The sequence below is a fragment of the Burkholderia territorii genome, from assembly GCF_902833055.1.
In the GTDB taxonomy this organism is placed as follows: Bacteria; Pseudomonadota; Gammaproteobacteria; order Burkholderiales; family Burkholderiaceae; genus Burkholderia; species Burkholderia territorii.
In genome coordinates, this window is sequence record NZ_CADFEJ010000001.1 from 340,315 (window position 1) to 571,000 (window position 230,686).

193 protein-coding genes, 1 pseudogene and 1 riboswitch (2 of these 195 running past the window's edge) are annotated in these 230,686 nt (G+C 68.1%); of the genes and pseudogenes, 103 read left to right on the forward strand and 91 right to left on the reverse strand.

Annotated features, from left to right (window positions below; all coding sequences use genetic code 11):
- On the reverse strand, nt 1–4,978 hold the 5' portion of the coding sequence (locus HW466_RS01525; protein ID WP_174905486.1) for an alpha-2-macroglobulin family protein. It extends 1,055 nt beyond the left edge of the window; the window shows 4,978 of its 6,033 coding nt (coding positions 1–4,978); it begins with the start codon at nt 4,976–4,978; its stop codon lies beyond the left edge, outside the window.
- 304 nt (nt 4,979–5,282) lie between these two features.
- Here HW466_RS01525 and HW466_RS01530 point away from each other — a divergent pair, with 304 nt between their 5' ends.
- The 5 genes from HW466_RS01530 (at nt 5,283) to HW466_RS01550 (ending at nt 10,452) form a co-directional block, all read left to right on the forward strand.
- Nucleotides 5,283–5,789: a sugar dehydrogenase complex small subunit gene (locus HW466_RS01530; RefSeq protein WP_059774067.1), complete on the forward strand. Its 507-nt coding sequence runs from the start codon at nt 5,283–5,285 to the stop codon at nt 5,787–5,789.
- The gene (locus HW466_RS01535) at nt 5,789–7,408 is read left to right on the forward strand and encodes a GMC family oxidoreductase (RefSeq protein WP_059451170.1); all 1,620 of its coding nucleotides are present in this window, start codon (nt 5,789–5,791) and stop codon (nt 7,406–7,408) included. Before HW466_RS01530 ends, HW466_RS01535 begins: the two co-directional genes overlap by 1 nt.
- A 2-nt stretch (nt 7,409–7,410) precedes the next feature.
- Nucleotides 7,411–8,688, forward strand: a complete 1,278-nt coding sequence (locus tag HW466_RS01540) for a cytochrome c (protein ID WP_060347293.1) — start codon at nt 7,411–7,413, stop codon at nt 8,686–8,688.
- Nucleotides 8,689–8,864: 176 nt separating this feature from the next.
- Complete coding sequence (locus HW466_RS01545) at nt 8,865–9,284, forward strand: DoxX family protein (protein ID WP_059451172.1); 420 nt, start codon at nt 8,865–8,867, stop codon at nt 9,282–9,284.
- Between the two features lie 64 nt (nt 9,285–9,348).
- Nucleotides 9,349–10,452 (forward strand): porin, encoded by a 1,104-nt coding sequence (locus HW466_RS01550; protein ID WP_059774064.1) that lies wholly within the window; start codon nt 9,349–9,351, stop codon nt 10,450–10,452.
- Between the two features lie 196 nt (nt 10,453–10,648).
- Here the strand turns inward: HW466_RS01550 and HW466_RS01555 are convergent, their stop codons facing one another.
- Both HW466_RS01555 and HW466_RS01560 read right to left on the reverse strand, forming a co-directional pair.
- Nucleotides 10,649–11,968: an MFS transporter gene (locus HW466_RS01555; RefSeq protein ID WP_151004857.1), complete on the reverse strand. Its 1,320-nt coding sequence runs from the start codon at nt 11,966–11,968 to the stop codon at nt 10,649–10,651.
- A 43-nt stretch (nt 11,969–12,011) separates the two neighbouring features.
- On the reverse strand, nt 12,012–13,196 hold the full coding sequence (locus HW466_RS01560) for a M20 aminoacylase family protein (RefSeq protein WP_174905487.1): 1,185 nt from the start codon (nt 13,194–13,196) through the stop codon (nt 12,012–12,014).
- A gap of 180 nt (nt 13,197–13,376) precedes the next feature.
- Here HW466_RS01560 and HW466_RS01565 point away from each other — a divergent pair, with 180 nt between their 5' ends.
- Both HW466_RS01565 and ppnP read left to right on the forward strand, forming a co-directional pair.
- A complete protein-coding gene (locus HW466_RS01565; RefSeq protein WP_059451176.1) occupies nt 13,377–14,279 on the forward strand; it encodes a LysR substrate-binding domain-containing protein in 903 nt (300 codons plus the stop codon).
- A gap of 177 nt (nt 14,280–14,456) precedes the next feature.
- Nucleotides 14,457–14,777, forward strand: coding sequence for a pyrimidine/purine nucleoside phosphorylase (gene ppnP, locus HW466_RS01570; protein ID WP_060118359.1), 321 nt, complete (start codon nt 14,457–14,459; stop codon nt 14,775–14,777).
- Nucleotides 14,778–14,890: 113 nt separating this feature from the next.
- On the opposite strand, the gene HW466_RS01575 is transcribed toward ppnP, so the two are convergent.
- The 4 genes from HW466_RS01575 to HW466_RS01590 all read right to left on the reverse strand — a co-directional run bounded on the left by HW466_RS01575 (nt 14,891) and on the right by HW466_RS01590 (nt 19,235).
- On the reverse strand, nt 14,891–15,223 hold the full coding sequence (locus HW466_RS01575) for a hypothetical protein (protein WP_174905488.1): 333 nt from the start codon (nt 15,221–15,223) through the stop codon (nt 14,891–14,893).
- Between the two features lie 503 nt (nt 15,224–15,726).
- Nucleotides 15,727–17,514, reverse strand: coding sequence for a chloride channel protein (locus tag HW466_RS01580; protein ID WP_151006083.1), 1,788 nt, complete (start codon nt 17,512–17,514; stop codon nt 15,727–15,729).
- Nucleotides 17,515–17,544: 30 nt separating this feature from the next.
- A complete protein-coding gene (locus HW466_RS01585; protein WP_059507566.1) occupies nt 17,545–17,958 on the reverse strand; it encodes a MarR family winged helix-turn-helix transcriptional regulator in 414 nt (137 codons plus the stop codon).
- 101 nt (nt 17,959–18,059) lie between these two features.
- On the reverse strand, nt 18,060–19,235 hold the full coding sequence (locus HW466_RS01590) for an HPP family protein (protein ID WP_059798626.1): 1,176 nt from the start codon (nt 19,233–19,235) through the stop codon (nt 18,060–18,062).
- 365 nt (nt 19,236–19,600) lie between these two features.
- Between HW466_RS01590 and HW466_RS01595 the strand changes: the two genes are divergently transcribed.
- Nucleotides 19,601–20,569, forward strand: a complete 969-nt coding sequence (locus HW466_RS01595) for a LysR family transcriptional regulator (protein ID WP_059451180.1) — start codon at nt 19,601–19,603, stop codon at nt 20,567–20,569.
- Between the two features lie 15 nt (nt 20,570–20,584).
- Here the strand turns inward: HW466_RS01595 and HW466_RS01600 are convergent, their stop codons facing one another.
- Complete coding sequence (locus HW466_RS01600; protein ID WP_170296702.1) at nt 20,585–20,848, reverse strand: Rossmann-fold NAD(P)-binding domain-containing protein; 264 nt, start codon at nt 20,846–20,848, stop codon at nt 20,585–20,587.
- 132 nt (nt 20,849–20,980) lie between these two features.
- On the opposite strand from HW466_RS01600, the gene HW466_RS01605 reads away from it, so the two are divergent.
- The gene (locus tag HW466_RS01605; RefSeq protein ID WP_151005708.1) at nt 20,981–21,889 is read left to right on the forward strand and encodes a LysR family transcriptional regulator; all 909 of its coding nucleotides are present in this window, start codon (nt 20,981–20,983) and stop codon (nt 21,887–21,889) included.
- A gap of 402 nt (nt 21,890–22,291) precedes the next feature.
- Here HW466_RS01605 and HW466_RS01610 read toward each other — a convergent pair whose 3' ends face one another.
- Nucleotides 22,292–22,570 (reverse strand): hypothetical protein, encoded by a 279-nt coding sequence (locus HW466_RS01610; protein ID WP_174905489.1) that lies wholly within the window; start codon nt 22,568–22,570, stop codon nt 22,292–22,294.
- A gap of 12 nt (nt 22,571–22,582) precedes the next feature.
- Here HW466_RS01610 and HW466_RS01615 point away from each other — a divergent pair, with 12 nt between their 5' ends.
- Nucleotides 22,583–23,353: a hypothetical protein gene (locus HW466_RS01615; protein WP_151005710.1), complete on the forward strand. Its 771-nt coding sequence runs from the start codon at nt 22,583–22,585 to the stop codon at nt 23,351–23,353.
- Between the two features lie 20 nt (nt 23,354–23,373).
- Complete coding sequence (locus tag HW466_RS01620) at nt 23,374–24,507, forward strand: transporter substrate-binding and LysM peptidoglycan-binding domain-containing protein (RefSeq protein WP_059792712.1); 1,134 nt, start codon at nt 23,374–23,376, stop codon at nt 24,505–24,507.
- Between the two features lie 107 nt (nt 24,508–24,614).
- Here the strand turns inward: HW466_RS01620 and HW466_RS01625 are convergent, their stop codons facing one another.
- Complete coding sequence (locus tag HW466_RS01625) at nt 24,615–25,703, reverse strand: calcium:cation antiporter (RefSeq protein WP_151005712.1); 1,089 nt, start codon at nt 25,701–25,703, stop codon at nt 24,615–24,617.
- A 227-nt stretch (nt 25,704–25,930) separates the two neighbouring features.
- Nucleotides 25,931–26,080: a hypothetical protein gene (locus tag HW466_RS01630; protein WP_155623728.1), complete on the reverse strand. Its 150-nt coding sequence runs from the start codon at nt 26,078–26,080 to the stop codon at nt 25,931–25,933.
- A gap of 163 nt (nt 26,081–26,243) precedes the next feature.
- Between HW466_RS01630 and HW466_RS01635 the strand changes: the two genes are divergently transcribed.
- The 4 genes from HW466_RS01635 (at nt 26,244) to HW466_RS01650 (ending at nt 30,825) form a co-directional block, all read left to right on the forward strand.
- Nucleotides 26,244–27,797 carry a 3-hydroxyacyl-CoA dehydrogenase gene (locus HW466_RS01635; RefSeq protein ID WP_060118368.1) on the forward strand — a complete coding sequence of 518 codons (1,554 nt, stop codon included), beginning with the start codon at nt 26,244–26,246 and terminating at the stop codon, nt 27,795–27,797.
- Between the two features lie 59 nt (nt 27,798–27,856).
- Complete coding sequence (gene paaK / locus HW466_RS01640) at nt 27,857–29,179, forward strand: phenylacetate--CoA ligase PaaK (protein ID WP_151006912.1); 1,323 nt, start codon at nt 27,857–27,859, stop codon at nt 29,177–29,179.
- A gap of 50 nt (nt 29,180–29,229) precedes the next feature.
- On the forward strand, nt 29,230–30,030 hold the full coding sequence (locus HW466_RS01645) for an enoyl-CoA hydratase-related protein (protein WP_174905490.1): 801 nt from the start codon (nt 29,230–29,232) through the stop codon (nt 30,028–30,030).
- Nucleotides 30,031–30,150: 120 nt separating this feature from the next.
- Nucleotides 30,151–30,825: a MarC family protein gene (locus tag HW466_RS01650; protein ID WP_059451194.1), complete on the forward strand. Its 675-nt coding sequence runs from the start codon at nt 30,151–30,153 to the stop codon at nt 30,823–30,825.
- An 85-nt stretch (nt 30,826–30,910) separates the two neighbouring features.
- On the opposite strand, the gene HW466_RS01655 is transcribed toward HW466_RS01650, so the two are convergent.
- From HW466_RS01655 to HW466_RS01665, 3 genes and pseudogenes are all read right to left on the reverse strand, one after another.
- The gene (locus HW466_RS01655; protein WP_174905491.1) at nt 30,911–31,777 is read right to left on the reverse strand and encodes a CPBP family intramembrane glutamic endopeptidase; all 867 of its coding nucleotides are present in this window, start codon (nt 31,775–31,777) and stop codon (nt 30,911–30,913) included.
- A 72-nt stretch (nt 31,778–31,849) separates the two neighbouring features.
- Entirely contained in the window at nt 31,850–32,506 is a 657-nt protein-coding gene (locus tag HW466_RS01660; RefSeq protein ID WP_059507556.1) for a VC0807 family protein, read from the reverse strand.
- A gap of 201 nt (nt 32,507–32,707) precedes the next feature.
- Nucleotides 32,708–33,771: pseudogene (locus HW466_RS01665) on the reverse strand (2,3-butanediol dehydrogenase).
- A gap of 557 nt (nt 33,772–34,328) precedes the next feature.
- Here HW466_RS01665 and HW466_RS01670 point away from each other — a divergent pair.
- A complete protein-coding gene (locus HW466_RS01670; protein ID WP_059545546.1) occupies nt 34,329–34,811 on the forward strand; it encodes a DUF3331 domain-containing protein in 483 nt (160 codons plus the stop codon).
- 21 nt (nt 34,812–34,832) lie between these two features.
- Here HW466_RS01670 and HW466_RS01675 read toward each other — a convergent pair whose 3' ends face one another.
- Nucleotides 34,833–36,032 (reverse strand): GNAT family N-acetyltransferase, encoded by a 1,200-nt coding sequence (locus HW466_RS01675; protein WP_151006267.1) that lies wholly within the window; start codon nt 36,030–36,032, stop codon nt 34,833–34,835.
- 161 nt (nt 36,033–36,193) lie between these two features.
- Between HW466_RS01675 and pdxR the strand changes: the two genes are divergently transcribed.
- On the forward strand, nt 36,194–37,666 hold the full coding sequence (pdxR, locus tag HW466_RS01680; protein WP_176316067.1) for a MocR-like pyridoxine biosynthesis transcription factor PdxR: 1,473 nt from the start codon (nt 36,194–36,196) through the stop codon (nt 37,664–37,666).
- A gap of 57 nt (nt 37,667–37,723) precedes the next feature.
- Here pdxR and HW466_RS01685 read toward each other — a convergent pair whose 3' ends face one another.
- Nucleotides 37,724–38,977 carry an MFS transporter gene (locus HW466_RS01685; protein WP_060126812.1) on the reverse strand — a complete coding sequence of 418 codons (1,254 nt, stop codon included), beginning with the start codon at nt 38,975–38,977 and terminating at the stop codon, nt 37,724–37,726.
- Between the two features lie 132 nt (nt 38,978–39,109).
- Between HW466_RS01685 and HW466_RS01690 the strand changes: the two genes are divergently transcribed.
- From HW466_RS01690 to HW466_RS01700, 3 genes are all read left to right on the forward strand, one after another.
- Nucleotides 39,110–39,982, forward strand: a complete 873-nt coding sequence (locus HW466_RS01690) for a LysR family transcriptional regulator (RefSeq protein WP_151006365.1) — start codon at nt 39,110–39,112, stop codon at nt 39,980–39,982.
- Between the two features lie 248 nt (nt 39,983–40,230).
- On the forward strand, nt 40,231–41,799 hold the full coding sequence (locus HW466_RS01695) for a trypsin-like peptidase domain-containing protein (RefSeq protein ID WP_174905354.1): 1,569 nt from the start codon (nt 40,231–40,233) through the stop codon (nt 41,797–41,799).
- A 265-nt stretch (nt 41,800–42,064) separates the two neighbouring features.
- Nucleotides 42,065–42,580 carry a P-loop NTPase family protein gene (locus tag HW466_RS01700; protein ID WP_244138212.1) on the forward strand — a complete coding sequence of 172 codons (516 nt, stop codon included), beginning with the start codon at nt 42,065–42,067 and terminating at the stop codon, nt 42,578–42,580.
- Between the two features lie 266 nt (nt 42,581–42,846).
- Here the strand turns inward: HW466_RS01700 and HW466_RS01705 are convergent, their stop codons facing one another.
- The 3 genes from HW466_RS01705 to dacB form a co-directional block, all read right to left on the reverse strand.
- Nucleotides 42,847–44,157: a hypothetical protein gene (locus HW466_RS01705; protein WP_174905355.1), complete on the reverse strand. Its 1,311-nt coding sequence runs from the start codon at nt 44,155–44,157 to the stop codon at nt 42,847–42,849.
- A gap of 182 nt (nt 44,158–44,339) precedes the next feature.
- On the reverse strand, nt 44,340–45,866 hold the full coding sequence (locus HW466_RS01710) for a D-alanyl-D-alanine carboxypeptidase/D-alanyl-D-alanine-endopeptidase (RefSeq protein WP_170296687.1): 1,527 nt from the start codon (nt 45,864–45,866) through the stop codon (nt 44,340–44,342).
- 267 nt (nt 45,867–46,133) lie between these two features.
- On the reverse strand, nt 46,134–47,732 hold the full coding sequence (gene dacB / locus HW466_RS01715) for a D-alanyl-D-alanine carboxypeptidase/D-alanyl-D-alanine endopeptidase (RefSeq protein WP_244138213.1): 1,599 nt from the start codon (nt 47,730–47,732) through the stop codon (nt 46,134–46,136).
- Between the two features lie 667 nt (nt 47,733–48,399).
- Between dacB and HW466_RS01720 the strand changes: the two genes are divergently transcribed.
- Entirely contained in the window at nt 48,400–49,620 is a 1,221-nt protein-coding gene (locus tag HW466_RS01720; protein ID WP_060257632.1) for an MFS transporter, read from the forward strand.
- A 117-nt stretch (nt 49,621–49,737) separates the two neighbouring features.
- Here HW466_RS01720 and HW466_RS01725 read toward each other — a convergent pair whose 3' ends face one another.
- The 7 genes from HW466_RS01725 to cobA form a co-directional block, all read right to left on the reverse strand.
- Nucleotides 49,738–50,436, reverse strand: coding sequence for a fumarylacetoacetate hydrolase family protein (locus HW466_RS01725; protein WP_151005246.1), 699 nt, complete (start codon nt 50,434–50,436; stop codon nt 49,738–49,740).
- 129 nt (nt 50,437–50,565) lie between these two features.
- Entirely contained in the window at nt 50,566–51,507 is a 942-nt protein-coding gene (locus tag HW466_RS01730; RefSeq protein ID WP_174905356.1) for a helix-turn-helix transcriptional regulator, read from the reverse strand.
- Between the two features lie 125 nt (nt 51,508–51,632).
- Nucleotides 51,633–52,418, reverse strand: coding sequence for a YkgJ family cysteine cluster protein (locus tag HW466_RS01735; protein WP_151006788.1), 786 nt, complete (start codon nt 52,416–52,418; stop codon nt 51,633–51,635).
- 33 nt (nt 52,419–52,451) lie between these two features.
- Nucleotides 52,452–53,051: a uracil-DNA glycosylase family protein gene (locus tag HW466_RS01740; protein ID WP_059545534.1), complete on the reverse strand. Its 600-nt coding sequence runs from the start codon at nt 53,049–53,051 to the stop codon at nt 52,452–52,454.
- 157 nt (nt 53,052–53,208) lie between these two features.
- Complete coding sequence (locus HW466_RS01745; protein WP_174905357.1) at nt 53,209–54,252, reverse strand: CmpA/NrtA family ABC transporter substrate-binding protein; 1,044 nt, start codon at nt 54,250–54,252, stop codon at nt 53,209–53,211.
- Between the two features lie 5 nt (nt 54,253–54,257).
- Nucleotides 54,258–54,854, reverse strand: a complete 597-nt coding sequence (locus tag HW466_RS01750; RefSeq protein WP_059507543.1) for an ANTAR domain-containing response regulator — start codon at nt 54,852–54,854, stop codon at nt 54,258–54,260.
- A 156-nt stretch (nt 54,855–55,010) separates the two neighbouring features.
- Nucleotides 55,011–55,772 carry a uroporphyrinogen-III C-methyltransferase gene (gene cobA, locus HW466_RS01755; protein WP_174905358.1) on the reverse strand — a complete coding sequence of 254 codons (762 nt, stop codon included), beginning with the start codon at nt 55,770–55,772 and terminating at the stop codon, nt 55,011–55,013.
- 674 nt (nt 55,773–56,446) lie between these two features.
- Between cobA and HW466_RS01760 the strand changes: the two genes are divergently transcribed.
- The 4 genes from HW466_RS01760 to HW466_RS01775 are packed head-to-tail and all read left to right on the forward strand — an operon-like array spanning nt 56,447 to nt 64,969.
- On the forward strand, nt 56,447–57,772 hold the full coding sequence (locus tag HW466_RS01760) for an MFS transporter (protein WP_059451215.1): 1,326 nt from the start codon (nt 56,447–56,449) through the stop codon (nt 57,770–57,772).
- A gap of 21 nt (nt 57,773–57,793) precedes the next feature.
- Nucleotides 57,794–60,379, forward strand: a complete 2,586-nt coding sequence (gene nirB, locus HW466_RS01765; RefSeq protein WP_151006244.1) for a nitrite reductase large subunit NirB — start codon at nt 57,794–57,796, stop codon at nt 60,377–60,379.
- 38 nt (nt 60,380–60,417) lie between these two features.
- Complete coding sequence (gene nirD / locus HW466_RS01770) at nt 60,418–60,765, forward strand: nitrite reductase small subunit NirD (protein ID WP_059451217.1); 348 nt, start codon at nt 60,418–60,420, stop codon at nt 60,763–60,765.
- A 16-nt stretch (nt 60,766–60,781) separates the two neighbouring features.
- Nucleotides 60,782–64,969 carry a bifunctional nitrate reductase/sulfite reductase flavoprotein subunit alpha gene (locus HW466_RS01775; protein WP_174905359.1) on the forward strand — a complete coding sequence of 1,396 codons (4,188 nt, stop codon included), beginning with the start codon at nt 60,782–60,784 and terminating at the stop codon, nt 64,967–64,969.
- Nucleotides 64,970–65,090: 121 nt separating this feature from the next.
- Here the strand turns inward: HW466_RS01775 and HW466_RS01780 are convergent, their stop codons facing one another.
- Together HW466_RS01780 and HW466_RS01785 are read right to left on the reverse strand one after the other, a co-directional pair.
- Nucleotides 65,091–65,867 (reverse strand): SDR family oxidoreductase, encoded by a 777-nt coding sequence (locus tag HW466_RS01780; RefSeq protein ID WP_059868310.1) that lies wholly within the window; start codon nt 65,865–65,867, stop codon nt 65,091–65,093.
- 4 nt (nt 65,868–65,871) lie between these two features.
- On the reverse strand, nt 65,872–66,309 hold the full coding sequence (locus HW466_RS01785) for a GlcG/HbpS family heme-binding protein (protein ID WP_151006170.1): 438 nt from the start codon (nt 66,307–66,309) through the stop codon (nt 65,872–65,874).
- Nucleotides 66,310–66,406: 97 nt separating this feature from the next.
- Between HW466_RS01785 and HW466_RS01790 the strand changes: the two genes are divergently transcribed.
- The 4 genes from HW466_RS01790 (at nt 66,407) to HW466_RS01805 (ending at nt 72,083) form a co-directional block, all read left to right on the forward strand.
- Nucleotides 66,407–67,315, forward strand: a complete 909-nt coding sequence (locus tag HW466_RS01790) for a LysR family transcriptional regulator (RefSeq protein ID WP_081070814.1) — start codon at nt 66,407–66,409, stop codon at nt 67,313–67,315.
- Between the two features lie 72 nt (nt 67,316–67,387).
- The gene (locus HW466_RS01795; RefSeq protein ID WP_151006171.1) at nt 67,388–67,822 is read left to right on the forward strand and encodes a hypothetical protein; all 435 of its coding nucleotides are present in this window, start codon (nt 67,388–67,390) and stop codon (nt 67,820–67,822) included.
- Nucleotides 67,823–68,214: 392 nt separating this feature from the next.
- Complete coding sequence (gene mprF / locus HW466_RS01800) at nt 68,215–70,809, forward strand: bifunctional lysylphosphatidylglycerol flippase/synthetase MprF (RefSeq protein ID WP_059451223.1); 2,595 nt, start codon at nt 68,215–68,217, stop codon at nt 70,807–70,809.
- A complete protein-coding gene (locus HW466_RS01805) occupies nt 70,806–72,083 on the forward strand; it encodes a virulence factor family protein (RefSeq protein ID WP_151005647.1) in 1,278 nt (425 codons plus the stop codon). The genes mprF and HW466_RS01805 overlap by 4 nt, the downstream gene beginning before the upstream one ends.
- Nucleotides 72,084–72,156: 73 nt before the next feature.
- On the opposite strand, the gene HW466_RS01810 is transcribed toward HW466_RS01805, so the two are convergent.
- The 4 genes from HW466_RS01810 to HW466_RS01825 all read right to left on the reverse strand — a co-directional run bounded on the left by HW466_RS01810 (nt 72,157) and on the right by HW466_RS01825 (nt 76,506).
- On the reverse strand, nt 72,157–72,615 hold the full coding sequence (locus tag HW466_RS01810) for a DUF934 domain-containing protein (RefSeq protein ID WP_151005645.1): 459 nt from the start codon (nt 72,613–72,615) through the stop codon (nt 72,157–72,159).
- Nucleotides 72,612–74,396 (reverse strand): nitrite/sulfite reductase, encoded by a 1,785-nt coding sequence (locus HW466_RS01815; RefSeq protein WP_151005643.1) that lies wholly within the window; start codon nt 74,394–74,396, stop codon nt 72,612–72,614. Before HW466_RS01815 ends, HW466_RS01810 begins: the two co-directional genes overlap by 4 nt.
- Nucleotides 74,397–74,593: 197 nt before the next feature.
- Nucleotides 74,594–74,989, reverse strand: a complete 396-nt coding sequence (locus HW466_RS01820) for a hypothetical protein (RefSeq protein ID WP_151005641.1) — start codon at nt 74,987–74,989, stop codon at nt 74,594–74,596.
- A gap of 83 nt (nt 74,990–75,072) precedes the next feature.
- The gene (locus HW466_RS01825; protein ID WP_174905360.1) at nt 75,073–76,506 is read right to left on the reverse strand and encodes an aminotransferase-like domain-containing protein; all 1,434 of its coding nucleotides are present in this window, start codon (nt 76,504–76,506) and stop codon (nt 75,073–75,075) included.
- A gap of 526 nt (nt 76,507–77,032) precedes the next feature.
- Here HW466_RS01825 and HW466_RS01830 point away from each other — a divergent pair.
- Both HW466_RS01830 and HW466_RS01835 read left to right on the forward strand, forming a co-directional pair.
- Nucleotides 77,033–78,157, forward strand: a complete 1,125-nt coding sequence (locus tag HW466_RS01830) for an extracellular solute-binding protein (protein WP_151004975.1) — start codon at nt 77,033–77,035, stop codon at nt 78,155–78,157.
- The gene (locus tag HW466_RS01835; RefSeq protein ID WP_151004973.1) at nt 78,154–79,929 is read left to right on the forward strand and encodes a GGDEF domain-containing protein; all 1,776 of its coding nucleotides are present in this window, start codon (nt 78,154–78,156) and stop codon (nt 79,927–79,929) included. The genes HW466_RS01830 and HW466_RS01835 overlap by 4 nt, the downstream gene beginning before the upstream one ends.
- Before the next feature lie 100 nt (nt 79,930–80,029).
- On the opposite strand, the gene HW466_RS01840 is transcribed toward HW466_RS01835, so the two are convergent.
- From HW466_RS01840 to HW466_RS01850, 3 genes are all read right to left on the reverse strand, one after another.
- The gene (locus HW466_RS01840; protein WP_059451231.1) at nt 80,030–80,329 is read right to left on the reverse strand and encodes a DUF4148 domain-containing protein; all 300 of its coding nucleotides are present in this window, start codon (nt 80,327–80,329) and stop codon (nt 80,030–80,032) included.
- Nucleotides 80,330–80,601: 272 nt separating this feature from the next.
- Nucleotides 80,602–80,862, reverse strand: coding sequence for a hypothetical protein (locus HW466_RS01845; protein ID WP_006760082.1), 261 nt, complete (start codon nt 80,860–80,862; stop codon nt 80,602–80,604).
- Nucleotides 80,863–80,937: 75 nt separating this feature from the next.
- Nucleotides 80,938–81,786: a sulfite exporter TauE/SafE family protein gene (locus HW466_RS01850; RefSeq protein WP_151004971.1), complete on the reverse strand. Its 849-nt coding sequence runs from the start codon at nt 81,784–81,786 to the stop codon at nt 80,938–80,940.
- 336 nt (nt 81,787–82,122) lie between these two features.
- On the opposite strand from HW466_RS01850, the gene HW466_RS01855 reads away from it, so the two are divergent.
- Complete coding sequence (locus HW466_RS01855) at nt 82,123–83,019, forward strand: LysR family transcriptional regulator (RefSeq protein ID WP_151004969.1); 897 nt, start codon at nt 82,123–82,125, stop codon at nt 83,017–83,019.
- A 130-nt stretch (nt 83,020–83,149) separates the two neighbouring features.
- Nucleotides 83,150–83,782, forward strand: a complete 633-nt coding sequence (locus HW466_RS01860; RefSeq protein WP_059545498.1) for a LysE family translocator — start codon at nt 83,150–83,152, stop codon at nt 83,780–83,782.
- 195 nt (nt 83,783–83,977) lie between these two features.
- Here HW466_RS01860 and HW466_RS01865 read toward each other — a convergent pair whose 3' ends face one another.
- Entirely contained in the window at nt 83,978–85,663 is a 1,686-nt protein-coding gene (locus HW466_RS01865) for a purple acid phosphatase family protein (RefSeq protein WP_151004967.1), read from the reverse strand.
- 295 nt (nt 85,664–85,958) lie between these two features.
- Here HW466_RS01865 and HW466_RS01870 point away from each other — a divergent pair, with 295 nt between their 5' ends.
- The 8 genes from HW466_RS01870 (at nt 85,959) to HW466_RS01905 (ending at nt 92,135) form a co-directional block, all read left to right on the forward strand.
- On the forward strand, nt 85,959–86,258 hold the full coding sequence (locus HW466_RS01870; protein WP_059451236.1) for a YXWGXW repeat-containing protein: 300 nt from the start codon (nt 85,959–85,961) through the stop codon (nt 86,256–86,258).
- A gap of 217 nt (nt 86,259–86,475) precedes the next feature.
- Nucleotides 86,476–87,219 carry an RNA polymerase sigma factor gene (locus HW466_RS01875; protein ID WP_081060167.1) on the forward strand — a complete coding sequence of 248 codons (744 nt, stop codon included), beginning with the start codon at nt 86,476–86,478 and terminating at the stop codon, nt 87,217–87,219.
- Nucleotides 87,216–87,635, forward strand: a complete 420-nt coding sequence (locus HW466_RS01880; RefSeq protein ID WP_059868318.1) for a hypothetical protein — start codon at nt 87,216–87,218, stop codon at nt 87,633–87,635. The genes HW466_RS01875 and HW466_RS01880 overlap by 4 nt, the downstream gene beginning before the upstream one ends.
- Complete coding sequence (locus HW466_RS01885; protein ID WP_059507525.1) at nt 87,632–88,135, forward strand: periplasmic heavy metal sensor; 504 nt, start codon at nt 87,632–87,634, stop codon at nt 88,133–88,135. Before HW466_RS01880 ends, HW466_RS01885 begins: the two co-directional genes overlap by 4 nt.
- Nucleotides 88,136–88,257: 122 nt before the next feature.
- A complete protein-coding gene (locus HW466_RS01890; RefSeq protein WP_151006611.1) occupies nt 88,258–89,103 on the forward strand; it encodes a GNAT family N-acetyltransferase in 846 nt (281 codons plus the stop codon).
- Nucleotides 89,104–89,283: 180 nt separating this feature from the next.
- Entirely contained in the window at nt 89,284–90,678 is a 1,395-nt protein-coding gene (locus HW466_RS01895; RefSeq protein ID WP_059545487.1) for a DUF1800 domain-containing protein, read from the forward strand.
- A 2-nt stretch (nt 90,679–90,680) separates the two neighbouring features.
- Nucleotides 90,681–91,844: a DUF1501 domain-containing protein gene (locus HW466_RS01900; RefSeq protein ID WP_174905361.1), complete on the forward strand. Its 1,164-nt coding sequence runs from the start codon at nt 90,681–90,683 to the stop codon at nt 91,842–91,844.
- Nucleotides 91,845–91,916: 72 nt separating this feature from the next.
- Nucleotides 91,917–92,135, forward strand: coding sequence for a YXWGXW repeat-containing protein (locus tag HW466_RS01905; RefSeq protein WP_174905362.1), 219 nt, complete (start codon nt 91,917–91,919; stop codon nt 92,133–92,135).
- Nucleotides 92,136–92,162: 27 nt separating this feature from the next.
- On the opposite strand, the gene HW466_RS01910 is transcribed toward HW466_RS01905, so the two are convergent.
- The gene (locus tag HW466_RS01910; RefSeq protein WP_174905363.1) at nt 92,163–93,356 is read right to left on the reverse strand and encodes a tyrosine-type recombinase/integrase; all 1,194 of its coding nucleotides are present in this window, start codon (nt 93,354–93,356) and stop codon (nt 92,163–92,165) included.
- Between the two features lie 129 nt (nt 93,357–93,485).
- Complete coding sequence (locus HW466_RS01915) at nt 93,486–94,661, reverse strand: helix-turn-helix transcriptional regulator (RefSeq protein ID WP_174905364.1); 1,176 nt, start codon at nt 94,659–94,661, stop codon at nt 93,486–93,488.
- A gap of 238 nt (nt 94,662–94,899) precedes the next feature.
- Between HW466_RS01915 and HW466_RS01920 the strand changes: the two genes are divergently transcribed.
- Nucleotides 94,900–95,325, forward strand: a complete 426-nt coding sequence (locus HW466_RS01920; protein ID WP_060347396.1) for a DUF4377 domain-containing protein — start codon at nt 94,900–94,902, stop codon at nt 95,323–95,325.
- Nucleotides 95,326–95,349: 24 nt separating this feature from the next.
- Here HW466_RS01920 and HW466_RS01925 read toward each other — a convergent pair whose 3' ends face one another.
- Both HW466_RS01925 and HW466_RS01930 read right to left on the reverse strand, forming a co-directional pair.
- Entirely contained in the window at nt 95,350–96,738 is a 1,389-nt protein-coding gene (locus HW466_RS01925; protein WP_174905365.1) for a DHA2 family efflux MFS transporter permease subunit, read from the reverse strand.
- Between the two features lie 283 nt (nt 96,739–97,021).
- Nucleotides 97,022–97,372, reverse strand: coding sequence for a VOC family protein (locus HW466_RS01930; protein WP_057925050.1), 351 nt, complete (start codon nt 97,370–97,372; stop codon nt 97,022–97,024).
- A 259-nt stretch (nt 97,373–97,631) separates the two neighbouring features.
- Between HW466_RS01930 and HW466_RS01935 the strand changes: the two genes are divergently transcribed.
- The 10 genes from HW466_RS01935 (at nt 97,632) to HW466_RS01980 (ending at nt 108,331) form a co-directional block, all read left to right on the forward strand.
- Nucleotides 97,632–98,771, forward strand: coding sequence for an LLM class flavin-dependent oxidoreductase (locus tag HW466_RS01935; protein WP_059774326.1), 1,140 nt, complete (start codon nt 97,632–97,634; stop codon nt 98,769–98,771).
- 176 nt (nt 98,772–98,947) lie between these two features.
- A complete protein-coding gene (locus HW466_RS01940; RefSeq protein ID WP_174905366.1) occupies nt 98,948–100,141 on the forward strand; it encodes an acyl-CoA dehydrogenase family protein in 1,194 nt (397 codons plus the stop codon).
- A 10-nt stretch (nt 100,142–100,151) separates the two neighbouring features.
- Nucleotides 100,152–101,912 (forward strand): FAD-dependent oxidoreductase, encoded by a 1,761-nt coding sequence (locus HW466_RS01945; RefSeq protein WP_151004549.1) that lies wholly within the window; start codon nt 100,152–100,154, stop codon nt 101,910–101,912.
- Complete coding sequence (locus HW466_RS01950) at nt 101,909–102,427, forward strand: flavin reductase family protein (protein WP_151004548.1); 519 nt, start codon at nt 101,909–101,911, stop codon at nt 102,425–102,427. The genes HW466_RS01945 and HW466_RS01950 overlap by 4 nt, the downstream gene beginning before the upstream one ends.
- 39 nt (nt 102,428–102,466) lie before the next feature.
- Nucleotides 102,467–102,637 carry a hypothetical protein gene (locus HW466_RS01955; protein ID WP_155640021.1) on the forward strand — a complete coding sequence of 57 codons (171 nt, stop codon included), beginning with the start codon at nt 102,467–102,469 and terminating at the stop codon, nt 102,635–102,637.
- Nucleotides 102,638–102,647: 10 nt separating this feature from the next.
- On the forward strand, nt 102,648–103,697 hold the full coding sequence (locus HW466_RS01960) for a ferredoxin--NADP reductase (RefSeq protein WP_151004546.1): 1,050 nt from the start codon (nt 102,648–102,650) through the stop codon (nt 103,695–103,697).
- A gap of 46 nt (nt 103,698–103,743) precedes the next feature.
- The gene (locus HW466_RS01965) at nt 103,744–105,330 is read left to right on the forward strand and encodes a FadD3 family acyl-CoA ligase (RefSeq protein WP_151004544.1); all 1,587 of its coding nucleotides are present in this window, start codon (nt 103,744–103,746) and stop codon (nt 105,328–105,330) included.
- Nucleotides 105,331–105,367: 37 nt separating this feature from the next.
- On the forward strand, nt 105,368–105,706 hold the full coding sequence (locus HW466_RS31780) for an SDR family NAD(P)-dependent oxidoreductase (RefSeq protein ID WP_239005852.1): 339 nt from the start codon (nt 105,368–105,370) through the stop codon (nt 105,704–105,706).
- Nucleotides 105,707–106,350: 644 nt separating this feature from the next.
- Nucleotides 106,351–107,028, forward strand: coding sequence for a hypothetical protein (locus HW466_RS01975; RefSeq protein WP_151004542.1), 678 nt, complete (start codon nt 106,351–106,353; stop codon nt 107,026–107,028).
- 106 nt (nt 107,029–107,134) lie between these two features.
- Nucleotides 107,135–108,331, forward strand: coding sequence for a glycosyltransferase family 87 protein (locus tag HW466_RS01980; RefSeq protein ID WP_151004540.1), 1,197 nt, complete (start codon nt 107,135–107,137; stop codon nt 108,329–108,331).
- A 101-nt stretch (nt 108,332–108,432) separates the two neighbouring features.
- On the opposite strand, the gene HW466_RS01985 is transcribed toward HW466_RS01980, so the two are convergent.
- Nucleotides 108,433–110,019, reverse strand: a complete 1,587-nt coding sequence (locus HW466_RS01985) for a hypothetical protein (RefSeq protein ID WP_151004538.1) — start codon at nt 110,017–110,019, stop codon at nt 108,433–108,435.
- Between the two features lie 559 nt (nt 110,020–110,578).
- Between HW466_RS01985 and HW466_RS01990 the strand changes: the two genes are divergently transcribed.
- The 22 genes from HW466_RS01990 (at nt 110,579) to HW466_RS02095 (ending at nt 133,326) form a co-directional block, all read left to right on the forward strand.
- Nucleotides 110,579–111,475: a VOC family protein gene (locus tag HW466_RS01990; protein WP_151004537.1), complete on the forward strand. Its 897-nt coding sequence runs from the start codon at nt 110,579–110,581 to the stop codon at nt 111,473–111,475.
- Between the two features lie 9 nt (nt 111,476–111,484).
- Entirely contained in the window at nt 111,485–112,378 is an 894-nt protein-coding gene (locus HW466_RS01995; RefSeq protein WP_151004535.1) for a CoA transferase subunit A, read from the forward strand.
- A gap of 10 nt (nt 112,379–112,388) precedes the next feature.
- Nucleotides 112,389–113,186 (forward strand): CoA-transferase subunit beta, encoded by a 798-nt coding sequence (locus HW466_RS02000; protein ID WP_151004533.1) that lies wholly within the window; start codon nt 112,389–112,391, stop codon nt 113,184–113,186.
- Nucleotides 113,187–113,194: 8 nt separating this feature from the next.
- Nucleotides 113,195–114,121, forward strand: a complete 927-nt coding sequence (locus HW466_RS02005) for an enoyl-CoA hydratase (protein ID WP_060022239.1) — start codon at nt 113,195–113,197, stop codon at nt 114,119–114,121.
- The gene (locus tag HW466_RS02010; RefSeq protein WP_174905367.1) at nt 114,118–115,206 is read left to right on the forward strand and encodes an NAD(P)H-dependent flavin oxidoreductase; all 1,089 of its coding nucleotides are present in this window, start codon (nt 114,118–114,120) and stop codon (nt 115,204–115,206) included. Before HW466_RS02005 ends, HW466_RS02010 begins: the two co-directional genes overlap by 4 nt.
- A gap of 23 nt (nt 115,207–115,229) precedes the next feature.
- A complete protein-coding gene (locus HW466_RS02015) occupies nt 115,230–116,033 on the forward strand; it encodes an enoyl-CoA hydratase family protein (RefSeq protein ID WP_151006618.1) in 804 nt (267 codons plus the stop codon).
- The gene (locus HW466_RS02020) at nt 116,030–117,199 is read left to right on the forward strand and encodes an acyl-CoA dehydrogenase family protein (RefSeq protein ID WP_059507505.1); all 1,170 of its coding nucleotides are present in this window, start codon (nt 116,030–116,032) and stop codon (nt 117,197–117,199) included. Before HW466_RS02015 ends, HW466_RS02020 begins: the two co-directional genes overlap by 4 nt.
- A gap of 35 nt (nt 117,200–117,234) precedes the next feature.
- Nucleotides 117,235–118,302, forward strand: coding sequence for an acyl-CoA dehydrogenase family protein (locus HW466_RS02025; protein WP_174905368.1), 1,068 nt, complete (start codon nt 117,235–117,237; stop codon nt 118,300–118,302).
- Nucleotides 118,302–119,453 carry an acetyl-CoA C-acetyltransferase gene (locus HW466_RS02030; protein WP_059507503.1) on the forward strand — a complete coding sequence of 384 codons (1,152 nt, stop codon included), beginning with the start codon at nt 118,302–118,304 and terminating at the stop codon, nt 119,451–119,453. The genes HW466_RS02025 and HW466_RS02030 overlap by 1 nt, the downstream gene beginning before the upstream one ends.
- A 41-nt stretch (nt 119,454–119,494) precedes the next feature.
- Entirely contained in the window at nt 119,495–120,373 is an 879-nt protein-coding gene (locus HW466_RS02035) for an SDR family oxidoreductase (protein ID WP_151006804.1), read from the forward strand.
- 3 nt (nt 120,374–120,376) lie between these two features.
- Nucleotides 120,377–121,618 (forward strand): acyl-CoA dehydrogenase family protein, encoded by a 1,242-nt coding sequence (locus tag HW466_RS02040; RefSeq protein ID WP_174905369.1) that lies wholly within the window; start codon nt 120,377–120,379, stop codon nt 121,616–121,618.
- Entirely contained in the window at nt 121,615–122,817 is a 1,203-nt protein-coding gene (locus HW466_RS02045; RefSeq protein WP_151006620.1) for an acyl-CoA dehydrogenase family protein, read from the forward strand. The genes HW466_RS02040 and HW466_RS02045 overlap by 4 nt, the downstream gene beginning before the upstream one ends.
- Nucleotides 122,814–123,614 carry an SDR family oxidoreductase gene (locus HW466_RS02050; RefSeq protein ID WP_060347342.1) on the forward strand — a complete coding sequence of 267 codons (801 nt, stop codon included), beginning with the start codon at nt 122,814–122,816 and terminating at the stop codon, nt 123,612–123,614. Before HW466_RS02045 ends, HW466_RS02050 begins: the two co-directional genes overlap by 4 nt.
- Entirely contained in the window at nt 123,614–124,099 is a 486-nt protein-coding gene (locus HW466_RS02055) for a MaoC family dehydratase (protein WP_059451269.1), read from the forward strand. The genes HW466_RS02050 and HW466_RS02055 overlap by 1 nt, the downstream gene beginning before the upstream one ends.
- A 23-nt stretch (nt 124,100–124,122) precedes the next feature.
- Nucleotides 124,123–125,328: an acetyl-CoA C-acyltransferase gene (locus tag HW466_RS02060; RefSeq protein WP_174905370.1), complete on the forward strand. Its 1,206-nt coding sequence runs from the start codon at nt 124,123–124,125 to the stop codon at nt 125,326–125,328.
- Nucleotides 125,329–125,496: 168 nt separating this feature from the next.
- A complete protein-coding gene (locus HW466_RS02065) occupies nt 125,497–126,456 on the forward strand; it encodes a WD40/YVTN/BNR-like repeat-containing protein (RefSeq protein WP_174905371.1) in 960 nt (319 codons plus the stop codon).
- A gap of 93 nt (nt 126,457–126,549) precedes the next feature.
- Complete coding sequence (locus HW466_RS02070) at nt 126,550–129,027, forward strand: efflux RND transporter permease subunit (protein WP_174905372.1); 2,478 nt, start codon at nt 126,550–126,552, stop codon at nt 129,025–129,027.
- Between the two features lie 70 nt (nt 129,028–129,097).
- Nucleotides 129,098–130,177 carry a 3-ketosteroid-9-alpha-monooxygenase, oxygenase component gene (locus HW466_RS02075; protein ID WP_059507495.1) on the forward strand — a complete coding sequence of 360 codons (1,080 nt, stop codon included), beginning with the start codon at nt 129,098–129,100 and terminating at the stop codon, nt 130,175–130,177.
- Nucleotides 130,178–130,477: 300 nt separating this feature from the next.
- Nucleotides 130,478–130,681, forward strand: a complete 204-nt coding sequence (locus HW466_RS02080; protein ID WP_006751843.1) for a cold-shock protein — start codon at nt 130,478–130,480, stop codon at nt 130,679–130,681.
- Nucleotides 130,682–131,141: 460 nt separating this feature from the next.
- On the forward strand, nt 131,142–131,405 hold the full coding sequence (gene infA / locus HW466_RS02085) for a translation initiation factor IF-1 (RefSeq protein ID WP_059451274.1): 264 nt from the start codon (nt 131,142–131,144) through the stop codon (nt 131,403–131,405).
- 410 nt (nt 131,406–131,815) lie between these two features.
- Nucleotides 131,816–133,081 carry an alkaline phosphatase family protein gene (locus tag HW466_RS02090; protein WP_151006873.1) on the forward strand — a complete coding sequence of 422 codons (1,266 nt, stop codon included), beginning with the start codon at nt 131,816–131,818 and terminating at the stop codon, nt 133,079–133,081.
- Nucleotides 133,078–133,326 carry a hypothetical protein gene (locus HW466_RS02095; protein ID WP_059507493.1) on the forward strand — a complete coding sequence of 83 codons (249 nt, stop codon included), beginning with the start codon at nt 133,078–133,080 and terminating at the stop codon, nt 133,324–133,326. Before HW466_RS02090 ends, HW466_RS02095 begins: the two co-directional genes overlap by 4 nt.
- 188 nt (nt 133,327–133,514) lie before the next feature.
- On the opposite strand, the gene HW466_RS02100 is transcribed toward HW466_RS02095, so the two are convergent.
- The 7 genes from HW466_RS02100 to HW466_RS02130 form a co-directional block, all read right to left on the reverse strand.
- Entirely contained in the window at nt 133,515–134,903 is a 1,389-nt protein-coding gene (locus HW466_RS02100) for an MFS transporter (protein ID WP_174905373.1), read from the reverse strand.
- Nucleotides 134,904–135,098: 195 nt separating this feature from the next.
- Nucleotides 135,099–136,130 carry a 4-hydroxy-2-oxovalerate aldolase gene (gene dmpG / locus HW466_RS02105; RefSeq protein ID WP_059451279.1) on the reverse strand — a complete coding sequence of 344 codons (1,032 nt, stop codon included), beginning with the start codon at nt 136,128–136,130 and terminating at the stop codon, nt 135,099–135,101.
- 16 nt (nt 136,131–136,146) lie between these two features.
- Nucleotides 136,147–137,046 carry an acetaldehyde dehydrogenase (acetylating) gene (locus HW466_RS02110; protein WP_151003460.1) on the reverse strand — a complete coding sequence of 300 codons (900 nt, stop codon included), beginning with the start codon at nt 137,044–137,046 and terminating at the stop codon, nt 136,147–136,149.
- Between the two features lie 13 nt (nt 137,047–137,059).
- Nucleotides 137,060–137,842: a 2-oxopent-4-enoate hydratase gene (gene dmpE, locus HW466_RS02115; protein ID WP_151003462.1), complete on the reverse strand. Its 783-nt coding sequence runs from the start codon at nt 137,840–137,842 to the stop codon at nt 137,060–137,062.
- 99 nt (nt 137,843–137,941) lie between these two features.
- Nucleotides 137,942–139,324 carry a DUF1329 domain-containing protein gene (locus HW466_RS02120; protein WP_059773870.1) on the reverse strand — a complete coding sequence of 461 codons (1,383 nt, stop codon included), beginning with the start codon at nt 139,322–139,324 and terminating at the stop codon, nt 137,942–137,944.
- A 41-nt stretch (nt 139,325–139,365) separates the two neighbouring features.
- Nucleotides 139,366–140,931: a DUF1302 domain-containing protein gene (locus HW466_RS02125; protein ID WP_151003464.1), complete on the reverse strand. Its 1,566-nt coding sequence runs from the start codon at nt 140,929–140,931 to the stop codon at nt 139,366–139,368.
- A gap of 166 nt (nt 140,932–141,097) precedes the next feature.
- Entirely contained in the window at nt 141,098–141,877 is a 780-nt protein-coding gene (locus tag HW466_RS02130) for an SDR family oxidoreductase (RefSeq protein ID WP_151003466.1), read from the reverse strand.
- Between the two features lie 138 nt (nt 141,878–142,015).
- Here HW466_RS02130 and HW466_RS02135 point away from each other — a divergent pair, with 138 nt between their 5' ends.
- The 9 genes from HW466_RS02135 (at nt 142,016) to HW466_RS02175 (ending at nt 148,547) form a co-directional block, all read left to right on the forward strand.
- Nucleotides 142,016–142,861, forward strand: coding sequence for an alpha/beta fold hydrolase (locus HW466_RS02135; protein ID WP_060360637.1), 846 nt, complete (start codon nt 142,016–142,018; stop codon nt 142,859–142,861).
- A 62-nt stretch (nt 142,862–142,923) separates the two neighbouring features.
- A complete protein-coding gene (locus tag HW466_RS02140; RefSeq protein ID WP_151003468.1) occupies nt 142,924–143,712 on the forward strand; it encodes an SDR family NAD(P)-dependent oxidoreductase in 789 nt (262 codons plus the stop codon).
- Between the two features lie 41 nt (nt 143,713–143,753).
- Nucleotides 143,754–144,503, forward strand: a complete 750-nt coding sequence (locus HW466_RS02145) for an electron transfer flavoprotein subunit beta/FixA family protein (RefSeq protein WP_151003470.1) — start codon at nt 143,754–143,756, stop codon at nt 144,501–144,503.
- Nucleotides 144,504–144,518: 15 nt separating this feature from the next.
- Nucleotides 144,519–145,469 (forward strand): electron transfer flavoprotein subunit alpha/FixB family protein, encoded by a 951-nt coding sequence (locus tag HW466_RS02150; RefSeq protein WP_151003472.1) that lies wholly within the window; start codon nt 144,519–144,521, stop codon nt 145,467–145,469.
- Between the two features lie 3 nt (nt 145,470–145,472).
- On the forward strand, nt 145,473–146,003 hold the full coding sequence (locus HW466_RS02155; RefSeq protein ID WP_059507482.1) for an acyltransferase: 531 nt from the start codon (nt 145,473–145,475) through the stop codon (nt 146,001–146,003).
- Nucleotides 146,004–146,257: 254 nt separating this feature from the next.
- Nucleotides 146,258–146,506: a hypothetical protein gene (locus HW466_RS02160; protein ID WP_059450374.1), complete on the forward strand. Its 249-nt coding sequence runs from the start codon at nt 146,258–146,260 to the stop codon at nt 146,504–146,506.
- 222 nt (nt 146,507–146,728) lie between these two features.
- On the forward strand, nt 146,729–147,373 hold the full coding sequence (locus HW466_RS02165) for a DUF1326 domain-containing protein (protein ID WP_059541369.1): 645 nt from the start codon (nt 146,729–146,731) through the stop codon (nt 147,371–147,373).
- The gene (locus HW466_RS02170) at nt 147,370–148,161 is read left to right on the forward strand and encodes a DUF2182 domain-containing protein (RefSeq protein ID WP_059507480.1); all 792 of its coding nucleotides are present in this window, start codon (nt 147,370–147,372) and stop codon (nt 148,159–148,161) included. Before HW466_RS02165 ends, HW466_RS02170 begins: the two co-directional genes overlap by 4 nt.
- Nucleotides 148,162–148,199: 38 nt before the next feature.
- Entirely contained in the window at nt 148,200–148,547 is a 348-nt protein-coding gene (locus HW466_RS02175; RefSeq protein ID WP_151003474.1) for a copper-binding protein, read from the forward strand.
- A gap of 49 nt (nt 148,548–148,596) precedes the next feature.
- On the opposite strand, the gene HW466_RS02180 is transcribed toward HW466_RS02175, so the two are convergent.
- Both HW466_RS02180 and HW466_RS02185 read right to left on the reverse strand, forming a co-directional pair.
- Nucleotides 148,597–149,007 carry a VOC family protein gene (locus HW466_RS02180; protein ID WP_151003476.1) on the reverse strand — a complete coding sequence of 137 codons (411 nt, stop codon included), beginning with the start codon at nt 149,005–149,007 and terminating at the stop codon, nt 148,597–148,599.
- Nucleotides 149,008–149,070: 63 nt separating this feature from the next.
- Entirely contained in the window at nt 149,071–149,532 is a 462-nt protein-coding gene (locus HW466_RS02185; protein ID WP_059507477.1) for an Lrp/AsnC family transcriptional regulator, read from the reverse strand.
- 114 nt (nt 149,533–149,646) lie between these two features.
- Between HW466_RS02185 and HW466_RS02190 the strand changes: the two genes are divergently transcribed.
- Nucleotides 149,647–150,285, forward strand: a complete 639-nt coding sequence (locus HW466_RS02190; RefSeq protein ID WP_151003478.1) for a LysE family translocator — start codon at nt 149,647–149,649, stop codon at nt 150,283–150,285.
- 35 nt (nt 150,286–150,320) lie between these two features.
- Here HW466_RS02190 and HW466_RS02195 read toward each other — a convergent pair whose 3' ends face one another.
- Both HW466_RS02195 and HW466_RS02200 read right to left on the reverse strand, forming a co-directional pair.
- Nucleotides 150,321–152,249 carry a TonB-dependent receptor domain-containing protein gene (locus tag HW466_RS02195; protein ID WP_059507475.1) on the reverse strand — a complete coding sequence of 643 codons (1,929 nt, stop codon included), beginning with the start codon at nt 152,247–152,249 and terminating at the stop codon, nt 150,321–150,323.
- A gap of 315 nt (nt 152,250–152,564) precedes the next feature.
- Nucleotides 152,565–152,757, reverse strand: a riboswitch (cobalamin riboswitch).
- Nucleotides 152,758–152,865: 108 nt separating this feature from the next.
- Nucleotides 152,866–153,171: a hypothetical protein gene (locus tag HW466_RS02200; protein ID WP_170296619.1), complete on the reverse strand. Its 306-nt coding sequence runs from the start codon at nt 153,169–153,171 to the stop codon at nt 152,866–152,868.
- Between HW466_RS02200 and HW466_RS02205 the strand changes: the two genes are divergently transcribed.
- Nucleotides 153,170–153,994, forward strand: a complete 825-nt coding sequence (locus HW466_RS02205; protein WP_059944399.1) for an SDR family NAD(P)-dependent oxidoreductase — start codon at nt 153,170–153,172, stop codon at nt 153,992–153,994. The genes HW466_RS02200 and HW466_RS02205 overlap by 2 nt on opposite strands.
- Before the next feature lie 48 nt (nt 153,995–154,042).
- Here the strand turns inward: HW466_RS02205 and HW466_RS02210 are convergent, their stop codons facing one another.
- The 4 genes from HW466_RS02210 to HW466_RS02225 all read right to left on the reverse strand — a co-directional run bounded on the left by HW466_RS02210 (nt 154,043) and on the right by HW466_RS02225 (nt 156,619).
- Nucleotides 154,043–154,288, reverse strand: a complete 246-nt coding sequence (locus HW466_RS02210) for a hypothetical protein (RefSeq protein WP_059507473.1) — start codon at nt 154,286–154,288, stop codon at nt 154,043–154,045.
- Nucleotides 154,289–154,419: 131 nt separating this feature from the next.
- Nucleotides 154,420–155,394: a threo-3-hydroxy-L-aspartate ammonia-lyase gene (locus tag HW466_RS02215; protein WP_059541350.1), complete on the reverse strand. Its 975-nt coding sequence runs from the start codon at nt 155,392–155,394 to the stop codon at nt 154,420–154,422.
- 68 nt (nt 155,395–155,462) lie between these two features.
- Entirely contained in the window at nt 155,463–156,101 is a 639-nt protein-coding gene (locus HW466_RS02220) for a helix-turn-helix transcriptional regulator (protein ID WP_059507471.1), read from the reverse strand.
- Entirely contained in the window at nt 156,098–156,619 is a 522-nt protein-coding gene (locus HW466_RS02225) for a YbaK/prolyl-tRNA synthetase associated domain-containing protein (RefSeq protein WP_151003482.1), read from the reverse strand. Before HW466_RS02225 ends, HW466_RS02220 begins: the two co-directional genes overlap by 4 nt.
- A 415-nt stretch (nt 156,620–157,034) precedes the next feature.
- Here HW466_RS02225 and HW466_RS02230 point away from each other — a divergent pair, with 415 nt between their 5' ends.
- Nucleotides 157,035–158,621: an isocitrate lyase gene (locus HW466_RS02230; RefSeq protein WP_059450356.1), complete on the forward strand. Its 1,587-nt coding sequence runs from the start codon at nt 157,035–157,037 to the stop codon at nt 158,619–158,621.
- A gap of 54 nt (nt 158,622–158,675) precedes the next feature.
- Here HW466_RS02230 and HW466_RS02235 read toward each other — a convergent pair whose 3' ends face one another.
- Both HW466_RS02235 and HW466_RS02240 read right to left on the reverse strand, forming a co-directional pair.
- Nucleotides 158,676–159,392, reverse strand: a complete 717-nt coding sequence (locus HW466_RS02235) for an EthD domain-containing protein (protein ID WP_151003484.1) — start codon at nt 159,390–159,392, stop codon at nt 158,676–158,678.
- Between the two features lie 50 nt (nt 159,393–159,442).
- A complete protein-coding gene (locus tag HW466_RS02240; protein WP_151003486.1) occupies nt 159,443–159,964 on the reverse strand; it encodes a nuclear transport factor 2 family protein in 522 nt (173 codons plus the stop codon).
- 209 nt (nt 159,965–160,173) lie between these two features.
- Here HW466_RS02240 and HW466_RS02245 point away from each other — a divergent pair, with 209 nt between their 5' ends.
- The 5 genes from HW466_RS02245 to HW466_RS02265 all read left to right on the forward strand — a co-directional run bounded on the left by HW466_RS02245 (nt 160,174) and on the right by HW466_RS02265 (nt 165,620).
- A complete protein-coding gene (locus tag HW466_RS02245; protein WP_059869747.1) occupies nt 160,174–160,674 on the forward strand; it encodes a nuclear transport factor 2 family protein in 501 nt (166 codons plus the stop codon).
- 51 nt (nt 160,675–160,725) lie between these two features.
- On the forward strand, nt 160,726–161,592 hold the full coding sequence (locus tag HW466_RS02250) for an SDR family NAD(P)-dependent oxidoreductase (RefSeq protein WP_151003488.1): 867 nt from the start codon (nt 160,726–160,728) through the stop codon (nt 161,590–161,592).
- Between the two features lie 9 nt (nt 161,593–161,601).
- A complete protein-coding gene (locus HW466_RS02255) occupies nt 161,602–162,357 on the forward strand; it encodes an SDR family NAD(P)-dependent oxidoreductase (protein WP_151003490.1) in 756 nt (251 codons plus the stop codon).
- Between the two features lie 96 nt (nt 162,358–162,453).
- Nucleotides 162,454–163,230, forward strand: coding sequence for a glucose 1-dehydrogenase (locus HW466_RS02260; protein ID WP_059450350.1), 777 nt, complete (start codon nt 162,454–162,456; stop codon nt 163,228–163,230).
- A gap of 524 nt (nt 163,231–163,754) precedes the next feature.
- Entirely contained in the window at nt 163,755–165,620 is a 1,866-nt protein-coding gene (locus HW466_RS02265) for a phosphoenolpyruvate carboxykinase (GTP) (RefSeq protein ID WP_151003492.1), read from the forward strand.
- Nucleotides 165,621–165,751: 131 nt separating this feature from the next.
- Here HW466_RS02265 and HW466_RS02270 read toward each other — a convergent pair whose 3' ends face one another.
- From HW466_RS02270 to HW466_RS02290, 5 genes are all read right to left on the reverse strand, one after another.
- The gene (locus HW466_RS02270; protein WP_059541321.1) at nt 165,752–166,657 is read right to left on the reverse strand and encodes an NAD-dependent epimerase/dehydratase family protein; all 906 of its coding nucleotides are present in this window, start codon (nt 166,655–166,657) and stop codon (nt 165,752–165,754) included.
- Between the two features lie 78 nt (nt 166,658–166,735).
- Nucleotides 166,736–167,572 carry an SDR family NAD(P)-dependent oxidoreductase gene (locus HW466_RS02275; protein ID WP_059773819.1) on the reverse strand — a complete coding sequence of 279 codons (837 nt, stop codon included), beginning with the start codon at nt 167,570–167,572 and terminating at the stop codon, nt 166,736–166,738.
- A gap of 37 nt (nt 167,573–167,609) precedes the next feature.
- Nucleotides 167,610–168,368, reverse strand: a complete 759-nt coding sequence (locus tag HW466_RS02280; protein ID WP_059800459.1) for an SDR family oxidoreductase — start codon at nt 168,366–168,368, stop codon at nt 167,610–167,612.
- Nucleotides 168,369–168,411: 43 nt separating this feature from the next.
- Complete coding sequence (locus tag HW466_RS02285) at nt 168,412–169,269, reverse strand: SDR family NAD(P)-dependent oxidoreductase (RefSeq protein WP_174905374.1); 858 nt, start codon at nt 169,267–169,269, stop codon at nt 168,412–168,414.
- A 3-nt stretch (nt 169,270–169,272) separates the two neighbouring features.
- Nucleotides 169,273–169,689, reverse strand: a complete 417-nt coding sequence (locus HW466_RS02290; RefSeq protein ID WP_151007182.1) for a nuclear transport factor 2 family protein — start codon at nt 169,687–169,689, stop codon at nt 169,273–169,275.
- Nucleotides 169,690–170,141: 452 nt separating this feature from the next.
- Here HW466_RS02290 and HW466_RS02295 point away from each other — a divergent pair, with 452 nt between their 5' ends.
- Both HW466_RS02295 and HW466_RS02300 read left to right on the forward strand, forming a co-directional pair.
- Nucleotides 170,142–170,351, forward strand: a complete 210-nt coding sequence (locus HW466_RS02295) for a hypothetical protein (protein WP_059507734.1) — start codon at nt 170,142–170,144, stop codon at nt 170,349–170,351.
- Between the two features lie 305 nt (nt 170,352–170,656).
- Nucleotides 170,657–172,153: an FAD-dependent oxidoreductase gene (locus tag HW466_RS02300; protein ID WP_174905417.1), complete on the forward strand. Its 1,497-nt coding sequence runs from the start codon at nt 170,657–170,659 to the stop codon at nt 172,151–172,153.
- 96 nt (nt 172,154–172,249) lie between these two features.
- Here HW466_RS02300 and HW466_RS02305 read toward each other — a convergent pair whose 3' ends face one another.
- Entirely contained in the window at nt 172,250–173,914 is a 1,665-nt protein-coding gene (locus HW466_RS02305; protein ID WP_174905375.1) for an acid phosphatase, read from the reverse strand.
- 413 nt (nt 173,915–174,327) lie between these two features.
- Here HW466_RS02305 and ftsH point away from each other — a divergent pair, with 413 nt between their 5' ends.
- Both ftsH and HW466_RS02315 read left to right on the forward strand, forming a co-directional pair.
- Nucleotides 174,328–176,304: an ATP-dependent zinc metalloprotease FtsH gene (ftsH, locus tag HW466_RS02310; RefSeq protein ID WP_151004759.1), complete on the forward strand. Its 1,977-nt coding sequence runs from the start codon at nt 174,328–174,330 to the stop codon at nt 176,302–176,304.
- A 124-nt stretch (nt 176,305–176,428) separates the two neighbouring features.
- Nucleotides 176,429–176,896, forward strand: a complete 468-nt coding sequence (locus tag HW466_RS02315; protein WP_059507455.1) for an OsmC family protein — start codon at nt 176,429–176,431, stop codon at nt 176,894–176,896.
- Between the two features lie 21 nt (nt 176,897–176,917).
- Here HW466_RS02315 and otsA read toward each other — a convergent pair whose 3' ends face one another.
- From otsA to HW466_RS02330, 3 genes are all read right to left on the reverse strand, one after another.
- A complete protein-coding gene (gene otsA, locus HW466_RS02320) occupies nt 176,918–178,324 on the reverse strand; it encodes an alpha,alpha-trehalose-phosphate synthase (UDP-forming) (RefSeq protein ID WP_059507454.1) in 1,407 nt (468 codons plus the stop codon).
- Between the two features lie 584 nt (nt 178,325–178,908).
- Complete coding sequence (locus HW466_RS02325; protein WP_151004757.1) at nt 178,909–180,546, reverse strand: methyl-accepting chemotaxis protein; 1,638 nt, start codon at nt 180,544–180,546, stop codon at nt 178,909–178,911.
- A 412-nt stretch (nt 180,547–180,958) separates the two neighbouring features.
- Nucleotides 180,959–182,986: a TonB-dependent receptor gene (locus HW466_RS02330; RefSeq protein ID WP_060329514.1), complete on the reverse strand. Its 2,028-nt coding sequence runs from the start codon at nt 182,984–182,986 to the stop codon at nt 180,959–180,961.
- A gap of 454 nt (nt 182,987–183,440) precedes the next feature.
- On the opposite strand from HW466_RS02330, the gene adhP reads away from it, so the two are divergent.
- Nucleotides 183,441–184,469: an alcohol dehydrogenase AdhP gene (gene adhP, locus HW466_RS02335; RefSeq protein ID WP_151004755.1), complete on the forward strand. Its 1,029-nt coding sequence runs from the start codon at nt 183,441–183,443 to the stop codon at nt 184,467–184,469.
- Nucleotides 184,470–184,534: 65 nt separating this feature from the next.
- Here the strand turns inward: adhP and HW466_RS02340 are convergent, their stop codons facing one another.
- The 4 genes from HW466_RS02340 to HW466_RS02355 all read right to left on the reverse strand — a co-directional run bounded on the left by HW466_RS02340 (nt 184,535) and on the right by HW466_RS02355 (nt 188,128).
- On the reverse strand, nt 184,535–185,995 hold the full coding sequence (locus HW466_RS02340; RefSeq protein WP_151004753.1) for a sialidase family protein: 1,461 nt from the start codon (nt 185,993–185,995) through the stop codon (nt 184,535–184,537).
- A gap of 469 nt (nt 185,996–186,464) precedes the next feature.
- Entirely contained in the window at nt 186,465–186,896 is a 432-nt protein-coding gene (locus HW466_RS02345) for a MarR family winged helix-turn-helix transcriptional regulator (RefSeq protein WP_059450336.1), read from the reverse strand.
- The gene (locus HW466_RS02350; protein ID WP_174905376.1) at nt 186,893–187,810 is read right to left on the reverse strand and encodes an alpha/beta hydrolase family protein; all 918 of its coding nucleotides are present in this window, start codon (nt 187,808–187,810) and stop codon (nt 186,893–186,895) included. Before HW466_RS02350 ends, HW466_RS02345 begins: the two co-directional genes overlap by 4 nt.
- Before the next feature lie 81 nt (nt 187,811–187,891).
- Nucleotides 187,892–188,128 (reverse strand): hypothetical protein, encoded by a 237-nt coding sequence (locus HW466_RS02355; RefSeq protein WP_151006435.1) that lies wholly within the window; start codon nt 188,126–188,128, stop codon nt 187,892–187,894.
- Between HW466_RS02355 and HW466_RS02360 the strand changes: the two genes are divergently transcribed.
- Nucleotides 188,109–189,074 carry an ABC transporter substrate-binding protein gene (locus HW466_RS02360; RefSeq protein ID WP_151006436.1) on the forward strand — a complete coding sequence of 322 codons (966 nt, stop codon included), beginning with the start codon at nt 188,109–188,111 and terminating at the stop codon, nt 189,072–189,074. The genes HW466_RS02355 and HW466_RS02360 overlap by 20 nt on opposite strands.
- 287 nt (nt 189,075–189,361) lie before the next feature.
- Here the strand turns inward: HW466_RS02360 and HW466_RS02365 are convergent, their stop codons facing one another.
- The 10 genes from HW466_RS02365 to HW466_RS02410 form a co-directional block, all read right to left on the reverse strand.
- Nucleotides 189,362–190,294 (reverse strand): ABC transporter substrate-binding protein, encoded by a 933-nt coding sequence (locus tag HW466_RS02365; protein ID WP_059773790.1) that lies wholly within the window; start codon nt 190,292–190,294, stop codon nt 189,362–189,364.
- 34 nt (nt 190,295–190,328) lie between these two features.
- A complete protein-coding gene (locus tag HW466_RS32085) occupies nt 190,329–192,113 on the reverse strand; it encodes an amino acid ABC transporter permease/ATP-binding protein (RefSeq protein WP_174905377.1) in 1,785 nt (594 codons plus the stop codon).
- A 59-nt stretch (nt 192,114–192,172) separates the two neighbouring features.
- Nucleotides 192,173–193,531: an LLM class flavin-dependent oxidoreductase gene (locus HW466_RS02375; protein ID WP_059773787.1), complete on the reverse strand. Its 1,359-nt coding sequence runs from the start codon at nt 193,529–193,531 to the stop codon at nt 192,173–192,175.
- Between the two features lie 7 nt (nt 193,532–193,538).
- Entirely contained in the window at nt 193,539–194,588 is a 1,050-nt protein-coding gene (locus HW466_RS02380) for an LLM class flavin-dependent oxidoreductase (RefSeq protein ID WP_059800440.1), read from the reverse strand.
- A 35-nt stretch (nt 194,589–194,623) separates the two neighbouring features.
- Nucleotides 194,624–195,577, reverse strand: a complete 954-nt coding sequence (locus tag HW466_RS02385; RefSeq protein ID WP_174905378.1) for an ABC transporter substrate-binding protein — start codon at nt 195,575–195,577, stop codon at nt 194,624–194,626.
- A 64-nt stretch (nt 195,578–195,641) separates the two neighbouring features.
- Complete coding sequence (locus HW466_RS02390) at nt 195,642–196,202, reverse strand: GNAT family N-acetyltransferase (protein WP_059541270.1); 561 nt, start codon at nt 196,200–196,202, stop codon at nt 195,642–195,644.
- A gap of 303 nt (nt 196,203–196,505) precedes the next feature.
- Complete coding sequence (locus tag HW466_RS02395; protein ID WP_151005444.1) at nt 196,506–196,907, reverse strand: type II toxin-antitoxin system MqsA family antitoxin; 402 nt, start codon at nt 196,905–196,907, stop codon at nt 196,506–196,508.
- A gap of 130 nt (nt 196,908–197,037) precedes the next feature.
- Entirely contained in the window at nt 197,038–198,072 is a 1,035-nt protein-coding gene (locus HW466_RS02400; protein WP_151005442.1) for a succinylglutamate desuccinylase/aspartoacylase family protein, read from the reverse strand.
- 233 nt (nt 198,073–198,305) lie between these two features.
- Nucleotides 198,306–198,581, reverse strand: a complete 276-nt coding sequence (locus HW466_RS02405; RefSeq protein ID WP_059507442.1) for a hypothetical protein — start codon at nt 198,579–198,581, stop codon at nt 198,306–198,308.
- Nucleotides 198,582–198,861: 280 nt separating this feature from the next.
- Complete coding sequence (locus HW466_RS02410; RefSeq protein ID WP_060257418.1) at nt 198,862–200,412, reverse strand: sensor domain-containing diguanylate cyclase; 1,551 nt, start codon at nt 200,410–200,412, stop codon at nt 198,862–198,864.
- A gap of 504 nt (nt 200,413–200,916) precedes the next feature.
- On the opposite strand from HW466_RS02410, the gene HW466_RS02415 reads away from it, so the two are divergent.
- The 3 genes from HW466_RS02415 to HW466_RS02425 are packed head-to-tail and all read left to right on the forward strand — an operon-like array spanning nt 200,917 to nt 205,738.
- The gene (locus tag HW466_RS02415) at nt 200,917–203,793 is read left to right on the forward strand and encodes a xanthine dehydrogenase family protein molybdopterin-binding subunit (RefSeq protein ID WP_151005440.1); all 2,877 of its coding nucleotides are present in this window, start codon (nt 200,917–200,919) and stop codon (nt 203,791–203,793) included.
- Complete coding sequence (locus tag HW466_RS02420; protein ID WP_059800430.1) at nt 203,790–204,479, forward strand: (2Fe-2S)-binding protein; 690 nt, start codon at nt 203,790–203,792, stop codon at nt 204,477–204,479. Before HW466_RS02415 ends, HW466_RS02420 begins: the two co-directional genes overlap by 4 nt.
- Nucleotides 204,476–205,738, forward strand: coding sequence for a cytochrome c (locus HW466_RS02425; protein WP_174905379.1), 1,263 nt, complete (start codon nt 204,476–204,478; stop codon nt 205,736–205,738). The genes HW466_RS02420 and HW466_RS02425 overlap by 4 nt, the downstream gene beginning before the upstream one ends.
- Nucleotides 205,739–205,829: 91 nt before the next feature.
- On the opposite strand, the gene HW466_RS02430 is transcribed toward HW466_RS02425, so the two are convergent.
- From HW466_RS02430 to HW466_RS02440, 3 genes are all read right to left on the reverse strand, one after another.
- Complete coding sequence (locus HW466_RS02430) at nt 205,830–205,994, reverse strand: hypothetical protein (RefSeq protein WP_167357964.1); 165 nt, start codon at nt 205,992–205,994, stop codon at nt 205,830–205,832.
- A gap of 225 nt (nt 205,995–206,219) precedes the next feature.
- The gene (gene pal / locus HW466_RS02435) at nt 206,220–206,711 is read right to left on the reverse strand and encodes a peptidoglycan-associated lipoprotein Pal (RefSeq protein WP_059800426.1); all 492 of its coding nucleotides are present in this window, start codon (nt 206,709–206,711) and stop codon (nt 206,220–206,222) included.
- Nucleotides 206,712–207,043: 332 nt separating this feature from the next.
- Complete coding sequence (locus HW466_RS02440; RefSeq protein ID WP_151005970.1) at nt 207,044–208,297, reverse strand: porin; 1,254 nt, start codon at nt 208,295–208,297, stop codon at nt 207,044–207,046.
- 576 nt (nt 208,298–208,873) lie between these two features.
- Here HW466_RS02440 and HW466_RS02445 point away from each other — a divergent pair.
- Nucleotides 208,874–221,209 carry an LWXIA domain-containing protein gene (locus HW466_RS02445; RefSeq protein ID WP_174905380.1) on the forward strand — a complete coding sequence of 4,112 codons (12,336 nt, stop codon included), beginning with the start codon at nt 208,874–208,876 and terminating at the stop codon, nt 221,207–221,209.
- 68 nt (nt 221,210–221,277) lie between these two features.
- Here HW466_RS02445 and HW466_RS02450 read toward each other — a convergent pair whose 3' ends face one another.
- From HW466_RS02450 to HW466_RS02460, 3 genes are all read right to left on the reverse strand, one after another.
- Nucleotides 221,278–221,451 (reverse strand): hypothetical protein, encoded by a 174-nt coding sequence (locus HW466_RS02450; protein ID WP_420908203.1) that lies wholly within the window; start codon nt 221,449–221,451, stop codon nt 221,278–221,280.
- Between the two features lie 29 nt (nt 221,452–221,480).
- A complete protein-coding gene (locus HW466_RS02455) occupies nt 221,481–222,998 on the reverse strand; it encodes a cryptochrome/photolyase family protein (protein ID WP_151003393.1) in 1,518 nt (505 codons plus the stop codon).
- 90 nt (nt 222,999–223,088) lie between these two features.
- Nucleotides 223,089–223,706, reverse strand: a complete 618-nt coding sequence (locus HW466_RS02460) for a DUF2878 domain-containing protein (RefSeq protein WP_059774318.1) — start codon at nt 223,704–223,706, stop codon at nt 223,089–223,091.
- A gap of 559 nt (nt 223,707–224,265) precedes the next feature.
- On the opposite strand from HW466_RS02460, the gene HW466_RS02465 reads away from it, so the two are divergent.
- Nucleotides 224,266–225,225 carry an alpha/beta hydrolase gene (locus HW466_RS02465; protein WP_151003389.1) on the forward strand — a complete coding sequence of 320 codons (960 nt, stop codon included), beginning with the start codon at nt 224,266–224,268 and terminating at the stop codon, nt 225,223–225,225.
- Nucleotides 225,226–225,449: 224 nt separating this feature from the next.
- Here HW466_RS02465 and HW466_RS02470 read toward each other — a convergent pair whose 3' ends face one another.
- Nucleotides 225,450–226,421: a MerR family transcriptional regulator gene (locus HW466_RS02470; protein WP_151003387.1), complete on the reverse strand. Its 972-nt coding sequence runs from the start codon at nt 226,419–226,421 to the stop codon at nt 225,450–225,452.
- Nucleotides 226,422–226,641: 220 nt separating this feature from the next.
- Here HW466_RS02470 and HW466_RS02475 point away from each other — a divergent pair, with 220 nt between their 5' ends.
- Nucleotides 226,642–228,171, forward strand: a complete 1,530-nt coding sequence (locus tag HW466_RS02475; RefSeq protein WP_151003385.1) for a cryptochrome/photolyase family protein — start codon at nt 226,642–226,644, stop codon at nt 228,169–228,171.
- Between the two features lie 161 nt (nt 228,172–228,332).
- Here HW466_RS02475 and HW466_RS02480 read toward each other — a convergent pair whose 3' ends face one another.
- The 3 genes from HW466_RS02480 to HW466_RS02490 form a co-directional block, all read right to left on the reverse strand.
- Nucleotides 228,333–229,037 (reverse strand): sigma-70 family RNA polymerase sigma factor, encoded by a 705-nt coding sequence (locus HW466_RS02480; protein WP_151003383.1) that lies wholly within the window; start codon nt 229,035–229,037, stop codon nt 228,333–228,335.
- 115 nt (nt 229,038–229,152) lie between these two features.
- Nucleotides 229,153–229,884 (reverse strand): GTP cyclohydrolase I, encoded by a 732-nt coding sequence (folE, locus tag HW466_RS02485; RefSeq protein ID WP_059450314.1) that lies wholly within the window; start codon nt 229,882–229,884, stop codon nt 229,153–229,155.
- A 19-nt stretch (nt 229,885–229,903) separates the two neighbouring features.
- Nucleotides 229,904–230,686 carry the 3' portion of a hypothetical protein gene (locus tag HW466_RS02490; RefSeq protein WP_174905381.1) on the reverse strand. The gene runs 201 nt beyond the window's last position, so 783 of the gene's 984 nt are visible here — the last part of the coding sequence; its start codon lies beyond the right edge, outside the window — the gene reads right to left on this strand; the stop codon is at nt 229,904–229,906.

Below are 230,686 nucleotides of genomic sequence, written 5' to 3' on the forward strand. Positions count from 1 at the left end.
GCCACTGGTTCGGCGCGATCTCGATCGAGCCGAGCATCCGGCCTTGCGCGGCGCCGTAACGCGACAATGCCTCGATCGCGGCGAGCTTGCGCAGGTCGCGATCCTGGCGGGGCGCCCACGCGTTGCGCTCGATGCGGCCGTCGACGAAGCGTGCGAGCCCGGCCTCGAGCTGCGTGCGCACGTCCTCCGGCAGCGCGAAGCGCGGGTCGAGGCGGCTGGCCTCGTCGGCGACCACGAGCAGGTACGACGACAGCGTCGGGCTCCCGTAGTGCGCATCGTCGGACGACGGCGGGAAGTAGTTCGCGAGGCCGTCGCTGTCGAGGTAGACCGGCATGCGCGCGACCAGCGCCTGCCATTGTGCGGCGTCGTGCAGGCCGATCGCGCGCGACGTCTGCTGCTCGAGGCAGCGATACGGATAGCGCTCGAACCAGCGCCGCACGCCGGGCAGGCCGTCGGCGAGCTTCGACTGCAGCGACACGGCAATGCCGCCGCGCGGCGCGCCCTGTGCGTTGTTGACGGCGCCGGCCGGCGCCGACACGGGCACCGTCAGCGTGCCGTCGACCTGCGCGAGCGTGGCCTGCTGCACGGTCACCGGCAGCGCGGGCACGACCTTCTGCGCGACGGCCAGCGCGTCGGACGCGCGCTTGCCGCCTTGCTCGGCCGCCTCGATGCGCCAGTTCAGCGCGCCGGCCGCGTCGAGCGCCTGCTCGGGCACGGTGATCGTCCATGCGACCTCCGTCGCCGCATTGGCGGCGAGCGACACGGTTTGCGGCGCGACGTCGAGGCCGGTCACGCGCGGCGTCACGACGACCTGCATCGCGCGGTCGGTCGTGTTGCGCAGCGTGACCTGCGCGCGGAACGCGTCGCCTTCGCGCACGAGCGGCGGCAGCCCGGAGATCAGCTGCAGATCCTGCGTGCTGCGAATCGACGTGCTGCCCGTGCCGAAGCGATCGGCGCCGACCGCCGCGACCGCGACGATCCGGAAGCGCGTCAGCGCGTCGTTCAGCGGCACCTCGACGGTTGCGCTGCCGTTCGCGTCGAGCGTCACGCGCGGATTCCACAGCAGCAGCGTGTCGAACAGCTCGCGCGTCGGCGCGCTGCCGCCGCCGCCGCCGGCCGGCACGGCCTTGCGGCCGAAGTGGCGGCGGCCGACGATTTCCATCTGCGCGGTGGCCGTCTCGACGCCGTACGCGCGTCGCTGCAGCATCGCGTCGAGCAGGTCCCAGCTGTTGTTCGGCATCAATTCGAGCAGCGCCTCGTCGACGGCCGCGACCGCGATCTGCGTGCCGGCCGGTGCCGGCTGCCCGTTCGGCAGCGTGACCTTCACGTGCGCTTGCGCCTTGCTGCGCACCGTGTAGCGCGTTGCGTCGGTCGTCACGCTCACGCCGAGGCGATGCGCGCCCGTGCCGACCTTGATCTCGCCGAGCCCGTAGCGGAACGCGGGCTTCGACAGGTCGACGAATGCGGTCGGCGCCTCATAGTGACGACCCTCGCGCCAGAATGCGCGCGCCCATTCGACCGGTGCCTTCCAGCCCCAGGTGAAGAACGAGTACCACGGCACTTCGCGAATCCGGCCGCGCAGCGCGAGCACCGACACATAGACGTTCGGCCCCCACGATTCGCCGACCTTCAGGTCGACGGTCGGATTCTTGCCGTTCAGTTCGACGATGTGCGTTTCCATCACGCCGCCGCGCTCGACCGCGACGAGGGCCGTTGCGTAGCGGAACGGCATGCGAACCTGGAAGCGGGCCGTTTCGCCCGGCTCGTAGGACGTTTTCTCCGGGATCACGTCGATCCGGTCGGTGTTGTCGCCGCCGAACCAGAGTTCGTCCTCGCGCGTGACCCACACGGACGTCGACGCATTCGACGTGCGCCCGTCGCCGTCCTTCGCGACCGCGATCAACTGGATGTTGCCGGCCTGTTCGAGCGTCGCGTCGCAGGCCATGCGGCCCTTGTCGTCGGTCTTGCCCGAGCACAGCACGCCGAGCTCGCGCGTGTCGCTCTTGTTGTCGTATGCATAGAAGCCGCCGACCATTCGCTTGCGCGACGACGTCGTGATGTGCGCGATGCCCTTGATCTCGATCGGCACCGATGCGCGCGGCTTGCCCTGCAGGTCGACCGCGAGCGCCTGCACCGGCACGCGCTGGCCGACCGACACCCAGCGTCCGGCCTTGATGCCGGCCACGACCGCGGCCGGCCACAGGATCGTGTCGCCGCGGATCGTCTGCACTTCGCCGTTCGGGTCCGCGAACGTCGCCTCGAGCGCGATGCGCTTCGGCGCGTCGACGTCGGGCAAGCCCTTGAGCGTGACGGAGCCCGCGCCGTTGCGGTCGAGCGTGACCGGCAGCTTGTCCGCGATCAGCCGGGTCGCGTCGGGATCGTTGTTCGCGGCCGATGCGCTGTCGCCGTCCTGCGCATCGTCGTCCGCATTGCCGTCGCTGCGTTCCGCGCGGTACGGCGCGAAGCTGAAGTCCTCGAAACGATCCGCGAACGGCGGCGACGCCCATTTCATCAGCGCCGACACCTGCACGGGCAGGTTCGATGCGCCGCCGCCCGATACGTAGTCGATCTGCACCGCGAGCGGCGCTTCCTTGACCGCGACGAGCGGGCTCTTCTGCGCGTCGCGCGCGCCGATCGTCCCCTTGAGCACCGGCAGGCGGAATGCTTCGACACGGAAGCTGCCGCTGTAGTAGCTGGCGGTCGGCGCGTCGTCGGGGCCGCCTTCGAGCGTCACGCTGTACTCGCCGAGCTTTGCCGCGGGCGGCAACGTGAACTGCGTGTCGGCGCTGTGGTCGGCCGACCACGTCAGCGGCAGCTTGTAGGTCTGGTCGGAGCCGAGATGGCGGATCGTCACGCGCGACGGGTATTGCGCCGGGAACGCGAGGCTCTGCAGCGTCTCGGTGCGCAGGAAGTGCTTCATCGATACGGTTTCGCCGGCCCGCAACAGCGTGCGGTCGAACACGGTATGCGCGCGCACGGTCGGTGCGCTGTCGGTGTCGGTCGGCACGTTGAAGCGCCACGATTCGATCCCGCGGTTCCAGTTCGAGCTGACGAACGCCATGTCGGGGCCCGTCTTCGGATCGTCGACGCGCGCCGACACGAAATAGTCGTCGAAGCGTTCCGACTGGTTGCATTCGTGCTTCGGCTCGAATGCGCCGTCGATCTTCAGCAGGCCTTGCGCGTCGGTCTTGCCGGACGCGATTTCGTCACCGTTGCAATCCGACACGCGGATTCGCGCGTTCGGCACGGGCTTGCCCTTGTCGAGCGTCGTGACCCAGACGAGGTTGTTCTCGCGGCCCTGTTTCAGATGCACGCCGAGGTTCGTGACGAGCACGGTGGTGCGCACGTACATGCTCGACGGCTTCGCGAGCAGCGAGCGGCCGAGTGCGGGCGACGCGAGTTCGAGCACGTAGAAGCCGGGTTTTTCGATCGGCACGCCGACGACCTCGAACGGGCGCAGCGCCTTCGGATCGGCCTTCGGCAGCGTCAGCGCCTGCGCGCCCGGTTCGCCGGTGAGCAGCGACAGCGAGCGCACGTCGATGCGGCGGTTCTGCGGCGCGGGCATCTTCTCGCCGGCCGCGAGCGGCACGTAGACGGGGTGCTGGCCCTTGCGCCGGAGCAGGCCCGGGATGCGCTCGTCGATCGTGTCGGCCGTCATCGACCAGTTGTCGAACCGGTCGACGGTGCGCATCCATTGGCGAATCGCGGTGTCGTCGTCGACCTTCAGGTTCGAGAATTGCGCACCGCTCGTGTTGAGGCCGGCGATATGCAGATCGGCCTCGACGTTGCGCAGCGTGACGGGCACGAGCGCGGGCGTACCGGGTTCGGCGAAACGCTCGACGATCCCGAAGGTGCCCGACGAGAACTTCGCGAGCGGCGGCATCGGCGCGGTGCGCGTCGCGAGCGGGAACAGATCGGCGTTCGCGAGCGAGCGGTCCGTCACGTCGCGCAGGCCCGACGGCAGCTCGACGGTCAGGTTCGCCTGCGCGGGCAGCGGCGGATTGAACGTGACGGTCGTCACTTCGTCGCTGTGATCGTCGGCCGCGAAGGTCGGTGAAAGCGAACCGTCAGGGCCGCGCAGCCTGATCGCCTCGGCGTTCTTGCGCGAAATCGGCGCATTGAACGACAGCGTGAGCGGACGCAGCGGCGTGCAGGGCGCCTTCGCGTTCTCGCGCTCGCACGAGAAGCTCGCGGCGAACGGCGCGCGCACCGTGAAGTCGAAACGGCGCTCGGTATCGTTCGCGATGCCGCTCGGGCTCGCGACGCCCTTGCCGTAGACGAGCTGCATCTTCGCGCTCGCGGGCAGCGCCTGCGCGCACGACAGCGTCAGCACGCGCGCGGCGTCCTTCTTCAGCCCGAAGTGATCGAGCAGCGCGTTGCGGGTATCGTCGTCGGCGGCCGTGACGGGGATGCGGTTGCCGATGCCGACCGCTTCGCACCAGATGTTCGCGAGCGCGGAGCGCGGTTCGGCCGGGCCGTTCAGCTTCAGCACGAACACCTGGCGTTCCTCGATCTCGCGCGAGCCCGGGCGCACCGTCACGGGAAACGGGCCGCCGGTTTGAAACGTGAAGCGGCGCGGGCCGCTGACCGCATTGCCGGCGACCGAGCGCAGCGAGTCGTTGAGCGCGACGGAGCATCGCACGCCGGGCGGCAGGTCGTTCTCGAAATCGTAGACCCACGTCTTGTCGTCGAGCCAGTGCCCCTGGCCGCGTGCGGCGGTGGAATCGTTGCAGGTCATGCGTGCGGGATTCGGCGCGGATGCCGAACCGAACGCGACCATCGCTTCGTCGAACTTGACGACGCTCTGCCGGACTTCGGTGACCGTGCCTTGCGGCGACACGCTCACCGTGCGGGCGGCGCCCGCATGCAGCGACAGTGCAGCGGCGGCGGCGAGCACCGCGACCGCGCCGATGCGCCAGGGTAGCCGTGTGGTGTGACGGGTTGAATTCGTGTTGTTGTGCTTGTCGTGCTGCTTCATCGCTCGATGCCCTCGGAGGGAAGCTTTCTGTTTGATTGCACGCGATTCTAACCGACGCGCATATGAGCGGATGACGGGAGGCGGCGTGTCGTCGGCTTGCGACACCTTGGCGTCTCGAAGCAGAATTGTCGCGTCGACGACACAAAAATGCAGCGAAATGTCGATTGTCTCGGATTGCGGAACATTTAATGGACTATAAAAGCATTGTCCGATCCGAATTGTGCGCGTACATTTCAGGGCCGCGCGAAAGTTTGAGAAATATCAAGCGTGGTTTTCCCGAATCCGGTGTTCGAGAGAAGGAAACATGCACAACGACAACACTCCCCACTCGCGTCGCGATAACGACGCAGCCGCATCCGGCATCACGCGGCGTCAATGGCTGCAGGGCGCACTGGCGCTGACGGCGGCGAGCCTCACGGGCTCGCTGGCGTTGCGGGCCCTGGCCGACAACCCCGGCGCCGCGCCGCTCGATACGTTCATGACGCTCTCCGAAGCACTGACAGGCAAGAAAGGGCTGAGCCGCGTGCTCGGCGAACGCTACCTGCAGGCGTTGCAGAAGGGCTCGTTCAAGACGGCCGACGGTCTGTCGCAACTTGCCGGCGCGCTCGCCTCCGGTTCGTTGAGCCCCGATCAGGAAGCCTCCGCGCTGTCGATTCTCGGCGCGTGGTATCTCGGCATCGTCGACAACGTCGTGATTGCATACGAAGAAGCATTAATGTTCAGCGTCGTGTCCGATACGCTCGTGATTCCTTCGTACTGCCCCAACAAACCCGGCTTCTGGGCCGAAAAACCGATCGAGAGGCAAGCCTGATGGCCGATACCGATACGCAAAAAGCCGACGTCGTCGTCGTCGGGTCCGGTGTCGCAGGCGCGATCGTCGCGCACCAGCTCGCGATGGCCGGCAAGTCGGTGATCCTGCTCGAGGCAGGCCCGCGCATGCCGCGCTGGGAAATCGTCGAACGCTTTCGCAACCAGCCCGACAAGACGGACTTCATGGCACCGTACCCGTCGAGCCCGTGGGCGCCGCACCCGGAATACGGCCCGCCGAACGACTACCTGATCCTGAAGGGCGAGCACAAGTTCAACTCGCAGTACATCCGCGCGGTGGGCGGCACGACGTGGCACTGGGCTGCCTCTGCGTGGCGCTTCATCCCGAACGACTTCAAGATGAAGACCGTGTACGGCGTCGGCCGCGACTGGCCGATCCAGTACGACGATCTCGAACATTACTACCAGCGCGCGGAGGAAGAGCTCGGCGTGTGGGGCCCCGGCCCCGAGGAAGATTTGTACTCGCCGCGCAAGCAGGCCTATCCGATGCCGCCGCTGCCGCTGTCGTTCAACGAGCAGACGATCAAGAACGCGCTCAACGGCCACGACCCGAAGTTCCATGTGGTGACCGAGCCGGTCGCGCGCAACAGCCGTCCGTACGACGGCCGGCCAACCTGTTGCGGGAACAACAATTGCATGCCGATCTGCCCGATCGGCGCAATGTACAACGGCATCGTGCACGTCGAGAAGGCGGAGCAGGCCGGCGCGAAGCTGATCGACAGCGCGGTCGTCTACAAGCTCGAGACGGGCCCGGACAAGCGCATCGTCGCGGCGATCTACAAGGACAAGACGGGCGCCGACCATCGCGTCGAAGGCAAGTACTTCGTGCTGGCCGCGAACGGCATCGAGACGCCGAAGATCCTGCTGATGTCGGCGAACCGCGATTTCCCGAACGGCGTCGCGAACAGCTCCGACATGGTCGGGCGCAACCTGATGGACCATCCGGGCACGGGCGTGTCGTTCTACGCGAGCGAGAAGCTGTGGCCGGGCCGCGGGCCGCAGGAAATGACGTCGCTGATCGGATTCCGCGACGGTCCGTTTCGCGCGACCGAAGCCGCGAAGAAGATCCACCTGTCGAACATGTCGCGCATCAACCAGGAGACGCAGAAGATCTTCAAGGCCGGCAAGCTGATGAAGCCGGAGGAGCTCGATGCGCAGATCCGCGATCGCTCCGCGCGCTACGTGCAGTTCGACTGCTTCCACGAAATCCTGCCGCAGCCCGAGAACCGCATCGTGCCGAGCAAGACGGCCACCGACGCGATCGGCATTCCGCGCCCGGAGATCACGTACGCGATCGACGACTACGTGAAGCGCGGTGCCGTGCATACGCGCGAGGTCTATGCGACCGCCGCGCAGGTGCTGGGCGGCACGGACGTCGTGTTCAACGACGAGTTCGCGCCGAACAACCACATCACGGGCTCGACGATCATGGGCGCCGATGCGCGCGACTCGGTCGTCGACAAGGACTGCCGCACGTTCGACCATCCGAACCTGTTCATCTCGAGCAGCTCGACGATGCCGACCGTCGGTACGGTGAACGTGACGCTGACGATCGCGGCGCTGGCGCTGCGGATGTCGGACACGCTGAAGAAGGAAGTCTGACCGTGCGGAAATCTACTCTCACCTTCCTCCTGGCCGGCTGCCTCGCGCTGCCGGGCCTCGTGCGCGCGGCCGACTCGGCCGATCCCGCGCAGATCAAGCGCGGCGAATATCTCGCGGTCGCGGGCGACTGCATGGCATGCCACACCGTCAAGGGCGGCAAGCCGTTCGCGGGCGGCCTCGCGATGCCGGTGCCGAAACTCGGCAAGATCTACACGAGCAACATCACGCCGGACCCGGACACCGGCATCGGCAAGTGGACGTTCGAGGACTTCGAGCGTGCCGTGCGCCACGGCGTGTCGAAGAACGGCGACAACCTGTATCCGGCCATGCCGTACGTGTCGTACGCGAAGATCAACGACGACGACGTGCAGGCGTTGTACGCGTACTTCATGCACGGTGTCGAACCGGTCAGGCAGACGCCGCCGAAGAACGAGATTCCCGCGCTGCTGAGCATGCGCTGGCCGCTGAAGATCTGGAACTGGCTGTTCCTGAAGGACGGCGCGTACCAGCCGAAGCCGGCGCAGAGCGCCGAGTGGAACCGCGGTGCGTACCTGGTGCAGGGCCTCGCGCACTGCAGCACGTGCCACACGCCGCGCGGCATCGCCATGCAGGAGAAGTCGCTCGACGAGACGGGCGGCAGCTTCCTGTCGGGTTCGGTCCTCGCAGGCTGGGACGGCTACAACATCACGTCCGACCCGAACGCCGGTATCGGCGGCTGGACGCAGCAGCAACTCGTCCAGTACCTGCGCACCGGCAGCGTGCCGGGTGTCGCGCAAGCGGCCGGCCCGATGGCCGAGGCGGTCGAGCACAGCTTCTCGAAGATGACCGACGCCGACATCGGCGCGATCGCGACGTATATCCGCACTGTGCCGGCCGTCGCCAGCGGCGACGCGAAGCAGTCGCGCTCGTCGTGGGGCAAGCCGGCGGAAGACGGCCTGAAGCTGCGCGGCACGGCGCTCGCATCGTCGGGCAACGATCCGGCGCGGCTGTATCTCGGCAACTGCGCGACGTGTCACCAGATGCAGGGCAAGGGCACGCCGGACGGCTATTACCCGTCGCTGTTCCACAACTCGACGGTCGGCGCGTCGAATCCGGCGAACCTGGTGCAGGTGATCCTGAACGGCGTGCAGCGCAAGGCCGGCAGCGAGGACGTCGGCATGCCCGCGTTCCGCAATGAGCTGTCCGATGCGCAGATCGCCGCGCTGGCGAACTACGTGACCGGCCAGTTCGGCAACCCGGCCGCGAAGGTGACCGAGCAGGACGTCGCGAAGGCGCGTTGATGGCGCGCGCGACGCGGCACGAAGCAGGGCAACACTGACAAGAGGAGGAGCACAGCACATCGGGCGGGCCCCGATGCCGGTTGTTGCAGAGCGGGGCGGGCGGCCGGCAGCCGTCCGCCCTGGTTCACAGGCAATCCGGTGCGCAAGGTTCGCGTACCGCTTTCGTTGATCACACCATGACACCGAATCAACCGTTTCTCGCGTCCCAGCGCGATGTGCTGCTGCTGCTGTCCCGAATCCTGCTCGTGATCCTGTTCGTGATGTTCGGCTGGAAGAAGATCGTCGACTTCTCCGGTACGATCGCGTTCATGGGAAGCGAGGGCGCGCCCGCGCCGATCGTTTCGGCGGCGATCTCCGTCGTGATGGAGCTGTTCGCCGGCATCGCGATCCTCGTCGGTTTCCAGACGCGGCCGCTCGCGCTGCTGCTTGCGCTGTATACGATCGGTACCGCCTTGATCGGCCATCACTACTGGACGATGTCGGGCGGCGAGCAGATCAACAACATGATTCATTTCTACAAGAACATCGCGATCTCGGGCGGTCTGCTCGCGCTTTGCGCGGCGGGCCCAGGGCGTTTTTCGATCGATCGCGGGTGAACCGGGCCGCCGGCTCGCGCATGGGGCGCGTGTCGGACGGTCGAGACTCCGAGGGGGCATCATTTTGCGACTCAAACATTTCGCATGGCTGATCGCGGCCGCCGCGCCGGCGGCCGCGTTTGCACAGACGAGCGTGACGCTGTATGGCCGGATCGACGGCGGCGTCGAATACCTGAACCACATCGCGACGCCCAACGGCAGCTCGACGCGCTGGAGCGCGGAGGGCGGCGACTGGGGCACCAGCATGTTCGGCCTGAAGGGCGTCGAGGATCTCGGCGGCGGGATGTCGACGGTCTTCAACCTCGAAACCGCGTTCCAGGTGATGAACGGCACGACGGGCGGCGGACGCATGTGGTCGCGCCGCGCGTACGTCGGGCTGAAGAGCGATACGTGGGGCCAGCTGCAGGCCGGCCGCAACCTGTTCATCGACAGCGACGGCGTGTGGGAATTCGATCCGTTCGTGCAACAGGCGTTTTCGTCCGCATCGCTCGTGCGCGGCCGCAACTGGCAGCAAAGCAGCAACAACATCGAATATCACAGCCCGGTGATCGGCGGCTTCGACGTGCAGGCGCAATATGCGTTCGGCAACCAGTCGCGCGGCTTCAATTACGGCGCGGCCGACGACTTCGGCCGCTCGGACGGGATCATGATCTCGTACCACTCGCCGGTGCTCGACGTGCGCGGCATCTACGACGAGCTGCGTGACAACAACGGCAAGTTCAGCAACATCTTTACCGCGTCGCGCGAGTATTTCGTCGGCGCGAACGTGAAGGTGTCGAAGTTCAAGATCCAGGGCGCCTATACGCACTACCAGGCGCCGGACAGCCCGGCCGGCGTCGCCGATCGTGCCGATCACTACTGGCTTGGCGCGACCTACACGGCCACGCCGCAGTGGGCCGTGACGGGCGGCGGCTACTACGTGAAGGTCGGCGACGGCGGTGGCGATGCGTCGCACGATCCGTCGGGGCACGCGATCATGTACGTGCTCGGAACCACGTACAACCTGTCGAAGCGCACGTTCCTGTACGGGACGGTCGCGTATGTGCGCAACGGCGGCAACTCGAACTTCTCGCTGCTCGCGTCGCCCCGCGACGCGACGTCGGGCACGAGCCCGATGACGGGCGAGTCGCAGACGGGCGCGTATGTGGGCATGATGCATACGTTCTGAGCGCCGCGTCGCGCGCGCAAGGCACGGGTGAGGGTGGCCCGTGCGTTGTTGCGTTTACGGCGACGAATGGTAGCGCTCGCGCTGCCGTTTCATGTGCGCGTTATCGATCGCGCAAAAGGAAAAACCCCGCCGAAACCGGCGGGGTCAGTCGGGCGATGACGTTGCGGCCGCGCGCGTGCCGCGCATCACGCGTCAGTCAATCGAGCGCCTTCCCGGCCTTCTCGTCCATGCAGCGAATGGCAAGTAGCGTCAACACGCCACAGCCGATCGCATACCACGCGGGCGCATTCGGATTGCCGGTCGCCGCGATCAGCCAGGTCACGAAGAATTGCGCGAAGCCGCCGAAGATCGCGACGCCGACGCTGTAGACGAGCGCGCCGCCGGTTGCTCGCACCGCACGCGGGAACAGCTCGCCGAGCATCGCACCGGTCGCGCCGATGTTGATCGCGTGCACGACCGACAGCACGGCGATGATCGACAGCAGCGACGCGGCGCCCGGCCATCGGTTCAGCACGATGAACGCGGGATAGATCGCGGCCATCAGCACGATGCGCGTCCACCAGACGATCCGGTTGCGCCCGTAGATGTCGGACAGGTGGCCGCCGATCGGCGTCACGAGCATCAGGATCGCGCCGGCGACGCAGCCGGCCGACATCGACAGCCAGGTTGGCAAGTGCAGCACCTGCACGCCGTAGATCGCCATGTAGAACACGATGATGTAATGGATCGACGTGCCGCCGATCGTGACGCCAAGGCCCGCGAACACGGCCTTGCCGTGGTGGCGCAGCACGTCGGCGAGCGGCAGCGACGCGACCGGCTCGGCGTGCTCGGCGGCGGGCGTGGCGGCCGGCACTTCCTCGACGGTGCGGCGCAGCCAGTAACCGAGCGGCACGAACAGCGTGCCGATGATGAACGGCACGCGCCAACCCCAGCTTTCGAGCTGCGCGGCATTGAGCGTCGACGTCAGCGCGACGCCGGTGAGCGCCCCGGCGAGCGCGGCGAGCCCCTGGCTCGAGAACTGGAACGATGCGTAGAAGCCGCGACGGTGCTGCGGCGCCTGTTCGAGCAGCAGCGTCGTCGACGCGCCGACTTCGCCACCCGATGCGAAGCCCTGCAGCAGGCGCGCGAGCACGAGCAGCAGCGGCGCGGCGATGCCGATCTGCGCGAAGGTCGGCGCGACCGCGATCATCGCGGTGCCGAGCGCCATCAGCAAGAGCGTCAGGATCATCGCTTTCTTGCGGCCGGCGCGGTCGGCATACATGCCGATCACGAGGCCGCCGAGCGGACGCGTGACGAAGCCGACGCCGAAGCTCGCGACCGCGAGCATCAGTTGTCCGAACGACGAGTGCACCGGGAAGAACAGCTTGCCGATCAGGATCGCGAAGAAGCTGTAGACCGTGAAGTCGTAGAACTCGAGCGCGTTGCCGACCGCGGCGGCCGCGATCAGGCGGCGTTTTTTCGCGGCGGCGCGCGCATCGGCCGGCGAGCCGGCGAACGGAAGAGCGGACGTTTCCATGAGGTTCCCCTGCTTGAGCGCGGAACTGCGTGATGAAGGGCCGTCAGGCCGCGAGCCAGCCTTCGGCGACGCGAACCCAGTAGCTCGCGCCGATCGCGAGGATGTCGTCGTTGAAGTCGTAGCCGGGGTTGTGCACCATGCAGCCGCCCTTGCTGCCGATCCCGTTGCCGATGAACGCATAGCAGCCGGGACGCGCTTCGAGCATGAACGCGAAGTCCTCGCTGCCCATCAGCGGCGCGGACTCGGTTTCGACACGATCGGCGCCGAGCATCTGGCGTGCGATATCGGCCGCGAACGCGGTCGGTTCGGGATGGTTGACGAGCACCGGATAACCGTACGCGTAATCCACTTCCGCGGTGACGCCGAAGCTTTCCGCCTGACCCTTCGCGAGCGCTTCGATGCGGCGGGCGAGCAACGCGCGCACGTCGGCGTTCAGCGCGCGCACCGACAGCTTCATCACGACGGTTTCCGGGATGATGTTGAAGGTTTCGCCGGCCTGCACGCTGCCGACCGTGATCACGGCCGCATGCTGCGCGTCGACCTCGCGCGCGACGATCGTCTGCAGTGCGACCACGATGCTGCCCGCGGCCGACATCGGATCGCGCGCGAAGTGCGGCAGCGCGCCGTGGCCGCCGACGCCGCGCAGCGTGATCGTCACGCGGTCGGCCGACGCCATCGCGGCGCCCGTGCGGAACGCCATGTCGCCGGCGGCGCGGCCCGGCATGTTGTGGATCGCGAAGATGGCGTCGCACGGGAAGCGGTCGAACAGGCCGTCGTCCATCATCGCCTTCGCACCGCCGAAATTCTCCTCGGCGGGCTGGAAGATCAGGTTCAGCGTGCCGGAGAACCGGCGCGTCGCGGCGAGATGCCGCGCCGCGCACAGCAGCATCGCGGTGTGGCCGTCGTGGCCGCACGCATGCATCTTGTTGGCATGGCGGCTCGCATACGGCAAGCCCGTCTCTTCCGCGAGCGGCAGTGCGTCCATGTCGGCACGCAGCCCGATCGTTCGCGTGCCTTGCCCTTCGCGCATCACGCCGACGAGGCCCGTCTTGCCGATCCCGCGATGGACCTCGTAGCCCCAGCCGGTCAGCAGTTCCGCGACGAGGTCGCTCGTCAGCGTTTCCTCGAATGCGAGTTCCGGATGCGCATGAATGCGGCGGCGCACCTCGATCAGGTCGGGAGCGATCTCGGCGATGCCGGGGATGACGGGGTTCACGGCTTGCAGCATGGTGTCTCCTGTGGGGCGGTGAGGCGTTTGACGCGCATATGACGAGCAAGCATATAAATTTCTTTTGCGTACCAGAAGCTGCTAAATTGCTTTGGTGCACACCGCTGGTTGCCGCTCGGGAATACCCTGAGCCGGCGCGCGTGGCGGGGCACGGGTTTTCCACGAATCACGCATGCCGCCATGAAATACCATCAGCTGAAAGCGTTCGTCACCGTCGCGGACGAAGGGAGCATCCGCGCGGCCGCACGGCGCCTGAACGTGTCGCCGGCGGCGTTGACGAAGGCGGTCAAGGAACTGGAGATCGCGCTCGGCGTGTCACTCGTCGTGCGCACCGCGCGTGGCGTGCAGCTCACCGCGTTCGGCCAGCAGCTGCAGGTGCGCGCGCGGCTGATCGTCGCCGAGATGCAGCGCGCGCGCGACGATATCGAGCAGGCGCAGGGCGCGATGACGGGCTCGGTTGCGGCGGCGATCACGCCGGCCGCCGCGGTGACGATCCTGCCCGATGCGTTTCGCGCGTTCCGGCGGCGCTTTCCGGTCGCGCGCGTCAGTCTGATCGAAGGGTTTCCGGGCGTCGCGCTGCCGCGGCTGCACGACGGCTCGCTCGATTTCGCGGTGGCTGTCGTCGTGCCCGAACTGCTGGCGGCCGAGTTCGATCACGCGGAACTTTATGCGAGCCGATCGTTGATCGTCGCACGCAAGGAGCATCCGCTCGCGTCGGCCACGTCGCTCGCCGATCTCGTCGATGCCGACTGGCTGATGAATCCGTCGCCGGAAAGCTCGACCCAGGTGCTGTTCAACTCGTTCATCGCATACGGGCTGCCGGTGCCGCAGCGGGTCGTCGAATGCCCGAGCTTCGGCCTCGCGCACAGCCTGATGACGAGCTGCGACCTGATCGCATCGATGCCCGAACAGCTGCTGCAGGGGGAGTGGGCGCGCGACCGGCTCGCGGTGCTGCCGATCCGCGAGCGGCTGCCCGGCGTGTCCGTGCAGGTCGTCACGCGCCGCGACAGCCCGCTCACGCCGGCCGCGGCCATGCTGCTCGACTGCCTGCGCGATTCCGCGCGACGCAAAGGGCTCAGATGAGCTGCTCCATGAGCGCCACGCAGCACATCAGGTAGTGATCCTGATTATCTGGCGCGCGCCTGCGATTCGTCACGATCGACGCACGCCTGCCGCGAGCCGGTATCATAGCGGCCGGCCTGCCGCCCCGGCCGGCTTCCGACAACACGCCATCCGGCATCCAGCAATCAGAGGCATCACATGACCAGTGCAACCCAATTCGACAACGTGTCGGTCGTCAAGCGCGCGAACGTCTATTTCGACGGCAAGTGCGTGTCGCATACCGTGCTCTTCCCGGACGGCACGCGCAAGACGCTCGGCGTGATCCTGCCGTGCGCGCTCAACTTCGGCACGGACGCGCCCGAATTGATGGAAGTGCAGGCCGGCAAGTGCCGCGTGAAGCTCGACGGCAGCAGCGAATGGCAAACCTACGGCGCGGGTGAATCGTTCTCGGTGCCGGGCAACAGCCGCTTCGACATCGAAGTGCTCGAGACGCTCGACTACGTCTGCAGCTACCTGTAAGCGCGCAAGCACCGGCCGCGGCGCATGCGCGCGGCGGTGCGCCCAAACGACAAGCCCCGCCGAAGCGGGGCTTGTCGCATGCGGGGACGGCGCAAGGCCGTCAAGCGAGGCGCTTACAGGCAGGCGCTGATGTCGCCGGCCGCGGCCGCGTCGCCGCGCACGCCGACCCACGTCTTCGCGCCCGGCTTCCACGACGGACGAACCATCGCGGCCGCACCGTTCGGCGGTTGCTGGCCCGGCGCGTACACGTCGGTCGCAAGCCCGTTGGCGAGCACGTTCTGCGAGATCACCTGTTGCTGCGACTTGTCGGCCCAGGTCTTGGCGATGCACGCCGAGACGTCCGCGGCCTCCTTCTGGCTTTGTCCCACATTCTGCACGGCCGGATCGGCCGCGTGAGCAGAAATTGCCACGGTCAATGCGATGAGCGGTAAGTATTTCACGTTCACGTTTTATCTCCCTCGAGTCGTGATTGATTGAGTGGGATGCGCAGCAGAACTGCGTGCATGTGAGATTGCATCGGACAAATGCGGTTCCGGCGATTCCGAAACAAGTTGTTAACGCGCTTGCCAAACGGCAATCCGGATGCTGTGCGTTCTGTTGCGCGGCGGCATGCGTCGCGCGGTCCGTATGGAGACGCGGCGGCGACGTCATGCGTCGTGAGGTCGGCTCGCTGCCCCGAGGTGTGGCGGATTGACGGTCGCGGCGGGCTGCATGTGTCTGCATGTCGCGCCGCGACGTTTCTTTATTGAATGACGATGTGGAATGGCTGAAAGTTGGCCCCGTCGCATGAGCATCATGATGACAAACTTTCGTCCGATCAATTGTCAACGAAGTTTAAACGCGCGGGCTCGCTGCGGCACGCATGGGCGTGCCGTTTCGCGAGATCGAGCGATGACGGGAGAAGCTGGCGAGCGGCTCGTACGCCACGCACGCGATACGTGTCAGCGTGTCAGCCGGCCTTGCGTGCGCCTGCGTCGCGCAGGTTGACGGGTACGACCGGACGGAAGCGTTCGCGCTTCTGTTCGTCGTCGAAGTGCTGAAGGGCCGGCTTGATCAAGTCGCTGCGCGACACGATGCCGACGATGCGCAGCGATTGCGGATCGTCGACGACGGGCAGGCGCTCGAGGCCGAGCATCGCGAGTCGCGATGCGACCACGCGGCACGTTTCGTGTGCCTGTGCGATTGCCGGCACATGCTCGGCGAATACGCTCGCGAGCACGGCGCCCGGGCCGGCGTGCGCGCGCTGCGCGTCGAGCGTCGCGCGATCGATGACGCCGAGCAGGCGACCGTTCTGCACGACGGGGTATGCACGGTGCGTCTGCTTCACGCCGAAGTATTGCGACTCGACGACGTCGAGCGGCGTGGCGCCATCGATCGCGACGAGCGCGTCCGCCGAAGTCATCACTTCGGCGACGTCATGGCGTTCGAGCGGATCGACGCCGTATTCGCGATAGATGTGATACCCGCGGCGTGCGATCTTTTCTGTCATGATCGAACGCTTCATCACGACGGTCGCGAAACCGTGCGCGACGAGCGTCGCGGCGAGCAACGGCAGCAGCGCGTTCGCGTCGTGCGTGAGGCCGAACGCGAAGACGATCGCGGTCAGCGGTGCGCCGAGCGTCGCGCCGAGCGTCGCGGCCATGCACACGAGCGGCCACAGCGTCGGATCGCCGCCGGGCAGCACCGGCGACAGCACGGTGCCGAGGCCGGCGCCGAGCATCAGCAGCGGGGCCAGCACACCGCCCGACGTGCCCGAGCCGAGCGCGATCACCCACATCACGGCCTTCACGATCAACAGCGCGAGCGCGACCTTCAGCGCGATGTGCTGGTGCAGCAGGTCGCCGATCACGTCGTAGCCGACGCCGAGCGCGCGCGGCTCGAGCCAGCCGCCGATGCCGATCACGATCGCGCCGAGCGCCGGCCACCACATCCAGTGCACGGGCAGCTTTGCGAAGGTGTCCTCGACGCGATAGAGCGCAGCCGACAGGCCGCACGCGAGCACGCCCGACAGCAGGCCCGCGACGATGCAGGACAGCAGCGCGACGGGCGTCGGCGATGCGGTGGTCAGCGGAAACAGCGGGCCGACACCGAAGAACACGGCGCGGGCGAAACCGGCCACCGCGCATGCGAGCGCAACGGGCAGGAAACTGCGCGGACGCCATTCGAACAGCAGCAATTCGACGGCGAGCAGCACGGCGGCGACCGGCGTGCCGAACACGGCCGTCATGCCGGCGGCCGCACCCGCGACCAGCAGCGTCTTGCGCTCGGCCGCGCTCACGTGCACGCATTGCGCGATCAGCGAGCCCAGTGCGCCGCCCGTCATGATGATCGGGCCTTCGGCGCCGAACGGGCCGCCGCTGCCGATCACGACGCCGGACGACAGCGGCTTGAGAATCGCAACCTTCGGCGACATGCGGCTCTTGCCGAACAGGATCGCCTCGATCGCTTCCGGAATGCCGTGGCCGCGGATCTTTTCCGAACCGAAGCGCGCCATCAACCCGACGATCAGGCCGCCGATCACCGGCACGACGATCACCCACGCACCGAGCGTGTTGAGTGCGGGCGAGCGGTCGGCGAACGAGATCTGCTGGAAGAAGAACAGATTCGTGAACAGGCGGATCAGGCTCAGCAGCACGAACGCCGCAAGTGTGCTGAGCACACCGATTCCGGCCGCCAGCAACGCGATCCTGGGCAGGCGTTCGTTGGTCGAGAAATCGCGTTTGTGCGGTGCGTTCATCGGCGTAGGGAAAGGTCGGTAAAGCGTGGGTCAGTAATCGATCTGCGGAACCTGGAACGTGCCCTTGAGCGATTTCAGTTCCGTGCGGTGCATGGCCGCGAGGCGGGCGAGCAGCGTCTCGCCGGCTTCCTCGAGATGGACCTCGACCTGCCGGCGGTCCGCCTCGCTCGTCTTGCGCTTCACGAGCCCGAGCGCCTCGCAGCGCGTCACCAGCGCGACGACGCCGTGATGCTGCGCCTGCAGGCGTTCGGCAAGCTCGCCGATCGTGGCCCATTCGCGATGCGGGTAGCCCTTGATGTGCAGCAGCAGCAAATATTGCAGCGGCGTCACGCCTTCGCTTTGCGCGGCGCGCTCGGAGAAGCGCTCGAAGCGGCGCATCTGGTAGCGGAACTCGGACAGTTGCTGGAAATCGCTTTTGGTCAGCGCGCGTCGGGTATCGGTCATTGCGGTCGGTCTGGCAGCAGTTTCGGTAGCGTCAAATATATCATAACGTGATATATTTGACCGATTTTCTGCGGAAATCGCGGATTTTTTGCTCGTCTGCGTCAGGCCGCCTCGAGCATTTGCGTCTGCTGGTACAGGCCCGTGACGAGATCCGTCTGCGTAATGATGCCGACAAGCCGGTGCGATGCGTCGACGACCGGGATGTGATGGTGGCCCGAATGCGTAAACAGCGGCACCAGCGCGGTGATCGGCATGGTCTGCGGTACGGACGCGACGTCGCGCGTCATGACGGTGGCGACGCTGGGCGGCTGGCCGCCGAGCGACTGTGGCAGCCGCGCGGCGAGCCGCTGCCATAGCGGGGCCGGGCGGTGCGGCTGGCGCGTGAGGTCGGCGCGCGTGACGATGCCGATCAGCCGATCCTCGCCGTCCACGACGGGCAGCGCCTTCACGCGATGGCGGTCGAGCAGCGTCAGCGCGGCCGTCACAGATGTCGACGGCGCGACTTCGATCGCGTTCTTCGTCATCAGGTCGGCGCACGTGAGCTGGCCGAACGTGCGCGCATACGCCTGCATTTCCGTTTCGCGCAACAGCATTTCGAGGTCGTCCGGGTCGACGTCGAGCCATTCGCCGCGGCGCTTCAACACGGCGTCGAGATCGGCGCGCGTGAAGCCGCCGCGTGCCGGCGCGGTGCTGCCGGCTTGCGGTTTCGCATCGGGACGCACGCCGCCGTGCGGATAGCGGTGACCCGTCAACGCGTGGTACACGAGCGCGGCCGACAGCAGGATCCCCGATTGCAGCGCGATCGGCTCGACGACGAAGCCGAAGCCGAGCGAGTGGATCGCGGGGCCGCCGAGCACGGCCGTCAGCGCGACCGCGCCCGACGGCGGGTGCACGCAGCGCAGTACGAACATGCCGCCGATCGCCAGCGCGACCGCCACCGCGGCGGCCGTGATCGGATCGGCGATCGACTGCGCGCATGCGACGCCGACGGTCGCCGCCACCAGGTTGCCGCCGATGATCGACCACGGTTGCGCGAGCGGGCTCGCAGGCACCGCGAACAGCAGCACCGCCGATGCGCCCATCGGCGCGACGAGCAGCGGCACGAGGCCCGGCACGCCGGGCAGCAGCCGCATCGTGACGCCGACCGTCGCGATGCCGACGAGCGCGCCCATGCACGAGCGCATGCGCTCGCGCCAGCCGAGCGTCATCGGATGGGGGATGAAGCTGTGCAGCCATTGGAGGAAGGTGCGACGCGACGAGGAAGAGCCTGACGACATGGACGATAAGCGGCAAAAATGACGGCGAGGATGACGTAGCGCAAGGAAGGCGCAGATTATATCGCGTTGTGATACAAATTGTCGCGCTGCATCAATGCGTTGCACGTGCGCGACGCGTTCGTCGTGCGGGAACCTTTCATCCGATGAAAGGTTGGCGGCGTCGCGATCGCGCAAATTTGTCCGCGGCGGCGTACAATTCGGGCCACTCGATCCCCCGATATGCCACAACCACGCACGCGATGCCCGCTCTCACGCCCGTTCCCCGGCATGGCGATCGCTCGCGCGTGGTCCGCGCGCACGCGCCGACTTTCGTCTGACGCGGGCGCCGCGGACGTTTCCCCACCGACACTCCCCAAGCCAATTCAATGGACATGCTCGAAAACATGCGCCTGTTCGTGCGCGTTGTCGAAGCCGGCAGTTTCACCGCGGTCGCCAAAGAAATCGACGCGACCACCGCGCAGGTGTCGCGCGCGGTGTCGAATCTCGAAGCTCACGTACAGACGCGGCTGCTGCATCGCACGACGCGTCATCTCGGCCTCACCGAAAGCGGCGAGCGCTACTTCGAGCGTGCGAAATCGATCCTCGCGGAATTCGACTATGCGAACGCCGAAGCGCGCAACGCGCTGCTGCGGCCGAGCGGCAAGATGCGTATCCATGCGATGACGGGGCTCGGGCAGAGTCATGTCGTATCGTCGATCGTGCGTTACCAGGAAGACAACCCGGACGTGTCGGTCGAGCTGACACTCGCGCAGCGGATGCCGAACCTCGTCGAGGAAGGCTACGACGTGTCGATCGTGACCGCGTCGCAGCTGCCCGATTCCGGCTACGTCGCGCAGACCTGCGGAACCAGTTGCAGCGTGCTGGTCGCGTCGCGTGAGTACCTGGCGCGGCACGGCACGCCGACGACGCCCGACGACCTGCCGAACCACGTGTGCCTGCGCCTCGACACGCCTGCATCGCCGGCCAGCGAGTGGCGGCTCGAGCGAGGCGACGGCGAGGAGACGGTGTACGAGCTGCAGCCGGCGCCGTTCCAGGTCAACGTGCCGGATGCACTGTGCGTCGCGGTGCGGGCAGGGCGCGGCATCGCGTGCGTCGCGCTGTACACCGTGCTCGACGACCTCCGCGCAGGGCGCCTGATTCGCGTGCTGCCCGAGTACCGGCTGCAGACCGTCAGCGTGTATGCCGTCTATGCGACGCGCCGCTATCTCGACGCGAAGATCCGCACCTTCCTCGACCATCTGCGCACGACGCTCACGCCCGCGCTTGAGAACGACCTGCGCGAACTCGACCGGTTGGCGGTCGAACCGATGCCGGGCAGCCGCCAGCACGCGTGACGCCGCCGGCGGGCGTCATGCGCGCCGTGTGATTCGAATCCGTTCGAAGCGGCCTGCGAGCACGAGCCAGGGCGCGGCTTTGTCAACGAGCTTCGCTTGCGCACTATCGATCAGGAATCCTGGATGAAAGCGCGCGGCAAGCACGTTGGCCGTCACGCGCACGTTGCCGTGATCGGCCGATGCCGCGAGCACGAGCAAGTCTGGCTCGTAGCGATCGCCGCTGTCGCGATGTTTGCGCAGGCAGAAGTAGCTGAGTCGGCATCCGGAACGTCTACACACGCTGCGCGGTCGCGCCTCCGGCCCGGCTGATTGATTTCAAGCGCGCTCGGCCGACGCATGATGCAACCGGGTATGGGAATCGCAGCGATATCGGTCTAACATCAAGCGGCGATCGATTGATTCAAGACTTGAATGATTGAACTGAACCAGCTTCGCTGCTTCGTCGCCGTGGCCGAGGAACTGCATTTCGGCCGTGCGGCCAAGCGGCTCTTCATGACTCAGCCGCCGCTCAGCCGCCAAATTCAGTTGCTCGAACATGCGCTCGGCATCGCGCTGCTGGAACGCAGCAGCCGGCAGGTCAGGCTGACCGCGGCCGGCGAGCGCTTCTTGCGCGATGCGCGGCACATCCTCGAGTTTTCCGCGCGCGCCGAGCAGGCCGCGCAGCGCGTCGCGCACGGCAGGGCCGGCCGCATCACGCTCGGCTTCACGGCCGTCAGCGCGTACCGGATGATTCCGGAACTGCTCGCACATGCGGCACACGCGCTGCCGGACGTCGACGTCGAACTGCGCGAAATGGTGTCGACCGTGCAGATCGACGCGCTGGCGTCGCGCATGCTCGATGCGGGCTTCGTGCGCCAGCGCGCGGCGCGCCATCCGCTCGAATACCGGCTCGTGCAGCGCGAGCCGATGCTCGTCGCGGTCGCGCAGGGCACGCCGCTGGCCGCGTACGAGCGGATCGGCCCGGACGAGCTCGACCGGCAGCCGTTCATCGCGTATTCGCCGAACGAGGGCAAGTACTTCCACGACATGATCTCGGGGATGTTCGCCAGCGCGGGCCGCTTGCCGAACTACCTGCATTACGTCGGGCAGACGCACACGATCCTCGGCCTGGTGCGCGCCGGGCTCGGTGCCGCGCTGGTGCCGGCTTCGGCGCGCGAGCTGCATGTCGACGGCGTTGAGTTCCGGCCGCTCGCGGGCGTGGACATCGCGGCGGAGCTGTATCTCGCGTGGCGCGCGGACAACGACAATCCGGCGCTGCCGGTATTCAACGCGATGGTCGGGCAGTTTCTGACGGAAGGGACGGACAGCGATGTCGTTTAGGCGAGGAGGTCGGTGCGTCATCGGTCCGGATTCGCCGTGAAAGTACGGAACGGCGGCTCGATGCATCGTGCGCTCGGCCGCCCGCATACCGGGTTTCGACGACAGGCAATCCTGACCGGGCACGACGAAGCGCGGCGTCGGCAACATCCTTACTGTTCGGAAAGCTGACACACCGCGTACGCTTTCGATCGCGAAAGGGCAACGCATCGCGCCGGCCGCTTGACGCTGCATGCCGGTCGGCGCACGATACGTGCGTGCATTTGGAGCGGGGTGCGCTGGCCGCGCGTTCCCGCATCGGCGACGCACAGAAGAACAACGATGAGCCTTCACGCACTCGTACCGGAATCCCGGCGCCGCAGCCACCGGCCCGCCGGAATCGCGATCTTCCCGACGCCCGTCGCGTCACGTATCCGTCATCCCGTTTCGTACCGTGCATCGGTACACTTTCCCGTTCACGCGCCAGCCGCGAAGATGAGTGCCGATCGGCGCCGCCGCGTCGCGCGCCAGCCTGCCGCACCCGAATACCGCATCGCGCACGACGCTTACACCGGCGTCTCGTGACGCCGCCGCCACGCGATCGCACATCGCACCGTCGACCGCCCGCGCGCGGCGGCACCGGAGTCCGAAGCATTTCGATTGAGCATGACGCAGCTTACGCACGCAGTTCAGTTCGAGGTTCAAGGAGAAAAACTCATGTCGCAGCTTTCGAATGAAGCAAACGGCAGTTCGGGGAATGGCAAGACAAAACTGATCAAATGGGCGATCATCATCGCCGGTGTGGCGATCGCGGCACCGGCCGCGCTGTTCATCCTGAAGGGGATGATCGCGCTGATCACGGCGGCCGTGATCGGCCTCGGGGCGATCTATTTCGCGCCGGTCGTCGCGATGAAGTTCGCGAACCAGAAGGTGAAGATGATCGTCGAGGAAGCGCAGGCGAATCCGGTCGAGACGCTCGTCAACCAGCTCGCGGAAAAGCGTCAGGCCGCGCAGAAATTCGCGGACAGCATCACCGCGTTTCGCACCGAAGTGAAGAACTTCGGCGACAAGACCGAACTGTTCGAGAAGCAGTATCCGGATGACGCGCCACGCTTTCGCGCGCAGCTCGACACGATGAAGCAGCTGCTCGCGTTTCGCGAAAGCCGCTACAAGCAGGTGCAGGCGGAACTGAAGAATTTCGCGGCCGCGATCGATCGCGCGAAGGCGATGTGGGACATGTCGCAGGCGGCGCAGCACATGAACAAGCTCGCTGGCCGGCAGACCGCCGATACGTTCGAGCAGATCAAGACCGACGTGGCCGTCGATTCGGTGATGCGCTCGGTGAACAAGGCATTCTCCGAAATGGAGACGTCGCTGCTGGACAATCCCGAGGTCAAGCAGGCGCAGCAGCAGGCGGTGATCAACGGCACGCCCGTGCCCGGCCCCGATGCGGCGCAGGCCGCTGCATTGCCGTCGAAACAACAATAACTTCCCGCAGGCACGCAACCATGAAAAAACTTCTCGGTGCAGTCGTGTTTCTGGTGGTACTCGTCGGCGTATGGATCGTCCACCAGGGCGGCCTGTCGACATTGATTCCAGCGCACGATGCGGCGCCCGGCGCGACGTCCGCGCAGGCAGGCGACACGGGCCAGCCCCCGCAGCCGACGACGTCCGGCAACGTGCTGCCGGCCGGCTTCACGCCGCAAGCGAGCACGCTGAAGTCGATCGCCGAAAACGGCGTCGTGCGCATCTCGGTGCAGAACCCGAGCGAACCGTTCTTCGGCGAGGACAAGGGCGCGCCGCACGGCTTCAACGTCGAATTCGCGCGGCTGCTGTTCTCGGATCCGTCGTTCTCGCACGGCGGCAAGCCGGTCGTCGTCGATACGCGCCACGAAGTCGATACGTATCCGGGCGTGCCGAAGCAACTCCTCGATACCGATGCGAAGGGCAACCATGTGGTCGACGTCGCGATGGACGGGCTGACGTTCCCGGACAACACGCCGGCAGGCGTCGTCTACTCGGTGCCTTACGTCGACGATTTCGGCTATTCGCTGATCGTGCGGCAAGGCTCCGCGATCCGCTCGGCCGACGATCTGGCCGGCAAGACGATCGGCATCCTGAAAGGCGACCCGGACGTGCGCGCGTTCGTCACGCGCCAGTATCCGAACGTGCGGTTCGTCGAGATCGACGATTCCGACCCGGCGTTCATCGCGAAGAGCCTCGACGGCCATGTGGTCGACGCGTTCGTCTACGACTACCCGTTCGCGGTCAGCTCGATCAAGGGCACCGACCTGAAGTTTGCGGTAACCAAGCTCGACGGCTCGAACATCGCATACAAGATCGGCGTGCGTGCCGACGACCAGGACCTGCTGATCTACCTGAACGCCGCGATCGCGAAGCTCAAGCAGTCGCCGCAGTATCTGGACCTGCTGCGCAAATATTTCGTCAGCGACCAGACGATGACGACCGCGGCCGCGTCGGGCGAGAAGACGTACGTGGTGAAGGCGGGCGACACGCTGAACATGATCGCGGCGAGCAAGCTCGGCAGCGGCCAGCGCTATCGCGAGATCCAGCGCCGCAACAACCTCGCGAATCCGAACCTGATCCTGGCTGGCCAGCATCTCGTGATTCCGGTGCGGTAGGCGCGTCGTGAAGGGAAGCAGGTGAAGCGAAGAGGGTGAAGCGGGGAAGGTGAAGCACGGCGCGCGGCACGGCGGATCGTTTTCGCCGTGCCGCGCGCCGTTTTACATCAGTGGGTGATCGACAGGAACAGGTAGGCCGCGAACAGCGACAGATGCACGACACCGTGCAGCACCGTCGTGCGTCCCTGGCTGAGCGTCAGCGTGCTGACCAGCAGCGTCAGCGACATCAGCACGGTTTCCATCGCGCCGATGCCGAGCGTGAGCGGCTGGCCGACCCAGATGAACACGGCCGCGACGGTCGGGATCGTGAGCCCGATGCTCGCGAGCGCCGAACCGAGCGCGAGGTTCATGCTGGTCTGCAGCCGATTCGCGCGCGCCGCGGTGACGGCCGCGAGCCCTTCGGGCAGCAGCACGAGCGCGGCGATCACGATGCCGACCGCGGCTTCGGGCGCGCCGAGCTGCATCACCGCATGCTCGACGGCCGGCGACAGCAGTTTCGCGAGCAGCACGACCGCGACGAGGCTCGCGAACAGCAGCACGAGGCTGATCAGCGCGGTGCGGCCGCTCGGCGGCGCCGCGTGCACCGACTCGTTCGCGCTGTCGTGCTCGGTGAGGAAGTAGTCGCGATGGCGCACGGTCTGCACGAATACGAATGCGCCGTACAGCACGAGCGACGATACGCCGGCGAACGCAAGCTGCGATTTCGAAAAGAACGGGCCGGGCGCCGCGTTCAGGTAGTTCGGCATCACGAGCGACAGCACCGACAGCGACGCGAGCACCGCGAGCGCCTTGCTCGCGCCGCGCCCCTGGAAATCCTGCTCGCCGTGCTTCCACGCGCCCACCAGCAGGCAGAGGCCAACGATGCCGTTGCAGATGATCATCACGGCGGCGAACACGGTGTCGCGCGCGAGGCCGGATTTCTCCGGGCCTGCGCCGAGCATCACCGATACGATCAGCGCGACCTCGATGACGGTTACGGCCACCGCGAGCACGAGCGTGCCGAACGGCTCGCCGACGCGGTGCGCGACGACTTCGGCATGGTGGACGGCGGCGAACACGGCGCCGGCGAGCGCGGCGGCGAACACGGCGATGACGAGGCCTTCGGCCGGCACGACGCGCGACAGCGCGAGTACCAGCCATGCGGCAAGCGGGGCCCAGAGGGTCCAGCGCGGGAGCTGGTTGGACGAGAGCGGCATGGACGGTTTCCTATGCGAGTGGCGGCGCGCGACGCGCCGTCACGGGTTGACGAAGCCCGGCCGGATGATCCGCCGAACGAGGACGATGAAGCTGATGCACGGCAGCACGGAACCGTGCTGCCCGGGGTTCGCCGCCGTGAGGCGGCGAGGAGCGCGGGCGGGGCCCGTCGCTGGATGAAACGGTTCGATGTGACCGAATGCCCAAGGCGGGGCGACGGCAAGTGACCTCAGGCGCGCCGGCAGGGATGAACCGACCCCGAAAGGCCAAGGACGGCGGACGGCAACGGCGTGACACGCGCTTTCCCCTCGAAATCCGGCGAATTGTCGAATTTTATCAGGCGTTCGGGGGGCACTATCTCATATTCGAACGCTTTCATTGACCTTTCGGTTTACAAAAAGTGCCCCAAACCCTGAATTTTTTGTTTTTACGGTTTTCGTAACAGTCTCTTGCACGACAAATTCGGGCTCGCCCTGACATAAATCTACCGACCGGTCGGTTTATAATCGCTCGCACTTCCATTTCATGACGGATCGCAAGCGATGGCTGTTTCTTCTGCACACTCGGTGAATTCGGGCGCACTGGCGCCGTCGGCGGTCGTCGGCGTGATCGGCGCCGGCGCGATGGGCGCCGGTATCGCGCAGGTCGCAGCGGCGGCCGGCCATGCGGTGCTGCTGTACGACCTGAACGAAGCCGCGTGCGACAAGGCGCTTGCCGGCATCCGCGCGCAGTTCGCGCGGCTCGCGGAGAAGGGCCGTCTCGAGCCGGCGCAGGCTGACGCAGCCGGCAGCCGCATTCGCGCGGTGCGCGAGCTGGCCGAGTTCGCCGGCGCGGCGTTGATCGTCGAGGCGGCGGCCGAGCGGCTCGACGTAAAGCGCGAGATTTTCGCGACGCTCGAGCGCCATGTCGACGATCGCTGCATGCTGGCGACCAACACGTCGTCGATCTCGATCACGTCCATCGCGGCCGGGCTGCGCGCGCCGCAGCGCGTGGCCGGCCTGCACTTCTTCAACCCGGCGCCGCTGATGGCGCTCGTCGAGGTGGTCAGCGGGCTCGCGACCGCGCCGGAAGTCGCGCAGGCGCTGTATGACACGGCCGTCGCGTGGGGCAAGCGGCCGGTGATGGCGAAATCGACGCCGGGGTTCATCGTGAATCGCGTCGCGCGGCCGTATTACGCGGAGGCGCTGCGCGTGCTCAACGAGCAGGGCGGCACGCCGGCCTCGATCGATGCGGTGATGCGCGAAGCTGGCGGCTTCCGGATGGGGCCGTTCGAGCTGATGGACCTGATCGGCCACGACGTGAACTTCGCGGTGACCGAGTCGGTGTTTCGCGCGTACTTCAACGACCCGCGCTACACGCCGTCGCTGATCCAGCAGGAGCTCGTGAACGCAGGCTTCCTCGGACGCAAGTCGGGGCGCGGTTTCTATTCCTATGCCGACGGCGCGGCGCCGCCCGTGCCCGAGCTGGAAGCGCCGCGCGACGCGCCGGCCGACGTCACGCTGTTCGCGCAGGACGGCCCGGCCGCCGCGCTGCATGCACGTGTCGCCGAACGCGTCGCGGGCGCGCGGCAGAACGGCGCGCATGCCGACGAACTGCTGGCCGTGGCCGGGCGCGCGTCGATCGCGCTGACCGACGGCCGCACCGCGACCGCGCGCGCGGCGCAAACGGGCGTGGCCGAGCTCGTGCTCGTCGACCTCGCGCGCGATTACGCGCAAGCGGGGCTCGTCGCGCTGACGCGCGCGCTTCAGTGCAGCGATGCCGCCTATGCGGACGCGGTCGGGCTGTTCCAGCAGGCGGGTTTCCGCGTCGTCGGCCTTGCCGACGTGCCGGGCATGATCGCGATGCGCACCGTCGCGATGCTCGCGAACGAGGCGGCCGACACGGTGAACCAGGGCGTGTGCTCGCCCGCCGATCTCGATCTCGCGATGGAGAAGGGCGTGAACTACCCGTGCGGCCCGCTCGCATGGGCCGATGCAATCGGCATCGGCCGCGTGCATCGCGTGCTGTCGAATCTCGCGGCCAGCTACGGCGAGGACCGCTATCGCGTGTCGCCGCGCATCGCCGCGCTGCACGAGGCCGGCCGCACGTTCCGTTAGCCGCCGGCACGCTAACACTGATCACGATAACGACATCACTCCATTGGAGGAGCACCCCGATGACTCACCCGACGCATCCCGCCGCCGCCCTCGAGCCGATCGAGACCGCCAGCCGCGACGAACTTCAGGCGCTGCAGCTCGAGCGCCTGAAGTGGTCGCTGCGCCACGCGTACGACAACGTTGCGCACTATCGCCGCACGTTCGACGCGGCGGGCGTGCATCCCGACGACCTGAAGACGCTCGCCGATCTCGCGAAATTCCCGTTCTCGACCAAGAACGACCTGCGCGACAACTACCCGTTCGGCCTGTTCGCGGTGCCGCGCGAGCAGGTCGTGCGCGTGCACGCGTCGAGCGGCACGACGGGCAAGCCGACCGTGGTCGGCTACACCGCGCGCGACATCGACACGTGGGCGAACGTGACCGCGCGCTCGATCCGCGCGGCCGGCGGCCGCCCGGGCGACACGCTGCACAACGCGTTCGGCTACGGGCTCTTCACGGGCGGCCTCGGGATCCACTACGGCGCGGAGCGGCTCGGCTGCATGGTCGTGCCGATGTCGGGCGGGCAGACCGAGAAGCAGGTGCAACTGATTCGCGATTTCGAGCCGAAGATCATCCTCGTCACGCCGTCGTACATGCTGAACCTGATCGACGAGATGGTGCGGCAGGGCATGGACCCGGCCGAGTCGTCGCTGAAGATCGGCATCTTCGGCGCGGAGCCTTGGACGCAGGCGTTGCGCGAGGAAGTGGAAACGCGCGCGGGCATCGACGCGCTCGACATCTACGGGCTGTCGGAAGTGATGGGCCCGGGCGTCGCATGCGAATGCGTGGAGACGAAGGACGGCCCGGTGATCTGGGAAGACCATTTCTATCCGGAGATCATCGATCCCGTGACCGGCGAAGTGCTGCCGGACGGCAGCGAGGGCGAGCTCGTGTTCACGTCGCTGACGAAGGAAGCGATGCCGGTGATCCGCTATCGCACGCGCGACCTCACCGCGCTGCTGCCGCCGACCGCACGCGCGATGCGGCGCCTGGCGAAGATCACGGGCCGCTCGGACGACATGCTGATCGTGCGCGGCGTGAACGTGTTCCCGAGCCAGATCGAGGAAATCGTCGTCGCGCAGTCGAAGCTGTCGGGGCAGTTCCAGATCACGCTTTCGCGCGACGGCCACATGGACCGGCTCGACCTCGCGGTCGAGTTGCGCTCCGAAGCCGCCGCGAGTGTTGCCGACGACGATCGCACGGCGATCGCGCGCGAGCTGCAACACCGGATCAAGACGATGATCGGCGTGTCGGCGGGCGTGACGGTGCTCGCCGCGGGCGGCATTCCCGCAAGCGCGACCGGCAAGGCCCGGCGCGTGATCGACCGCCGGCAGGCCGCCTGAGTTTGACCGTTCCCCGTTCTGCCCCGAGCTACCCCGAGGAAACCTGTTCGATGGATGGATTGAAGACCCTGGCCGTCGCCGTCGATGCGCGCGGCATCGCGACCGTCGCGCTGCAGCGCGGCGACGTGCTCAACGCGTTCGACGAGACGATGATCGCCGAGCTGACCGACGCATTCACGACGCTTGGCGGCCGCGACGACGTGCGCGTGATCGTGCTGCGCTCGGACGGCCGCGCGTTCTGCGCGGGCGCCGACCTGCAGTGGATGCAGCGCGCGAGCGCGAACGACGCGGCCGCGAACCTGCGCGACGCCGAGCGGTTCGCCGCGATGATGCGCGCGATCCGGCAATGCCCGAAGCCGACGGTCGCGCGCGTGCAGGGCCACGCGTTCGGCGGCGGCGTCGGCCTGTGCGCGGCCTGCGACATCGTGATCGCCAGCGATCACGCGCGCTTCTCGGTCAGCGAGGCCCGTTTCGGGATTCTGCCGGCGGTGATCGGTCCGTATCTGGTCGAGGCGGTCGGCCAGCGCCAGGCGCGCCGGCTCGCGCTGACCGCGACGCAGATCGCGGCCGGCGAAGCCGTCGCGATCGGGCTGATCCATCAGGCCGTGCCGGCCGACGCACTCGATGCCGCGCTCGACAAGACGCTCGCCGAGCTGAGCCGCAATGGCCCGAACGCGCTGATGGAGATCAAGCGCTTTTTCGACGCGATCGGCGAATATCCGCCGTCGGACGAACGCGCGGCGTTCACCGCGCAGACGATTTCCCGCGTGCGGGCGACGCCGGAAGCGAAGGAGGGCTTCGCCGCGTTCTTCGCGAAGCGGCCGCCGGCGTGGGAACCGGCCGCCGAATAAGCGTGTCGCGCGGCTCGCCGGGCCCGGGGCGCGATTTGCGTCGCGGGCGCGCACGCTTGCTCTACAATGCGTGACCCCCGGCGCGCCGCCGGCCGAGCCCTGACCGCTTCTTCGCTTCCGATGATCGTCAACCGCCTTATCTCCGAGATCCTGTTCGGCTTCACAGGCCTGATCGGCATCATCAACCCGATCGGCATCGCGTTCCTGTTTCTCGAGCGTACCGAAGCGCTGACCGAACACGAGCGGAACCTGCTCGCGAAGAAGGTGGCGTTCAACGCGTTCGTCGTGTTGCTGGTCGCGTTCTTCGCCGGCACGCCGGTGCTGCATTTCTTCGGGATTTCGATGGAAGCGCTGCGGATCGGCGGCGGCTTCGCGGTCGCCGTCGCGGGCTGGCAGATGCTGAACGAGCCCGACGGGCCGGCGGGCGGCGGCGATACGCCGATCCAGCCGATCAATGCGAACGCGATCATGACGCGCGCGTTCTTTCCGCTGACCGTGCCGCTGACGGTCGGCCCCGGCTCGATCGCCACCGCGATCGCGCTGAACGCGAACCGCACGCACAAGCTGTCGGAGTTCATGCTGTCGAGCATCGTGTCGATTGCCGTTTCCGCGCTCGTCGCGGTCGTGATCTGGCTGACCTACAGCCGCGCCGCGCTGCTTTCCCGCTATCTCGGCACCGAAGGCACCAAGGTCGCGAAGCGCGTGTCGGCGTTCCTGCTGCTGTGCATCGGCGTGCAGATCATGCTGACCGGCTTCTCCGAATTCCTGCAACCGCTCGCCGACCAGATCAAATAAGCGGCTCCCGCGCCGCATGCGCTGACGGGCATCGACCGCGTTCGGGCAAGCGAGGCCGGCCCGATGCCGGCGCCGTGAGCGACGATCAGCGCGCCACTGCGAGCATCGGGTACGTGAACAGCCCGAAGTGGATCGCGTTCAACCCCGCATGCGCGAGCGCGGACGCGAGCAACCCGCCGCGCCGCCATGCGAGGCCATAGCCGATGCCGGCCACCGTGCCGAGCACGATCCAGGGCCAGCCGGCGGCCGCGTGCGCGGCGCCGAACAGCACCGCGCCGATTGCAAGCGCGGCCCATGGCCCCCAGCCGAAGCGGCCGAGCACGCGCGTGAGCCCGCCCTGCACGTAACCGCGGAACAGCGCTTCCTCGGCGAGCGTGACGAGCAGCACGTTGTTGACGAGCCACATCCAGCCCGATGCCGGCCATTTCGGCGCCCAGCCGACCATCCCGAACGCGAGCGCGCCGGCCAGGCAGGCCGCCGCCGTCGCGACGGCCGCCACCGCGCCGGTGCGCAGCGCGCGCATCGGCGGGACGTCCGGCGCGACCCACGGCAGCACCCACAGCAGCCACAGGCCGACGAGCGGCTTGTCGAAATTCAGGTACATCGTGAACGGCACGGCATCGGGCGTGAAACGCGTCGGCTCGATCACACGCGGATTGTGGAAGCCGGGGATCAGGTGCAGGCTCAGCGCGATCGCGAGCGCGGCGAACACGGTGTGCGCGGCGATCCGCACCGCGAACGGACGGCCCGGCGCGACGCCCCAGGCAGCGGCCACGAGCAGCGCGAGCGGCGCGAGCACGATCGGCTCGAGCTTGCCGAACGCCAGCGCAGCGGCGTAGCCGAGCGCGGCAACGGCGATGCTCAGGCCATGCAGCGGGCGCTGCCACGCGAATGCGGCGCCGGCGAACAGCGCGAGCCAGATCGTGGCACAGGGAAGAAGCGAGAGAGACATGGGGCGATGCAGGGGCGGACGAAACGCCGCGCATCATACCCCAGCGGCCGTGACATGCCGCGGCGCGGGCGGTCAGCGGCCGGCGATCTCGGTGACGCCGTCGCGGGTCGGAATGTCGACGCTGTTGCGCTCGCGCATGCGCCGCCGGTACCAGAAGGTCCACAGCAGCAACGTGCCGAACACCGTGTAGCCCATGATCGGCGACACGACCAGCACGCGCTCGACGGGCCACGTGACGACCATCCACAGGCGCAGCAGCATCTCGAGCGTCATGCTCGCACCCCAGACGAAAGTCATCAGCCGCAGCATCTGGCGCAGCCCCGGCTGCTCGGCCCAGACCGTCTCGAAACGCGCGGCGCCGCCGGCCATCTCGCGGGCCACCGTCGCGCGCGCGAGATAGTAGATCAGCGGACGGTCGCGGAACAACGACAGCAGGAACACGACGCCGATCGTGCCGGACGCGAGCGATTCGCGCATCAGCAGCGTGCGCGCGCTGCCGCCGAGCGCCATGCCGGCGATCGACAGCGCGATGCCGAGCAGCACGATGGCGGCCACCGCATCGATGCGGCGGGAGCGGATGAATTCGACGATGGACCAGACGATCGGCGGAATCGCCGACGCATACAGCGCGCCGGTTTCGCCGAAATATGGATGCGCGACCCGGTATGCGACCCAGGGCAGCAGCAGGTTGACGACGAGTTCGAGGATCAGGCCGGCTCGTGGTTTCACGGAAGCGGGCGCGCGGGCGGCGCGCGGGGCGGTGATGTCGCTTCGAGTATATCGAAGTCCGACCCCGCGCGCCGCACCCGGTGCCGTTGTGCGCGCACCGAAAACGGGCGGGAACACGTAGCGGCCGCGACCGGGCTACCCCCCAGGGTGGCGGCGCCGCGCCGTCCGGCACGCGGCGGGCATCGGCCGGTCGTTGGTCCGTCAGGCGGTCGCCGGCTGGACGATGATCTTCACGTTGCGGTCCTTGTGGTTGACCAGTTCCTCGAAGCCGTGCGTGACGATGTCGCCGAGGCTGATGCGCCCGGTGATCAGCGGACGCACGTCGATGCGGCCGTCCGCGATGAAGCGGATCACGTCCGCGAATTCGCCGTTGTACGCGAGCGAGCCGATCACTTCCTTCTCGGTCGACACGATGTCGAAGAAGTTGAACGACGTCGGCTCCTCGAAGATGCCGACCATCACCGACTTGCCGGCCTTGCGGATCACGTCGATCGCAAGCTGCGCGGTGGCCGTGTGCCCGATGCACTCGAACGACACGTCCGCGCCGTAGCCGCCCGTCAGCGCCCTGACTTCCGCGATCGCGTCGGACGCCTTCGGATCGATCACGACCGTCGCGCCCACTTCCAGCGCCTTCTGCTTGCGCGCGGCCGACATTTCCAGCGCGATCACGCGTCCGGCGCCCGCGGCCTTCGCGCACATGATCGTGCACAGGCCGATCGTGCCCGCGCCGACCACGACGACCGTCTGCCCGACGATGTTGCCGGCCTTCTTCACCGCGTGCAGCCCGACCGCGAGCGGCTCGATCAACGCGCCGGCCTCGGTCGGGAAGTCGTCGGGCAGCTTGTACAGCAGCTCGGCCGGCACGTTGACGAATTCGGCGAACGCGCCGTTGTTCATCAGCCCGGTAAACGCGAGGTTCTCGCAGATGTTGTACAGCCGTGCCGGCAATACCAGCAGGTGCCGCAATGCTGGCACGCGTCGGCCGTCACGCGCTCGCCAAGCGCGAAGCCCGTCACACCGGCGCCGAGCGCCGCGATTTCGCCGCTGAACTCATGGCCGAGGATGCACTGGCCCTTCAGGCCCGTCAGCGGATGCGGCGCGTCGACCGGGATGAACACGGGGCCGGCGACGTACTCGTGCAGGTCGGAGCCGCAGATGCCGCACCAGTGCACGCGGATCTGGACCCACCCGGCCGGCGGGTGTGCCGGAACGGGTACTTCCTCGACGCGGATGTCGTTGCGGCCATGCCAGACGGCGGCCTTCATGCTGGGGGCGGTGTTCGGTGCCGGTGTAGTCACGTTGCTGTCTCCGTCAGGTTGTCGTCGGACGCGGCGGGGGCCGAGGCGTCCGTCGCGCGATTGCGCGAGCGACCGATATGCAGGAACGGGGCCAGCCGGAACGAGCGGCCGCAGGGCGACGGAGCCGGCGCGGCGGTGTGCGGTGCGGCACGGCGGATTGCGCCCGCATCAGGGCATGCCGAGCGAATCGCGCAGGAAATTTGCTGCGCTTGCGACGGGCCGGGCGGGTGAGACGCCGCGACATTCGTCTCAGCCGTTTGAGACGAAACGCGAGACGCGTGGCGGGGCAGGCGTCGCGGCCACGACGGTCTTCCCGGCTCATTGTGCCGACGAGCGAAACGCATTGTTGCGCGCGCTGCCCCTTTACTTGAAGTTAACTTCAGTTTGTATCATCTGCCGCATTGTCCGATCGCCTGTATGCGTGACGGCGAGACCGGCGTCGCATGAGCGAATCGAACGGCGTTGCTGCACGAACGACCGAGCGCGGCGTGGCCCGTTTCAATCTTCATGGAATATCGTCAAGCATGCCGAACTTCATCGAAAGCCTGATATGCGAGTACGTGCAGTACCACATGCTGGTCGCCGACGAGCAGGAAGCGAAGCCGCTGCCGGCAGACGTCGGCATGGCGCGGCCGTCGAAACGCGCTGATCGCGCGCCGGCTGCGGAGCCTGTCGTACAGGGCGTTTCACCGTTGCGGCCGCAACTGTTCGTTTCGGTTCTGGAAGCGGGCGACGACGGCTTGCTGGTGCGCTGGAGCGAAAGCGGGCGCTGCCATTACGGCGAGCAACGCTGGCGCTTGCGTGTCGCGTCGCAGGCGGGCCGCTGCGCGATCTCGGGGCAGGCGATCGAGCCGGGCGAATCGGTGTACCGGCCGGTGCGGCGGCCGGTGCCCGTCAACGGCGACGAGATGATTCACCCCGCGTCGGTGCGACCCGCGGCCGGCGCCGCGCGTCACGTTGCACCATCCTTCGGCGAGGCGGCGGAGCCGGTCGACGCGCTGGGCTGAGCGCGACCGGTCGTCCGCGGGTTACTTGAGATCTTTCCGGTACTGAATGAATCCGGCATTGGTCGCGAGCTTGTCGTACAGCGCGCGAGCGGTCGTATTCGTTTCGTGCGTGAGCCAGTACACGCGGCTCGCGCCGGCTTCGCGGGCGCGCTCGTACACGGCTTCGATCAGCGCGCCGCCCGCGCCTTGTCCGCGTGCGCCGGCCGCCGTGAACAGGTCCTGCAGATAGCAGTACGGCCCTTCTGTCCAGCATGAGCGGTGATAGATCGCGTGCACGATGCCGACCAGCGTGCCCGACTTGTCGAACGCGCCGAGCGCGAACATCGGTTCGGCGGGATCCATCAGGCGCGCCCACGTCGTCGCGAACACGGCGTCGCTCAATGCGGTTTCGTAGAATCGCTGATAACCCTGCCAAAGCGGGCGCCATGCGGCTTCATCGGCCGCGACGAGCGGTCGGACCGTGACGCGCGTCGCATCGTTCGCACGCCCGGCTGCATTGCGCGCCCGCGCCTGCGCGTGGCGGATCGCGACGAGCGTCTCGCGCTGCATGCCGCCGGCGTCGAAGTTCTCCGGCGCGAGCCACGCTTCGAACGCGGCGCGCACGTCCGGCCACTCGCCGTCGACGATCGAGAACCACGCCGTGTCACGACTGCGGCCCTTGTAGACGATCGCCTGCCGGAACGTGCCCTCGTAACGGAAGCCGAGCCGCGCGGCGGCCTTGCGCGACGGCTCGTTGAGATCGTCGCACTTCCATTCGTAGCGCCGGTAGCCGAGCGTGTCGAACGCGTATTTCATCAGCAGGTACTGCGCTTCCGTCGAAATCGGCGTGCGCTTGAGCAGCGGCGAGAACGTGACGGAGCCGACCTCGATCACGCCGTTGGCCGGGTCGATGCGCATCAGCGCGAGCGTGCCGACCGCGCGGTTCGTCGCGCGATCGATCACCGTGTAGTGCAGCGGATCGGCACTCGCCGCCGCGCCGCGCGCGTAGTCGCGGTAGCTCGACTCGTCGGCGTACGGACCGTGCGCGAGATAGGTCCAGTCGCTGCCGTCGGGCGCCTGCGCATAGGCGGCGTACAGGTCGCCGGCATGGCGGTCGGCGTCGAGCGGCTCGAGACGGCAGTAGCGGCCTTCGAGCACGATGCGCTCGGGGCGCGGGCGTGCGGACCAGTCTGGAACGGGGCGGCCGATGGGCTGCCGGAATTCGTTGGTGAGCGTGGACAAGGGCGATCTCGCTTCGGTTGGCGGCCGGCGACATGCCGGCATGCAGACGATCGTAGTCCCGGCGAGGTACCATGAGAAGCGCCAGACGGTCGCAAATTTATGGTGCCACGAACGCATGACGATGGCGCCATGCACCGAGACTTCCACGCCGCGATATCCCGATGACGACTGCCATTCCTTCCGGCGCCGCGCCGCTGCTGCCGCTCGACGCGCCGCTTGTCCGCACGGCCGGCGCGCCTTCCTTGCAGCGGCAGTTGCTGCGGCGCGTGCGCGATGCGATTCTCGGCGGCGCGATGCCGGCCGGTACGCGGCTGCCCGGCACGCGCGCGCTGGCCGAGACGCTCGGCGTGTCGCGCAACACGACGGCGGCCGTCTACGAGCAGCTCGTCGCCGAAGGTTTCCTGCAATCCGATCGTCGCGGCACGCGCGTGGTCGGCCTGTCGCGGCCGGCCGCGCCGCGCCGGCGGGCCGCCCCGCCGGCCGTCGCGCAACGGCTCGGCCGGATACGTCCAAGCCTGATCGGCACCGGCGAGTCGGAAGGCTTCCGGCCGGGCGTGCCCGCGCTGTCGCATTTTCCGGTCGATGCATGGCGGCACGCGATCGATCGTGCGCTGCGCCGCGACGGCCGCGAGCTGCTCGCTTACGGCGACCCGCTCGGCGAGCGCGCGCTACGCGAATCGATCGCGCGCCATCTGGCCGTGACGCGCGGCGTGCGCTGCGAGCCCGAGCAAATCGTGATCACCGAGGGCGCACAGGGCGCCATCGCGTTGTGCGCGCAACTGCTGACGAATCCGGGCGACACGGTGTGGGTCGAGGAGCCCGGCTATCGCGGCGCGCGCACCGCGATGCAGGCGGCCGATCTCGACGTCGTGCCGATGCCGGTGGACGCGGAGGGACTGCGCGCGGACGACGCGAGCTGGCGCGAGCGGACCCCCCGGCTCGTCTACACCACGCCGTCGAACCAGTTTCCGACCGGCGCGGTGCTGTCGATCTCGCGCCGGCTCGCGCTGCTCGATGCCGCGCGCCGGCATCGCGCGTGGATCATCGAGGACGACTACGACAGCGAGTTCCGTCACACCGGCGAGCCGATCGGCGCGTTGCACGGGCTCGCGGCCGATTCGCCGGTCGTCTATCTCGGCTCGTTCAGCAAGACGATGTTCCCGGCGTTGCGGATCGGCTTTCTCGTGCTGCCGGACGCGCTGCTGGCCGCGGTGCGACCCGCGCTGCCGGAGATGCTGCGCGGCGGGACGCGCCACGTGCAGCTCGCGCTTGCCGATTTCATCGAGTCAGGGGAATACGGGCGGCATCTCGGGCGGATGCGCCGGCTGTATCGCGACCGGCGACGCTTGCTGCTCGCCGCGCTGGACGATGCGTTCACCGTGCCGCATCAGGTGGAGGGCGGGCCGTGCGGGCTGCATCTGGCGCTGCGGCTGCCGGCCCGTTACCGCGACCGCGCGATCGTCGACGCGGCGCGTGCGCACGGGATCGGGCCGTTCCCGCTTTCGGGGTTCTCGATTCACGCGACGTCGGCGGCCAACGGGCTCGTGCTCGGCTTCGGCAATACGTCGGCCGATGCGTTCGCGCCGATGCTGCGGACGTTGTCGACGATCGCGCATCGCGTCGCGGGCGAGTGAATCGCAGTTGCGCGGCGCGGCGGGCATCGCCGTGACGCGACGCGCGCGAGCCGCTGCTTACCGCGCGGGCTCCGCTCGCATGATCTGGCGCGCAGCCACCAGGCCGAGCACGAGCAGCACAGCGACGTACGCGGCAACGGCATTCCACGCGCCGTGCTGCCAGAACGTGCCGCCGACCGAGCCCAGCACGCTCGATCCGACGTAATAGGCCAGCAGGTAGAGCGACGCGGCGTGCCCCTTTGCGGAACCGGCGAGATGCCCGACCCAGCCGCTCGCGACCGCATGCGCGACGAAGAAGCCGATCGTGATCAGCACGATCCCGACGATGATCGCGACGAGCGAGTGCGACAGCGTGAGCGCCAGACCGGCCGCGAACACGACAATGCCGCTGACGAGCACGGGCGCGCGCCCGAGACGATCGGCGAGTGCACCGGCGCTCGACGAAGACACCATCCCGAACAGATAGGCGCCGAAGATCAGCCCGCATGCCGTCGTGCTCAGGTTGAACGGCGCGGCCGTCAGCCGGAATCCGGCGTAGTTGTACACGGTCACGAACGCGCCCATCACGAGGAAGCCGATCGCGAAGACGAACCGCAGGCGCGCATGATGCAGCTGCGCGCTCCACAGCCGGAGGTGGTGACGCAGCGTCAGGTCGGTTCGCTTCACGAAGCGCCGCGACTGCGGCAGCAGCATCACGAACGCGATCGCCGCGACCAGGTCGACGACGCCGATCGTCAACATCGCGGTCCGCCACGAGAAATACTCTTCCAGCGCGCTCATCCCGATCCGCCCGACCATGCCGCCGAACGCGGTGCCGCCGACATAGAGGCCCATCGACAGGCCCAGCCCGTCGGCGGCGATTTCCTCGGCGAGATAGGCCATCGCGACTGCCGGGACGCCGCCTAGCGCGAAACCTTCGAGCGCGCGCCAGATCAGCAGCAGGTTCCAGTTCGGTGCGATCGCGGCGAGCACGTTGAACAGCGCCGCAAGCGTCATCGACGCGAACATCAGCCCGCGTCGGCCGAAGCGTTCGGACAGCGCGCCGGCGCACAGGATGGAGAAAGCCAGCATCCCCGTCGACAGCGACAGGGACAGCGAGCTCGACGCCGCGCCCAGGTTGAACTCGCGCGCGAACGCGGGCAGCAACGGCTGCACGCAGTACAACAGCGAGAACGTGGAGAAGCCGGCCAGAAAGAGTGCCAGTGCGATGCGCTTGTAGGCCGCCGAGCGCGGCGACACGCCCGGGGGCAGCGTATCCGGCGCCGTGCTCGAGGTGCGGGGTGCGGCGCGCGAGATCGCGGAATTCGACATGGTATGTACCCGATGGGCTGGGGGATACCGGAATTCTTGCGCACGATCACATATATGTCCAATATATGAAAAGAACCGTAGCGATATCTTTTTCATCTGGCTGGAAAGCCGGTTCCGTCTACCCGAGATCACATGGAACTTCGACATCTCCGATACTTCCTGGCCGTGGCGGTCACGTCGAACTTCACGAAGGCTGCGGAAGCGCTCGGCATGGGGCAGCCGCCGCTGAGCCAGCAGATCAAGGCGCTCGAGCACGAGCTCGGCGTGGAGCTGTTCAAGCGGACCGCACGCGGCGCCGAGCTGACCGTGGCGGGAGAAGTGTTCGCGGAAGAGGCGCGACGTGTGCTCGACGACGCCGAGCGCGCGGCGCGGGCGGCAAAGCGGGCCGCACGCGGGGAAATCGGGCAACTGCGGGTCGGTTTCACCGGGACGGCGGCCTTCAATTCGAAAGTGGCCGACCTGATTCGCCGCTTTCGCGAAGCGTTTCCGGATACGGACCTGACGTTGCAGGAGGCGACCTCCGGCGTGCTGCTCGAGGCGCTCGAAGCCGGGCGGCTCGATGTCGCGATCGTGCGTCCGGAGCGTCGCATCGCGGACACGCTGCAGGTATCGAATTGGGACGAGGAGCCGATGTTCGTCGCGATGCCCGTTGCGCATCGGCTTGCGCAGCGTCGTCGGATCGATCTGGCGGAGCTGGCCGACGAGGCATTCGTACAGGTGCCGCGCGAAGCGGGCAGTGCGCTGTTCGACGACATCGTCGCGGCATGCAATGCAGCCGGCTTCCAGCCGCGCATGGCGCAGCCCGCGCCGCAAATCGCGTCGGCGGTGACGCTCGTCGCGGCCGGGCTCGGCGTGTCGATCGTGCCGAAGGCAATCACGCAGGTGCAGGTCGCAGGCGTCGTCTATCGGCACGTGGCGGGCAACGGGCTGCGCGCGAGGCTCGCGATTGCGTCGCGACGCGACGATCCGTCGGCGGTCGTGCGCAATTTTCTGCTGCTTGCCTGATGGCGCGGCCCGCACGTCGACGCGCGCAGCGTTGCCGTGTCGGGTGAATGTTCCGATTGACGAACCGCGAACTTTGTACGGAACGAACGCTGTCGCGGCTTCGACGCCACACGACGGCCCGGGATGCGGGTTTCGATTCGTATGTCGCGGATGCCGCGTGGACTATAAATGGAGGGGTGTACCGGTGCTTGTCGGGCGCCTGCGCGTCGCGCGCAGGGCGGAGCCGCGACCGCCGGGGGAGGTGCACCGTGCTTTGCCAGACGCTTGCTCGCGCCGTGCTTCGCACTGCGTTGATCGGGGGCCTATTCGCCTCGTTGCTGTCGCCGCCGCCAGTCGGTGCCGGAACCGTCGCACCGGCCGCCACGCCACCGGTCATGAAGAGCCGGCTCGCCGCATCGCCTCGCTCGATGCCGGTCGATTTCCCGACGATCGTCGACCGTTACGGCCCGGCGGTCGTGACCATCATGACCGCCGCGCCCGACCAGCAGGCCGGTGGCCCGTCCTTCGCGTATCTCGATCCGGACGATCCGTTGTCCGCGTTCTTCCGCCGGGGCGCGCCGCTGCCGCCCGCGCAGGGCGCCCAGGCGCCTGCGCCCGAGATGTCGCCGCGCGCGATCGCGGGCGGCGGCTCGGGCTTCATCGTCAGTGCCGACGGGGGGATCCTGACTTCCGCGCATATCGTTGGCGATGCGACCGATGTGACGGTGCGACTGGCCGATCGTCGCGAGTTGAAGGCGACGGTGCTGGCCGTCGATCCGCAGAGCGACGTCGCCGTGCTGCACGTCGACGCGACGAAGCTGCCGGTCGTGCGCATCGGCGATTCGTCGCGGGTGCGCGCGGGCGAACCGGTGATGACGATGGGCGCACCGGAAGGATCGGGCAACACGGTCACGGCCGGCATCGTCAGCGCGACCGCGCACGCGTTGCCGGACGGCAGCGCGTTTCCGTTCTTCCAGACCGACATCGCGGTGAATCCCGACAACTCGGGCGGCCCCGTGTTCAATCGCGCGGGCGACGTGATCGGCATCGCGGTGCAGGTCTATACGGACGCCGACCGCTATGCGAGCACCACGTTCGCGATCCCGATCGCGCTCGCCCTGAAGGTGCGTGCGCAGGTGCAGGCGCAGATGCGGGCCGGCGCGCAGGCTCAGCGCGCTTCGTCCGGCAATGCATTGGGCGTCGACGTGCAGGACGTCGGTGTCGGGCTGGCTGCCGCGTTCGGCCTGCCGCGTCCGGCGGGCGCGCTCGTCAACGGCGTCGATCCAGGCTCGCCGGCTGCGGCGGCCGGTGTGCGGCCCGGCGACGTGATCGTGAAGTTCGGCGACAAGCCGATTGGCCGGTCGGCCGAACTGAACGACCTCGCCGCCGCGTTGCCGGCGGGTGCAAGGGCGCCGCTGCGGGTGATCCGCAATCGCACGCCGATGATGCTGACTGTCACCGGAGCAGGGACCGGCGACGCGATCGACAGCGCGGCAGCGACGGGCAGCGCTGGCGCGCTTGGCGCGGGCGGTGCCGCCGGCGTGGCGATGGCGGCCGCAAGACCGGCTGACGGCGGCGATCGGCTCGGGCTGACGATGCATCCGCTGAGCGACGCCGAGCGGCGTTCGACCGGGCTCGCGGTCGGGATGATGGTCGATGCGGTGCACGGACCGGCTGCGAATGCGGGCATTCGGCCTGGAGATGTCGTGCTCGAACTCAACGATACGCTGCTCGAAACGCCGGACGACGTGCAGTCGCTCGAGGCGAAAGGCGGGGTGATCGCGGTGTTGATTCAGCGCGAGAATGCGCGGAGGTTTGTGTCGGTGCGGGCGCGGTAGGGCGTTAATGGGCGTTCGTGGACAAGCCGTTGTTCCATGCATGCTGAGGGAGTTCTTGTTACACGCATTTGGGGAACGAGACTATCCGCTCCGACCGTTCGCGAACTTCTCCAAATGGCGTTTGGCTCGGGCAAGATCGTGAGCCTTGCGGCATCATGCTCGCTTAACGATAGACCTCAACTTGAGACGGGGCAAGGGCGCGCTTTCGCTTGGTCGCAAAGATTCGCGGGCGTGCGCATTTTTAAAATCCGTCTCGAAAACTTTCGTGAGCCCGTTCCGCATGGACCTGACTAGAACAATCGTTATCGGAAACTCGGGTTCGGGGAAAAGCTGGCTGGCAGAACGCGTCGCCGATCGTTCGGGTGCCGCTTATGTCGATCTCGATCTGATTCATTGGCTTCCTGGTGGATACGGCGTAGCTCGGGAGCGCGCCGATGCGATTCGACTCGTTCAACGTGCCGCGCAGGCCGATCGCTGGGTCATCGAAGGGATCTACGGGTGGCTCGTTAGCGAAGTTCTTGCAAACGCTAGCGCACTGGTCTGGTTGTGCATCGACGAAGCCGAATGTGTGGCGAACATTCGTCGGCGAGGCATTCGTCGCGATGGGTCTCCAGAAGCCTTCGATGCGCTGCTGGAATGGGCCGCGACTTATCGATCCCGGACTGGATCAAGCTCGTATGGTGCTCACCGGACTATTTTCGAGCAGTTCCGTGGAGACAAGGAAACGCTCGGGTCGCGTGATGCAGTAGCGGAGTTTGTGAGTGGGTTGTCGCCCTTATGAAAGTCGAGTCTGTGACGTTGTTGCGGCCTGTTTCAGCGTGGACAACTCCATCTCTCACGGAGTGGCCGTTCAGGGCCATCTGCCCACGCCAGTTGACTGAGATCCGCTACCGGCCATAAGCGGACGTTGGAGGCTGGATTAGCGACAATCACGCAATTCACGCGAAACCGGGACGGAAATCGGGCTAGCCTCAAAGGTAAGAGTTCGTCACGTCGTGGCGACGCGTGACGCGACGAACAAAGCGCAATCGAAGCTCTGCGTGACACTCAGTAACTCAGATAGACCGAACGCAGCGCATCGACCATCGGCTTGCGCGGCGAACGTGTGTCTGGCACGTTGGGGCCCTTGTTGTAGCCGTCGTCTCGCCACACCGGCGCATTGTTCGGAAGGCCGCCGCCTCGCCCGATCGCGAACAAGCCAAAACCGTCCTCGTCCCAGAACTTGTTTGGAAAGGCATCCGCAGCAGGGCCGCCGAAAGGCCGGTATGGAAAGTCCGGAAAGTCCGGAAAGCCAGGAAAGCCCTTTTCGACCTTCTGCTTCCACCATTCGTCGCAGAACTCGAAGTAGTACAGGCCGAGACTGAGCGGGTAGCGGCCGTTTAGCGCTTGCGCCGCCACGCCAGTGATCAGGTTGGCGGTGAGCTGTGCCGTGCCGTTGTCGGAATAGATCGTCGTGCGATCCGCGGGATTGCGGTGTCCCGTTCCCGGCATGCCCCATTCCGTCAGGATGACTGGCTTCAGCGCGCTGCCCGTCAGGCCCTCGTAGCCGGGAAAATTTTCCGCTGCGACGGCCTTGAAGACCGTATCGAAGTTCTGCGTCTGGTACGTGTTGACGCCCCAGAAGTCGACCGACGGCACGCGGGCCATATGCGACGCCGACATCGAAAGCAGCTTGAGGTCGTCATGGTTCGCCATGCCAACGAGTTTCTTATTCGCCCCCATCGCAACCTTCGTCAAGTGCGCGAATTTTTCGATCTGCGACCACCAGAACGATACCGGCGCGGCATCGCCCCATGACGCGCCGGGGCCGTCCTGCTCGTTCTGGATCGTGAAGCCGAGGACGGCGGGATGCCCGGACACCTGCGCGACCGTCTCCTTGATCAGCGCGGTATAGAACGCGTCTTCGGCCTTGTTGTAGATGCCTTGCTTCAGGGCCGGCGCGGAAACGGGAATGCCGACCAATACGTACAGCGGCTTGACGCCGCCGTTCCAGCACGCGTCGAGGAATTCGCGATGCATGAACTGATGCGAGCTTTTGTCGAACGGCACCTTGGGCAAACCGCCCGTCTTGTAGTCGAGCTGCCGCGAAATCATGCTGTAGAGCCGAATCGTGTTCGCACCCGTCTCGCGAATTAGCTTCAAGTCGCGCTGCCACGTGTCGCGCCAGTTGCGGATGTGGTAGCCAGGCCCGGAGTACTCGTCCCAGAAGAAATCGCCGAGCGAAGGCGTCGTTTCGACGTTCTCGTTGATTGGGCATGGCGAATAGCAGATGCCGCGCAGCTTGAACGACGCGCGTGCGCTGCCGTTGATCGAGACGCTCAAGTGTGCCGAAGATCGACCGGACGAATCGCGCGACACGCGACATTCCCAGTCCGTCCTGACCGCGTGCGGCGTCTTCGCAGACAAGTTCGACACCATTGCCAACATCGGCAGCGCTGCTCCAGCGCCCAGCAAATCCCTGCGTCTCATGTCATTCTCCTTGGTTCACTGCGTTTTGAGGTTCATTGGAAGACGTTCGAGCTAAGCGCGCGTCGACACCGTCAGAACCGCCGATAAACCACACCGAGGATCTGCGCTTCGTCTTCGAACACGCCAAGCGCATCCGACAACGACGACAGCGGACCGGCGTTGTTCACGAACACCGCGAATGCGAGGATCCGGCCGCTCTTCGCGCGCATGTAGCCGGCATTCGTCAGCGCCACCATCTTCCCGTTCGACAGCGTCGCGCCGCTCTTCACGTAGATGTGTTCCTTGCCCTCGACGTCCTTGCCGACATCGGCCAGCGAGCCGTCGGTGCCGAGGATCGGCATCGCATCCCGGTAGGACGGATAGACCACCTTGCGGCTCATGGTCTGCAGCAGTCGCGCCGTCGTCCGCGCGGTGGCCCGGCTGTCCGGCGATCCGCTGCCGTTGGTCGGAAAGTCGAATCCGCCCGGATCGAGTCCGTACTCGGCCGTCAGGACACCGCGCTCGACCGACAGCGCGTCGGCGACCGTCCGCGCGCCGCGCGTCAGGCCGAGATGCATCAGGCTCAGGTTCGCGCCGGTATTCAGGCTGACCTTGAGAATCAGCTTCGCGATTTCCGCATACGGCGGCGACGCGAACGACGCCACTTGCGGCAGCGACGCGTATTGCGCCGGCGACGGAAGCAGGCCCGCGGGATTGGACGCGACTGCGGGCGTGCCAACCGACACGCCGTTTCTGGCCAGCGCGTCGACGAGCGCGGTGCGCGCGAACGAAGCCGGATCGTCGATGTGCACGATACTGACAAACTGCGCGTTGCCGATCAGGGGCGCGTGATAGCCGGCCGGCAGCGTGGCGGCTGCCTGGCGGTCCTGCGTGCCGGACACCGTCGCGGCGCAGCCGATGCGGGACAAACACCCCAACGCGCCGGCGTTCGGCGCATCGCCGGAGAACGCGATGTCCGGTGCGGTGTCCGCCCGGCTCGTGAGCGCCGAACCCGCGACCGTGTAGGCACGCGTCTTCGGCCGCCAGTCGATTTGCGCGGGCTGTCCGGCCGCGATCGCGGGCGTCACCGTCAGGTCGATCACGTTCTCGTTGATCAGGATCGGCGAGATCAGCACATTGCCGTTCGGCACGCGGAAGGGCTCGAACAGGCGATCGTCGACGACGACGTCGCCGCCGACGCTGCGGATGCCCGACGCGCGGATCTGCCGCGCGAGATCGTCGACGGCGGCCAGCGGATCCTCCGGCGTCAATGCTGCGCCCCCGAAGCCGCGCGCTTCGTTGTGATCGTATGGCGTGAAGTCCAGCGACCCGTCGCCTTTCATCCGGCCACCGAACGTCAGGTCGCCGGCCGCCCGGAGAATCAGGTTGCCGGCGAGCGCCCCGCTCGCGGAGATCGCGCCGTCGCGATAAACCGCGGTCGTGAAACGATGGTCCGCACCGAGCTTGTCGAGCGCTGCGCCGACGGAAAAGAGCTTGCGGACGGACCCGGTGTACGAAAGCGCATCGGGGTTGAGCGAATAAACCGTCGCGCCACTGTCGACGTCGACGATGGCCATCGACCACGCGGCGCCCGACGACACGTATCGGGGCTTGTTCATGATGGCCGGGATCTCCGGAATCCCGCTGGATTCTCCGCCGCACGATGCCAGCAGCGGCGCCGCGGCAAGCAGCGCGAGCCATCTCGCCGTCCGGCGCACGCGCGACGCGCGAGCGCGAAGGGACGAGACGCTGTGTTGGACCGATTTCGCCTGCATAGCCGCTCCCCGATGAATTCGACCGTCGCCGTGCGGGCCTTCGCGACGCGCGCTCGTTGCCGCCGGCAGCGAACGATCCGCGTTTGCCCGCCTGCGCTGCGACACCCTGCGTCAGAGATACTTCCAGAGAATCGCCGCGATCCGCCCTTGATCCTGGAACACCGGCAGGACGTCGTCGATGGAACCGAACGGCACGTTGTTCACCGACAGCATGAACACATAGCGACGCCCGCTCTTCGCGTCGACGTAACCGGCCAGCGCCTGCCCTTTCAACGCAACCGGCTTGCCGCCCACGTAGGTGCCCGTCTTCGCACGGACGTGCCCTTTCGCACCGGCCAGCGACGCATCCTGCATGAATTCGGTCACGAAGCCGAGCGAGCCGTCGACGCCGAGAACCGGCAGAGCGTCGAGATACGCGTCGAAGTAAGCGGTCTTCTGCATGCCGGCCAGGAGCGTCGTCAGCGCGGTACCGGTCGCTTTCGTTTCGAGGCCGCCGCTGCCGTCGACGAATGCGAAGCTGTCCGGGGCGAGATGGAATTGCGACTCGAGCGCCGCGCGTTCGGTGGCGAGCGCGTCATGCATCGTCGTCGCGCCGGACGACGCCAGTCCGTACAGGACCAGGCTGACGTCGGCGCCGATGTTGTAGCTCACCTTCAGGATGAACTTCGCGTATTCGCGATACGGCGGCGACACGAGGCGCGCAACGGGTGACGCCGACGCGTACGCGCCTTGCGGCGGCAGCGACTGGCGCGGATTGACTTCGACCGCGGGCGCACCGACCGCGACACCGTGACGCGCGAGCGCCTCGACCAGCACGGTGCGGGCATAGCTGGCCGGATCGGTGATGCGAAACGTCTTGACGAGCGGATACGCGCCGGTCAGCGGCGGCACGTATTGTGCCGCGAGCGTGCCCGACACGTTTCCGAAGCATCGGGGCGTGCCGAAGCACGTGGGATCCCGCGGCGCAAACTCGATGTCCGTGTCCGCGTTTGCGCCGACCATCGACACCGACGACGTGACGCCGAAAGCCGCGGATTTCGGGCGCCAGTCCACGTTCGCGGTCGCGCCGGCCGCGCCCGGGTTCACGAGGACGTCGACTACGTCGTCGTTCACGAAGATCGGCGATACGTTGAATTCCTCGCGGAAATCGAACGGGACGAACAGTCGATCGTCGATGACGACGTCGCCGCCGATCCGCTTGATGCCCGCTGCCGCGATCTGCGATGCGAGCTTGTCGTATCCCGCCAGCGGATCGGCCTGGACGATCCCGGCATTGCCGAGCGAATTGGCTTCGTTGTGGTCGAAGCCGCTGAACGCGATTGTGCCGTCCGGATTCGCGCGTCCGCCCATCGTCAGATCGCCGCTCGCGACGAGGATCAGGTTGCCGTCGAGCGTGCCGGACGCTTCGACGCTGCCCAGTGCGTAGACCGGCGTGACGAATTGATGGTCGGCCCCGAGCTGGTTCAGCGCCATGCCGACCGAGAACAGCTTCCGGGTCGAGCCAACATAGGTGAGCGCATCGGGCTGGATCGCGTAGACGGTTGCGCCGGTCGCGGGATCGATGACGTTGATTGACCAGGTCGACTGGCGATAGCGCGATGCGCCGATGACCTGCTCGATCTCCCCCTGCATCGAACGCGTCGTGTTGCCGCCGCATCCTGCGATCAGCGCGGCGGCGGCCGTCGAGATCAACGCGACGGCCGCAAGCACTCTTCTTCCGGAAATCATGTGCGCCCCCGAGAGTACGGCTTTGTACCCGACTACGACGTTGTTGTGCTTCGAATCATGCTCGAGTCAAGCGCGGGTCTGGTCTGGCGCCCGCTAAGGCCGTGCATCGGCCGTGTTTCCGTGAATGCGTGTTCCGACGGCGCAGGGCGACCATCGGGCGAGATGCGCGTGCAGCGATGCGGATTCGGAGTGGCGAGCCAGGTACTGGCAGGCCCCCGATTCGCTGCGGACATGGCGCGTGACGCCCTGCGATCAGGGCTCCGCCTGCAACTGCGCCGACCACTATATCGGGATCGCCCGCGAAGCTCAATGATGCGGCGCCCGCCATTTTTGCGGTCGGAGGGTCGGGGCTTCATTTCCGATTTTCATCGGACGAATATAGTAAGCACCTCGCGTCGGGCTACCCGATCGAGGTGGACATCAGCCGCTACGCGGTTTTCTCGGCCGGGAAGGTCCGATGGGTCTGTCTGATGGAAACTTATCGCGCAGCAACTGGCGTCCCGCAAAGGCATGTAGCATGCTGAACGGCCGCTTTCGAGAAATGCGTCTGACCGCTTAGGGTCGACAAGCGACACCCACGAAAATCCACGGAAAACGCTCATCTTCCATAGCGCACAGCCACGCGACGGCGTGTGCGGAGGGCATCTGCTTGCAACCAAACCTGCCGATAGCTTCCAAACGCACCCCACCACGACACGCGACGCTAATCCTGCTATGCGCGTTCTCCGTGCTGCCGTTGAGCCTGTTCCTGCCATCCCTACCCGCGATCGCGCGCGACCTGCGCGCCGACTACGCGCTAGTCGCACTGTCACTAGGCGGCTACGCAGCAGTCGCCGCCTCGCTCGAATTCGTAATGGGACCGCTATCCGACCGCTTCGGGCGGCGACCGATCATGCTGACGAGCCTCGGCGTCTTCACGCTCGGATCGCTGGGCTGCGCGATGGCGACCGATATCCACGTGTTTCTCGCGTGCCGGCTAATGCAAGCGATGATCACGTCGGTCTACCCGGTGTCCATGGCGACGTTGCGCGACACAGCCAGCGGTTCACGCGCGGCGAGCCGGATCGGCTATGCGGCGATGGCGGCCGCGTTCGCGCCGATGATTGGGCCGACGCTCGGCGGCGTGCTCGATCAGACGCTCGGGTGGCGCGCGAGCTTCTGGTTGCTTGGTGCGACAGGCATCGCGCTGCTCGGCTGGTGCATGTTCGATCTATCGGAAACCCATGCGACCCGCGCCACGACGCTCGCCCAGCAGCTTCGCGCGTATCCCGCGCTGCTCCGCGCGCGCCGCTTCTGGGCCTATGCGCTTTGCATGGCGTTTTCGACCGGTGCCTTCTACGCGTTCCTGGCCGGCGCGCCGCTCGCCGCGCAATCGGTGTTTCGCATTCCGCCCACGGAAATCGGCTTCTACATGGGAACGATCACGGCCGGCTTCGTTTGCGGGAGTTTTCTGGCTGCGCGTTACGCGCATCGCTATCCGCTGGCCACGACGATTCTGTGCGGCCGCGTGGTCGCATGCGCGGGGCCTGCGATCGGTCTCGTGCTGTTTCTCGGAGGGGCGACGCACGCAATCGCGTGGTTCGGGCCGTGCGTGCTGATCGGCATCGGCAACGGGCTGTCGAATCCGGGTGCGCATGCAGGCGCGATGTCGGTGCGACCGGAACTCGCCGGCAGCGCATCCGGGCTGGCCGGGGCGATGACGATCGCGGGCGGGGCCGCGCTGTCGTCGCTGACGGGGCTGGTGCTGACCGTCGCTAACGCCGGCCGTGCGCCGCTGGCCATGATGCTGCTGTCCACGGCGCTCGCGCTGGCGGCCGCCGTGTGCATACGAAGCTTCGACGCACACGAACGGAATGTGCAGTCGCCGTGAAAGAACCGGCATGCCGATCCGCCGCGATGTGATCGCTGCCCGAACCGGCAACGAACGGCACGATGCGACGCCACGGCCGTCGAACGGCCGCCACGTCGCATACGCCCACACGATCCCTTACGGCTTCGCCCCCATCACGAACTCGAACGTCGCGACGCCGTCGACGCCGCCCGTCACGCGGTCGCCCGGCTGCAGCGCGCCGACGCCGGCCGGCGTGCCGGTGAAGATCAGGTCGCCGGCCTTGAGCTCGACCGAGCGCGACACATACGCGATCACGTCCGGCACGGCCCAGATCATGTCGGCGAGATCGCCTTGCTGGCGCGTTTCGCCGTTGACCGCGAGCCAGATCCGGCCGCTTGCCGGATGGCCGGTCGCGGTCGCCGCGCGCAGCGCGGTCACGGGGCCGGACGCGTCGAAGCCCTTCGCCCAGTCCCACGGCCGGCTGAGCTTCTTCGCTTCGGCCTGCAGGTCGCGGCGTGTCAGGTCGACGCCGACGCCGTAGCCCCACACGTGCGACAGCGCGTCGGCCGGGTCGATCGACCGGCCGTCCTTGCCGATCGCGACGACCAGCTCGATTTCGTGATGGAGGTCGCTCGTCAGCGGCGGATACGGGACGGTGCCGCTGGCCGGGACGATCGCATCGGCCGGCTTCGTGAAGAAGAACGGCGGTTCGCGGTCGGGATCGGCACCCATTTCGCGCGCGTGGTCGGCGTAGTTGCGGCCGACGCAGAACACACGGCGCACCGGAAAGCGCGCGGCTGATTGTTCGACTTCGACGGAAGGACGCTCGGAAGCGTCGATGACGTATTCGGACATCGGATGGCCTCGTTCGATGAAAAGACGCATGCCGTCGCCCGGGCAACGCGGCACGGGCCGGCATGCATGGAACGATACCCGACGCATCCGCGCGCGGATGCGACGAAACTGCGCTTTAACCGGACAAAACTACGCGTCGCCGCCTGGCGCCGCTTCATCGCCGTCCGGCAGCGCGGCATTCGCGTCGCGATACGCCTTCGGCGACACGCCGACCCGCGCGCGAAAGCGCCGCGCGAAATAGCCTTCATCGCGGAAGCCGACGGAGCGCGCGATATCGGCGATGCGCCGGCTCGTATGCGCGAGCAGCGATTGCGCGAGCGCGATCCGGCGCTCGGTCACGAGATCGGTGAAGGTGCTGCCGGTTTCCTTGCGTACGAGATGCGCGAGGTAGTTCGGCGACAGGAACGCGGCCTCGGCGGTGGCCGCGAGCGTCAGGTCCTCGCGGGTCAGGTTCGCGCGCACGTGACGCAGCACGCGCGCGAGCGCGTCGCGCCGGCCCGCGCGCTGGGCGCCGCGCTGCGCGAGCTTGTCGAGTGCACCCGCGTACTGCGTGCAGACGAGCCCGATCAGTTGCAGCAGGTAGCCGCGCAGCAACGTGGTCGAACCGAAGCTGCGCACGCGGTCGGCATCGAGCATGCACAGCGCGAGGCGGCGCGCCTCGTCGAACGTGTCGCCGGTCAGGATGAAGTCGAGGTGCTCCTGGAAGCGGAACGGCGTCAGCTCGGGAAAGCGGTGTGCGGGGACATCCTCGAGATCGAGCGGATCGACGTCGAGATCGGCGCGCAGGAACGCCTGGCTGAAGTTGATCACGATGAAGTGCGCGCCTTCCGGATGCGGAATCAGGTGCTCGCGGTGCGGCAGCACGAACGCGAGCGCGCCGCGCGGAAACGGCCGTGTGACGCCGCCGATCCGCTGCTCGGTGTCGCCGCCCAGGTTGAACTGGATCTGGAAATACGCGTGCCGGTGCGGCTCGGTGATCGCCTGGCGCGACGTCTGGTCGCGGATGTAGAAATCGAGCCGGTCGCTGCGTTCGGGCATCCCGTACAGGCGCGGCGGAGCGGTGGAGGGCATGAAGGATTCTGCTGTTCGTGACGCGGTTGAGCCGCGATGGTACAGCGAACCGCGCGCGGCCGGAATCCGCGGGCGCGATCCGGCAGGGCGGCCGGGCGGCGCGCATCCGCCCGGCGGCAAGGCAATCAGCCGGCCGGATGAAAGCCCAGGTAGCGGTAGCGCGTGCCGGCTTCGTCGGTTGCCGCAAGCTGGCTGGAGGCGCCGACCGAACTGAGCGTGTCGGCGGTCGCGGTGCGATTCGTGACCAGCGTCCATGTGCTCGGTGCGGGCAGGGCGGCCGCTGTCGCGTGTGCATCGGCGAGCGTGCCGAGCGCGGCCAGCAGCATGTCGGCGGGCGGCGCGTGAATCGCGAAGCCTTCGTTCGCGACGGCCGCCGTATCGATGCCGAGTGCCGCGCACAGCCGCGCGCGCAGCGGCGCCTCGGCCGCGCTGGCTTCCCGTGCGCGCACGATGTTCTCGCGCGTAAGCGCATCGACGATCGTGCCGCCGCGGGTGAGCGGCGCGTGTTGCCATGCGTCGGGCGGGCACTGCTTGCCGTCCGGCGTCAGCGGCACGAACGGATTGACCTCGGCCGGGTAGATCCGGCATACGAGCGGCCGTTCGTCGTAGATGCCGCAGCGCAGATCGTCGAGCAGGTTCGGGCACGGGCCGGCATGGGACGCGGTGAGCAGGGTGGTGACGCGTACCGGCAGCGTGCCGCTGAGCGCGGGCGACGAACGGGCGCGCTTGTATGCGGCGAACGCGTCGTCGGGCGCCGGTTCGACGGGCCATGGCATGGCGTCGCACAACAGCTCCACGTGGCCGCCGCGCCGCAGCCAGGCAGCGGCCTCGGCGACGGTCAGCGGAATGCGCAGGTCATGGCAGCAACGGCCGCAGCCGGTGCATGAAAAGTCGATGTCGTTCTGATTCATTTCGATAGAAAGCGGGGCACGGTGCAGCTCGCGTCAGCCGGCGATCAGCGGCGCGACGCGGCGGCGCAGTTCGGGCACGATCTCGGCGTCGAACCACGGATGATGCTTGAACCACGCCTGGTTGCGCGGCGACGGATGCGGCAATGGCAGCACGCCGGTGCCGTAATCGCGCCACGCGTGCACGGTGTCGGTCAGCGTCGCCTTGCGTGTGTCGCGCAAGAAATGTCGCTGCGCGTATTGGCCGATCAGCAGCGTCAGCCGGATCGACGGCAATCCGGCGAGCAGCCGGTCGAGCCACAGTTGCGCGCATTCGGAGCGCGGCGGGTTGTCGCCGCTTGCACCTCGGCCCGGGTAGCAGAAGCCCATCGGCACGATCGCGAAGCGGGTCTCGTCGTAGAAGGTGTCGGCGTCGACGTCGAGCCAGTCGCGCAGCCGCTTGCCGCTCGCATCGTCCCACGGGATGCCGCTCGCGTGGACGCGAGCGCCGGGCGCCTGCCCGACGATCAGGATGCGGGCGTCGCGATGGGCGCGTACGACAGGGCGCGGGCCGAGCGGCAGCTCGGCTTCGCAGGCGCGGCACGCGCGGATTTCGGTGAGCAGCACGTCGAGCGGCGTGCGCGTTCGTTTCGACATCGATTCTGAACGGGGACGGAGTGGCGGCACGCAGGCCAACGCGTCCGTGCGGCGCGGTGGTCCGGCACGGACCGGCGCGGAAACCGGCGCATCGCGTCAGGGGTTCCGCCGGTTGTCGCACAGCGCCGCGCGGCGGCCACGGCATCCAGGGGCGGGATCACTGGCCTGCCGCACCACCTTCGGCGACGGCAGCATCATACAACGCCGTCTGCGCGATCGCCGCGGCGATGGCCGCGTCGTCGTGCGTGCCGTCGAGCATGCCCCAGCGCCGGTATTGCAGCAGGAACCACCGGCCTTCCTGCGGATCCGGGCGGTTCACGGCACCGCCGTCGTGGAAGCGGATCGGCAGCGGCGGCTGCGCGAACGGCCCCGCGCCGTAGTCGCCGAGCAGGCGCGGCGCGATGAGCCGGGCCGGCACGCCGAGCGCGTCGGGCGACGCGAGCCAGTCGGCCGCCTCGCGACGATTCGCGGCGCTGTCGAGCCACGCGCATGCATCGACGAGCGTGCGGATCAGCGCGCGCGCGGTGGCCGGATACAGCGCGACGAAATCGCGACGGGCCGCGACCACTTTCTCCGGATGATCGGGCCAGATTTCGCTGGTGACGGCGACGGTCCGGCCCGCGCCGCAAGCTTCGGCTACCGCGTGCCATGGCTCGCCCGCGCAGAACCCGTCGAGCTCGCCGCTCGCGAGCGCGGCGACCATCTCGGGCGGCGGAATCACGACGCTGCGCACGTCGCGCAACGGATCGACGCCGTGCGACGCGAGCCAGTGGTTCAGCCACATCGCATGCGTGCCGGTCGGGAAAGTCTGTGCGAGCAGCGGCTTGCGGCCGAGCGTGGCGAGTGCCGCGCGGACGTCGCCGCTTGCGCGGTACGCGTCGGCGAGGACACGGGCGAACGTGATCGCCTGGCCGTTGCGGTTGAGGACCATCAGCGCGGCCATGTCGGCCTGCGGGCCGCCGATGCCGACCTGCAGCCCGCACACGAGCCCGTACAGCGCGTGTGCGGCGTCGAGTTCGCCGCTCAGCAGCTTGTCGCGCACGGCGGCCCACGATGGCTGGCGGCACAGCTCGAGCGTCAGGCCATGGCGCGCGCCGAGATTCAGGTGTTGCGCGACGATCAGCGGGGCCGCGTCGCTCAGCGCGACGAACCCGAGGCGAAGATGCGCGCGTTCCGGCGCGGCGGGAGGCGAAGGTTTCATGGCATTCATGACGGGTGGGTCGCATCGAGCAATTGCCGCGCGATGTCGACGATGCGCTGGCCTTGATCCATCGCGCGCTTGCGCAGCAACGCATATGCGTCGTGCTCGGACAGCCTGCGCTGATCCATCAGCAGGCGCTTCGCGCGGTCGATCAGCTTGCGCTCGGCGAGCTCGCGCTCGACGTCGGCGAGCCGGCGCCGCAATGCATCGTCGTGCGAGAAGCGCGCAAGCGCGACTTCGAGGATCGGCGCGAGACGCTCGGCCGACAGGCCCTCGACGAGATACGCGCTGACGCCCGCGCCGACCGCCGCGTGAATCAGCTCCTGGTCGGCATCGTGGCTGAACATCAGCACGGGACGCGGCGCGGTCGCGTGCATCACGGCCAGTTGCTCGAGCGTGTCGCGCGACGGCGAATCGGTATCGATGATCACGACGTCGGGGCGCTGCTCCTCGACGGCGGCGGGCAGGCGCGCGGGCGTCGCGACGTCGTTGAGCATCTCGTAGCCGAGGCGCGCGAGCGCGTCGCCGAGTTCGCCGATGGGTTTGTCGGTGTCGGTGACGAGCAGCACGCGCAGGCGTGCGGGCGGGACGGACGAACTCATGACGCGAGCGGGGACGGACGAACTTCGGTGCAAGGGTTGAAGGGCGGATGCGGGGGGCGGGCGCGCGTCGACGGATTCCGCGCGTCGCGGCCGCATCGCGGACAGCCGGCGCGAACGCCGCTGCGGTGACCGGAGATGTGATGCGGACCGCGCATGCTATGCCGCCCGGAACCGCATCGCATCGCCGGCGGCATCGGTGCATTGCACGTCGGCTTCGCCGATCGCCTCGCCGACGAGCATCACGGCCGGGCTGCCGAGCCCGGCTGCCGCCACGCCGCGCGCGAGGCCGCCGAGCGTGCCGGTCCAGCGGCGCTCGTGGGGCGTGCCGGCCCACTGCACGGCGGCGGCCGGCGTCGACGCCGGCAATGCGGCGAGCAGGCCCGCCGCGATGCTGTCCACGCGACTCATGCCCATGTAGATCGCGAGCGTGGTGCCGCTCGCCGCGAGCGTCGCCCAATCGGGTTCGCCGTGGTCCTGGCGGTGCGCGGTGACAAACGTCACGCCGTGGCAGTGCTCGCGGTGCGTCAGCGAGATGCCCAGGCTCGCGGCGGCCGCGAAGCCCGACGAGATGCCGTTGACGATGTCGACCGGAATGCGTGCGGCGCGCAGCGTCGCGAGTTCTTCGCCGGCGCGGCCGAACAGCAGCGCGTCGCCGCCCTTCACGCGCACGACGTGCGCGCCGCGCAGCGCGTAGCGGCGCATGAGTTTCTCGATGAATGCCTGCGGCGTGGAGCGGCAGCCGCCACGCTTGCCGACGCGGATCACGCGCGCGTGCGGCGCGAGTTCGTCGATGCCGGGTGCGACGAGATCGTCGAGCAGCAGCACGTCGGCGGCCGCCAGCGCCTTGACGGCCTTCAGCGTAAGGAGATCGGGATCGCCGGGGCCGGCGCCCAGCAGCGTGACTTTTCCAGTCGTCATGTCGTATTCCATTGCCGCGCGCGTGCGCGTGCGGCGATCGATATTGCGTTGTTGCTCGCGGCGGCGGCGGGCGGTCGAAGCGACCACGGCATCCGGCCGTGCCGCGCACGGGGGGACGTCGTTGTCCTGGTCTGCTGCGCCCGCCTGCGACGGCGGGCCCGACTTGCGGAGACTGCCCACCGGCGCCGTTGCCGGTGTGGTCCGGATTCAGCAATATCCGGACCAACCGGCGCGATCGCGGCGGCAAGCGTAGCGACGTGCGCGACGCCGCGCGCGCGACGAAGGCCGGCACGCGGGCGGCCGGGCGGCGGCGCGGCGCACGCGATGCTGCATCGGCGTGCATCGCGCCCCGTCATCGCGCACCGCGATGTCGCACGCTGACAGTGCTGCAGCGCACCACATCTGTGCCACTCTGCATCCTGACGTATCGCGCGCGGCGCACACGGGCAATGCGCGCAGTGGCCGGCGAGCCTTGCGTGGCGCGGCTGCACGCGCGATTCGGGCCGACATGGCATGGCGTTTGCGTAATCTCGTTCGGGCGGATCAATGGCGATTCGTCCGCAGTACCGATTACCGACGCGCCCGGAAACGGGCTTCATGGGCAACGGCGTCCTACGCATCGGGTCTCGACGAGACCGGGTGCGCAGGACGCCGTTTTTCGTTTGGCGGATGACATGACCGACAAAGCTACCCGTATCGATCTCTTCAGCTTCCGCACCGCGCCGATGCGCGCGTTCCACATGACGTGGATGGCGTTCTTCGTCTGCTTCTTCGCGTGGTTCGCGTGCGCGCCGCTGATGCCGCTGATTGCGCGCGAATTCCACCTCACCGCGGCACAGGTCGCGAACATCAACATCGCCGCGGTAGCCGCGACGATCGCCGTGCGGCTGCTGGTCGGCCCGCTGTGCGACCGCTTCGGCCCGCGTCGCGTCTATGTCGGGCTACTCGTGCTCGGCGCGATTCCGGTGTTCGCGGTGTCGTTCTCGCACGACTATCTGACGTTCCTGATCTGCCGCCTCGGCATCGGCGCGATCGGCGCGGGCTTCGTGATCACGCAGTACCACACGTCGGTGATGTTCGCGCCGAACGTGGTCGGCACGGCCAACGCGACGACGGCCGGCTGGGGCAACGCGGGCGCGGGCGCGACGCAGGCGATGATGCCGCTGCTCGTCGCCGCCGGCCTGATGCTCGGCTTCGGCGACGACGCATCGTGGCGCATCGCGCTCGTCGTGCCGGGCATCGCGATGCTCGCGATGGCCTGGGCGTACTGGCGCTTCACGCAGGACTGCCCGCAAGGCGACTTCGCCGCGCTGCGCAAGCAGGGCGTGACGGTCGACAGCGGCAAGAAGGGCGGCTGGGCGAGCTTCTTCACCGCATGCGGCAACTATCGCGTGTGGATGCTGTTCGTCACGTACGGCGCCTGTTTCGGCGTCGAGGTGTTCATCCACAACATCGCCGCGCTGTATTACGTCGATCACTTCAAGCTGTCGCTGAAGGATGCCGGCTTCGCGGTCGGCATGTTCGGGCTGCTCGCGCTGTTCGCCCGCGCGCTCGGCGGCTGGCTGTCGGACAAGATTGCCGCGCGCCGCAGCCTCGACGTGCGCGCGACGCTGCTGTGCGCGCTGATCGTCGGCGAAGGGCTCGGGCTGATCTGGTTCTCGCATGCGCAAGGCGTCGGCATGGCGCTCGTCGCGATGCTGACCTTCGGCCTCTTCACGCACATGGCCTGCGGCGCGACCTATGCGCTCGTGCCGTTCATCGACCGCAAGGCGCTCGGCGGCGTCGCGGGGATCGTCGGCGCGGGCGGCAACGTCGGCGCGGTGGCCGCGGCGTTCCTGCTGAAGGGCGTCGGCGACGTGCAGCACGCGCTGAGCCTCCTCGGGCTTGCCGTCACCGCGACCGCACTGTGCGCGATGGCCGTGCGCTTCAGCGAAGAACACAAGGCACGCGAGGCCGAGCTGCGCGATCGCGCGCTGGCCGCTGCCAGCGCCGCGAACTGATCGACCGAAGGAAACGTCATCATGAAACTCATCGTCATCGGCCACGGGATGGTCGGCCACAAGCTGCTCGAATGCGTCGCCGCGCAGGCCGGCGCGGCGGACACGCTGCAGGTCACGGTGCTCGGCGAGGAACCGCGCCCGGCGTACGACCGCGTGCACCTGTCGGAATTCTTCGCGGGCAAGTCGGCGGACGATCTGTCGCTCGTCGAGCCGGGCTTCTTCGAGCGTCATCCGCAGTTCGACCTGCGTCTGAATGCGCAGGTCGCGTCGATCGACCGCGTCGCGCACACGGTCACGCTCGCGTCCGGCGAAACGCTCGCGTACGACAAGCTGGTGCTCGCGACGGGCTCGCGCCCGTTCGTGCCGCCGGTGCCGGGCCGCGATCGCGCGGGCTGCTTCGTGTACCGGACGATCGAGGATCTCGAGGCGATGCAGGCATGCGGCACGCACGCGAAGCGCGGCGTGGTGGTCGGCGGCGGGCTGCTCGGCCTCGAATGCGCGAAGGCGTTGCGCGACATGGGCCTCGACACGCACGTCGTCGAATTCGCGCCGCGGCTGATGGCCGTGCAGGTCGACGACGGCGGCGGCCGGATGCTGCGCGCGAAGATCGAGGCGCTCGGCGTGACCGTGCATACGGGCAAGAACACGCTCGAGATCGTCGACGGCGAACAAGGCACGCACCGGATGGCGTTCGCCGACGGCTCGCATCTCGACACCGACATGATCGTGTTCTCGGCCGGCATCCGCGCGCGCGATGAACTGGCACGTGCGTGCGGCCTGGAAATCGGCCCGCGCGGCGGCGTCGCGATCGACGACGCGTGCCGCACGAGCGACGCCGACATCTACGCGATCGGCGAATGCGCGGCTTGGAACGGCACGGTGTACGGGCTCGTCGCACCGGGCTACGACATGGCGCGCGTGGTCGCGAAGCAGCTTGGCGGCGACGTGAAGGAAGCCGCCGACGCCGCGTTCGCCGGTGCCGACATGAGCACCAAGCTGAAGCTGATGGGCGTCGACGTCGCGAGCATCGGCGACGCGCACGGCGCGACGGCCGGCTGCCGCACCTACCAGTACGCGGACGAGCGCCGCCAGGTCTACAAGAAGCTGGTGGTGTCGGACTGCGGCAAGTTCCTGCACGGCGCGGTGATGGTCGGCGACGCGGCCGAATACGGCACGCTGCTGCAGATGATGCTGAACCGCATCGAGTTGCCGGAGTCGCCGGAATTCCTGATCCTGCCGTCGTCGGACGGCGCGGCGAAGCCGGCGATCGGCGTCGACGCGCTGCCCGAGGGTGCGCAGATCTGCTCGTGCAACAACGTGTCGAAGTCGCAGATCTGCGCGGCGGTGGCGGACGGTGCGACGAGCCTCGGCGCACTGAAGTCGTGCACGGGCGCGGGCACGTCGTGCGGCGGCTGCGTGCCGCTCGTCACGCAGATCATGAAGGCCGAGATGAAGAAGCAGGGCCTCGCGGTCAACAACCATCTGTGCGAGCACTTCCCGTATTCGCGCCAGGAACTGTTCCATCTGATTCGCGTCGAGCGCATCACGACGTTCGACGAACTGCTCGCGAAGCACGGCCACGGGCTGGGCTGCGACGTGTGCAAACCGGCGGTGGCGGGCATCCTCGCATCGTGCTTCAACGAGTTCGTGCTGAAGAAGGAACATGCGGGGCTGCAGGATTCGAACGACTACTACCTCGCGAACATCCAGCGCGACGGCACGTACTCGGTCGTGCCGCGCATGCCGGGCGGCGAAGTGACGCCGGAAGGGCTGATCGCGGTCGGCCAGGTCGCGAAGAAGTACGGGCTCTACACGAAGATCACGGGTGGCCAGCGCGTCGACCTGTTCGGCGCGCGCGTCGAGCAGCTGCCGTCGATCTGGGAGGAGCTGATCGCGGCCGGCTTCGAATCGGGCCACGCGTACGGCAAGGCGGTGCGCACGGTGAAGTCGTGCGTCGGTTCGACGTGGTGCCGCTACGGCGTCGACGATTCAGTCGGCCTCGCGATCGACATCGAGAACCGCTACAAGGGCTTGCGCGCGCCGCACAAGATCAAGTTCGGCGTGTCCGGCTGCACGCGCGAGTGCGCGGAAGCGCAGGGCAAGGACATCGGGATCATCGCGACCGAGAAGGGCTGGAACCTGTACGTGTGCGGCAACGGCGGGATGAAACCGCGCCATGCGGAGCTGCTCGCGTCCGATCTCGACCGCGACACGCTGATCCGCTACATCGACCGCTTCCTGATGTTCTACGTGCGCACGGCCGACCGGCTGCAGCGCACGAGCGTCTGGCGCGACAACCTCGAAGGCGGGCTCGACTACCTGATCGACGTCGTCGTGCACGACAAGCTCGGGATCGCGGCCGAACTCGAGGCCGACATGCAGCACGTGGTCGACACCTACGAATGCGAGTGGAAGAAGGCCGTCACCGATCCGGACACGCGCAAGCGCTTCCGCCACTTCGTGAACAGCGACGCGCCGGACACGACCATCGCGTTCGTCGAGACGCGCGGGCAGATCCGGCCCGCCACGCCCGCCGAGCGCGCGGGCGGCAAGCCCGTTTCGATTCCGGTCGTCGTCGAACCGGCAATCGAACCCGCAACCGTTTGATCCCGACCGACACCAGCGTCTTTTCCAAGGAGCCCATCATGAACGATCGTCTTCCGCTGTCCTGGACCCGTGTGTGCCCGCTCGACGACATCGTGCCGAATACCGGCGTTTGCGCGCTCGTCAACGGCGAGCAGGTGGCGGTGTTCCATGTCGCGCATCCCGAAGAAGGCGGCGTGTTCGCGATCGGCAACGTCGATCCGGTGTCGCAGGCGGCCGTGATGTCGCGCGGGTTGATCGGCAGCCTCGGCGAGCGCGTGGTCGTCGCGTCGCCGCTGTACAAGCAGCATTTCGATTTGCGCACCGGCGAATGCCTCGAATCGCCCGAGAAATCGGTGAGCGCGTATCCGTCGCGGGTCGAGGACGGTTACGTGTGGATCGCCGCCTGAGCGCCCGGGAGCACGCATGAGCGCCACCGCCGTCAGGAGCGTATGCCCGTACTGCGGCGTGGGCTGTGGGATGGTGCTGCACGTCGAGGATGACGAAGTCGTCAAGGTGTCAGGCGACGTCGATCATCCGACCAACTTCGGACGGCTGTGCACGAAAGGCTCGTCGGCGCACGTCGCGTTGCGCCGTTCCGGGCGTCTCGATCGCGCGTTCGTGCGGCGCGCGCGCGAGGACGACCTCGTGCCGCTGCCGGCCCGCGACGCGATCGCCGAGACCGCGCGGCGCCTGTGCGCGGTGCTCGACGCGCACGGGCCCGATGCGTTGTCGTTCTACGTGTCGGGGCAGATGTCGATCGAGGCGCAATACCTCGTGAACAAGCTCGCGAAGGGCTTCGTCGGCACCAACAACATCGAGTCGAACTCGCGCCTGTGCATGGCGAGCGCGAGCACCGGCTACAAGCAGTCGCTCGGCGCGGACGGCCCGCCCGGGTCGTACCAGGACTTCGATCGCGCGAACCTGTTCTTCGTGATCGGCGCGAACATGGCCGACTGCCACCCGATCCTGTTCCTGCGCATGATGGATCGCGTGAAGGCCGGCGCCAAGCTGATCGTCGTCGATCCGCGCCGCACCGGCACCGCCGACAAGGCCGACCTGTTCCTCCAGATCCGGCCGGGCACCGATCTCGCGCTGACCAACGGCTTGCTGCATCTGCTGCACGCGAACGGCCGCACCGATGCCGCGTTCATCAATGCGTATACCGAAGGATGGGACGAGATGCCCGCGTTCCTCGCGGACTACACGCCCGAGCGCGTCGCGGCGATCACCGGCCTCGCGGAAGCCGACATCCGCACGGCCGCGCAATGGATCGGCGACGCGCAGGAATGGATGAGCTGCTGGACCATGGGCCTCAACCAGAGCACGCACGGCGTGTGGAACACCAACGCGATCTGCAACCTGCATCTGGCGACGGGCGCGATCTGCCGCCCGGGCAGCGGGCCGTTTTCGCTGACCGGCCAGCCGAACGCGATGGGCGGACGCGAGATGGGCTACATGGGCCCCGGCCTGCCGGGCCAGCGCTCGGTGCTGTCCGACGACGACCGGCGCTTCGTCGAGAACCTGTGGCGCGTGCCGGCCGGCACGCTGCGCAAGGACACAGGCGGCGGCACGGTCGATCTGTTCGAACGGATGGCGGCCGGCGACATCAAGGCGTGCTGGATCGTCTGCACGAATCCGGTCGCGACCGTGCCGAACCGGCAGAAGGTGATCGCGGGGCTGCAGGCCGCGGAGCTCGTGATCGCGCAGGACGCGTTCCTCGACACCGAGACCAACCGCTACGCCGACATCCTGTTGCCCGGCGCGCTGTGGGCCGAGGGCGACGGCGTGATGGTCAACTCCGAGCGCAACATGACGCTGATGCGCGCGGCGATCGCGCCGCCCGGCGACGCGCTGCCGGACTGGCGCATCGTCGCGGAAGTCGCGCGCGCGATGGGCTTCGGCGATGCGTTCGACTACGCGTCGGCGGCCGACGTGTTCGACGAGATCGTGCGCTTTTCGAATCCGGCGACCGGCTACGACCTGCGCGGCGCGAGCCATGCCGCGCTGCGCGACGGCCCCGTGCAATGGCCGGTCGCACCGGGCACCGCGCGCGAGCGGCACCCGATCCGCTACCTGAACGACGGCGTGAGCCAGACGCCGCGCGCGGCCGCCGACGGCCGCGACGCACCGCGCATCGCGTTTCCGACGGCGTCGGGCAAGGCGCGCTTCCTCGCGCGCGCGCACGTCGCGCCGGCCGAGCTGCCCGACGACACGTTCCCGATCGTGTTGAACACCGGCCGGCTGCAGCATCAATGGCACACGATGACGAAGACGGGCAAGGTCGCGATGCTCAACAAGCTCAATCCGCGCCCGTTCGTCGAACTGCATCCGGACGATGCGAGCGCACTCGGCATCGCGACGAAGGACAGTGTCGAGATTCGCTCGGCGCGCGGTCGAGCGGTGCTGCCGGCCGTCGTCACCGAGCGCGTGCGGCGCGGCAACTGCTTCGCGCCGATGCACTGGAACGACGTGTACGGCGACGATCTGTGCATCAACGCGGTGACGAACGACGCGATCGATCCCGAATCGCAGCAACCCGAACTGAAGTATTGCGCGGTCGCACTGACGCGCGTCGACACGGGCGCGTTCGCGTCCGCCGATGACGACACGGCGCGGACCGACGCCAGCGCCGCCGACGCGCGGCCCGAGCCCGCGCCGGCGCAGATCGCGGCTTCACAGGAATTCGACATGGCAGACCTCGACACTTTCGCGGCCGCGCTCGGCGTGGCCGACCTCGCGCCGCCGCCGCTCTCCGAGGCCGAGCGCCTGTACGTGGCCGGGCTTGTCAGCGGGCTGAAGGCGAGCGCCGGCCGGCGCGAAGGCGGCGTGCCGGTGCTGCCGGCCGGTGCGCCGCTCGCGCAGCCGGTGCGGCTCTGGCTCGACGGGATGCTCGCGGGCCTGTTCAGCCGCTCGGCGCCCGTTCATGCATCGGAAGGCGCCGTGCCCGCGCTGCCGGCCGAAGCCGCCGCACCCGGCGGCGTGCGGATCGTGCGAACGCGCCCGAAGGTCGTGCTGCTGTGGGCGTCGCAGACGGGCAACATCGAATCGCTGACCGAGGACTACGCGACGCAGCTGATGAACGCCGGCTTCGAGATCCGCACCGCGTGCATGTCCGACTATCCGGTCGCGTCGCTGGCCGGCGCGCAATACGTGCTGCTGATGACGAGCACGTTCGGCGACGGTGACGCGCCCGACAACGGCAGCGAGTTCTGGGAAGCGCTGCAGGCCGGCAGTGCCGCGCGCCTCGACGGCGTGCACTTCGCGGTGCTCGCGTTCGGCGATCGCAACTACGATCAGTTCTGCGGACACGGCCGCCGGCTCGACGCCCGGCTCGCGGAGCTCGGCGCGGTGCGGCTGTGCGCGCGAGTCGACTGCGACGTCGAATTCCAGCGCGATGCGGACCAGTGGCTCGAACGCGTGGTCGCCCGGATCAAGGAAGCGGATGCCGCGCTGCACGCGGTGCCTGCCACCGGAATGAGCGGGTCGGGATTGCTGCCGACCAAGGCGCACCCGGCACCGTCGAAGCTCGTCGCGAACCTGCGGCTCAACCGGCCCGGTGCCGCGAAGGACACGCGCTACGTGTCGCTGTCGACCGAAGGCGCGAACCTCGAATACGAAACCGGCGACGCACTCGGCGTGTGGCCGACCAACTGCCCGGAGCTGGTCGACGAGCTGCTGTCGGTCACCGCATTGAAGGCCGATGCGCCCGTGTCCGTCGCAGGCGTCGGCGACATGCGTCTCGGCGATGCGCTCGCGCGCCACTTCGACATCACGCGCCCGCATCCCGACACGCTGTCATTCATCGCGTCGCGCAGCGCGAACGGCGCGCTCAAGGCGCTGCTCGGCGACGATCGCAAGGCCGACCTGAAACAATGGTTGTGGGGGCAACAACTTGCGGACGTGCTGCACGAGTTTCCGGTCGAGCTGTCGGGCATGGAGCTGGTCGGGATGCTGAAGCGGCTGCAGCCGCGCCTGTATTCGATCGCATCTAGCCCGAGCGCGCACCCGGGCGAGATTCACCTGACCGTGTCGGCCGTGCGTTATCACAACGGCCGGCGCGCGCGCAAAGGCGTTGCGTCGACGTTCCTCGCGGACCGCGCCGACGACGGCCGCGTGCCGGTGTTCGTGCAGAAGTCCGCGCATTTCCGGCCGCCGGTGAACGGCGACGTGCCGGTCGTGATGGTCGGGCCCGGCACCGGCGTCGCGCCGTTCCGCGGTTTCCTGCACGAGCGGCAGGCGCGCGGTGCGCGGGGACGCAACTGGCTGTTCTTCGGCGAGCAGCATGCACGGACCGACTTCTACTACGGCGACGAACTGAGCGCGATGCGCGACAGCGGCTTCCTGACGCGGCTCGATCTCGCGTTTTCGCGCGACCAGGCCGACAAGATCTACGTGCAGGACCGGATGCGCGAACAGGGCGCCGAGCTGTACAAGTGGCTCGAGGAGGGCGCGCACTTCTACGTGTGCGGCGACGCGTCGCGGATGGCCAAGGACGTCGATACCGCGCTCAAGGCGATCGTCGCGGAGCATGGCGGGATGTCGGAGGAGGCCGCGACCGACTACGTCGCGCGGCTCGCGAAGGCGCGGCGCTACATGCGGGACGTGTACTGAGCGCGGGTGGCGCGAGTCGGCGCGGCGACCGGCGAGCCGCAACCGTCGGCGGACCTGGGCTTCTGTCGGCATGACCGGCGATGGCGGATGGCGCGCAACCCGCCTGTCGCGCCGGCCCGCATTACTGCTGCCGCTCCCATGCGCGCGCCTGCTCGGCGCGCACGAGCGCTTCCGACGACTGCGGCAGCAGGTTGCGGAACGCGCCGCCGTCGCGCTCGATCACGTCGACCATCTTCGCGATCATTTCCTCCGGATCGTGCTGCTCGAGCGGGAAGGTCAGCCGCTCCGGCGTCACGGTGTGGACGGCCGGATCGCGCCAGCGTCGCGGCGTTTCCATCATCCGGTCGTTGAAGCCGGTGCTGTACGGCCCCGGATTCACGACCGCGACGCGGATGCCGTGCGGCGCCAGTTCCGCGTGCATTGCCTCGGCGACCGATTCGACCGCATGCTTCGACGCGCAGTAGGCGCCCGTGAACGGCCCCGTGATCAGCCCCGCGATCGAGGACACGAACACGATCTTGCCGTGCCCGCGCGCGAGCATGCCGCGCGCAATTTGCTGCGTGAGTTCGAGCGGCCCGAACACGTTGACGTCGAAGAGCTCGCGCACGATCTCGACCGGCAGGTCGACCAGCGCGCCGGCTTCGCCGACGCCCGCGTTGTTCACGAGCACGTCGACGTCGAATTCGGCCGCACGGGCGCGATCGTAGGCCGACGTGACGTCGAGCTTCACCGCGCGCAACGACGCGCCGCGCTGCGCGGCGGCGTCCGTGAGCGCGTCGATCTCGGCGGTCGTGCGGACACCGGCCGTGACCGCGTGACCGTGTTGCGCGAGCCGCAGCGCGACTTCGCGGCCGAAGCCGGTGCCCGCGCCGGTGATGAGAATGCGTTTCTGTGCCATGTGCTTACCTCGAGGTGGGAAAGGTTGCGTGAAAGCGATCGCGGCAATGCCGGGCGATCGCGTCGTCCTGCTCGACGCTGCCGCCCGATACGCCGATCGCGCCGACGCAGCGACCGCTGGCGTCGACCAGCGGCTCGCCGCCGCCGAACGTGACGAGCCCGCCGTGGCTGTGCTCGATCCCGCGCAGCGGACCGGCGCCGGACATCGCGCCGAGCGCGGCGGTCGATGCGCGGAAGCGGATCGCCGTCAGCGCCTTGCGCTGCGCGAGGTCGATCGCGCCGAGAAAGCAGTCGTCGGTGCGGACGAACGCAAGCAGGTTCGCGCCGGCGTCGACGATCGCGATCGATACGCCGGCGACCTGCAGTGACGCGGCCTGCGCGAGCGCGGTTTCGATCGTCAGGCGGGCGGCCGCGAGCGGCAGGGCGGGGCAGTGCGGATCCATTCGATGCTCCAGTGAGGGACGGCCGGGCCAGTGTAGGCGGTTCGGGTATATGGGAGAATCCGTATTCCGCTCGAAGGAGTTTCAAGTTTTTTTAATGATGAGCAGACGCGATCCGATGGCCGGGCTGCACGTGTTCATGACCGTCGCGACGGCCGGCAACTTCACGCGCGCGGCCGCCGCGCTCGGCCTGACACCCGCCGCCGTCAGTCTCGCGATCGGGCAGCTCGAGGGCGAGCTGAACGTGAAACTGTTCAATCGCAGCACGCGCGGCGTGAGCCTGACGGAAGCCGGCCGGCATTACCTGCAGCAGACGGAGCCCGCGTACCGGCAGGTCATGCACGCGCGCGACGCGCTGAAGGAGGTGCGCAGCGAGCCGGGTGGGCTGTTGCGCATCACCGCGCTGCCGCTGGCACGCACCCTCGTGATTGCACCGGTGCTTGCCGCGTTCCGGGCGCGCTATCCGAAGGTGCGGCTCGAGATTCGCTACGAGAACGAGCTGATCGATATCGCGAAGGACGGCTTCGACGCGGGGATTCGTCTCGCCGACCGGCTGCAGCCGGGCATGATCGGCGTGCGCATCGCGCCCGCGCTCACCTGCGCGCTGGTTGCATCGCCCGGTTACCTCGCGCGGCACGGCACGCCCGCGTCGATCGCCGAGCTGGAGCGGCACGCGTGCATCCGTTTCCGGTTTTCGGAGAGCGGGCGCCTGCACAAGTGGCTGCTGCACGACGGGCGCCGCGACGTCGATCTCGATCCGGAAGGCGTGCTCGTCACGAACGATGCGGATGCGGTGATCGATGCCGCGCGCGAGGGCGTCGGCATCGCGTTCGCGTTCATGCGCGAGCGCATCGACGCGGACTTGCGCGACGGCTCGCTCGTCGAGGTGTTGCCCGGTGCGTGCCGGACGCTGCCGCCGATGTGGCTCTATTACGTGAATCGCAAGCACGTGCCGGCGAAGTTGCGGGCGTTCATCGACGTGCTGCGCGAGCGGGCCGGCATCCACTAGCGGGGCTCGCTGCAGCGATGCGCGGGACGGCGCATGATGGCGGCTTCATCCACGCAGCCACGGAGTCGCGTCATGACGGCACACCGGAATTACCCGCTTCGAACCCTTGCGATCGTCGCATCGCTGGCCGCTACCGCATTCTTCGGCGCGCCGGCCGTCGCGCAGACGTCGACGGTGCCGGCCGGCACGGCCGCCGCGACGCCCGACAACGCGGTGCTGCTGACCGTCTTCCTGAAGCACGACCAGTCGCGCCCGCTCGCCGAACTGAACGCGCAGCTCGAGAGACAGGGGTTCTACAAGGCGTTTCCGCCGCCGGGCGTTGAAGTGGTGAGCTGGACGGTGGCAATGGGAATCGGCCAGATCGTCGTGCTGCGCTTGCCGGCGTCGCGGGTGCGGGAGGTCAATCGCGTGCTGGAGGACACCGCGTGGGGCGCGTACCGGACCGAGTTCTATCCGACTTACGACTACAAGGCGATCGGGCTCGCGTCGCACGAGCGCGCGAAGTGACGAACGGGCGGCGCGACCGTCCACCCGCGTTCCCTGAAACCCGCGCACGGTCGCGGTTTTGCCCTCGCTCGTCCAGCCGGGCCGGAGAATTTCTCCCAAATGCATCACAAGTCATTCATCCGATGAAAAATCGCGGCCGGTTCCCGGTATGATGCGCACCTTGCGTTCGCCGGACGCACGATCCTGATGCGACGTAGGCGCGTGCCGCGCGCCACAAAACCGCACAATCCGAAGTTGAAAGATTCTGTAATATAAATTCCGTATACTCGTAAGTTCTGATCCAGGCGCCGCCTGCGTCCATCTCCGGCGGACCGCCCACGCAGAACAACCCGATATGTCGCCGCCGGGCCAACCCGCGCCGTGACTCGCTATGCACCACCACTGAACAACCTATGTCTTCCCGCAACTCTGGTTCGCCCGGCCGCGCCGCGGCGGTGATCGCCCGTGTCCGGGCGCTGATCCGCAACGAGCGCGTGCTGTCGCCGCTGCTTGCGCTCGGCATCGGCCTGCTGCTGATCGTGGTTTTCCAGCACCTGTCGGAATCCGTCGACTACCGGTCGGTGATCCGCCAGTTGCGTCACATGTCCGTCAAGGAATGGGGCGCGTCGCTGGCCGCCACCGCCCTGAGCTATCTCGCGCTCGTCGCGCGCGACGCGGTCGGCCTGCGCTATGTCGCCGCGAAGGTGCCGCGCGTCGCGTTGTGGATCGGCGCGATCGCCGGCTCCGCGCTCGGCAACGCGACCGGCTTCGGCGCGCTGACGGGCGGCGCCGTGCGCGCGCGCGTGTACGGCGCATCGGGCGTCACGCCCGCGCAGATCGGCCGCATGACGGTATTCACGAGCGGCACGCTCGCGCTCGCGCTGGTGTTGATGACGGCGGTCGGCATGGTCTGCGTGCCGCAGACGCTCGCCGCGATGCTGCATGTCGCGCCGGGCGTGCTCACGTGGAGCGGCGCCGCGCTGCTCGTCGTGCTGGCCGCGATGACGATGATGTGCGGCAACGCCGCGCGCCCGGTCGTCACACGCTTCAAATGGCTCGCGTTCGACGTGCCGGCGCGCCGCGACCTGGTCGCGCAGGTCGTCTACGCGGTGCTCGACGTCGTGGCCGCCGGCCTGACGCTGTGGGTACTGCTGCCGGCCGCGCCGGTCGGTTTCCCGACCTTCATCACCGTGTATGCGGCCGCGCTGCTGCTCGGGATGATCGGCCATACGCCGGGCGGGATCGGCGTGTTCGAGGCGGCGATGGTCTTCACGCTGGGCCGCGAAGTGCCCGCGCACGCGATGGTCGCCGCGCTGATCGCGTATCGCGCGATCTACTTCGGCGTGCCGCTCGTGCTGTCGGCCGGCCTGCTGGCCGGGTTCGAAGGCCGCGCGCTGCGCCGCCGGCTCGTGTCGCGGCAGGCCGCGCGGGTGTCGCACCTGGCGCCGCTGTTCCTGAGCCTCGTGACGTTCGCGGTCGGCGGGATGCTGGTGATCTCGAGCGCGACGCCCGCGTTCTGGCACCGGATCGCGATCCTGCGCAACATCGTGCCGCTGTGGGTGCTCGAAGGCTCGCAGGTGATCTGCAGCGTGCTGGGCGTCGCGTTGCTGTTCGTCGCGCGCGGCCTGCTGCGCCGGCTCGACGGCGCATGGTGGATGACCTTCGCGCTGACGCTCGCGAGCCTTGCGCTGTCGCTGGCGAAGGGGCTCGCGTTCGTCGAGGCCGGCGTGCTCGGCACGCTGCTGGTGCTGCTGCTCGTCAGCCGCCGCCGCTTCAACCGGCATTCGTCGCTGCTCGCCGAGCGCTTCACGGTGAGCTGGTTCGTGTCGGTGACGATGGTGCTGATCCTCGCCGTGTGGGTGCTGTGTTTCGCGTTCCGCGACGTGCCTTATACGCGCGATCTGTGGTCGCATTTCTCGTTCGACGCACGCGCGCCGCGCGCGCTGCGCGCGACGCTCGCGGCCGGCGTGTTCGTCGCGATGTTCGCGCTCTGGCAGCTGCTGCGGCCGGCGCCCGGGCGTTTCGTGAAGCCCGCCGAGCAGGACCTGCTCGACGCGGAGCAGATCATTCGCGCGCAGGAATGCAGCGATGCGGGCCTCGCGTTGATGGGCGACAAGTCGTTCCTGTTTTCCGAATCGCGCCGCGCGTTCCTGATGTACGCGAAGAACGGCCGCACGTGGGCCGCGCTGCACGACCCCGTCGGGCCGCGCGAGGAATGGCCGGCGCTGATCAGCAAGTTCATCGCGCTCGCGCACGCGCACAGCGGGCGCGCGGCGTTCTACCAGGTGCGCGCGAACGCGCTGCCGTTGTATCTCGACGCGGGGCTCACGCTGATGAAGCTCGGCGAGGAAGCGCACATCGCGCTCGACCGGTTCGACCTGAAGGGTTCGAACCGGTCGCACCTGCGCTATGCGCTGCGCCGCGGCGACAAGGATGCGCTGTCGGTCGAGGTGATCGCGCCGTGCGACGTGCCGGCCGCGCTGCCGGCGCTGCGCGACATCTCCGACGGCTGGCTCGACAGCCGCGACGCGCGCGAGAAGAGCTTCTCGGTGGCCGCGTTCCACGAAGGTTATCTCGCGACGCAGTCGGTGATGCTCGTGCGCCAGGCCGACAAGCCGATCGCGTTCGTCACGTTCATGACGACCGACCTCAACACCGAGGCGACGGTCGGCGTGATGCGCCATCTGCCGGACGCGTCGCCGTATGCGATGGAGTATCTGTTTACGCAGCTCGCGCTGCATCTGAAGGAAGCGGGGTTCCGCAAGCTGAGCCTGGGTATCGCGCCGTTCTCGGGGATGGGGGCGGCGAAGATGCCGTCGCCGTGGCACCGGTTCGGGCTGATGGTCTGGCGCTTCGGCGGCCGCTTCTACAACTTCCGCGGCTTGCGTGCATTCAAGAGCAAGTTCGAGCCACACTGGGAGCCGCGTTATCTCGCGGCCTCGGGCTCGGTCGGCGTGTTCGTCACGCTCGCGGATCTGTCCCTGCTGGCTGGAGGTCGGCGTTCATGATGTTGAGAAAGGGTATCGCGCAGGCGGCAATCGCCTGGGCGGGAATGATGCTGGCCGGCGCCGCGTTTGCCGCGCAGCCGGCAGCGCAAACGGAAACCGTGTCGGGCGGCCGCTACGGCCCCGTGACCGTGACGAAGCCGAGCGGCCCGCTGCGCGGTTTCGTCGTGCTGTTCTCGCGCGAGCGAGGCTGGGGCGCCGCCGACCAGCAGGCGGCGGACGCACTCGCGAAAGCGGGCGCGATGACGGTCGGCGTGGATTCGGAACGCTACGCGGCGAACCTCGCCGCGAAGCAGGAAACCTGTCACCACCTCGACGGCGACGCCGAGGCGGTGAGCCACCAGCTCGAACGCCTCGCGCAATCGGCGCGCTATTACACGCCGATCGTCGCGGGCGTGGGCCAGGGCGGCGCGATCGCGAAGCAGATCCTGTCGATGGCGCCGGAGAACACGATTGCCGGCGTCGTGTCGGTCGCGCCGGCGGCGAAGCTCGATGCGCGCTTCAAGCCGTGCCCGCCCGATCCGACGATCGTGCGCCGCGCGATGCCGGGCTTCGTCGAAACGGCCGCGGCCGGCGATACCGCGAAGCTCGTGTCGCTCGTCACGTCGCACCTGCACGACACCAGCAGCAGCGACGAGCTCGACGTGTCGGACCTGCCGCTCGTCGAATTGCCGGCCAAGGGCGGCAGCGACCGCCTCGCGATCGTGATCTCCGGCGACGGCGGCTGGCGCGATCTCGACAAGACGATTGCCGAGGCGCTGCAGCGCGACGGCGTGTCCGTGGTCGGCATCGACAGCCTGCGCTACTTCTGGAGCGAGAAGCCGCCCGCACAGGTGAGCCGCGATCTGGCGCGCGTGATGCGCACGTACATGGCGCGCTGGCATGCGAGCCGCGTGGCACTGGTCGGCTACTCGTTCGGCGCGGACGTGATGCCGTTCGCGTACAACCGGCTGCCGGCCGACCTGCGCGACAAGGTCGCGGTGATGTCGCTGCTCGGCTTCGCGCCGGCGGCGGACTTCCAGATCCGCGTGACGGGCTGGCTCGGCATGCCGGCGAGCGACAAGGCGATGAAGGTCGCGCCGGAAATCGCGAAGGTGCCGCCGCGGCTCGTGCAGTGCTTCTACGGCGCCGAAGAGAAGGACACGATGTGTCCGGCACTCGCGAACACCGGGGCCGACGTGATCAAGACGGGCGGCGACCACCACTTCGGCCACGACTACATCGCGCTCGAGAAGAAGATCCTCGGCGCGTTCGGCAAGCCGGTGGCGGCGCGCTGAACGCCGGCGCCCGCTTCGCGGCGGGCGCGGCTTCGTGGTTCATCGGACGGGCGGCCTGTTGGCCGCCCGTTTTTCATTGTTCCGTCGGCAGCGCCGCGTCCTGTCGCCGCGACGGCGTGCTCGCGTCGCGCTGGTAGAAGCCGGGGAAGCGGTCAAGCTGACGGTGCGCGGCCGCGAGATCGGCATCGGCGGCGAGCACCGCGCTCGAAAACCCGGTGCGCGCCATCAGCAGCAGCTGGTCGATCAGCACGTCGCCCGTCGCGCGCAGGTCGCCGGTGAAGCCGAAGCGCCTGCGCAGCAGATACGCCTGGCTGTACGCGCGGCCGTCGGTGAAGGACGGGAAGTGCAGGTCGATGCGCGCGGCCTGCGCGATCCGGACGGCGAGCGGCGCCAGTTCCTCGTCGTTGCCGATCGCCAGCGTCGCGAGCGTCGCCGGGTCCTGCGAGTTGGCGTCGTCGGCGTGTTCGGCCGGTGTCAGCAACCGGATGCGTGCGTTCGCGCCGTTGTTCGCTTTTTCGTCGGTCGGGTTCATGCATGCTCCGCGTGGTGACGTGCGTCGTTCGCCGCAGCCTTGAACGGCTCGGCGCCGATGCGGCGCACCGTGTCGATGAATCGTTCGGCGCGGCCGTCGGCGTCGAGCCGTGCGTCGAGATAGACGTTGACGAGCGCGTCGACGACATCGACGATCTCGTCCGCGGAGAACGACGGGCCGATCACCTTGCCCGGCCGGGCGGGGCCGCTCGCGGTGGAGCCGTCCGAGCCGCCGAGCGTCACCTGGTACCACTCGGCGCCGTCCTTGTCGACGCCGAGGATGCCGATGTGCCCACTGTGATGGTGGCCGCACGAGTTGATGCAGCCGCTGATATGCAGGTCGATGTCGCCGATATCGTGCAGCATGTCGAGATCCTGGAATCGTTCGGCGATCGCATCGGCGATCGGGATCGAGCGCGCGTTCGCGAGCGCGCAGAAATCGCCGCCGGGGCACGCGATCATGTCGGTCAGGAGTCCGACGTTCGCGCTGGCGAGACCGGTCGCGCGCGCGTGTTCCCACAGCAGGAAGAGGTCGTCGACGTGCACCCACGGCAGTACCACGTTCTGCGCATGCGTGACGCGCGCCTCGCCGCACGAGAAGCGGTCCGCGAGTGCGGCGAGCGCATCGAGCTGTTCTGGCGATGCGTCGCCGGGCGCCTGCAGGCGACGCTTGAACGACAGCGTGACGATCCTCAGTGCCGGGTCGCGGTGCAACGCGACATTGCGCGCGAGCCAGCGCGCGAAGGCCGGATGACGAGTGGCGTGCGCGGCCGTGCGCGTTTCGACATCCTTCAGGTCGAGCGCGCGCGGCGCGACGCGCGGCGGCACGAAGGATGCCGAGATGCGGTCGAATTCGGCCTGCGGAATCGTATGCGGGCCGCCGTCATGCTCGACGATCTGGCGAAACTCTTCCTCGACGTCGTCGACATAGCGCTGGCCCTCGCTTTTCACGAGAATCTTGATGCGCGCCTTGTACTTGTTGTCGCGCCGGCCGTAGCGATTGTAGACGCGCACGATCGCCTCGATGTAGTTCATCACGTGTTGCCACGGGAGAAACGCGCGCAGCACCGTCGCGATCGTCGGCGTGCGGCCCATGCCGCCGCCGACGCTTACGCGAAAGCCGAGTTCGCCCGCGTCGCTGCGCACGAGCTTCAGCCCGACGTCGTGCCAGTCGGTCGCCGCGCGGTCCTCGGCCGCGCCGGTGATCGCGATCTTGAACTTGCGCGGCAAGAACGCGAATTCCGGATGCAGTGTCGTCCACTGGCGCATCACCTCGGCGAACGGACGCGGATCCGCAATTTCGTCCGGTGCGACGCCCGCGCGCTCGTCGCATGAAATGTTGCGGATGCAATTACCGCTCGTCTGGATCCCGTGCATGTCGACGGTCGCGAGCAGGTCCATCACGTCGGCCGCCTTCGCGAGCGGAATCCAGTTGAACTGCACGTTGGTGCGGGTCGTGAAGTGCGCGTTGCGCGTCGGCAGGCGCAGCGTGCCGAGCAGCGCCTGCGCGTCGCAGGCGGCGCGATAGGTGACGTCGTCCGGCACGTCGTAATCGCGCGCGATCCGGGCAAGCACGCGAAGCTGCGCGCTCGACAGTTCGCCGTACGGCACGGCCACGCGCAGCATCGGCGCATGGCGTTGAACGTACCAGCCGTTCTGCAGGCGCAACGGCCGGAACGCATCCTCGCTCAGCGTGCCGTGCTGCCAGCGTTCGAGCTGGTCGCGGAACTGGGCGGCGCGGCTGCGCACGAGCGCCCGGTCGAAATCGGTATATCGGTACATGACGTGATACGCGAGAGGAGCGGCGGCGCAGGGGCGCGCCGCTCGGGAGGGGACGTTGCGACGGGTGTCGGGCAACCGGAGACAGCGTAGGGAACGCGCGGCGGCGGGACAAGCAGCAGTTCGGCACGAAAAGGGCGCAGCAGATCGGCGATGCGCCGGCGGCGCTCGGGCATGCGTTGCGCATGCCCGCGTCGGGTTCAGGCTTGCGCGTCGACGATCAACGCCGGATCGAGCGTGCGGATGCGCTGGTCGATGAAGTAGCCGCCGCCTTCCTGGTAGCGCAGGAACAGCCGGCCGCACGACACGCAGCGGCTGACGTTGCAGCGGTTGTACGGAAAGTGGCGCGGTGCGATCGGTGCGTCGTCCGACCCGTAGCGCGTGCCGGCCGGGTGGAATTCGTCGTAGCGCGGTTCGGGGTCGTCGGGCGGCGCGAGCGTCGCCACTTCGACGAGCTGCGTATCTTGCAGCGACAGCGGCAGGCTCGTCCAGCCGGCAAGCGATGTCTTCGTGCAGATGCACGGTTGCGTGACGCCGTCGGCTTCGGCGGCGAGCGTCAGCAGTGCGGCGTGATCGAGGTAGGGCAATGCGCTCATGGGATGGCGAGACGGGGCGAAGGGACGTGCAATGTAACCCGTATGTGCATCGGCTGCACTGCAGCAGCGTGTTTGCGTGCGGTTCACCCGGCCTTGCGCACCGCCGGTTCGGCGACGAGTTCACCGAGCACGCGGATCGCGCGTTCGATGTCGCGGTTCCACGGATGGCCGAAGTTCACGCGCACGCAGCGCTCGAAGCCGTGCGCGGCCGAGAACAGCGGCCCCGGCGCGAAGCTGATGCCGCGCGCGATCGCCTGGCGGTGCAGTTCCATCGCATCGATCGCATCGGGAAACGACAGCCACAGAAAATACCCGCCGTCCGGCCGCACCCACTCGACGCCGTCCGGCAACCAGCGCCGCAACGCGTCGTCCATGCGGGCGAGCTGCGTCTGCAATGCGCCGCGCAGCTTGCGCAGATGGCGATCGTAGCCGCCGTGCTCCAGATAGTTCGCGATGCCGGCTTGCGCGGGAATGCTGGCCGACAGCGTGGTCATCAGCTTGAGCCGCTGCACCTTCTCCGCGAACCGGCCGGCGGCGGCCCAGCCGATCCGGTAGCCGGGCGCGAGGGTCTTCGAGAACGAGCTGCAGTGCATCACGAGGCCATTGCGGTCGAAGGCGCGCGCGGGCAGCGGGTAGTCAGGGCCGAAATGCAGCTCGCCATACACGTCGTCCTCGATCAGCGGCACCTCGCGCGCGGCCAGCATTTCCACGAGCGCGCGCTTCTTGTCGAGCGACAGCGTGACACCGGTCGGATTCTGGAAATTGGTCATGAACCAGCACGCGCGGATGTCGTGCCGGTCTAGCGCGTTCGCGAGCGCATCGAGATCGAGGCCCGTGCGCGGATCGACCGGAATCTCGACCGCACGCAGGTCGAGCCGCTCGATCGCCTGCAGCGCCGCATAGAAGCCGGGCGACTCGACCGCGACGACGTCGCCGGGCCGCGTGACCGCCATCAGGCACAGGTTCAGCGCTTCCAGCGCGCCGTTCGTGACGACGATCTCGTCGACGGGTTGCGCGACGCCGGTTGCCAGATAGCGCCGCGCGATCTGCTGGCGCAGCGCCTCGTTGCCGGGCGGCAGATCGACGACCGTGCTCCACGGGCTGACGACGCGCGTCGCCTGCGCGAGCGATTTCGCGAGGCGCGGCAGTGGAAACAGTTGCGGCGCGGGAAACGCGGAGCCGAGCGGCACGATGCCGGGTTGCGTCGCGGCGTCGAGCACCGAGAACACGAGATCGCTGATGTCGACCTTGCGCGTGGCGCCGGTGCGGCGCGCGCGGCGTTGCGCAGGCGGGTTCGCCGCCGCGCCCGCACCCGGCGCGACGTAATAGCCGGAGCGTTCGCGCGCGCGGATCAGCCCCCACTGTTCGAGCAGGTAGTACGCGCGAAACACCGTCGACTGGCTCACGCCATGCTGCGCGATGATCTGGCGCAGCGACGGCAGGCGCGTGCCGGCCGCGAGGTTGCCGTTGCGGATTTCGTCGGCGATCGTATGGGCGAGGGCTTCGTAGCGTTTCATCGGCGCGGATGGAGCAGGCGTGCGCCGCGCGCGGGCCGGTGCGGCGCCGTGCCGGCGGGGCCGGCCATTGTCCGACGGGCGGCCCGAAAAGAAAAGAGTGAGGGCCTAGGCTGTTCGCGCGTTCGTGGCGATGGTCGCGCGTGATCGCGGTGCTCAAGGCGTTCACGCGGCGTGGTGCCGATGCGCATGCGACGGTGCGACGCACGTGCGTGCGGATGATGGCGACATCATGCAACGTGCGACCTGCGTCGCGCGATCGTGCTGAACGAGTCGAAGGCGTGCGCAGTGCATGCAGCGTGTTGACGTGTTGACGTAGCTGCGACCGCAACCCGCACACGCCGAGTCATGTCTTTCCCCAGACGATTCTTCGTACGCGCGCATGCTGACATGCGGTCGAACGCGGACACGCATCACGCGTTTCGAATGAAGCCGCACGCGGCGTGCGTGCGGCATCTTCCAATTGCGCGGCGATATTTTTTGTGGTCTTGTTTCAAGCTCACGCATCGACTCGACAAAGGACAGTCGAATGCATACGGGGAACTCGGGCGAGGACCGATTGATCAGGGGAATCGGCATGCGCCGGCATGCGCGCCGGGCCGTGTGCCGGTCGCTTGTCATCCTGACGCTCGGCTTGCAATGCCTGCCGGCATGTGCCGCTCCTCCCGAGGCCGTCAACGACAGCGTACTGCGTATCCTCGCTTGGCCCGGCTATGCGGACAACGATGTCGTCAATGCATTTGAGACGCAATTCCACGTACGCGTCGAAGTGACGTTCGTCGATTCCGACGAAGCATTGTGGACGCGCATGCACAGTGCGTCGCCGCCACCGTACGACGTACTCGCGGCCAACACGGCGGAGATCCAGCGCTATGCGCGCGACGGCCTGCTCAGTCCGATCGACCTGTCCCAGGTTCCCAACCGTCGGCGGCAACTGCCGAATTTCCAGCAGCTCGCAACGATCGGTGGACTCCTGCACAACGGCTCGACCTACGCGATTCCGTTCACGTATTCGTCGATGGGATTGATCTACGATCGCAAGCAGGTGCCGGCCGCGCCGCGCTCGATGCTGGAATTGTGGAATCCGCGTTATCGCGGGAAGGTGCTCGACTTCAACAGCGCGCAGCATAATTTTTCGTTCACCGCACTCGCGCTCGGCTATCGCGATCCCTTCCATCTGTCGCCCGCGCAAACGCTTGCCGTCGCGCACAAGCTGGTCGATCTGCGACGCAACCTGCTCACGTATTACACGCTTCCTGAAGAGGCGACCGCGCTGTTCGTCCAGCATCGCGCGGCGCTGATGTTCGGCAACTACGGCACGCAGCAGGTCGAACAACTGCGTCGCGCCGGTGCGGACGTCGGCTACGTGATTCCGGACGAGGGCGCACTCGCGTGGCTCGACTGCTGGGGCGTCACGCGCGGTGCGGAGCGGCCCGAGCTCGCGTTCGCCTGGATCAACTACATGCTCGAACCGGCGATCGGCGCGCTGCTGACCAAACGCCAGGGGCTCGCGAATACACTCGAGCCGCCGCCCGGTCTCGAGTCCGGCCACCAGCATCTGGTGTGGATCCAGCCGGTCGAGGACATCACGCGGCGCGAGTCGCTGTGGAGCCGCATCGTATCGGGTGATCGGCCGGAGCGGTTCGACAAATGATCAGGCTCGGGATCACGTCGAAGCTGTCGGTGCTGTTCGCATGCATCGGCGTGATCGCATCCGGCTCGACCGGCTACTACACCTACCGCGCGAACCGGACGATGCTCGTGCAGGAAGCCCAGCACAGCCTGCTGATGTCGACGCAATTGCTCGCGCAGCGCTTCACGACCGCGTTGGCCGACGTGGCCGACGATGCACTCGTGCTCGCGCAATTGCCGTCGGCCGCGCTCGTCGCGAGCGGTGGCGGCACCGATCGCGCGCCGCGCTCGCGGCTCGAGCGCGTCTATTACAGCTTCATGAAGAACCACCCCGAGTACCTGCAGATCCGGCTGATCGCGCGCGGCGATTTCGGGCTCGAGCGGATTCGCGTCGATCGCGACGCGCGTGGCATCGTCGTGCTGCCGGAGCGTGCGTTCCAGGAAAAAGGACAGTTTTCCTACGTATTCGGTACGCTCGCGACGGCACCCGGTCATATCTACCTGTCGCCGATCGTGGTCAATCACGAGACCGGCGCGCATGCGGCCGAAGGGCTGCCGATCCTGCGCGTGGGCACGCCGGTCGTCGACCCGGCCGGTGCGGTGGTCGGCGCGCTGGTCGTCGACGTCGATCTGTCGCGCATGTTCGATCGGCTCGAGCGCGACCTGCCGCAGGACTACGCGGTGTTTCTCGCGAACGAGTGGGGCGACTTCCTCGTGCATCCGGACCCGTCGCAGGCGTTCGGCTTCGACCGCGGCCGGCGCGTGCTGATGCAGGATCGTTTTCCCGGCACGCGTCTGCTGTTCGTCGGCGCGCGCACGAATGTGACGCTCAACGGTCTCGCGCAGCCCGACGACGTGCCGGGCCAGATGTTCGCGTTCGTGCGCACGCCGTTCGGCAACAACGAGGGCAACCGCTTCGTCGTGCTCGGCATGGCGCGTCCGCTCACGGACGTGCTGGCGCCCGCGGGGATTCTCGGCGGACGGATCATCCGGATGGTGTTCCTGATGAGCCTGGCGGCGGTGATTCTCGCGATCCTGTTCGCGCGTGCGATCACGAGCCCGTTGCAGACGCTCGCGCGCGCGGCGACCCACGTGTTCGACGATCCGGCCGCCGAACGACTGCCCATTGCGCGGGCCGACGAGATCGGCGTGCTGGCGCGCTGTTTCGACAGCATGCGCGTGGAAATCCGCACGCAGGTCGCGATGCTGCGCGCGAAACAACTGGAGCTCACGCACCTCGCCGGTCACGATCCATTGACCGGGCTGCCGAACCGCCTGTTGTTCATGGAGCGCCTCGAGGCCGCGATCCGGCATGCGGCCGCGGTGCGCGAGGGGCTGGCGGTGATGTTCGTCGATCTCGACCGCTTCAAGCAGATCAACGACCAGCACGGACACGCGGCAGGTGATCGCACGCTCGTCGCCGTCGCGAAACGGCTGAACCTCGTGCTGCGCAGCGGCGACATGGCCGCGCGGCTCGGCGGTGACGAATTCATCGTGCTGATTTCGGACGTGCGGTCGCCCGACGTGATCGGCGATATCGCATCGCGTATCCAGATCGTGATGGCCGAGCAACTGGAGTTCGGCGAACGTCATCTGGCCGTGGGCGCGAGCATCGGCGTCAGCGAGTATCCGGCCGATGGCGCGTCGGCCGAGGAGCTGCTGGTGAAGGCCGACGCGGCGATGTATGCGGCGAAGGCGTCCGCGCAGTGCGCGTGCGTGCGCTACCAGGAGTTGTTGCGCGGGGGCATCGCAGCGGATGCGGGCGCCGGCATGGCGGCGGAGGGCGGCCGTTGACGGCGGGCAGGCCGTGCGTGCGGCGTAAACGCGACGAGCCCGTCACGGGACGGGCTCGCCGGATCTTGGCGGACTGCGCGCGACGCGCGCAGCGGCGGACTCAATGGCCGAAGTAGACCGAGTCGCGCGCGTTCTGCACCTTGGCTGCCGGTGCGCCGCCCTGGACGACCGGGGCCGGTTGCGCGCCGTAGCCGCTGGCATCTGCGCCGTGGACGCGCGCTTGAGCGGCCTGGATGTCGGCCGGGTAATACGGGCTCGACTGGCTCGGCTTGTAGCCGGCGTTTTCGAGCTGGACGAGTTCGTTGCGCACTTGTGCGCGGGTCACGGTGCTTTGGGCGAATGCGCCGAACGAAGCGGACAGGGCGACGGCTGCAACGACTGCGGAAACGAGCGATTTCATGATGACCTCCGATGTTCTATTGGGTTCGCCGGCGACACCATGTCGTAAGCGATTGATTACATCGTAGGCGTCGGGTGCTTAAGGGTAAACGTGGATTCCGACGAAAGATCGTTGCGGCCGAGGTAATAATCCGGACGGAAAAGTCGATCCGGCCCTGTCTTGTGTTGCGGGAATGACAGATCGATATCGGAGGGTGCCGGCAAGGCGCCGCGCACGGGCAGGCGCCCGACGGCGAGCGCCGGCAGGCGGGCATGGCGGGGGGCGTTGCCGGATCAGACGCCGTCGGCGTCGTCGATTTCCTTGCGCTCGCGGCGTTCCTCGTTGCCGCGGCGGGCGCGGAGCCGCTGCCGCGACAGGACGGCGATCACCTGCTGGGTCGGCGCGCCGGACGGCAGCTCGTTGCGGATGCGATCTGGCACCATCGGCAGGCCCGCGCGCTGCCGGCGCAGTGCCTTCGCGATTGCCCGGCGGCATTCGTCCCCGTGGCAATCCCATTCATCGCGGATTCTCTGGCAATAACGGCATTGTTCCATGCGAACAGTCTAACGCGTCTTGCGAATTCGGACCGAAGGGGGAACGGACCGTGCCCGGCCGGCGGGCGGCCGACGTCATTTCGCGTTGGCGTGCGGGCCGCCGATCTGCCCGGCGGGCGCTGCCGCGTGCCGGAAGACGCCCGACTTCCAGATCATCTGCGATGCGGCCACGAGCACGAACAGCAGGACGACGGTCCGGAACACGCGCGGCGACATCCTGTCCCGCAGCGGGCGAACGAGCCACATGCCGGCGATGGCGGGCACGCTGGCAGCCGCCGAAATCGCGAGGTCGGCGGCGCTCGCGTGCGCGGCGCCGCTGAACGTCGTGATCAGCGTGACGATCGATACCACGAGGATGATCGCGATCTGCTTCGTAAACGCGCGGCCGGTCGCCCCGGATGAAATCAGATAGGTGGCCAGCAATGGCCCCGGCACCGACGCAATGCTCTCCATCAATGCGGCGCCGAATCCGAGCACGAACCCGACCGGCTTTTGCCATGCCGCCGGCAGGTTCAGCTTCGGCGCGCTCAACATCAGTGCCGCGGCGACGATCAGCAGCGCGCCCGACGCGGCCTGTGCGTGGCCCGCGTTCAGAGACAGGAGGATCGCGACGCCGGCGACGTTGCCGAGGACCGTGCCTGCGATCGGTGCGGCGATCTTGCGCGCGGTTGCGAGTACCTCGCCGCCTTCGAGCGCCTGCGGGATGTTGCCGAGGATGATCGGCATCGACAGCAGCAGCACTGCATGCCGGATCGGCAGGAACTGGCTCAGGATCGGCATCGCGACCAGCGGAACGCCGATGCCCGTGATTCCCTTGACCATCCCGCCGAGCAACAGCGCGACCGCGATGCCGATCAGATCGAGCAGCGCAAGCCCGTGCAGGCTGGAAACCAACACACCATCAGTCAGATCGAGATGAGTCATTGGAAACAGGTCGAGACATGGGCGGCGAGCCGATCGACGGCTTCCGGTACCGGTGCACGCGACCGCGCACGCCGTTGTGGGTTTTTGGGGCGAACCGGCCGATGGTTGCGTCGTCCGCCATCGGGATTCGACAGGCAGGTTTCGACGCGCCCGCGCAAGCCTGCGCGCGCCAGGGCGACTCGTTCGACACCGTTCGAGCCTGCATCTTACCCGAGCCCGGTGTGGGGCACCGGGCGCGTGACCGTGCCCGTCGAATATCGTTGGCGTGCTTGAACGCTTTTCATGACGCATCGCTCTATCATGTGAAAAATACATGGACCGAAACAAGGAGGCGAGATGACGCTTGCACAGTTGCAGGCCTTGGCGGCCGTGGTCGAACTCGGGTCGCTGACGGCCGCGGCCGAGCGGTTGAGCCGCAGTCAATCCGCGATCAGTCACGCGTTGACCGAACTGGAGGACATCACCGAGGTCAAGCTGCTGTTGCGCGACCGCCAGCCGGTCGTCCTGACCGCTGCGGGCGAACGCCTGTGGCCATACGTGCAGAACGTGGTTCGCGAAGCGCAGACACTGCGCCAGCAGTTCAGCCTGTCGCGCGGCAAGCTCGAGGGGCGGCTGGTGGTCGCGTCGCTGCCGAGCGTGTCGCTCGCATTCGTCGTACCCGCGCTCGAGGCGTTGAAGGCGGCGCATGAGGGCGTGACGGCGGTACTGCTCGAAGGCACGGACGCGGAGGTCGAAGGATGGCTCGACGACGGCACCGCCGACGTCGGCGTGGTCGCCGGAACGAAAACCTTCGCGAACAATCTGCCGCTGCTCGACGAGGATTTCGTCGCCGTGGCGGCGGACGGCGCGTTCGACGGCCGCAAGAGCGTGTCCGCGAAACGGTTGTCCACGATGCCGTTCATTTTCTCGAAGGCGGGTTGCGGGCCCGTCATCGAGGATTACTTCGCGCGCAACGGTGCATCGCTTCGCGCCGCGTTCAATGTGGTCGAGATGCGGACCATCCTGTCGATGGCGGAGGCGGGAATGGGCGTGTCGATCGTCCCGCGCATCACGCTCACCTACACCCGGTTCGGCGGCCGGGTGCTGGAGCTGTCGCCCGGATTGCAACGGTCCGTGCGGCTGTCGTGGAACACGTCCGGCAATGCGGTCGCAGATGCGTTCGTGAAGCTGGTCGACGCGCAGCGCGCGAAGGCGGGCAAGGCCATTCAGGCGCGCACGAAAAAAGCGAGGTAGCGCATCGGCAGCGCGATGCGGCGATGAAGCGCGTTCATGGGGCACTTGCAGTTTATTCATGCCGACCGTGGTCGACATGCAATACATTGTGGTTCCTCGCCCTGATTTCACTGCGTCGAAGGAGACCGCCGTGCCGGCCATGCCCACCCTGATTGCCTTCGGACTCGTGTCGCTCGGGATGGTCCTGACGCCCGGCCCGAACATGATCTACCTGATTTCGCGCTCGATCTGCCAGGGTCGCCGCGCGGGGTTGGTGTCGCTCGGTGGCGTCGCGCTGGGGTTCGTGTTCTACATGTTCAGCGCGGCGTTCGGCATCACCGCGCTGGTGCTGACCGTGCCGTACGCGTATGACGCACTGCGTTTCGCCGGGGCGCTGTACCTGGCGTATCTCGCGTGGCAGGCGCTCAGGCCGGGCGGGCGCTCGGCGTTTCAGGTCCGGGAGTTGCCGCACGACAGCGGCGCGCGGCTCTTCACGATGGGCTTCGTCACCAATCTCGCGAACCCGAAGATTGCGGTGATGTATCTGTCGCTGCTGCCGCAGTTCATTTCGCCGGGGCACGGCAGCGTGCTCGCGCAATCGCTGGCACTCGGCTGCGTGCAGATCGCGGTGAGCGTCAGCGTCAACGCGCTGATCGCGAGCATGGCCGGCTCGATCGCGGCGTTTCTCGCGGGCCGGCCCGTCTGGGCGCGCGTGCAGCGGTGGTTGATGGGCACCGTGCTGGCCGCACTGGCCGTGCGTATCGCGTTCGAATCGCGCGGGTAGCCGGACGCTATCGCTTGCGGGCGGGAGCGACGTATCGATGCGCATGCAACGTTTGGCGGATGAGCCGGCTCCGCGCGATCCGCGTCAGTCGCTTCGTCGTACCGGAAACCGGGTGGCGTGCGTCACGCGAGATGTCGCGCGCGCGCCGACCTCAGCCGCCCGCCGCGCGATCGCGCGCCGCGGGCGGCCGTCGCATCAGCGCTTGCCGCGCTTCTTGCTCAGCTCGATCGTCTCGAACAGCTCGTACTGCGCGGTCGGTTGCTGATCCGCACCCGGCGCGTGGTAGTAGCGCATCGTGATCGTCGTGTGGCCGCCCGGCTCGCCCGGATCGTGGTCGAACACGGCAATCCCGTAACCCGTGCCCGTATCGCGGCGTGCGGACCAGATCGCATCCTCGAGCGCGTCGGCCGGCTTGCGCACGAACGTGTTCGGCGCGGTGCCCGGCACCGGCCGGTTCGGTTTCGTGAAGACCTTGGCCTGCGCAAAGCCCGTCGCCGGATTCTCGCCGTACACGTCGAGCGGCGCACTGGTGCCGCCGCCGCCGAGAATCAGGTGGATCGTGCCGTGGCTCGTGTCGAACGTCGTGCTGTTCGGATCGGTCGCCCCGACCGGACGCGGCTGCAGTGTCTCGACGACTTCGCCGGTCGACGCATCGACGCCCGCTCGGTGATTGCAACCGCGCACCGGGTAGCTGCGCTCGTAGTCGTGATCGTGGCCGCACAGCACGAGGTCGACGCCGTAGCGGTCGAACAGCGGCAGCCATGCCTCGCGGATGCCCTTGTCCGAACCGTTGCCCGTCTTCGACGAACTTAGCGCGTCCTGGTGCATCTGCACGACGATCCAGTCGATGTCGTCATCGTGCGATGCGTGGCGCAGCGTGTGCTCGAGCCAGCGCGTCTGCTCGCCGTTGCTGTAGCCGCGTACGTAGAACGACGTGCCCGGTTCGATCGGCGCACGGCCGGTGCTCGCGGCCGGCACGAGCGGGTTCGGGCCGCCGACGAATGCGGCCGCATCCTGGTACACGACGTCGTCGGCGTCGAGCGAGATGAACAGCACCGAGCTCACGCGGAAGCTGTACCAGCGGCCCGGAAAGCGCGTGCCGTTCTCCGGGAGCGTGTAGCGCGCGAGATACGAGTCGAGCCCCTGCGGGCCGTTGTTGAATTCGATCTCGTGATTGCCGGGGCATGGCATCCACGGGCGGTTCGCGGCCGACGTCTGGTTGTTGTTGCCGAAGTCGCGCCACACCTCCGGTTGATGGGCCGGATTCAGGTTCGCGTAGCAGAGGTCGCCGTTCAGCAGGTGGAACAGCGGCTGGAACTGCTCGACGGCCTGCACCGCGAAGCGGCTTTGCGGCGACGACAGCACCCACGCGCCATTCGGCGTCGCGAGGTCGCCGTAGCTCGTGAAGCGGAACGGCGCGCGCCCGCGCGGCGCGGTCGTGAAGGTCGCGGCAAACGGCTGCGCGGCGTTGCTGTCGTTGTCGGCCGTGAGTTCGTAGCGGTAGCGCGTGTTCGGCTTCAGGCCATGTACGCGTGCGTGGTACGTGAACACGGTTTCGCCGTTCAGGCCGTCGGTGTAAAGGCGCTGCACGCCATGCACCGTGCGTGCCGGCTCGCCGTCCGCGACGATCCGCGCGCGCGGATTGACGGCCGGCGCGAGCGCCGCCCACGAGATCACGACTTCCGACGCCGGGTCGCTGCCCCACGTCAGATGCACCTGTTCGGGCGTGCCGTCCGGATTCGACGCCGCGGCGCGTGCGGCCGCGAGCCCGCCGGCGGCGGTGGCCAGGCCGGAGACGCCGGCCAGTTTCAGGAAGCCGCGACGCGATACGGAAGCGGCCGGCTCGTTCGATTCGGCGGGGAAGTTTTCCTGGTTCGACATGATCGTATTTTCGTTGAATGACACGAGGGATGCGGAACCGCCCGGCCGCGCGCGAGCGCGTGCGGGGCGTAGGCCGGAAACGAGCGGGATCCCGGTGACGGCATTGTCGAAGTGCAGTTTTGCCGGGTTGTGACAGACGGTAATCAACGGACGGCCCGGACGCGTCGATGAATGTGCGCGTCGTTGCCGGCGCGGCGCAAATTTATTTGCATGTGTCGCGACGGATTTTCCCGCATGCGTCGTTTAACGGATGAACGGCCACTTCCGGCCGGGAAACGATGCTCCGGAGTCTTGCATGAAACTTTCCATTTCATTACGGTTTGCCGCGGGTTGCGTGGCTGCGCTGGCGACATCCGCCGCATTCGCGCAGGCCGTCATCGTCGCACCGGTCGCACCACCGCCGCCGCGCGTCGAAGTGATGCCGGCGCCGCGCGCGGGCTACGTGTGGGATCAGGGTCACTGGCACTGGCGGCAGGGCCGCTACGTGTGGATTCCGGGCCATTGGCAGGTGGTGCGTGCCGGCTATCACTGGGTACCCGGACACTGGGTCGCGCGCGGCCCGAACTGGCGCTGGGTGCCGGGCCACTGGGCGTGACGCGCAACGTGTCGCGCGGCCCTCGTTGGCCGCGCGGCAGGGCTTTCACACAACTTCATCGATCGAGCCATGCCTTTTCGAACCATCGTGATCCTGACGATCTCGGCCGTCGTGCTGGCCGGCTGCGTCGTGGTGCCGGCGCGCCCGGTGTATTACCGGCCCGCGCCGGTCGTCGTATATTGATTGCGCCGGCAGGTGCGCGATCGACAGGATCGATATGCCGGATGAACCGGATTTCGACGAAATCGACCGGGCCGATTCCTGGTGCGGCGCAGCGTGCGTCGCCGATGCGGTGGCCCGATGCATGCAAGGGGAGCACGACGATGAGCTTCAGCCGGACAACGGGCGCTGTCGCCGGCAGCATGCGGCGTTCGCACCGCGCATCGCGGAGCGGCCCGCATTGAGCGGCGCCGATCCGGACGCGGAACTCGTCGCGCGGGTCGGCGCGCGCGACGCATCGGCCGTGCGTGTGCTCGTCGCACGCAAGCTGCCGCGCTTGCTCGCGCTCGCGACGCGCATGCTCGGCGACCGAAGCGAAGCCGAGGACGTCGCGCAGGAAACCTTCGTGCGGATCTGGAATCACGCGCCGCGCTGGCGGGATGGCGAGGCGCGCTTCGATACGTGGCTGCATCGCGTCGTGCTGAACCTGTGCTACGACCGCTTGCGCGGGCGGCGCGAGGAGCCGGTCGATACGTTGCCCGACGTGCCGGACCCCCAACCCGAGCCCGCCGCGCACGCGGAGTTGCGCTCGCGCGACGCGCGCGTGCGAGAGGCGCTCGCCGCGCTGCCGCCGAGGCAGCGGGAAGCGCTCGTGCTCCAGTACTATCAGGACATGTCGAACATTGAAGCGGCCAACCTGATGGGCATCACCGTCGATGCGCTGGAAAGCCTGCTCGCGCGCGCACGGCGCAACCTGCGCGCGCAACTGGCCGGCGACCCACCTAGCGAGGACAAGCGATGACACCCGAACGATTCCGTACCATCGTCGCCGCGTACGGCTCGGATGCGCGGCGCTGGCCGCAAGACGAACGCGCGGCGGCCGAAGCGTGGGCGCAAGCGCATCCGCGCGACGCGCTGGAGGCGCTCGACGATGCCGCCGAGCTCGATGCATGGCTCATGCAGGACATGGTCGCGCCGCCGGCGCCGGCGCTCGTCGAACGTATCGTCGCGTCGGCGCCGGCGCGGCAACGTGAACGGCGCCGGGGCAAGGTGTGGTGGTCGGGCGCGGCGTTCGCGGGTGTCGGGCTGGCCGGTGCGCTGGCGGGCGCGGTGGCGGTGTCGATGCTGATGCTCGGCGGCGCGCCGGTCGCGCAACACGAACCGGGCTATCTGACGACGACGTTTGGCGGCCCGAGCATCGACGGAGGCGACGAATGACCGAACGTGGCTGGAAAATCGTGCTCGTCGGCTCGATCGTGCTGAACGTGTTCATGCTCGGCGCGATCGGCGGCGGCGCGTATCAGTGGCTCGCGACGCATCGTGACCTGCACGGGGCATGGCTGCCCGGACAGCGCACGGCACTGCGGTTCGCGGCGGACGGATTGTCCGATGAGCGTCAGCGGGAGTTTGCGGCGGCGCTGAAGGCGGCACGCAAGGACGGTCGCGATTTCGCGCGCGAAGGGCGTGACGGGCGGATCACGGTGCTCGATCTGCTGGCCGCGCCGCAGCTCGATCGCGCGGCGATCGATGCGGCGCTCGACCGGACGCGCGCGGCCGACAGTGCGTTGCGCGCGCAAGTCGAGCGCAGTGTCGTCGATTTCGCGGCGACGCTGACGCCGGACGAGCGCGCGAAGTTCGTCGACGGTTTGCGGCGCAGCGGGAACTGGCGATTGCCGGCGAGATTGCAGAAGCAGCAGGGGCACGGGACGGACCGCTGACCCGTTCGTCGCGCGGTGACGGCGCGCAAGCGCCGTTCACGCCGGCCCGATCGGCAGCACATCGTCGATGAATTCAGCGTCACGCAAGGCGGCAATCCCGCAAGCCGCGGCAAGGACGAACCATGGATCGAAGCGAAGACTTTGTCGTGCGCACCATGTCGGCCAGCGACGTGGCCATCTCGGTCGAATGGGCCGCGGCGGAAGGCTGGAACCCCGGGCTGCACGACGCGCAATGTTTCAGGCAAGCGGATCCGGCCGGCTTTTTCGTCGGCCTCTGGCGCGGCGAGCCGGTTGCTTGTCTCGCGGCAGTCGCTTATGACGAACATTTCGGCTTCATCGGCCTGTACATCGTGAAACCGGAATTTCGCGGCAAGGGCCTCGGCATGCGCATCTGGCAGCATGGCATGCATTACCTTGGAGAACGAAACATCGGCCTGGACGGTGTCGTTGCCCAGCAGGCGAATTACGGGAAGTCGGGATTCCGGCTCGCGTATCGCAACATCCGCTATCAGGGGCACGTGAGCGGCATCGGCTGCGCGCACGTGGCGGAAGCGGCACATGTTCCGTTCGAGCAATTGCTTGCCTACGATCGCCAGTGCTTCCCGGTGGCGCGCGAGCGTTTCGTCTCGGTCTGGATCGCGCAGCCGGACGCCGTTGCGCTCGCGACGATCGACGCGGGCCGCGTGGCCGGATACGGTGTCGTGCGCCGTTGCCATGCGGGCTGCAAGATCGGCCCGCTCTTTGCCGACGACGCCGACGTCGCCACGGGGCTGTTTCGCGCGCTGGCGTCGCGCATGCCCGGCGAGATGATCGTCCTCGACGTGCCGGAAACGAACCGGGCGGCCGTCGCGCTGGCGGAGGGGCACGGGATGTCGAGCGTGTTCGAGACCGCGCGGATGTATACGAAGGAAGCGCCCGCGATTGCGATCGACCGCGTGTTCGGCGTGACGTCGTTCGAACTGGGGTAATCGTCGCGAGCATGGCCGACGATCGGGCGCCGCACGCAAGCGCTCGATGCCCGCTGAAAGCTGCGTGCAAGCAGCGGCCGATTCGACGCCTGCGGGCCGACCTCGAAATACTTTGCGATTCCGCGACGGATTTCTTGCCGGCCCCCGTTAAACACGGGTACGCACCGCGAGAGCCCCGTCATGGACCATCCGAACGACATCACACCGGCCGCCATCGCGCTGAACCGTTTCGGTCTCGGCGCGCGGGCCGACGAAGCACCGCCTGGCGATCCGAAAGCCGCGCTCGTCGCGCAGTTCGACCGTTACGACCCACGGCCCGCCGCATGGGCCGGCGAACCCGACGCCGTCACGCTCGCCACGCGTTTCGCGACGGCCCGCAACGCGATGACGAGCGACGACGCGCAGGCCCGGCGCGCGACCGCGCAGTCGATCCGCCGCGACGGCTACGACGCATATCGCAGCGCGGTCGCCGCACGTCTGAACAGCGCGCTGACCACACCCGCGCCGTTCGTCGAGCGTCTCGTGCATTTCTGGGCAAACCATTTCGCGGTGTCGGTCGACAAGGGGCAGGTCGCCGCGTATGCGGGCGCATTCGAGCGCGATGCGATCCGCCCGCACGTGCTCGGCCGTTTCGAGGACATGCTCGTTGCCGTCGAACAGCATCCCGCGATGCAGCTGTTCCTCGACCAGGCGCGCTCGGTCGGCCCCGACAGCCCGGCCGCGCTGCGCGCCGACGCCCGCAATCCGGCGGCGCGACGCGGCCTCAACGAAAACCTCGCGCGCGAAATCATGGAGCTGCACACGCTCGGTGTGCGGACCGGCTATACGCAGGCCGACGTGACGGAATTCGCGCGCGCGCTGACCGGGTGGAGCATCGCCGGCGGACGCGGGCCGCAGCCCGGCGACGCGGCGCCGGGCGCGTTCGTGTTCCGCCCGAATCTGCATGAGCCGGGCGCGCGCACGGTGATGGGCCGCACATATGACCAGCCGGGCGAAGCGCAGGCCCGCGCGATCCTGCATGACCTGGCGCGTTCGCCGGCGACGGGCCGGCATATCGCGTTCCAGCTTGCGCGCCATTTCGTCGCGGACAATCCGCCGCCCGCGCTCACCGATCGGCTCGCCCGCGCCTTCGAGACGAGCGGCGGCGATCTGCCGACCGTCTATCGCGCGCTGGTCGACGCGCCCGACGCATGGTCGCCCGTCAATCGCAAGTTCAAGACGCCGTGGGAGTGGGCCGTGTCGTCGATGCGCGGGCTCGGTTGGCGCGACGTGGGCGACCTGAAGGCCGCGCCGCTGCTCGCGCAGCTCGGCCAGCCGGTATGGCGGCCCGGGTCGCCGGCCGGTTACGACGATGTCGCCGCCAGCTGGGCCGCGCCCGACGCGCTGGTGCGCCGCGTCGAGATCGCGCAGCGGCTGGCCGCGCGCACGGGCGATCGGCTCGACCCGCGCACGCTCGGCAATACGCTGCTGGCCGGCTCGCTGAGCGCACCGACGGCGACGGCGCTGTCGCGCGCCGAGAGTGCGACCACGTCGCTTGCGCTGTTGCTGGTATCGCCCGATTTCCAACGGAGATGAACATGGCCCGATCCTTCACCCGCCGACAGTTCCTGAGCGTCGCCGCCGCCGGCGCGGGCGCGATGCTCGTCGCGCCGCGCATCGTGTTCGCGAACGTCGAAACCGACCGGCGCTTCGTGTTCGTGATCCAGCGCGGCGCGGCCGACGGGCTGAACATCGTCGTCCCGTATGCGGAACCGGCGTATGCGTCGCTGCGCGGCCCGTTGGCGATCGACACCGCGGCGGCGACGCGCGTCGACGGCACGTTCGCGCTGCATCCGTCGCTCGTGCAGACCGCGCGGATGTTTCGGGACAAGCAGGCGCTGTTCGTCCATGCGATCGCGTCGCCGTATCGCGACCGTTCGCATTTCGACGGCCAGAACGTGCTGGAGACGGGCGGGCGCGCGCCGTACCAGGTAAAGGATGGCTGGCTGAACCGGCTCGCCGTGATGTTGCCGGCGACGCGCGAGCGCGCGATCGCGTTCGCGCCGACGGTGCCGCTCGCGTTGCGCGGCAGCGTGCAGGCGGCGTCGTATGCGGCGTCGGGTCTGCCGGCCGCGCCGGACGACCTGCTCGCGCGCGTATCGGCGCTTTACGAGGCCGACGCGCAGCTCGGGCCGCTGTGGCAGTCGGCGATGGCCGCGCGCGGCCTCGCCGGTGACGCGCATGCGCGCCAGGATCCGGCCGGCGTCGGCAAGCTCGCGGCGACGTTTCTCGCGCGCGACGACGGCCCTCGGATCGCGATGATCGAGACGGGCGGCTGGGACACGCACAGCGCGCAGAACGCGCGGCTCGCGAATCAGTTGAAGGCACTGGACACGATGCTCGCCGCATTGCGCGACGGACTCGGGCCCGTATGGCAGCAGACCACGGTGCTCGTCGCGACCGAGTTCGGCCGCACCGCCGCCGCGAACGGCACGGGCGGCACCGATCACGGGCAGGCGTCGGTCGCGATGCTGGCGGGCGGGGCGGTCGCCGGCGGGCGCGTGATTGCGGACTGGCCGGGGTTGCGGCCGGGCGACCTGTACGAAGGGCGCGACCTGAAGCCGACCGCGTCGCTCGATGCGCTGATCGCGGGCGCGGCCGCCGAAAGCCTGCGGCTCGATCCCGGCCATACCGCGGCCACGCTGTTCGCGGACAGCGGCCCGACGCGCCCGATGACGGGGCTCGTTCGCGGAATCGCGTGACGCGTGACGCGCGGCGGGCGCGCGCTCGCATCCGCCAGCCGATTGCACATGACACGACAGGGAGAATCGATGATGAAAGTCCGATCCGTATCGCTTGCCGTATTGGCGACGATGAGTGCCGCGCTGATGTCCGCATGCGTGGTGGAACCGGCGCGGCCGCCGCAGCCCGCGCCGGTCGTCGAGGTGATGCCGCCGGCGCCCGCGCCGGGCTATCGCTGGGCGAAAGGTTACTACCGCTGGGCCGGCAATCACTGGGCGTGGGTGCCCGGGCATTGGGTGGCCGTGTATTGAAGTCGAAGCGTGCGAACGGCGCGCCGCTCACCAGCCGATCCGATGCTTCTCCTCGGTTTCGCTGTGCCGCCAGTCGTCGTCCGCATGCAGATACTGGCTCGTCGTCGTCAGCGACACGTGCCCGAGGTTGTCGCGCACGAGCCGCAGGTCGACGCGGCCGTCGGCCATGTGCGAGCCGGCGCTGTGGCGCAGCCAGTGCGCGGATGCCTGTTCGAGCACGCGCGCCTGTTCTTCGCCCGCATGTCCTTGCGTGCGCAACCGGTCGGCCGCGACGCGGAATACCTGCTTCACGATCCGGTGCAACGCCGCGCGCGTGAGCGGCTTGCGCGTGCGACCGACCGGCAGCACGAGCGGCGTCGTCTCGCCGTCGGCCGGCAGCGCGGGCAGGCCGTGCGCGCGCCGGTAGCGCGCCAGCTCGGCCATCATCTCGGCGGTGGCCGGCACGAGCCGCTGCCGGCCGCCTTTGCCGGTCACGTCCAGCCACCAGCGATCGCGCCCGTTCGCATCGCGCCGTGAAAAGAACTGCCCCATCGTGGTCTCGGCGGCTTCGGTGATGCGCAGCCCGCCCAGATACAGCAGCGTGAACACCCAGCGCGCGCGATCCGCATGGAACGCGGCGCGCGCGTCGTCGCGCGGCATCGCCGCGATCGCATCCTTGACCGCCTGCCACAGCGGCGGCGCGAGGTGGCGCGTGACGCGCGGCGCGGGCCGTCGTTGCCGCTGCCGCGACAGCGCGAGCGGATTGCCGGCCAGATAGCCGGCCTCTACGAGCCACGAGAACATCACGTTGAGGATCACCATCGCCTGCCGCTGGCTGGCCGCCGACAGCGGCCCGTAGAACGGCCGCCAGCGCGGGTCGCCGCGCGGATGCTTGCGGCCCCCGTTCGCGCACCACAGGTCGGCCGGCGCGGGCGCGAGCAGGAATTGGCGGTAGACGACGAGATCCTCGTGCGTGAGCGACGACAGCGGCTTGCCGCACGCGATCACGGCCCACAGCAACAGCCGTTCGGCTTCCTTGCGATAGTTCTGGAACGTCGTGGGCGTATCGACGAAGCGCGCGAGCCACGCGCGCACGGCGTCGAGGTCATGCGTCGCGGCGATCTGCGGATGCGCGCTGGTCGAGCGGTTGGTGCCCGCGCGTCCGTCGAGTGCGGCCGGCACGGTCAGCGTGTCGATCGGCTGCGGCCGCAGCGCGGCGCCGGGCGGAACGGGTGAGGTCATGCGAAGAGAGCGCGCGCGAAGCGTACGAGGAAGCGCCGATGGTAATACACGATCGCCACGCGGTGAAGCCGCCATCGATCGCGATCGTCCGGCCGGTGACGAAGCGCGACGCGGACGAGCGCGGCCGCATTACCCCAGCGACAACACGCTGTTCAGCAACGTCCGAACGAGCGTCGCCTGCCGCGTGACGCCCGTCTTCGAAAAGATCGCGCGCAGATGCGAGCGCGCGGTGTTCTTGCTGATGTCGAGTTCGTCGGCGGCTTCCTCGAGCGTCGCCCCGTTGACGAGCGCGAGCGCCAGCTCGGTCTCGGCCGGCGTGAGGTCGAACAGCTTGCGCACGATGTCGTGCGACGCCTGCGACTTGCGTTCGCTATCGCGGATGAAGATCGCGCACGCGGGCCGGCGCGGATTGTCCTCCGACCATTCGCTGAGCGGGACCGAGCGGATCAGCACGCCGAGCGGCGGCTTGCCGGACGGGCGCGGCACGGCGAGCGCCTGCGCGACCGTCGGCGCGCCGCCCGCGCGTTCCGCGAGCACCTGCCGGATCAGCTTCTGGAGCTTGCGGTCTTCCAGCGGATACGACGCCTCGAGCGCGCCGCCACGCACGCGCAGGCCGTCGCATTCGGCGAAGATTTCGTCCGCGACGGAGTTGGTCTTCATGATCGTGCCGCGCTCGTCGAGAATCGCGGTGGCGACCAGCATGCGGTCGATCGTGCTCGCGTACAGCATGCGCTCGGATTCGACCATCCCGAACTTCGCATGCAGGCGCACCGCGCGCTTCAGGTGCGGCAGCAACGCGTTGCAGGCGGCCTTGTCGGTCATGGAGAACGCACGCCCATGATGCGGGCGGCACACGCGGAACCGGCATTCGGTCCCGTCGGGCGTGCGCAGGTCGGCGCCCATCAGGTGGCCGACGTCGAACGGCTCGAGAAACTCGCGATACATCGCGCTGTCGCGCCACACGCCGACGCCGAGCAGCTCGTCGACGGTGACGACGCGATCGCTCGGCAGGTTCACGAACGGGTCGAGCGCGTAATAGTAATTGTTGTACGACGCGACGCCCGGCAGCGGCGCGCCGTGCCCGGACGCATTGATCATCAGGCCCGCGTGACCGCTGGCCGGCCAGCGCAGGATCATCGTCACGTAGTTCGCGTCCAGGTGCACGCGGATCCGTTCGAGCGCGCTGCCCCATGGCACGTCTTCCAGCGGGCCTTCGTAGATGGCCGCGACGAGCGCATCGAACTGCTCGAGCGACACGCTCGATCGGGCAAGGCTCGGGGAATGGGCCGGGGGCGCCGTGGTCATCGGGGTTGTCTCCTGTTGCAGCCGCCGGGTCGCGGTGCGCCGGGCATGCTGGTGCGTGCATGCGCACGCGCTCCGGGCGGCGGTGCGCAGCGGCCTGCACCGGAATACGGTAGCGTGGCGACGCATGCGCGACATACCACGAATGAGGGTGGCGGCACGCCCGATGCAAGCAATTTGTGAACTTCCGCGAAACGCCGTTCGTCTAAACGGCCCACCAATGCTTCTCGAGGAACACCAGATGATTCGCAACGCCCGAATGTTGCTCGGCACGGCCGTGATCGCCGGCAGCACGCTGCTCGCCGGATGCCAGACCGACGCGGCCGTGACGAACGACGCAAGCGCCGCGAACGCCACGAACGCCACGAACGCCACGAACGCGCGCGCCGATCGCCCGGCCGACGGCCGGCCCGTGACCAGGACCGTTTATGTTGCACCGCAGACGGCACGCTGCACGGGCGTCGCGCCAATGGACTGCCTGCAGGTGCGCGGCAGCCCGGCCGAACCGTGGAGCCTGTGGTACGCGGGCATCGAGGGCTTTGCGTACCAGCCCGGCTATCAATACGTGCTGGAAGTCGACGAATACCGCGTCGCGCAGCCGCCGGCCGACGGGTCGTCGATCCGCTGGGTGCTCAAGCGTGTCGTCGAGCGCCGTCAGGTGAACTGACAGCGCGCGCGCTTGCGGCGCCGCTTACGCGGACGGCCGCGGCGCGACCGGCTTCGGCGGGGCGGCGGTGTCGATCCGCCGGAACACGACGGACGACAGCAGCGTGACCGCGCCCATGCAGACGAACGACAGCACGAAGCCCTTCGCCATCGAGCCCCAATACGCGGCGAACAGGTTCACGAGCCCGCCGCCGATCGACACGCCGAGGCCCATCGCCAGCATCTGCATCATCGTAAACAGGCTGTTGCCGCTGCCGGCGTCGGCGTGCGACAGCCCCTTGAGCGTCACGGCGTTCATCGCGGCGAACTGCATCGAGTTCGCGGCGCCGAACACGATCAGCAATGCAATCTCCAGCACCGGCGCGGGCCGTGCCGAAACCAGCGCGAACCCCGCGATCGCGCAGCCGACGATGCCCGTGTTCACGACCAGGAAGGTCGCATAGCCGAAACGTTTCGCGAGCGGCGCGATCCAGCGCTTCGCGATCACGCCGGCGATCGCGGCCGGCAGCATCATCATCCCCGACTGCAGCGGCGTATAACCGAGCTGCACCTGCATCAGCAACGGCAGCATGAACGGCACCGCGCTCGTGCCGATGCGGCACAGCAGGTTGCCGAGCAGCCCCGAACCGAAGTTCGGCTCGCGGAACAACCCGAGCCGGAACAGCGGCTGCGCGCGGCGCCGCGCATGCGGCAGGTACGCGAGCGCACTCGCCACGCCCAGCACGGCGAGCCCGGCCGCCCAGCCGGTGCGGTGCGCGGGCATCGGCGGATCGATCGCCAGCGACAGCGCGATCATCGCCGCCGACAGCAGCGCGCAGCCGACGAAGTCGAACGGCGGCGGCTGCGTCGCCTGATCGTGCGGCAGGAAGCGCTGTACCGCGATGAAGCCCGCGACGCCGACCGGCACATTCACGATGAACACCCAGTGCCAGGAAATCGCCTGCGTGAGCCAGCCGCCTAGCGTCGGCCCGACGATCGGGCCGAGCTGCCCGGCGATCGACACGAAAGCGATCGCCGCGACGTACCGTTCGCCCGGCACGCGGCGCAACACCGCGAGGCGCCCGATCGGCAGCAGCATCGAGCCGCCGATGCCCTGCACGGCGCGCGCGACGACGAGCTGGCCGAGCGTGTGCGACGCCGCGCAGCCGATCGACGCGAGCGAGAACACCAGGATCGCGAGCGAGAACACGCGGCGCGTGCCGAACCGGTCGGCGAGCCAGCCGGACGCCGGCGTGAGCATCGCCATCGTCAGCGTGTAGACGACCACGACCGGCTGCATCGCGAGCGGCGACGCATGCAGGCTTTGCGCGATCGACGGCAGCGCGGTATTGACGATCGTCGTGTCGAGCGACTGCATGAAGAACGCGGCGGCGACGATCCACAGCAGCGCGGAGTGTGAGGGTTCGCGGGACATGACGAAACGGGAAGTGCGGCGACCGGCGCGGCGGCGACGTGACGGGCGACGCGGCCCGGCAGGCTCGCGCCGGCGCAGGGCCGGTCTACAAGCGCTCGATGGTACCGGTTCCTGCGGCCGTCGGGAAGTTGCCCGTGGGCATTCGTCGTCATCGGAATGGGCGATGGCGCGGCGCGGGATGTCCGGTCCCGTACGGCTCAGTGCCGAGCCCGCCCGTACCGGTCGCATCCGGCCCGGTTCCCGCTCGCCGGATCGCGCGGCATGCGCGCCGCGCGTGGCCGCATCACGCCGCGCGTTTCTGCGAAATCACCAGCAGCGCGCCGTTCCTGTCCTCCAGCACCGCGCGGTATTCGTGCGGCCCGGCCTGCACCGGCACGCGCACCGACGCGCCTGCCTTCACGACCCGCGCCATCGCCGCGTAAAGGTCGTCGTCCTCGTCCACGCGCAGTGTGAGGGCCGCGCGTTCGACGATCTGCTCGTCGCCGGCCACCAGCGCGATCGTCAGCGGGCCGCCGTCGAGCGCGCAATAGCGATCGCCGTCGCGGAACTTCACGTTCAGGCCCAGCCCGTCGACGAACAGCGGCAAGGCCGTGTCGATGTCGTCGACCGGGTACAGCAGCATCGATACCTTCATTCGCTCTCTCCCTTGTCGTGATGTGTACGGCACGCATCGCGCCGTCGTCCGATGCTAGCGCGCGGTGCCGGCCGCCACGCAGTCTGTTCGGATGACGGTGAAACCCCTCTGTCCCCGCGCGCACGCCGTTACTCCAAACAGACGATGCCCGGGCACGCCCGCGCGCCGACACTCCCATCCGTGGACCGTCGCTATTCGTCCGTATCGTGCGGGCGGCTGCACGACCCCGACTCGTCCAACACACATGGAGACGCACGCAATGAAGTTTTCCCTCATCTACGAAGCCCAGACCACCGACGCATCGCGCGAGGGCGACCACCGGGTGTTCAAGGAGACGGTCGAGCAGGCGCTGCTGGCCGAGCAGGTCGGCTTCGACACGATCTGGTGCGTGGAGCACACGTCGCTGACCAACTATGCGCACATGAGCGCGCCGGAAACCTTCCTTGCGTACCTGGCCGGCCGCACGACGCGCATCGGCCTCGGTCACGGCGTCGTGTGCCTGCCGCCGGCGATGAACCATCCGATCAAGGTCGCCGAGCGCGTCGCGCTGCTCGACATCCTGTCGGGCGGCCGCGTGCATTTCGGCGTCGGCAAGGGCGGCAGCCAGCAGGAAGCGGGCGCGTTCGGCTACGACCTCAACGAACTGCAGCCGATGATCGACGAGTCGATGTACCTGGTGCCGAAGATGTTCGTGCAGGACGAGATCGAGCACGACGGCAAGTACATCAAGATCCCGAAGCGTCCGATCCACCCGAAGCCGTTCCAGGATCCGCATCCGCCGATGTACCTCGCCTGCACGAACACCGATGCGCTGCTGCGTGCCGGCCAGCGCGGGATGGGCGCGCTGGTGCTCGGCTTCGGCGGCCCGGACGAAGTCGCGAAGAAGAACGCGATCTACCGCGACGCATGGGCGAGCCGCAAGCCGGAAGACCAGGTGGGCTTCCGCCCGACCCAGCACCTCGCGGCGCTGTGCCCGACGGTCGTGATGGCCGACGGCCAGAAGGCCCGCAAGATCGGCATCCGCGGCCAGCGCTACTTCATGGAATCGCTCGCGTACTGGTACACGGGCGGCGAGCGTCCGGACCCGGCGAAGTGGGGCGACGACCTCGTGCAGGCCGACACCGGCGAAATGGTGATCCGTTCGCGCTTCGCGTCGGAGGAAGTCGTCGTGAACTTCGCCGATCCGGCGCTCGCGATGATGAACCCGAACCATGCGTACGGCACGGTGGACGACTGCATCGGCTACGTGGGCCGGCTGCAGGAAGCGGGCGTCGACGAAGTGCTGTTCCTCTGCCAGATGGGCACGGTGCCGCACGACGCGCAGATGGAAACGATCCGCAACATCGGCGAGCACGTGATCCCGTTCTTCAACAAGGAGAAGGCGCGCGCCTGCGCATAAGGCCGGGCGAGCCGCGCCGCGCCGCGCCCGTCGTCCCTTCGGACGATGCGCCGCGCCCGCGCGAGCCCGACCATCGCCGGCAGGAGCCCTCGCTCGCGGCGCCGGCCGCGACGAACCACTTGGAGAGAGACCGGGGTGAGCGCCGCCGCGCGCGCCCCGCATCACAGGAGACATTCGTGCACCGCGACAACGATTCGAACGCACTGGCCGCCACCCTGATCGCCCGGGCCGAGGCGCTGGCGCCGACCCTTGCCGGCCGCGCCGCGCAGGCGGACGCGCAGGGCCGCATCCCGGCCGAGACGGTCGCCGACATGCAGGCCGCCGGCTTCTTCAAGGTGCTGCAGCCGAAGCGCTACGGCGGCTACGAGCTCGATCCGCAGACCTTCTTCGACATCCAGATGGCGCTCGCGCGCGGCTGCATGTCGACGGCATGGGTGTACGGCGTGGTCGGCGTGCACAACTGGCAGCTCGCGCTGTTCGACGAACGCGCGCAGCAGGACGTATGGGGCAAGGACCCCGCGACGCTGATCGCGTCGACCTACATGCCGGTCGGCCGCGTGACGCCGGTCGAAGGCGGCTTCCGGCTGTCCGGCCACTGGAAGTTCTCGAGCGGCAGCGAATTGTGCGACTGGGTGTTCCTCGGCGCGCTGGTGCCGCCGGCCGAGGCCGGCCAGCCGCCGGAATACCGAACCTTCCTGCTGCCGAAATCCGACTACCGGATCCAGCAGGACTGGGACGTGCTCGGCCTGCGCGCGACCGGCAGCCACGACATCGTCGTCGACGACGCGTTCGTGCCCGCGTACCGCACGCACAAGGCGCTCGACGGGATGATGGGCACGAGCCCCGGCCTGGCCGTCAACGACGCGCCGCTGTTCAAGCTGCCGTTCGCGCAGATCTTCGTGCGTGCGGTCTGCACGTCGTGCATCGGCGCGTTGCAGGGCGCGCTCGACGATTTCACCGGCTATGCGGCCACGCGCGTGTCGGCCAACAGCGGTGCGAAGACGACCGACGATCCGGGCGCGCAGAGCGCGTGTGCGAACGCGGCCGTCGCGATCGACGAGATGAAGGTGCTGCTCAAGCGCAATTTCGCGGAGCTGATGGCGTCGGTGACGGGCGGGCCGGCCGTGTCGATCGAGCGCCGCGTGCATTTCCGCTACCAGTCCGCGCAGGTCGCCGAGCGCTGTGCGCAGGCCGCGAACGCGCTGCTGCGCTATGCGGGCGGCAACGGCATCTATCACCGCAATCCGCTGGTGCGCCGCTTTCTCGACCTGCATGCGGCCCGCGCGCACTACGCGAACAACGTGGATCGCTTCGGCCAGAACCTCGGCGCCGTGATGCTCGGCCGCGAGAACACCGACTACTTCATCTGACGAGGCCGCGATGAACGACACGCAAGCGCAGCAATACGTGTTCGACGTCGTGGTCGTCGGCTCGGGCGCGGGCGCGCTGCTCGCGGCATGCCGCGCGGCCGACCGCGGACTGTCCGTCGTCGTGATCGAGAAGACGGCGCTGTACGGCGGCACGTCGGCGGTCTCGGGCGGCGGCATCTGGATACCGTGCAATCACCATATCGCGGAGCTCGGCGCGACCGATACGCGCGAGGCCGCGCGCCGCTATCTCGACGCGTGCACGGCCGGCGCATCGTCGCGCGAGCGGCTCGACGCGTATCTCGACCAGGCGCCCGAGATGTTGCGTTACCTCGAAACGAAGACGCCGGTGCGCTACCAGGCGCTGCCGAAGTACGCGGACTATTTCCAGAAGCTGCCGGGCGCGATGCCGGGCTATCGGGCGCTCGATCCGCTGCCGTTCGACGGTGCGCTGCTCGGCGACGAGCTCGACCGGCTGCGTCCGCCGTCGCCCGGCACGTTGATCGGCGGCCGCGTGGCCGTGACGTCGAAGGAGGCGCATACGCTGTTTTCGCGCGGGCCGGGCTTCATGAAGCTCGCGATCGCGCAGTTCGGCCGCTACTGGCTCGATGTCGACGTGCGCCGCCGCACGCGGCGCGACCGGCGCCTGACGCTCGGCAATGCGTTGATCGGCGGGCTGCGCCGTGCGCTGCTCGAGCGCAACGTGCCCGTCTGGCTCGACACGCCGATGCGCGATCTGCTCGACGTGGACGGCCGCGTGACGGGCGTGCGCGCGCAGCGCTTCGGGCAGCCGGTGACGATTGTCGCGCGGCGCGGCGTGATCCTCGGCGCGGGCGGTTTCGAGCGCAACCAGCCGATGCGCGAACGCTACCTGCCGCACCCGACGCAGATGCAATGGAGCGCGACGCCGCCGGCCAACACCGGCGACGCGATCGCCGAAGGTCATCGGCTCGGTGGCGCGCTCGCGTTGATGGAACACGTCTGGGGCGCGCCGACGGTCGGCGTCGCGGGCGAGGAGAAGCAGCGCGCGCTGTTCGTCGAGCGCAACCTGCCGGGCTGCGTGATCGTCAACGGTCTCGGCCGGCGTTTCGTCAACGAAGCCGCGCCGTATTCGGAATTCGTGCCGGCGATGTACCGCGACCATGCGCGCACCGGCGCGTGCGTGCCGGCGTGGATGGTGTTCGACGCGCGCTTTCGCCGCAAGTATCCGTGCGGACCGATCATGCCGGCGTCGATGATGCCCGACTCGCGCATTCCCGATGCATTCCGCGACGTGCTCGTGAAGGCCGACACGATCGATGCGCTCGCCGCGCGGATCGGCGTCGATGCGGCCGGGCTGCACGACACGCTGCGCGACATCGCGCGCTATGCGGCAACCGGGATCGACGAAGCGTTCGGCAAGGGCGACAACCTGTTCGACACGTACTACGGCGACCCGACGAGCCAGCCGAATCCGTGCCTCGGGCCGGTCGACGAGGCACCGTTCTATGCAGTGCGAATCGATGCGGGCGACATCGGCACGAAGGGCGGGCTCGTTACCGACGCGCACGCGCGCGTGCTGCGCGCCGACGGCGCGCCGATCGCTGGCCTGTATGCGATCGGCAACACCAGTGCATCGGTGATGGGCACGAGCTATCCCGGCGCGGGCTCGACGCTCGGTCCGGCGATGACCTTCGGGTTCATCGCGGCCGATCACCTGGCCGCGCAGGCGGCCGACGCCGGAGGCCGGTCCAACCAGCCCTCCACGACCCAACTTGACGGAGTCCAATCATGAGCGATCTCACTACCCATCCGCTGCGCACCGACATGCTGCTCGCGATGCGCCGTCTCGCGCGCTCCGTCACGGTCATCAGCAGCGTGCACGACGGCCGGCGCTACTCGATGTCCGCGACGGCGGTCGATTCGCTGTCGACCGATCCGCCGTCGCTGCTGATCTGCATCAACCGCAATGCGTCGCTGTATCCGCCGCTCGATGCGGGCGCGCCGTTCTGCGTGAATGTGCTGTCCGCACGCCACGAGGGCATCGCGATCGACTGCAGCGGCCGCCTGAAGGGCGAGGCGCGCTTCACGACCGGCGAGTGGCGCGCGTCGCCACTCGGCGTCCCGTATCTGCACGATTCGCAGGCGAGCCTCGTGTGCGAGCAGGACGGCCGTTTCGAATACGGCACGCATACGGTGTTCATCGGGCGAATCCGCGAAGTGCTGATGAGCGGCGACGTCGATCCGCTCGTTTATCTCGACGGTGCGTACACGACGCCCGGCGCGCCCGCGAACCGTGCGGCCGCGTGACGGCGGCGCGCGTTTCATCGCATCGGAAAGGGACGACTCATGACACGCAGACTGAACCGCCATATCTGGAACGGTGCGGACACAACTATTTTTCAAGAGCTCGTGCAGTTGATCGGTGCTGCTGCAACGCAGGTGCTGAACGCGTTCGCATGCATCGCGCCGGCGCTCGCGTCGAACCTGGCGCGGAGCCGTGCGCCCGGTACGCCATGAGGAGCCGGCGATGAGCGATTCCCGTTTTTACCGGCTGACCGTCGCCGACGTCATCGCCGAAAGCGACGATGCATGCTCGTTCGTGTTCGACGTGCCCACGGCATTGCGCGATGCGTTCGCGTATCGGCCGGGCCAGTTCCTGACGCTGAATGTGCCGTGCGCCGGCGCGAGCGTCGCGCGCTGTTACTCGCTGTCGAGCGCGCCGGGTATCGACGCGGCACCGAAGATCACCGTCAAGCGCGTGCGCGACGGTCGCGCGTCGAACTGGCTGTGCGACCGCATCCGCGCGGGCGATGCGCTCGACGTGCTGCCGCCGGCCGGTGTCTTCACGCCGCGCACGCTCGACTGCGACCTGCTGCTGTTCGCGGGTGGCAGCGGCATCACGCCGGTGCTGTCGATCCTGAAGTCGGCGCTCGTGCACGGCCGCGGGATGCTGACGCTGATCTATGCGAACCGCGACGAGCGCTCGGTGATCTTCCGCGACGAACTGCGGCAGCTCGCGCAGCGCCATCCGGGCCGGCTGCGCGTGATCCATTGGCTCGACAGCGTGCAGGGCGTGCCGCACCAGCGGCATCTCGAGGAACTCGCGCGGCCGTTCAGCCAGCAGGAAACGTTCATTTGCGGGCCGGCGATGTTCATGGAGAACGCGCTCGCCGCGATGCTCGGCCTCGGGCTGCCGCGTGCGCGCGTACACGTCGAGCGTTTTGCGTCGCTGCCCGATGCGCCGGTGCGGGCCGATCCGGCTGCATCGTCCGCGACGGCGCCCGCCACGGCCGCCGGCGATGGCGCGGCGATCGAGACGGTGCTCGACGGCGAGACCTTCGCATTTGCCGGCGCGCCCGGCGAAACGCTGCTCGATGCGATGCTGCGCGCGGGCCTGCCGGCACCGAATTCCTGCCGGATGGGGCAGTGCGGCGCGTGCATGTGCCGTATCGAACGCGGGCAGGTGGCGCTCGACGGCAACCACGTGCTCGACGACGACGAGATCGCGTCCGGCTGGACGCTCGCCTGCTGCGCGCGGCCCGCGAGCGACGCGCTGCGCGTGGTGTTTCCCGATTGAGCCGCGACGCGCGTGCGGCGCGCGCGGCAACCCTGTTGCGATGCCTATGACGATGGACAACGAAATCCTCACCACGCCCGCGCTGATCGCGCGGGCTGCCGCGCGCCACGGCGCGCATCCGGCGATCGAGTCGGAGCACGGCCGGCTGACCTATGCGGAACTCGACGCGGCGCGTCTCGAGGCGGCGCGCGCGCTGCTCGCGAGCGGCATCGATGCCTGCGACCGGATCGCCGTATGGGCGCCGAACCTGCCGCAATGGATCGTCGCAGCGCTGGCGATCCACACCGTCGGCGCGATCCTCGTACCGGTCAACACGCGGATGAAGGGCATGGAAGTGGGCGGCATCCTGCACGACAGCGGGGCACGGCTGCTGTTCTGCTGCGGCACCTTCCTCGGCGAATCCTATCCGGCGATGCTCGCGCCGCACCGGCCCGCGACGCTCGAACGCGTCGTCGTGTTCGACGGCGAACCGCCGTCCGGTGCATGCGACGAAACGTGGAACGCGTTCCTCGCGCGCGGTGCGGCGGTGCCGCTCGCCGCCGTGCGCGAGCGTGAGGCGCAGGTGACACCGGATACCGTGATGGACCTGATGTTCACGTCCGGCACGACCGGCCGCCCGAAGGGCGTGATGACCGCTCACGGACAGAACCTGAAGGCCGCACAGGCGTGGGCCGCGATCGCCGGCGTGCGCCGGGACGACCGCTATCTGATCGTCAATCCGTTTTTCCATACGTTCGGTTACAAGGCGGGGTGGCTCGCCGCATTGTCGAGCGGCGCGACCGTGCTGCCGCATCTCGTGTTCCAGCCCGCCGACGTCCTGCGGCGCATCGCCGCCGAACGCGTGTCGGTGCTGCCCGGGCCGCCGACGCTGTACTACGCGCTGCTCGATGCGCCCGAACGCGCGACGCACGACCTGTCTTCGCTGCGAATCGCGGTGACGGGCGCGGCCGCGATCGCGCCGAGCCTGATCGAGCGGATGCGCGCGGAGCTCGGCTTCGAGACCGTGCTGACCGGCTACGGGCTGACCGAATCGTGCGGGTTCGCGACGCTGTGCCGTCATGGCGACGACGCGCAGACGGTCGCGTGCACGTCGGGCCGGCCGATGCCGGGCGTCGAGCTGCGCATCGCGGGTCGGGACGGTGCCGCGCTCGGGCCGGAGGAAACCGGCGAGATCTGGGTGCGCGGCTACAACGTGATGCGCGGCTACTTCAACCAGCCGGAAGCGACGCGCGAGGCCGTCGACGCCGACGGGTGGCTGCATACCGGCGACCTTGGCTGCGTCGACGCGAACGGCAACCTGAAGATCACCGACCGGATCAAGGACATGTTCATCGTCGGCGGCTTCAACTGCTATCCGGCCGAGATCGAGAGGCTGCTGGCCGCGCACCCGGCGATCGCACAGGTCGCGCTGGTCGGCGTGCCGGACAAGCGGCTCGGCGAAGTCGGGCATGCGTACGTCGTGCTGCGTCCCGGCGCGCACACCGACGCCGACGCGCTGAACGACTGGGCACGCGGCAACATGGCGAACTACAAGGTGCCGCGGCATTTCACGTTCGTCGACCAACTGCCGACGAGCGCGGCCGGCAAGGTGCTGAAGTACCGGCTGCGCGCGGGCGCCGAAGCGGCGGCCTGAGCGCCGGCGCGCGATCCGTGACCAACGGGATGAACGCATGAACGACAACGGATTTCCACCGGGGGCGGTGCTCGTGTTCGGCGGCAGCGGCGGGATCGGGCAGGGCGTTGCGCTCGAATTCGCACGCGCCGGCGTGACGGTCGCGCTCGGTTATCGCAGCAAGGCCGACGTCGCCGAGCGTGTCGCGCGCGACCTGCGCGACACAGGCGTCGCCGCCACCGCGCATCGCGCGGACGTGACCGATCCCGCGCAGATCGACGCGCACAGCCGCGTGCACACGAACACGTCAGTTGCTCTTGGCGCCCGATTCGTCGAATCTGGCACACCGCCGGCGAACGGGATCGTCGGCCCACATTCCATGCATCGACGCGCGTGAGCGCCCATCTCGCCGCCCACTCGTTGCGCACACATCGTCCTCGGTAATCACCCTGACCCGCATCGCGGGATGACGTCTCTCTGGCCACGCATGGCCCGGGCGGGGTCACGTCGATGAAACATTTTTCCCGGGCGTGTGGTGCCACACGCGCTTGCCGGCCGTTGCGGCTTCGTGGATGCCGATGGCCGCGCACGCTTGGCCGGCGCGCGTCGCAACGCCCGATGCGTAGCTTCCCTGCATCGGCCACGGCGCTCCCGCGCCGAAAACAGATGCGTTCCTGAAACATTTCCGTCGATTCCCTCCCGCATAACCCCGGGCGTCCGGCCGAGACGCTTGCCCGGCACCGGTCCGCGCCGCATGGCACATGCCTTGCGGTTAGGCCGGTGCCGCTCGACACAACCGCGATCGATATCAACGACGAATCGCGAGAGCGGCATGCAACGACATCGAAATATCGGGGATCGGATCGAGCCGCGCAATGGCGGCCGGTCGTGTCGGACGCGCAATGCGTCGTTTCGAAGACACGAACGGACACCGCACGCGTGCGATCCGTCAAACAGCAAGCTTGCTTGCGAGATGTCGTGTCGGGGGCCCGCTGCGCGTGGCGGCATGCGCTGCACGCGGCGGGTCGGCGCGCCCGGCACATGTCGGGGGAGACGCCCGTGAAAACGACTGTGAACCAATGGGCAGCGCTGGCGATCGTGTTCGCGGCTGGCGCGCACGCGCAGGAAATCTACCTGCAGGGCGGCACGCAAGGCGTCGGCATCGGCGCGGCCGTGAGCTTCAACGCCGTGCTGGGCGCACACGCGGATTTCAATGCGATCAATCTGACGCATGACTTCACCGTGGCCGGCAATCGCTATCAGGACGACATCAAGCTGCGCCAGGGCGGCCTGTATGCCGATATCTTTCCGTGGCGCGGCAGCGGCTTTCGTGCAACGATCGGGTTGCGCTTCAACGACGACGAAATCCGCGGCGTGTCGGTGCCCACCAACGGCACCTACGTGTTCGGCGGCAAGCGATATCCGGCGCTGCCCGGGATGTACGCGGTCGCGGAGGCGCGCTATCCGGCCGTGATGCCGTATGCCGGGATCGGCTACGGGCACCGGCCGGCATCGAAAGGACTCGGCTTCGTCGCCGATCTGGGCGTCGCATACGGGATTCCGCGCTGCTCGTACACGCTGTCGCCGGCGCTCGCTGCCGCAGCCGGACCGCAGAAGAGCCAGGTTCTGGCCTCCAGCGGCCTCGACGAACTGAACCGGGTAATGTCGCGGTATCGGTGGTATCCGGTCCTGCAGATCGGGATCTCGTACCGGTTCTGAGCGGCACGCGCATCACGGCACGGCCATGCGAAGCATGCGCAGTGTCGGCCGCAGCGCGGCCGGGCGTCATCCATGCTTCACCGGAACACATAGCGCGGGGTGGTCGATGGAGCGGGTACGTGCAGCGGACGATCGTGCAGCCGATGGACGGCGCGTCGGCACGTATGCCGTCGCGGCGCTCGCGCTGCAGGTTCTCTTCCTCGGCGTCTGGGTGATCCGCTATTACCTGTGGCACGACCGGTCCGCGCCGATGGTCGGGTCGGACTTCGCGATATTCTGGGCAACGGCGCGGGTCGCGCTCGAGCACGGCCCGACCGCGATCTTCTCGCCGCAATGGATTCAGCCGATCGAGGCCGCGCTGCGGCCTTTCGACGATTTCGCGCCGTGGCCGTATCCGCCGACCTTTCTGCTCGTCGTCGTCCCGTTCGGCTTGATGCCGTTCGCGAATGCCGTCGTTTTGTTCGGTTTGCTGACCATCGCCTGCTATGTGGCAGTCGTCGCGCGACTGACGCGTTCGCTCGACGGACAGTGGCGGCTCGCGATCGCCGCGTTTCCGGGGCTGATCGGTGCCGCGCTGACGATGCAGAACGCGTTTCTGACCGTCGCGGCGGCCGGCGCGGCGCTGTTGATGCTCAGGTCGCGCCCGATCGTTGCGGGCGCCTGCATCGCGCTCCTGATGGTGAAGCCGCAATACGGCGTGCTGTTCCCGTTGGCCCTGATCTGCGGACGGCACTGGACGGCGCTGGCCTCGGCGGGCATGTTCAGTGCCGGACTCGTCGCGGTCTCGGCGATCATATTCGGGTGGCAGGCGTGGATCGCGTTTTTCGCGTTCCTGCCGTCCTTCGATCGCGGCGTGATGGCGTACGGCGAGACGCTCTGGCGCGGCATGCCATCGATGTTCGGGTTCGCGCGCGCCGCGGGCCTGTCGATTCAGGTCGCATACGGCTTGCAAACGTGCGTCGCGGTGGGCGCCGTCGTGGCCGTCGCTTATGTATGGATTCGCGCGACGCGCTTCGAATTGCGTGCGGCCGCACTGGCTGCCGCGACGCTGCTCGTTCAGCCGTACTTCATGTATTACGACTTGTTGTGGCTGGTGCTGCCGGTCATCTTCCTGCTGCTCGACTGGCACAACGTTCGGCCGGACCGGCTCGAGACGGCCGTCCTGACGCTCGCATGGCTCGCGCCGGCGCAGGCGTTCGTCGCGGTCATTACGGGCACGATGTGGCCGGTCGCGTCGGCGATCCTGGTCGCGGTGCTGGCGGTGGTCGTGCGGCGAAGCATGCTGTCGGCCGCGGCATCGTGACGGATCATCGTGTGCACGGCGGCCGGGGCGGGCGAATCTGCGGAATCGCGACGGGAGACGTCGCGCGACGTTCGCGTCGTTGGCGTCGTGGGTTGACGACGTTAGCTAATGCGAATCAGTGCGGCACTGACGGGGGCCACCGTCACGGCGACCTGGCGGTTCGCCACTGCAAGCGTCTGCTGCGGCGACCCGTTCCATGCGCCATTCAGCGCGACCGCCAGTCCGCCGAACGTGATCGGTGTGCCGCCGTTATAGATGCCCGGATTGGCCAGTTGGGCATTCGTCGCGTTGCCTGACGAAGCAAGCGTCATCACTGTCGCGCGCGACGCCGGCGCATCGAGCGTGACGGTAACGTTTGCGGCGCTGGCCGTATCCTTGTTGTTGATGATCACGTAGGTCGCGCCCTGGCTGGTCGCGACCGCGAATGCGCTCACGGCCGCCGTGCTCGTGCTCAGCGTCGTATTCAGGAGTTGACCGGCGCCGCCGCCCGAGAAGATTTGCGAAAAGAAAAGCAGTGCGTAATAGAGCGGCTGCACGGCCGTGACTTCGCCTTGCGAATCGGCGATCGCGGTATAGCTCGTCATCGATCCGTTGTTGTGGAAATTCAGGCCGCTCGCGCCGTACTGCGCATGCGTGAAGATGAAGTCGATCGCCCACAGCGCACTCGCGAACACGTTGCTGACACCGGCCGGCTTCGTGCTGTTGAAATACGAATTCGTCTCGTTCATCCGGAACGGCACGCCGGCCTGCCGCGCGGCGGACTGCATGTTCTGGAGCGCCGTCACGAGATTCGTATCGGGGTAGGCGAGCATCCCGGCGATCGACGGCGCGCTGTCGTTGTAATTGCTGATGTAGTAGTGCTCGGTCAGCAGTGCGATGTTCCTGCCCTGGCTCACCGCGAACTGCTCCGCCCAGCCCGGCGTGTCGCTGGCGGCGGACGGCCCGCTGAACACGGCGCCGCTGACCGCACCCGCGATCGCCCGTGCGAACTGGTTCCATCCAGCGATCGCCCCTTGGGCGACCGTGCCGCCGTTCAGGAAGATGTCGTAGGTGATGCCGGCCAGGTTCGGCGTCCTGCTGCCGCCGTATTGATCGGGTTCGTTGCCGATCTCGAACGCGAGCAACTGGCCGCCGAGTTGCTGTGCCACATACAGCGCTTCGTCGGCCGCTTGCGATGGCGACGTCACCGAGCCATGCGCACCGGCAAAATTGATCCCGTAAATCACCTTCCATGCGGGACATTGCTTGAGACACGCGACGAATCGCGCCACGTCGATACGCGAAACCTGCCCCCGGATTTTCCCCGGCCCGTCAGGTGCCCACGTCATGCGGTCAACGCTGTTCCCGCCGATGCGCAGCACGCCGCCGCCGAGCCTGTTGAGCAGGCCGATCAGGTTCGTGTTGTCGGCGCGGAAGCAGTTGTTGTTGATGTGGGCTTTCTCGAAGCTGAGGCTCGCGAAGTGGGCATCGAGCGCGGCAGTGCCGGACGCGGGCTGCTGGACGGCGAGCGTGAGCGAGACGCCGTCCGGGCGCGGATCCGGCGGCGGTGCGTCGGATCCGCCGCCGCCGCAGGCGGCCAGCATCGATACGGCTGCATACGTGCCGAGACGAATGAAGTCGCGCCGGTTCATCGCCGCCGACGCCTCGTACACGTCGGACAGCGAAAGCGGGTTTTTTGTGGTTTTCAATGGGTGATCCTTGTAGGCCGTTATTGATATTTTTGAAAGACATTAAACGCCGCTTTCGTAACATACCCGTTACAAGGGTCGAAGTCCATGACGCGTGTGTCGACGTTTGTCGACGCGCTTCGCAGTCCGTTTCCGGAAAACCGGCTGACGGCTGCGGCGCTCACCGAGGGGGCGGATGCCGTCGCGCCGGTCGGCTGAAGGCGACGCGCGTTGCGCGTGCCGACGCTCGATTTCCACGCAGAAGAAGCAGCCGCCCCGGCCGATTTTTCGCGAATTCCTGACGTTCAGGCCGTAAGAAAGATAATCCACCGGGCGGGCTATTCCTCGGATCCGCACGCGCCCCGCCAGCGTTGTCGCAGGTGTCCAGGCATCGCTTCGGCCTCCCTCTCCCGACCTCCGTTGCCGCGCCGCACCAAGACAACGCCGTTTCCCCCAACGCACTGGCCGCGCCACGCTCCCGCCTCCCACCGGCTCTCGTCCCAACAGACGATGTGACGCCATCCCCGACCGTCCAGAATCCTTTCACGAACAACGGAATCTGAACCTGGAGGAGGCCGACATGATCGATGTCCGTGCGCTCGGCTACGTCGTCGTCGAAGCGACCCGCGTCGATGCGTGGCGCCGCTACGCGGAAGACGTGCTGGGCATGCAGGCGCTCGACGCACCCGACGGCGCGCTGTACCTGAAGATGGACGAGCGCGATTTCCGCTACGTGATCGTCCCCGGCACGGCCGATCGCTATTTGGCGTCGGGCTGGGAGCTGCCCGACGCCGCCGCCTTCGACGCCGCGCTCGCGGCGTTGCAACATGCGGACGTCGAGGCCGTGCGCGCGACGCGCGACGAAGCCGCACTGCGCCGCGTGCAGGCGATGGCGTGGTGCACCGATCCTTCAGGCAACCGCCACGAGCTGTACTGGGGCGCGCGCTGCGACTTCCGCCGCTTCGTGTCGCCGCTCGGCGTCGCGCGCTTCGTCACCGGCGACATGGGTCTGGGCCACGCGGTGCTGCCCGCGCCGCAGTTCGACGCGACCGACGCATTCGTGCGCGGCGTGCTCGGCTTCGAGCTGTCCGACATCTACCGCGTGAAGTTCACGCCGGACCCCGTCGAACCCGAGAAACGCATCCATTTCATGCACTGCCGCAACGCGCGCCATCACAGCCTCGCGCTGTTCGAGATGGCCGTGCCGTCGGGCTGCGTGCATGTAATGGCCGAAGTCGACTCGATGGACGAAGTCGGCCGCGCGCTCGATCGAGTTGCCGCGCACGACGTGAAGATGTCGGCGACGCTCGGCCGGCACTGCAACGACCAGATGATCTCGTTCTACATGAAGACCCCCGGCGGCTTCGATCTCGAATACGGCTTCGGCGGCCTCACGGTCGACTGGTCGAAGCACGCGGTGTTCGAGGCCACCAAGGTGAGCCAGTGGGGCCACGATTTCAGCATCGGATACCGGTAAGCCAGCACGATGACGATGAAACTTCTCGACAAGACGATGTCCGCGCGCGACGTGGTCGCGCAACTCGCCGACGGCATGACGATCGGCATCGGCGGATGGGGGCCGCGGCGCAAGCCGATGGCGCTGGTGCGCGAGATCGCGCGCTCGAACCTGAAGGACCTGACGGTCGTCGCCTACGGCGGCGCCGACGTCGGCCTGCTGTGCGCGGCGGGCAAGGTGCGCAAGGTGGTGTTCGGCTTCGTGTCGCTGGACGTGATCCCGCTCGAACCGCATTTCCGGCGCGCCCGCGAGCAGGGCCGCATCGACGTGCTGGAACTCGACGAAGGCATGTTGCAGCTCGGCCTGCGCGCGGCCGCCGCGCGCCTGCCGTTCCTGCCGACACGCGCCGGGCTCGGCACCGCGCTGCTCGATCACGCGCCGCAATTGCGTACGGTCAGGTCTCCGTACGACGACGGCGAGACGCTGCTCGCGATGCCGGCGCTCGAACTCGACGTCGCGCTGCTGCACGTGAACGCGGCCGACCGGATGGGCAACACGCGCATCGACGGCCCCGATCCATTCTTCGACGCGTGGATGGCGCGCGCCGCGCAGCGCTGCTACGTGTCGGCGGAATCGGTCGATGCGTCGCTCGCGACCGAAGACCTCGATGCCGCGAAACGCAATCCGTTCGAGCGCTCGCTCGTCACCGGCGTCGTGCATGCGCCGGGCGGCGCGCACCCGACGTCGTGCGGGCCCGCTTACGGCTGGGACTTGCCGCACCTGCGCGCGTACTGCGCGAGCGCGGAAGACGATGCGAAGACGGCGGCGTACCTGCGCGACGTGGTCGGCCGGGACGAACGCCAGTATCTCGAAGGCGTCGGCGGCCTGTCGCACGTGACGACGCTGCCGTTGCCGATTCTGTAAAGGAGCGCCTGTGAGCGAATCTCTCGACCATTCCCTCGCGGAACTGATGATCGTCGCGTCCGCGCGACTCTGGCGCGACGACGGCGAAGTGCTGGCGACCGGTATCGGCACGGGCCCGCGGCTCGCGGCCGGTCTTGCGCGGCTCGCGTACAACAACGGCCTGATGCTGACCGACGGCGAGGCGTATCTCGTCGAGGAGCCGGTCCCGCTCGGGCCGCGCCCCGACGGCTATCGCGTGAAGGCGAGCGGCTGGATGACCTACGAGCGCGTGTTCGACTGCCTGTGGCACGGCCGCCGCCACGCGCTGGTGATGCCGACGCAGATCGACCGCTTCGGCCAGGCGAACATCTCGTGGCTCGGCGACGACTATGCGCGGCCCAAGACGCAACTGCTCGGCGCACGCGGCTTCCCCGGCAACTCGACGAACCATGCGAATTCGTTCTTCATCAGCGGCCACGGCAAGCGCACGTTCGTCGAAGGCGAAGTCGACATGGTCTGCACGGTCGGCTACAACCCGGCGCGCCGGCTGCCCGGCATGAAGACCTTCGTCGATCTGCGCAGCATCGTCACCGATCTCTGCGTGATGGATTTCGGCGGCCCCGACCATGCGATCCGCGTGCGCTCGCTGCATCCGGGCGTGAGCTTCGACGAGGTGCAGGACGCGACCGGATTCCCGCTGGTTGCCGCGCCGGAGCTCGGCACGACGGCTCCGCCGAGCGCGGAAGACCTGCGCATCGTGCGTGCGCTCGACCCTCACAACCTGCGCGCGACGATCGTGCGCAACAATCCGGCGCCGCGCCGCGGATGAGGTCCGACATGGAAGCGACCCAGATGGCGTTCGGCGACGGTGTCGTCGACTATGTGGTCGAGGACGGCATCGCGACGATCACGATGAACCGTCCCGAGTATCACAACGCGCAGAACTCGAAGATGACGTATGCGCTCGACGCGGCGTTCCGGCGCGCGTCGCATGACGACGCAGTGAAGGCGATCGTGCTCGCGGGCAACGGCAAGCATTTCTCGGCGGGCCACGACATCGGCACGCCCGGCCGCGACATTCACGAGTCGTTCGAGCGCGCGTCGATGTGGTACGACCACGTCGACAAGGAGGGCGGCGAATTCCTCTATGCGCGCGAACAGGAGGTGTATCTCGGGATGTGCCGGCGCTGGCGCGACCTGCCGAAGCCGACCATCGCGATGGTGCACGGGGCATGCATCGCGGGCGGGCTGATGCTCGCGTGGGTATGCGACCTGATCGTCGCGTCGGAAGACGCGTTCTTCGCGGATCCGGTCGTGCGGATGGGGATTCCGGGCGTCGAGTATTTTGCGCATGCATACGAGCTGAACCCGCGCATCGCGAAGGAATTCCTGTTCCTCGGCGAGCGGATGCCGGCCGAGCGCGCGTACCAGATGGGCATGGTCAACCGCGTGGTGCCGCGCGAGCGGCTGCGCGACGCGACTTACGCGATCGCCGCGAAGATCGCGACGATGCCGCGGCTCGGCCTCGCGCTGACCAAGCAGGCGCTGAACCACGTCGAGGAACTGCAGGGCAAGCGCGCGGCGATGGACGCGGCATTCGCATGGCATCACTTCGCGCACGCGCACAACGAGCTCGTCAGCGGCGACCGCCTCGGCGGCTACGACGCGCGCAAGATGGCCAGCTCGCAGCGCCGCCCGGAGCAGACGGACGACGAAGGGCGCGCCGCTGCGGCAGCGGCGGCCGTCAACGGAGCGGCCGCATGAGCACGACGCTGCATACGCCGTTGTGCGACCTGCTCGGCTGCCGCTACCCGATCGTGCAGACCGCGATGGGCTGGGTGGCCGACGCGCGCCTCGTCGCGGCGACCGCCAACGCCGGCGGCTTCGGCTTCCTGGCCGGCGCGACGCTCGAACCGGAGCAGCTCGAGGCCGAGATCCTGAAGGTGAAGTCGCTGACCGACAAGCCATTCGGCATCAACTTCCACATGTTCCAGAAGAACGCCGCGCAGGTGGTCGATCTCGCGATCGCGCACCGGCTGCGCGCGGTGAGCTACGGCCGCGGGCCGGACGCGAAGACGATCCGCCGCTTCAAGGACGCCGGCATCGTCTGCATGCCGACCGTCGGCGCGCCGAAGCACGCGGCGAAGGCGGTCGAGCTCGGCGCGGACATCGTGACCGTGCAGGGCGCGGAAGGCGGCGGCCACACCGGCTCGGTCCCGACCACGCTGCTGTTGCCGCAGGTGCTCGACGCGGTGCGCGTGCCGGTCGTCGCGGCCGGCGGCTTCTTCGACGGGCGCGGGCTGGCCGCCGCGCTCGCGTACGGCGCCGCCGGCATCGCGATGGGCACGCGCTTCCTGATGAGCGCCGAATCGCCGGTGCCGCGCGCGACGCTCGACCGGTACGTCGCGGTCGGCGACCCGGCGCGGATCCGTGTGTCGGATGCGCTCGACGGGCTGCCGCAACGGATGATCGACAACCCGTATCTGCTGAAGCTCGAGCGCTTCGGCCCGCTGCGCCGCACGCTGTTCGCGCTGAAGACGGCAGAAGCGTGGCGCCGTCGGAGCGGGCTGCGTACGACCGACATGCTGCGCCTCGCGATCAAGGCGCTGCGCTCGCACGACTACACGGCGAGCCAGACGCTGATGGCCGCGAACGCGCCGTTCCTGATCCAGCGCGCGATCGTCGAAGGGCGGCCGGACGACGGCGTGCTGCCGAGCGGTCAGGCGGCCGCGATGATCGGCGCGATCGAATCGTGCGACGCGCTGATCGCGCGGATCGTCGCGCAAGCGAGCGAGCGGCTCGACGCGCTGGCCGCGTTGCGCGGCGTGGCGGCGACCGACGCGGCCTGAAGGACATCACAGGGAGGCAGGAGATGACTACATCCAAACAACCGGGCGGCGCGATGCCGTTCCGGATCGAGCGCGCCGACGGCATCGCCGAACTGGTGATCGACCATCCGCCCGTAAACGCGCTCGACGCGCACGGCTGGCACGCGCTCGCACGCGCGCTCGATGCGCTCGGCGAGGACGACGACGTGCGCGTGATCGTCGTGCGCGGCGAAGGCCGCGGCTTCTGCGCGGGCGTCGACATCAAGGAGCTGGCCGCGCATCCGGAGCGGATCGTGTCGGTCAACGCGGGCAACTACGAGACCTTTCGCGCGGTGCACCGTAATCCGAAGCCGGTGATCGCGGCCGTGCACGGCTTCGTGCTCGGCGGCGGAATCGGCATCTGCGGCGCGGCGGATATCGTCGTCGCGGCCGACTGCGCACGCTTCGGCGTGCCGGAGATCGATCGCGGCGCGATGGGGGGCGGCGCGCATCTGCAACGACTGTTCGGGGTGCAGAAGGTCCGCGCGATGTACTTCACCGGCGAGATGATCGACGCGGCCGAAGCATATCGGCTCGGGGCGCTCGAGCAGGTCGTCGCGCGCGACGCGCTGCGCGACGCGGCGCTCGCGATCGCCCGCAGGATCGCGGAAAAGAGTCCCGCGATGGTGCGGCTCGCGAAGGAGGCGCTGAACGGCGTCGAGGACGGAGATCTGGAGGACAAGTACCGCTGGGAGCAGGGCTTCACGCTGCAGGCGTACATGACTAACGATTCGACGGAGGCGCGCGCCGCATTCGTCGAGAAGCGCGACGCGCGGTTCGACGCGCAAGCCGAGGAGGCACGCGCATGAACCTGACCTATACGCCGCAACAGCAGGCGTTCCGCGCGGAAATCCGCGAATGGCTCGCCGCGCACGTGCCGCGCGAGCGGCTGCCGAGCTTCGACACCGAGGAAGGCTTCGCCGCGCACCGCGAATGGGAGCGCACGCTGCATTCGGGCCGCTGGAGCATGGTCACGTGGCCGCGCGAGCTGGGCGGGCGCGGTTGCGACCTGATCGAGTGGCTGATCTTCGAGGAGGAGTATTGGCGCGCCGACGCACCGATGCGCGTGAACCAGAACGGCATCTTCCTGCTCGGTCCGACGTTGATGGATTTCGGTACTCCTCAGCAGAAGGCGCGCTTCCTGCCGGCGATGGCGGCGGGCGAGCATGTGTGGGCGCAGGGCTGGTCGGAGCCGAACGCGGGCTCGGACATGGCCGCGATCCGCACGAGCGCGATCCGCATCGGCGACGAATACGTGCTCAACGGCCAGAAGATCTGGTCGACGCGCGCGGTGTGGGCCGACTGGCTGTTCGGGCTGTTCCGCAGCGATCCCGAATCGTCGCGTCACCACGGGCTCACGTTCCTGATGGTGCCGCTGTCCGCGCCGGGCATCACCGTGCGGCCGATCCGCCAGTTGAACGGACAGACGGGCTTCGCGGAAATCTTCTTCGACGACGTGCGCGTGCCGGTCGAAAACCGCCTGGCCGCCGAAGGCGCGGGCTGGCAGGTCGCGATGGCCACGGCCGGCTTCGAGCGCGGGTTGATGCTGCGTTCGCCCGCGCGCTTCCAGCGCACCGCGCAGGCGCTGCGCGACCTGTATCTCGCGCACCGCGACAGCGCGGATCGCGACCCGACGCTGCGAGAACGCGTGGTGTCGGCATGGATGGACGCTCAGGCATACGCGCTGTCGACCTACGCGACCGCGAGCCGGCTGCTCAAGGGCGGCCATATCGGCGCGGAGTCGAGCACCAACAAGGTGTTCTGGTCGGAGCTCGACCTGCGCATGCACCAGACCGCGCTCGACATTCTCGGCGCGCACGGCGAGGTCGTCCCGCAGACGGCCGCGCAGCATGCGACGCTCGGTCATTGGCTCGACGGCTTCCTGTTCGCGCAGGCCGGCCCGATCTACGCGGGCACCAACGAGATCCAGCGCAACATCGTCGCCGAACGGATGCTCGGCATGCCGCGCGCGTGAGCGTGCCGACGCCCCCCTCACTGAACGGACATCGTATGGATTTCGTATTCGATGAAGACCAGGAAGCGCTCGCGGACAGCGTGAAGCGCCTGCTGATGACCGAGATGACCCCGGAGCTGATCCGCGAGCTGTGGGCCACGCCGACGGGCCGCTCCGACGCGTTGTGGTCGCTGTTCGCGTCGCAGGGGCTGACCGCCGTGTCGGTGCCCGATGCGCACGGCGGCCTCGGCCTGACCGAAGTGGAATGGGCGCTGCTCGCGCAGACCTACGGCTACTTCGGCAGCCCCGAGCCGTTGCTCGACACGGCGCTCGTGTCGGCCGGCGTGCTCGCGCGGCTGCCGGCCAGCGACTGGCGCGACGCGCTGCTGCGCGACATCGCCGAAGGGCGCGCGCGTGTCGCGCTCGTCCATCCGGTCAACCCGTATGCGGCCGACGTGCACGTCGCGCGGACGCTGCTGTGCGCGCACCGCGGCGAGCTGCACCGGGTCGACCCCGCGCAGTGCGCATGGCGCGCGGTCGACAGCGTCGATCCATCGCGGCGCCTGTTCACGCTCGACTGGGAGCCGTCGGCGGCCACGCGCATCGCGAGCGCCGACGACGCCGCGCCGCTGCTCGATCGCGCGCTCGACCACGGTGCGTTCGCGGTCGCGGCGCAACTGCTCGGTCTCACGCAGCGCGTGCTCGACGTCGCGATCGACTACAGCGCGCAACGCAAGCAGTTCGGCAAGGCGATCGGCTCGTACCAGGCGCTCAAGCACCTGCTCGCCGACGTCGCGATCCGCTACGAGTTCGCGCGGCCGGTGGTCGCGCGCGCCGCGCAGGCGATCGCCGACGATCACCCGCGGCGCGCGGTGCTGGTGTCGCACGCGAAGCTCGCGGCGACCGCCGCCGCGCAACTGGCCGCGCGTCACGCGATGCAGGTGCACGGCGCGATCGGCTACACGTGGGAGCTCGACCTGCAGATCTTCATGAAGCGGATCTGGGCGCTCTCCGGCAGCTGGGGCGACAACGCATTCCACAAGGCCCGCGTGGCCGACGCGATCCTCGGCGATGCATTGCCGATCGGTCCCGCGCAGACCTTCGACTTCGAGGAAACACATTGATGAAACAAGCCTATATCGTCGACGCGCTGCGCACGCCGACCGGCCGCCGCAAGGGCGGGCTCGCCCACGTGCATGCGGCGGACCTCGGCGGCTTCGTGCTGAAGACGCTCGTCGAACGCAATGCGATTCCGGCCGACGAATACGACGACGTCGTGTTCGGCTGCGTCGACACGATCGGCCCGCTCGCCGGCAACATCGCGCGCACGTGCTGGCTCGCGGCCGGGCTGCCGCTGCAGGTGCCGGGCGTGACGGTCGACCGGCAGTGCGGCTCGTCGCAGCAGGCCGTGCATTTTGCCGCGCAGGCCGTGATGAGCGGCGTGCAGGACGTCGTGGTCGCGGGCGGCGTGCAGACGATGACGCAGATCCCGATCTCGTCCGCGATGACGAGCGCGGCGCCGCTCGGCTTCGACGACCCGTTCTCGGGCAGCGCCGGCTGGCGCGCGCGCTTCGGCGACGCGCCGGTGTCGCAGTTCGTCGCGGCACAGCGGATCGCCGATCACTGGAACCTGTCGCGCGATGCGATGGAGCGCTACGCGCTGGAAAGCCACCGGCGCGCGGTGGCGGCGATCGAGGCCGGCCATTTCAAGCGGGAAATCGTGCCGTTCGAAGGCGTGCTGCACGACGAGACGCCGCGCCCCGACACGTCGCTGGAAAAGATGGCGACGCTCGAGCCGCTGATGCCCGGCGGCTCGCTGACGGCCGCCGTCGCGAGCCAGACCTGCGATGCGGCCGCCGCGTTGCTGATCGTGTCGGAGGATGCGCTCAAGCGCTACGGGCTCACGCCGCGCGCGCGCATTCACCACCTGAGCGTGCTCGGCGACGATCCGCTGTGGATGCTCACCGCACCGATCCCGGCAACCCAGGCCGCATTGAAGAAGAGCGGGCTCGACTGGTCGCGGATCGACGTCGTCGAGATGAACGAGGCATTCGCGTCGGTCGCGCAGGCGTGGCTCGCGGACACGCGCTTCCCGCACGAAAGGACCAACCCGAACGGCGGCGGCATCGCGCTCGGCCATCCGCTTGGCGCGACGGGCGCACGGTTGATGACGACGCTGCTGCACGAGCTCGAACGCACCGGCGGTCGTTACGGATTGCAGACGATGTGCGAAGGCGGCGGCCTCGCGAACGTCACGATCATCGAGCGCCTGTGAGCGCGGCACTTTCACGATTCGTCGATCGAGGAGACACAAGCATGGGAATCTGTCACGGACGCACCGTGATCATCACCGGCGCGGGCGGCGGGCTCGGCCGCGAATACGCGCTCGCGTTCGCGGATGAAGGCGCGGCGGTCGTCGTCAACGACATCCGTCACGAGGCCGCACAGGCCGTGTGCGACGAGATCGCCCGACGCGGCGGGCGCGCGCTCGCGAATGCCGACGACATCACCCGGATCGACACCGCGCAGCGGATCGTCGATGCCGCGCGCGACGCGTTCGGCGACGTGCACGTGCTGGTCAACAACGCGGGCATCTGCCGCGACAAGATGTTCGCGCGCATGACCGAAACCGACTGGGACGACGTGATGCGCGTGCACCTGCGCGGTCATTTCTGCCTGTCGAACGTGCTGGCGCGAGCGTGGCGCGACGCCGCGAAGGCCGGCGCGCCGATCGACGCGCGCATCGTCAATACGAGCTCGGGCGCCGGGCTGCAAGGGTCGATCGGTCAGTCGAACTACGGCGCGGCGAAGGCCGGCATCGCGGCGCTCACGCTGATGCAGGCGGTCGAGCTGCAGCGTTACGGCGTGCGGGTGAACGCGCTCGCGCCGGCCGCGCGCACGTCGATGACCGAGAGCGTGTTCGCCGACATGATGAAGAAGCCCGAGGACGGCGGCTTCGACTATTTCGATCCGGCCAACGTCGCGCCGCTCGTCGTGTGGCTCGGCAGCGCGCTGTCGGCCGACGTGACGGGCCAGGTGTTCGAGGTCGCGGGCGGGATGATCGCGATTGCCGAAGGCTGGCGCACCGGCCCGAGCGTCGATCGCGGCGCGCGCTGGGAGCCGGCCGAGGTCGGCCCGGCGATTGCGCGGCTGCTCGCGGATGCGCGTCCCGCGCAGCGCGTGTACGGGAGCTGAAGCATGGATCTCGCGCTCACCGATGAACAGGCGATGATCCGCGACGCGGCTGCCGACGTGCTCGCCGAACGCAGCGCATCCGCCGACGTGCGCCGCGCGCTCGAGCAATCTGCCGGCCGCGATGACGCCTTGTGGGCCGCGCTCGCGGGCGAGCTCGGCTGGAACGCGCTCGCGCTGCCGGAAGCGGCGGGCGGCCTCGGGCTCGGCGCGGTCGAACAGACGCTGTTGATGGAGCAACTCGGCCGGCGCATCGCGTGCGTGCCGTATTTCCCGACCGCGTGCCTGGCCGCGACCGCGCTGGCGAGCTGCTCCGACGCGCCGCTCGCGGCCGGCTGGCTCGCGAAGATCGCCGAAGGTGCATGCAGCGCGACGCTGGCATTGCCGTTCGAGTTGCCGGCCGGCGCGGGGCGGCTGCCCGTCGCCGCCGAAGAAGCGGCGGGCGGCTACGCGCTGTCCGGCACGATCGAACAGGCGATCGACGGCGCGCGCGCCGACCTGCTGCTGATTCCCGCCCGGATCGCGAACGAAGGGCGGTCGATCGGCCTGTTCGCGATCGACGTTGCGACGGCGCCCGGCCTGCGCATCACGCCGCTCGACACGCTTGACGCGACGCGGCCGATCGCGCGCATCGTCCTCGACGAAATCCGCGTGAACCGCGAGGCACTGTTCGCCTGCGGCACCGTCGCCGCACAGGTGCTGGAGCGCGCCGCATGGTTCGCGGCGCTCGCGCTGGCCGCCGAACAGCTCGGCGGCGCGCAGCAATGTCTCGATCTGACGCTCGACTACACGGGCCAGCGCGTGCAGTTCGGCCGCGCGATCGCGTCGTTCCAGGCCGTCAAGCATCGCTGCGCGCAGATGATGGTGCTGATCGAATCCGCGCGCTCGGCGGTGCTCGGCGCCGCGCACGCATGGGATGCGCAAGCGGGCGGCGTGGCGCCGGGCGCTGCGCTGCGCGGCGACATCGCGGCCGCGAAGGCCGCCGCGAACGACGCATACGCGTTCTGCGCGCAGGAAGCGATTCAGTTGCACGGCGGTGTCGGCTTTACGTGGGAATACGACCCGCATCTCTATTTCAAGCGCGCGCAGGCGTCGCTCGCGCAGTTCGGCAGCACGCCGCAACTGCTCGAATGGATCGCACGCCATGCGATCGACAACGGCACGTCGCGGCACGACGCGGTACCGGCATCGCTGCATGCATCGATGGCCACGCGTCCATCCGCCGCGCGTACGGGAGCGCTCCAATGAACAGCGAAACACGCGAACAGCAATTGCGGCACGAAGTCGGCGACTGGGTGCGCTTGCACCTGACCGGCGACTTCGCGTGCCTGAAATACCGCGGCGGCCCCGGCGACGAGGAGGCGTTTCCGGAACTGCGCAAGGCGTGGGAACGGGAATTGGCGCAGGGCGGCTGGACCGGCCTCGGCTGGCCGACCGACGCAGGCGGCCGCGGCTTCACGGTCGCCGAGCAGGTGATCTTCCACGAGGAATACGCGCGCGCCGGCGGCCCGGGCCGGATGGGCCATATCGGCGAAGGGCTGCTCGGGCCGACGCTCGTCGCGTGCGGCACCGACGACCAGCGCGCGCGCTTCCTGCCCGGGATTCTCGCCGGCACGCAGTTCTGGTGCCAGGGCTACTCGGAGCCGGGTGCGGGCTCCGATCTCGCGAACGTGCGCACGCGTGCGGAGCGGGATGCCGACGGCGCCTGGCGCGTGCATGGCCAGAAGGTGTGGACGTCGCTCGCGCACGATTCCGACTGGATCTTCGTGCTCGCGCGTACCGATCCGGCGTCGACGGGCAACAAGGGGCTGTCGTTCCTGCTGATGCCGCTTGACCAGCCGGGTATCGAGATCCGCCCGATCCGGCAGCTCAACGGCGGCGCCGAATTCAACGAAGTGTTCTTCGACGGCGCGCGCGCGCAGGCACGCGACCTGGTCGGCGCGCCCGGCGACGGCTGGCGGATCGCGATGACGCTGCTCGGCTTCGAGCGCGGGATGTCGACGCTCGGCCAGCAGATGCAGTTCGTGCGTGAACTCGAATGGGTGATCGAGGCCGCGCGTGAATCGGGCGCCGATCGCGACCCGGTGCTGCGCCAGCGCATCGGCCGCGCGTGGGCCGGGCTGCGCGTGATGCGCTACAACGCGCTGCGGATGCTGTCCGGCGCGGACTACGCGAACGGCGGCGCCACCGCGCCGCTGCGACGCGAGGCGCTGATCTACAAGTATTTCTGGTCGAACTGGCACCGCGACCTCGGCCAGCTCGCGATGGATGCGCTCGGGCCGCGTGCGAACGTGATCGATCCGGGCGACGAAAAGCTCACCCATCTGCAGCGCGTGTTCCTGTTCTCCCGTGCGGACACGATCTACGCCGGCACCAACGAAATCCAGCTCAACATCATGGCCGAGCGCGGGCTCGGCATGCCCAGGGAACCACGAGGCACCGCATGACCGAACCCCAGATCCAGAAAGCGCCCGCGTACGTGCCGGGCCACCAGCTGCTCGCCGGCAAATCGGTGCTGATCACGGCCGCCGCGGGCGCCGGCATCGGCTTCGCGGCCGCGCGCCGCTGCGCGGAGGAAGGCTGCCGCGCGCTGTTCATCTCCGACATCCACGAGAAACGCCTCGAACAGGCAGTCCAGACGCTGCGCGCCGAAACGGGCCTGCAGCAGGTCTTCGGCCGCCTGTGCAACGTCGCGGCCGAGGACGACGTGCAGGCGCTCGTGGCCGACGCCCAGGACCGGCTCGACGGCGTCGACGTACTGATCAACAACGCCGGGCTCGGCGGCGCGCGACGCATCGTCGAAATGGACGATGCCGAATGGTCGCGGGTGATCGACATTAGCCTGACCGGGACGTTCCGGATGACGCGCGCGATGCTGCCGCACATGCAGGCCCGCGGCCGCGGCGCGATCGTCAACAACGCATCGGTGCTCGGCTGGCGTGCGCAGGCGGAACAGGCGCACTACGCGGCGGCGAAGGCGGGCGTGATGGCGCTCACGCGCTGCGCGGCGCTCGAGGCGTCGCCTTACGGCGTGCGCATCAACGCGGTCGCGCCGAGCATCGCGATGCACGATTTTCTGAAGAAGTCGGCCCCGGCCGACCTGTTGAATCAACTGGCGTCGCGCGAAGCCTTCGGGCGCGCCGCCGAAGTCTGGGAGGTCGCGAACGTGATGGTGTTCCTTGCAAGCGATTACGCGTCGTACATGACGGGCGAAGTGCTGTCGGTCAGCAGCCAGCACGCATGATGGAGACGACTCTCGACCCCGTGCGCGCGACGCCTCGCGTGTTCGCGCATCCCGGCGAACTCGCGGCGGCCGTCGGCGAAACGCTCGGCGCGAGCGCGTGGCTCACGATCGACCAGATCCGCATCGACGGTTTCGCCGACGCGACGGGCGATCACCAGTGGGTGCACGTCGATCCGATCCGCGCGAAGGACGGCCCGTTCGGCGCGTGCATCGCGCACGGCTACCTGACGCTGTCGCTCGTCAATCATTTCCTGCCACAGATCGTACGCATCGACGGCGCGCGGCTCGGCGTCAACTATGGCTGCGACAGGATCCGCTTCCCGGCCCCGGTGAAGGTCGGTGCACGCGTGCGCGGCGTCGGCGAGCTGCTCCGTGTCGAGCCGCTCGACGGCGGCGTGCAGGCGTGGATCCGCGTGACCGTCGAGATCGAAGGCGAAGGCAAGCCCGGCTGCGTTGCCGACACCATCAGCCGTTACACCTTCTAGATTCGGATTCGGAGAGCCACCTCATGGAAGACGCAGTCATCGTTTCCGTCGCCCGCACGCCGATCGGCAAGGCGTTTCGCGGCATGTTCAACGACACCGAGGCACCCGCGCTGGGCGGCCACGTCGTGCGCGCCGCGCTCGAACGCGCGGGCGTCGCGCCGGCCGACGTCGACGACGTGCTGATCGGCTGCGCCGCGCAGCAGGGCACGCAGGGCTACAACATCGGCCGCCTGTCGGCCGCGGCGGCCGGGCTGCCGGCATCGGTGCCCGGCATGTCGATCGACCGCATGTGTTCGTCGGGCCTGATGTCGATCGCGAGCGCGGCGCGCAGCATCGGCGCGGGCGATGCGCGGATCGTCGTCGCGGGCGGCGTCGAATCGATCTCGCTCACGCAGAACAAGCACAAGAACGGCTATCGCGCGCGTTCGCAGGCCGTGCTCGATCACCAGCCGGCCGCGTACATGGCGATGATGGAAACCGCCGAGATCGTGTCGCGCCGCTACGGGATCTCGCGCGCCGCGCAGGACGAATTCGCGCTGCAGAGCCACCAGCGCACGGCCGATGCGCAGGCGGCCGGCCGCTTCGACGCGGAAATCGCGCCGCTCGACGTGACGCGCGCGCTGTTCGACAAGGAAGGCAACCCGAGCGGCCACGAGGCCGTGCGCGCGGCGCGCGACGAAGGCGTGCGCGCCGATACGACGGCCGAGCGGCTCGCGGGTCTCAAGCCGTCGTGGAGCGGCGGCAAGGTCGTCGAGCAGGGCGAGTTCGTGACGGCCGGCAATGCGTCGCAGCTGTCGGACGGCGCGGCGGCGGTCGTCGTGATGTCGCGCGCCGAGGCCGCGCGTCGCGGGCTCGCGCCGCTCGGCACGTTCCGCGGGCTGGCCGTGGCCGGCTGCGAGCCCGACGAAATGGGCATCGGCCCGGTGTTCGCGATTCCGAAGCTGCTGGCGCGCTTCGGGATGACCGTGCGCGACGTCGGGCTGTGGGAGCTGAACGAGGCGTTCGCGTGCCAGGCGCTGTATTGCCGGGACACGCTTGGCATTCCAAATGAACGGCTGAACGTCGACGGCGGCGCGATCGCGCTCGGCCACCCGTTCGGGATGTCGGGCACGCGGATGACGATGCACGCGCTGCTCGAAGGCGCGCGCCGCGGCGTGCGGCATGCGGTCGTGACGATGTGCATCGGCGGCGGGATGGGTGCCGCCGCGTTGTTCGAGGTCGGCGCGTAACGGCATTCGACGCAGCCGCACCGGCAGCCGCACCGACAGCCCGGTTCGGCCGCCATCCATTCGGAACCATGCGAGGCCGCGGCAACGACCGGCGGCCCGGAGACTTGCAGCGGCAGGGCGCGCGCGTCGGCGCGGGCCCCGGCCGATTGCCAGGACAGGAGACAACCGATGAAACGTACCTTGCCAGGACTCGCGATGTCGGCGCTCGTGCTCGGCGCCGCGCTGTTCGCGTTTTCGCCGCGCCCGCTGCCGGCGTTCCCGGTCACCGCGATCCACGCGGACCGCCTGCAGATCAACGGGCTCGCCCGCGCCGGCGCGCGCGTCGTCGCGGTGGGCGAGCGCGGCGTGATCCTGCTGAGCGACGATGCGGGCCGCCGCTGGCGCCCGGCGTCGGTCACGCCCGATCAGGGCTCGACGCTCACGCAGGTGAGCTTCGTCACGCCGACGCTCGGCATCGCGGTCGGCCACGACGGCCGGATCGTGCGCAGCGACGATGCGGGCGTGCACTGGCGCGAGGTCCACGTCGACCACGCGCATTCCGATCCGCTGCTGTCCGTGTGGGGCAGCGCGAACGGCCCGCTGTTCGCGGCCGGCAGTTTCGGCCAGCTGCTGCGCTCGGACGATGCCGGGCTCACGTGGCAGCCGTTGAAGACCCAGGCCGGCGACCGCCACCTGAACGCGATCGTCGGCGACGGCCACGGCAACCTGCTGATCGCGGGCGAGAGCGGCACGCTGCTGCGCTCGACCGACGGCGGCGCCACCTGGGACAAGCTGCCGTCGCCGTATGCAGGCTCGCTGTTCGGCGCGCTGATGCTCGCCAACGGCGACTGGGTCGCGTACGGCATGCGCGGCAACGTGCTGCGCAGCACCGATCGCGGCGCGACCTGGACGCACGTCGACAGCCACGTGCCGGTGTCGTACTTCGGCGCGACGCAGCTCGCCGACGGCGAACTCGTGCTGGTCGGGCAGGGCGGCGCGATCGTCGCGTCGCGCGACGGCGACGTGACCTTCGACGTGCGCAAGCTCGGCGGCGTGCAGAGTCTCGCGGCCGTGCTCGACATGGGCCGCGGCGCGCTGCTGCTCGGCGGCGAGGCCGGCGTCGCGCCGCTCGCCGCGTCGCCGTCCTGATGCGCGGCGGCTGCGATTGCCGCCGCCCGTATCCGTTCGCCGCGCTGCGCCGATCCGCATCGTCCGTCCCGTCCGTCCCGACCCGAGAAATCCATGAACGACCTGTCACGCTCCACCGAAGCCGTTCCCGCGTCGCGCCTCGCCGCGTTCGTCGAGCGCTGCGCCGACACGATCATCCGGCAGCGCCGCCTGCTGATGCTGCTGTGCGTCGCGGTGACGCTCGCGCTCGGCCTGTCCGCGACGCGCCTGAAGCTCGATCCGGGCTTCAACAAGATGATTCCGATGCAGCATCCGTACATGCAGGTGTTCGAGCGCTACGCGGGCGCGTTCCCGGGCGCGAACACGATCCTCGTCAGCCTGCGCTGGAAGGGCGACGGCGACATCTACAACCAGGTCTTCATGGACGCACTGCGCCACGCGACCGACGACGTGTTCTTCATCCCCGGCGTCAACCGCTCGCGCGTGTTCTCGCTGTTCACGCCGAACGTCCATTACACGGAAGTGACCGAAGCCGGCTTTCGCGGCGACGTGGTCGTGCCCGGTCAGTTCTCGAGCGCGAACCCGGGCGATCTCGCGAAGGTGCGCGGCAACGTCGCGCGCTCGGGGCAGATCGGCCGGCTGGTCGGCAACGACCTGAAGTCGGCGCTGATCCGCGCGGAACTGCGCGAGACCGATCCGGCCACCGGCAAGCGGCTCGACTACAGCGCGGTCGCGCGCCAGCTCGAGGACATCCGCACGCGCTACGCGAAGCAGGGCATCGACGTGAACATCATCGGCTTCGCGAAGCTGGTGGGCGACGTCGAGGCCGGTATCGCCGGCGTGATGGCGTTCTTCGCGCTGGCGTTCCTGGTGACGGCCGCGCTGCTGTTCGCCTATACGCGCTCGCTGAAGACCACCGTGCTGGCACTCGTCGTCGCGCTGCTGCCGGTCGTGTGGCTGCTCGGCGCGCTGCCGCTGCTCGGGCTCGGCATCGATCCGATGTCGATCCTCGTGCCGTTCCTGATCTTCTCGATCGGCGTGTCGCACGCGGTGCAGATGACCAACGCGTGGAAGCAGGCGCTGGTGCGCGGCGCGTCGTCGGTCGACGCCGCGCGCGACGCGTTCCGCAAGCTGTTCGTGCCGGGCACGGTCGCGCTGCTGACCAACGCGCTCGGCTTCATGGTGATCATGCGGATCCGGATCGACATCGTGCGCGAGCTCGGCATTACCGCGTGCCTGGGCGTGCTGCTGATGATCGTCACCAACAAGGTGTTCCTGCCGATCCTGCTGTCGTACACGCGCCTCGAGCGCGGCACGCTGGCGCGCGCACAGCGCACGGCCGCCGCGGGCGGCAGCGGGAAGTGGTCGCGCTTCGCGGTGTTCGCGCGGCCCGCGCCGGCGCTCGGCGTGTTCGCCGTGGCGCTCGCGCTGCTCGCATACGGCACGCTCGAGTCGCGCAGGCTGGAGATCGGCGACATCGGCACCGGCGCGCCGGAGCTGCGCGCGAACTCGCGCTACAACATCGACAACGCGGCGATCACGCATCAGTACAACATCGGCGTCGACGTGCTGTCGGTGATCGTCGAGACGACCGGCTTCGACGACGCGTGCCTGCATTACCCGGTGATGAGCGCGATCGAGAAGTTCGAGATGAACATGCGCGGCGTGGCCGGCGTGCAGTCGGTGACGAGCGTCGCGTCGCAGGGCAAGGTGTTCATCGCCGCGTTCAACGAAGGCAACCCGCGCTGGGCCGCGCTGCCGCGCTCGAGCGAAGGGCTCACGCAGGGCTCCAACGCGTTCGACCCCGACAACGGGATGAACACCGCGAACTGCAAGGCGATCCAGGTGTTGATCTACACGCAGAACCACGAAGGCACGACCATCGCGCACATCGTCGACGAGATCAAGCGCTTCGCGGCCGAGAACCCGACGCCGAACGTCGCGTTCCGGCTCGCGGGCGGCAACGTCGGCGTGATGGCCGCGACCAACGAGGCGGTCGGCGACGCGGAGGTCGCGATGCTGCTGTCGATCTTCGGCGCGATCGCGCTGCTCTGCGCGGTCACGTTCCGCTCGTGGCGCGCGGTGCTGTGCATCATCGTGCCGCTCACGCTGGTGTCGATCCTGTGCAACGCGGTGATGGCGCGGCTCGGCATCGGACTGAAGGTCGCGACGCTGCCGGTGATCACGCTCGGCGTGGGCGTCGGTGTCGACTACGGGATCTACCTGTACGAACGCCTGCAGCACGACATCCGCCACGGCGCGACGCTGCCGGACGCATTCGCCGATGCGATGCGCCAGCGCGGCACCGCGGCGCTGTTTACCGCCGTCACGATGTTCATCGGCGTCGGCACGTGGGCATTCTCCGCGCTGAAGTTCCAGGTCGACATGGGCGTGCTGCTCGCATTCATGTTCCTCGTGAACCTGTTCGGCGCGGTGTTCCTGCTGCCCGCGCTGGCCGCATGGCTCGGCGTCGAGCGCGCCGAGCGCCGCGTGTCGCGCGCGCCGCAGCCGGCATCGCCGCAGGCCGCGCCCGCATCCGCACCCGCGCTCAAGCCGGCGCGCACGCTCGAACCCGGCAATCCGGTGCGCTGAGCGACACATCCCCCTTTTTTCCCGGTGCGCGGCGGGCCGCCGCGCGTTCCCCCAAGAGGAGTCAACCCGCATGTCCGCACGCCCATACAAGATCGAAGCCCAGCCGCTCGCGCAGCGCTATGCGCGCGGCTGGCACTGCCTCGGGCTCGCCCGCGACTACAAGGACGGCAAGCCGCATACGCTGAACATCTTCGGCCGCAAGCTCGCCGCGTTCGCCGATTCGACCGGCAGGATCAACGTCGTCGATGCGTATTGCCCGCACATGGGCGCCGACCTCAGCCTCGGCACGGTCGACGGCGACCATCTCGTCTGCCCGTTCCATGGCTGGGCCTGGAACGGCGAGGGGCAGTGCGCGTCCATCCCGTACTGCAAGCGGATTCCGCCGAAGGCGCGCATCGGCGCGTGGCCGACTTGCGAGGAAAACAACCTGCTGTTCGTGTGGAACGACCCGGAAGGCAATGCGCCGCCGCCGGAAGTCGCGATTCCGCGCCTCGACGTGTGCTTCTCCGACGAATGGTCGGACTGGGTGGTCGACAAGATGGTGATCCACGCGAATTGCCGCGAGCTGGTCGACAACATCTCGGACGTCGCGCACTTCGCGACCGTCCACCGCGCGCCGGTCGACTATTTCGCGAACCTGTTCGAAGGTCACAAGGCGACGCAGCTGATGGTCGGCCGCAGCGAGAAGCTGGGCGGCGACAGCCTGACCGCGCTGTCGACGTATTTCGGGCCGGCCGTGCACATCACGCAGATGACGGGGCAGAGCGGCGGCCAGCCGATCCATTCGGTGCTGCTGAACTGCCACGTGCCGATCGACATGAACAGCTTCGAGCTGCGCTACGGCGTGATCGTGAAGAAGGTGGCCGGCCTGACCGACGAACAGAACATGGAGATCGCGAATGCGTACGTGAAGGAAGCGCAACGCGCGTTCTACGAGGACGTCGACATCTGGCACAGCAAGACGCGGATCGACAACCCGCTGCTGTGCGAAGGCGACGGGCCGCTGTACCAGATGCGCGACTGGTATTCGCAGTTCTACCTGGACGCGGCCGACGTGCGGCCGTCGAGCGTCGCGCGCAAGACGTTCGAGATGAAGATCCGCGACGGCGAGTCGCCGCCGGCGCTGCATCACGTATTCGAACCGCGGTAACGGCTCGCTATTGGCGGCGAAGCGCGGTAAAAAGGGGGCGTACCGTTTCTCGCCCCGATTGCCGCGCACGCCCGCCACGCAAGGCGCACGCGCTGCCGTGCGCCTGCGTCGCACCGAAAGAGCTTGACGGATCGGCCTGCACCGCGTAGTGTCCGAGACCGAAGTCTTCAAGAAGTTCGATTGCTCATCATTGGCCGCACGCCGTGCGGCAGTCGTTGGTCTCTCCCTCTTTTGATTCTTTCTGTGCCCGACACGGGCGCATGTTCAATCATTCGTTTCAATCGTATTAAGGAAGTATTTGTGGATACCGGTACCGTCAAGTGGTTCAACGAAACCAAGGGCTTTGGTTTCATCTCCCCGGACAACGGCGGCGACGATCTGTTCGCCCATTTCTCGGAAATTCGCGGCACGGGCTTCAAGACCCTCGCCGAAGGCCAGAAGGTCAGCTACGAAGTGAAGCGTGGCCCGAAGGGTCTGCAAGCGTCGAACATCACGCCGCAGTAAGCCGTACCGGCACCGGCCGTCGCATGGCGGCCGCTGCCCGACGGATTTCGCGCGAATGCCGGCCCGAGCCGGCGTCCCGCGCGTTTCGACGCACACGACCGATGCATCGCGGCATTCACGATGCATCGGTCGTGTGCTTCCTTCATCCATCGCAGGTCCGTACGACGTGCGATCCAACGCCCTCGCGAAGCGCTTGCCGCGTCGCCAGCGGCTCATGCTGCAACCCGAGTAGACCGTCGCCACGCCGCACGCGGCGCGGTCCCGACTTTGCGCGGTGCCGATCGCACCGCCGCCACCGACCGCCCGACCGCCGCATTGCGCCGGGCTCCGATCAAGACGGGCACGTTGCCCGTCTGAACGAATTGATCCCCGGCATCGCGCCGGCCGCCGTCCCGTTGCGGGGCACGGCGCCGGTGAGTTCGCCGCGGCCGCGGTCATTACCTTGTCTGGAGGAATTGGTTTGGCAAAAGAAGAACTGCTGGAACTGGACGGAATCGTCGACGAAGTGCTGCCGGACAGCAAATACCGTGTCACGCTGGAAAACGGCGTCGTGGTGGGCGCGTATGCGTCGGGCCGCATGCGCAAGAACCACATCCGCATTCTCGCGGGTGATCGCGTGACGCTGGAATTGTCCGTGTACGACCTGACGAAGGGACGCATCAACTTCCGTCACAAGGACGCGAATTCGCCGCGTCCGCCGCGCGCCGGGCAACCGCGTCGCTGAAGCATCGGCGATCGGGCGGCACAACGCCGCACCGATCGCAACCCGGCCGGCCGTTGATGCGGCCGGGCACCCCGGATGGACGGCGCGGTACGCGCCGTTCGCCGGTCGCCCGCGGCGGGGCAGTGCCGCTGCGGCCGGCCCGCATTCCTTCCCGTCGAATCGTCCGATTCGGCCTGTTTTCCCCCCGCTCATCGATTCGCCGCGTATCGCTTTCGCGTTCCATGCCGGTTTTCGGCTGAATCCGCACGTCTTGTCGCGCCCTTAGCCGGCTTTACGCGCTGGCCGGCGTAGCCGTACACTCGTCGGCAATTCGCGGCCCGCGCACGCTGCAGCGCCTTTGCTTTCAGTTTCTTTCCGTGCCGCCGCGATCGTGCCAGCCGGAATTTCGTCGCGCGACGCCAGGAGGCGCCATGAGTGCAGACGCAACCCCCGCAGCTCCCGCCGTTCCCGCCGTTGCGTCGGTTCAGGACCGCATCCGGCACGTGTTCGTGCTGATGCTCGAGAACCGCTCGTTCGATCATCTGTTCGCGCTCTCGGGCATCGCCGGCATCACGGCCGCGTCGTCGGGCGACGGCAACGCCTACGACGGCACTGTCCATCCGTTCGGCGGCGGCGCGCCCGACCGGATGCCGACCGATCCGTGCCACGAATTCACCGACGTGCTCGAACAGTTGTGCGGCGCCGGCGTACCGTTCGTCAAAGGACGGCCTTATCCCGGCATCGACAATTCGGGATTCGTGTCGAACTACGCGACGTCGCATTCCGAGGGCACGCCGCCGCCAGCGGGCAGCGTTGGCGCGGTCATGCAGGGGGCGGATGTGCGCACGCAGGCGCCGTCGCTGTACGCGCTCGCGAACGCATTCGTGCTGTGCGACCGCTGGCACGCGTCGATGCCCGGGCCGACCTGGCCGAACCGCTTTTTCCTGCACGGCGCATCGTCGGCCGGCCTCGACCATTCGCCCACCCGGGAAGAAATGGCGGGATGGGACACGCTCGACGGCTTCCATTATCCGAACGGCTCGATCTTCGCCGCGCTCGGCGACGACAACTGGCGCATCTATCAGGACCAGTCGGGCGATCCGCTCGGCCACGTGCCGCAGGTGGCATCGCTGAAGGGCGTGAGCTTCTTCGACGTCGACGATCTGTCGCACTTCGAAGCCGATCTCGCGGCCGGCTATACCGCGCGCTACACGTTCATCGAGCCCGGTTACGGCGACATCGTGCACGGCACCTACCGGAACGGCAGTTCGCAGCATCCGATGGACGGCCTGGCCGGCGGCGACCAGCTCGTCGCGCGCGTGTACGACGCGATCCGCAATTCGCCGGTGTGGGCGAGCAGCCTGCTCGTGATCGTCTACGACGAGCACGGCGGCTTCTACGACTCGGTCAGGCCGGGTGCGGCGCCGCCGCCGAACGACGGCGCGGCCGCGACGCTGAATGCGAGCGGCTTCGGGTTCGACGTGTATGGCGTGCGCGTGCCAGCAATCGTCGTGTCGCCGTGGGTTGCGGCAGGTCATGTCGATCACACGCCGTACGATCACAGCTCGGTGGTCGCGACGCTCGGGCGCCTGTTCGGTCTCGCGCCGCTGACGGATCGCGATCGCGCAGCCAACGACCTGCTGTCGCTCGTGACCACGACCTGCCGCACCGACTGCCCGACGAGGATCGGCTCATGAACACGACTCCGGCAACCGACCCGCGCGATGCGCTGCCCGTGCGCGACGGCACCAGCCTGATCGCGTATCTGCACATCCTGAAAAAGGCGCATGCGGCGCTGGTCGGGCACGACCAGGCGCATCGCCGGTTCAGCCAGATCGTCACGCGCGGACAGGCGCGGCAGTACATCGAGGAGCTGATGCCGACGCTGCTGCAGGCGCGCGCCGCGCATCGGCGGCGCAGGCATGGCGGAAAGCACCGCTGACGCGGTGCGCGGTTGACACTTGTCGGCTCGTGAAGCCAGGCTGCTGGCGAAGGGCGAAGGGCGAAGGGCGAAGGGCGAAGGGCGAAGGGCGAAGGGCGAAGGGCGAAGGGCGAAGGGCGAAGGGCGAAGGGCGAAGGGCGAAGGGAGGACGCGCTATGCGCGATGCATGGGAGCCGAGCGACGCTGCATCACGCCGACTGCCGCGCGCCCCGCACGCCGACCGCCGCTCCCGCAGCTCCCGCCAGTTGCACCGCCGCGCCGGCGAACATCGCCGTGCGCAAGCCCGCCGTGCCGCCATGCGCGGCCGCGAACAACGTGCCGAGCACCGCGATTCCGAGCGTCGCGCCCGCCATCCGCGCGACGTTGACGAGCGCGCTCGCGGTGCCCGAGCGTGCGGCCTCGACCGCGCCGACGGCGACGGTCATCAGCGGGCCCGTCGCGATTCCCATCCCGAGCCCCGTCAACGCGAGCCCGATCTCGGCGCCGAGCAGGCCCGGCGATGCGGCAAACGCGCCGATCGCCGCGAGCCCGCTCGCGATCACGGCGACGCCGCCCGCCGTCGTCGCGCGCGTGCCGACGCGCTCGGACAACGGCCCCGAGCACGGCGACACGACGACGAACACGAGTGCCATCGGCAACAACGCGAGCCCCGCGCCGGTCGAATCGAGTCGGCCGATGCTTTGCCACGTGAGCGGCAGCAGGAACAGGACGCCGTACATCCCGAACGTCATGCCGGTGGTTGCCGCGATCGCGCCGCGAAACGCGCTGATCCGGAAGATGTCGAGCGGCACCAGCGCCGCTTCGCCATGGCGCCGCTCGATCGCGACGAACGCGATGAACGACGCCATGGCGATACCGCTCGCGACCGCACTGGCGACGGGCGCCTCGCGGAACACGATCGCCGCATACGCGAGCGTGCCGAGGGCCAGCGCGCCGGCAACCTGCGCGCCCGCGTCGAAATGCCGGCCGCGCGGATCGGACGATTCAGGCACGGCCGGTATCGCGAGCAGCATCGCCGCGACGCTCAGCGGCACGACCACGAAGAAAATGCTGCGCCAGCCGAAGTGGCGGATCAGCACGCCGCCGACGGTCGGGCCGATCGCCATCGCGACGCCGTTGCATCCGGCCCAGATGCCCAGCGCGCGGCCGCGCTCGACCGGGTCGCGCCACACGACGCGCACGATCGCGAGCGACGCGGGCAGCAGCAGCGCCGCGCCGACACCGGCCAGCGCGCGTGCGCCGATCAGCACCGACACCGACGGCGCGAGCGCGCATATCAACGACGCGACGGTAAACACGGCCGTGCCGGCCATGAAGATACGGCGCCGGCCGTGCAGGTCGGCGAGCAGCCCGCCGGTGAGCAGCAGCACCGCGTACGTGAGGTTGTAGCTGTCGACGACCCATTGCAGCGCGCCCACTCCCGCATGGAAATACGCGCCGATCGCGCGTGTCGCGAGATTGACGACGGCCGTGTCGACTTGCGCGACGAGCACCGCGAGACACAGTGTCAGCAGGGTCACGCTGCGCTGCCGGGCGATACGTACGGCGCGTGCGGCGAGTTCTCCGGTGTGGGCCATGGGCGGGTTCCTCGACGGGGCGATCATGCGAGCTTAGGCGTCGCCTGCTGCCAGCGTGGTGTCAGCACGCGACCCGGCCATGTGCGCGCAAGCGGCGTGCCCGCGCGCGTCGATTCGACTCGCGACGACGCGCGAACGCCGGGCCGTGGTCCGTTTCCCGTGACCCCGGCCACGGCCACGGCCGCACTGCCTGCGCTAGGCCGCCACCGCCCGAGCCCGCGCCATCGTCAACGCCGCATCCTCGATCATGTCCTCCTGCCCGCCGACGAGCCGCTGGCGGCCGAGCTCGACGAGAATGTCGCGCGCCGGAATTCCGTATTTCGCTTCCGCACGCTTCGCGAACAGCAGGAACGACGAGTAGACGCCCGCATAGCCGAGCGTCAGCGCATCGCGGTCGAGGCGGATCGGCGCGTCCATGATCGGCACGACGAGATCCTCGGCCACGTCGGAAATCGCGAACACGTCGACACCGGTCTCGATCCCCATCCGGTCGCACACGGCGACGAACACTTCCATCGGCGTATTGCCCGCGCCCGCGCCGAGGCCGGCCGCGGCCGCGTCGATCCGGTTCGCGCCGGCGGCGACCGCCGCGACCGAGTTCGCGACGCCCATCGCGAGGTTGTGATGGCCGTGGAAGCCGAGCTCCGTCTCCGGCTTCAGCGCGGCGCGCACCTGGCCGATCCGCGCGGTCACGTCGTCGGGCAGCATGTGGCCGGCCGAATCGGTGATGTAGATGCAGTTCGCGCCGTACGACTCCATCAGCTTCGCCTGCACGACGAGCTGCTCGGGCGACGACATGTGCGCCATCATCAGGAATCCGACCGTATCGAGCCCGAGCGTGCGCGCAAGGCCGATGTGCTGTTCCGACACGTCCGCTTCCGTGCAGTGGGTGGCCACGCGGATCGTGCCGACGCCGAGCTCGTGCGCCATGCGCAAGTGCTCGACCGTGCCGATGCCGGGCAGCAGCAGCGCCGACACCTTCGCGTGCTTCAGTTCGGGGATCACGGCGCTCAGGTATGCCTCGTCGGTGTGCGCGGGAAAGCCGTAGTTGACCGACGCGCCGCCGAGCCCGTCGCCGTGCGTGACCTCGATCAGCGGCACGCCGGCCGCATCGAGCCCGCGCGCGATGTCGCGCATCTGGTCGAGCGTGATCTGGTGACGTTTCGGATGCATTCCGTCGCGCAGCGACATGTCGTGGACGGTGATCTTCTTGCCTGCAAGTGACATCGTGTGACTCCTCGACTCAAGCGGTGGCGGCCGTCGCGGCCAGCATCTGTTCGGCGAAACGCTCGGCCGTGGCGGCCGCGGCGGCGGTCATGATGTCGAGGTTGCCCGCGTATTTCGGCAGGTAGTCGCCGAGCCCCTCGACTTCCATGAAGACCGACACGCGGTTGCCGTCGAACACCGGGCCGTTCTTCAGCGTATAGCCGGGCACGTAGCGCTGCACTTCCTTGACCATCGCATGCACCGACGCCGTGATCGCGTCGACGTCGGGCGGGCCGTCGGTCAGGCAGTGGATCGTGTCGCGCATGATCAGCGGCGGTTCGGCCGGATTGATCACGATGATCGCCTTGCCCTTGCGCGCGCCGCCGACCTGTTCGATCGCGCCGGACGTCGTGCGCGTGAATTCGTCGATGTTCTTGCGCGTGCCGGGGCCGACCGAGCGCGACGACACCGTCGCGACGATCTCGCCGTACGCGACCGGCTGCACGCGCGACACCGCGTACACCATCGGGATCGTCGCCTGCCCGCCGCAGGTCACCATGTTCACGTTCATCTGCGCGCTGTCGACGTGCGCGTCGAGGTTCACCGGCGGCACGCAATACGGGCCGATCGCGGCGGGCGTCAGGTCGATCATCTTCACGCCGAGCGCGGTCAGCTTGTCGGCGTTGTCGCGGTGCACGTAGGCCGAGGTCGCGTCGAACGCGATGCGGATGTCGTCCGCAGCGACGTGCGGCAACAGCCCGTCGACGCCCTGGTCGGTCGTCTTCAGCCCGAATTCGCGGGCGCGCGCGAGGCCGTCGGATGCCGGGTCGATGCCGATCATCCACACGGGTTCGAGCAACGTCGAGCGGCGCAGCTTGACGAGCAGGTCGGTGCCGATGTTGCCGGGCCCGATCAGTGCGCATTTGATTTTCTTCATCAGGTTCGTTCCTTTAGATAAAGCGGACGTCGCAACCGCCGATGCCGGAGATGTGCATCGACAGCGCGTCGCCGGCCGTGACCGGAATCAGTTTGGCGAGCGAGCCGGACAGCACGATCTCGCCGGCAAGCAGCGGCACGTCGTATTCGGCGAGGGTGTTCGCGAGCCATGCGACCGCGTCGGCGGGATGGCCGAGCGCCGCATCGCCGCGGCCTTGCGCGACGCGCTCGCCGTTCATCTCGATGGTCATCTCGCATGCGGCGAGGTCGAGCGTGCGCGGGTCGACGCGCGCATCGCCGAGCACGTACACGCCGCACGATGCGTTGTCGGCGACGGTGTCCTCGATGCGGATCGCCCAGTCGCGGATGCGCGAATCGACGATCTCGAAGCAGGGCGCGACGGCGGCCGTCGCGGCGATCACGTCGGTGCGATCGATGCCGGGGCCGCGCAGGTCGCGCGCCAGGATGAACGCGATCTCGCCTTCGGCGCGCGGCGCGATCAGCGACTCGATGGCGATCGAGTCGCCCGCCGCGTAGTGCATGCCGGACAGCAGGATGCCGAAATCGGGCTGGCGCACGTTCAGCATGTCCTGCACGGCCTGGCTCGTCACGCCGATCTTCTTGCCGACCACCGATTCGCCGCGCTCGGTGCGGCGTTCGATGAAGCGTTGCTGGATGCGGTACGCATCGTCGACGGACAGCCGGCGCGCGCGGCTCGACAGCGGTGCGACCGGTGCGCGTGCGTGCCACGCGGCGTACAGCTCGTCGCCGAGCGTCGTATGCAAGCGGGAAGACATGAAAGGGCCCTCGAATGGAAAAGGCCGCCGTCCCCGGGCGGCGTCAGGCGCCGGAGCCTCGCTCCGGCGCGTGGGACGCGGGCATCCCGCGCCGGATCCTTAGTTTCCCGAACTGCGGATCGCGTCCGGCGAGAAGTACGCCTCGCTGAACTGCGGGCTGCTGTCGAGTTTCGGCATCGGGCCTTCGTTGGTCAGGCGGTCGGCCATGTACGCGCCGGAGATCAGGTCGTGGAAGAACACGACACCCGGGTAGAACGTCTTCGCGTCGTACGCGTACAGCGTCGTCGCGACGTTGGTGCGCCACAGCTGGCCGCGCGCGTCGTAGTTGTCGGCGAGCAGGGTCATCCAGGTATCCTCATCGATGTACAGCACGCGCTTCGCGTACTGATGGCGGTAGCCGCTTTTCAGCGTTGCCTGCAGCACCCATACGCGATGCAGCTCGTAGCGGATGTACGACGGGTTCTCGTGGCCCTTGGTCAGCAGGTCCGCATACTTGACCGAGCTGTCCATCGCCTTGTAGTTGTGGTACGGCACGTACACTTCGCGCTTGCCGACGATCTTCCAGTCGTAGCGGTCGCCGGGGCCGTTGTACAGGCGGTCGTCGTCGACGGTGCGGAAGCCGCCCGGGCCCTGCGGCTGGTCATAGCCGTATTCCGGCGCCTGGCGCACGCGCCGCGTGCCGGGGTTGTACATCCACGTGCGCGACGAATTGTCCGCGCCGGCCTTGTCCCAGTTCGTGAAGCCGACGATCAGCGAGCCGCGGTCCGACAACGGCAGCTCCGTCGCGTTGCGGTAGAACGTGCGGTTGTTCAGGTCGCTCTTCACGTCGTACTTGCCGACGTTGCGCGGCGAGTAGATGTCGTAGCGCACCTTGCCCCACGCGATGTTGCCGTCGGAGTACACGACGGCCTGGTCGTAGGTCGCCTGCTCCGTGCCGATCGCCGACGAGAAACGCTGGTTCCACAGCAGCTCGGCAGCCGTCTTTGGAATCGGGTAGGGCACCTGCGGCGGCGCGTTGGTCACCCCGTTCGCGTCGGACGTCATCGTCGAGTCGGGCGCGTACGTGCGGATGTCCTTGTAGACGGAATCCGCATAGCGGAAATCGCGATGGCTCGGATAGACGTTGATCTTGAACGTCGCCGGGTAACGCTTGAACATTGCCTTCTGGCCGTCGGTCAGGTGCTCCGCGTACTGGGCCATGTTCTCGGCGGTGATCGTCGCGACCGGCTTTTCGTTCGCGTACGGATCGGGATAGCGCCCGCCGCGCTTGTACTGCACGTCGGGCGGTGTGCCGAGCCACTTGCCCGACCACTCCGGCACGCCGTTGTCCTTGCTCGCGGCACGCACCGCGCCCATCGGCGTGAGCGGGCCATCGAGCGCCTTCAGGTCGTCCGGCGTGACCTTCGCGAACGATGCCGTCGCGACCAGCGCACAAGCGGCCATCACCGACGCGCGCGGGAGAGGGAGACGAGTTCGTTTCATGACAAATCCTCTTCTTGCTGAGTGACGAGCGGGCGGGCCGCTCAGAAGTGGTAGGTCGCCGTGGCGAGCACGTAGTCGCGATCGGCGAGCGGACGCGTGACGGGGTTCGGCGAACCGAGGAATTTCGCGTAGACGAGCGACAGCGACAGGTTGCTCAGGCGCGTGAACGTGACGCCGGCCGTCACGCGGTGATCGCCCTGGCCCGTCAGCGAGCCGAGCGCGCCGGCCAGCGGCGACGTGCCGGCCAGGTCGTGCGTGTACGTGAGCGGCACGTCGAGATCCCAGCCGTTGAACACGTTCTTGTAGCTGAGCGTCCAGGCCAGCTCGAGCGCGAGCGCGTTGCGCGAGTTCGCGAGGGTGGTCGAGCCGTCCACGGCCGAGATGCCGCCCGCGTGCACGTACGTGATTTCACCGACCAGCGATTGAGAATTCGCGAGGAAGCTCGGCCCGATCGAGTAGATGCCGGACAGGTTGAGCTGCGTGACGTTCGCGCGCGTTGCCTGCGCGCCGGTCGTCGTGTTGACGAGCACGGCCGCGCCCTGGCGGTATGACGCTTCGCCCGCGACGTTGACCGGACCGACCTGCGTCGAGAAGCTCGCGCCCGTCAGCTTGATGTTGTTGAAATAGGTCTGCCGGTACTGCAGCACCGGATAGAACGACGTGACGACGCTCGGGTTCATGTCGTTGTAATGCAGGTGATACACGCCGAGCTCGGTATCGCCGAACACGCGCACGCGTGCACCGATACCCCACTGGTTGCGGGCGCTCGGCTTGTCGTCGGCCCCGCGCGGAATGATCATCCCGCCCGGGCCGATGATGAACTGCGCGCCCGGGCCGACCACGTCCGAATAGCTCCAGTACGTGCCGGGCGCGGTCAGGCGGTTCTGCTGGAACGAGAACTGGTAGTAGCCGAGCAGGCTGAAGTTCGGCGTGATCTGCCACTGCGTCGAGATCTGCGGCACGGGCAGCAGGATGTCCTTCACCTGAGCGCCCGCGACGTAGGACTTGGTCGCATCGGCCGGCCCTTGCGCGCCCGCGATGTTCGGGAAGAACAGGCTTTCGCCCCACGCGACCACCTGGTCGCCGACCTTGACGTTCAGGCTCGTCGCGCCGATCTTGAAGGTGTTGTACGCGTAGGCGGCGAGCAGCGTCGTGTGGCCGCCCGACCAGTAGCGCGCATCGCTCGTGAAGTTGTTGTACTGGCCGGACTGGTTCACGGTGCCCGGCGCGTCGTTGTAGTTCGGGCGGTGATACGCCTGGTCGTAGAACGTGCTCGCGCGGACGAACACGCCCCAGTCGTCGTGCTTCAGGTTCACTTCGCCGAGCAGGCTGACCTGGTTTTCGATCAGCTTGTTCTTCGCGAAGTTTCGGTCGCCGTCGTCGCCATTGATGTTCGCGGGCGTCAGCAGATTGCCGCTCGGCGCGCGCGTGCGCATGCCGAGGCCGTAACTCAGCGTGAACGTGTAGTCCAGCGTCGTGTCGGCGCCCAGCTCGATCGTGCTGCCTGCGTGCGCGTCGGGAACGGCGCACGTCAGCAGCGCGGCGGCCAGCGTCGACAGCGTGGCGGTGGCCTGCTTGCCGGTACGGCGCGAAATCCGTTGATGCATGGTGTCTCCTCTGGGGTATCGACGACGGTCGACTGTGGTTGTCGTGAGAGGCAGAGTAGGGAGATCGCGGTAGCAGGGAATCGTCAAAATGAACTAGATGACTTCCCTAGGACTGGAAACGATCGGCGTGCGTCGGCGTGCCATCGAGCGTCGCCGGTCGCGCGCGTCAGTGTGGCTCCGTTCGCGCTGCCGCGAGGAACGCCGGCCGTTCGCCGCCGCCGTCGAGCCGCAGGTTCGCGCCGGACGTGTACGACGCGTCGGGCGACGCGAGGAACAGGCACGCCGACGCGACGTCGTCGGGTGTCGCGAGCCGTCCGGCGGGAATCGTCGCGCGGATCGCGTCGAGCGCGGCATCGTCGCCGTAATGACCTTCGGTCGCGGATTCCGTCTGCACGAGGCTCGGGCTGATCGCGCATACGCGCACGCGCGGCGCCCATTCGACCGCGAGTGACGTGACGGCATTGACGAGGCCCGCCTTCGCGGCGCCGTAGGCGGCGGTGCCCGGCGAGGGCCGCGACGCGCTGACACTCGCGATGAACAGCATCACGCCGCCGTGCGGCTGCGGCTGCATGATCGCGTTCACGCGCTGCGCGAGCTGCAGCGGCGCGATCAGGTTGAGTCGCACGATCGATTCGGTGAAGCGCGGCGACGCGTCGGCCGCGAGCACGAACGGCGAGCCGCCCGCGTTGTTGACCAACACGTCGAGGCAGCCGGTGGCATCGCGGATCGTCGCGAGCATCGCGTCGACCTGCTCGATGTCGCGCAGGTCGGCCGCGACGAAAGTGGCCGTGCGCCCGCCGCCCGAAGGCGGCGTGTCGGGTGCGCTGCGCCCGCACACGAACACGCGCGCACCCGCCGCGAGAAACCGCTCGGCGATGCGCCGCCCGATGCCCTTGGTGCCGCCCGTCACGAGCACCGTCCTGCCGCTGTAGTCGAATCCGTTCATCGTCTGCCTCCGTTTCGGTGGCCCGATGATAGGAACAAGCGCGCGCAGCTTCGTAGTCTGAAAGGATGATGCCGGCCGGCGCCCGCGGCGCAATCATCGTGGCAGGCATCCATCGACCGACGAAGGAGACAACCCGCGATGACGACCCTCACGACGCCGCCGGCCGGCATCTTCACCGACGTACCGGGCGGCTTGCGCCTGCATCATTTCGAGGCGGGCGAAGGCCGCCCGGTCGTGTTCATCCACGGCAGCGGCCCGGGCGCAAGCGGCTTTAGCAACTTCAAGCACAACTACCCGGCATTCGCGGCCGCCGGCCATCGCGCGATCGTCGTCGACCTTCCCGGCTACGGGCAGTCGTCGAAGCCGTCCGACGTCGCTTACACGCTCGACTTCTTCGTCGGCGCGCTGCATGCGCAGCTGTCCGCGCTCGGCATCGGGCCGGCCGTGCTGCTCGGCAACTCGCTCGGCGGCGCGATCGCGCTGAAATACGCGCTCGATTACCCGGATGAAGTCGACGCGCTGATCATGATGGCCCCGGGCGGCGTCGAGGATCGCGACACCTATTTCCGGATGGAAGGGATCCAGCGGATGGTGCAGCTGTTCACCAATCGCCAGATGAATGACGACACCATGCGCGAGCTGCTGACGCTGCTGGTTCACGACCCGGCGATCGTCACCGACGCGCTCGTCGCCGAGCGGATGAAGGTCTGCGTCGAGCAGCCGACCGAAGTGCTGTCGACGATGAGCGTGCCGAACCTGACGGGCGCGCTCGGCGACCTGCGCTGCCCGGTGCTCGGTTTCTGGGGCACCGACGATCGCTTCAATCCGGTCGGCGGCGCGCTGACGTTCCTCGAACGCTGTCGCGACGCGCGCTTCGTGCTGCTGAACCGCTGCGGCCACTGGGTCATGGTCGAGCACGCCGCATATTTCAATCGCGAATGCGTCGACTTCCTCGCGGCACCTGCCGCCCCCGCCACGCGATAATTCCCGATGCCCTTCACGTCCGGCCCGTTCGAGGCCGGTTCGCCTGATTACACGGAGACACAATGAAACTGATCGAAGAGCTGTTCGACCTGCGCGGCAAGGTGGCCGCAATCACCGGCGGCGCGCGCGGCATCGGCGCGGAAACGGCACGCACGCTGGCGGCGGCCGGCGCGAGCGTCGCGATCCTCGACGTGCTGTCGCAACCGGCGCAAGTGCTCGTCGAGGAGATCCGCGCGCAGGGCGGGCAGGCCGCGTTCTGGTCGCTCGACGTGACGCACGAGGCCGATGTGGCACGCGTGTTCGGCGAGATCGTCGCGCGCTTCGGGCGCCTCGACGTGCTCGTGAACAACGCGGGCATCGAAGGGCACAACGTGCCGACGCACGAACTCACGCTCGCGCAATGGCAGCGCGTGCAGGACGTGAACGTCAACGGCGTGTTCCTGTGCACGCGCGCCGCGATTCCGCACATCGAGGCGGCCGGCGGCGGCTCGATCGTGAACCTGTCGTCGATGTACGGGATCGTCGGCGGCCCCGACGTCCCCGCGTATCACGCATCGAAGGCGGCGGTGCGGATGATGGCGAAGGTCGATGCGATGCTGTATGCGGCGAAGAACATCCGCGCGAATTCGGTGCATCCGGGCTACATCCGCACGCCGATGCTCGAGGATGCATTCCGGCAGATGGGCCAGGATCCGGATCGTGCGTTCGAGTACATGCAGACGCACGTGCCGATGGCGAAGATCGGCAGCCCGCGCGACATCGCGGCGGGCATCCTGTATCTCGTGTCGCCGGCGGGACGCTACGTGACGGGGGCGGAGCTTGTGATCGACGGCGGATACACCGCGCGCTGATTGGCCGCGGCCGTAAAAAAAGCGAAACAGGAGACAGGCAGTTGAAAGCGCTCGTGGCAGTGAAGCGCGTGGTCGACGCGAACGTGAAGGTCGGCGTGAAGTCCGATCAATCCGGCGTCGACATCGCGAACGTGAAGATGTCGATGAACCCGTTCGACGAAATCGCGGTGGAAGAGGCCGTGCGATTGAAGGAGGCCGGCGTCGTGACGGAGGTGGTGGCCGTGTCGGTCGGTGTCGCGCAAGCGCAGGAAACGCTGCGCACGGCGCTGGCGATCGGCGCGGATCGCGCGATCCTGGTCGAGTCGAACGACGGCGTCGAGCCGCTGGCCGTCGCGAAGATCCTCAAGGCGCTGGTCGACAAGGAGCAGCCGCAACTCGTGATCCTCGGCAAGCAGGCGATCGACGACGATTCGAACCAGACGGGCCAGATGCTGGCTGCGCTGGCTGGCCTGCCGCAAGCGACGTTCGCGTCGAAGGTGACGATCGCTGATGGTCGTGCCACCGTTGCACGTGAAGTCGATGGAGGCGCGGAAACGCTGTCGCTTCAACTGCCCGCGGTTGTCACGACGGATCTGCGCCTGAACGAGCCGCGCTACGTGACGCTGCCGAACATCATGAAGGCGAAGAAGATGCCGCTGGAAATGGTGAAACCCGAAGACCTGGGCGTGGACGTTACGCCGCGTCTGAAGACGCTGAAGGTGGCCGAGCCGCCGAAGCGCGCGGCCGGCGTGAAGGTGCCGGACGTGAAGACGCTGGTCGAGAAGCTGAAGACCGAAGCCAAGGTGCTGTAAAGGGAGCGGAAAGAAATGACGATTCTGGTGATTGCCGAGCACGATGCGGCATCGGCGGGCGGGGCGTCGCCGATCAAGGCGGCGACGTTGAATGCGGTGGCGGCTGCGCAGGCCATCGGCGGTGACATTCACGTGCTGGTCGCGGGGCACAACGCGCAGGGCGCGGCCGATGCGGCAGCAAAGATCGCGGGTGTGTCGAAGGTGCTGCTGGCCGACGCGCCGCAGCTGGCCGAAGGCTTGGCGGAGAACATCGAAGCAACGGTGCTGACCATCGCCGAGAACTACTCACACATCCTCGCCCCGGCAACGGCCTACGGCAAGAACGTCGCGCCGCGCATCGCCGCGAAGCTCGACGTCGCGCAGATTTCGGACATCACGGCGGTCGTATCGGCCGACACGTTCGAGCGCCCGATCTACGCGGGCAACGCGATCGCGACGGTGCAGTCGAGCGACCCGATCAAGGTCATCACGGTGCGCGCGACCGGTTTCGATCCGGTTGCGGCTGAAGGCGGCAGCGCATCGATCGAGAAGATCGAAGCAGCGGCCGATGCGGGGCTGTCGCAGTTCGTCAGCCGTGAAGTGACGAAGCTGGACCGTCCGGAGCTGACCAGCGCGAGCATCATCGTGTCGGGCGGCCGCGGTCTGGGTAGCGGCGAAAACTACACGAAGGTGCTGGAGCCGCTGGCGGACAAGCTGTCGGCAGCGCTCGGCGCATCGCGCGCGGCCGTCGACGCAGGCTACGTGCCGAACGACTACCAGGTCGGCCAGACCGGCAAGATCGTTGCACCGCAGTTGTACATCGCGGTCGGCATCTCGGGCGCGATCCAGCATCTGGCCGGCATGAAGGATTCGCAGGTGATCGTCGCGATCAACAAGGATCCGGAAGCGCCGATCTTCAGCGTGGCCGACTACGGCGTGGTCGGCGATCTGTTCGCACTCGTCCCCGAAGCGGTCGCGGCGCTCTGAGCGATGGCGCTGTTCGAATTCAACGGCACGCGCCCGCGCATCGATCCGTCCGCGTACGTTCATCCGAGCGCGGTCGTGATCGGCGACGTGACGATCGGCGCGGGTTGCTACATCGGCCCGCATGCGAGCCTGCGCGGCGACTTCGGTGCAATCGTCGTCGAGGAGGGCAGCAACGTGCAGGACGGCTGCGTGCTGCACGTCGGCATCGGCGAGACATGCCGGCTCGGCGTGAACAGCCACGTCGGCCATGGCGCGATCGTGCACGGCGCGACGCTCGAACCGGACACGATGATCGGGATGAACGCGGTCGTGATGGATGGCGCGACGATCGGCGCGACGACGATCGTCGCGGCCTGCGCGTTCGTGAAGGCCGGCTACGACGTGCCGCGCGGCGTGCTGCTCGCGGGCGTGCCGGGGCGCGTGGTGCGGCGGTTGAGCGACGCGGAGATCGACGCGAAGGCGAACGGCACGCGGGTCTATCAGCAACTCGCGGCGGACTGCCTGCGGACGATGATGCAGATCGGCGACGCGTAAGCGATACGCGTCATCGCTCCGGCGGCGGATGCCTGGCGGTGGGAATCCGTCGTCGATTGCTCGAATGCCGCCGTGTGGCGAGCACCCAACGAAGCCGTGCCGTCAGCGCGGCGCCAGCGGTTTTCTCCGGGTTTGTGCGGATGGCGATTCGCGTGCGTGCGTGCCGATCGTGACATTCACGCGGGATCGATTGCCTGATGCGGCGCCGTTGTCTTAAGATCGGCGTCAGACTATCCCTCCGCCTCCGGCGCCGAATGAAAACGACCATACGCCTGCGCGTCGCCATCATCGCTTCGGCTTTTGCCGTCTATCACGTATTCATGCACATCCAGTGGGTCGCGAGCGGTTGCATCGAATTCCTCGGCAGCCGGCATTGCAGTTTCGAGAACACTGCGAATTTCGAGGGCATGATGGACTTCGACCTGCTCGTGACCTGCGCGTGGGTCGCGGGCGCGGTGATGGCGTGGCTCGCCGTCGCACGCGCGCCGAAGAAGTCCGGCTGAGCGGCAGCCGGCGCGCACTCCGCACGGGCATCGTATAAAGGCTGAAGAATGTAGCGGCATGCACCGCACGGCCGCGCCGAATTCGTCGGATCCGCGTCGTTGCACGCCGCCACTGGCGGCGTTTTCTTCGCGCGTTCGCACGCGTCGCGCGGCCTTTGCTTTCCCCTGTGCGCTGCACTAGATTCCAAGCATTACGTGCCAGCGACCGCGCGAGGTGAAGCCATGACGCCGTGGGAAATTCAGGGAACCGAACTGATGAACTGCAATTGCTCATACGGTTGCCCCTGCCAGTTCAATTCGTTGCCGACGCACGGCAACTGCGAAGCGATGGGTGCGATTTCGATCGACAGCGGCCACTATGGCGACGTCATGCTCGATGGCGTGCGGATCGCGGTCGTGTTCCAGTGGCCGGGGCCGATCCACGAAGGCCACGGACGCTGCCAGCCGATCGTCGACGAGCGCGCGAGCCCGGCACAGTGCGACGCCGTGCTGAAGATCATGACCGGCCAGGACACGGATCCGTTCGCGACGATGTTCTCCGTGTTCGCGTCGACGCTCGAGCACGCATACGATCCGATCTTCGCGAAGATCGATTTCGACGTCGATGTCGATGCGCGGCGGGGCCGGATCAGCGTCGAAGGCGTGTTCGACGTCGTCGGCGAGCCGATCCGCAATCCGGTGACGGGCGCCGAGCATCGCGTGCGGATCGACCTGCCGCATGGCTTCGAATACGAGCTTGCCGAGATCGGCTCCGGCACCGGCCGGTCGCGTGGCCACATCGAGCTGGATCTCGAGCGGAGCTACGCGCAGTTCGCGCGGCTGCACCTGAACAATCACGGGCTGATCCGGCATCGCGTCGCGGCATGACTCCGGTCGGCGATTTTCTCGGGCGCGAGCGCGTCGTCACGCTGCTCGGCATGACCGCGCTCGTCGGCGCATGCTGGGTCTACCTGTGGACGGGCGCGGGCACCGGCATGTCCGCGCTGGACATGACGGCGCTCGCGCTGTTCCCGCATCGGCTCGCCGACGACATGGGCGCGATGGATCCATCGCTCGCGACCGTGATCCTGATGTGGTGGGTGATGATGATCGCGATGATGACGCCCGGCGCGGCGCCGCTCGTGCTGCTGTATCGGCGCGTGCTGCGGCATCGCGGTGCGCAGGCAGCCGGGGCTGCGTTCACGTCGACGTTTTTGCTGGCCGGCTATCTGGCCGCGTGGCTGGGGTTCTCGATCGCGGCGGCGGTGCTCCAGACGCTGCTGCAGCCTGCCGGGCTGATCTCCGGAATGATGCTGTGGTCGAAGAGCGCCGTGCTGTCCGCAATCGTCCTCGCACTGGCCGGCGCCTACCAGTTCTCGCCGTTCAAGCAGGCGTGCCTGCGGCAGTGCCGGTCGCCGGTCGGGTTTCTCACGACGTACTGGCGCCCGGGCGTCACGGGCAGCTTCCTGCTGGGCGTGCGGCACGGCGCGTATTGTGTGGGCTGCTGCTGGCTGCTGATGGCGCTGCTGTTCGTGGGCGGCGTGATGAACGTCGTGTGGATCGTCGCATTGTCGCTGTTCGTGCTCGTCGAAAAAGTGCTGCCGGGCGGCGAGCGCATCGGCCGCGCGCTGGGCGTCGTGCTGATCGCGTGGGCGGTCGCGACGTTGCTGGTGTAGCCGGCGCGCTCGTTACTGGCTGAACGGGGAGTCGCTCGATGGAGACCAGATGCCTCGCCATCGCCGTACTCGGCGCGATGGCTGTCGTTGCGATGCCGGTGCGCGCGGGCGAGAGCATGCCCGACATGAGCATGGGCGACATGAAGATGTCGGCGCAGGATTCGGAGCTGACCGATGCCGAAGTGAAACGGATCGATGCCGCGCACGGCATGGTGACGCTGAAGCACGGCGCGCTCGAGAACGTCGGGATGGCGCCGATGACGATGGCGTTCAAGGCCCGTGACCGGGCGATGATCGAGTCGCTGCATGTGGGCGACAGGGTCAAGGTCCGGGTCGAGCGCGTGGCCGGCACGCTGACGATCGTGAAGCTCGTGCAACGACAGTAACGGCGGCGCAAGCGAGCGCTTTCCGCGCGACTGTCACGGGCAGGCAGCGCTAACGCCCGTCTTTACCTGGAGCACCGTCGGCTTCAGCGAAATTCAGTTCGACGCCATTGCCGGCCGGGTCGGTGAAAAAGAGCTGGAGTTGACGTGTGAGCGGCACGTACGCGCGCGAGTACCGGACGTGCGCGTCGGCCAGGCGCCGCTCCATGTCGGCCGCGTTTTCGCAAGAAAACGCCATGTGGTCGAACGTATTGACGACATGCGCCGGCCGGACCTCGCCTGGCCGTGCTTCCGACAGATGGAGGATCGCCTGCGCCCCCGCGTAGAGCCAGTAGCCGTTGCTCTGGAACGGCGGTCGATAGCCCGGCTCGAGGCCCACGACGTTCACGTAGAAATCGCGCAGCGCATCGAGCGTGGCTCGATCCGCGCGCAGGTTGTAATGATTGAGTCCGATCACTGGCATGGCGGGTTGTCCGGTTCGCGCAAGGTGCACACCGCACAGCATCGCGCAACGCGGGCGGTCCTGTCACCTCCGTGCGCCCTTGACGGCCGCTGCCGGCCGTGCGACGCCGCGCGCCGGCAGCGGCGTCGACATCACGATCGACGTGCGTGTTTCGCCGTACAGGTTGATGCGCTCGATCAGTTGCTCGAGGTGCGCCATGCTGACCGCGACGAACCGCATCACGTAGGAGTCGGCGCCGGTCACGTGATGGCACTCGACCACTTCGGGAATCGTTTCCAGCAGCTTCAGGAATTTCGCCTTCGCCGGTTGCGGCACCGTGATGCCGATCAGCGCGCTCACCGGGTAGCCGGCGGCGGCCGGATTGACGCGCGCCGTGTAGCCGTCGATCACGCCCGCCGATTCGAGGCGCTTCACGCGTTCGGTCACCGCCGGTACCGACAAGTGGACCTGGCGCGCCAGCTCCGTGTAGCTGATGCGGCCGTTGGCCTGCAGCAGCGCGAGTATCTTCCAGTCGAGTTCGTCCATCGCGGCGGAGTTTTTAAGGTGAAGGGCCTATTTTTCCTTAAAAACCGTCTTCAGCGGCGACCGGACTTTCCCTACGATGCGGTTCATGTCATTGCATGTCGCGAGGAGCCGGCCATGCTGTTCATCAAGTCCGTCGTGATGGGATTGTCGATCGCGGTGCCGGTCGGCCCGATCGGCATGCTCTGCATCCAGCGCAGCCTGAGCCGCGGCTTTCGCGCAGGATTCGCGACGGGCATCGGCGCCGCGTGCGCCGATGCGATCTACGGGCTGCTCGGCGCGCTGGGCGTCGCCGGCATCGTCACCGCATTTCCGATGCTGACCGTCGCACTGAAAATCGTCGGCGGCGCATTCCTCGTGTGGCTGGCCTGGTCCATCGCGCGGCAGGCACCGGCCGCGCCGGCCGCAGTGCGCGACGCGCCGCGCGCGAGCGTGCTGCGCGATTTCCTGACGACCTTCGGCCTCACGCTGTCGAACCCGATGACGATCCTGTCGTTCGTCGGGATCTTCGCGGCGCTCGGCCCGCTGTCGGGCACGCACGAAGGCACGGCGGGGCCAACCGTGGCGTCGATGGTGGCGGGCGTGTTCGCCGGATCCGCGACGTGGTGGCTGTGCCTGAGCAGCGCGACCGCCGCATTGCGCACAAAGATGCCTCTACCTCTAATGCACGGCCTGTCGCGCGGATCGGCGGTCGTGATCGCGGCGTTCGGCGCGATCCAGCTGATCGCGGGCATGCGCGGCGTCGCCGGGGCGTGACGCAAACCACGCCGTCGTCGCACCGCGCGCCCCGCTCAGAACGTATAGCTGACCTTGCCGAACGCGGTGCGGCCGAGCGTGTTGTAGCCGTACGCCGTCATGTACTGACGGTCGAACAGGTTCGACAGCGTCGCCGACACCGTCAGGTGCGAATTGATCCTGTACGACGCGCGCAGGTTCACGGTCAGGTACGACGGCAGATACGTCGTGTTGGCCGGGTCGTCGAACGTCGTGCCGCCGTAGTTCAGCGACGCGCCCGTGCTCAGCGCATGCAGGTTGAACTCGTCCCACGTGTGGTCGACGTTGACGCTGACCGTCTGGCGAGGCCGGCGGTTGAGCCAGCTGTCGTTGGTTTCGTCCTGCGGATTCAGGAAACCGACCGCGATGCTCACCGGTGTATACCGGCCGATCGTGCCCTTGTACGACAGGTCGATGCCGCGGATATGCGAGCGGCCGATGTTCATCGGCGAGCGCGTCGCGGGGTTGTACGCGATCAGGTTGCTGATGCGCGTGTCGTAGATCGCGGCGCTGAACGTGCCGTACGCCGTGTTCGCGTCGAGCGCGGCTTCGACCGAATCGCTGCGTTCCGGGTTCAGGTCCGGATTGCCGTAGCCCGGGTAGTACAGGTCGTTGAACGACGGCAGGCGGAACGCGTTGCCGTACGACACGCGCGCCGTATAGACGGGCGTGATGGCCCATGACAGCGCGGCATTGCCGGTGTTCACGGCTTTTCCGGCGATGATCTCGTGCCGCCCGGCGACGAACAGCGTCACGCTACCGAGTGTCGCCGACTGGTGCAGCGAGAACGCGGAGTCGTTGCGCGTGGGCACGCCGTCGGGCACGTCGACCGGCAGAAATGCCTGTTCGCGCGTGAAGTCGTACGCGAGCTTCGTCTCGCCCGACAGCGGCAGGCCGAACAACCGGAAGCCATGCTCCTGATGGGTCAGCGACGTCGACGCGCTGATGCGCTGCGAGTTGATCTGGTCGGTCGGGATGGTCGGATCGCTGGCATACAGGAACTGGCGATCGTTCGCATAACCGAACGACTGGTCGAATTGCGTGTCGGGCGTGATGTCGAGATGGAACGCGATGCCGGTCGTCAGCTGATGATCGAGCTCGCGATTCGCAAAGCCTGCGTTGTCGAAGGAAAGATCGGAACGGTGATACAGCGCGAACGTCGAGATCGACCAGTTGTCGCGCGCGTAGCCGAGCCGCGCATCGAGGTCCTGTGCGTGATACGGATTGCGTCCGGCCTCGTGCCCGTACGCGAACGGCCGCGTCGCATCGATGCCGGCCGTGTTGTAGTCGTGCAGGCCGAGCGTGTAGGTGAGGCCGCCGAGCGCGGCGAGCGGCCCGGTCGACGGCACGGTGCCCGACGTGCGCACCTGCGTGTCGAAGGTCTTGTTCGTGCCGCCGCCGAACGACGCGGTGGTCTGGTTCGGCTGGCCCGCGGCGCGGCGCGTGAACAGCTGCACGACGCCGCCCATCGCGTTCGCGCCGAACGATGCGGCGGCCGGCCCCGAGATCACTTCGACGCGTTCGAACGCGTCGGTCGGCAGGTCGGCCCACGGCGCGATGCCGGTCGTCGGCGAGCCGATCCGGATGCCGTCGATGAACACCGCGACCTGGTTGGCGGACGAACCGCGGATGCTGACCGACGCGGACGAGCCGGGGCCGCCGTTCTGCGAGACGGTCACGCCCGGCAGCGTCGCGAGCGCCTGCGTGATGCTCGGGTCGCTCGGCGACAGCCGGTCGAGATCGGCGCGCGTGAGCACCTGCGTGGTCGCATAACGCTGGTCGAACGATTCGGGCAGGTGCCGCGTGTCGGTCACGCTGATCGTCGGCAGGTCGGCGGCTTCGGCGGGCCGGGGCGATTGCGCGGGCGCCGTGTCGCCGGCGGCATGGGCGAGCGGGGCGAACAGCGCCGTGGCGGCGGACGTGGCGAGAAGGTGGCGAAGATTCATGAGGCAATGAGCGTGATCGTGTTGCAGGGACGGCGAGCGTAAGCGTGTGGCGGTGCGTACCGCCGCGGTTCGTGTCGGTCTATCGCGAGGCGAGACGGCGTGGGCGGTCGTCGGGCGGGCCGGAGCACACGGCAACGCACGCGCGTGCAGGCACGCCGCGCCGATGGCCGGCGCGACGGCACGACGCTTCCGGTAAGGAAGCGCAGATGAAAAGTCTGGACATCTGAAGGGTCCTGAGGTCGGGCCGTCCGTGCAACGGGGCGACCGCGAAAGGCGGCGCCTGGCGCTCCGGGACACCCCGCCCGGCGCGGCTGCTTGGACCTCGGGTCGATGGCAGGTCTCCTGGCTCGCGGGTCGCTATTCGCACCGGCCTTCCCGGTTTCCCAGTGGCGTGGGGGAGTGCGAATTCGCCGCTCACAGTTGCGGGGGCAGCCGCAGATTCGAGGCGCTGCCTCTCCTGCGTTCCCTTTTGATCCCGTGTCCGGGAACCATCAGCGCGCAAGCGTAATGGCGAGCACTCCGCTGCGTCAATTGGCGAAGCACGCAGGGATGCGAAAAAACGTCAGTGCGCGGCGGATTCGTCCCGAATTCCGTCTCGGGAGACCTCGGCATCGCGTTACATCAGACGAAACGGAAAGACGAGGAAGGCGGCCACGTTGGCGTGACCGCCGAACGCTTCGTCCGGGGGCGTGCTGCGCGAGCTCCACTCGAACGTGCGGCGCGCGTGCTCGATCTCGTTCAAATGGGCGACGCGAAAGCCCGGCTCGTGCTGCATGTTGCGGATATCGCGGGCTGACGCGAAGCGGCCCGCGCACGACATTCTGTCGGCGCTCGCGGTGCGGCCGCCCCGGCGGCCGGCACCCTTGAATCCCGCATTCGCGCATTCGCGCATTCGCGCATCGACCACACAGGACACTGACATGACGACCCAGATTCGCTTCGACGGCGGTACCGCCGTGATTACCGGCGCGGCCAGCGGCATCGGCAGCGGGCTTGCGCGCCACGCGGCCGCGCTCGGCATGCGCGTGGTGCTGGCCGATCTCGATCCGGCGAAGCTCGACGCGTTCGCCGCGACGCTCGACACCGACGTGCTGTGCGTGCCGACCGACGTCAGCCGCCCCGAGGCCGTCGACGCACTGGCCGACGCCGCGTGGCAACGCTTCGGCGGCGTCGACCTGCTGTTCAACAACGCGGGCGTGATGACCACCGGCTTCAGCTGGGAAATCACGCCGGAGCGGTTCGAGCGCAGTTTCGCGATCAACGTGCACGGCGTGATGAACGGGCTCCGCAGCTTCGTGCCGCGCATGCTCGAGCGCAACGTGCCGGCGCGCATCGTCAATACCGCGTCGGTCGGCGGATTCCTGCCGAGCCCGCTGATGTCGCCTTACTCGGCGACGAAATTCGCGGTGGTCGCGCTGACCGAATCGCTTTACGGCGAACTGAAGATGCTCGGCGCGCCGGTCGGCGTGTCGCTGCTCGCGCCGGGCCCGGTGCAGACGGGCATTTTCAACGACCCGTTCGGCGCCGCGCACGAGCGGCCGGAGGTGCGGGGCTTCGTCGAGACGATGCGCGCGATGTTGAACGCGCACGGCCTCACGCCCGACGCATTTGCAGCGCGGGCGTTCGACGGCATTCGCGACGGGCGTTACTGGCTGATTCCGCAGCCGCAGGCGATCGACGGCGCGCTGCAGCGGCGCACCGCAGACATCCTCGCCGCGCGCGACCCGTCGCTGCCGTCGTTGTAATGAGATGACGCGGGCCGGCCGACCGACGCGGCCGGCTCACGTGCCGGGTTACATATGCATGCCGGCGTGCGTGCGGCCGTTCGGGTCGCCGCCGCGATCGGGCGGCGTATTGTTCTGATCGATCTTCGCGAGCACGAAGCCCGCATGCGGCAGGGCGGGCGAACGGGGGACGGCCTGCGCGACCGGATCGCGCGGCGAAATGGTGGAAAAACCGGATGACGTCGCGCCCGGTTGCGCGAACGCCGTGACGGATGCGGCCGCGACGGCGGCGGCGACGATCGCGTGCGTGTTCATGGCGACTCCTTCTTCACGACAGACTGCGAAATCACGCATTCAGTCTAGGGCGCGAAACTTAACGCGACGTGAAGGAGCGGCGGCGCGCGGATGACAGGATGTTCATACGGCCATCCGCGCGCCGCAACGCATCACGCGGAGGCGGCGATCAGCGCGCAGAAGTTCTCGAGATCGACGTTGCCGCCGCTGATCACGATGCCGACACGCTTGCCTTTCAGTTCGTCCTTCATCCGGCGCGCGGCCGCGAGCGACAGGCAACCGGTCGGTTCGACGACAATCTTCATACGCGTCGCGAAAAAGCGCATGCAGTCGACGAGTTCCGCATCGGTCGCGGTCAGGATGTCGTCGACGTCGCGGCGCAGGATCGGGAACGTCAGGTTGCCGAGATGCTGCGTCTGCGCGCCGTCGGCGATCGTGCGCGGCGTGTCGATATGGACGATCGAACCGGACCGGAACGATTGCTGCCCGTCGTTGCCGGCTTCCGGTTCGACGCCGTACAGCTTCGCGTGCGGCGACAGCGCGCGCGTCGCGAGTGCCGTGCCCGACAGCAGGCCGCCGCCGCCGAGCGGCGTGAACACGGCGTCCAGCGGCCCGACTTCGTCGAACAGTTCCTTCGCCGCCGTGCCCTGGCCCGCGATCACGTCCGCGTGGTCGTACGGCGGCACCAGCGTGAGCCCGTGCTTCTCGGCGAGCGCGCGGCCGATCTGCTCGCGGTCCTCGGTATAGCGATCGTAGGTCACGACGTTGCCGCCGTAGCCGCGCGTCGCGGCCATCTTCGCGGCCGGCGCGTCCTGCGGCATCACGATCGTCGCCGGGATGCCGAGGATGCGCGCCGACAGCGCGATCGCCTGCGCGTGGTTGCCCGACGAGAACGCGACGACACCGTGACGGCGTTGCGTCGCGTCGAAGCGCGACAGCGCGTTGAACGCGCCGCGGAACTTGAACGCGCCCATGCGCTGCAGGTTCTCGCACTTGAAGAACACCTGCGCGCCGAGCGCTTCGTCGATCGTTCGCGACGTCATCACGGGCGTGCGGTGCGCGTGGCCGTCGAGTCGTGCCGCGGCGGCCGCGACGTCGTCATAGGTGGGGAGGGTCGGTGTGTTCATGAGTCGCTCGTCGGAAGAGTCGGTCAAAAGGTTGGCGGGGCGCGCGACGGGCACGTCGGCCTCACGCATCATTTCGCATCGTTGTATACAGTGGCGCGCGACACGCCGAGGTGCTGCGACACGATTTCCATCGCGCGGCGCACCTCGAGAAAGCCGTCGGCCTTCAGCATCTGCATCAGCTCGCGGCGCTGTTCGGTCTTCAGTTCGCGCGGCGTGGTCGCAAGGCGCGTCGCGAACGCGTCGATGCGCTGCCGGATCGCATCCGCGCCGGCCGGGTCGAGCGTTTCGGCCACGGGCGCACCTTCGGTGCTGCAGAACTGGTTCAGCATGCCCTGGAAACCGCGAAACAGCGTGACGTCGGCGTTCAGGCACAGCGCGGCCACGTAGCGGCCGCTCGAATCCTTGATGCCGATCGACGTGCTTTTCGCGGTGCGGCCGTCGGCGAAGCGGTTCGCGTAGTTCGCGAGCACCTGCGGGAAGTCGTCGTCCTCGATGCGGGCGAGCCCGAGTTCGGTCGCCGGATCGCCGATCGCGCGGCCCGACAGGTTGTTGTGGATCGCGAGGATCGCGTGCTCCGGCGTGCGCAGGTCGTGCACGACGACTTCGGTGAACGGCCCGAACATCGCGCCGAGCCCTTCGGCGATGCGCAGCACCTGCTCGATCAGCGATGCCTGCTCCGACAGTGGCCTGGCGTGGGGCGTGGTCATGTGCTGGCCTCGGGCGCGGGTGCGTCGGCCGTCTGCGGTCGCGTGATGTCGGCCAGCAGCGGGCGGGCGATTCGCACGTAGTCGGATGCGTCGAGCACGACCGAGCGATCGAGGCGACCCGCGTTGAACGCGATTTCATCGTTGAGTTCGATCAGCGCGGGGTCGACGACGAGCGTCACGTTCGAGTCGAACACGAACGGCGGCACGGCGCCCATCACGCAGCGCGTGACGGTGGCCGCAAGTTCGGGCGGCGCGAGCGTTGCCTTGCGGCGGCCGACCGCGTCGGCGACCTTGCGGAAATCGATCTTCAGATGACCGGGGATGACCGCAAGGGCGGTGGCGTCGCCGCCGTCCTTGAACGTGCAGAGCATTGCCTTCGCGCCCTGCTCGGGACGCGTGCCGCGAATCGCGGCGATTACGTCGGATTTGCCTTCGGCCGGGTGGTCCAGCACGCGGAACCGCGCGCCGGCGGTGGTCAGCAGCTCGCACAGCGCGTCGAAAACGGGATAGTCGCTCATGTCGATCCGGGCAGAGGAGGGCGCGCATCGCGGTGCGCGGGGACGGCGCGCTTGCGCATCGCTATCGATGAATTGTCCAAGTATAGACGTTTTGTCATTCGCGTGGCGCAGGTTCGGCGCATGCACCGCCCAATCGGGATTCCCACCAACTGCCGAAAGACCATTTCATATTGCGGCATGCGCGCGAAATTCCCGTCACGCGCCCGTCCCGCCGCTTGAAAACCTGTTTTGCATCGCAAAACGCACCGCTTATCTCATTGAAAAGCAAGCGAAATTTATATCTTATGTCTTATATAAGACTTCGTCGAAAACGGATCGGGCGGCGTTACCATTGAGTCCATGCAGTTCGCTTCGTCACACGAAGCGGGCACGCTGAACCCTTTACTCAAATGCGCTTCGTTCCCAGGAGATTGACATGTCCCAATATCAAGACGACATCAAGGCAGTGGCTGGCTTGAAGGAAAACCACGGCAGCGCGTGGAATGCCATCAATCCCGAGTATGCCGCCCGCATGCGTGCCCAGAACAAGTTCAAGACGGGCCTCGACATCGCGAAGTACACCGCGAAGATCATGCGCGCCGACATGGCCGCGTACGATGCCGATCCGTCCAAGTACACGCAGTCGCTGGGCTGCTGGCACGGTTTCATCGGCCAGCAGAAGATGATCTCCATCAAGAAGCACTTCAACAGCACCGAACGCCGTTACCTGTACCTGTCGGGGTGGATGGTTGCCGCGCTGCGCTCGGAGTTCGGCCCGCTGCCGGACCAGTCGATGCACGAAAAGACGTCGGTCAGCGCGCTGATCCGCGAGCTGTACACGTTCCTGCGCCAGGCCGACGCGCGCGAGCTGGGCGGCCTGTTCCGCGAACTGGATGCCGCGAAGGACCCGGCTGCCAAGGCCGCGATCCAGGAAAAGATCGACAACCACGTGACGCACGTCGTGCCGATCATCGCCGACATCGACGCCGGCTTCGGCAACGCGGAAGCAACGTACCTGCTGGCCAAGCAATTCATCGAAGCGGGCGCGTGCTGTATCCAGATCGAGAACCAGGTGTCCGACGAGAAGCAGTGCGGCCACCAGGACGGCAAGGTCACCGTGCCGCACGAGGACTTCCTCGCGAAAATCCGCGCGATCCGCTATGCATTCCTCGAACTGGGCGTGGACGACGGCATCATCGTCGCGCGTACCGATTCGCTGGGCGCCGGCCTCACCAAGCAGATCGCCGTCACCAACCAGCCGGGCGACCTGGGCGACCAGTACAACTCGTTCCTCGATTGCGAAGAACTGTCGGCCGACCAGCTGGGCAACGGTGACGTCGTCATCAAGCGCGACGGCAAGCTGCTGCGTCCGAAGCGCCTGCCGAGCAACCTGTTCCAGTTCCGCGCCGGCACGGGCGAAGCGCGTTGCGTGCTCGACTGCATCACGTCGCTGCAGAACGGCGCCGACCTGCTGTGGATCGAAACCGAAAAGCCGCACATCGCGCAGATCGGCGGCATGGTCAAGGAAATCCGCAAGGTGATCCCGAACGCGAAGCTGGTGTACAACAACAGCCCGTCGTTCAACTGGACGCTCAACTTCCGTCAACAGGCGTACGACGCGATGAAGGAAGCGGGCAAGGACGTGTCGGCGTACGACCGTGCACAGCTGATGAGCGTCGAGTACGACGAGACCGAACTGGCCAAGCTCGCCGACGAGAAGATCCGCACGTTCCAGGCCGATGCGTCGCGTGAAGCAGGCATCTTCCACCACCTGATCACGCTGCCGACGTACCACACGGCCGCACTGTCGACCGACAACCTCGCGAAGGAATACTTCGGCGAACAGGGCATGCTCGGCTACGTGGCCGGCGTGCAGCGCAAGGAAATCCGTCAGGGCATCGCGTGCGTCAAGCACCAGAACATGTCCGGCTCGGATATCGGCGACGACCACAAGGAATACTTCAGCGGCGAAGCCGCGCTGAAGGCGGCGGGCAAGGACAACACGATGAACCAGTTCTCGTAATCGTCACACCCGCGGCACGACGCCAACCCGTTCATTGCGGGTTGGCGTTTTTTTTTATCCGCGCACGGCCTTCACGATGTACTGGCTCGTCGGCACCACGTCGATCTTGTCGAAATCGATGAAGCGTGCGCAGCTGTCCATCATCTCCGCGACGTTGCGCTGGAATTTCCCGTCGTCGCCGACCGCATCGAAGAACGCATGCGGATCGGTCATCGCGGCCGCCGGGAAGCATTCCTCGACGATCGCGTCGTAGCCGGGCGCCGCATGCGTGAGCGCGCGCACGACCACGTTCTGCACGTACAGGAAGTTGTCCTGCGTATCGATCGCGACGCGCGTGTGGTGGCCGTGCCATACGTCGAGCCACGCTTCGTGCGTGAGACGCGGCGGCCGCTTCAGGAACGCGAGCTGAGAGAAGCCGGTCGTGCGCTCGCCGGGCCGCGCCGGAAAGCGCGTGTTCGGAATCGGCTGCGACTCGGTGACGAGGTACGCGGCCATATGCGGGACGATCGAACGCACCGCGTCGTCGAACGGCTGGCGGAACATCGGGTTCGCGCTGTCGAGCCACACCGCGACGATCCCGTCGATGCCCGGGTGCGTGTTGGTCTGCTTCAGGCCGGCGGCCGGCGCGACGTCGGCGTCGGCGACGTTGACCTGCACGCCGTGCGCGCCCAGCGACAACAGCTTGTCGGCGAGCTGCGCGCGCACGCTGCGGCTCCATTGCTCGGGCGCGGCCTGCGCGTCGCGCCACAACACGTAAATGACTTTCTCCATTGCTCCGGCTCCAAAGGGAATGACGAGGTCGGCGGCGCTGCCGCCGGGTTTCAGGAAGCGTTGACGGCCGAGTCGTTCGCACCCGGTGCGTCGGATGCGCCGGGTGCGAAGCGGTTGGCGGTCAGCGTGCACGACGGCGGAATCGGCGACGTGACGGTTTCGAACAGGCGCTCGTGACGCGTCGCGTGAATGCGCCACACGCCGTCGTGCTTCACGTACTGGTCGTCGTAGAACGCGGTGCCGTGCAGCAGGTAGTTGTCCTCCAGATTGATCGCGTGATCCTCGAGAAACCACACGCCGCACGCATGATCGGCGGATACCAGCGTGAGCTCGGGGTGGTGGCCGTGATGCATCGTCAGGAAGATCGGCTTGCCGATCAGTTCGCGCAGGCTCGACACGAACGCGTCGCGCCCGTCGTACGCATAGCGGCCGCCGTACAGGCGCGCCTCGCAATCCTCGGTCAGGCACTGCGCGAGCAGCGACCAGTCGTGCGTGTCGATCGCGCGGAAATACCGGTACTTCAGTTGGCGGATCTGCTCGTACTCGTGGAGCGTGCGGGTCGTCTCGTCCATCGCCGTGTCTCGTGGTGGTGTCGTCGGATGGTAGGAACGAAGCTGCCCGTGTCACATCGTCTGATCGGATGAACGCCGCGGACTGCACTCGATTCCGTGCGATATGCGGCATCGAGGTTCATCCAAACAGGTGATGGCCGGCTTCCCGTGCGCCTGTAACGTGGCGTCGACGCGGTTTCGATCCGCGCACACGACACCAAGGAGGCGGCATGACCCCGATCGAACGAATGGAAGCGCGCGTGCGCAGGCTAGAGGACGCCGACGCGATCCGCCGCCTGAAGGCGCGCTACTTCACGTGCTGCGACCGGAAGGATCCCGAAGGGATGCGCGAGTGCTTCACGCCCGGCGCCGTGCATATCGACTATGGACGCATCGGCACGTTCGACCACCGCGACGCGCTCGTCGACGTGTTCGAGCGGCTCGGCTGCCACCCGCACATCGTCGAGATGCACCACGGCGTGAATCCCGATATCACCGTGCTCGACGACACGCATGCGCGCGGCACGTGGGGCCTGCATTACCAGATGCTCGATACCAATGCACGCACGCTCACGCAGCTCGGCGCGACCTACGACGACGAATACCGGAAGGTCGACGGCGAATGGAAGATTGCGGCCACGCGCTGCGTCGTCACGTCGACGTTGTCGGCCCGCTACGACGGCGACGCGCCGGGCGTGCTGTTCGCCGGCACGCAGCCGCCGGTCGCGTGACGACGCGCGCGATCCACGCAGGTTGAAGACATTCCCCGGGAGACATCGAACATGGCACAGAACCACGAGGCCCCCGTCGCCGTCGTGACGGGCGCGTCGCGCGGCGCGGGCAAGGGCATCGCGCGCGCGCTCGGCGCGGCCGGCATGACCGTCTACGTGACGGGCCGCTCGCAGCACGAAGGCGACGCGCCGTTGCCCGGCACGATCCACGAAACCGCGCGCGAGATCGATTCGCTGGGCGGACGCGGGATCGCCGTCGCATGCGACCACGCGGACGACGCACAGGTGAAGGCGCTGTTCGAGCGCGTCGAACGCGACAGCGGGCGCCTCGACATCCTCGTCAACAACGCGACGTATCTGCACGACCAGCTGATCCTGCCGGGCCCGTTCTGGGAGAAGTCGCTCGATCTCGTGAACATCCTTGACGTCGGGCTGCGCTCCGCGTACGTCGCGAGCTGGCACGCCGCGCCGCTGATGACGAGGCGCCGCAGCGGGCTGATCGCGTTCACGTCGTCGTTCGGCGCGAGCTGCTACATGCACGGCGCCGCGTACGGCGCGCAGAAATCGGGCGTCGACAAGTTCGCGAAGGACATGGCCGTCGACCTGAAGCCGTTCGACGTCGCCGCCGTGTCGATCTGGATGGGTCCGCTGCGCACCGAACGCACGACGCGCGTGTGGGACGAGCATCCGGATCTCTACAAGGAGTTCTCGCTCGTCGCCGAAAGCCCGGAATTCACCGGCCGCGTGATTCAGGCGATCCATGCCGATCCGCAGCGCATGGCGTTGTCGGGGCAGGTGCTGGTCGGTGCGGAAGCCGCGCTGCGGTACGGCATCGCGGATCTCGACGGCAAGCAGCCGCCGTCGTATCGCGAGCTGCTCGGCGGGCCCGTGCAGGCACATCCGGCAATCGTCGCGTAAGGAGCGCAGATGGGCATTCTCGAAGGCAAGGTCGCGCTCGTCACGGGTGCGGGGCAGGGTGTCGGGCAAGGCGTTGCGCACGCGCTCGCGGCGGAAGGCGCGCAAGTGGCCGTGGTCGGCCGCACGCGCGACAAGCTGATCGCGACCTGCGATGCGATTCGCGCACGCGGCGGCGTCGCGGAACCGTTCGTATGCGACGTGATGGATGCCGCGCAGATCGCGCGGTGCGTCGATGCGGTCGTCGAGCGGTTTCGCGGCGTGCAGATCCTGATCAACAACGCGCAGGTCGTGCCGCTCGGCCGCCTGCTCGACGTGACCGACGCGGATTTTCTCGCGGGCCTCGAGTCGGGGCCGATCGCGACGCTGCGCATGATGCGCGCGTGTCATCCGCATCTGAAGGGCGATGGCGTGATCGTCAATTTCGCGTCGTCGGCCGCGGTGCGCTGGGACACGTCGGGCTACGGCGCGTACGCGGCGACCAAGGAAGCGATTCGCGCGCTCACGCGCGCGGCGGCATGCGAATGGGGGGCCGACGGCATTCGCGTGAACGCGGTCGCACCGCATGCGCTGTCGCCGGGGCTGAAGGGATGGGTCGACGCTAACCCGGACGAAGCAGCCGCGTTCTTCCGCACGATCCCGCTCGGCCGCGTCGGCGACTGCGAGCGCGACATCGGGCGCGCGATCGTGTTCCTCGCGAGCCGCGACGCCGGATACCTGACGGGGGCGACGCTGCCGCTCGATGGCGGGCAGGCGTACTGGGGCTGACGGCGAACGCGCCGCACATCAACGGCCGGCCGCTCGCGCGTGGCAACGCGCCGAGGCCGGCAAACCGGAATCGGAAAGCATCGAGGAGAAAACGACATGGGTCGACTGGAAGGAAAGGTGGCGATCGTCACGGGCGGCGCGCGCGGGATGGGCGCCGCAACGTGCAGGCTGTTCGTCGAGGAAGGCGCGCGCGTCGTGATCGGCGACGTGCTCGACGCGGAGGGCGAGGCGCTTGCGCGTGAGCTCGGCGACGCGGCACGCTTCATGCGGCTGGACGTGAGCGACGAAGCGAACTGGGCGCGCGTTGCCGATGCGACCGTCGAGCAGTTCGGCCGCATCGACGTGCTCGTGAACAACGCGGCCGTGCTGACGTTCGGCGCGATCACCGAATTGTCGAAACGCGATTTCGAGCGTGCGGTATCGATCAATTTGGTCGGCACGTTCGTCGGCATCCGCACGATCGCACCGCGCATGATCGCGCAGAAGCGCGGGTCGATCGTCAATATCTCGTCGGTGGACGGGCTGCGCGGTGTGAACGCGCTGGCCGCCTACGTATCGAGCAAATGGGGCGTGCGCGGGTTGACGAAGGTGGCGGCGCTCGAACTCGGCCACCAGGGCGTGCGCGTGAATTCGATCCATCCCGGCGGCGTCAATACTGCGATGTCGAATCCGACCGGCGCGCCGCTCGACGAGGTCAACAAGCACTACACGCACGTGCCGCTGCAGCGCGTCGGCTTGCCTGACGAAATCGCGCGGGCGACGCTGTTTCTCGCGAGCGACGAAGCGTCGTACTGCAACGGCGCCGAACTGTCCGTCGACGGCGGGATGGCCGCGGGCGCGTATTACCCCGGATTGCCGGGCGCGCCGTTTTGAGGGGTACCGCACACAACGCATCCGTGACGGATGTTTGTGTGCGCAACCTAATTCAGGGTTTGCCTGAGTAGCGCAAAAACGAATTCGCGCCGCGACCATTCGCGTGCATCGCAGGCGAACGGTCGCGCGGTTTTTTCCGTTTTCGCGAGACCCTTGCAGGGCGGACGTTCCAGCCGTTTCGTCCCCAAAGCGCACGCGCCGACGCAGTAAAAAAGACCTGCAGGCAAGCAGCATGCCGGCGCGTCGTGACAATTGTTTCTTGTTGCAACGCAACGCCCGCCCAATAACGGCGATGGTATGCTGGCCGGCATGGAGTTGTACGGCAGGTTGCTTGCATGGCGAAACTCGCGTTCGCACACTCATACGAGACATCACATTCTCTCGCCCGCATCGCGGCATCGATACGCGCTCCGCTCGCGTGTCCCGCCTTGCGCGTCGCTGCATCCTGCGCTCCGACCGCATTCCCCATCTCGCGGGTTCGTCCCGCATCCGCCATCCCCGCCCAATAGTCTGGAGACATTCTCATGTCGCAACCCAATCTGGCCGAAGCGACGCACGGCCCGCTGATCGCTCCCCCGGCATTCGTCAAGCATCGCAAACTGATCGACTGGGTGTCGCAAATCGCGGCGCTCACCGAGCCCGAGCGCGTCGTCTGGTGCGACGGCTCGCAGCAAGAAAACGACGCGCTGTGCCAGGCGATGGTCGACCAGGGCACGCTCAAGCGCCTGAACCCCGCGAAGCGCCCGAACTCGTATCTCGCGCAGTCCGATCCGTCGGACGTCGCGCGCGTCGAGGATCGCACCTTCATCTGTACCGAATCGCCCGACGACGTCGGCCCGACCAACAACTGGATCGCGCCGGAAGAAATGCGCGAGACGCTCAACGGCCTGTTTCGCGGTTCGATGCGCGGCCGCACGCTGTACGTCGTGCCGTTCTCGATGGGCCCGCTCGGCTCGCCGATTGCGCACGTCGGCGTCGAGCTGTCCGACAGCCCGTACGTGGCCGTGAACATGCGGATCATGACGCGCATGGGTCGCGAGGTCTACGACGTGCTCGGCGAGGACGGCGAATTCGTGCCGTGCGTGCACAGCGTCGGCCATCCGCTCGAAGCAGGGCAACAGGACGTGCCGTGGCCGTGCAACCCGGTCAAGTACATCGTGCACTTCCCCGAGACGCACGAGATCTGGAGCTTCGGCTCGGGCTACGGCGGCAACGCGCTGCTCGGCAAGAAATGCTTTGCGCTGCGCATCGCGTCGACGATGGGCCGCGATCAGGGCTGGCTCGCCGAACACATGCTGATCCTCGGTGTGACGTCGCCGGCCGGCAAGAAGTATCACGTCGCGGCGGCGTTCCCGTCCGCGTGCGGCAAGACCAACTTCGCGATGCTGATCCCGCCGCAGGGTTTCGACGGCTGGAAGGTCACGACGATCGGTGACGACATCGCATGGCTGAAGCCCGGCCGCGACGGGCGCCTGTATGCGATCAACCCGGAGGCCGGCTTCTTCGGCGTCGCGCCGGGCACGGGCGTGAAGACCAACCCGAACGCGATCGCGACGCTGAAGGAAAACGTGATCTTCACGAATGTCGCGCTGACGGAGGACGGCGACGTGTGGTGGGAAGGCCTGACCGACACACCGCCCGCGAAGCTGACCGACTGGCAGGGCAACCCGTGGACGCCGGAGATCGGCAAGGAAACCGGTCGCAAGGCCGCGCATCCGAATTCGCGCTTCACGGCACCGGCATCGCAATGCCCGTCGATCGACGCGGACTGGGAGAACCCGGCCGGCGTACCGATCGACGCGTTCATCTTCGGCGGCCGCCGCTCGACGACCGTGCCGCTCGTGACCGAGGCACGCGACTGGATCGAGGGCGTGTACATGGCCGCGACGATGGGCTCTGAGACGACCGCCGCCGCAGCCGGCCAGCAGGGCGTCGTGCGCCGCGACCCGTTCGCGATGCTGCCGTTCTGCGGCTACAACATGAGCGATTATTTCGCGCACTGGCTGAAGCTCGGCAAGCAGCTCGAACGCACGGGCGCGACGCTGCCGAAGATCTACTGCGTGAACTGGTTCCGCAAGGACGCGAACGGCAAGTTCGTGTGGCCGGGCTTCGGCGAGAACATGCGCGTGCTGAAGTGGATGCTCGACCGCCTCGAGGGTCAGGGCGGTGGCGGCGAACATGCGTTCGGCGTGTCGCCGGCCTACGAAGACCTGCACTGGGACGGGCTCGACTTCACGCGCGAGCAGTTCGATGCGGTGACGTCGATGAACGCCGACGAATGGCGTGACGAACTGAAGCTGCATGCGGCGCTGTTCGACACGCTGAAGCTGCGTCTGCCGCCCGAGCTGACCGACACGATGAAGAAGATCGAACAGCGCATCGGCGGCTGACGATTCGAGTCAAAGTCACCTGGTAACGACGTGGTGGCAAGAACGTCCCGCCGCCGGCAAGCATCGCCGGCGGCGGGACGTTTTTGTTTCTGCTTCGTTTCAGCGTTGTGCGTGCCGCGCCGGCCGTGCGCTTACGCGCCGCACTGCGCGACCACCTCGTTCACCGCGCGCTGCACGTCGCCGCGCCGGTAGCGCAGCAGCGCGATATCGGCCGGATCGGGTTCGTACGACACGACGTTGCCGCGCCCCGTATAGATCGCGATATCCGGCAGCAGCGGATGCTCCTGATCGAGCGACGGCACCGGCTGCGGATTGCCGGCCGCGCGGAAGAAGGCCGCGAAATAGTCGGCGAAGCTCAGGTTCTCGTCGCCGACGAGATATGCCTTGCCCGATTCGCCGCGTTGCAGCGCGCCCCAGATCGCTTCAGACAGCGATTGCGTCGAGATGAAGTTGCTGCCGCCGGCCGGCCCGTACACCGGCAGGCCGGCGAGCTTGCCCTGCGCATAGCCCGTGTACGCGGCGAACATCTCGTTGTGCAACCCCGGCACCGACCCGACGACGAACGGCGCATTGACGCTGCACACCGCGAACGACGGCGACGCGAGCGCGCGCACGCGTTCGTCGGCGAGATGGCGCGAGCGCACGTACGGCACCGTGTCGACGAGCGCCGGCGCGACCTGCGGATAGAAGCTGCCGACCAGCACCGCGCGCTTCACGCCCGCGTCGCGCGCGAGCGCGAAGAAGCGCGGCACCGCGTCGACGTTCGCGCGTTCCCAGTGCGCGGCTTCGTCGGTGCCCGGCGGCAGGTGACGGATGTCGTTGCCCGCCGCGAACACGATCGCGTCGAACGGTGCGAGCTCGTCACGCGTGAAGTTGCCGGCCACGTAATCGCGCAGCAGCACGTCGAACTGCGCGAGCGCGCTGCCCGGCGCGGGCGGCTTGCGCGCGGCGAGCGTCACGTCGTTGCCTTGCGCGTGCAGATGCAGCGCCGCGTGGCCGCCGATGAGGCCGGTGCCGCCGATGATCAGGATCTTCATGATGTCTCCGAGGGCGGCGCGGGCGCGCCGCATGAATTGAACCGACGATTGAACGGATGAAGCCGCGCGCGGCGTCGTTCAGAAGTTGAAGCCGTTACCCGTGACGACCGGCATGTTGGTCCAGAAGCCGTTCGGGTCCCGATACCAGCCGGCCGCCGCGAGCGCGCCGCCGTCCACGTGCAGCGTCGTGCCGGTGATCCACGCGGCAAGCGGGCTCGCGAGGAACAGCGCGGCACCCGCGATGTCGCCGGCCGCTCCGAAGCGCCCGAGCGGAATCCAGCGCGGGATGTGTGCGCGATGCTCAGCCGCGACCATCGCGCTCACGGGCACCTGCGGCGTCTCAGTGGTCTCCGGCGCGATCTGGTTTACGCGGATGCCGGCCGGCCCGAGTTCGAGCGCGAGGCTTTTCGTGAAACCGGTCAGCGCGGCCTTGAATGACGCATAGACGGTGCAGTTCGGAATCGCGCGAAAGCCCTCGATCGACGACACGCCGACGATGCTGCCGCCCGCGCCGCGCTTGCGCAGCAACGGCAGCATCGCGCGCGTGACGACGAACACCTGGCGCAGGTTCACGTCGAACAGGCGCGCGATGTCGTCGTCGGTATGGTCGTCGAACGGCTTCGCGATCTGCAGGAAATCGCCGACGTTGTTGACGAGCACGTCGAGGCCGTCGAAGCGTGCGTCGATCGTCCGCGCAAATGCATCGACCTCGTCGCGGCGCGTGACGTCGACGGTACCGACGAGCGCGTCGACACCCGCTGCTTCGAGCGCCTGACGGACGTCCTGCGCGCGGGCGGGATCGCGCTCGGCCACCGCGACGCGCGCGCCCGCCGCACCGAATGCTTCCGCGCACGCGCGGCCGATGCCCGCGCCGCCGCCGGTGACCAGCACCGTCTTGCCGGCAAATGAAATCATCACGACACTCCTTCGAACGGGAAAGCGGTGCGCCGCGTCACAGCGACGAAACGAGTTGCGCGTTGTCGATCCGCAGCTCCGCGCCGTTCACGAAGCGCGACTCGTCGGATGCGAGGAACAGCACGAGATTCGCGACGTCCCGCGGGTCGCACATGCGTGCCATCGGATCGTTGCCGATGCCGAGTTCGGCCGGGTCGAGATCGGGCATCAGCGCCCGGGTCATCGGCGTCCAGATTCCGTCCGGGTGGATCGAGTTGCAACGGATCCGGTAGCCGCTGCGCTTGCAGTGCACGGCGACGCTGCGCGCGAGCGCCGTCACAGCGCCTTTCGAGCCGGTGTACGCGCACATCATCGGCAGGCCGCCGAGCGCGGCGACCGACGACATCATCACGATCGATCCGGGCGTGTCGTTGTCCTTCATCGCGCCGATCGCGTACTTGCAGCCGAGGAAATAACCGTCCGCATTGACGCGCAGCACGCGCCGCCAGGTATCGAGGCTCGTGTCCTCGATCGAGCCGACCGGGCAGATCGCCGCGTTGTTGACGAGTACGTCAAGGCGTCCGAAACGATCGAGCGTCGACGCGATCGCGTGCCGCCAGCCGTCCTCGTCCGCGATGTCCTGGCGCACGAACAGCGCCGTATCGCCGATTTCACGCGCGAGCGCGCGTCCGGCATCCTCGTCGATGTCGGTGAGCACGACACGCGCGCCCTCGGCGGCCAGCAGCAGCGCATCCTCGCGGCCGACGCCGCTCGCCGCGCCGGTGACCAGCGCGACCTTGTTTGCGACTCGATTCATCTTTGGGTCGATTTCCTGTGATGTGTTGAAGGAACGCGGCCGCTCAAGCGGTGCCCGGCGCACGGCCGGCCCTCACTGCATCGAGCGCGGCCGCGCCGTAGATCTGCGCGATCGTGGCGTCGACGCGCGGATTGGCGCGCAGCTCGTGGCCGCCGTCGACCGCGAAGCTCTGGCCCGTGACCCAGCCCGACTCGGGGCCCGCCAGATAGCGCACCGCGCGGGCGATCGCTTCCGGTTCGCCGAGCGTGCCGAGCGGAATCTGTTCGAGGAAGCTGTCGACCAGCGCACGGTCGTCGAACATCGGCGCGGTGGCTTCGGAGCGCGTGAGGCCGGGCCGCACCGCATTGACGCGGATCCTCGCGCCGGCCAGCTCCTCGGCCGCGCCGCGCACCAGCGCTTCGAGCGCGGCCTTGCCGGTGCAGTACGCAGTCAGCCAGCGGAAATTGATGCGCGCGGCCGTCGACGAGATGCAGACGATAGAGCCGCCGCCGCTGTCGGCGAGCCGCGGCGCGGCGTGACGAATCGCGGCGAACGCGCTGTGCAGGTTCAGGTCGATTTCCGCGCGGAAGCTGTCGGCGTCGTGCATCAGCAGCGGGCGAAACCCGGCGCTGCCGACGGTCGGCACGACGATGTCGAGACGGCCGTCGAGTGCCCATGCGGTATCGAGCGCGGCCTGCAGGTCGGCGTCGTCGCAGGCGTCGCCGGCGTGGATCTCGACGCGGCTGCCGGGCACGGCGTCGACCAGGTGCCGCCGTGCGCGTTCGAGCGCGTCGCGGCGACGGCCCATCAGCACGACGGCCGCGCCATCGGCGACGAGCGCGTGCGCGCAGGCCGCGCCGATGCCGCCGGCGCCGCCCGTGACGAGCGCGGTGCGGCCGGCGAGAGGCAGGGGCGAGCGCATCGTTCAGCCCTCCAGCGGCAGGTCTTGCGACCAGTCGACGTGCAGCGTGCGCGTGGCGAAGCGCCACGTGCCGCCGTCGAGCACGCAGCGGTCGCGATAGCGCAGCCCCCAGTCGAGCTTGCGCTTCACGCCGTCGCGCACATAGACGTGGCACGCGACGCCGTAAGTCTCGACATCGGCTTCGCCGCCCTCGAGCGTGACGAGCTGGTTGTGCACGTGATGCTGGGTCGTCTCGTAGCGTTCGATCACGCTCATTCCGGCGACGATCGCGTCGCGGTCGTCGAAGCGAAAACCGGGGCCGTCGAGCTGCGCGTCGACGGTGAAGAGCGTGGCGAGGCGCGGCCAGTCGCGCCGGTCGACGGCTTGCGCATAACGGCACGCAAGTTCGTACAGCGCGTGGCAGGCATTCGGATCGGTCATGCGGTACTCCCGTGAGTGAACGGAAAGCGTCTGCCGCGCCGCCCGCGCGGCCGCGGCGGCATTGCGGCGTCGATGCGCAGGTTCGCACCGGACCGGTCGATCCTCATCATCCATACGGAGCAGGGCAAGGATCGGGGAAAACACCGGGAGCGACGACGGCGCAGCGCCGGATGCTGCGATGCGGCGATGGATGCGCGGCATGGGTCGAACGGCGAGGCGACCCATCGCGACGGTCCAGGGAAGGCACCTCGCCGGTCATTCAAGCGAGCCGATCGCACGGTAATGCTGCGATGCGGCACGCCGCATCGAACCAGCTTCGCGTTTGCCCCTAGTCGGAATGGACGATGGCCGGCGGGCCGGCGCTGGCTACCGTGCAGTCATCCGGCGGCGCTGCACGTGGCCAGTCGCCGGGCACGAACCGCGACGACGGCCAACCGGAGGGGACGACGATCATGAGACTTTCGACTCGCAAGCTGTGCGTATTGGCGATCGGCACGCTCGCGGCCATGGCAATGGCGCGATACGGCGCCGAGCAGGTCCCGTCGCCGCCGTACGCGGCCGGCATCCTGCAATGCCGCTCGGTCGACTCGAACGGCCTGCCGACCGGTTGCGTCCCGATCGATCCGTCGCACTTCGGCTTCGCCGCGTTGCGCGGCATGTGACGCGGGCGCGGCCGTGCCGACGCGATGGCGCCAGGGCACCACGGCGACACCGCGATGCGGCGGCCTCCTGACGGACCGGCCGGACGGCGCACCGCGATACCTGCGCCGCGCACCGCGCGGCAGGTGCGGCCCGTCCGGCTTTCGGATGCCGTCAGACTTCTCGGCCTACGACGCGACGCAAGGCGCCAGCCGTCGAGCGCGTTCACCGACAACGCGTCGACGTCCGTAGCGAGTCGGCTATACCGGCGACGCCTGCCATGCCGACCGCTTTTCACCGATTCCCTTCACGCAGACCCATGGCTCCCATGTCATCCGACTATTCCCTGACCCGCCCCTTGAACATCCGCGACGTGCCTCGCTGGGGTGCCGAACACGACGTCGTGATCGTCGGCTTCGGCGCGGCCGGCGCGTGCGCGGCGATCGAAGCCGCGAGCGCCGGCGCCGACACGCTGATCGTCGAGCGCGCATCGAGCTACGGCGGCACGAGCGCGCTGTCCGGCGGCGAGATTTACCTCGGCGGCAGCGGCGGCACGCCTGCGCAGCGGCAGGCCGGCTTCAGCGACGATACCGAGGACCTGTACCGCTACCTGATGCTCGCGGGCGGCCGCGACGCGGACGACGCGAAGGTGCGTCTCTACGCGAACGAGAGCCTCGCGCATCACGACTGGCTCGTCGCGCAGGGCCTCACGTACAAGAACACGTTCATCGCCGAGCGGATCGTCGAACCGGAAACCGACGACTGCCTGATCTGGTCGGGCAGCGAGGAGGCCTGGCCGTTCAGCGAGGCCGCGAAGCCGTGCCCGCGCGGCCACACGCCGCAATGGCCGGGCTGGGGCGGCGGCCAGATGCTGATGCGCGTGCTGGCCGAGCGCGTGCAGGCGCTCGGTGTGTCGACCCGCTACGACACGCGCGCGCTGGCGCTGATCGTCGACGATGCGCGCGCGGTGCGCGGCGTCGTGCTGCGCGCGTACGGCGAGACGGCATGCGTGCGCGCCCGCCGCGCGGTGATCCTGTGCGCGGGCGGCTTCGCGATGAACCGCGACATGGTGCGCCGGCACGCGCCGCAATTGCTGCGCTCGGACGAACCGATCGGCAGCCCCGGCGACGACGGCTCGGGCATCCTGCTTGGCCAGAGCGCGGGCGGAGCCGCGATCCACATGGACCAGGGCTTCGTCAGCCTGCCGTTCTACGCGCCCGAATCGCTGATCCGCGGCATCTTCGTGAACGCGCGCGGCCAGCGCTTCATCAACGAGGACGGCTATCACGGCCGCACCGGCCATCACGCGTTCCATCAGGCCGACGACCGGATCTACCTGCTGGTCGACCAGGCGACCTACCGGGAGCCGCCCGCGATCGCGCGGATCGGCATTGCGGCGGCCGGCGAGACATGGGAGGAAGTCGAACGCGACCTGCAGATGCCCGCCGGCACGCTGACGGCGACCGTCGACGTCTACAACCGCCATGCGGCAGAAGGCGTCGATCCGCTGTTCCACAAGGCGAAGAAGTGGCTGAGGCCGCTGATCGAGCCGCCGTTCGTCGCGCTCGATTGCCGGATCGACTACGCGTTCTATCCGCATTTCACGCTGGGCGGGCTCGATACGCTGCCCACCGGGCAGGTGCTCGACGCGGCGCGCGTGCCGGTGGCCGGCCTCTATGCGGCCGGCCGCACGAGCTGCGGGCTGCCGCGCTGGGGCGCCGGGTACAGCTCGGGACTGTCGCTGGCCGACGCGACGTTCTTCGGCCGGCAGGCCGGCCGTCACGCCGCGCATGCGGCGAGCGACGCGCTGCGCAGCGCCGCGTAGCGTCGCCCGAACCGGAAAGAACGACGCCCCGGGCAACCGTGTTGCACCGGGGCGTCGTCGTGTTCGGGCGGACGTCGGTCGAACGTCGAACGACCGTCAGCCGAAATCGAGCGCGTTGGTCAGGTCGCCGGGCGGCGTCTCGCCGCGCGACGCGAACGCCTTGTCGCGCGCGGCGACGCCGTCGAGCGGCGCGAGCCCGTGCACGCGGCTGATGAAGCGCAGGATCGAGTTCGTGTCGTACATCGTGTGGTCGACATGACCCTTCTTCGCGAACGGCGAGATCACGAGCGCGGGAATCCGCGAACCCGGGCCCCAGCGATCGCCGACCGGCGGCGCGACGTGATCCCACCAGCCGCCGTTCTCGTCGTGCGTCATCACTATCACGGTGTTCGCCCACTGCGGGCCGCGCCGGATGCGCTCGATCACGTTCGCGATGTGGCGATCGCCCGATTCGACGTCCGCATAGCCTGCATGCATGTTCAGGTTGCCCTGCGGCTTGTAGAACGCGACGGCCGGCAGGCGGCCCGCATCGATGTCGGCGATGAAGTGATTGGTCGACGGCTCGTCGCCGAGGCCCGCATCGCGCAGATGCTTGCGGCGCGCGTCGGTGCCGGGCGCATAGTTCGCGAAGTAGTTGAACGGCTGGTGGTGGTACTGGAAGTCCGGCACCGTGCCGGTGTCGCGGTGCTCGAGCGCGTATTGCCATGCACCGCTGTACCACGCCCAGTCGATATTCTTTTCCGACAGGCGGTCGCCGATCGTCGCATGGACTTGCGGCGGAATCACGCGATGGTCGGCCGGATCCGCGTATGCGGCGTTGCCGGGATCGGCCGGCGGCACGTAGCTCGGCTGGTAAGGCGGCGCCATCGTGTTGACGCCGTAGCCGTCGGGTGTCAGCGGGCCGTCGACCGCGAACTTCGGCGGGCCGTCGAGCGCCGAGGCCGGCGAATCGGCGGCGAGCGTCAGCCGCGTGCCGGCCGGATCGTCGCCGTCGACCTTCGACAGCAGCTTCGCCGCATGCGGATGCTTGTGCGCGTCCGGATAGATCGGCGGCTGCGCGGAAATCAGGAACATGTGGTTCAGCCACGAACCGCCGAAGGCGGCCATGAAGAAGTTGTCGCACAGCGTGTATTGCCGCGCGAGATTCCACAGCCGCAGCGTGTCGGCGGAATTGCGGTAATGGCCCATCACGAGGCCGCCCGAATCGGCCCATGCGGCGAATTGGTTGTTGCGGCCGCCGGCGATCTGCATCTGGTTCTGATAGAAGCGATGCCACAGGTCGCGCGTGATCACGCCGTTCGGCAGCGGCTTGCCTTGCGCGTCGGCGATCCGGAACGGCGCGTTGGGCAGCTTGTCGATGTCGCGCTCGGCGATCGCGTAGCGCTTGCCGTCCACTTCCTGCGCCTGCGGCACGAGCCCGCCCCAGATCTTCGGCAGCACGGGCAACGGCGTCTTGCCGTCGCGATCGAGCTGCTGCGCCTGCTCGGGCCGCACTTCGCTCAGTGGATAGCGCACGCCCGGAAAATCGCCGTACAGGTTCGCGAAGCTGCGGTTCTCCGCATAGATCACGACGATGTGGCGCACCTGCCGACGCAGCGCTTCGTCGAGCCGCAGATCGGCGGCGGAGCGCGGCGCGCCACCCGGTGCGGTCTCGCAGCCGCCGAGCGCGACGCCGGCGCCGAGTGCGGCGAGGCCGCCGAGCATGCGGCGGCGGTCGGGATCGACGGGAAGGTCGTCGGGGCGATCGGGTGTGTCGTTCACGTCGTGAGCTCCTCGGATGGATGATTGTCGTTCGATGCGCGGCAGCGTCGCGCGGCCTGCCGCGACGCGGCACGCAATGCGACGGCCGGCGTCGTGCCCGCGCAGGGCGGTGTCGGCTGTCACGAAAATGTCATGAACGCGACTATAACGCGCGGGGCCGCGTCGATGAAAGCTGTTTGTCGGACGCTGCGCGACGCGTGCGCGCGAACTAGACTTGAATCATGGGTGGCGTGCTGCCGTGCGTCGCCCGCGCGAACGGCGCATCGCGCGCGTTCGCGGTGTCATTCATGCGACGAAACGAGGCGACGAAGACGCGGACGCATCCCGTATGCGCGCGGCTGCCGATACCGCGCGCCGGCCCGGCGCGCGGGTCGGCATGAGCGCGCAGCGGTGCGACCGGCCGGCCCGATGCCATGGACAGGAAATTCGACTACGCAGGATTGCTGATCGCGGCGGGCTTCTTCGTGCTGTTCGCCGCGCAACTGGTGATGCTGCGTCCGGCGTCGACGCTGATCGCGTACAGCGATTTCCATCGTCTCGTCGCCGCGCGGCTCGTCGACGATCTCGAGATCGGATCGACGACGATCACCGGCACGCTGACGATGCCGCAAGCCGGCGCGATGCTGCCGGCGTCCGAAGTCGCGGCCGTGAAGTCGGAGGGTACGCCGCCGCACTTCGCCACCAATCGCGTGACGGACCCGCAGCTGATCGACACGTTGACCGCGGCCGGCATCCGTTTCCACGGCACGTCCGACACCGGGTGGATCACGTCGCTCGCGTCGTGGCTGGTGCCGCTCGTCGCGTTCGTGTTCATCTGGAACCTGATGCTGCGCAAGCGCGGCGGGCTGCAGGACTTCACCGGCATGGGCAAGAGCCGCGCACGCGTCTACGTGCAGCAGGAAACCGGCATCACGTTCGACGACATCGCCGGTATCGACGAAGCGAAGGCCGAGCTGCAGCAGCTCGTCGCATTCCTGCGCGATCCCGATCGCTACCAGCGGCTCGGCGGCAAGATTCCGAAGGGCGTGCTGGTCGTCGGCGCGCCCGGCACGGGCAAGACGCTGCTCGCGCGCGCGGTGGCCGGCGAGGCGGCCGTGCCGTTTTTCTCGATCAGCGGCTCGGCGTTCGTCGAGATGTTCGTCGGCGTCGGCGCCGCGCGTGTGCGCGACCTGTTCGAGCAGGCGCAGCAGAAGGCGCCGTGCATCGTGTTCGTCGACGAGCTCGACGCGCTCGGCAAGGTGCGCGGCGTCGGCCCGATGTCGGGCAATGACGAGCGCGAGCAGACGCTCAACCAGCTGCTCGTCGAGATGGACGGTTTCCAGGCCGGCTCGGGCGTGATCATCATGGCCGCGACCAACCGGCCGGAAATTCTCGATCCCGCGCTGCTGCGCCCGGGCCGCTTCGACCGTCACATCGCGATCGACCGGCCCGACGTGAACGGCCGCCGCCAGATCCTCGGCGTGCACGTGAAGCGCGTGAAGCTCGCGGCCGACGTCGATCTCGGCGAACTGGCGGCGCGCACGCCGGGCTTCGTCGGCGCCGATCTCGCGAACGTCGTCAACGAGGCGGCGCTGCATGCGGCGGAACGCGGCAAGCCCGCGATCGGGATGGACGACTTCGACGAGGCGATCGATCGCGCGCTGACCGGCCTCGAGCGCAAGAGCCGCGTAATGAACGCGCAGGAGAAGCTGACGATCGCCTATCACGAGGCCGGCCATGCGCTCGTCGCGGAAAGCCGCGCGCATTGCGATCCGGTGAAGAAAGTGTCGATCATTCCGCGCGGCGTGGCCGCGCTCGGCTACACGCAGCAGGTGCCGACCGAGGATCGCTACGTGCTGCGCCGCAGCGAGCTGCTCGACCGGATCGATGCGCTGCTCGGCGGCCGTGTCGCGGAAGAGCTCGTGTTCGGCGACGTGTCGACGGGCGCGCAGAACGATCTCGAGCGCGCGAGCGCGATGGCGCGCCATATGGTCATGCAGTACGGGATGAGCGAGCGGATCGGGCTGGTGAGCTTCGACGACGGCGAAGCGCGCACCAGCATGCCGGGCGCATGGCATGCGGGCGACGGGCGCTGCAGCGAGCACACCGCGCGGATGATCGACGACGAGGTGCATGCGCTGCTGACCGATGCGCATGCGCGCGTCGCGTCGACGCTCGGGGCACGGCGCGACGCGCTCGAGCGGATTGCCCGACGGCTGCTCGCGTGCGAGGTGCTCGAACGCGATGCGTTGCAGGCGCTCATCGACGGGCGCGAGCCGCCTGGCGCCGCGCCATCGGCGCCATCCGCGACCGATCGAGGGCCTGGCGCGAGCGCGAATGCGCCGGAGCAGGCGTCGGCGATCGAGCGGGATTTCGTCGCATACGGGCCGCCGCGCAAACCCGAACGCTGAAGCGCGAGCGTGTCGCGCAGCAGGCGGGCGGCCACGATCGCGCCGCACCGTCGCTGCGGTCCAACCTTGCCGGCGCGGCATTGCGCCGGCGTTTCGCTTCCTCTTTTTCAGTCACGGAGTCGCCATGAGCGAGGCGCACGTATCGGTCGATGTCGCGCAGCATGCGCGTTTCAGTTTCGAAGTCACGTTTGCCGGCACCGGGCTTTCGCCGGTGCTCACCGACGAGCCGCCGCCGCTCGGCGCCGGCCGCGGCCCGAATCCCGTCCGGCTGCTGGCCGCGGCCGTCGCGAGCTGCCTCGCGGCAAGCCTGTTGTTCGCGCTCGAGAAACAGCGCGTCGATCCGCAACCGGTCGCCGCGCACATCGACGTCGACATGGTGCAGAACGAGGCGGGCAGGGTGCGCGTGGGCGCGATGGCCGTGACGCTGTCGGTCGGCAAGGCGTGGGCCGATCTCGCGGCGGCGACGCGCATGCTCGACCGGTTCGATGCGTATTGCGTGGTGACCGAGAGCATGCGCGCAGGCATTCCGATCTCGGTGGCGGTGCGGGACGTGAACGGTGCGGTGCTCGACCGCGAGACGACCGGCGTATGAGCGTGCGGCAGTGCGCGTGCGTCAGGACTCCGTCGCGGCGGCCACTTCCGCCGCTTCGGCGAGCGCGTCGAGAAAGCGCGTACGCCACCAGTGCACGTCGGTTTTCCGCACGATCGCCATCAGCGCGTCGTGACGCTGGCGACGTTCGTCGAGCGGCATCGTGAGCGCGCGCTGGATCGCCTGCGCGGTGCCTTGCGTGTCGTACGGATTTACGAGCAGCGCGGGTTTCAGTTGCTCGGCGGCGCCCGCGAATCGCGACAGCACGAGCACGCCCGGATCGGCTTCGTCCTGCGCGGCGAGAAACTCCTTCGCGACGAGGTTCATCCCGTCGCGCAGCGGCGTGACGAGTGCGACGCGGCTCGCGCGGTAGAGGCCCGGCAAGCGCTTGCGGGCGACCGTGCGGTGGATGTAGCGCATCGGCATCCATTCGAGTTCGCCGTAATCGCCGTTGATCGCGCCGCACAGGCTGTCCATCTCGCGGCGCAGGTCGTCGTATGCGCCGAGATCCTCGCGGCTCGGCGCGGCGATCTGTATCAGTGTCGCGCGGTCGCGGTTCTCCGGATATTGTTCGAGCAACTGACGGAATGCGTGCACGCGCTGCGGCAGCCCCTTCGTGTAGTCGAGCCGGTCGACGCCGACGAGCAGCTGGCGGCGCGAATACTCGTCGCGCATCCGTTCGAACATGTCGATGCCGTCGCGGTTTTCCGCGAGCGCCGCGAATTCGTCGACGTTGATTCCGATCGGGAACGCGCCGGCCGACAGCGTGCGACCGAACGCACGCAGGCGGCCGTCCGGCAGACGCGCGGCACCGGCCTCCGCCTCGACGTAATGCTCGAAGTGAAGCAGATCCGATTCGGTCTGGAAGCCGACGAGATCGTAGGCGAACAGCGAGCGCATCAGCCATTCGTGCTCCGGAATCGCGGCCATGATCGGCGGCGGCGGCATCGGAATGTGCAGGAAGAAGCCAATCGGATTCGTGCAGCCCATCGCACGCAGTTCGGCGGCAAGCGGAATCAGCTGGTAGTCGTGAACCCAGACGACGTCGTCGGGGCGCAGCAGTGTGCTCAGCTTGCGCGCGAACAGCTGGTTCACGCGGCGGTAGCCGTCCGCGAAGCGGCGGTCGAACTGCGCGAGATCGAGGCGGTAGTGGAATACCGGCCACAGCACGTTGTTCGAGTAGCCGAGGTAATACGCGTCGTAATCCTGCGGATCGAGATCGATCGTCGCGAGCTGGATGCCGCCGACGTTCTGGATCTGCACGTCGTCGCCGTGCGGGGGGCGCTCGCCGTCGCTGCGCAGCCTGCCGCTCCAGCCGAACCAGACGCCGCCCGATTCCTGCAGGCTGTCTTTGACGGCCACGGCAAGCCCGCCTGCCGCGGCTTTACGGGGATCTGCAATGCGATTGGATACGACGACGAGTCGGCTCACCAGCTCTCCTGCGAATGGTTGGGAAGGTTCGTGCGGCCAGGGCGCGATGCGGACGCCGCCAGCGGCGCATGGCGCGATGGGGCCGCAATACGTGCGGACGGGAATCAGGGCGCGCGATTCGCCGTCCGAACGTGGAGTGCTTTTTTAGGATACTCGTCATTCGAATGATTTAAAAGTGCATGACCGACATCGGCGAATTCGCGCGCCGGTTCAATGCGTGGCATTTCGCGCGCGGGGGCGGGCGGGACCGAAAATTGCGCAGCACCATGTGCAACATGGCGGCGGGGATTCCAGAGAAGGGGGAGCGAAGACCGCGAAATTGGGCGGCGTGTGCAACGCGAGGCGGAAATCGCGGAGAAGGGCGATCGCGGACCTACGCGCGCGATCGTGCTCCGTTGCGTTGCGCGTGCTCGATACGTGAGAGGACGCGTGCCGCGAATGCACGGCGTGTGTGTTGCGCGGTGCGTGGCGCTTCAGGCTCGCATGAATGCAACGGCCGTCGAACGCCGGCAGTGACGATGCGCGGCCGGCCGCGTAGCCGCGCATCGTATCCGTGCGACGCGTGATACCTGATGCATCCTGCGTTACGCGACAGCAGCCTGCCAATGCGGCGCATTGTCGGCCGCATGCTTGCGCGCGTGCGCCGACATCGCCTGTTGGCCGGCCGGCATCCGGAACGCGGATACCGTCTCCGACAGATCGCGGCCCTGCGCCTCGAGCGATTTCGACGCGGCCGCGGCCTGTTCGACGAGTGCCGCGTTCTGTTGCGTCGTCTGGTCCATCTGCGTGATCGTGAGGTTCACCTGATCGATGCCGCGACTCTGTTCGGCCGACGCGGCCGCGATTTCGCCCATGATGTCGGTGACGCGCGCGACGGCCCGCGTCACGTCCGACATCGTCTCGCCGGCTTCGCCGGCGAGCGCCGACCCGGCCTGGATCGTCTGCACCGATGCCGAGATCAGCTCCTTGATTTCCTTCGCGGCAGTGGACGAACGTTGCGCGAGGCTGCGCACCTCGCTCGCGACGACCGCGAAGCCGCGGCCTTGTTCGCCCGCGCGTGCCGCCTCGACGGCCGCGTTCAGCGCGAGTATGTTCGTCTGGAATGCGATGCCTTCGATGATCCCGGTGATGTCCGCGATTTTCGACGAGCTGTTGCCGATCTCCGTCATCGTCTCGACCACGCGGCCGACCACCGAACTGCCGCGCAGCGCGACGTCGGACGCATTCGCCGCGAGCGTGCTCGCCTGCTGCGCGTTTTCGGCGTTCAGTCGCACCGTCGACGTGAATTCCTCCATCGTCGCCGCGGTTTCCTGCAGCGACGCGGCCTGTTCCTCGGTGCGCTGGCTCAGGTCGAGGTTACCCGATGCGATCTCGCCCACCGCGTGCGCGATGCTGTTCGACGAATCGCGCACGCGGCCGACGATGTCGATCAGCCGTGCGTTCATCGTATGCAGCGCGTCGAGCAGATCGCGCGTCTCGTCGTTGCCGCTCACGCTGATGCGGCTGCCGAGATCGCCGTTGGCCACCGTGCGCGCGACCTCCACCGCCGCGACGATCGGTGCGGTGATCTTGCGCGTGAGCCACAGGCCGCCGCCCACCGCGATCACGATCGCGACCGCGCAGATGGCCAGCAGCACGTTGCGCTCGACCGCGTAGCGATCGGCGAATGCCTGCGCAATCTGGGCTTCGCGCTCGCGCGTGTAGGTTGCGTACGCATCGGTCGCGCGAACAAGTTGCGCGAGCAACGGACGGCAGCGATTGTCGATGTCGGCGGTCGCCTCGTCCTTCTTGCCGGCCTGCGCGAGTCCGACGATATTCAGTGCGACGGGTCCGTAGCTCGATTCGACGCGCACGATCTCGGCGACCAGTTCGCGTGCGCGATCGGTCGTGTCGGTCGCATTCGCCATCATGTCCTTCAGTTTCGCGAGACGGTCCTGCACATCCTTGTGCGCTTGCTGCACGTCGGCCAGTTCGAGCTGGATGTCGGACGGCGTGGTCACGAGCACGAGGTTGCGCGCGGCGATCGCGCGCCGGTCGACCGCGGTCCGGATTTGCGCGGAAAGGTTCGCGCGCGCGTTGACGCCGTTCATGTACCGGGAAAACTCGTCGTTCGTATCGGACAGCGCCTTCAGCGCCATGCCCGACACGACCACGACGACCGCGGCGAGCAAACCGAAGCCGCCAAGCAGTTTAGCCTTGATGGTTATTCTGGCGATTTTCACGATGTGCCCCTGTGCGAGTGGTTGGCGATGGAATTTATTGTGCGTCCGCGTGCAGGCCCGTGCCGTGATTAACGGGAGTGTCGGACAGTTCTTTACCCATCGAAAACCCTGATATTCGTTCTTTCTCGCCGGAAACCCGCGCCAGTCGGGCATTTCAGGCCTGCAGGAAGTTTCGTGAATCACCGATAATCGCCGCGTTCATACGCGGATGTGAAAATCGATCCTTTACCAGACTTAATGTATTCCGATCCGTCGCTTAAATCGTCGAATTGGCATGTTCGGTGATTTATTGGCGAATCGCATATTTACGTTCGAACGATCGGGAATGTGCGATTCGGCCCAAAAAACGGGCGCGAACGAATACGCGCCCGTATGACGCGCCCCGCGACACGCGTCGCGGGGCGTGGGTCGATCAGAACGTCGTACGCAGGCCGGCCATCACGCTGCGGCCGCCTTCGGGCGCGAAACCGCGCACGACCGAGGTCGCGTAGCGGATCTCCTGGTTCGTCAGGTTGTCGCCGCGCAGGTAGGCGAGCCAGTGCGTCGCGCCGACCCGGAACTTGTACGTGAGCATCACGCCGAGCGACGTGTAGCCGTCGGTCGAAAAGTCGTTGTCGGGCACGCGGTGCTGCGACCACGCATGCGTGAGCTGCGCGCGCGCACCGAACGGGCCGTAGCCGTAGTCGGCCGCGAGCGTCGCGCGCAGCGGCGCGATGCGCGGCAGCGGCTGGCCGGTATCGACGTTGCGCGCATGCGTGTAGTCGGCGGTCAGTTCCAGGTCGACCGTGTGACCGCGCTGCGCGAACGCCCGCCACTTGCCGTCGAGTTCGACGCCGTAGAACTCGGCGCGCACGCCGCGATAGATCGCTTCGTTGAGCGTATCGCCGGTGCCGGGCGCGACCGGTTCGCCGTCTGCATTCACGATGCGGCCGGTGTTGTACTCGGTCAGGTAGTTCGAGAAGCGGTTGTAGAACACGCCGACGCTGCCGCGGTTCGGGCCGCTCGCATAGCGTAGCGACAGGTCGGTCGACACGGCCTTTTCCTTCGACGCGTTCGGGTTGCCGATCAGGAACTGGCCGGTGGCGTCGTGCGGGCCGTTCGAATACAGCTCGTAGAAGGTCGGCGCACGTTCCGTGTACGCAACGTTCGCCGCGACCGACCACACCGGCGTCAGCGTGAACAGCGCGCCGGCCGATACGCTGCCGGCATTGAAGTCGCGCGGCTGTGCGAGCGCGAATTTCTCGACGCCGGCCGGATCGGGATCGACCTTCACGTGCTCGATGCGCCCGCCGAGGCTCAGCTTCAGCGCAGGGACGACCTGCCATTCCTCCAAACCGAACAGCGCGACGCTATTCGTGCGCGTGGACGGCACGAGCAATTCGTCGCCGAGCGCGGAGAACGTGTTCTGGCCGAACTGCACGCCGATCGCGCCTTCGAACGGGCCGATCTTGCGATGCCGCGCCTCGATGCGCGCCTCGTAGCCGCGGTTGCGGAAGGTGGTGGCCGTCTCGCCGTTGTTGACTTCCTTGTGACGGTAGTCGGTGTACGCGAAATCGAACTTCAGCTTTGTGAACGGGCCGCTCAGGTTGCGCACCTCCGACGCGAACGCGAGGCGTTCCTGACGCATCCGCAGGCGCACGTCGTCCTCGGCGACGGAGCCGTAGTTGGACTCGTAGCCGCTGTACGACAGGCCCGCGAAACCGTCGGCCCACGTGTACGACGCGCCGAGCGCGCCGCCATGCACTCGGCCGTCGCTGTTCGGCACGTTGCCGACCGGTTGCGGCGTGTCGGGATCGTCGATCGCGCGTTGCTGGCTGCTGCGCGCGTAGCCGGGAATCCGCAGCTTGCTCGTTTCACGGTCGAACGCGTCGACATGAAACGCGAAGCGGCCGTTGCCGCCTTCGACCTGCGCGGCGCCCGCGCGCACCGAATTCGCGCCGCCGTAGCGCGCGTCGAGCGCACCCGTCACGCCTTCGATCGCTTCACGCGGAATCCGGTTGTCGATCGTGTTGACGACGCCGCCGACCGCATTGCCGCCGTACAGCAGCGCGGCCGGCCCGCGCACGATCTCGATGCGCTCGATCGACAGCGGATCCTGCGGCACCGCGTGGTCGAACGACAGCGACGACGCATCGTAGGCGGCAACGCCGTTCTGCAGCAGCCGGATCCGGTCGCCATCCATCCCGCGGATGATCGGGCGGCCGACCATCGGCCCGTAGGTGGTGGTCGACACGCCGGGCAGGCCGTTGAGCGTCTCGCCGAGCGAATCGGCCTGGCGGCGCGTCAGCGCGTCGCCGGACAGCTGCGCGGTCGGTGAGCTCAATTCGGTGTCGCCGAGCGGATTCGCGGTCACGAAGATCGGCGCGAGCGGCGTGGATTGCATCGGCGTCGACGAGGCTGGCGTATCTGCCTGCGCGTGTGCAACGGCGGCGAACAGCATCAGGGAAACGGGCGAGAGCGGGCGAAGCGGTAGACGAGGGAGGTCGCGCATGGTCGGTGAATCGGTTGGAATCGGATCGGAAAGCGAGTCATGCGGGGCACGGCAAGATACGATATATTGTTGCGTCGCTGGCGCGCAGTGACCCGTCTGGATATGACTCGGCGAAACCCGTCCTCCCGATCGAACCACCTCGGACGGACGAGTTCGCGAAATGATATGTTATATCATTTCAAATTCCAAGCGAAACGGCGGCGTGTCCCAAGGTGCCCGACACACGGCTGAAATGGCCGTGAAAGCAGCGACGGCCGCCGATCGGACGCTACCGGCATGCGCGGCACGCGTCGCGACGAAGCCGCGTGCGTCGCACACGTTTGCCGCCCCGTTGATGCGTATCAATGCGTTCCGATGTCGACTCCGGATACTGGCCCGGTCATCGACCAGACAGGAGCGACGCATGACACAAACCATGAAAGCGGCCGTGGTGCACGCATTCGGCGAACCGTTGCGCATCGAGGAAGTGCCGGTCCCGACGCCGGGCCCCGGCCAGATTCTCGTCAACATCAAGGCGTCGGGCGTCTGCCACACCGACCTGCATGCAGCCGACGGCGACTGGCCCGTGAAGCCGACGCTGCCGTTCATTCCCGGACACGAAGGCGTGGGCGTCGTCGCGGCGGTCGGCGCGGGCGTCACGCACGTGCGCGAGGGCGACCGCGTCGGCGTGCCGTGGCTCTACACGGCATGCGGTCACTGCGAGTACTGTCACACCGGCTGGGAAACGCTTTGCCACGGGCAGCAGAACACCGGCTATTCGGTCAACGGCAGCTATGCGGAATATGTGCTGGCCGATCCCGACTACGTCGGCCACCTGCCGGCGCAAGTTGCGTTCGACGAGATCGCGCCGATCCTGTGCGCGGGCGTGACCGTCTACAAGGGCATCCGCGTCACCGACACGCGTCCGGGCCAGTGGATCGCGATTTCGGGCATCGGCGGGCTCGGGCACGTGGCCGTGCAATACGCGCGCGCGATGGGCCTGCACGTCGCGGCGATCGACGTATCCGCGCCCAAGCTCGAACTCGCCCGCCAGCTTGGCGCACAACTGACGATCGATGCATCGGCCGACGATCCGGCGAAGGTCATCCAGAAGGAGATCGGCGGTGCGCACGGCGTGCTGGTCACGGCCGTGTCGCGCAGCGCGTTCGCGCAGGCGTTGGGGATCGTGCGGCGTGGCGGCACGGTGGCACTCAACGGCTTGCCGCCCGGCGATTTCCCGTTGCCGATCTTCTCGACCGTGCTGAACGGCATCACGGTGCGCGGCTCGATCGTCGGCACGCGTCGCGACCTGCAGGAATCGCTCGATTTCGCGGCGGACGGGCTGGTGCGCGCGCACATCCATCGCGACCGGCTCGGCAACATCAACGACATCTTCGCGCGGCTGCGCGAAGGGAAGGTCGACGGCCGCATCGTGCTGACCGACATGCATTGACGCGCATTCGGGCACGCTGCCGCGACGCGCGGGGCGTCGCGGCAGCGCATGCGCTCATGCGTGCATCACGGCGCGAAGAACACGTCGGTGCGGTTCGTCAGGTTGCCCGCGTTGGTCTGCACGAAGAACGGATGGAACGACGACGACGGCAGCACGTCGAGCCCCTGGTAATCGCCGATGAAGAAACCTTCCGCGTTCGGCGCGAGCTTCATGTCGAACGGGCCGCCGACGCGGCGTTCGTCCGCGAACGTGGCGCCGCCGTCATGCGACACCTTGCGCCAGAACCCGGTCGGCAGCGTCGTCGTGTTGCCGGCCTGCAGGTCGCGGAAGTCATACCAGGTGACCATCACCGAGCCGGCATTGTCGACGCGCACCGACGGATTGAACGCGGCACGCCCGGTCGGCGTGTTCACCTGCAGCGGCGCGCTCCAGCTCGCGCCGCCGTCCTTCGACGTCGACAGCGCGATCTCGTCGTAGTTGCCGCCGTTGAAGCGGCTGTCCTGCCAGACGACGTACAGTTGCCCCGACACCGGATCGATCGCGGGTTCCGGAATGATGTCGCCGGTGCGGACCGGTTCGCCGGTGTTCGGATCGGTCACGCCGACCGTCTGCAGCCCGGCGATCACCTGCGGCGGCGTCCAGGTCGCGCCGTCGTCGGTCGACTTGATGAACGCGACCTTGCCGGCCGCCTTGCTGAACGGCGGCTGGATCAGGTCGAAGAAGTCGTAGAGCGTGCCCGTCTTCGGGTCGACGACGATCTGGTTGCCGATCGTCTGCTGACGCGACGGCACGTTGACGATCACCTTCGGCGCGCTCCACGTCTTGCCGCCGTCGACCGTCTTCGAGAAGAATGTCGGCCCGCGGTATGCCTTCGTGTGCAGGTTCGCGTACGGGTTGCCGTTCGGCAGTTCGAGGCGATCCCACACCGCGTAGGCCGTGCCGGCCTTCACCGGATTCGCCGTTACGGATTCCTTGTCGTTGAAGAACTGCGTCGTCGGTTCGTCGTTCGCGATCAGCACGGCGGGGCTGCTCCACGTCTGTCCGCCATCGGTCGACACCGACGCCGCGACCGCGTTGCTGTTGTTCGACTGGTTGAACGAGATCGATACCGAATACGCGGTGCCGTCGGGGCCGAACGACACCCACGGATCGGACGCGCGCTCGTACTTGAGCCCGCCCGGCGCGCATGCGCTGAACGGTTGCGGCGTGCGCGCCCAGGTCGCGCCGCCGTCGAACGTGTAGCCGGCGACGAGCCCGTGGGCGCCGCCGTTCGACCAGCGATCCTGCTGCCACACGCCGATCATGTTGGTCGGGTTCGCCGGATTGACCGCCAGCCATGGTTCGACCTCGGCGTTCACGTAGTTCGTGCCGGGGCCGCCGATGGTACAGGCGGCAAACGGGCTCGGGCCGGACACGACCACGGGTTCGGCGTGCGCGGCCGCGACGGCGGCCATCGACACGGCCATCGCGGCGGACAGGCGGGTGAGGCGGGTGACAAGAGAGTGGGACACCATCGTGCGTCGCATGACTGCTCCTCGTTCACGGGCGGCGGCGAGGGCGCGGCAGCGGCACGTCGCGCACCGGCACGCGCGGCAACGGGTGCCGTGTCGCGCGTCGGGTCGTGTCGTTCAGGAGGCCGCTTCGGTCATCGCCATCCGCGTGTGCTGGATGCCGCCAGCACGTCGGTCAAGACACCTTTTCGATTTCAATGCTTGTCGGGTGCTTCCCGGGATGCGGACGCAACGGGAAGGCCAGGTCCGTGCATACGACGAATGCGTCGAAGTGGATTGCAATGTAGGCGATCCGCATGACGCGCGGGAGGCAATTTTTTGTAACAGGACGTAGCCGGAAAGCGTTGCCGAAGCAGTGACGCGACAGCGAAAAATTTTCCGCCAGAAAACTTCGGAAACCGAATCGAAAGCGCGAATCGGAATCGCTTGCGATTACGCGCGGATTGCGCCGCATCGCACCGATGCAGCGCGCCGTGCGCGTCGTTCAGCGTTCGCCCGGAAAGCGCTCCTGCAACGCGTGCAGCCAGCGTGCGACGACGTCGAGTTCGTCGTCGGAAAATCCGTCGCACAGCTTGCCGTTCAGTTCGCGCAGCAGCACGCGCGCACGCTTGAGCGCCGCGCGACCTTCGTCGGTCAGGAACAGGCGCGTTGCGCGCCCGTCGTCCGAATCGGCGTGCCGCGCGAGCAGGCCGGCCTTTGCCATCCGGTCGGCGAGCCCCGACATCGCGGACGGCGCCAACTGCAGCGCGGCACCGACTTCGCCGATCAGCGCGCCGTCCTGCCTCGCCAGGCAGAACAGCACGCCGGCCTGCGCGGCGCTGGCGCGCGCATCGGTCTCGGCCTTGCGGTCGACCCAGCGCTGCACGCGCCGCTGGCCGATGTTCAACAGGAAAAACAGTCGTCGGTCTTCGCTCAAGCTCGGTTCCCGGCTGCAATGGAAAGTGGCGGGCGACCCGCGGCACGCGGCGCGTCGAGCGCATGCGCGAGCCAGTCGGCGACCGCGGGCCACAGCACGGCGCCCGGCCGGCTGCGGAAAAAGCCCATGTGTCCGACCGGCCCGCTGCCCGCTGCGTTCGGATCGATCTGGCGGCGTTCGACGGCCGCCCGGGTCAGGTAGCTTACCAGCAGGTCGATCGCGCGCGGGTTCGCCCACGGATCGTCGTCGAAGCCGAGCGCGAGAATCGGCAACTGCTGCTTCGAAAAGCGCTCGGCTGCCCCGAGCGTCGGATCGTCGAAGAAGTAGCGCGGCAGCGTGGTCCAGTGACTCCACTCGCGGAACACGCCTGCGGGGAGATCCTCGCCGAGCCCGAGCCGCTTGCCCGGCACGTAGCCGAGCAGCGTCGATGCGAGCGGGCCGAGCACGCGCAGGATCAGGCGCACCTTCAGCCGCTCGCCCGCGCGCGAAATCAGCCGCGTGCTGCCCGCGTGCGCGGCGACCATCACGGCCGCGCGCAGATGAGCGGTGCCGGCGGACAGCCCGATCGCGTGGCCGCCGACGCTGTGCCCGACCGCCAGCAGCGGCAGCGACGCGTATGCATTGCGCGCCCACGCGATCGCGGCGCCGACGTCGAGTTCGACCCAGTCGCGCATGCGTGCGTGCAGCGCGCTCAGCTGCGCGGGCCGCGACGCGCCGATACCGCGATAGTTGTACGTCAGCGCCGCGAAGCCGCGTTCGGTTAGAAAGCGTGCGAAGCCGGCGTACAACCGCTCCGGCACGGCAGTGGCCGGATGGATCAACACCAGCGCGCGCGGCGGCGCGTCCGGCGACCACAGCGTGCCGCGCAGCGTGTAGCCGTCGGCGGCGGAGAATTCGACGGGTTCCGATGTCATCGCGATCCTCGTTCGGGAAGTTATTTCGTATGCGAAATATAGTCCGGGATTTATTTCGCGCACGAAATATCTATCGAGGAATCATTCGAACGGCTGCTGTCGCAGCGCGGCGGGCCGCGTCGCGCTGCGGCGGGCCTTCCATCCAACATTTGCATCTTTGCATAGCGGAATATTGCGTTTGTCTCGCGAAGCGGATCGCCGTATCTTCATCGGTTCCATCCGTGCGCCGGCCATCGCGGCGGCGGATCCACGGGCGACGCCGTCGCGCGCGCGCCCGCCAACTTCCGGGGAGATCACGTTGTCGAGTCGAATCGTCACCGCGTTGCTGCTCGCGCTCGCCGCGCAGCCAGGCATCGCGAAAGACACCGTCACGCTGCGCGTCGGTGAACAGAACTACTTCAACATCCAGGCGTCGATGGAGGCATCCGGCGTATTGAAGGACCTGCCTTACACGATCGAGTGGAAGCACTTCCAGGCCGCCGCGCCCGTCGCCGAAAGCCTGAACGGCAATGCGATCGACGTCGGCTTCCTCGGCGATTCCGCGCTGTTGACGCTAGCCGCGCGCGGCGCGCCGGTGAAGGTGGTCGCGGTGTCGCGGCAGAGCCTCGACGGCGTCGCGATCCTCGTGCCGAAGAACTCGCCGGTGCGCACCGTCGCCGACCTGAAGGGCAAGACTGTCGCTGTGTGGCGCGGCGCCTGGAGTCAGCAGCTCGTGCTGCGCGCGCTCGAACACGCGGGCCTGCGCGCGGATTCCGTGAAGTATGCGTACCTGATGCCGATCGATGCCACCAACGCGCTCGCGAACGGCTCGGTCGACGCCGTGTCGCTGTGGGAGCCGTTCGTCAGCACGCTCGCGCTGCGCCAGGGCGCGCGGCCGGTGACGACCGCGCAGGGGCTGATGCCCGCGTTGAGCTTCGTCGCGGCGAACGAGCAGGCGGCGACGGCAAGACGCGCGGAGATCACCGATTTCCTGAAGCGCGTGGTGGCCGCACGGCAGTGGGTCGATGCTCATCCGCGCGAGTATGCCGACCTGTGGGCGAAGCGCGCGAAGCTCGAACCGGACGTTGCCTACCGCTGGCTCGACAACGCGCACCAGCGCGTAGGTCCGGTCGACGACGCGGCCGCGAAGGATGCGCAGAACACCGCCGACTTCCTGCACAAGGCCGGCGTGATTCCGGCCGCATACGACACGGCGAAGCTGCTCGACCGCTCGTATGCGGACGCGTTTTCGGCGCCCGCGCCAAAGACGGTCGCGGCGCAGTGACTTGATGTGCCGAAACGCATTCGGCTTGTCGACGCGCCGGTCGGTCACAAAGGGGGCGTATTGCCGCCGCGGCGTGTCGACGTTCCCGATTCGCGGCTTCGATCGCGTGACGATGAGCCGGCCTGAGCGCGTGACCGGATTCCGGCGAATCGCGCGCATGTTGCGGAACTCGACCGGTTTCACGCGGCGGTGCAGGCGCAGGCCGCGACGATCGATTTTCCGTTTCACCCCGACATCCCAACCACGGAATGCCGGGGCGACTTCACTTCATCGGCCAGCGCATCGAATCAAAACGACGGCAACCCCGGCGGATTCGTCTCCGCGCGCGCGATTGCCTCGCTCTGCAATCCCCAGCGCGCGAGTGCCTGCCCGTAGCGGCCGCTGACGATGAGCGCGTTCGTCGCGAGCGTCAGCGCCGGTGCGAGCCCGCTGCCGCGACGCGTCGCGATCGCGACATCCGCATTCGCCGGCCAGCCCGCGTTGACGACGCCGACCCGGCGAATCCTGCCGTCGCGCGCGGCCTCGTAAGCCAGCGACGCATTCGGGTTCAGCTCGGCATCGGCGCGGCCTGACAGTAGCGCAACGCGGGCCGCCGCATCGTCGTCGAAATAGAGCAGCTCGGTGGCCTTCAGCCCTTGCGCGACATTGCGCCGGCTCCATTCGAGCAGGATGCGCTCCTGGCTCGTGCCGGCACCCGTGATGATGCGCAGGCCCGCGACATCCTTCGGCCCGTCGATCTTCGCGATCGGGCTCGCGGTGCGCACGTAGAAACCGTGCAGCCCGAGCCGGTAGGTCGTGAAATCGTATTTCTCCTTGCGCTTCTCGGTCACGCCGACATTCGAGATCACGGCATCGTACTTGCCCGACGTGAGCCCGAGGGGCCAGTCCGCCCACGCGATCGGCACGAGCACCAGCGTGCGGCCGAGCGCGTCGGCGACGAGCTGTGCGTAGTCCGGATCGGCTCCGACGACGGTGCGCGCGTCGGTCGCATAGGTCGACACCGGCGGCGCGTGCGGCGAAATCGCGACGGTGAAGGCCCCGTCGCGTACCCAGCGATAGCGGCTCGCCGCGCGAATCGCCGCATCGTCGCGCGGCGCGCGGATCCGGCCGGCCTGGCGAGGATCGAGATCGGCCGTCGCGGCGGCGGCCCCCGCTGCGTGCCACCGCAGGCCAGTGGCAACTGCCAGCGCGGCGGTCATGAACTGGCGTCGGTCGATCATCGTCGAGTGCCTCGCGAGTCGTGGGCGGCGTGCATCAAAGCACCCGCGACAGGAACGCGCGCGTGCGCGGATGCGCCGGTGCGTCGAGCACGACGGCGGGCGGGCCCGACTCGACGATGCGGCCACGCTCCATGAACAACACGTTGTCCGCGACTTCGCGCGCGAAGCCGATTTCGTGCGTGACGATCACGAGCGTGGTACCCGAGCGCGCGAGCTCCTTGATCACGTCGAGCACTTCGTTGACCAGTTCGGGATCGAGCGCCGACGTCGGCTCGTCGAACAGCAGCACCTTCGGGCGCAATGCGAGCGCCCGCGCGATCGCGACGCGCTGCTGCTGGCCGCCGGACAACTGGCACGGGTATGCATCGGCCTTGTCCGCGAGGCCGACGCGCGCGAGCAGCGTGCGCGCGGTGCGCTCGGCCGCCTCGCGCGTGACGCCGCCGACGGAGACCGGCGCCTCGACCAGGTTCTCGAGCACCGTCAGATGCGCAAACAGGTTGAAGTTCTGGAACACCATCCCGACTGCCGTGCGCCGTTTCAGCACGTCGCGCTCCTTCAGCTCGTGCAGCACGTCGCCGTCGCGCCGATAGCCGATCAGCTCGCCGTCGATGTCGATGAAGCCGTCGTCGACGCGCTCGAGATGGTTGATCGTGCGCAGCAACGTCGACTTGCCCGAGCCGGACGGCCCGACGATCACCGTCACGCTGCCGCGCGGCGCGACGAACGACACGTTGTCGAGCACGCGCTGCATGCCGAACTGTTTCGACACGTTGCGCACGGCGACTTCGCCGCCGGTGCGCGGCACGGGTGCGTCGGCGGTGCCGCCCTGAACCGCTGCATCGGCCGTCGCGTCGCGTGTCGCCGCCCGCCGCCGCAGCGCACCGATGCGCGCCAGCACGAACGTCAGCGCCGACCGCGGCGGATTACGCAACGCGCCGCGCGCGTAGTGGCGTTCGACCTGCACCTGGATCGCCGACAGCACGGTCAGGATGATCAGGTACCACACGGTCGCGACCATCAGCAGCGGAATCACCTCGAGATTGCGGCGATAGATCACCTGCACCGTGTAGAACAGTTCGGGCATCGCAAGCACGTAGACCATCGACGTGCCTTTCGCGAGCGTGATCAGATCGTTGAACGCGGTCGGCAGGATCGCGCGCATCGCCTGCGGCAGCACGATCCGCGTAGTCTGGCGGCCGCGCGGCAGGCCGAGGGCGGCGGCCGCTTCGAGCTGCCCCTGGTCGACCGCGAGAATGCCGCCACGAATCACTTCCGCGGAAAACGCCGCATGGTTCAGCGTGAGGCCGAGCACGGCCGCGAGGAACGGGCTGATCAGGTCGGTGGTCGGCGTGTCGAACCATACGATGTCGGTGAACGGCACGCCGAGCCGCACGTGCTCGTACAGGTAGCCGAGGTTGTTGAGGATCAGCAGCAGCACGATCAGCGGAATCGACCGGAACAGCCACACGAACGTCCATGCGCTCGCGGCTAGCAGTCGCGAGCGCGACAGCCGGGCGAGCGCGACGAACGCACCGAGCACGAAGCCGAACACGGCGCCGAGCAGCGTCAGCACCAGCGTGCGCGCGAGCCCCGACAGCACCGGCGGCGACAGGAACCATTCGGCGAACACCGGCCATCCCCATTGCGGGTTGCCGAGAATCGAATGCAGCGCGAGCGCGATCAGCACGAGCGCGAGCACGGTGCCGACTGTGCGCGACCGGTGCCGGGCCGGCACGATCCGCAGGCGCGTGCCGGCGTCGCGGGCGTGGGACGAAGAGAGCGGCGGCAGTGCGCCGCCGAGATGGGTCGTGTCGCTCATGTCGGTGAGGATCCTCGATCGGGTCGTTGGGCGCGCCGCGTACCGGCGGCGCGTCGGCGTCAAACGTGCGCTTCGGCCGCCTCGCCGTGTTTGCTCGCCGGGCCGGGCGTTGCGTGGCGGCTCGCCTTGCGAGGCAGGCCGAGGTGGTCGCGCAGCGTGTCGCCCGGCAGGTCGCGGCTATAGCGGCCGCGCGCCTCGAGCACCGGAATGACCAGTTCGACGAAGTCGTCGACGCCCTGGGCCTGCACCGGGAAACCGAGGATGAAGCCGTCGCCCGCTCCGGCGTCGTGCCAGCGGATCAACTCGTCGGCCACGTGCTCGGCGGTGCCGATGAAGTTCGGGCGCGGCGTCGCGACGGCGAGTGCCGTCTCGCGCAGCGTGAGCTGCTTGCGCTTCGCGTCGGCCTTGATCCGGTCGGTGGTCGAGCGGAAGCTGTTGCGGCCGATGTCGCCGAGCTCGGGAAACGGCGCGTCGAGCGCGTACTGCGTGAAGTCGTGATGATCGAAATAGCGGCCGAGATAGGCGAGCGCCTCGTCGATGGTCAGCAGGTCGCGGATCGCCTGGTATTTGTCTTCCGCCTCCGCGGCCGTACGGCCGACGATCGGTCCGACGCCCGGGAAGATCTTCACGTCGCCGGGCTGGCGGCCGTGCTCGACGGCGCTTTGCTTCACGCGCCGCGTGAACGCGGCCGTTTCGTCGAGCGACGGCGAATGCGTGAACACGGCGTCCGCGTATTTGCCCGCGAGCCCGATGCCGCTGTCGGACGAGCCGGCCTGGAAAATCACCGGCTGCCCCTGCGGCGAGCGCTGGATGTTCAGCGGGCCGGCCACCTGGAAGAAGCGGCCGCGATGGTCGAGCGTATGCAGCTTGTCGCGATCGAAGAAGCGCCCGGTCGCGCGATCGCGCACGAATGCGTCGTCGTCCCAGCTGTCCCACAGCCCCTGCACGACGTCGAGGTATTCGTCCGCGATTTCGTAGCGCAGTTCGTGATCGGGATGTGCCTTGCCGAAATTCTTCGCGGTGCCTTCGAGCGGCGTCGTCACGACGTTCCAGCCCGCGCGCCCGCCGCTGATCACGTCGAGCGATGCGAGCTGGCGCGCGACCGTGAACGGCTCGCTGTACGACGTCGAGATCGTGCCCGCGAGGCCGATCTTCTTCGTCGCGACCGCGAGCGCCGACAGCACGGTGAGCGGCTCGAAGCGGTTCAGGAAGTGCGGGATCGACTTCTCGTTGATGTAGAGGCCATCCGCGACGAACGCGAACGCGATGCCGGCGGCCTCCGCCTTGCGGGCGATGCCGATCGCGAAGTCGAGGTTGATGCTCGCGTCCGGCGGGTTGCTCGGATGCCGCCACGCATTCATGTGGCTGCCTGCGCCTTGCAGCATCAGGCCGAAGGGAATCGATCGTCGGGTCGTCATGGGCGCGTCACGCGTTCTGGTCGAGGGAAGGGAATCGTTCGGCGGCGAGCGCCGCCTGCACGGGCGTAATCGACTGCGCACCGCCGAGCCATTCGGCCGACGCGAGCCGGGCCGCGTAATCGGTCACCGGCGAGTCGACCACGAATGCATCGACGTCGAGCCGCCGGCTCAGCGCGTCGAGCGCGCGGTGCACGCGCTCGGGCGTATCGGCCAGCACGGTCGGGCGCAACTCGTCGATCCGGTAGTCGGACGCGCCGCTTTGCCGCGCGAATTCGGCGGCGGCCTGCGCGCTCGCGAGGTTGAAGCTCTGGCCGCCGGCGAATTGCAGCCTGAAGATCTTCAGCGGCCCGATCAGTTGCTCGGCCGCGTCGCGGGTCGGCGCCGCGACCGCGTACAGTGCGACGAGCGGGCGCGTGCCGCCCGCGTCGCGGTACGCGGCCAGCGAGCGTTCGAGGTTCGCGTCGTCGCCGTTGAAGTGCCCCGCGTAGCAGAAGCGCCAGCCGTGGCGGGCGGCGAGCGCGCCGCTGGCGGGCGAGCCGCCGAGCAGGATGCGCTCGGGCGCGTGCGGCGGCACCGGCATCGCGACCGCGCCGGCAAGCGGATGATCCTCGGCGACGCCCCAGCCGAGGAACGCGTCGAGCTCCGCGAGCTGGCCCGCGAAGTCGGGCTTCCTCGCCTTGTCGTGAAACCACTGCAGCGCGCGCGTGGTCAGCGGCAAGCCGCCCGGCGCCTTGCCGATGCCGAGATCGACGCGACCGGGAGCGAGCGCGGCGAGCAGCTTGAACGTCTCGGCGACCTTGAACGGGCTGTAGTGCTGCAGCATCACGCCGCCCGACCCGACGCGAATGCGCGACGTGTGCGCGAGCAGGTGCGCGACGACGATCTCGGGCGCGGAGCTCGCGAAGCCCGGCGTGCCATGATGCTCGGCAACCCAGAAGCGCTCGTAGCCGAGCTGTTCTGCGCGCCGTGCGAGGGCCGTGGTGAAGCGCAACGCATCGGCGGCGCTCGCGCCGTCGGCGATCGGGCTTTTGTCCAGCAATGAAAGCGAATAAGACATGTCGGCGTTCCTGCGAGGGCGTGGACGGGCGGCGCTCAGATCTTCGGCAAGCCCGGCGGATTCGTGCGCGACTGGTCGATCGCTTCGGACGCGAGGTTCCAGCGGTCGAGGATCTGTTGATAGCGGCCGTTCTTGATCAATCCGTTCAGCGCGATCGTCAGCGGCTCGGCGAGCCCGCTGCCGCGACGCGTCGCGATCGCGATGTCGGCGGTGCGCGGCCAGCCGCCGCTGATCGCGCCGACGAGGCGCGTCTTGCCCTGCTGCGCGCTCTGGTAGGCGAGCACCGAATTCACGCTGAACACGGCATCGGCGCGGCCCGACTGCACGGCGACGATCCGCATCGCCTGATCGTCGTAGTACTGGACCTGCACGGGCTTCAGGCCGTGCGCGACGTTCTCGCGGTCCCACGCGAGCAGGATCTTTTCCTGGTTGGTGCCCGCATCGGTGACGATGCGCAGCCCCGCGACGTCCTTCGGCTCGCGGATCGACTGGATCTTGCTGTCGTTGCGCACGTAGAAGCCGACCTGGTCCTTGCGGTAGGTCGAGAAATCGAACTTCTGCTTGCGCTCCTCGGTGACGGTGACGTTCGAGATCACCGCGTCGACTTTCCCCGATTCGAGTGCGAGCGGCCAGTCGGCCCATGCGAGCGGGACGATCTTCAGCTTGCGGCCGAGGCTGTCGGACACGAGCTGGCCGACGTCCGCGTCGAAGCCGATCACCGTGCGCGCGTCGGTCGCATACGAGCTGATCGGCGGCAGGCTCGGCGCGACGCCGATCGTCAGCGTGCCCGGTTCGGCGAACCTGAACGACGCGGGCACCGCGCGCTCGACGGCCGCATCGGCCGTACCGCGCGGCCGGCCGCGCTGCTCGGGGCTGAGATCGAAGGTCGCGGCGGCCGCGGCGATCGCGGTCATGGCGATCAGTGCGGCGGCTAGTGCGGCGGCCAGCGTGCGGATTGCGCGCGGTGTGAAAGGTGCGGATCGTTGCATCGATGTGTCCTGTTGTTGTCGTGTGTCGGGGATTGGGGAAGCGGGATCGGACGGCGCGGGGCGGTCAGCGCGGCAACACCGCTTCGGGCAGCGGCGCCCACAGGTCGGCGAGCGTCGACGTGCGCGACGGATCGGCGAGATCCTTGCCGAAGCGCAGGTGGAAATACGCTTCCGGGTCGATCGACGAATCGAACAGCCGCGTATAGCCGGTGCGGTCGTACAGCGCCCACGCCTCGGGCTGGCGAAAGCCGGTGGTCAGGTACACGCGTCGGTAGCCCTGCTGCGCGGCGCGCAGTTCGAGTGCGTCGACGATCTGGCGCGCGAGCCCCTGGCGGCGCAGGTCCGCGCGGGTCCAGATGCGTTTGAGTTCGGCGGTCTGCGCGTCGTAGCGCTTGAACGCACCGCCGCCGATCGTTTCGCCGTCGCGCAGCAACAGCACGAACGCGCCGTCGGGCGGCGCGAACAGCTCGGCCGGGTAGCGTGCGAGTTCATCGCGTGCGGATGCGCGGCTGTCGGGGCGATACGCGTCGTAGCGCGTCGCATATTCGTCGATGAGCGCGTCGATCAGCGGCTGGGCGCGGACGTCGAGCGGCGTCGTGTCGATGAGGCGGTCGGTCGTGGCCATGGGCATCGCGAAGGGCGCGCGATGCGGACGTTCCTGGCGGGGGCGGGGCACACGGCCCGTCCGGTCTGTTCCGTTATCGCGACGCGGTTGTCGTGATGACGGCGGCCGCGGTGCTTGCAGTGCTGCATCCGGCGTGCCGCCGCCGTTTCGAACACGTTAGCGGCGCGGCCGGCAAAGACGAACGAAGCAATTTCGATAAGGATTTCGCGGCGAGCGTCAGAAGGCTTGCAGGGAGAGCGAGGTGAGGACGGGGAGCGCATGCGTCGAATGTTCCACGCACGCGCAATGCCGGAGGGAATACGTCTACGCTGCGCGCACTTCGGCGAGCAGATCCGGATGACGATCCAGAATCTTGAGGAGCTTCACGAGGGCAAGCGGCGGATTCGTCTTGCCGGTTTCGTAGCGCGAGAAGGCATTGACGCCGCCACCGAAGAGCTCCGCCGCCTCGCGTTGATCCAGCATCAGCTTCTTGCGTACCTTCGCGATGAACTTCGGGTCGAAAATGGTCGAATTCACTTGCTTGTTGAACGCGCCGATCGCGTCACCCAGCCGGGTTGCCTCTTCCATGTCCAGCACCGACTCGCCGCAGGCCGGACAGAAGTCGCCGGTTACATCGCGAACGACGGTCGAGCGACCCTTGTATGTGTAGGGGATGTCTCGTGTATCGCGGACGAGTTTCGCGCCACCGCACGCAGGACACTTCATGTTCAACGCTCCTTCTTTTCGTCGGCGATCGTAACCAAAAGAGTTAATTTGTCAAGTTGGTTAATGGCGCGCGCATGCAGTCCGCCATCCTCGGCAGGCTGCACGGAAAAGATACGGGGAGTCACTCGGCCTATCGGCGAACGCGCGGCGGCGTCGACGCCTCCGCCAGCTGAAACAGGCAATCGCCGCGCCGCACCTGTGCGGGCACGCGCTTGCACACCACTTCGCCGTCGCCGTTGAAGCGGTGCAGCACGGGCTCGCGCAGCGGCGTATCGGGGAAGTGCACCCACGCGGCCGGCTGGCCCGCTTTCACCTGGTCGCCGAGTTCGACGAGCGGCTCGTAGAGCCCGCGGTCGTACGCGTAGACGAAGTGACGATCGCCGTCGACGCGCAGGAAGCGCGTGACGGTCGGCGGTGCGTCGGGCACGAGCGCGCCGCGCAGCAGGCCGATGTAGCCGAGGTAGTGCAGCAGCCCGTGGCGGCCGAGCCGGATCAGCGCCGGATCGGCCATGCCCGCACCGCCGAGCTCGGTCACGATCGAGATCGCCCCCTGCCGGCGCGCGGCCGATGCCGAGTGCACGGGGTTCGGCGCGTGCAGCAGCGCGTTCGGCAGCCCGAACGCGACCAGCAGCCCGTGGAGCTTCGTGGCCTCGTCGTCGTCGAGCGGGTCGATCGCGAGCATGTTGCCGCCCTGGTACAGCAACGAGCTGCCGCCCGAATGCAGGTCGACCAGATACTGCGCGCGCGACAGCAGAACATGCTCGATGTAATGCGCGATCATCTGCGTCGGCGTGCCGGCCGGGTCGCCGGGGAAGCTGCGGTTCAGGTTGCCCTCATCGAGCGGCGACACACGCAAGCCCGCATCGGCCGCGGGGAAATTCGCCATCGGCAGCAGGATCAGCTGCCCGCTGACCATCTCCGGATCGATCTCGCGCATCAGTTGCGACACGATGATCTGGCCTTCGTATTCGTCGCCGTGGTTGCCGGCCATCACGAGCGCGACCGGCCCGTCGCCGTTGCGGATCGATGCGATCGGGATCGGCAGCCAGCCGTAGGCGGAGCGATGTACGGAATGCGGCAAGCGCAGGTAGCCCGCATGCTTGCCTTGCGCATCGAGATCGATTTCGCAGTGGATGGGATTTCGGTGGGACGAGGAGGCGGTCATGGCGGCATCGTTCAATGAACGGAATCCGCCATCTTATCGGGAAACGACGGCCGCGCGGCGCGGGCCACGCAACGCGCCGTCGATCGGCCCGTGCGCGATCCGGCGACATGTCGCGACCCGGGCGGCCTCGCGCGATGTTTCAACGCTGAAACGCATGCCGTCGCGCGAGCGAGTGCGCATGCGGCATTGCGCGGCGGCCCCTTGTCGCCACGGGGCCGGCGCGGACGATGGCTTCAGCGACCGGCGGTTTCAGCTTCGATACGGCCTTCTTCCCACAGCGCCCAGAAACGGCTGCCGGCGCGATACGGATTCGCACGTCGCGCCGCATGGTCGGCGACGCCCTGGCGATACGCGCCGTACAGCGTCAGCGGCGGATTGTCGACGCACGCGGCTTCACGCGCGGCGGGCACGCGGCGCTCGGAAACGAGCCGCCGGATCAGCGACGCGCCGTCGATCACATCCAGTTGATCGCTCGCTTGCGCACGGCTGAGGACTTCGACGGTATTCATGTGTGGGCTCCCTGACATCCTGTTTTCCAGTCAAGGAGCAATAAGGGTGCCAGCCTCGAAATTCCCCGCGCCGCACCGATCGTGCGGGCTTCTGCGGCGAACGTGACGCGCGGCGCGGGTCGATGTTACGGAACACGTCACGTGACACGCGCGAGCGCGGCGGAACACGCGCGCGCATGCATGCAGCGAAGCGACGCAAAGCGTTGCGGGAATGAATCGAGGGCAGCGAACGGATACGCGTGCAAGCGCGAAGCCCGCCGACGTCGACGAACGCGCGCGCTCAGTTCGTCGTCGCGGGTGCGACGCGGCTGCTTCCGGCCGAATAGAAGCGGTAGATCCCCTTGCCGGCCGACTTCGCGTCGTACAGCGCGCTGTCGGCCTGGCGGATCAGTTCGTCGGGGGAGCCGTGCCCGTCGTCGAGCGCGATGCCGATGCTGATCCCGAAGCTGACGGTCTGGCCGATCGACAGCGTGTACGGCGCCGAGATCTGCCGGATGATCCGCGCGGCAAGCAGCGAGCAGGCGTGCATCGTGGTCGCGTCGAGCGCGACGACGAATTCGTCGCCGCCGATCCGGGCCACCAGTTCGCCGGCCGGCAGCGTCTTGCCGAGCCGCTCGGCGACCTGCGTGAGCACTTCATCGCCGGCCTGGTGGCCGAACCGGTCGTTGATCGCCTTGAAGCCGTCGAGATCGAGATACATGACGGCGAGCGTGGCGCCCGGCAGGCGCGGCCGGTGCGCGAGCATCCGCTTGAGTTGCGCATGCAGCTCGTGGCGGTTCGGCAATCCGGTGAGCGCATCGTGTCGCGCGAGGTGCCGGATATGCTGCTCGGCGCGGCGGCGCGTGGTGACGTCCTCGACGATGACGACCGCGTTGCCGTCCGGCACGCGATGGCGCGTCAGTTCCAGCTGCCGGCCGTCGGCCAGCGTGATGTCGAGCGGCACCGGTTCGTCATGGTTCAGCCAGACGTCGCATTGCGCGGCGAGACCCGCGCCGTCGCCATCGGCCACCGCGTTTGCGCCGAGCGCCGCGACGACGTCGGGTAGCGGCGTGTCGAGCATGATCTCGCGCGGCGAGCCGAACAACTGCGCGGTGCGGCGGTTCGCGACAATCACGCGGCTCTCGCCGTCGATCATGCACAGACCGTGTGGCATGTAGGTGAGGGCGGCGTCGAAGCGCGCGACGAGCTCGGCGTTGCGCTGACGCGCGGCGATCAGCGCGACCAGCACGCGGTAATGACGCTGCACGACCGTGCGCATGGCCGCGAGATAGATCGCGAGCGGCGGCAGCAGCAGCCATGCGCCGGGCCGCTCGACCAGCATCGCGCCGAGGCCGATCGGCAGGACACCGAGCGTGACCTGCGTCATCGCGAGCCGCGGCAGCGCCGAATTGCGCGACGCGATCCCGCCGAATACGCCGCCCGCGACCATCACCGACAGCGTGCCGAGTTCGGCGTCGGGCGCCTCGACGCAGCCCATCACGCCGAGGCCGAGCACGAAGCACGCGGCGAGCGACACGGGCGCATAGCGCAGCGCCCAGTATTCGGCGCGATCGTCGCCGGCGGCACGATGTACTGCATACGCACGTGCGATCGCGAGTCGCGCGACGAGCAGGCCGACGTCGACGACGAGCCACACGAAACACCAGAGTTGATGCAGCCGGATCAGCGCGATTGCCGCGACGAATGCGCTGGCGAGGCCGGACAGCGCCATCGGGCGCACGTCCTCGAACAGCGTGACGAGCATCGAAGGACGCAGCGCGGCCGTCACATGGTGATTGCCGGAAGGGGGAGTGGCGAGAACGGCGTTCAGGAGGCTTGCCTTGACTGCCATGGCTATTTTGACCTCGACACGATGCGACGCATTGCCGACCGCTTCCGCACGGCACGTGGCGGGAGAACGGCGAGCCGGATGCGCACGACATTACCATGAAACGCCGGCCGCGCGTGCCGTGCGGGGCGTCGACGAGTCGTCGCAAGTCATGCCGGCGTGCGCGTTGCGCATTCGCCGACGCCGGTGCGGAAATCGTTGCTGACGGAGCGATGTCGGGCAGTTGCTCGCGCGTCGTTTTTGGCGCGCGTCATGCATGCGTCGCGCATCGCGCGTGAACGGCCCGAGGCGATCGATTCACCCGACGCGACACCGGCGGGAGCGCGCACATGCGGTCACCCGCAACCGGGCGCCTCGGCCCGTCTGAATCCCGTTATAAGAAATTCAATAAGTATTTCATGCGAGAAATACTATAGGCGATATATCCAAAACAATGCCAGAATGCGCGCCGCTCCGAACGCCGCGACACCCGATCGCCGTCCGAGCCGCATCAGGAGGTTCTCCCACATGAAAAACCACGGCCTGTCACGGCGGGGTTTTCTGAAAGCCAGCGTGCTGGCGGGTGTCGCGGTGTATGTCGCGCCCATCGGCAGTCGCGCGTTCGCGGCGCTCTTCGAAGAAAAACTCCTTACCCCCGTCAAATGGGATAGCGTCACCGGCATCCCCCAATTCCGCATCGACGGCATCGCGAAGGTCACGGGCTCGAAAGTGTTCGCCCGCGACGTGCGCGCAGCCGACATGCCGCACTGGCCGCAGCAGCAATCGCACGCGCTGATCCTGCGCGTCACGCAGGCCGATCGTGTCTACGAAGGTTTCGACCTGTCGCTGCTCGGCGACGAACTGAAGCCGGACCGCGTGGTCACGGCCGACGATCTCGCACGCGACGGCGTCGCGTTCCCGGCGTTCTACGGCGACGACATGCTGTTGCCCGCCGGCAAGACGCCCGCGTATCTCGGCCATGCGGTCGCGATTCTCATCTATCACGACTTCGCGCGCTTTCGCTTCGCGAAGAACGCACTCAAGTTCCGCGACGACGTGATCCGCTACGGCGCAATCACGGGCCCGCTCGAGCGCGATCCGTGGGGCACGTTCCGCTACGTGCGGGTGGGCGGCAAGACGGCGTACGACGACGATGTCTATTCGAGCCTGAAGGATGCGCCGATCTTCCCGAGCATGATGCGCAAGCACCTGCCGGTCTGGCCTGACGGCAAGGAACACGGCAAGCTCGACGAACAGGGGATGTTCCTGGCCGGCCAGATCGCCGCCGAGCTCGATCGTCCGTCGGCCGACTGGCTCGTGTTCGACCGCGAGTACAGCACGCAGTCGGTCGATACGGCCGCGCTCGAACCCGACAACGCGAACTGCTGGTACGACACCGCGACGCAGTCGATGCACCTCGTCGTGCCGACCCAGTCTCCGCTCGAGGTGGCGGAGAATGCGGCCGCGATGGTCGCGAAATGCCGCTTCCCGGTGAAGAAACTGTTCGTGCATCCGTGCTATACGGTGGGCTACGGTTCGAAGGATCACTGCAACGTGCCGTTCTACGGCCTCGTGTGTGCGCTGTACGCGGACGGCCGTCCGGTGCGGTTCGCGAACGACCGCTACGAGCAGTTCCAGACGTCGCTGAAGCGTCACGCGTTCAAGATGCATTACCGGATCGCGGTCGATCGCAACACGGGCCTACTGCAGTCGTTCAAGGGCGACTTCGAGGCGAATGGCGGCGGGCGCTCGAACTTTTCGCCGTCGGTGGCGATGGTCGGCGCGACGGCCGCGCAATCGATCTACTACTTTCCGAAAAGCGACCTCGCGGCGGTCGCGATCGCATCGCGCGCGATCGACGCCGGTTCCGCGCGCGGCTACGGCACGCTGCAGAGCATGGCCGCGACCGAGATGGCGGTCGACGAGATCGCCGCGCAACTGAACCTCGATCCGATCGAGTTCCGCCTGCGCAACGCGCTGCGTTCGGGGATGAAGAACACGCAGGGCGCGATTCCCGCCGGCGCGCTGCGCGTCGACGAAGTGCTGGAGCGCGCGAGGCAGCATCCGCTGTGGACGCGCCGTGCGGCGCGCAAGGCCGAATTCGAGGCGGCGAACCCCGGCAAGCGCTATGGCGTCGGTTTCGCGTGCGTGCAGAAGGATTTCGGCACGGGTGCCGAGGCATCGTTCGCGAAGGTCGAATTCGACGAGAACGGCAAGGTGTCGCTGCATCACACGGCTGCCGAGATCGGCACCGGGATGTCGACGTCGCAGGCCGTCGCGGTCGCGAAATGGCTCGGCCGCCCGGCGACCGACGTGCGCGTCGCCGTGACCGAATGGCCCGACCTGCCGGTCGAGACGAGCGGCGATCCCTATCTGATGTCGCAAGCGGAGCAAGACCGGCTGAGCGCGAATCCGCGCTGGTCGCCGGGCTATGCGTCGCCGTCGAGCGCGACGAATTCCGCGTATTACTTCACGCACAGCACGCGCGAAGCCGCGCGCGCCGTGTTCCGCTACGGACTGTGGCCGGCCGCGATGTCGATCTGGACGCGCGGCCTCGGCGGCGGCCAGGCCGCGCCGTACACGATCCGCATCGAGGACGCGCGCTGGGTCGACGGCAAGCTGACCGCCGACGGCCTCGAACCGCTGACGTTCGAGCAGCTCGCGAAGCAGGCGCATGCGCTCGGCCTGCCGACCGGCGCCGTCGTGCACGTGTTCAATCGCTGGCAATGGACCGACGCCGAGTTCGAGGTGGGCGGCGTGGTCGATCGTCTGCCGATCGACGGGCTGTCGCTGCGGGTCGGCACGCCGAAGACGGGCGAAGCCGGTCCGATGGCGGGCACGGCCGCACCGGCCGGCGCGACCTCGATGCACGGCACGCTTGCGCCGACCGCGAACGGCTATCGCGTGCTGGACCGCAAGCGCGTGTTCATCCCGCCGACGAGCCGCAACAACGCGGCCGTCACGTACTACACGGCGGTCGGCACGCTCGTCGAGCTGGCCGTGCATGAAGCGACCGGCAAGGTCGAGCTGCTCACGCATCACTCGATCATGGAGTGCGGCAACCAGATCTCGCCGCAGCTCGTGTCGGGCCAGTTGCAGGGCGGCCTCGCGATGGGCATCGGCCATGCGCTGCACGAGTATCTGCCGCTTTACGAAGACGGGCCGGGCAACGGCACGTGGAACTTCAACCGCTACCAGCTGCCGCGCGCGACCGACGTCGCCGTGTGGTCGCAGACGGGCGACATCCTGCCGCCGCTGTCCGAGACCGATCCGCCGAAGGGCGTCGCCGAGGTGGTGATGATCCCCGTCGTCGGCGCGATTGTGAACGGCATCGCGCACGCGATCGGCCATCGTTTCACCGACTTGCCGGTGACCCCGCAAAAGATCCAGGAGGTGCTCGCATGACGACCGCCCAAACCGCCGCGTCGGCCGCAAGCGCTGCCGCGACCGGCGCATCCGCACCGAACGCGGCGTCGGCCGCACCGGCATCAGCATCCGCGGCGCCCGCTGCCGCGCCGGCGGCCGTCGAGCGTCCGCTCGTCCGCTTCCAGCAGAAGCCGCTGTCGGTGAACATCAACGGCAAGTCCGTCGGCCCGATGCAGGTGCCCGAAGGGCTGATGATGATCGAGTTCCTGCACGAATACGCGGGCCTCACCGGTTCGCGCCTCGGCTGCGGGCAGGGCATCTGTCACGCGTGCGTCGTGATCGTCGACAAGCCGGACGGCACGAGCGAGGAAATGCGCACCTGCATCACCGGCGCGCACTTCTTCCACGGCCGTTCGATCCGCACGATCGAAGGCCATGCGAAGCGCAACGAAGCCGGCGAAGTGGTCGAGCTGTCGCCGATCCAGCAGAAGTTTCTCGAGCACTTCAGCTTCCAGTGCGGCTACTGCACGCCGGGCTTCGTCAATGCGGCGACGGTGCTGATCGAGCGCCTGAAGCGCGAGCCGGTCGCGAAGGCCGACGTCGAACGCACGATTACCGACGCGCTGAACGCGCACATCTGCCGCTGCACCGGTTACGTCCGCTACTACCAGGCCGTGAAGGACGTGATCCTCACGACGCCTGGACTCGTGAAGGACGCCGCATGACACGCACATTCGCCCATCGTGCCGCCCGCGCCGTGCGCGCGCCCGCGCTCGCGGCTGCCTGCGCGCTGCTGCTCGCCGCCTGCGGCGGCCATGACGCGCCGGTAGCGAGCGCGGCATCCGGCGCACCCGGCGCCGACCAGGTCGCGCGCGGCCGCTATCTCGTGAAGGCCGCCGACTGCGCGGCATGCCACACCGCGAAGGACGGTGCGCCGTTCGCAGGCGGCGCGCCGCTCGAATCGCCGTTCGGCACGTTCTACGGCTCCAACATCACGCCCGACAAGGCGCACGGGATCGGCAACTGGAGCGCGGACGACTTCTACGCCGCGCTGCACGACGGCAAGGCGCCGGGCAAGCGGCTGTACCCGTCGATGCCGTACACGTCGTACCGGCAGCTCACGCGCGCCGATACCGACGCGATGTACGCGTACCTGAAGACGGTGAAGCCGGTCGCGCAGGAAAACCGCGCGCACGAACTCAAGTTCCCGTACAACCTGCGCTTCGGCATGGTGTTCTGGGACATGGCGTTCCTGAAGGACAGCCTGCCCGATGCATCGACCGGCCAGTCCGCCGACTGGCAGCGCGGCCGCTATCTGGCGGGCGCGCTCGGCCACTGCGCGGAATGCCACACGCCGCGTGCGTTCACGGGGCAGCTCGACGGCGCGAAGCCGTTCGCGGGCGCCGCGCTCGGCCGCGTGGCCGCGCCGGACATCACGCCCGCAGGCCTCGCCGCGCGCGGCTGGACCGGAACCGACCTGCAGACGTTCTTCGGCGTCGGCATCGCGCCGCAAGGCTCGGCGTTCGGCGAAATGTATCCGGTCGTGCACCTGAGCACGCAATACATGACGAAGGACGATCTGCGCGCGCTGTCCGTCTATTTGCTCGGCGATACGCCGCCGGCTCCGCAGCCGGTCAAGCCGGTATCGGCCGATGCCGCGCAACTCGCGGCCGGCCGCTCGGTGTATCTCGCGGTGTGTGCGGGCTGTCACGGTTTCAACGGCGAAGGCAAGCCGCACGTGGCGGTGCCGATGAACGGCAATTCGACGCTGCGTCAGGGCGATGCGCGCAACCTGCTGGTCGCGATGCTCGACGGCATCGACGAGCAGAAGTTTGCCGGCTTCGAGAACCTCCAGCCGATGCCGGGTTTCGCGCACACGCTGAGCGACGACGAACTCGCCCAGCTCGCGAACTACCTGCGCGCGACGTGGGGCGGCCAGCCGGCGAGCGTCACGCCGGCCGACGTGAAGGCGATGCGTCGGTAAGCCGCGCGACGAAGCGGGACGTCACGCACGAGGCCGCCGGTTTCCGGCTGCGCTCGCGCGCGGCGCCCCGTTCGAACTTTCCGGCGGTGCTTCAGTAGCCGCTCCCTCCGCCACCTCCGCTTCCGCTGCCGCCCGCGCCGCCATAACGGCTCATGCCGGAGCCTTGCGATACGCCGCCACCCGACGACGTGCATCCGCCCGACAGCACGAGCATCAGCGCCGCGAGCAGCATCGCGGCCAGTCTTGCCGAATTCATTTCATTCTCCTTGCGCCGAGAAGGCCGCGCGCCACGGCGGTTCGCGAGAACCATCGGACGCGCGATGACGAAACGTTTCCGGCGGGCGGTTTATTCCATGCTTTTTGCGTATCGGCACATGGCGACACGGAGCGCGATACGCGCGCATGCTGCCGGTGGCGCCGCGCGCCCCGCAGATTCGCGGCATCGTGGACGACCCATGACGCGCAGCCGGAATGCATCCGGTCAACGATAGACGAGATCGGCGCGGCGGTTCTGCGCCCACGAATCCTCGTCGTGGCCGAGCGCGACCGGCTTTTCCTTGCCGAGGCTGACCGCTTCGAGTTGCGACGCCTGCACGCCCAGCGTCTCCAGCGCGCTCATCACGGCTTGCGACCGGCGCTGGCCGAGCGCGAGGTTGTATTCGGACGTCCCGCGTTCGTCGGTGTTGCCCTGGATCAGCACGCGGCGCGACGGGTGGCTGCGCAGGTAGTCGGCGTGCGCCTGCAGCAGCGTCTGGTATTCCGGCTTCACGGAGTACTGGTCGAAATCGAAGTAGACGCTGCGCTTCGCAAGCGGGCTGTTCGGATTGTTCAGATCGTCGGCCGCCACCGTGGCGACCGCTTCGCTCGATGGCGCGGGCGCCATCTCGGCATTCTCGGGCGTTTTCGCCGCGTGGTGACAACCGGCCAGCAGCGCAACGGCTGCCATGATCGCAAATCGGTTCGTTTTGCTCATCGTGCGTCTCCTGCGGTTGACTGCGAGGAAAGCGTGGTGCGCACGAACTGCCGCGTCACACATCCGGAGAGACGGCACGAAAGTGCCGGCTTGCGTGCGCGATGCGCTTTCGTAAGCCGGCGATGCGCCATATGAAAGATTGTCTCGGCCGGAACGCCGAAGCACGGCGCCGCTGCAACCAGATTAGGAAAAATGTCACGGCGTGACCAGTTTCTCCGCATTTTTCGCGCGGAAACGACGCGGGACGCATTCTTGCTTGCGCTGCAACCCGGCATGCGCGGCGATACGTGATGCGCGATGCCGGTGCGCGCGTGTCACGCATCGCGGGGGCGTCAGAACTTGTGCCGCAACCCGAGCGCGACCACCAGCTGGTTGCTGTTGGCTGACGGCGTCATCGTCCAGACGGTCGCGTTGAACGCGGGATTGCCGTTGCCGCCGCTCACGCTTTGATAGACGGCTTCGAGATACGCGTCCGTGCGTTTCGAGAACGCGTAGTCGGCCTGCGTGACCACGTGGTTCCATTTCGGGCGCGTCTGGCCGGTGTGCGAGTCGAAACGGCCCATCGTGTACGTGTACGCGGCGCCCACGCTGAACGCCGGCGTGACGAAGTAGCGACCATCGACCGTGAAGTTGTCGAAGACGAGCGATTCGCCCTTCAGCGGCGTGATGCCGCTGCCCTGGAGCACGCCGCTCACGCCGTCGGTGGCCGAGTGCGACCACGCGACGCCGACCGAATGCGGGCCGAACGCATAGCGGCCGGCCACGGCCCAGATCTGCTGGTTGCCGCCCGTGATCGTCGCCGAGCCGTCGACCGTGCTCAGCGCGCCGTCCGGATTCGGCGCATTGCGGTCGCGGCTGATCTTCAGGTAACCGGCGCCAAGCTTCAGCGGTCCGTTCGCATAGCCGAGCCCCGCACTCCACACGGCGTTGTTCGAGAACGCGCCGGCCGTGTTCGAGAATCCGTACATCGCGCCGAACGTGAGCCCGCGATACGTCGGGCTCGTGTACTTCACCGCGTGATTGATGCGCAGGTTGCGGTTCGAGTCGTCGTTGTCGTACGGATGCACCGCGAGGTTGCCGCCCCAGCCGGGGCCCGACGCGCCGAGCGGGGTCACGAAATCGAGGATCAGGTCGTACTGGCGGCCGAACGTGAGCGTGCCGGCCGTACGCGAGCTCACGCCGAGCCACGCCTGACGGCCGAACATGTCGACGCCTTTCTGCGACAGCTTGCCGTTCGTGCCCGAGAAGCCATTCTCGAGCGTGAAGACCGCCGCCATCCCGCCGCCGAGATCCTCGCGGCCGCGCAGCCCCCAGCGCGATGCGTTCAACGCGCCGCTCGTCAGCGCGACGCTGCCGCTGCCCGGCGAGCCGGCGCCATGTGTTCGCTGGTTGGTCGCGTAGGTGATCGACGTGTCGATCAGGCCGTACAGCACCACGTTGCTCTGCGCGTGCGCGACGTACGGAACCAGGCCGGCCGCGCTTGCCGCGATCACGGTCGCGGCACGCGCGCCGGTACGACGGCGTCGAACGGCATGCGGCGCGGCAACGCGCGCGCGGGCGGGCTGGATGGTTTTATAGGAATGCATAGGATTTTTTATCGTTGGTCTCCGGCCCGATCGCCGGTGGGTCGCGTCGGCGCGCGGGCCGACGGATCGAGCGGCAATTATTGGAGATCGCGCGACCGTCGATTAAGGCGCTGCACAGGAAAGGTCCTCTGCAAAATCGCGTGGAATCGCGGCGCTCGGATGCAGGGTGCTTCGATCGAATCGGCGCGAAATGAAACCATCGCGTGTGACGAACGATTCGACATTCGGCAAGACCGGGGCGATTCGGCGTGCATGTCGTGGATTCGGGCGCTGGCGCCGGATTTCGCCCCGGAGATGATGCATCGCACGACGCCGTATGTTGCCGGTCGATGCCGGCATGTATTGCCGATCTCGCGCGCGACATCCGGCAAGATTTTCCGCTCGCGGCTACCACGGCCTCATTGCCGCGTCGCGTTCATTGCGTTCGTAGCAGGCGTCGTCCCGGGCCGTCGCGCGCCGGCCCGCGACTACGTAATGCACGACTTTTTCACGCGCGCGCGTTCGGCACAATGGACCATTGCGCGTGGCCTGCCTGCCGCTGTGCCGGCTCGTCGCGCATGCCGCGGGAGAACGGACATGGTGTTGATGGCTGTGGGCGGGGACGGCCCGGTGAACGTGCCGCAGCCGCAGAACGACGACGATCCGGCACCGAAGAACGGCGCCGGCAGCAACCCGCCGGCGCAGACGCCGGAACAGCAGGCCCTCGCGGCCGCGCAAGCCGAGACGCAGCGCCTGCTGCAGCTCGCGCAGGCCGAAATGGCGACGCTCAAGCGGCTGCACGACCAGGGCGCGTCGCAGGCCGACCTCGACAACCAGGTGAAGAAGGCCGAAGCCGCGTGGGGCGCGGTGCAGGCGGCCGTCGAAAACCAGATGCGCGTTGCCGCGGAGGGCGGCGGCGACACGAACAAGGCGATCGCGGGTGTGGCATCGGATCTGCGCAATGCGTCGCCGAACGATCCGGTGCTCGGCTCGGTGCTCGACGATGCGCAAAAGGCGGTGTCGGCCGAGTCCGTGCCCGAGCGGACGACCAACGTGAAGGCGTTCCAGTACGCGATGGCGATGCAGAAGGACCAGGCCGCGAACGCCGACCTGCAGCAGTACAACGCGTTGCCTGGCGGCATCCGGCGCGCCGATCCCGACACCGGTGCGCAACTGCGCCAGGCGGCCACGACCGCTGACACGAACGCCAACGACGCATACGCGGCGCTCACCAGCGCGCTGCGCCACGAATACAGCACGTCGGCCGCGACGCTGCGCCTGAACGACGCGAAGGCCGACTACGCGGCATGGCAGAAGGAGCCGGGCGGATTGCGCCGCGCCGACGAGGCCGACATCACCCAGGAGTTGTCGCAGGCCCAGAGCCAGTACGACAAGGTCGTGACGGACGGCGACGACACCGCGCTGACCTACGTGACGGCCGACGAGCAGAAGCAGGTCGTCGCGTCGATGAAGCAGAATCACGACGGCATGTGGTACACCGGCCTCGTCGACGCGCTGGGCGAGGAAAGCCAGCTCAAGCGCACGATCGCGACCATCAATCCCGACGATCCGTCGCTGTCGCCGCAGATGAAACAGCTCGCGCAGTCCGACCCGGTCACGTTCGCGCTGATGCAGGACACCGGCGTGAGCGTCGATCCGAGCGACCCGAAGCTGTCGACGCAGGAGAAGCTGCTTGCCCAGCAGAACCCGCTCGCCGAGGCGTTCGTCAAGATGACGGGCATTCCGGTCAGTACGGACGGGATGAGCGATGCGGCCGCGAACGCCCTGAACGCACAGATCGACCAGGCAGGCGGCGTGTTCGCGTACGTCATGGCGCAGGCGCAGGCGCAGATCAAGGCGGGCAAGGACAATCCCGGCTATCAGAAGATCCAGATGCTGCTTGCGGCCGCGCCCGAAGTGCGGCTGCAGTACACGAAGCAGCAGGTCGCGCAACTGATGGCGAATCCGGGCAGCAATCCGGGCGCGGCGCTTCAGGTGCTGAAGACCAACATGAACGCGTCGTTCTCGCTGGACGAACGCCAGACGCTGTGGACGCAGGCCGGTCAACCGCATTTCAACGCGAGCTTCATCCATTCGCAGATCGATCCGCTGATGCAGAAGCCCGATCCGAAAGCGACGGACCAGGCCAGCATGCAGGCGCGTTACGACGGCCGGATGAATGCCGACAAGGCCGGCAAATGGATGCAGGACATCCTCGCCAATGCGCCGCCCGAATTCGCGGGCGTCGTGCTCGACACCGTCGAGAAGGATTTCGGCAACAAGTGGACGCAGTCGAACACCGGCACGCCGCAGCCCTACGGCGACGGCATCGAGTTCTACAAAGGGCTCAGCACGGCCGTCGGGCTCGCCGACCAGCAGCCGACCGCGAGCGGCGAGCCCGTGCATCGCGAGGACGATGTCGCGAGCTGGCTGCTCGACGCCAACGGCAGCGCGAAGACGATGATCTACACGCTGCGCGGCAGCGACACCGGCTACGGGTTCGACAGCGTGCGGCAGGCGCTGTCGTCGGGTGTCGATCCGGCATTGTCGAAGGCGCTGCTGTCGAGGATGCAGAACGACGACCGGTTCCGCGCGGGATTCGCGAACGACTTCCAGCTGCGTTACGACCAGGGCACCCAGCATGCGCAGGACAAGCAGAACAAGGATGCCGCCAACGCCAGCTACAAGCTGTTCCAGACCGATCCGGACAAGCAGCTCAGCGCGTATTTCGGCGACTTCCAGAAGCACTTCGACGACAAGGCCTATACGTTCACCACCGGCTCCGACCAGATGACGAACTTCGTCGGCGCGGGCCTCGGGATCCAGCCTGACGATCCGGGCGCGACGCCGACCGACCGGAACGACGTGCCGTCGATGGCGCTGCTCGAACAGTTGATCGTCAGCAACGGGCAATTGTCGAACGGAACGAACGTCAACAGCCAGTCGCTTTACGCGAAGAATTCGGCCGCGACGCAGATGATCCAGAACGTCGTCGACCAGATCCGCAAGGTCGGCGGCGACCACGCGGTCGTGTCGCTGGTGCCGATCTACTACGTGTCGAAGGGGACCGGTACCGCGCCGAGCGCGCTCTTCAAGGTGCAGGTGGCGGGGCATCCGGACCAGTACAAGCTGATCGACGACCGCGGCTGGAAGTACGACACGGTCGACGACTACCAGCACAACAATGCGCTGTCCGACGACGGCAAACTGTACGTGCCGAAAAGCCTGACGAACGGTTCGGCGTCGGGCGGGTTCTCGCAATACGAACCGATCGACGCGCACAAGACGGAGTGGTACCAGCACGCCGAACACATCCTCGAAATGGGCGCCGGCATTCTTGCCGCGGCCGGGGGCGTCGTGCTGGTCGCGAGCGGCATCGGGGCGCCGGTCGGCGGCCTGATGCTCGGCGCCGCGTGGACTGCCGTCGGCGCGGGCATGGCCGTCGGCGTGCCTGCCGCGATCGGCGACCTGAAGAACCTGAGCGATCACGGCCAGTCGATCGGCTTCGGCAACGCACAGGCGCGCGGCGACTGGATCAGCCTGATCGGCAGCGGCGCGGGCATCGCGGGCGGCGGGCTCGGCGTGGCAGCGAAGTCGCTCGCCGAGGCATCGTCGCTGCTGCGCACGACGGGGCAGGTCTCCGACCTGCTGACCGTCGCATCGCGCGGCGACGGCGTCGCGGCCGACGTGGCCGGCCTCGGCCGCTTCACGCAGGAAGCCGACGCGTTCCAGTCGCTCGCGCAGACGACGGGGCGCACGGCCGGCGTATTCAATACCACGGGCGGCTTGATCGGCGGCTACCAGATGGCGGACCAGGGCGTGTCGCTGGTCAAGAACTGGGACGCGATGTCCGATTCCGATCGCGCGCAGCAACTGCTGAACCTCGGCATTGGCGTCGCGCAGATGGGACTCGGCTCGCACACGCTGATGGAGCGGCCGATTCGAGCGATCACGAAGACGCCCGCACCGTCGACGATGCCGCGGCCGGTCGCGGTCAACGTCGTCGAGTCGTTGTATGGCAACGGGCTGGCGAACCAGCGTCTCGCCGTCGGCGAGATCGGCAATCCCTGGCAGCACGCGGAGGAACAGGCGGCCAGTTTCGGCGAACCGGCCGACGACGGTGAGCCGGTGCCGCCCGCCGACGCAGGGCTGCGGTCGCGATTCGCCGCGTGGCTGCGTGCGCGCCGCGCGCAGGGCACGCCGGACGAAGGCGACGCGATCGTGCTGCGGCTCGCGCCCGATGCCGAAGGGATTGACGGCGACGCGACCCCGGCCGTGGCGGACGCGTCGGCCGGCGATGGCGCGACGCCGGCAGCGGCGTCCGCTGCGGCGGCGGGGCACCCGGCGTCGTGGGACATTCCCGCGCAGGTGGCAGCCGATCGCGAGATCCTGAGCAGCGTGGTCGGGTCGATCCTCGAGAGCGGCAACCGTCTCGAAGACGTCGAATACTACGTGTACGCGCTGGAAGACGGCGAAGGCAACGTGCGCAATCCTCGCGACGACGGCCTGCCCGCGACCGAAAGGGGCAACCTGTCGGACGACATCCGCGCGGCCAATGCCGACGAGCGGCGCGCGGCGGCGGGTAAAGATCCGGCGAAACTCGCCGCAGCGGCATCCGCCGAAGACGGTACGATCGGCGTCACGCGCTACGCGTCTTACCACGATGCGATGATGGTCGCCCGCAGCGGCGTGGCGGCCGGCCGCTATCAGGTCGCGCTGGTCGATCAAACGGCGCTTGCCGCCGACGGCAAGGTGCTGCCCGGAGCGGTGGTGGGACACGTCGGGCTCGACGACACCGGCAAGCGGCTGTCGCTGTCGATGAACCCGATGTACGATCGCACGCTGCGCGTGATGTACCCGCGCGGGTTCGATCCGGCGAAGCCGCTGATCCGCAGCGAGGACGGGCGGCGCGTCGACGTGATCAACGCGCTGCCGGGCATGCACGAGACGCAATGGGGCGCCTATCCGCGCCGCGAGGCCGATCTCGCGATCTATTCGAACCATCCCGCGCAGCCCGAGAACCAGTTGCCGCCGGGTGAGCGGCCGTTGATGCCGGTGCCGCCCGGCTACTTCGCCGTGTACGCGCATGCGTGGACCGATGCGTTCGCGAGCGCGACCGGCAAGCCGATGAGCGCGGAAGATCTGGCAGAGATGGTGCGCCAGAGCGGCTGGGACGGCAAATCGCCGGTGATTCTCTATGCATGCGGCGCGGGCACGCGGGTGAGCCCGCTCGCGCAACTGCTCGCCAACGTGCTGGGCGTGGACGTCTACGGCGCGAGCGGCTTCGTCGCATGGCGCTCGCCGCGCAGCCGCGTCGACGGCAGCCCCGACTCGGGTTACGCGGCCGGCATCGTGATCGAGCCCGATGCGCCGAGTTTCGCGGGCAAGCCCGACCGTTCGGTGCAGTATGGGCCGCGCACCTACCGTTTCTCGCCGGCGCTGGCGGTCATCGACCAGGGCGCGCATGCGGTCGACTGGAGCACGGTGGCACCGCGTCCGGTGTCGAATCGCTGGGGCGGCGGCGCTGCGTCGGGCGACGCGCGCGTGCCGCTCGGCGTCTACGTGTGGCGCGTGCTGACGAACCGCGGGTCGATCATCAATCCGCGCAGCGGCCGCTCGGCGAGCGCGCTCGAAATGACCTACGCGCTGGAGGAACTGGCGTGGAAAGGTTATACGCCGGGCACGCCGATCGCGCTGGAGGGGCCGCACAGCGGCGCCGATCCCGAGCTGCTGCAGGAATTCGCGGACCTGATCCAGGCGCCGGTATTCGGGCGGCTGGGCGACTCCGATGCGGCCGGATGGCAGCGCGCGATCCCCAACCCGAACCGTCGGCTCGCGCGCTTCCAGATCGAACCGGACGTGAACGGCAAGTTCTCGCCCGGGCGCGCGCAGCCGGTCCGCGTCAATCCGCTGGAACTGCGGCCGGTGCCGGGATCGAACGTCGTGAACCTGCTCGGCCATGCAACCGCGCGGCAGTTCCTCAAGGTGTCGGGCTTCGACATCGTCGAATCGCACGGCACGAAGCCGAACAACGTGAGGTGGGACAGCTCGATCGCGGTCACGCAGGACGGCACCACGATTTCACCGCGCGAATTCGCGCGCAGGATGCTCGAGGACCCCGCCTATACGGAAGGCAACGGCGTGCTGCTGACGGGCTGCTATCTCGGCTCCGGCGACTATCCGTTCGCGCAGGAGCTCGCATACGAGCTGCAGGTGCCGGTGATCGCGTCGATCGCATCCAACTCGGTGCGCGGCACCGGTGCGCTTGAACTGCACCCGAACAGCGACGACATCGTCGTGCCGGCAAACGATCCCGACGTGTCGACGCGGCTCTACCTGCATATCCCCGAGACGCCCGACGCGAGCCAGCCGCCGCTGGTGTTCGCGCGGCGCGGCGAGCCGGTGCCGGGCGCGACGGCGCGCAACGATGCGCCGGTCGAACCGGTGCGTCCCGTCGACGCGCGAATCGATCCGGATGCGGACAGCGGACGGCGCGGCAACGCGGGCGAGACCGGCGACGCCGCGCGCCCCGGCGCGACGCCAGGCGGGCCGACGCATCCGCATCCTCGTCTCTCGGCCGAACCGGACGCGAACGAGCCGCCGGTCTACGTGCCGGTTCCGCTCGTCGAGGTCGGGCCGGGGCAGATCTTCACGGCCGACGAATGGGCGGCCCGCGCGGAGCAGGCCGCCGAGTCGGAGGCCGACGACGGCCTGTCGGGGAAGACGCAGAAAATCTATCCGAAGACCAGCCGCGTCTATACGGACCGCACGATCGCCAACGGCGGCGTGCTCACCACGACGATCCACGGCCATTCGGTGATGCAGCCGGGATTCGACGACGTGACCGGCATCGACGCGACGCAGCATCCGGAGTTCCTGCGTCCGGCCGACACGCTGCTGATGCCGGCCGACGACCCGCTCCATTCGATCGGCGCGCGCGGGCTGATGTCGCCGCCGGGCCATCACGTGGTGTTCGGTCACGGAATCTCGGCCGATGCGATGCTCGGCCCGGACGGACGGCCGTTGACACCGGACGAGGTCGCCGGGCGCGTCGCGCCGGTACTCGAACCGGGGCAGGACGTGACGCTGTATTCCTGCTTCGGTGGATCCAGCAAGCACGATCCATTGCGGGTCGCGCCGGGTCAGGTGCGGGCCGCGAGCACCACCTTCGCGGCAGCGCTTGCGCAGCGCTTGTCGGAACTCACCGGGCGGCCGACGTCGGTCTGGGCGCCGCCGGACATCCTGCTCGTCGAACGCGACGGCTCGACCACCGTGCACGGCACGCGCCTGACCGGGCAGGTCGACAAGGATCGGCTGCCGATGCAGCGCTTCGTCGGCGATCCCGCGCGCGCAGGCCGCCCGGCATTGCCCGCGGCAGCCGGCGCGGAACCTTCGCCCACGGCTGCCCGAACGGCGGCGCAGCCGCTCGGCGATCGGCCCGCACGCCCGACCGTGCCACGCGTGTCCGATCCGACATTCGCCGATCCCGACTACGATTTCAGCGCAATTCCGGACGATACGTTCGAATCGGTCACGCTCGATCATGCGTTCCGCGGTGCGCTCGCCGAGCGGCCGGGCGTGATCGGTGACGCCGCGCGCGTGACGCAACCCGGCGGCACCGTGTCGCAGCACTGGCCGAGCGGCTTTCTCGACGATGCCGAACCGACCCGCGTGATCGACGATGTGATGCAGGCGTTCGACGCGGCCGGCCTGACGAACCTGCGCGTCGAGTTCGTGACGCGCGACGGCAGCACCGTGCTCGGCAGCGGCACGGATTTTGCCGCGCTCGACCCGGAGGAAGGCTGGTTCCGGTTCAGCGGCACGGTGCCCGACGCGCCGGCAGCGGCAGCGCACGCGCCCGGCCAAGCCGTGACCGATGCACCGCGCGCGTTGCCGGAGGGCGTGCGGACGATCGCGCACGATGCGCTGGGGCAGGCGCTGGATGCGGCCAATACCGGGCCGAGCAATCACGCATACGTGCCGGCCGAGGCGTTGCCGGACGACACCGCATTCGCGCACGGCGACTTGACGGCGGCGGAACGCGTCGCGGCCAGCGCCGCCGCGAACCTGGCTGCGGTCGAGGCCGCCGCACCGACCGACGTTGTGCTGCTGTCCGCGCTCGGCCACGACCCGGCGAGCGCGCTGCGCATCGTCACGCCCGACGGCGGCACGTTGTTCAAGCCGGCAGGCGTCGACATGTACGTCGTGCGAACCCGCGACGCGACGACCGGCGACGCGTCGTACCGGCTTGCCGCCGTCGATCATTCGGGCCTGCCCGAGGGTTATGCGGCGGTGCATGCCGGCGGCACGCGCGCGGCCGGCGCGGTCGACGGCACCCCGATCTGGCCGATGATCGGCCCGGCAGGGCCGACGGGCCGCCTCGCGAGCGCGTCCGGCGATCCGTCCGGTGCGACGACGCCGGCCACCGTTTCGAGTCATCCGGGCGCGCCCGCCGCACCATCGCATGCCACCACGGTCGAGACCGAACAGCAGACGCGCGCCGCCGCCTGGCTCGACACCCTCGGCCGCCGCACGCTTACGCGAGTCGATGGCCGGCATGCGGCGACGCTCGACGGTCTGGCGCGCCAGATCGGCCCAAATGCACATGTGCTGATCGCCGCGCATGCGACGCCGCCGGCGGGCGCCGGCCCGCACGGGGCACCGACGTTCGTCGCGGTGCTCGAGACGGACGCCAACGGCGCGCTCGGCCCGGTGCGGATGCTGAACGGCAAGCGCGTGCCGCACACGCTGAACAAGGCGCTGGAGCGAAGCGACAACAGCGGCCGACGCGCGCGTGGCAAGCTCGACTTCTACGTGTCGCCCGTCTCGCACGACGAGCTGGTGCACTTCGGCGGCCCGTCGAAGATCGAGACGCCGGACGGCAAGACGTCGTGGTCGGTCACGACGTCGGGCCAGGCCATCGACAAGACGCTCGCGGCGGACGTGTCGAAGCTGCAGGACGCGCCGGTCTTCAAGCGGCCGCGCCAGGCCGTGCGCGCGGTTTCCGGCGAGCACCGCTGGATTCATGTGGTCGACGACGAGACCGGCAAGGTGCTCGGCCACGCGGAGCGCGACACGAACCACGTGTGGAAGTACTTCGAGAAGGCGCCGCTCGGCGATACCGAGATTCCCGAGCAGGCGCTGCGCACGGTATTCCGGCGTCGCCGCCGCGGCGGCATTCCGGTCGGCCGGTCGCCGCGCCGCGGGATCCGCTTCGTCGTGAGCGACGTGACGCCCGCGACCGTCGAGCGCATCGGCGGGTTCCGGCCGGCGAAGGAAGCGCCGGCCGTCGAGAAGAAGCCGATCCGTTCGGCCGGCGACCTGTTCCAGTCGATCGTGCCCGTGCGCCGGCCGCTGGCGCGCGCGGAGCAGGGCGACGACGCGAACGCCGCGCAGTTGCCGCCGGTCGACCCGCATCTGTTGCCGTCCGACAAGTCCGCGCTCAACGCGGTCGACTTCAGCGGCAACAGCGTGCCGCATCTGTTGACCGCGATTCGCAACGGCGCGCTGGACGGCGGCCGTCACGTGATCTACGTGTTCCGGACCGACGGGGCGGTGGCCGAAGCGCTCGGCAACCCGCTCGGCGTGATTGCGGAGCGCAACGGCAAGATGCGGTGGTTCGACAAGCTCCCGCAGGTCGGCAACCAGAATCATGCCGGCCTGCCGCTCGACGAAATGCCGATCGGCAGCGATCGCTTCGGCGCGGATGTGCATTTCCTGCTCACGCAACTGTCGCCGCACGATTTCCTGAACAGCGCGCGGCCGACGCGCGTCGCCGCGCTCGAGGCGCGTGCGAAGGCGCTGCGCGATCAATGGAAGGATGCGGAGGCGCGCGGCCGGCATTCGGCGCCATTCCGCGCACTCGCGGCGCGCACGCAGCACGCGTACAACGAGGTGCTCGGCGACTTGCGGCGCCTGCGCAGCAATGGCGCGGCGCCCGCGCCGTTGTCGATCGAGCCATATCAGCCGGGCCTGTCGTCAGCCACCGTCGTCGAGTTCAGTTTGCGCAACGGCGCGGCGAAGCCCGAGCAGTATTTCGCGACGCACGAGCAGATCGACGCATACAACAAGCAGGCGCAGCGCCCCGGCGGCGTGAACCTGGTGTTGAAGGGCGAGCCGGATGCCGTGATGGTCGACGTGGGCATGTGGCGCACGCTGGGCAACAAGCTGTACGTCGCGCGCGACGTGTCGACGTCGGCGTCGCGCTTCCTGCCGGTGCCGGGCAAACTGCGCGCGCGCACGCGCAATCTCGGCGCGGCAACCGTCGCCGACAAGCGGATCCGGCAGATCTTCACGCGCTCGAGCGATGCGTTGCAGGATCGCATGGTGCCGATGGCGCGTTCGTTCTCGCTGCGCGACGATCCCGCGTTGATGGGCGCGCTCGTCGAGCGCTACGGCGGCGTGATGCCCGTCGTCACGCTCGTGATCGATCCGCATTCGCTCGCGGCGGCTCTCGGCAAGGCGCACGATCCGGACTTCCTGCGCGCGGTGGATGCGCTCGGCGACCAGAAGCGCGCCGTGTTCGACGGCGAGAACGGGATGATCCATCCGGCACCGGGCTCGGACGGGACCGCACTCGCGCTCGACGATCTCGCACATCTGCATCGCTGGCTCGACGAGGCCGCGCGCACCGGCTTCGCGATCCGGCTCGAGACCGCGCCGTCGCGCGCGCTCGTGTCCGGCAACGACTACCGGTTCCAGTCCGGCACCAACGACACGTATCACGACTACGTGCGCGTGATGACCGCGCTCGAACGCTGGTCGAACGCGCATCCCGGCACGGTCGCGCCGAACGTGATGATCACGTTCCACGGCTGGGATGCGGTGCCGGAATCGGTGCCGGGCGGCGGCCACGCGAAGCTGTTGCGCGCGGTGCTCGAGCGCAAGGGGCTCGAATGGGTCCACATGGGGCTGTCGTACGGCACGCACGGCAACGACTTCATCGGCAACCAGGATCTGACCGGCGCACTCGCGAAGCTGATCGTCGAGAACCGTAACCGGCCGGAGATCATCGATCGTCTGCACGGTGCCGATGCGCTGACGCGCGTGTTCGAGCGCGTCGACCGGCAGACGCTCGCGAACCAGCATCAGCTGCTGTTCGCGGAGGTCGAGCGCATCGGCGCGGCGGATGGAATGACGCCGGCCGAACTGGCGGCGTTGCGCCAGAAGATCTACGAAGGCAACACGACCGTCTGGCTGAACCAGGCGCGCAAGGCGACGATCGAGCATGCGACGACACTGTGGGAAGCCGACGGGAACAAGCCGCGCACCAAGACCGACAAGGGCGCCCGCACGTTCGGCGGACGCTGGCTGACCGACCACGGCGCCAGCGTGCCGGCGCGCGTGACCACCGGCAACCGGCCGTCCGCCGCCGATCCGCTCGACTACTGGCGTGCGGTCGTGCGCGACCCGGCGCTGCTCAACGACGGCACCAAGCCGATCGGCGCGAGCCGCCGCGAGGCCGCGCAACTCGCCCAGGTCGACATTCCCGCCGGGAAGCGCGCGCAGGCGGAACTGCATGCGCTGCGCGTGCACGACGAACCGATCGGCGACAACGCGCCGCCTCCGTCACGCAAGCGGGTCGCCGGCGACATCGCGGCGGCCACCATGACCGGCGGTGCAGGTGCGGGCGTGCTCGTCGCGGTCGGCCGGGAGTCGGTGCGCACCGCGACGAACTCGCTGTATGCGGGGCTGCGGGTCGGGCGCGTGTTCCAGGCGCTGCATCACGGCGCGGTCGCGAGCCTGAAGAACGGCGATCCGCGCGTGTTCGACCGCGTCGTCGACCGGCTCGTGCGCGGGCTGCAGGCGCAACTGAAGGCGAACGGTTTCGACGTGACCGCACGCGGCACGCAGCTCGAGCAGATCGCGCACGAAGGCAAGGCGATGGCCGCACAGCTTCGCGCGCTGAACGACGACGGGATGCTGTCGTTCGACGATACCGTCGCGCATACGAAGGCCGTCGCCGCCGACATGCTCGCGCAGATGCAGGGCGTGGTCGGCGGAACCTCGCTGAAGCTGCTGCACCACGGCAGCCCGCGCCATTCGATCGGCCGCGTCGGCCGCGTGCTGGCACTGGGCGGTTACGGCGGTTCGATCACGATGAATGCGTCCAGGGCGGTCATGCACGGCGATTGGCTGGCCGGTGGACAGGCGATCGGCGGCGCGCTCAGCGCCGTCTACACGGGCATCGTCTACAAGGGTAGCCTGCGCGGGGTGAACGCCGAGAATCGCAGTCAACTGGCACGCATCGCGAGCGCGACCGGCGATTACCTCACATCGGCGGTCGGCATCATCACCGGCATCCATACCGCGCTGACGGTGGATCCGATGACCGGCACGCTGACCGCGATGTCCGGCGCGCTGCTCGGCGCCGGGCGGCTGCATTCGCATTTCCCGAATGCGACGCCGTGGATGGAGCGCTTGCCGACCGGCGTCGCGCTGGCACCGGTGGCGATCTTCGGGATCATGCAGGGGATCAGCCTGTACACGTCGGCGACCGCGGACGACAAGCACAAGCCGCCGGGTTCGTCGCCGAAACCGCCGGGTTCGAACGCCGGCACGCCGGCGCCGGGCGCATCGTTCGCGCCGTCGCCGGGCACGACGCCGGCGCCGGTCCAGACGAGTGCGTCCGCGACCCCGTCGGCATCGGCGTCGCAGCCGTCGACCACGCCATCGCAACCGGCTCCTCCGTCGAGTTCACCAAGCCAGGCACCGCTGACGGTGAACGTGGCGCCCGGCGATTCATTGTGGACGATCGCGGAGCGTCACGAAGGAACGTTGCTTGCCGCGGCACACGTGCCGGCCGACGAACAGCAGCGGATGTCGGACGGTCAGCGGATCAATGTCGCGCTCAACGAGATCCTGCAACTCAACCGGAATCTCGCGAGCCATCCGGGCGAGATCGATCCGGGGCAGCAGGTCATCGTCGGGTAACGGGTGCGGCGTGTGAGCCGCCCCGGTATGCAGCGCTGGCATCGCGGCGGCGGCATGCCGCGGCACGATCAGGCCTTGCGTGCGACGACGTGCGCCGGCGAAACCGGCGCGCGTTTCGGCGCGGTCTTGTCGTGCGTGCGGAACAGCGCCGCGCCGACGAACGGCAAGCCGCCGGCCAGGTTGCCGGCTACCGTGGGAATCGCATTCCACGACAGGTAGTCCACGATCGTGAAGTGGGCCAAACACCGGCCTACCGGCGGCAACCATGCCACTACGCATTGTCGTCCGAAGCGAGCTGCTGGAAGGCATCCAGGGCCCGCGCACGCGCAAGTTGGTGCTCCACGATCGGAAACGGATAGCTCCTGCCGAGACTCACGGCCGCGTCGTGCAGTTGTTCCGGCGACGCCGTCCAAGGCGCATGGATTTTTTCCGCGGACATCTTCGACAGCTCGGGCACCCAGTGTCGTGTGTATTCGCCTTGCGGATCGAATTTCTGTCCCTGCAGCACCGGGTTGAAGATGCGGAAATACGGCGCTGCGTCGGCGCCACTACCCGAGACCCACTGCCAGCTTGCGGGGTTACTGGCTTCATCCGCGTCGACCAGCGTATCCCAGAACCAGGTTTCGCCCGCGCGCCAGTCGATCAACAGATGCTTCGACAGGAACGATGCGACGACCATGCGCACGCGGTTGTGCATCCAGCCGGTATGCCAAAGCTCGCGCATGCCGGCATCGACGAGCGGGTAGCCAGTGTTCCCGGTCTGCCATTTGCGGAGCGCCTCCGCGTCGTCGCGCCACGGCATCGAATCGAACTGACGCCGGAAATTGACCTGATGCAGCGGCGGAAAGTGATAGAGCAGGTGATACGAGAATTCTCTCCATCCGATTTCGCTGAGGAATTTGTCCAACGCTGCGCCTTTCGAAGCGTCGCTGCGCGCCGCGCGCGTGCTGCGCATCGCGTTTGCTGCCGACAACGCCGCATACCACACCTGCCGAACCGATATGTTGCCGAAGCGCAGATAGGGCGAGAGCCGGCTCGTCGCGTGAGCGGCCGGGAAATCGCGCATGCCGGCATAGTCGCGAAGCGACTCGTCCAGGAACGCGTCGAGGCGTTGCCGGGCGGCTTCCTCGCCGCAGCGCCACGTCAATCGCAGGCCGCCCGCCCAGTCGGGTGCCGCCGGCTGGAGTGCGAGCGCCCGCAGTGAGCTGACATGTGGCGTGACGCGTTCGGGAACCGGGAAAAACCGAATGCTCGACGGTGCCGCCAGTGGAGGCGACGGACAAAAATCGTCGCGACACGCGGCTCGCCAGTACGCACCGAAGACCTGGAACGGCAAGCCTTCGCGAGTCGTGACCGTCCAGGGTTCGCGCAACAGATGGCCGTTGAATGTCGACACGTCGATTCCGCGTCCGTTCAAGTCCTTCTTGATCGACGCGTCGATTTCCGTATGCGCTTTCGCGTAACGACGATTCCAGACCACCATCGCGGCCTGGATCGCGATGGCGAAGTTCGTGATGGCCTCCTGCGGGTCGCCGCGCAGCACGACCAGCGAGCCGCCGAGCGCGGAAAGTGCGTCGTCGAGCTTCGCGAGGGATTCGTGCAGCCACCATCGTTGCGCGCCGCCCATCGGGCGCCCGGACTTCGGGGCAGGGTCGTGCAGGTAAACGCAGACGACGGGGTGGCCGCTCTCGACTGCATGAGTCAAGGCGGGATTGTCGCCGAGCCGTTGGTCGTCGCGAAACCATACGACGACGGGGCGGCGCTGATACGGCAATTCGGTGGATGTCATGTGCTATGCGTGAGAAGTTGCATGGGTGATGGAAGCGGGTTCGGAGACGAAGCGGACGTGTCGCGCGTTCGGTTCGAACGTTCTCCGTCTTCAGCCGGAGCGGATGTCGTACATGCGGTCCCGGCTGCTCGCCGGCGCAGCGTCCCGGGTCATTCCGTCCCAACGCGTTGCCAGCGCGAGCGAGGCCGGCAAGATGAACGCCCAACCGGTTGCGATGACAACGAGCGCTGCAGCCGGCTCGTTGAAATGAACGGCGCCCAGCGCCGCACCCGCGCGAAACGACGCCGGGCCGGCGAGTGCGCCGACGAGAACCGACACGAGCGGGCGGCGCCTGAGCCAGCACAGCAGCGTGTTGAGCTGGATCGCGAACAGCGCCCACAGCCCGGCGAACCAGTACGGAGCCGTACCGGGGAGCAGCACGCCGTTCGGGTATTCGACCAGGCGCGAATGGGCCACGGCGCTGTCCCATAACCATCCGCACACCACGATCGCGATCACGAGTCGCGCCTCGCATGACGGTCGATCCGCGTACAGCAGATGGCCGGCCGTCGCGATCACCGCATAGGCGACGCCCCACGCGGCGCGGTGCGATGCGGCCGTCATCACGCAAACCAGCCATCCGATCTGTGTCGTGGCGAGATACGCGCACATGCGTGCTGCCTCCGGGCCGGGCACGTTCGACGGTCGTCGATTCGGCACGCGGGTCATGATGGTTCGTCCGACACCGGTATCGGCATGCTCGCCATGCATGCGTGTGTCGGCGGCACTCGAGCCTGCAAAAGCGAAACGCTGCGGCCGGCGCGACGGCGCGCGAAGCCGGTCCTGCCGAGTGGCCCGCGTCGCGGCACGGGAAAATCGGCATGCGATACAACCGTCGCAGACGGCTCTGTATCGTCGAAGGTGTGCGTCCATTCGCGGACGATGACTTTGCGATGCGTGATGGTCGGCATTCAGGTTCGTCCTTGTATCCCTTTCCTTATACGGCGCTGCGTTGTGGGCGGATGCAGCTCGCAACGGAACAATCCGGACGGGAGCGACGGGCCGAGAGCCGGCCCCTGGCCGGCCGTTCAGCGTTGCGCAGCGCGTTCGAACGCGGCTATGCCGTTGCCGATCGCCTCGGCAACCTGCCCGACGAACATCGGATCGTGGCCCCAGAGCGGGCAGCGGGGCGCTGCCGTGCGACGCATGCATCCGCTTTCGTTCACGTTTCGTAGAGCCTCGTATCAGGTGCCGCATTTGCCTGGAATCGTCGGATACGGAGATCTGGATGAACATCAAGGTGGGACTGGCCGTGCTGACGATGCTGCTCGCGGTCGGCCTGCTCGCCGCGTGCAATCCGGTGCGGCTCCTGAACGCGCTGACGCCGCGATATACGTTTAGCCTGTTTGCGGATATTCCGTACGGCCCTGGGGAGCGTCATGTGCTCGACGTGTACGTGCCCGCCCGCGTCGTGGACGACTGGCCGGCCGATGCGGCAGCCGGCGTCCCTGTCGTCGTGTTCTTCTACGGCGGAAGCTGGCAGTCCGGCGAGCGCAAGGATTACCTGTTCGTGGGCGAGGCATTGGCGTCGAGGGGCTTCGTTGCCGTGTTGCCCGACTACAGGACATATCCGGCGACCACCTTTCCCGGCTTCGTGGACGATGCCGCGCAGGCGGTGGCGTGGGCGCGCGAGCACGCGGCTGCGTTCGGCGGCGACCCCCGTCGCCTGTTTCTGATGGGGCACTCCGCAGGCGCTCAGATTGCCGCATTGCTCGCGACCGACGGCCGCTATCTGGCGGCGCGGCAGATGCACAAAAGCGACATTGCCGGCGTGATCGGGCTGGCCGGCGCTTATGACTTCCTGCCGCTGCGTGACGCAACACTCGAGCGGATATTTCCGCAGGACGCGCGCGCCGCGAGCCAGCCGATTCGATTCATCCAGGGCACCGAGCCGCCGATGTGGCTGGCCATTGCGGAAAACGACACGGTAGTCGAGCCCGGCAACACATGGCGTTTCGCACGGGCGTTGCAGAATGCGGGCGACAGGGTCGCGGTCGTGCGTTACGACAAGGTCAGCCACGCGACGATCGTCGGTGTGCTGGGCGCGCCGCTGAGGGGAAGGGCGTCGGTGCTCGACGATCTCTCGGCGTTCGTCACGCGCACCGCGCACGCGGCGCCCGCCGGGCCGACCAGCGGAAAGGCGGCGGCATCAGGCACGGCGGCGCACTCGGCCGTTTCCGCGCGGTGATCGAGGAAAACGCTGCGTTGCGCGCGCACGCGCATACATGTGCGCCGGAAATCGGCGTGTCGGCGCACCGACCTGCCAGGCAAGCAAGCGTCGGCAAACGAATCGCGACAGCGCGACGCGCGCCGCCCGCCTGCCGCGCGCGACGAAATGCCCGGCACGCCCGGCGCGCAGTCACGCCGGCTTTCGCCGCGAACCGATCGGCACGGTCGGCGGCACGTGCGGCGCTACAGCGCCTTCAGATCCGGCGTCGTTCCGCCCAGGCCCTCTTCGCGAAGGATGACGGCGAGCGCCGTCTCGAGCAATTCGGCCGCCCGGTTCGCTGCGTCTCCAAGATGGCGGTGCAGCAGTGCGTCGGCCGGCGAGCGCGACACGCATTCGTCACTGTATCGCTCGAATGCACTGAGCTGCATGATCAATTCGGAAAGGTGGCGCGGGCACTCGCACTTGACGGTGGTGGACAGCCCGGTGAGCGACGCGAGCGTCGCTTCGTCGAAGCGTCGCCGCGTGCGCAGCCAGAGCCCGCGCTCGGTCTCGTCCGACTGGCGAGCCTTGACGACCGCATGCGCCAGTTTCGAAATGATGGATGCGGGGTTCGTCTGGCCTTCCGTCGACCGGAACAGATCGAACCCGGACAGCCGCGCCAGTTCGGTTGCCTCCGCGGTGCCGAACGCGTACACGACGGCCACCGCCTGCGCCTTGAGCTTTTGCGCGACGGCAGCGAGCTGCGAAACGACATCCTCGTGGAGCGACGTGGTCGTCGCGATGAGTGCATCCGCCGATGTATCCGCATGTTCGGCCGCGTCGTCGACCGAGTCGATATGCGCGGCGATCCGGATTCCCATGCGCTCCAGCGCAGATTCAGAAATCGGAAGCGCACCGACGACCGCGAGGCTCACCGCCGTGTCGGACAATGCCGGGCCACGCGTATCCGTCAGCGACAACGCTTCGAGTTCCTCGCGGCTCAGGCTGGCGATCGTGCCGATCGCGTGTCCTTGATTGACGAGTGCCTTCAGCAAGCGGATGCGCTGGACGTCGTCGTCCGAATACATCCGTTGTCCGGACGGTGTCTTCGGCGGAGCAACCACGCCATAACGTCTCTCCCAGATCCTCAGCGTTGCTGCCGGCATGCGCGCCAGGCGCGCGGCCTCGCCGCTGCGATAGCGGTGAGGTGTGTCGCGATCCTTGCGAGGGGGCATCGTGGCTCTCCTAAAGTTGACGAGGGTTTGTCTCGGAATTGTACGCAGTTTGCATGAAATATGAAGCGGGAAAGTGATTCAATTTGCGGAATTTCGTCCGGAAATATGGTTCGCGAAGCGGGGTGCGGCTAGAATGTTTCGAACGCGGCCGCGCCGGTGCCGTAACGCACTTGATGCCCTGCGCCTCTCCCGGTAACGATCATCCATGACGCAGCGTCCCATGAAGACTTTAAGGCTCGTGCTCGGTGACCAGCTGGACCCGGGGCATCACTGGTTTTCCGATGTCCGGGGAGAAATGATCTACGTGCTGATGGAAGTCCGGCAGGAGACCGACTACACGCTCCATCACGCTCAGAAGCTGATTGCCATCTTTGCGGCGATGCGTCGCTTCGCGAGGCTGTTGCGCGCTGCGGGCCATCGCGTGCACTACATCGAGATCGACGACCCGCTCAATCGCCACGCCATTCCGGCCAACCTCGACAGCGTCGCCGAACTGCACGGCGCAACGTGCATCGAGTATCTGCTGCCCGACGAATGGCGACTCGACCAGCAACTGAGCGCGTATGCGGCAGCGGCGAGCATGCCGGTTCGCGCCGTCGATACCGGCCATTTCTACACGACGCGCGACGAGGTGTGGCGTGTGCTGGGAACGAGCCGATCGTGGGTCATGGACCGCTTCTACCGAAGCATGCGCGTGCGGCATCGCGTATTGGTCGACGCGCAAGGGCGGCCGGCAGGCGGGCAGTGGAATTACGATGCCGAAAACCGCAAGGCGTGGTCGGGCGCGCCCGCCGAACCGGCCGACTGGCGTCCACATCACGATCATCGCGCACTGTGGCAACAGATCGTTGCGGCGGGCGTGCGCAGCTTCGGCGAGCCGTCGGCCGGCGATTTCCGCTGGCCCGTCGATCGCGCCGAGGCGCTCGCGTGCCTCGAATCCTTCGTCGAGCACGCACTGCCGTTTTTCGGCCAGTTCCAGGACGCGATGCACGGGAGTGCGCGGCGCCTGTTTCACTCGATGTTGTCGTTCGCGCTCAATGTGAAGATGTTGAATCCGCGCGAAGTCGTCGCGCGGGCCGAGCGTGCGTATCGCACCGGCGCTGCACCGCTTGCGGCGGTCGAAGGATTCATCCGGCAGATACTGGGCTGGCGCGAGTTCGTACGAGGTGTCTACTGGACCAGAATGCCGGGCTACGAACGGAGCAATGCATTCGGTCATCAACGCGCGCTGCCGCACTGGTTCTGGGACGGCAGCACGCGGATGGCCTGCATGTCGCACGCGCTGCAGCAGTCGCTCGAACACGCGCATGCGCACCATATCCAGCGGTTGATGGTGATCGGCAACTTCGCGTTGCTGGCCGGGCTGGATCCGCACGCAGTGCATGAGTGGTACCTCGGTGTCTACATCGACGCGTTCGAATGGGTCGAGATGCCGAACACGCTGGGCATGAGCCAATACGCGGACGGCGGCGCAATGGCCACCAAGCCGTACGTTTCCAGCGCCGCGTACATCAATCGCATGAGCAACTACTGCAAGGGATGCGTGTATGACCACGGCAGTCGCACCGGCGAGCACGCGTGCCCGTTCAACGTCCTCTACTGGAATTTCTTCGACCGGCATCGTGATGCTCTGCAACACAACCATCGACTTGCGATGGTCTATCGGCAACTCGACCGGTTCGACGGTGAAATGGTCCGCGAGATACGCAAGCAGGCGGAAATCGTGATCGACAAGATCGAATCGCTTTGAATCGCCACGTCGGTTTTTTGCTCACCGTCACCGCAGCGAACGAAGTCGAGCCGACGGCACCATGAAGCCGCCGGCTCGCGTGCGCATGCTACGGGGCGTTGGCCACCATCAATTGTTCTCGTGCGGCGCACGATGCGCGGAAAGTGCCCCGCAGCGCGCGCTCATTGCTCGAGATAGATCTTGAGTCGCATCAGGCTGCGACGAATCCAGCTCTTCATCGTGCCGAGCGGCACCTGCATGCGTTCGGCCAGCTCCGCATACGAAGCACCGCCGTGAAATGCTTCTCGCAGCACATACGCCTGGCGCTCGCCGAGATGCGCGAGCCCGCGCTCCAGACGAAGGCGCTCCTCGCTCGCCTGCGCGCCGAGATCGGGCGTCGGGCTCTCGTCCGGGATCGACAGCGCCAGCTCGTCGTCGAGCGGGATCTCGCGATGCTGCCTGATCCGGTCGATGGTTCGATTGCGTGCGAGCGTCATCAGCCACGTCGTCGCCGTGCCGCGTCTTGCGTCGAATGAATCGGCGCGGCGCCACGCAGTCGTGAAGACGTCCTGAAGCAGATCCTCCGCTTCGTGGCGATCGCGAATCATCCGGAGGATCGCACCGTACAGTCGCGATGCCGTCAACTGATACAGCCGGGCAAACGCATGCTCGTCCCCCGTGGCGACGCGCGACAGCAATTGGTCGATTTCTGCATGCGACTCGACTACCGCGTCGGGCTGAATGACCGCGTCGGCGGTGGATTCGGTTCGGCCGCCCTGGCGTGACCTGCCACGGGACGCGCCCCGGCGTTGCTGCCTGCCCGAATACAGCATCGTCGATCGCCCTTCGTCCGAGGGCTCGCGGAGTGAATCGTGCGAACAGTTCATCGAGAACTCCGCATGGCTTTGAGCTTCCTGCTGTTGCGCGCCGCAGTGACGAGCGGACGCGGATCGTGACCGCGCATTGCGCCGGCGCATTCGTCGCGAATGCCCGCCGCGCGCCCTACGAATTCTTTCCCGACAGCAAAGCGAGAAACTCTCGGCGCAGCGACGCGTCCTCGAGAAATTTTCCGCGCATCACGCTGTTGGTCATTTTTGCCTGGTCGTCCTTGGTGCCGCGCCAATGCATGCAGAAGTGTTCGGCCTCGAGTACGACGGCAAGCCCGTCGGGCGAGATGCGCGATTCGAGGAGGTCGGCAATCTGCTTGACCGCTTCCTCCTGGATTTGCGGGCGCGTCATGACCCAGTTCACGAGCCGTCCATACTTCGACAGGCCGATCAGATTCGACGTCGCGCTGGGCAGTACCCCGATCCAGATGCGGCCCATGATCGGACAAAGATGGTGCGAGCAGGCGCTGCGCACGCGCAGCGGCCCGACGATCAGCAACTCGTCGAGCCGCTCGACGTTCGGGAACTCGGTGACGGACGGCGCTGCGTCGTAGCGGCCGGCGAACACTTCGCGGATGAACATCTTCGCGACGCGACGCGCGGTTTCGCGCGTGTTGTGGTCATTGTCGACGTCGATCACGAGCGAGCGCAGCACGGCTTCCATTCCCTGCGCGACCTCGTTTTGCAACGCATCCAGCTCGCCGTCGCGCAGGTGCGCGGCGATGTTGTCGTTTGCGTGGAAGCGCGCGCCCGCGTTCTCGAGTCGACGACGAATGATGTGCGACAGAGGCATGCCCTCGTCGATCGCGGTCAAGGTGTGCTCGGGAGCGTCGATCAGATTTCCCATTTCGGTTCGCTTCTGGAGGTTAGGTGGCGATGCAATGGATCACGACCGAGGCGATGCGCGATCGGGTCGCATTCCATGGGTAAAAGCCGGGCGAACGGCGCCGCCGCCATTTCGGCGATGCGTCCATCAGGTGACGTTCACGCGCGCGCGGGCATGCATGGCGCCGCGCCAGCGTTACCGGAGATCCGGCGGCGAATGCGCACGACGGGTCGTTCGGCGATGCCGGGATCCAGCCGTCGACCTGCCGGTGCAACCGCAGTACCGGGCCGGTTGCCGTCGGCTTCTCCGCGCGCGTGACGGCGACGGACTCTTGCAACTTCGCCAGAACGAATGCCAGGTCGATCTGGCCGCCGACCGAGCGAAACGCGTGGAAGCCTGCAAGTCGGATCAGCGCGAGGGCTTGCACGCTGCCGTACTCATAGACGATCGCGGCCGCGCGCGCGCGGCGCGCCCATGCCAGCGACACGAACCGGGTCGCCAGATCCATGTGCAACGACGTGACCTCGGCGATCAGCGCGTCGACGGCAAGGCCCGGCTGCCGCAGTGCCCGCGACACGGATTCGACGCGCTGACTGACCTGCAGGCCGGCTCGCTCGAAGGTTTCGTCTGACACCGTCAGGCCGCCCATGACGAGCAGCGCGGGGCACGTGCGAGCCGCTGCGTTCGATCCCGGTTCGCCCGGCGCGACGTTCACCGCAGCGCTTGCACACCGCCCGATCACCTGCGTCGAGCGCCACTCTCCGCGTTGGTCGCGCTGCCGCGCGGCGACGCGCAAGCGCGACGCAATCCGCCGGCCGTGCAC

What these genes read in the sequence shown, in the direction of transcription:
- HW466_RS02275 (WP_059773819.1), bottom strand. Translation starts at nt 167,572, where the DNA reads ATGATTTCATTTGCCGGCAAGACGGTGCTGGTCACCGGCGGCGGCGCG.
- HW466_RS01585 (WP_059507566.1), bottom strand. Translation starts at nt 17,958, where the DNA reads ATGACCGATACCCGACGCGCGCTGACCAAAAGCGATTTCCAGCAACTG.
- HW466_RS01645 (WP_174905490.1), top strand. Translation starts at nt 29,230, where the DNA reads ATGGATGGATTGAAGACCCTGGCCGTCGCCGTCGATGCGCGCGGCATC.
- HW466_RS01955 (WP_155640021.1), top strand. Translation starts at nt 102,467, where the DNA reads ATGACACGCAGACTGAACCGCCATATCTGGAACGGTGCGGACACAACT.
- HW466_RS01965 (WP_151004544.1), top strand. Translation starts at nt 103,744, where the DNA reads ATGACGATGGACAACGAAATCCTCACCACGCCCGCGCTGATCGCGCGG.
- HW466_RS02190 (WP_151003478.1), top strand. Translation starts at nt 149,647, where the DNA reads ATGCTGTTCATCAAGTCCGTCGTGATGGGATTGTCGATCGCGGTGCCG.
- HW466_RS02455 (WP_151003393.1), bottom strand. Translation starts at nt 222,998, where the DNA reads ATGACATCCACCGAATTGCCGTATCAGCGCCGCCCCGTCGTCGTATGG.
- HW466_RS02240 (WP_151003486.1), bottom strand. Translation starts at nt 159,964, where the DNA reads ATGGACGAGACGACCCGCACGCTCCACGAGTACGAGCAGATCCGCCAA.
- HW466_RS01710 (WP_170296687.1), bottom strand. Translation starts at nt 45,866, where the DNA reads ATGAACAAGCCCCGATACGTGTCGTCGGGCGCCGCGTGGTCGATGGCC.
- HW466_RS01975 (WP_151004542.1), top strand. Translation starts at nt 106,351, where the DNA reads ATGTCGGGGGAGACGCCCGTGAAAACGACTGTGAACCAATGGGCAGCG.
- HW466_RS02100 (WP_174905373.1), bottom strand. Translation starts at nt 134,903, where the DNA reads ATGGCCCACACCGGAGAACTCGCCGCACGCGCCGTACGTATCGCCCGG.
- HW466_RS02005 (WP_060022239.1), top strand. Translation starts at nt 113,195, where the DNA reads ATGGAAGCGACCCAGATGGCGTTCGGCGACGGTGTCGTCGACTATGTG.
- HW466_RS02400 (WP_151005442.1), bottom strand. Translation starts at nt 198,072, where the DNA reads ATGACCGCCTCCTCGTCCCACCGAAATCCCATCCACTGCGAAATCGAT.
- HW466_RS02440 (WP_151005970.1), bottom strand. Translation starts at nt 208,297, where the DNA reads ATGCATTCCTATAAAACCATCCAGCCCGCCCGCGCGCGCGTTGCCGCG.
- HW466_RS02130 (WP_151003466.1), bottom strand. Translation starts at nt 141,877, where the DNA reads ATGAACGGATTCGACTACAGCGGCAGGACGGTGCTCGTGACGGGCGGC.
- HW466_RS01790 (WP_081070814.1), top strand. Translation starts at nt 66,407, where the DNA reads ATGAGCAGACGCGATCCGATGGCCGGGCTGCACGTGTTCATGACCGTC.
- HW466_RS02140 (WP_151003468.1), top strand. Translation starts at nt 142,924, where the DNA reads ATGAAACTGATCGAAGAGCTGTTCGACCTGCGCGGCAAGGTGGCCGCA.
- dmpE (WP_151003462.1), bottom strand. Translation starts at nt 137,842, where the DNA reads ATGTCTTCCCGCTTGCATACGACGCTCGGCGACGAGCTGTACGCCGCG.
- HW466_RS31780 (WP_239005852.1), top strand. Translation starts at nt 105,368, where the DNA reads ATGAACGACAACGGATTTCCACCGGGGGCGGTGCTCGTGTTCGGCGGC.
- HW466_RS02035 (WP_151006804.1), top strand. Translation starts at nt 119,495, where the DNA reads ATGGGAATCTGTCACGGACGCACCGTGATCATCACCGGCGCGGGCGGC.
- HW466_RS01635 (WP_060118368.1), top strand. Translation starts at nt 26,244, where the DNA reads ATGGCTGTTTCTTCTGCACACTCGGTGAATTCGGGCGCACTGGCGCCG.
- HW466_RS01615 (WP_151005710.1), top strand. Translation starts at nt 22,583, where the DNA reads ATGTCGCAGCTTTCGAATGAAGCAAACGGCAGTTCGGGGAATGGCAAG.
- HW466_RS01810 (WP_151005645.1), bottom strand. Translation starts at nt 72,615, where the DNA reads ATGAACCCGACCGACGAAAAAGCGAACAACGGCGCGAACGCACGCATC.
- HW466_RS01855 (WP_151004969.1), top strand. Translation starts at nt 82,123, where the DNA reads ATGACGCTTGCACAGTTGCAGGCCTTGGCGGCCGTGGTCGAACTCGGG.
- HW466_RS02235 (WP_151003484.1), bottom strand. Translation starts at nt 159,392, where the DNA reads ATGGAGAAAGTCATTTACGTGTTGTGGCGCGACGCGCAGGCCGCGCCC.
- HW466_RS02460 (WP_059774318.1), bottom strand. Translation starts at nt 223,706, where the DNA reads ATGACCCGCGTGCCGAATCGACGACCGTCGAACGTGCCCGGCCCGGAG.
- HW466_RS02395 (WP_151005444.1), bottom strand. Translation starts at nt 196,907, where the DNA reads ATGAAGTGTCCTGCGTGCGGTGGCGCGAAACTCGTCCGCGATACACGA.
- HW466_RS01760 (WP_059451215.1), top strand. Translation starts at nt 56,447, where the DNA reads ATGACCGACAAAGCTACCCGTATCGATCTCTTCAGCTTCCGCACCGCG.
- paaK (WP_151006912.1), top strand. Translation starts at nt 27,857, where the DNA reads ATGACTCACCCGACGCATCCCGCCGCCGCCCTCGAGCCGATCGAGACC.
- HW466_RS01880 (WP_059868318.1), top strand. Translation starts at nt 87,216, where the DNA reads ATGACACCCGAACGATTCCGTACCATCGTCGCCGCGTACGGCTCGGAT.
- HW466_RS02030 (WP_059507503.1), top strand. Translation starts at nt 118,302, where the DNA reads ATGAAACAAGCCTATATCGTCGACGCGCTGCGCACGCCGACCGGCCGC.
- HW466_RS02255 (WP_151003490.1), top strand. Translation starts at nt 161,602, where the DNA reads ATGGGCATTCTCGAAGGCAAGGTCGCGCTCGTCACGGGTGCGGGGCAG.
- pal (WP_059800426.1), bottom strand. Translation starts at nt 206,711, where the DNA reads ATGAGCAAAACGAACCGATTTGCGATCATGGCAGCCGTTGCGCTGCTG.
- HW466_RS02415 (WP_151005440.1), top strand. Translation starts at nt 200,917, where the DNA reads ATGAAAAACCACGGCCTGTCACGGCGGGGTTTTCTGAAAGCCAGCGTG.
- HW466_RS02125 (WP_151003464.1), bottom strand. Translation starts at nt 140,931, where the DNA reads ATGCATCAACGGATTTCGCGCCGTACCGGCAAGCAGGCCACCGCCACG.
- HW466_RS01915 (WP_174905364.1), bottom strand. Translation starts at nt 94,661, where the DNA reads ATGACCACGGCGCCCCCGGCCCATTCCCCGAGCCTTGCCCGATCGAGC.
- HW466_RS01535 (WP_059451170.1), top strand. Translation starts at nt 5,789, where the DNA reads ATGGCCGATACCGATACGCAAAAAGCCGACGTCGTCGTCGTCGGGTCC.
- HW466_RS02425 (WP_174905379.1), top strand. Translation starts at nt 204,476, where the DNA reads ATGACACGCACATTCGCCCATCGTGCCGCCCGCGCCGTGCGCGCGCCC.
- HW466_RS01670 (WP_059545546.1), top strand. Translation starts at nt 34,329, where the DNA reads ATGCCGAACTTCATCGAAAGCCTGATATGCGAGTACGTGCAGTACCAC.
- HW466_RS01730 (WP_174905356.1), bottom strand. Translation starts at nt 51,507, where the DNA reads ATGCCCTCCACCGCTCCGCCGCGCCTGTACGGGATGCCCGAACGCAGC.
- HW466_RS32085 (WP_174905377.1), bottom strand. Translation starts at nt 192,113, where the DNA reads ATGAGCGACACGACCCATCTCGGCGGCGCACTGCCGCCGCTCTCTTCG.
- HW466_RS01580 (WP_151006083.1), bottom strand. Translation starts at nt 17,514, where the DNA reads ATGAACGCACCGCACAAACGCGATTTCTCGACCAACGAACGCCTGCCC.
- HW466_RS01905 (WP_174905362.1), top strand. Translation starts at nt 91,917, where the DNA reads ATGAAAGTCCGATCCGTATCGCTTGCCGTATTGGCGACGATGAGTGCC.
- HW466_RS02385 (WP_174905378.1), bottom strand. Translation starts at nt 195,577, where the DNA reads ATGCAACGATCCGCACCTTTCACACCGCGCGCAATCCGCACGCTGGCC.
- HW466_RS02200 (WP_170296619.1), bottom strand. Translation starts at nt 153,171, where the DNA reads ATGTCAGTGTCCTGTGTGGTCGATGCGCGAATGCGCGAATGCGCGAAT.
- HW466_RS02055 (WP_059451269.1), top strand. Translation starts at nt 123,614, where the DNA reads ATGGAGACGACTCTCGACCCCGTGCGCGCGACGCCTCGCGTGTTCGCG.
- HW466_RS01950 (WP_151004548.1), top strand. Translation starts at nt 101,909, where the DNA reads ATGAGCGATCTCACTACCCATCCGCTGCGCACCGACATGCTGCTCGCG.
- HW466_RS02155 (WP_059507482.1), top strand. Translation starts at nt 145,473, where the DNA reads ATGGCGCTGTTCGAATTCAACGGCACGCGCCCGCGCATCGATCCGTCC.
- HW466_RS02295 (WP_059507734.1), top strand. Translation starts at nt 170,142, where the DNA reads ATGAGACTTTCGACTCGCAAGCTGTGCGTATTGGCGATCGGCACGCTC.
- HW466_RS02170 (WP_059507480.1), top strand. Translation starts at nt 147,370, where the DNA reads ATGACTCCGGTCGGCGATTTTCTCGGGCGCGAGCGCGTCGTCACGCTG.
- HW466_RS01980 (WP_151004540.1), top strand. Translation starts at nt 107,135, where the DNA reads ATGGAGCGGGTACGTGCAGCGGACGATCGTGCAGCCGATGGACGGCGC.
- HW466_RS02475 (WP_151003385.1), top strand. Translation starts at nt 226,642, where the DNA reads ATGAAGACTTTAAGGCTCGTGCTCGGTGACCAGCTGGACCCGGGGCAT.
- HW466_RS01840 (WP_059451231.1), bottom strand. Translation starts at nt 80,329, where the DNA reads ATGAAATCGCTCGTTTCCGCAGTCGTTGCAGCCGTCGCCCTGTCCGCT.
- nirD (WP_059451217.1), top strand. Translation starts at nt 60,418, where the DNA reads ATGAACGATCGTCTTCCGCTGTCCTGGACCCGTGTGTGCCCGCTCGAC.
- HW466_RS01900 (WP_174905361.1), top strand. Translation starts at nt 90,681, where the DNA reads ATGGCCCGATCCTTCACCCGCCGACAGTTCCTGAGCGTCGCCGCCGCC.
- HW466_RS01625 (WP_151005712.1), bottom strand. Translation starts at nt 25,703, where the DNA reads ATGCCGCTCTCGTCCAACCAGCTCCCGCGCTGGACCCTCTGGGCCCCG.
- HW466_RS01910 (WP_174905363.1), bottom strand. Translation starts at nt 93,356, where the DNA reads ATGACCTCACCCGTTCCGCCCGGCGCCGCGCTGCGGCCGCAGCCGATC.
- HW466_RS02380 (WP_059800440.1), bottom strand. Translation starts at nt 194,588, where the DNA reads ATGTCTTATTCGCTTTCATTGCTGGACAAAAGCCCGATCGCCGACGGC.
- HW466_RS02160 (WP_059450374.1), top strand. Translation starts at nt 146,258, where the DNA reads ATGAAAACGACCATACGCCTGCGCGTCGCCATCATCGCTTCGGCTTTT.
- HW466_RS02015 (WP_151006618.1), top strand. Translation starts at nt 115,230, where the DNA reads ATGACTACATCCAAACAACCGGGCGGCGCGATGCCGTTCCGGATCGAG.
- HW466_RS01630 (WP_155623728.1), bottom strand. Translation starts at nt 26,080, where the DNA reads ATGAAAGCGTTCGAATATGAGATAGTGCCCCCCGAACGCCTGATAAAA.
- HW466_RS02225 (WP_151003482.1), bottom strand. Translation starts at nt 156,619, where the DNA reads ATGAGCGACTATCCCGTTTTCGACGCGCTGTGCGAGCTGCTGACCACC.
- HW466_RS02065 (WP_174905371.1), top strand. Translation starts at nt 125,497, where the DNA reads ATGAAACGTACCTTGCCAGGACTCGCGATGTCGGCGCTCGTGCTCGGC.
- HW466_RS01565 (WP_059451176.1), top strand. Translation starts at nt 13,377, where the DNA reads ATGAAATACCATCAGCTGAAAGCGTTCGTCACCGTCGCGGACGAAGGG.
- HW466_RS01820 (WP_151005641.1), bottom strand. Translation starts at nt 74,989, where the DNA reads ATGAGCGCATTGCCCTACCTCGATCACGCCGCACTGCTGACGCTCGCC.
- HW466_RS01845 (WP_006760082.1), bottom strand. Translation starts at nt 80,862, where the DNA reads ATGGAACAATGCCGTTATTGCCAGAGAATCCGCGATGAATGGGATTGC.
- HW466_RS02430 (WP_167357964.1), bottom strand. Translation starts at nt 205,994, where the DNA reads ATGAATTCGGCAAGACTGGCCGCGATGCTGCTCGCGGCGCTGATGCTC.
- HW466_RS01780 (WP_059868310.1), bottom strand. Translation starts at nt 65,867, where the DNA reads ATGGCACAGAAACGCATTCTCATCACCGGCGCGGGCACCGGCTTCGGC.
- HW466_RS02340 (WP_151004753.1), bottom strand. Translation starts at nt 185,995, where the DNA reads ATGCGACGCACGATGGTGTCCCACTCTCTTGTCACCCGCCTCACCCGC.
- folE (WP_059450314.1), bottom strand. Translation starts at nt 229,884, where the DNA reads ATGGGAAATCTGATCGACGCTCCCGAGCACACCTTGACCGCGATCGAC.
- HW466_RS01830 (WP_151004975.1), top strand. Translation starts at nt 77,033, where the DNA reads ATGCATACGGGGAACTCGGGCGAGGACCGATTGATCAGGGGAATCGGC.
- HW466_RS01925 (WP_174905365.1), bottom strand. Translation starts at nt 96,738, where the DNA reads ATGTCCCGCGAACCCTCACACTCCGCGCTGCTGTGGATCGTCGCCGCC.
- HW466_RS02020 (WP_059507505.1), top strand. Translation starts at nt 116,030, where the DNA reads ATGAACCTGACCTATACGCCGCAACAGCAGGCGTTCCGCGCGGAAATC.
- HW466_RS02290 (WP_151007182.1), bottom strand. Translation starts at nt 169,689, where the DNA reads ATGACCGATCCGAATGCCTGCCACGCGCTGTACGAACTTGCGTGCCGT.
- HW466_RS02210 (WP_059507473.1), bottom strand. Translation starts at nt 154,288, where the DNA reads ATGAACACGCACGCGATCGTCGCCGCCGCCGTCGCGGCCGCATCCGTC.
- HW466_RS01555 (WP_151004857.1), bottom strand. Translation starts at nt 11,968, where the DNA reads ATGGAAACGTCCGCTCTTCCGTTCGCCGGCTCGCCGGCCGATGCGCGC.
- HW466_RS01690 (WP_151006365.1), top strand. Translation starts at nt 39,110, where the DNA reads ATGGAACTTCGACATCTCCGATACTTCCTGGCCGTGGCGGTCACGTCG.
- HW466_RS01735 (WP_151006788.1), bottom strand. Translation starts at nt 52,418, where the DNA reads ATGAATCAGAACGACATCGACTTTTCATGCACCGGCTGCGGCCGTTGC.
- adhP (WP_151004755.1), top strand. Translation starts at nt 183,441, where the DNA reads ATGACACAAACCATGAAAGCGGCCGTGGTGCACGCATTCGGCGAACCG.
- HW466_RS01740 (WP_059545534.1), bottom strand. Translation starts at nt 53,051, where the DNA reads ATGTCGAAACGAACGCGCACGCCGCTCGACGTGCTGCTCACCGAAATC.
- HW466_RS02245 (WP_059869747.1), top strand. Translation starts at nt 160,174, where the DNA reads ATGACCCCGATCGAACGAATGGAAGCGCGCGTGCGCAGGCTAGAGGAC.
- HW466_RS02150 (WP_151003472.1), top strand. Translation starts at nt 144,519, where the DNA reads ATGACGATTCTGGTGATTGCCGAGCACGATGCGGCATCGGCGGGCGGG.
- HW466_RS01560 (WP_174905487.1), bottom strand. Translation starts at nt 13,196, where the DNA reads ATGCTGCAAGCCGTGAACCCCGTCATCCCCGGCATCGCCGAGATCGCT.
- HW466_RS01655 (WP_174905491.1), bottom strand. Translation starts at nt 31,777, where the DNA reads ATGTCTCTCTCGCTTCTTCCCTGTGCCACGATCTGGCTCGCGCTGTTC.
- HW466_RS01785 (WP_151006170.1), bottom strand. Translation starts at nt 66,309, where the DNA reads ATGGATCCGCACTGCCCCGCCCTGCCGCTCGCGGCCGCCCGCCTGACG.
- HW466_RS02185 (WP_059507477.1), bottom strand. Translation starts at nt 149,532, where the DNA reads ATGGACGAACTCGACTGGAAGATACTCGCGCTGCTGCAGGCCAACGGC.
- HW466_RS02265 (WP_151003492.1), top strand. Translation starts at nt 163,755, where the DNA reads ATGTCGCAACCCAATCTGGCCGAAGCGACGCACGGCCCGCTGATCGCT.
- HW466_RS01850 (WP_151004971.1), bottom strand. Translation starts at nt 81,786, where the DNA reads ATGACTCATCTCGATCTGACTGATGGTGTGTTGGTTTCCAGCCTGCAC.
- cobA (WP_174905358.1), bottom strand. Translation starts at nt 55,772, where the DNA reads ATGACGACTGGAAAAGTCACGCTGCTGGGCGCCGGCCCCGGCGATCCC.
- dmpG (WP_059451279.1), bottom strand. Translation starts at nt 136,130, where the DNA reads ATGTCACTTGCAGGCAAGAAGATCACCGTCCACGACATGTCGCTGCGC.
- HW466_RS02410 (WP_060257418.1), bottom strand. Translation starts at nt 200,412, where the DNA reads ATGGCAGTCAAGGCAAGCCTCCTGAACGCCGTTCTCGCCACTCCCCCT.
- HW466_RS01725 (WP_151005246.1), bottom strand. Translation starts at nt 50,436, where the DNA reads ATGTCCGAATACGTCATCGACGCTTCCGAGCGTCCTTCCGTCGAAGTC.
- HW466_RS02365 (WP_059773790.1), bottom strand. Translation starts at nt 190,294, where the DNA reads ATGATCGACCGACGCCAGTTCATGACCGCCGCGCTGGCAGTTGCCACT.
- HW466_RS01920 (WP_060347396.1), top strand. Translation starts at nt 94,900, where the DNA reads ATGATTCGCAACGCCCGAATGTTGCTCGGCACGGCCGTGATCGCCGGC.
- HW466_RS01750 (WP_059507543.1), bottom strand. Translation starts at nt 54,854, where the DNA reads ATGAGTTCGTCCGTCCCGCCCGCACGCCTGCGCGTGCTGCTCGTCACC.
- HW466_RS01745 (WP_174905357.1), bottom strand. Translation starts at nt 54,252, where the DNA reads ATGAAACCTTCGCCTCCCGCCGCGCCGGAACGCGCGCATCTTCGCCTC.
- HW466_RS01795 (WP_151006171.1), top strand. Translation starts at nt 67,388, where the DNA reads ATGACGGCACACCGGAATTACCCGCTTCGAACCCTTGCGATCGTCGCA.
- HW466_RS01545 (WP_059451172.1), top strand. Translation starts at nt 8,865, where the DNA reads ATGACACCGAATCAACCGTTTCTCGCGTCCCAGCGCGATGTGCTGCTG.
- HW466_RS02110 (WP_151003460.1), bottom strand. Translation starts at nt 137,046, where the DNA reads ATGAAGAAAATCAAATGCGCACTGATCGGGCCCGGCAACATCGGCACC.
- HW466_RS01605 (WP_151005708.1), top strand. Translation starts at nt 20,981, where the DNA reads ATGATTGAACTGAACCAGCTTCGCTGCTTCGTCGCCGTGGCCGAGGAA.
- HW466_RS01995 (WP_151004535.1), top strand. Translation starts at nt 111,485, where the DNA reads ATGACGATGAAACTTCTCGACAAGACGATGTCCGCGCGCGACGTGGTC.
- HW466_RS01775 (WP_174905359.1), top strand. Translation starts at nt 60,782, where the DNA reads ATGAGCGCCACCGCCGTCAGGAGCGTATGCCCGTACTGCGGCGTGGGC.
- HW466_RS02285 (WP_174905374.1), bottom strand. Translation starts at nt 169,269, where the DNA reads ATGCGCTCGCCCCTGCCTCTCGCCGGCCGCACCGCGCTCGTCACGGGC.
- HW466_RS02350 (WP_174905376.1), bottom strand. Translation starts at nt 187,810, where the DNA reads ATGACATCGGAACCCGTCGAATTCTCCGCCGCCGACGGCTACACGCTG.
- HW466_RS02375 (WP_059773787.1), bottom strand. Translation starts at nt 193,531, where the DNA reads ATGACGACCCGACGATCGATTCCCTTCGGCCTGATGCTGCAAGGCGCA.
- HW466_RS01590 (WP_059798626.1), bottom strand. Translation starts at nt 19,235, where the DNA reads ATGTCGTCAGGCTCTTCCTCGTCGCGTCGCACCTTCCTCCAATGGCTG.
- HW466_RS02165 (WP_059541369.1), top strand. Translation starts at nt 146,729, where the DNA reads ATGACGCCGTGGGAAATTCAGGGAACCGAACTGATGAACTGCAATTGC.
- HW466_RS02250 (WP_151003488.1), top strand. Translation starts at nt 160,726, where the DNA reads ATGGCACAGAACCACGAGGCCCCCGTCGCCGTCGTGACGGGCGCGTCG.
- HW466_RS02280 (WP_059800459.1), bottom strand. Translation starts at nt 168,368, where the DNA reads ATGAATCGAGTCGCAAACAAGGTCGCGCTGGTCACCGGCGCGGCGAGC.
- HW466_RS01875 (WP_081060167.1), top strand. Translation starts at nt 86,476, where the DNA reads ATGCCGGATGAACCGGATTTCGACGAAATCGACCGGGCCGATTCCTGG.
- HW466_RS02330 (WP_060329514.1), bottom strand. Translation starts at nt 182,986, where the DNA reads ATGCTGTTCGCCGCCGTTGCACACGCGCAGGCAGATACGCCAGCCTCG.
- HW466_RS01620 (WP_059792712.1), top strand. Translation starts at nt 23,374, where the DNA reads ATGAAAAAACTTCTCGGTGCAGTCGTGTTTCTGGTGGTACTCGTCGGC.
- HW466_RS01895 (WP_059545487.1), top strand. Translation starts at nt 89,284, where the DNA reads ATGGACCATCCGAACGACATCACACCGGCCGCCATCGCGCTGAACCGT.
- HW466_RS01945 (WP_151004549.1), top strand. Translation starts at nt 100,152, where the DNA reads ATGAACGACACGCAAGCGCAGCAATACGTGTTCGACGTCGTGGTCGTC.
- HW466_RS01885 (WP_059507525.1), top strand. Translation starts at nt 87,632, where the DNA reads ATGACCGAACGTGGCTGGAAAATCGTGCTCGTCGGCTCGATCGTGCTG.
- HW466_RS02470 (WP_151003387.1), bottom strand. Translation starts at nt 226,421, where the DNA reads ATGCCCCCTCGCAAGGATCGCGACACACCTCACCGCTATCGCAGCGGC.
- nirB (WP_151006244.1), top strand. Translation starts at nt 57,794, where the DNA reads ATGAAACTCATCGTCATCGGCCACGGGATGGTCGGCCACAAGCTGCTC.
- HW466_RS01530 (WP_059774067.1), top strand. Translation starts at nt 5,283, where the DNA reads ATGCACAACGACAACACTCCCCACTCGCGTCGCGATAACGACGCAGCC.
- HW466_RS02205 (WP_059944399.1), top strand. Translation starts at nt 153,170, where the DNA reads ATGACGACCCAGATTCGCTTCGACGGCGGTACCGCCGTGATTACCGGC.
- HW466_RS02180 (WP_151003476.1), bottom strand. Translation starts at nt 149,007, where the DNA reads ATGCCAGTGATCGGACTCAATCATTACAACCTGCGCGCGGATCGAGCC.
- HW466_RS01835 (WP_151004973.1), top strand. Translation starts at nt 78,154, where the DNA reads ATGATCAGGCTCGGGATCACGTCGAAGCTGTCGGTGCTGTTCGCATGC.
- HW466_RS01825 (WP_174905360.1), bottom strand. Translation starts at nt 76,506, where the DNA reads ATGAAACGCTACGAAGCCCTCGCCCATACGATCGCCGACGAAATCCGC.
- HW466_RS02070 (WP_174905372.1), top strand. Translation starts at nt 126,550, where the DNA reads ATGAACGACCTGTCACGCTCCACCGAAGCCGTTCCCGCGTCGCGCCTC.
- HW466_RS01930 (WP_057925050.1), bottom strand. Translation starts at nt 97,372, where the DNA reads ATGAAGGTATCGATGCTGCTGTACCCGGTCGACGACATCGACACGGCC.
- ppnP (WP_060118359.1), top strand. Translation starts at nt 14,457, where the DNA reads ATGACCAGTGCAACCCAATTCGACAACGTGTCGGTCGTCAAGCGCGCG.
- HW466_RS01990 (WP_151004537.1), top strand. Translation starts at nt 110,579, where the DNA reads ATGATCGATGTCCGTGCGCTCGGCTACGTCGTCGTCGAAGCGACCCGC.
- HW466_RS02195 (WP_059507475.1), bottom strand. Translation starts at nt 152,249, where the DNA reads ATGAATCTTCGCCACCTTCTCGCCACGTCCGCCGCCACGGCGCTGTTC.
- HW466_RS02010 (WP_174905367.1), top strand. Translation starts at nt 114,118, where the DNA reads ATGAGCACGACGCTGCATACGCCGTTGTGCGACCTGCTCGGCTGCCGC.
- HW466_RS02260 (WP_059450350.1), top strand. Translation starts at nt 162,454, where the DNA reads ATGGGTCGACTGGAAGGAAAGGTGGCGATCGTCACGGGCGGCGCGCGC.
- ftsH (WP_151004759.1), top strand. Translation starts at nt 174,328, where the DNA reads ATGGACAGGAAATTCGACTACGCAGGATTGCTGATCGCGGCGGGCTTC.
- HW466_RS02050 (WP_060347342.1), top strand. Translation starts at nt 122,814, where the DNA reads ATGACCGAACCCCAGATCCAGAAAGCGCCCGCGTACGTGCCGGGCCAC.
- HW466_RS02075 (WP_059507495.1), top strand. Translation starts at nt 129,098, where the DNA reads ATGTCCGCACGCCCATACAAGATCGAAGCCCAGCCGCTCGCGCAGCGC.
- HW466_RS02405 (WP_059507442.1), bottom strand. Translation starts at nt 198,581, where the DNA reads ATGAATACCGTCGAAGTCCTCAGCCGTGCGCAAGCGAGCGATCAACTG.
- HW466_RS02135 (WP_060360637.1), top strand. Translation starts at nt 142,016, where the DNA reads ATGACGACCCTCACGACGCCGCCGGCCGGCATCTTCACCGACGTACCG.
- HW466_RS02230 (WP_059450356.1), top strand. Translation starts at nt 157,035, where the DNA reads ATGTCCCAATATCAAGACGACATCAAGGCAGTGGCTGGCTTGAAGGAA.
- HW466_RS02095 (WP_059507493.1), top strand. Translation starts at nt 133,078, where the DNA reads ATGAACACGACTCCGGCAACCGACCCGCGCGATGCGCTGCCCGTGCGC.
- HW466_RS02300 (WP_174905417.1), top strand. Translation starts at nt 170,657, where the DNA reads ATGTCATCCGACTATTCCCTGACCCGCCCCTTGAACATCCGCGACGTG.
- HW466_RS01935 (WP_059774326.1), top strand. Translation starts at nt 97,632, where the DNA reads ATGAAGTTTTCCCTCATCTACGAAGCCCAGACCACCGACGCATCGCGC.
- HW466_RS02215 (WP_059541350.1), bottom strand. Translation starts at nt 155,394, where the DNA reads ATGAACACACCGACCCTCCCCACCTATGACGACGTCGCGGCCGCCGCG.
- HW466_RS02060 (WP_174905370.1), top strand. Translation starts at nt 124,123, where the DNA reads ATGGAAGACGCAGTCATCGTTTCCGTCGCCCGCACGCCGATCGGCAAG.
- HW466_RS01595 (WP_059451180.1), top strand. Translation starts at nt 19,601, where the DNA reads ATGGACATGCTCGAAAACATGCGCCTGTTCGTGCGCGTTGTCGAAGCC.
- HW466_RS01870 (WP_059451236.1), top strand. Translation starts at nt 85,959, where the DNA reads ATGAAACTTTCCATTTCATTACGGTTTGCCGCGGGTTGCGTGGCTGCG.
- HW466_RS02390 (WP_059541270.1), bottom strand. Translation starts at nt 196,202, where the DNA reads ATGGCCACGACCGACCGCCTCATCGACACGACGCCGCTCGACGTCCGC.
- HW466_RS01865 (WP_151004967.1), bottom strand. Translation starts at nt 85,663, where the DNA reads ATGTCGAACCAGGAAAACTTCCCCGCCGAATCGAACGAGCCGGCCGCT.
- HW466_RS02420 (WP_059800430.1), top strand. Translation starts at nt 203,790, where the DNA reads ATGACGACCGCCCAAACCGCCGCGTCGGCCGCAAGCGCTGCCGCGACC.
- HW466_RS01960 (WP_151004546.1), top strand. Translation starts at nt 102,648, where the DNA reads ATGAGCGATTCCCGTTTTTACCGGCTGACCGTCGCCGACGTCATCGCC.
- HW466_RS01890 (WP_151006611.1), top strand. Translation starts at nt 88,258, where the DNA reads ATGGATCGAAGCGAAGACTTTGTCGTGCGCACCATGTCGGCCAGCGAC.
- HW466_RS02445 (WP_174905380.1), top strand. Translation starts at nt 208,874, where the DNA reads ATGGTGTTGATGGCTGTGGGCGGGGACGGCCCGGTGAACGTGCCGCAG.
- HW466_RS02045 (WP_151006620.1), top strand. Translation starts at nt 121,615, where the DNA reads ATGAACAGCGAAACACGCGAACAGCAATTGCGGCACGAAGTCGGCGAC.
- HW466_RS01650 (WP_059451194.1), top strand. Translation starts at nt 30,151, where the DNA reads ATGATCGTCAACCGCCTTATCTCCGAGATCCTGTTCGGCTTCACAGGC.
- HW466_RS02090 (WP_151006873.1), top strand. Translation starts at nt 131,816, where the DNA reads ATGAGTGCAGACGCAACCCCCGCAGCTCCCGCCGTTCCCGCCGTTGCG.
- HW466_RS02465 (WP_151003389.1), top strand. Translation starts at nt 224,266, where the DNA reads ATGAACATCAAGGTGGGACTGGCCGTGCTGACGATGCTGCTCGCGGTC.
- pdxR (WP_176316067.1), top strand. Translation starts at nt 36,194, where the DNA reads ATGACGACTGCCATTCCTTCCGGCGCCGCGCCGCTGCTGCCGCTCGAC.
- HW466_RS02480 (WP_151003383.1), bottom strand. Translation starts at nt 229,037, where the DNA reads ATGAACTGTTCGCACGATTCACTCCGCGAGCCCTCGGACGAAGGGCGA.
- HW466_RS01805 (WP_151005647.1), top strand. Translation starts at nt 70,806, where the DNA reads ATGATGTTGAGAAAGGGTATCGCGCAGGCGGCAATCGCCTGGGCGGGA.
- HW466_RS02025 (WP_174905368.1), top strand. Translation starts at nt 117,235, where the DNA reads ATGGATTTCGTATTCGATGAAGACCAGGAAGCGCTCGCGGACAGCGTG.
- HW466_RS01685 (WP_060126812.1), bottom strand. Translation starts at nt 38,977, where the DNA reads ATGTCGAATTCCGCGATCTCGCGCGCCGCACCCCGCACCTCGAGCACG.
- HW466_RS02040 (WP_174905369.1), top strand. Translation starts at nt 120,377, where the DNA reads ATGGATCTCGCGCTCACCGATGAACAGGCGATGATCCGCGACGCGGCT.
- HW466_RS02175 (WP_151003474.1), top strand. Translation starts at nt 148,200, where the DNA reads ATGGAGACCAGATGCCTCGCCATCGCCGTACTCGGCGCGATGGCTGTC.
- HW466_RS01815 (WP_151005643.1), bottom strand. Translation starts at nt 74,396, where the DNA reads ATGTACCGATATACCGATTTCGACCGGGCGCTCGTGCGCAGCCGCGCC.
- HW466_RS02315 (WP_059507455.1), top strand. Translation starts at nt 176,429, where the DNA reads ATGAGCGAGGCGCACGTATCGGTCGATGTCGCGCAGCATGCGCGTTTC.
- HW466_RS02120 (WP_059773870.1), bottom strand. Translation starts at nt 139,324, where the DNA reads ATGAAACGAACTCGTCTCCCTCTCCCGCGCGCGTCGGTGATGGCCGCT.
- HW466_RS02220 (WP_059507471.1), bottom strand. Translation starts at nt 156,101, where the DNA reads ATGACCACGCCCCACGCCAGGCCACTGTCGGAGCAGGCATCGCTGATC.
- mprF (WP_059451223.1), top strand. Translation starts at nt 68,215, where the DNA reads ATGTCTTCCCGCAACTCTGGTTCGCCCGGCCGCGCCGCGGCGGTGATC.
- HW466_RS02270 (WP_059541321.1), bottom strand. Translation starts at nt 166,657, where the DNA reads ATGAAGATCCTGATCATCGGCGGCACCGGCCTCATCGGCGGCCACGCG.